Annotated in this window: 206 protein-coding genes and 2 pseudogenes (2 of these 208 only partly in view); 90 read left to right on the forward strand and 118 right to left on the reverse strand. The window is 54.3% G+C overall.

Annotated features, from left to right (window positions below):
- The 5 genes in view from ACFX4U_RS02205 to ACFX4U_RS02225 are tightly spaced (at most 58 nt apart) and all read right to left on the reverse strand, a layout consistent with a single transcriptional unit that may run on beyond the window.
- A protein-coding gene (locus tag ACFX4U_RS02205; RefSeq protein ID WP_313506941.1) for an AAA family ATPase crosses the window boundary here: on the reverse strand, positions 1-4,626 show its 5' portion. It extends 918 nt beyond the left edge of the window; only the first 4,626 of its 5,544 coding nucleotides appear in the window; it begins with the start codon at positions 4,624-4,626; its stop codon lies beyond the left edge, outside the window.
- A complete protein-coding gene (locus ACFX4U_RS02210) occupies positions 4,623-5,009 on the reverse strand; it encodes a response regulator transcription factor (protein ID WP_305736084.1) in 387 nt (128 codons plus the stop codon). The genes ACFX4U_RS02205 and ACFX4U_RS02210 overlap by 4 nt, the downstream gene beginning before the upstream one ends.
- Before the next feature lie 17 nt (positions 5,010-5,026).
- The gene (locus ACFX4U_RS02215) at positions 5,027-5,290 is read right to left on the reverse strand and encodes a XapX domain-containing protein (protein WP_045508421.1); all 264 of its coding nucleotides are present in this window, start codon (positions 5,288-5,290) and stop codon (positions 5,027-5,029) included.
- Between the two features lie 4 nt (positions 5,291-5,294).
- A complete protein-coding gene (locus ACFX4U_RS02220; RefSeq protein WP_313506938.1) occupies positions 5,295-5,465 on the reverse strand; it encodes a DUF1427 family protein in 171 nt (56 codons plus the stop codon).
- A 58-nt stretch (positions 5,466-5,523) separates the two neighbouring features.
- Positions 5,524-6,210 carry a hydrolase gene (locus ACFX4U_RS02225; RefSeq protein WP_016496081.1) on the reverse strand — a complete coding sequence of 229 codons (687 nt, stop codon included), beginning with the start codon at positions 6,208-6,210 and terminating at the stop codon, positions 5,524-5,526.
- A gap of 238 nt (positions 6,211-6,448) precedes the next feature.
- Here ACFX4U_RS02225 and ACFX4U_RS02230 point away from each other — a divergent pair, with 238 nt between their 5' ends.
- Genes ACFX4U_RS02230 through ACFX4U_RS02245 form a run of 4 tightly spaced genes read left to right on the forward strand, consistent with a single transcriptional unit; the run spans position 6,449 to position 11,241 of the window.
- Positions 6,449-8,323 (forward strand): amidohydrolase, encoded by a 1,875-nt coding sequence (locus ACFX4U_RS02230; protein ID WP_200551013.1) that lies wholly within the window; start codon positions 6,449-6,451, stop codon positions 8,321-8,323.
- Between the two features lie 4 nt (positions 8,324-8,327).
- The gene (locus ACFX4U_RS02235) at positions 8,328-8,744 is read left to right on the forward strand and encodes a DoxX family protein (protein ID WP_313506933.1); all 417 of its coding nucleotides are present in this window, start codon (positions 8,328-8,330) and stop codon (positions 8,742-8,744) included.
- A complete protein-coding gene (locus ACFX4U_RS02240; protein WP_313506932.1) occupies positions 8,741-10,375 on the forward strand; it encodes an MFS transporter in 1,635 nt (544 codons plus the stop codon). Before ACFX4U_RS02235 ends, ACFX4U_RS02240 begins: the two co-directional genes overlap by 4 nt.
- A 44-nt stretch (positions 10,376-10,419) precedes the next feature.
- Entirely contained in the window at positions 10,420-11,241 is an 822-nt protein-coding gene (locus ACFX4U_RS02245; protein ID WP_017456797.1) for an alpha/beta fold hydrolase, read from the forward strand.
- A 52-nt stretch (positions 11,242-11,293) separates the two neighbouring features.
- On the opposite strand, the gene ACFX4U_RS02250 is transcribed toward ACFX4U_RS02245, so the two are convergent.
- Positions 11,294-13,072, reverse strand: a complete 1,779-nt coding sequence (locus ACFX4U_RS02250; protein ID WP_305736079.1) for a thiamine pyrophosphate-requiring protein — start codon at positions 13,070-13,072, stop codon at positions 11,294-11,296.
- A gap of 104 nt (positions 13,073-13,176) precedes the next feature.
- Between ACFX4U_RS02250 and ACFX4U_RS02255 the strand changes: the two genes are divergently transcribed.
- Positions 13,177-13,596 carry a GNAT family N-acetyltransferase gene (locus tag ACFX4U_RS02255; RefSeq protein ID WP_305736078.1) on the forward strand — a complete coding sequence of 140 codons (420 nt, stop codon included), beginning with the start codon at positions 13,177-13,179 and terminating at the stop codon, positions 13,594-13,596.
- A 3-nt stretch (positions 13,597-13,599) separates the two neighbouring features.
- Here ACFX4U_RS02255 and ACFX4U_RS02260 read toward each other — a convergent pair whose 3' ends face one another.
- The 3 genes from ACFX4U_RS02260 to ACFX4U_RS02270 all read right to left on the reverse strand — a co-directional run bounded on the left by ACFX4U_RS02260 (position 13,600) and on the right by ACFX4U_RS02270 (position 17,319).
- Positions 13,600-15,174 carry a sensor domain-containing diguanylate cyclase gene (locus ACFX4U_RS02260; RefSeq protein ID WP_313506928.1) on the reverse strand — a complete coding sequence of 525 codons (1,575 nt, stop codon included), beginning with the start codon at positions 15,172-15,174 and terminating at the stop codon, positions 13,600-13,602.
- Between the two features lie 171 nt (positions 15,175-15,345).
- Positions 15,346-16,566, reverse strand: coding sequence for a diguanylate phosphodiesterase (locus ACFX4U_RS02265; RefSeq protein ID WP_313506927.1), 1,221 nt, complete (start codon positions 16,564-16,566; stop codon positions 15,346-15,348).
- A 105-nt stretch (positions 16,567-16,671) separates the two neighbouring features.
- Entirely contained in the window at positions 16,672-17,319 is a 648-nt protein-coding gene (locus ACFX4U_RS02270) for a GntR family transcriptional regulator (protein ID WP_305736075.1), read from the reverse strand.
- A 271-nt stretch (positions 17,320-17,590) separates the two neighbouring features.
- On the opposite strand from ACFX4U_RS02270, the gene ACFX4U_RS02275 reads away from it, so the two are divergent.
- The 9 genes from ACFX4U_RS02275 (at position 17,591) to ACFX4U_RS02315 (ending at position 28,520) form a co-directional block, all read left to right on the forward strand.
- Positions 17,591-18,955 (forward strand): MmgE/PrpD family protein, encoded by a 1,365-nt coding sequence (locus ACFX4U_RS02275; RefSeq protein WP_313506926.1) that lies wholly within the window; start codon positions 17,591-17,593, stop codon positions 18,953-18,955.
- 26 nt (positions 18,956-18,981) lie between these two features.
- The gene (locus ACFX4U_RS02280) at positions 18,982-20,304 is read left to right on the forward strand and encodes an MmgE/PrpD family protein (RefSeq protein WP_313506925.1); all 1,323 of its coding nucleotides are present in this window, start codon (positions 18,982-18,984) and stop codon (positions 20,302-20,304) included.
- 12 nt (positions 20,305-20,316) lie between these two features.
- Entirely contained in the window at positions 20,317-21,078 is a 762-nt protein-coding gene (locus ACFX4U_RS02285; protein ID WP_017456805.1) for a sulfite exporter TauE/SafE family protein, read from the forward strand.
- Between the two features lie 153 nt (positions 21,079-21,231).
- On the forward strand, positions 21,232-22,278 hold the full coding sequence (locus ACFX4U_RS02290) for an amino acid ABC transporter substrate-binding protein (RefSeq protein ID WP_313506922.1): 1,047 nt from the start codon (positions 21,232-21,234) through the stop codon (positions 22,276-22,278).
- A gap of 63 nt (positions 22,279-22,341) precedes the next feature.
- Positions 22,342-23,556 carry an ABC transporter permease subunit gene (locus ACFX4U_RS02295; RefSeq protein ID WP_313506921.1) on the forward strand — a complete coding sequence of 405 codons (1,215 nt, stop codon included), beginning with the start codon at positions 22,342-22,344 and terminating at the stop codon, positions 23,554-23,556.
- A 9-nt stretch (positions 23,557-23,565) separates the two neighbouring features.
- A complete protein-coding gene (locus ACFX4U_RS02300) occupies positions 23,566-24,633 on the forward strand; it encodes an amino acid ABC transporter permease (RefSeq protein WP_313506920.1) in 1,068 nt (355 codons plus the stop codon).
- Positions 24,633-25,391, forward strand: coding sequence for an amino acid ABC transporter ATP-binding protein (locus tag ACFX4U_RS02305; RefSeq protein WP_305736068.1), 759 nt, complete (start codon positions 24,633-24,635; stop codon positions 25,389-25,391). The genes ACFX4U_RS02300 and ACFX4U_RS02305 overlap by 1 nt, the downstream gene beginning before the upstream one ends.
- A 450-nt stretch (positions 25,392-25,841) precedes the next feature.
- Positions 25,842-27,380, forward strand: coding sequence for a PAS domain-containing methyl-accepting chemotaxis protein (locus ACFX4U_RS02310; RefSeq protein WP_313506919.1), 1,539 nt, complete (start codon positions 25,842-25,844; stop codon positions 27,378-27,380).
- Positions 27,381-27,437: 57 nt separating this feature from the next.
- A complete protein-coding gene (locus tag ACFX4U_RS02315) occupies positions 27,438-28,520 on the forward strand; it encodes a mannuronate-specific alginate lyase (RefSeq protein WP_313506918.1) in 1,083 nt (360 codons plus the stop codon).
- A 6-nt stretch (positions 28,521-28,526) separates the two neighbouring features.
- Here ACFX4U_RS02315 and ACFX4U_RS02320 read toward each other — a convergent pair whose 3' ends face one another.
- From ACFX4U_RS02320 to ACFX4U_RS02345, 6 genes are read right to left on the reverse strand one after another with little or no spacing between them, the layout of a single operon-like run.
- The gene (locus ACFX4U_RS02320; RefSeq protein WP_313506917.1) at positions 28,527-29,315 is read right to left on the reverse strand and encodes a hypothetical protein; all 789 of its coding nucleotides are present in this window, start codon (positions 29,313-29,315) and stop codon (positions 28,527-28,529) included.
- Positions 29,316-29,364: 49 nt separating this feature from the next.
- Complete coding sequence (locus tag ACFX4U_RS02325) at positions 29,365-30,516, reverse strand: MFS transporter (protein ID WP_349350572.1); 1,152 nt, start codon at positions 30,514-30,516, stop codon at positions 29,365-29,367.
- A gap of 3 nt (positions 30,517-30,519) precedes the next feature.
- Positions 30,520-31,344, reverse strand: coding sequence for a hypothetical protein (locus ACFX4U_RS02330; protein ID WP_313506916.1), 825 nt, complete (start codon positions 31,342-31,344; stop codon positions 30,520-30,522).
- Positions 31,331-32,770: a radical SAM protein gene (locus tag ACFX4U_RS02335; RefSeq protein ID WP_313506915.1), complete on the reverse strand. Its 1,440-nt coding sequence runs from the start codon at positions 32,768-32,770 to the stop codon at positions 31,331-31,333. The genes ACFX4U_RS02330 and ACFX4U_RS02335 overlap by 14 nt, the downstream gene beginning before the upstream one ends.
- Positions 32,770-34,044: a glycosyltransferase family 2 protein gene (locus tag ACFX4U_RS02340; protein ID WP_305736061.1), complete on the reverse strand. Its 1,275-nt coding sequence runs from the start codon at positions 34,042-34,044 to the stop codon at positions 32,770-32,772. The genes ACFX4U_RS02335 and ACFX4U_RS02340 overlap by 1 nt, the downstream gene beginning before the upstream one ends.
- Before the next feature lie 22 nt (positions 34,045-34,066).
- Positions 34,067-35,425, reverse strand: coding sequence for a glycosyl transferase family 2 (locus ACFX4U_RS02345; protein WP_313506913.1), 1,359 nt, complete (start codon positions 35,423-35,425; stop codon positions 34,067-34,069).
- 483 nt (positions 35,426-35,908) lie between these two features.
- Here ACFX4U_RS02345 and sra point away from each other — a divergent pair, with 483 nt between their 5' ends.
- The 3 genes from sra (at position 35,909) to ACFX4U_RS02360 (ending at position 39,946) form a co-directional block, all read left to right on the forward strand.
- On the forward strand, positions 35,909-36,046 hold the full coding sequence (sra, locus tag ACFX4U_RS02350; RefSeq protein ID WP_017456816.1) for a stationary-phase-induced ribosome-associated protein: 138 nt from the start codon (positions 35,909-35,911) through the stop codon (positions 36,044-36,046).
- 187 nt (positions 36,047-36,233) lie between these two features.
- Entirely contained in the window at positions 36,234-37,937 is a 1,704-nt protein-coding gene (locus ACFX4U_RS02355; RefSeq protein WP_313506910.1) for an NAD-dependent malic enzyme, read from the forward strand.
- A 302-nt stretch (positions 37,938-38,239) separates the two neighbouring features.
- On the forward strand, positions 38,240-39,946 hold the full coding sequence (locus ACFX4U_RS02360) for an ABC-F family ATP-binding cassette domain-containing protein (protein ID WP_313508940.1): 1,707 nt from the start codon (positions 38,240-38,242) through the stop codon (positions 39,944-39,946).
- A 214-nt stretch (positions 39,947-40,160) separates the two neighbouring features.
- On the opposite strand, the gene ACFX4U_RS02365 is transcribed toward ACFX4U_RS02360, so the two are convergent.
- From ACFX4U_RS02365 to ACFX4U_RS02375, 3 genes are all read right to left on the reverse strand, one after another.
- The gene (locus tag ACFX4U_RS02365; protein ID WP_313508938.1) at positions 40,161-40,817 is read right to left on the reverse strand and encodes a hypothetical protein; all 657 of its coding nucleotides are present in this window, start codon (positions 40,815-40,817) and stop codon (positions 40,161-40,163) included.
- Positions 40,818-41,113: 296 nt separating this feature from the next.
- The gene (locus ACFX4U_RS02370; protein ID WP_380217579.1) at positions 41,114-41,770 is read right to left on the reverse strand and encodes a hypothetical protein; all 657 of its coding nucleotides are present in this window, start codon (positions 41,768-41,770) and stop codon (positions 41,114-41,116) included.
- Positions 41,770-43,593, reverse strand: a complete 1,824-nt coding sequence (locus tag ACFX4U_RS02375; protein ID WP_313508932.1) for a M23 family peptidase — start codon at positions 43,591-43,593, stop codon at positions 41,770-41,772. The genes ACFX4U_RS02370 and ACFX4U_RS02375 overlap by 1 nt, the downstream gene beginning before the upstream one ends.
- Before the next feature lie 921 nt (positions 43,594-44,514).
- Here ACFX4U_RS02375 and adhP point away from each other — a divergent pair.
- Both adhP and ACFX4U_RS02385 read left to right on the forward strand, forming a co-directional pair.
- Complete coding sequence (gene adhP / locus ACFX4U_RS02380; protein ID WP_313508929.1) at positions 44,515-45,525, forward strand: alcohol dehydrogenase AdhP; 1,011 nt, start codon at positions 44,515-44,517, stop codon at positions 45,523-45,525.
- Between the two features lie 63 nt (positions 45,526-45,588).
- Entirely contained in the window at positions 45,589-46,023 is a 435-nt protein-coding gene (locus ACFX4U_RS02385; protein WP_313508927.1) for a glyoxalase, read from the forward strand.
- Positions 46,024-46,159: 136 nt separating this feature from the next.
- Here ACFX4U_RS02385 and araJ read toward each other — a convergent pair whose 3' ends face one another.
- From araJ to fdnG, 4 genes are all read right to left on the reverse strand, one after another.
- Entirely contained in the window at positions 46,160-47,332 is a 1,173-nt protein-coding gene (gene araJ / locus ACFX4U_RS02390; RefSeq protein ID WP_313508925.1) for an MFS transporter AraJ, read from the reverse strand.
- A gap of 204 nt (positions 47,333-47,536) precedes the next feature.
- The gene (gene fdnI, locus ACFX4U_RS02395; RefSeq protein ID WP_313508923.1) at positions 47,537-48,193 is read right to left on the reverse strand and encodes a formate dehydrogenase-N subunit gamma; all 657 of its coding nucleotides are present in this window, start codon (positions 48,191-48,193) and stop codon (positions 47,537-47,539) included.
- Complete coding sequence (gene fdxH, locus ACFX4U_RS02400) at positions 48,186-49,070, reverse strand: formate dehydrogenase subunit beta (RefSeq protein ID WP_016496044.1); 885 nt, start codon at positions 49,068-49,070, stop codon at positions 48,186-48,188. The genes fdnI and fdxH overlap by 8 nt, the downstream gene beginning before the upstream one ends.
- A 12-nt stretch (positions 49,071-49,082) precedes the next feature.
- A complete protein-coding gene (gene fdnG / locus ACFX4U_RS02405; RefSeq protein ID WP_313508920.1) occupies positions 49,083-52,130 on the reverse strand; it encodes a formate dehydrogenase-N subunit alpha in 3,048 nt (1,015 codons plus the stop codon).
- 220 nt (positions 52,131-52,350) lie between these two features.
- Between fdnG and yddG the strand changes: the two genes are divergently transcribed.
- Entirely contained in the window at positions 52,351-53,235 is an 885-nt protein-coding gene (gene yddG / locus ACFX4U_RS02410; RefSeq protein ID WP_313508947.1) for an aromatic amino acid DMT transporter YddG, read from the forward strand.
- A gap of 12 nt (positions 53,236-53,247) precedes the next feature.
- Here yddG and ACFX4U_RS02415 read toward each other — a convergent pair whose 3' ends face one another.
- Positions 53,248-54,735: a SmvA family efflux MFS transporter gene (locus ACFX4U_RS02415; protein ID WP_313508945.1), complete on the reverse strand. Its 1,488-nt coding sequence runs from the start codon at positions 54,733-54,735 to the stop codon at positions 53,248-53,250.
- A gap of 119 nt (positions 54,736-54,854) precedes the next feature.
- Here ACFX4U_RS02415 and ACFX4U_RS02420 point away from each other — a divergent pair, with 119 nt between their 5' ends.
- Positions 54,855-55,430 carry a TetR family transcriptional regulator gene (locus ACFX4U_RS02420; protein WP_313508917.1) on the forward strand — a complete coding sequence of 192 codons (576 nt, stop codon included), beginning with the start codon at positions 54,855-54,857 and terminating at the stop codon, positions 55,428-55,430.
- On the opposite strand, the gene nhoA is transcribed toward ACFX4U_RS02420, so the two are convergent.
- The 4 genes from nhoA to ACFX4U_RS02440 all read right to left on the reverse strand — a co-directional run bounded on the left by nhoA (position 55,427) and on the right by ACFX4U_RS02440 (position 59,713).
- The gene (gene nhoA, locus ACFX4U_RS02425; protein WP_313508916.1) at positions 55,427-56,269 is read right to left on the reverse strand and encodes an N-hydroxyarylamine O-acetyltransferase; all 843 of its coding nucleotides are present in this window, start codon (positions 56,267-56,269) and stop codon (positions 55,427-55,429) included. The genes ACFX4U_RS02420 and nhoA overlap by 4 nt on opposite strands.
- Before the next feature lie 75 nt (positions 56,270-56,344).
- Positions 56,345-58,000 carry an iron ABC transporter permease gene (locus tag ACFX4U_RS02430; protein ID WP_313508914.1) on the reverse strand — a complete coding sequence of 552 codons (1,656 nt, stop codon included), beginning with the start codon at positions 57,998-58,000 and terminating at the stop codon, positions 56,345-56,347.
- Positions 58,001-58,046: 46 nt separating this feature from the next.
- On the reverse strand, positions 58,047-59,015 hold the full coding sequence (locus ACFX4U_RS02435) for an ABC transporter substrate-binding protein (RefSeq protein WP_313508911.1): 969 nt from the start codon (positions 59,013-59,015) through the stop codon (positions 58,047-58,049).
- A complete protein-coding gene (locus ACFX4U_RS02440) occupies positions 59,012-59,713 on the reverse strand; it encodes an ABC transporter ATP-binding protein (protein WP_313508909.1) in 702 nt (233 codons plus the stop codon). The genes ACFX4U_RS02435 and ACFX4U_RS02440 overlap by 4 nt, the downstream gene beginning before the upstream one ends.
- Before the next feature lie 237 nt (positions 59,714-59,950).
- Between ACFX4U_RS02440 and ACFX4U_RS02445 the strand changes: the two genes are divergently transcribed.
- Together ACFX4U_RS02445 and ACFX4U_RS02450 are read left to right on the forward strand one after the other, a co-directional pair.
- Entirely contained in the window at positions 59,951-61,729 is a 1,779-nt protein-coding gene (locus ACFX4U_RS02445) for a diguanylate cyclase (protein ID WP_313508907.1), read from the forward strand.
- Between the two features lie 70 nt (positions 61,730-61,799).
- Positions 61,800-62,372 carry a flavin reductase family protein gene (locus tag ACFX4U_RS02450; protein WP_313508904.1) on the forward strand — a complete coding sequence of 191 codons (573 nt, stop codon included), beginning with the start codon at positions 61,800-61,802 and terminating at the stop codon, positions 62,370-62,372.
- Positions 62,373-62,380: 8 nt separating this feature from the next.
- On the opposite strand, the gene ACFX4U_RS02455 is transcribed toward ACFX4U_RS02450, so the two are convergent.
- From ACFX4U_RS02455 to ACFX4U_RS02490, 8 genes are all read right to left on the reverse strand, one after another.
- Complete coding sequence (locus tag ACFX4U_RS02455) at positions 62,381-63,319, reverse strand: alpha/beta hydrolase (protein WP_313508902.1); 939 nt, start codon at positions 63,317-63,319, stop codon at positions 62,381-62,383.
- A gap of 123 nt (positions 63,320-63,442) precedes the next feature.
- Positions 63,443-64,399, reverse strand: a complete 957-nt coding sequence (locus tag ACFX4U_RS02460; RefSeq protein ID WP_313508900.1) for a cyclase family protein — start codon at positions 64,397-64,399, stop codon at positions 63,443-63,445.
- Positions 64,400-64,696: 297 nt separating this feature from the next.
- Entirely contained in the window at positions 64,697-64,927 is a 231-nt protein-coding gene (pptA, locus tag ACFX4U_RS02465; protein ID WP_313508899.1) for a tautomerase PptA, read from the reverse strand.
- 71 nt (positions 64,928-64,998) lie between these two features.
- Complete coding sequence (locus tag ACFX4U_RS02470) at positions 64,999-66,042, reverse strand: acyltransferase family protein (protein WP_313508896.1); 1,044 nt, start codon at positions 66,040-66,042, stop codon at positions 64,999-65,001.
- Positions 66,043-66,053: 11 nt separating this feature from the next.
- Positions 66,054-66,710 carry an SGNH/GDSL hydrolase family protein gene (locus tag ACFX4U_RS02475; protein WP_305736037.1) on the reverse strand — a complete coding sequence of 219 codons (657 nt, stop codon included), beginning with the start codon at positions 66,708-66,710 and terminating at the stop codon, positions 66,054-66,056.
- Positions 66,711-66,901: 191 nt separating this feature from the next.
- Positions 66,902-67,522 (reverse strand): glutathione S-transferase family protein, encoded by a 621-nt coding sequence (locus tag ACFX4U_RS02480; RefSeq protein ID WP_305736036.1) that lies wholly within the window; start codon positions 67,520-67,522, stop codon positions 66,902-66,904.
- Positions 67,523-67,555: 33 nt separating this feature from the next.
- Positions 67,556-68,083: an AAA family ATPase gene (locus tag ACFX4U_RS02485; protein ID WP_313508887.1), complete on the reverse strand. Its 528-nt coding sequence runs from the start codon at positions 68,081-68,083 to the stop codon at positions 67,556-67,558.
- Between the two features lie 4 nt (positions 68,084-68,087).
- Positions 68,088-69,101 carry a LacI family DNA-binding transcriptional regulator gene (locus tag ACFX4U_RS02490; protein WP_200550965.1) on the reverse strand — a complete coding sequence of 338 codons (1,014 nt, stop codon included), beginning with the start codon at positions 69,099-69,101 and terminating at the stop codon, positions 68,088-68,090.
- Between the two features lie 322 nt (positions 69,102-69,423).
- Between ACFX4U_RS02490 and ACFX4U_RS02495 the strand changes: the two genes are divergently transcribed.
- Positions 69,424-70,620 carry an L-talarate/galactarate dehydratase gene (locus ACFX4U_RS02495; protein ID WP_017456892.1) on the forward strand — a complete coding sequence of 399 codons (1,197 nt, stop codon included), beginning with the start codon at positions 69,424-69,426 and terminating at the stop codon, positions 70,618-70,620.
- A 78-nt stretch (positions 70,621-70,698) separates the two neighbouring features.
- On the forward strand, positions 70,699-72,009 hold the full coding sequence (locus ACFX4U_RS02500; RefSeq protein ID WP_313508882.1) for an MFS transporter: 1,311 nt from the start codon (positions 70,699-70,701) through the stop codon (positions 72,007-72,009).
- Between the two features lie 68 nt (positions 72,010-72,077).
- Here the strand turns inward: ACFX4U_RS02500 and ACFX4U_RS02505 are convergent, their stop codons facing one another.
- From ACFX4U_RS02505 to ACFX4U_RS02535, 7 genes and pseudogenes are all read right to left on the reverse strand, one after another.
- On the reverse strand, positions 72,078-72,971 hold the full coding sequence (locus ACFX4U_RS02505) for a transporter substrate-binding domain-containing protein (RefSeq protein ID WP_313508879.1): 894 nt from the start codon (positions 72,969-72,971) through the stop codon (positions 72,078-72,080).
- 9 nt (positions 72,972-72,980) lie between these two features.
- Positions 72,981-73,754, reverse strand: a complete 774-nt coding sequence (locus tag ACFX4U_RS02510) for an amino acid ABC transporter ATP-binding protein (RefSeq protein WP_313508878.1) — start codon at positions 73,752-73,754, stop codon at positions 72,981-72,983.
- Positions 73,738-74,661, reverse strand: a complete 924-nt coding sequence (locus ACFX4U_RS02515; protein ID WP_313508875.1) for an amino acid ABC transporter permease — start codon at positions 74,659-74,661, stop codon at positions 73,738-73,740. Before ACFX4U_RS02515 ends, ACFX4U_RS02510 begins: the two co-directional genes overlap by 17 nt.
- Before the next feature lie 9 nt (positions 74,662-74,670).
- Positions 74,671-75,180, reverse strand: a complete 510-nt coding sequence (locus tag ACFX4U_RS02520) for a GNAT family N-acetyltransferase (RefSeq protein ID WP_313508873.1) — start codon at positions 75,178-75,180, stop codon at positions 74,671-74,673.
- A 10-nt stretch (positions 75,181-75,190) separates the two neighbouring features.
- Positions 75,191-77,454 (reverse strand): annotated as a pseudogene (locus tag ACFX4U_RS02525) (NtaA/DmoA family FMN-dependent monooxygenase).
- Between the two features lie 65 nt (positions 77,455-77,519).
- On the reverse strand, positions 77,520-78,641 hold the full coding sequence (locus tag ACFX4U_RS02530) for an amidohydrolase (protein WP_313508870.1): 1,122 nt from the start codon (positions 78,639-78,641) through the stop codon (positions 77,520-77,522).
- A complete protein-coding gene (locus tag ACFX4U_RS02535; RefSeq protein ID WP_313508868.1) occupies positions 78,638-79,654 on the reverse strand; it encodes an MsnO8 family LLM class oxidoreductase in 1,017 nt (338 codons plus the stop codon). The genes ACFX4U_RS02530 and ACFX4U_RS02535 overlap by 4 nt, the downstream gene beginning before the upstream one ends.
- Before the next feature lie 463 nt (positions 79,655-80,117).
- Between ACFX4U_RS02535 and ansP the strand changes: the two genes are divergently transcribed.
- Complete coding sequence (gene ansP, locus ACFX4U_RS02540) at positions 80,118-81,590, forward strand: L-asparagine permease (RefSeq protein ID WP_313508866.1); 1,473 nt, start codon at positions 80,118-80,120, stop codon at positions 81,588-81,590.
- A 263-nt stretch (positions 81,591-81,853) separates the two neighbouring features.
- On the opposite strand, the gene ACFX4U_RS02545 is transcribed toward ansP, so the two are convergent.
- On the reverse strand, positions 81,854-82,915 hold the full coding sequence (locus tag ACFX4U_RS02545; protein WP_313508864.1) for a YncE family protein: 1,062 nt from the start codon (positions 82,913-82,915) through the stop codon (positions 81,854-81,856).
- A gap of 265 nt (positions 82,916-83,180) precedes the next feature.
- On the opposite strand from ACFX4U_RS02545, the gene pqqU reads away from it, so the two are divergent.
- Complete coding sequence (gene pqqU, locus ACFX4U_RS02550; RefSeq protein WP_380217566.1) at positions 83,181-85,292, forward strand: TonB-dependent receptor PqqU; 2,112 nt, start codon at positions 83,181-83,183, stop codon at positions 85,290-85,292.
- A gap of 75 nt (positions 85,293-85,367) precedes the next feature.
- On the opposite strand, the gene ACFX4U_RS02555 is transcribed toward pqqU, so the two are convergent.
- The 5 genes from ACFX4U_RS02555 to ACFX4U_RS02575 all read right to left on the reverse strand — a co-directional run bounded on the left by ACFX4U_RS02555 (position 85,368) and on the right by ACFX4U_RS02575 (position 91,026).
- On the reverse strand, positions 85,368-86,234 hold the full coding sequence (locus ACFX4U_RS02555) for a GNAT family N-acetyltransferase (RefSeq protein ID WP_313508862.1): 867 nt from the start codon (positions 86,232-86,234) through the stop codon (positions 85,368-85,370).
- A 70-nt stretch (positions 86,235-86,304) separates the two neighbouring features.
- Positions 86,305-88,242, reverse strand: coding sequence for a methyl-accepting chemotaxis protein (locus tag ACFX4U_RS02560; protein WP_313508860.1), 1,938 nt, complete (start codon positions 88,240-88,242; stop codon positions 86,305-86,307).
- Between the two features lie 194 nt (positions 88,243-88,436).
- The gene (locus ACFX4U_RS02565) at positions 88,437-89,093 is read right to left on the reverse strand and encodes a GntR family transcriptional regulator (protein ID WP_200550949.1); all 657 of its coding nucleotides are present in this window, start codon (positions 89,091-89,093) and stop codon (positions 88,437-88,439) included.
- Between the two features lie 252 nt (positions 89,094-89,345).
- Positions 89,346-90,383 carry an NADP-dependent oxidoreductase gene (locus tag ACFX4U_RS02570; protein ID WP_313508857.1) on the reverse strand — a complete coding sequence of 346 codons (1,038 nt, stop codon included), beginning with the start codon at positions 90,381-90,383 and terminating at the stop codon, positions 89,346-89,348.
- Positions 90,384-90,450: 67 nt separating this feature from the next.
- Entirely contained in the window at positions 90,451-91,026 is a 576-nt protein-coding gene (locus tag ACFX4U_RS02575; protein ID WP_313508943.1) for a helix-turn-helix transcriptional regulator, read from the reverse strand.
- A 37-nt stretch (positions 91,027-91,063) separates the two neighbouring features.
- Between ACFX4U_RS02575 and ACFX4U_RS02580 the strand changes: the two genes are divergently transcribed.
- Both ACFX4U_RS02580 and ACFX4U_RS02585 read left to right on the forward strand, forming a co-directional pair.
- Entirely contained in the window at positions 91,064-91,582 is a 519-nt protein-coding gene (locus ACFX4U_RS02580; protein ID WP_200550946.1) for a GNAT family N-acetyltransferase, read from the forward strand.
- Entirely contained in the window at positions 91,579-92,028 is a 450-nt protein-coding gene (locus ACFX4U_RS02585; RefSeq protein ID WP_313507787.1) for a DMT family transporter, read from the forward strand. Before ACFX4U_RS02580 ends, ACFX4U_RS02585 begins: the two co-directional genes overlap by 4 nt.
- Here the strand turns inward: ACFX4U_RS02585 and ACFX4U_RS02590 are convergent, their stop codons facing one another.
- Both ACFX4U_RS02590 and ACFX4U_RS02595 read right to left on the reverse strand, forming a co-directional pair.
- Positions 92,029-92,262, reverse strand: a complete 234-nt coding sequence (locus ACFX4U_RS02590; RefSeq protein WP_313507786.1) for a DUF2526 family protein — start codon at positions 92,260-92,262, stop codon at positions 92,029-92,031.
- Between the two features lie 10 nt (positions 92,263-92,272).
- Positions 92,273-93,871 carry an ABC transporter substrate-binding protein gene (locus ACFX4U_RS02595; protein ID WP_305736020.1) on the reverse strand — a complete coding sequence of 533 codons (1,599 nt, stop codon included), beginning with the start codon at positions 93,869-93,871 and terminating at the stop codon, positions 92,273-92,275.
- A 280-nt stretch (positions 93,872-94,151) separates the two neighbouring features.
- Here ACFX4U_RS02595 and ACFX4U_RS02600 point away from each other — a divergent pair, with 280 nt between their 5' ends.
- The 3 genes from ACFX4U_RS02600 to ACFX4U_RS02610 are packed head-to-tail and all read left to right on the forward strand — an operon-like array spanning position 94,152 to position 100,670.
- Positions 94,152-95,513, forward strand: a complete 1,362-nt coding sequence (locus ACFX4U_RS02600) for an SrfA family protein (RefSeq protein WP_313507784.1) — start codon at positions 94,152-94,154, stop codon at positions 95,511-95,513.
- Positions 95,514-95,517: 4 nt separating this feature from the next.
- Positions 95,518-98,499: a virulence factor SrfB gene (locus ACFX4U_RS02605; RefSeq protein ID WP_305736018.1), complete on the forward strand. Its 2,982-nt coding sequence runs from the start codon at positions 95,518-95,520 to the stop codon at positions 98,497-98,499.
- Entirely contained in the window at positions 98,496-100,670 is a 2,175-nt protein-coding gene (locus ACFX4U_RS02610; protein WP_305736017.1) for a virulence factor SrfC family protein, read from the forward strand. The genes ACFX4U_RS02605 and ACFX4U_RS02610 overlap by 4 nt, the downstream gene beginning before the upstream one ends.
- A 36-nt stretch (positions 100,671-100,706) precedes the next feature.
- Here ACFX4U_RS02610 and ACFX4U_RS02615 read toward each other — a convergent pair whose 3' ends face one another.
- The 4 genes from ACFX4U_RS02615 to ACFX4U_RS02630 form a co-directional block, all read right to left on the reverse strand.
- Complete coding sequence (locus tag ACFX4U_RS02615) at positions 100,707-101,468, reverse strand: alpha/beta fold hydrolase (RefSeq protein WP_305736016.1); 762 nt, start codon at positions 101,466-101,468, stop codon at positions 100,707-100,709.
- Positions 101,469-101,533: 65 nt separating this feature from the next.
- Positions 101,534-101,707 carry a GhoT/OrtT family toxin gene (locus ACFX4U_RS02620; protein WP_017456865.1) on the reverse strand — a complete coding sequence of 58 codons (174 nt, stop codon included), beginning with the start codon at positions 101,705-101,707 and terminating at the stop codon, positions 101,534-101,536.
- 96 nt (positions 101,708-101,803) lie between these two features.
- Positions 101,804-101,977 carry a GhoT/OrtT family toxin gene (locus ACFX4U_RS02625; RefSeq protein ID WP_071925283.1) on the reverse strand — a complete coding sequence of 58 codons (174 nt, stop codon included), beginning with the start codon at positions 101,975-101,977 and terminating at the stop codon, positions 101,804-101,806.
- A gap of 170 nt (positions 101,978-102,147) precedes the next feature.
- A complete protein-coding gene (locus ACFX4U_RS02630; RefSeq protein ID WP_305736015.1) occupies positions 102,148-102,441 on the reverse strand; it encodes a hypothetical protein in 294 nt (97 codons plus the stop codon).
- Between the two features lie 210 nt (positions 102,442-102,651).
- Here ACFX4U_RS02630 and ACFX4U_RS02635 point away from each other — a divergent pair, with 210 nt between their 5' ends.
- A complete protein-coding gene (locus ACFX4U_RS02635; protein ID WP_017456860.1) occupies positions 102,652-103,107 on the forward strand; it encodes a hypothetical protein in 456 nt (151 codons plus the stop codon).
- A gap of 57 nt (positions 103,108-103,164) precedes the next feature.
- On the opposite strand, the gene ACFX4U_RS02640 is transcribed toward ACFX4U_RS02635, so the two are convergent.
- The 7 genes from ACFX4U_RS02640 to ACFX4U_RS02670 form a co-directional block, all read right to left on the reverse strand.
- Entirely contained in the window at positions 103,165-103,386 is a 222-nt protein-coding gene (locus ACFX4U_RS02640) for a hypothetical protein (protein ID WP_313507783.1), read from the reverse strand.
- A 279-nt stretch (positions 103,387-103,665) separates the two neighbouring features.
- On the reverse strand, positions 103,666-105,090 hold the full coding sequence (patD, locus tag ACFX4U_RS02645; protein ID WP_313507782.1) for an aminobutyraldehyde dehydrogenase: 1,425 nt from the start codon (positions 105,088-105,090) through the stop codon (positions 103,666-103,668).
- Between the two features lie 25 nt (positions 105,091-105,115).
- Entirely contained in the window at positions 105,116-105,922 is an 807-nt protein-coding gene (locus tag ACFX4U_RS02650) for an ABC transporter permease (RefSeq protein ID WP_305736012.1), read from the reverse strand.
- Positions 105,912-106,841: an ABC transporter permease gene (locus tag ACFX4U_RS02655; protein WP_313507781.1), complete on the reverse strand. Its 930-nt coding sequence runs from the start codon at positions 106,839-106,841 to the stop codon at positions 105,912-105,914. The genes ACFX4U_RS02650 and ACFX4U_RS02655 overlap by 11 nt, the downstream gene beginning before the upstream one ends.
- Positions 106,842-106,848: 7 nt before the next feature.
- A complete protein-coding gene (locus ACFX4U_RS02660; protein WP_313507780.1) occupies positions 106,849-107,862 on the reverse strand; it encodes an ABC transporter ATP-binding protein in 1,014 nt (337 codons plus the stop codon).
- Positions 107,863-107,879: 17 nt separating this feature from the next.
- Positions 107,880-109,022, reverse strand: coding sequence for a putative ABC transporter substrate-binding protein YdcS (gene ydcS / locus ACFX4U_RS02665; RefSeq protein WP_249881813.1), 1,143 nt, complete (start codon positions 109,020-109,022; stop codon positions 107,880-107,882).
- A 345-nt stretch (positions 109,023-109,367) separates the two neighbouring features.
- Complete coding sequence (locus ACFX4U_RS02670) at positions 109,368-110,774, reverse strand: PLP-dependent aminotransferase family protein (RefSeq protein ID WP_313507779.1); 1,407 nt, start codon at positions 110,772-110,774, stop codon at positions 109,368-109,370.
- Positions 110,775-111,023: 249 nt separating this feature from the next.
- Between ACFX4U_RS02670 and ACFX4U_RS02675 the strand changes: the two genes are divergently transcribed.
- The 4 genes from ACFX4U_RS02675 (at position 111,024) to ACFX4U_RS02690 (ending at position 114,136) form a co-directional block, all read left to right on the forward strand.
- On the forward strand, positions 111,024-112,424 hold the full coding sequence (locus ACFX4U_RS02675) for a cytochrome ubiquinol oxidase subunit I (RefSeq protein WP_313507778.1): 1,401 nt from the start codon (positions 111,024-111,026) through the stop codon (positions 112,422-112,424).
- Complete coding sequence (cydB, locus tag ACFX4U_RS02680; RefSeq protein ID WP_305736006.1) at positions 112,424-113,434, forward strand: cytochrome d ubiquinol oxidase subunit II; 1,011 nt, start codon at positions 112,424-112,426, stop codon at positions 113,432-113,434. Before ACFX4U_RS02675 ends, cydB begins: the two co-directional genes overlap by 1 nt.
- A complete protein-coding gene (locus ACFX4U_RS02685) occupies positions 113,434-113,562 on the forward strand; it encodes a DUF2474 domain-containing protein (RefSeq protein ID WP_086868873.1) in 129 nt (42 codons plus the stop codon). The genes cydB and ACFX4U_RS02685 overlap by 1 nt, the downstream gene beginning before the upstream one ends.
- Before the next feature lie 289 nt (positions 113,563-113,851).
- Positions 113,852-114,136, forward strand: coding sequence for a hypothetical protein (locus tag ACFX4U_RS02690; RefSeq protein ID WP_313507775.1), 285 nt, complete (start codon positions 113,852-113,854; stop codon positions 114,134-114,136).
- Positions 114,137-114,182: 46 nt separating this feature from the next.
- Here ACFX4U_RS02690 and ACFX4U_RS02695 read toward each other — a convergent pair whose 3' ends face one another.
- Complete coding sequence (locus ACFX4U_RS02695; RefSeq protein ID WP_313507774.1) at positions 114,183-114,863, reverse strand: nitroreductase; 681 nt, start codon at positions 114,861-114,863, stop codon at positions 114,183-114,185.
- A gap of 96 nt (positions 114,864-114,959) precedes the next feature.
- Between ACFX4U_RS02695 and ACFX4U_RS02700 the strand changes: the two genes are divergently transcribed.
- Positions 114,960-115,910 (forward strand): LysR family transcriptional regulator, encoded by a 951-nt coding sequence (locus tag ACFX4U_RS02700; protein ID WP_313507773.1) that lies wholly within the window; start codon positions 114,960-114,962, stop codon positions 115,908-115,910.
- 85 nt (positions 115,911-115,995) lie between these two features.
- The gene (locus ACFX4U_RS02705; RefSeq protein WP_305736003.1) at positions 115,996-116,256 is read left to right on the forward strand and encodes a hypothetical protein; all 261 of its coding nucleotides are present in this window, start codon (positions 115,996-115,998) and stop codon (positions 116,254-116,256) included.
- Positions 116,257-116,348: 92 nt separating this feature from the next.
- Here ACFX4U_RS02705 and ACFX4U_RS02710 read toward each other — a convergent pair whose 3' ends face one another.
- From ACFX4U_RS02710 to ACFX4U_RS02720, 3 genes are all read right to left on the reverse strand, one after another.
- Complete coding sequence (locus ACFX4U_RS02710) at positions 116,349-116,885, reverse strand: hypothetical protein (protein ID WP_016495976.1); 537 nt, start codon at positions 116,883-116,885, stop codon at positions 116,349-116,351.
- 176 nt (positions 116,886-117,061) lie between these two features.
- Positions 117,062-119,020: a U32 family peptidase gene (locus ACFX4U_RS02715; RefSeq protein WP_313507772.1), complete on the reverse strand. Its 1,959-nt coding sequence runs from the start codon at positions 119,018-119,020 to the stop codon at positions 117,062-117,064.
- A gap of 252 nt (positions 119,021-119,272) precedes the next feature.
- Positions 119,273-119,848 (reverse strand): XRE family transcriptional regulator, encoded by a 576-nt coding sequence (locus ACFX4U_RS02720; RefSeq protein WP_313507771.1) that lies wholly within the window; start codon positions 119,846-119,848, stop codon positions 119,273-119,275.
- Between the two features lie 160 nt (positions 119,849-120,008).
- On the opposite strand from ACFX4U_RS02720, the gene ACFX4U_RS02725 reads away from it, so the two are divergent.
- Positions 120,009-121,193 (forward strand): benzoate/H(+) symporter BenE family transporter, encoded by a 1,185-nt coding sequence (locus ACFX4U_RS02725; protein WP_313507770.1) that lies wholly within the window; start codon positions 120,009-120,011, stop codon positions 121,191-121,193.
- Here the strand turns inward: ACFX4U_RS02725 and ACFX4U_RS02730 are convergent.
- On the reverse strand, positions 121,176-122,045 hold the full coding sequence (locus tag ACFX4U_RS02730) for an AraC family transcriptional regulator (protein WP_349350565.1): 870 nt from the start codon (positions 122,043-122,045) through the stop codon (positions 121,176-121,178). The two genes, ACFX4U_RS02725 and ACFX4U_RS02730, sit on opposite strands and share 18 nt — an antisense overlap.
- A 173-nt stretch (positions 122,046-122,218) precedes the next feature.
- Between ACFX4U_RS02730 and ACFX4U_RS02735 the strand changes: the two genes are divergently transcribed.
- Entirely contained in the window at positions 122,219-123,133 is a 915-nt protein-coding gene (locus tag ACFX4U_RS02735) for a DMT family transporter (protein WP_313507768.1), read from the forward strand.
- On the opposite strand, the gene ACFX4U_RS02740 is transcribed toward ACFX4U_RS02735, so the two are convergent.
- Both ACFX4U_RS02740 and ACFX4U_RS02745 read right to left on the reverse strand, forming a co-directional pair.
- Positions 123,120-123,788, reverse strand: a complete 669-nt coding sequence (locus ACFX4U_RS02740) for a DUF3313 domain-containing protein (protein ID WP_313507767.1) — start codon at positions 123,786-123,788, stop codon at positions 123,120-123,122. The two genes, ACFX4U_RS02735 and ACFX4U_RS02740, sit on opposite strands and share 14 nt — an antisense overlap.
- A 169-nt stretch (positions 123,789-123,957) precedes the next feature.
- Positions 123,958-125,553 (reverse strand): ABC transporter substrate-binding protein, encoded by a 1,596-nt coding sequence (locus ACFX4U_RS02745; RefSeq protein WP_313507766.1) that lies wholly within the window; start codon positions 125,551-125,553, stop codon positions 123,958-123,960.
- Positions 125,554-125,659: 106 nt separating this feature from the next.
- On the opposite strand from ACFX4U_RS02745, the gene pepT reads away from it, so the two are divergent.
- On the forward strand, positions 125,660-126,889 hold the full coding sequence (gene pepT, locus ACFX4U_RS02750) for a peptidase T (protein ID WP_313507765.1): 1,230 nt from the start codon (positions 125,660-125,662) through the stop codon (positions 126,887-126,889).
- A gap of 288 nt (positions 126,890-127,177) precedes the next feature.
- On the opposite strand, the gene tehB is transcribed toward pepT, so the two are convergent.
- Positions 127,178-127,774, reverse strand: a complete 597-nt coding sequence (gene tehB / locus ACFX4U_RS02755; protein ID WP_313507764.1) for a tellurite resistance methyltransferase TehB — start codon at positions 127,772-127,774, stop codon at positions 127,178-127,180.
- Between the two features lie 125 nt (positions 127,775-127,899).
- On the opposite strand from tehB, the gene ydcK reads away from it, so the two are divergent.
- The 5 genes from ydcK to ACFX4U_RS02780 all read left to right on the forward strand — a co-directional run bounded on the left by ydcK (position 127,900) and on the right by ACFX4U_RS02780 (position 132,094).
- Positions 127,900-128,880 carry a YdcK family protein gene (ydcK, locus tag ACFX4U_RS02760; RefSeq protein WP_313507763.1) on the forward strand — a complete coding sequence of 327 codons (981 nt, stop codon included), beginning with the start codon at positions 127,900-127,902 and terminating at the stop codon, positions 128,878-128,880.
- Positions 128,881-129,246: 366 nt separating this feature from the next.
- Complete coding sequence (locus tag ACFX4U_RS02765; protein ID WP_313507762.1) at positions 129,247-130,302, forward strand: catalase family peroxidase; 1,056 nt, start codon at positions 129,247-129,249, stop codon at positions 130,300-130,302.
- The gene (locus ACFX4U_RS02770; RefSeq protein ID WP_305735991.1) at positions 130,299-130,835 is read left to right on the forward strand and encodes a cytochrome b; all 537 of its coding nucleotides are present in this window, start codon (positions 130,299-130,301) and stop codon (positions 130,833-130,835) included. The genes ACFX4U_RS02765 and ACFX4U_RS02770 overlap by 4 nt, the downstream gene beginning before the upstream one ends.
- Positions 130,836-130,844: 9 nt before the next feature.
- Positions 130,845-131,351, forward strand: a complete 507-nt coding sequence (locus ACFX4U_RS02775) for an RNA polymerase sigma factor (RefSeq protein ID WP_313507761.1) — start codon at positions 130,845-130,847, stop codon at positions 131,349-131,351.
- Complete coding sequence (locus tag ACFX4U_RS02780; protein WP_313507760.1) at positions 131,348-132,094, forward strand: anti-sigma factor; 747 nt, start codon at positions 131,348-131,350, stop codon at positions 132,092-132,094. The genes ACFX4U_RS02775 and ACFX4U_RS02780 overlap by 4 nt, the downstream gene beginning before the upstream one ends.
- A gap of 5 nt (positions 132,095-132,099) precedes the next feature.
- Here the strand turns inward: ACFX4U_RS02780 and rimL are convergent, their stop codons facing one another.
- From rimL to ACFX4U_RS02800, 4 genes are all read right to left on the reverse strand, one after another.
- Positions 132,100-132,642, reverse strand: a complete 543-nt coding sequence (rimL, locus tag ACFX4U_RS02785) for a 50S ribosomal protein L7/L12-serine acetyltransferase (protein WP_313507758.1) — start codon at positions 132,640-132,642, stop codon at positions 132,100-132,102.
- 45 nt (positions 132,643-132,687) lie between these two features.
- Positions 132,688-134,343 carry a glucan biosynthesis protein D gene (locus tag ACFX4U_RS02790; RefSeq protein ID WP_175274370.1) on the reverse strand — a complete coding sequence of 552 codons (1,656 nt, stop codon included), beginning with the start codon at positions 134,341-134,343 and terminating at the stop codon, positions 132,688-132,690.
- A gap of 271 nt (positions 134,344-134,614) precedes the next feature.
- Positions 134,615-135,394: an ABC transporter substrate-binding protein gene (locus ACFX4U_RS02795; RefSeq protein WP_313507791.1), complete on the reverse strand. Its 780-nt coding sequence runs from the start codon at positions 135,392-135,394 to the stop codon at positions 134,615-134,617.
- 12 nt (positions 135,395-135,406) lie between these two features.
- Positions 135,407-136,576: a pyridoxal phosphate-dependent aminotransferase gene (locus ACFX4U_RS02800; protein WP_313507757.1), complete on the reverse strand. Its 1,170-nt coding sequence runs from the start codon at positions 136,574-136,576 to the stop codon at positions 135,407-135,409.
- Positions 136,577-136,687: 111 nt separating this feature from the next.
- Here ACFX4U_RS02800 and ACFX4U_RS02805 point away from each other — a divergent pair, with 111 nt between their 5' ends.
- Positions 136,688-137,554, forward strand: a complete 867-nt coding sequence (locus ACFX4U_RS02805; protein WP_313507756.1) for a LysR family transcriptional regulator — start codon at positions 136,688-136,690, stop codon at positions 137,552-137,554.
- Here ACFX4U_RS02805 and ACFX4U_RS02810 read toward each other — a convergent pair.
- Complete coding sequence (locus tag ACFX4U_RS02810) at positions 137,526-139,034, reverse strand: carboxylesterase/lipase family protein (protein ID WP_313507755.1); 1,509 nt, start codon at positions 139,032-139,034, stop codon at positions 137,526-137,528. The genes ACFX4U_RS02805 and ACFX4U_RS02810 overlap by 29 nt on opposite strands.
- A gap of 42 nt (positions 139,035-139,076) precedes the next feature.
- Positions 139,077-140,420 (reverse strand): VOC family protein, encoded by a 1,344-nt coding sequence (locus ACFX4U_RS02815; RefSeq protein ID WP_305735985.1) that lies wholly within the window; start codon positions 140,418-140,420, stop codon positions 139,077-139,079.
- Between the two features lie 302 nt (positions 140,421-140,722).
- On the opposite strand from ACFX4U_RS02815, the gene ACFX4U_RS02820 reads away from it, so the two are divergent.
- Positions 140,723-141,646, forward strand: coding sequence for a LysR substrate-binding domain-containing protein (locus ACFX4U_RS02820; protein ID WP_200550906.1), 924 nt, complete (start codon positions 140,723-140,725; stop codon positions 141,644-141,646).
- Between the two features lie 140 nt (positions 141,647-141,786).
- Complete coding sequence (locus ACFX4U_RS02825; protein ID WP_313507754.1) at positions 141,787-144,084, forward strand: FdhF/YdeP family oxidoreductase; 2,298 nt, start codon at positions 141,787-141,789, stop codon at positions 144,082-144,084.
- A 69-nt stretch (positions 144,085-144,153) separates the two neighbouring features.
- On the opposite strand, the gene arsC is transcribed toward ACFX4U_RS02825, so the two are convergent.
- The 3 genes from arsC to ACFX4U_RS02840 are packed head-to-tail and all read right to left on the reverse strand — an operon-like array spanning position 144,154 to position 146,246.
- Entirely contained in the window at positions 144,154-144,582 is a 429-nt protein-coding gene (gene arsC, locus ACFX4U_RS02830) for a glutaredoxin-dependent arsenate reductase (RefSeq protein WP_313507753.1), read from the reverse strand.
- An 8-nt stretch (positions 144,583-144,590) separates the two neighbouring features.
- Positions 144,591-145,883, reverse strand: a complete 1,293-nt coding sequence (locus tag ACFX4U_RS02835; RefSeq protein WP_313507752.1) for an arsenic transporter — start codon at positions 145,881-145,883, stop codon at positions 144,591-144,593.
- Between the two features lie 42 nt (positions 145,884-145,925).
- Entirely contained in the window at positions 145,926-146,246 is a 321-nt protein-coding gene (locus tag ACFX4U_RS02840; protein ID WP_313507751.1) for a metalloregulator ArsR/SmtB family transcription factor, read from the reverse strand.
- A gap of 213 nt (positions 146,247-146,459) precedes the next feature.
- On the opposite strand from ACFX4U_RS02840, the gene ACFX4U_RS02845 reads away from it, so the two are divergent.
- On the forward strand, positions 146,460-147,134 hold the full coding sequence (locus tag ACFX4U_RS02845; protein WP_305735979.1) for a DUF2076 domain-containing protein: 675 nt from the start codon (positions 146,460-146,462) through the stop codon (positions 147,132-147,134).
- Between the two features lie 174 nt (positions 147,135-147,308).
- Positions 147,309-148,271, forward strand: coding sequence for a DUF3829 domain-containing protein (locus tag ACFX4U_RS02850; RefSeq protein ID WP_313507750.1), 963 nt, complete (start codon positions 147,309-147,311; stop codon positions 148,269-148,271).
- Between the two features lie 54 nt (positions 148,272-148,325).
- On the opposite strand, the gene ACFX4U_RS02855 is transcribed toward ACFX4U_RS02850, so the two are convergent.
- The 3 genes from ACFX4U_RS02855 to ACFX4U_RS02865 all read right to left on the reverse strand — a co-directional run bounded on the left by ACFX4U_RS02855 (position 148,326) and on the right by ACFX4U_RS02865 (position 151,601).
- A complete protein-coding gene (locus tag ACFX4U_RS02855) occupies positions 148,326-150,020 on the reverse strand; it encodes a methyl-accepting chemotaxis protein (RefSeq protein WP_305735977.1) in 1,695 nt (564 codons plus the stop codon).
- A gap of 154 nt (positions 150,021-150,174) precedes the next feature.
- Positions 150,175-151,293 (reverse strand): S-(hydroxymethyl)glutathione dehydrogenase/class III alcohol dehydrogenase, encoded by a 1,119-nt coding sequence (locus ACFX4U_RS02860; RefSeq protein WP_313507749.1) that lies wholly within the window; start codon positions 151,291-151,293, stop codon positions 150,175-150,177.
- 32 nt (positions 151,294-151,325) lie between these two features.
- Positions 151,326-151,601: a metal/formaldehyde-sensitive transcriptional repressor gene (locus ACFX4U_RS02865; RefSeq protein ID WP_016495945.1), complete on the reverse strand. Its 276-nt coding sequence runs from the start codon at positions 151,599-151,601 to the stop codon at positions 151,326-151,328.
- Between the two features lie 324 nt (positions 151,602-151,925).
- Here ACFX4U_RS02865 and ACFX4U_RS02870 point away from each other — a divergent pair, with 324 nt between their 5' ends.
- A complete protein-coding gene (locus ACFX4U_RS02870) occupies positions 151,926-152,507 on the forward strand; it encodes a serine acetyltransferase (RefSeq protein WP_313507748.1) in 582 nt (193 codons plus the stop codon).
- Positions 152,508-152,619: 112 nt separating this feature from the next.
- Here the strand turns inward: ACFX4U_RS02870 and ACFX4U_RS02875 are convergent, their stop codons facing one another.
- Positions 152,620-153,249, reverse strand: a complete 630-nt coding sequence (locus ACFX4U_RS02875) for a LysE family translocator (protein ID WP_313507747.1) — start codon at positions 153,247-153,249, stop codon at positions 152,620-152,622.
- A 273-nt stretch (positions 153,250-153,522) separates the two neighbouring features.
- On the opposite strand from ACFX4U_RS02875, the gene ACFX4U_RS02880 reads away from it, so the two are divergent.
- Entirely contained in the window at positions 153,523-153,864 is a 342-nt protein-coding gene (locus ACFX4U_RS02880) for an anti-adapter protein iraM (protein WP_200550897.1), read from the forward strand.
- Between the two features lie 179 nt (positions 153,865-154,043).
- On the opposite strand, the gene ACFX4U_RS02885 is transcribed toward ACFX4U_RS02880, so the two are convergent.
- Together ACFX4U_RS02885 and cybB are read right to left on the reverse strand one after the other, a co-directional pair.
- Positions 154,044-155,369: an MFS transporter gene (locus ACFX4U_RS02885; RefSeq protein WP_380217545.1), complete on the reverse strand. Its 1,326-nt coding sequence runs from the start codon at positions 155,367-155,369 to the stop codon at positions 154,044-154,046.
- Between the two features lie 193 nt (positions 155,370-155,562).
- Entirely contained in the window at positions 155,563-156,093 is a 531-nt protein-coding gene (cybB, locus tag ACFX4U_RS02890) for a cytochrome b561 (RefSeq protein WP_200550896.1), read from the reverse strand.
- 190 nt (positions 156,094-156,283) lie between these two features.
- Between cybB and gap the strand changes: the two genes are divergently transcribed.
- Together gap and ACFX4U_RS02900 are read left to right on the forward strand one after the other, a co-directional pair.
- A complete protein-coding gene (gene gap / locus ACFX4U_RS02895; RefSeq protein WP_305735975.1) occupies positions 156,284-157,285 on the forward strand; it encodes a type I glyceraldehyde-3-phosphate dehydrogenase in 1,002 nt (333 codons plus the stop codon).
- A 51-nt stretch (positions 157,286-157,336) separates the two neighbouring features.
- Positions 157,337-158,263, forward strand: coding sequence for an alpha/beta hydrolase (locus ACFX4U_RS02900; protein ID WP_305735974.1), 927 nt, complete (start codon positions 157,337-157,339; stop codon positions 158,261-158,263).
- A gap of 33 nt (positions 158,264-158,296) precedes the next feature.
- Here the strand turns inward: ACFX4U_RS02900 and aldA are convergent, their stop codons facing one another.
- The 3 genes from aldA to ACFX4U_RS02915 form a co-directional block, all read right to left on the reverse strand.
- Positions 158,297-159,736, reverse strand: a complete 1,440-nt coding sequence (gene aldA / locus ACFX4U_RS02905; RefSeq protein WP_305735973.1) for an aldehyde dehydrogenase — start codon at positions 159,734-159,736, stop codon at positions 158,297-158,299.
- 200 nt (positions 159,737-159,936) lie between these two features.
- A complete protein-coding gene (locus tag ACFX4U_RS02910; RefSeq protein WP_200550892.1) occupies positions 159,937-160,737 on the reverse strand; it encodes a YdcF family protein in 801 nt (266 codons plus the stop codon).
- A 263-nt stretch (positions 160,738-161,000) separates the two neighbouring features.
- Entirely contained in the window at positions 161,001-161,450 is a 450-nt protein-coding gene (locus ACFX4U_RS02915; RefSeq protein ID WP_313507744.1) for a GNAT family N-acetyltransferase, read from the reverse strand.
- A 242-nt stretch (positions 161,451-161,692) separates the two neighbouring features.
- Between ACFX4U_RS02915 and ACFX4U_RS02920 the strand changes: the two genes are divergently transcribed.
- From ACFX4U_RS02920 to ACFX4U_RS02935, 4 genes are read left to right on the forward strand one after another with little or no spacing between them, the layout of a single operon-like run.
- Positions 161,693-163,345, forward strand: a complete 1,653-nt coding sequence (locus ACFX4U_RS02920; RefSeq protein ID WP_313507743.1) for an MFS transporter — start codon at positions 161,693-161,695, stop codon at positions 163,343-163,345.
- Between the two features lie 19 nt (positions 163,346-163,364).
- A complete protein-coding gene (locus ACFX4U_RS02925; RefSeq protein WP_313507742.1) occupies positions 163,365-164,447 on the forward strand; it encodes an HlyD family secretion protein in 1,083 nt (360 codons plus the stop codon).
- Positions 164,444-165,820 carry an efflux transporter outer membrane subunit gene (locus tag ACFX4U_RS02930; protein WP_313507741.1) on the forward strand — a complete coding sequence of 459 codons (1,377 nt, stop codon included), beginning with the start codon at positions 164,444-164,446 and terminating at the stop codon, positions 165,818-165,820. Before ACFX4U_RS02925 ends, ACFX4U_RS02930 begins: the two co-directional genes overlap by 4 nt.
- Before the next feature lie 26 nt (positions 165,821-165,846).
- Complete coding sequence (locus ACFX4U_RS02935) at positions 165,847-166,506, forward strand: O-methyltransferase (protein ID WP_249881771.1); 660 nt, start codon at positions 165,847-165,849, stop codon at positions 166,504-166,506.
- A gap of 96 nt (positions 166,507-166,602) precedes the next feature.
- Here the strand turns inward: ACFX4U_RS02935 and hrpA are convergent, their stop codons facing one another.
- Positions 166,603-170,505 (reverse strand): ATP-dependent RNA helicase HrpA, encoded by a 3,903-nt coding sequence (hrpA, locus tag ACFX4U_RS02940; RefSeq protein WP_313507740.1) that lies wholly within the window; start codon positions 170,503-170,505, stop codon positions 166,603-166,605.
- 201 nt (positions 170,506-170,706) lie between these two features.
- Between hrpA and azoR the strand changes: the two genes are divergently transcribed.
- Positions 170,707-171,312 (forward strand): FMN-dependent NADH-azoreductase, encoded by a 606-nt coding sequence (gene azoR / locus ACFX4U_RS02945; protein WP_200550885.1) that lies wholly within the window; start codon positions 170,707-170,709, stop codon positions 171,310-171,312.
- Between the two features lie 54 nt (positions 171,313-171,366).
- Here the strand turns inward: azoR and ACFX4U_RS02950 are convergent, their stop codons facing one another.
- Positions 171,367-171,807, reverse strand: coding sequence for a MarR family transcriptional regulator (locus tag ACFX4U_RS02950; RefSeq protein WP_313507739.1), 441 nt, complete (start codon positions 171,805-171,807; stop codon positions 171,367-171,369).
- A 228-nt stretch (positions 171,808-172,035) separates the two neighbouring features.
- Between ACFX4U_RS02950 and ACFX4U_RS02955 the strand changes: the two genes are divergently transcribed.
- Positions 172,036-172,950, forward strand: coding sequence for a LysR family transcriptional regulator (locus tag ACFX4U_RS02955; RefSeq protein ID WP_313507738.1), 915 nt, complete (start codon positions 172,036-172,038; stop codon positions 172,948-172,950).
- Here ACFX4U_RS02955 and ACFX4U_RS02960 read toward each other — a convergent pair.
- From ACFX4U_RS02960 to ACFX4U_RS02970, 3 genes are read right to left on the reverse strand one after another with little or no spacing between them, the layout of a single operon-like run.
- Entirely contained in the window at positions 172,922-173,248 is a 327-nt protein-coding gene (locus ACFX4U_RS02960; protein ID WP_065370606.1) for a YdbL family protein, read from the reverse strand. The genes ACFX4U_RS02955 and ACFX4U_RS02960 overlap by 29 nt on opposite strands.
- Positions 173,249-173,255: 7 nt before the next feature.
- Positions 173,256-173,447 carry a YnbE family lipoprotein gene (locus ACFX4U_RS02965; protein WP_065368421.1) on the reverse strand — a complete coding sequence of 64 codons (192 nt, stop codon included), beginning with the start codon at positions 173,445-173,447 and terminating at the stop codon, positions 173,256-173,258.
- Positions 173,444-176,083, reverse strand: a complete 2,640-nt coding sequence (locus tag ACFX4U_RS02970; protein WP_313507737.1) for a YdbH family protein — start codon at positions 176,081-176,083, stop codon at positions 173,444-173,446. Before ACFX4U_RS02970 ends, ACFX4U_RS02965 begins: the two co-directional genes overlap by 4 nt.
- 171 nt (positions 176,084-176,254) lie before the next feature.
- Between ACFX4U_RS02970 and ACFX4U_RS02975 the strand changes: the two genes are divergently transcribed.
- From ACFX4U_RS02975 to hslJ, 3 genes are all read left to right on the forward strand, one after another.
- Positions 176,255-176,440, forward strand: coding sequence for a hypothetical protein (locus ACFX4U_RS02975; RefSeq protein ID WP_313507736.1), 186 nt, complete (start codon positions 176,255-176,257; stop codon positions 176,438-176,440).
- Positions 176,441-176,570: 130 nt separating this feature from the next.
- Positions 176,571-177,560: a 2-hydroxyacid dehydrogenase gene (locus ACFX4U_RS02980; protein ID WP_313507735.1), complete on the forward strand. Its 990-nt coding sequence runs from the start codon at positions 176,571-176,573 to the stop codon at positions 177,558-177,560.
- A gap of 111 nt (positions 177,561-177,671) precedes the next feature.
- Positions 177,672-178,094, forward strand: coding sequence for a heat shock protein HslJ (gene hslJ, locus ACFX4U_RS02985; RefSeq protein WP_313507734.1), 423 nt, complete (start codon positions 177,672-177,674; stop codon positions 178,092-178,094).
- On the opposite strand, the gene ACFX4U_RS02990 is transcribed toward hslJ, so the two are convergent.
- From ACFX4U_RS02990 to ACFX4U_RS03005, 4 genes are all read right to left on the reverse strand, one after another.
- Positions 178,088-178,354, reverse strand: a complete 267-nt coding sequence (locus ACFX4U_RS02990) for a DUF333 domain-containing protein (RefSeq protein WP_017457236.1) — start codon at positions 178,352-178,354, stop codon at positions 178,088-178,090. The two genes, hslJ and ACFX4U_RS02990, sit on opposite strands and share 7 nt — an antisense overlap.
- 255 nt (positions 178,355-178,609) lie before the next feature.
- Entirely contained in the window at positions 178,610-180,127 is a 1,518-nt protein-coding gene (locus ACFX4U_RS02995; protein ID WP_313507733.1) for a diguanylate cyclase, read from the reverse strand.
- Between the two features lie 153 nt (positions 180,128-180,280).
- Positions 180,281-180,460, reverse strand: coding sequence for a hypothetical protein (locus ACFX4U_RS03000; RefSeq protein WP_313507792.1), 180 nt, complete (start codon positions 180,458-180,460; stop codon positions 180,281-180,283).
- Positions 180,405-180,668, reverse strand: coding sequence for a CPCC family cysteine-rich protein (locus tag ACFX4U_RS03005; RefSeq protein WP_380220843.1), 264 nt, complete (start codon positions 180,666-180,668; stop codon positions 180,405-180,407). The genes ACFX4U_RS03000 and ACFX4U_RS03005 overlap by 56 nt, the downstream gene beginning before the upstream one ends.
- Positions 180,669-180,837: 169 nt before the next feature.
- On the opposite strand from ACFX4U_RS03005, the gene nifJ reads away from it, so the two are divergent.
- The 5 genes from nifJ to ACFX4U_RS03030 all read left to right on the forward strand — a co-directional run bounded on the left by nifJ (position 180,838) and on the right by ACFX4U_RS03030 (position 186,984).
- The gene (gene nifJ / locus ACFX4U_RS03010; RefSeq protein ID WP_380217538.1) at positions 180,838-184,362 is read left to right on the forward strand and encodes a pyruvate:ferredoxin (flavodoxin) oxidoreductase; all 3,525 of its coding nucleotides are present in this window, start codon (positions 180,838-180,840) and stop codon (positions 184,360-184,362) included.
- A gap of 123 nt (positions 184,363-184,485) precedes the next feature.
- On the forward strand, positions 184,486-184,698 hold the full coding sequence (locus tag ACFX4U_RS03015; RefSeq protein WP_305735962.1) for a KTSC domain-containing protein: 213 nt from the start codon (positions 184,486-184,488) through the stop codon (positions 184,696-184,698).
- Between the two features lie 68 nt (positions 184,699-184,766).
- The gene (locus ACFX4U_RS03020) at positions 184,767-185,093 is read left to right on the forward strand and encodes an antibiotic biosynthesis monooxygenase (protein ID WP_313507730.1); all 327 of its coding nucleotides are present in this window, start codon (positions 184,767-184,769) and stop codon (positions 185,091-185,093) included.
- A 122-nt stretch (positions 185,094-185,215) separates the two neighbouring features.
- Positions 185,216-186,079 carry an MBL fold metallo-hydrolase gene (locus ACFX4U_RS03025; RefSeq protein ID WP_313507729.1) on the forward strand — a complete coding sequence of 288 codons (864 nt, stop codon included), beginning with the start codon at positions 185,216-185,218 and terminating at the stop codon, positions 186,077-186,079.
- Between the two features lie 62 nt (positions 186,080-186,141).
- A complete protein-coding gene (locus tag ACFX4U_RS03030; RefSeq protein ID WP_313507728.1) occupies positions 186,142-186,984 on the forward strand; it encodes a helix-turn-helix transcriptional regulator in 843 nt (280 codons plus the stop codon).
- A 110-nt stretch (positions 186,985-187,094) separates the two neighbouring features.
- On the opposite strand, the gene ACFX4U_RS03035 is transcribed toward ACFX4U_RS03030, so the two are convergent.
- Complete coding sequence (locus ACFX4U_RS03035) at positions 187,095-188,381, reverse strand: AppA family phytase/histidine-type acid phosphatase (protein ID WP_313507727.1); 1,287 nt, start codon at positions 188,379-188,381, stop codon at positions 187,095-187,097.
- A 162-nt stretch (positions 188,382-188,543) separates the two neighbouring features.
- Here ACFX4U_RS03035 and ACFX4U_RS03040 point away from each other — a divergent pair.
- Together ACFX4U_RS03040 and ttcA are read left to right on the forward strand one after the other, a co-directional pair.
- Positions 188,544-188,808 (forward strand): annotated as a pseudogene (locus ACFX4U_RS03040) (hypothetical protein); the annotation flags it as partial.
- The gene (gene ttcA, locus ACFX4U_RS03045; protein WP_016495912.1) at positions 188,808-189,743 is read left to right on the forward strand and encodes a tRNA 2-thiocytidine(32) synthetase TtcA; all 936 of its coding nucleotides are present in this window, start codon (positions 188,808-188,810) and stop codon (positions 189,741-189,743) included. The pseudogene ACFX4U_RS03040 and the gene ttcA, both read left to right, overlap by 1 nt.
- A 38-nt stretch (positions 189,744-189,781) precedes the next feature.
- On the opposite strand, the gene dbpA is transcribed toward ttcA, so the two are convergent.
- The 4 genes from dbpA to ACFX4U_RS03065 form a co-directional block, all read right to left on the reverse strand.
- Positions 189,782-191,155 (reverse strand): ATP-dependent RNA helicase DbpA, encoded by a 1,374-nt coding sequence (gene dbpA, locus ACFX4U_RS03050; protein WP_313507726.1) that lies wholly within the window; start codon positions 191,153-191,155, stop codon positions 189,782-189,784.
- 30 nt (positions 191,156-191,185) lie between these two features.
- Positions 191,186-191,359, reverse strand: a complete 174-nt coding sequence (locus ACFX4U_RS03055; RefSeq protein WP_305737592.1) for a hypothetical protein — start codon at positions 191,357-191,359, stop codon at positions 191,186-191,188.
- Between the two features lie 271 nt (positions 191,360-191,630).
- Positions 191,631-192,614, reverse strand: a complete 984-nt coding sequence (zntB, locus tag ACFX4U_RS03060; RefSeq protein WP_305735956.1) for a zinc transporter ZntB — start codon at positions 192,612-192,614, stop codon at positions 191,631-191,633.
- Positions 192,615-192,759: 145 nt separating this feature from the next.
- Positions 192,760-193,935, reverse strand: coding sequence for a methyl-accepting chemotaxis protein (locus ACFX4U_RS03065; protein WP_380217533.1), 1,176 nt, complete (start codon positions 193,933-193,935; stop codon positions 192,760-192,762).
- A 454-nt stretch (positions 193,936-194,389) separates the two neighbouring features.
- Here ACFX4U_RS03065 and ACFX4U_RS03070 point away from each other — a divergent pair, with 454 nt between their 5' ends.
- Together ACFX4U_RS03070 and ACFX4U_RS03075 are read left to right on the forward strand one after the other, a co-directional pair.
- Complete coding sequence (locus tag ACFX4U_RS03070; protein ID WP_313507789.1) at positions 194,390-196,525, forward strand: EAL domain-containing protein; 2,136 nt, start codon at positions 194,390-194,392, stop codon at positions 196,523-196,525.
- Positions 196,526-196,624: 99 nt separating this feature from the next.
- Positions 196,625-197,845 (forward strand): sensor domain-containing diguanylate cyclase, encoded by a 1,221-nt coding sequence (locus ACFX4U_RS03075; protein ID WP_313507724.1) that lies wholly within the window; start codon positions 196,625-196,627, stop codon positions 197,843-197,845.
- A gap of 55 nt (positions 197,846-197,900) precedes the next feature.
- Here ACFX4U_RS03075 and ACFX4U_RS03080 read toward each other — a convergent pair whose 3' ends face one another.
- Both ACFX4U_RS03080 and ACFX4U_RS03085 read right to left on the reverse strand, forming a co-directional pair.
- Positions 197,901-198,089 carry a YdiH family protein gene (locus tag ACFX4U_RS03080; RefSeq protein WP_025263605.1) on the reverse strand — a complete coding sequence of 63 codons (189 nt, stop codon included), beginning with the start codon at positions 198,087-198,089 and terminating at the stop codon, positions 197,901-197,903.
- A 405-nt stretch (positions 198,090-198,494) separates the two neighbouring features.
- Positions 198,495-200,111, reverse strand: a complete 1,617-nt coding sequence (locus ACFX4U_RS03085) for a peptide ABC transporter substrate-binding protein (RefSeq protein ID WP_313507723.1) — start codon at positions 200,109-200,111, stop codon at positions 198,495-198,497.
- A gap of 189 nt (positions 200,112-200,300) precedes the next feature.
- Between ACFX4U_RS03085 and mpaA the strand changes: the two genes are divergently transcribed.
- Entirely contained in the window at positions 200,301-201,014 is a 714-nt protein-coding gene (mpaA, locus tag ACFX4U_RS03090; RefSeq protein WP_305735952.1) for a murein tripeptide amidase MpaA, read from the forward strand.
- On the opposite strand, the gene ycjG is transcribed toward mpaA, so the two are convergent.
- The gene (gene ycjG / locus ACFX4U_RS03095; RefSeq protein WP_305735951.1) at positions 201,005-201,970 is read right to left on the reverse strand and encodes an L-Ala-D/L-Glu epimerase; all 966 of its coding nucleotides are present in this window, start codon (positions 201,968-201,970) and stop codon (positions 201,005-201,007) included. The two genes, mpaA and ycjG, sit on opposite strands and share 10 nt — an antisense overlap.
- A gap of 117 nt (positions 201,971-202,087) precedes the next feature.
- Here ycjG and tpx point away from each other — a divergent pair, with 117 nt between their 5' ends.
- Positions 202,088-202,594: a thiol peroxidase gene (tpx, locus tag ACFX4U_RS03100; RefSeq protein WP_313507722.1), complete on the forward strand. Its 507-nt coding sequence runs from the start codon at positions 202,088-202,090 to the stop codon at positions 202,592-202,594.
- A gap of 49 nt (positions 202,595-202,643) precedes the next feature.
- On the opposite strand, the gene tyrR is transcribed toward tpx, so the two are convergent.
- The 7 genes from tyrR to pspA form a co-directional block, all read right to left on the reverse strand.
- Entirely contained in the window at positions 202,644-204,185 is a 1,542-nt protein-coding gene (tyrR, locus tag ACFX4U_RS03105; RefSeq protein WP_200550861.1) for a transcriptional regulator TyrR, read from the reverse strand.
- A 143-nt stretch (positions 204,186-204,328) separates the two neighbouring features.
- Positions 204,329-205,378: a YcjF family protein gene (locus ACFX4U_RS03110; protein WP_313507721.1), complete on the reverse strand. Its 1,050-nt coding sequence runs from the start codon at positions 205,376-205,378 to the stop codon at positions 204,329-204,331.
- On the reverse strand, positions 205,375-206,772 hold the full coding sequence (locus ACFX4U_RS03115) for a YcjX family protein (protein WP_313507788.1): 1,398 nt from the start codon (positions 206,770-206,772) through the stop codon (positions 205,375-205,377). The genes ACFX4U_RS03110 and ACFX4U_RS03115 overlap by 4 nt, the downstream gene beginning before the upstream one ends.
- A gap of 39 nt (positions 206,773-206,811) precedes the next feature.
- Positions 206,812-207,048 carry a phage shock protein PspD gene (pspD, locus tag ACFX4U_RS03120; RefSeq protein ID WP_313507720.1) on the reverse strand — a complete coding sequence of 79 codons (237 nt, stop codon included), beginning with the start codon at positions 207,046-207,048 and terminating at the stop codon, positions 206,812-206,814.
- Between the two features lie 9 nt (positions 207,049-207,057).
- Positions 207,058-207,417: an envelope stress response membrane protein PspC gene (pspC, locus tag ACFX4U_RS03125; protein WP_016495896.1), complete on the reverse strand. Its 360-nt coding sequence runs from the start codon at positions 207,415-207,417 to the stop codon at positions 207,058-207,060.
- On the reverse strand, positions 207,417-207,641 hold the full coding sequence (gene pspB, locus ACFX4U_RS03130; RefSeq protein ID WP_016495895.1) for an envelope stress response membrane protein PspB: 225 nt from the start codon (positions 207,639-207,641) through the stop codon (positions 207,417-207,419). The genes pspC and pspB overlap by 1 nt, the downstream gene beginning before the upstream one ends.
- A 53-nt stretch (positions 207,642-207,694) precedes the next feature.
- Positions 207,695-208,363 carry a phage shock protein PspA gene (pspA, locus tag ACFX4U_RS03135; protein WP_313507718.1) on the reverse strand — a complete coding sequence of 223 codons (669 nt, stop codon included), beginning with the start codon at positions 208,361-208,363 and terminating at the stop codon, positions 207,695-207,697.
- 152 nt (positions 208,364-208,515) lie between these two features.
- On the opposite strand from pspA, the gene pspF reads away from it, so the two are divergent.
- The 10 genes from pspF (at position 208,516) to pdeR (ending at position 221,504) form a co-directional block, all read left to right on the forward strand.
- Positions 208,516-209,511, forward strand: coding sequence for a phage shock protein operon transcriptional activator (gene pspF / locus ACFX4U_RS03140; protein WP_313507717.1), 996 nt, complete (start codon positions 208,516-208,518; stop codon positions 209,509-209,511).
- A 98-nt stretch (positions 209,512-209,609) separates the two neighbouring features.
- Positions 209,610-211,250 carry an ABC transporter substrate-binding protein SapA gene (gene sapA, locus ACFX4U_RS03145; protein ID WP_313507716.1) on the forward strand — a complete coding sequence of 547 codons (1,641 nt, stop codon included), beginning with the start codon at positions 209,610-209,612 and terminating at the stop codon, positions 211,248-211,250.
- On the forward strand, positions 211,247-212,212 hold the full coding sequence (gene sapB, locus ACFX4U_RS03150; protein WP_016495891.1) for a putrescine export ABC transporter permease SapB: 966 nt from the start codon (positions 211,247-211,249) through the stop codon (positions 212,210-212,212). The genes sapA and sapB overlap by 4 nt, the downstream gene beginning before the upstream one ends.
- Positions 212,199-213,089, forward strand: a complete 891-nt coding sequence (gene sapC, locus ACFX4U_RS03155) for a putrescine export ABC transporter permease SapC (RefSeq protein WP_025263598.1) — start codon at positions 212,199-212,201, stop codon at positions 213,087-213,089. Before sapB ends, sapC begins: the two co-directional genes overlap by 14 nt.
- The gene (gene sapD, locus ACFX4U_RS03160; protein WP_017457203.1) at positions 213,089-214,081 is read left to right on the forward strand and encodes a putrescine export ABC transporter ATP-binding protein SapD; all 993 of its coding nucleotides are present in this window, start codon (positions 213,089-213,091) and stop codon (positions 214,079-214,081) included. Before sapC ends, sapD begins: the two co-directional genes overlap by 1 nt.
- 1 nt (position 214,082) lies before the next feature.
- A complete protein-coding gene (sapF, locus tag ACFX4U_RS03165) occupies positions 214,083-214,889 on the forward strand; it encodes a putrescine export ABC transporter ATP-binding protein SapF (RefSeq protein WP_016495888.1) in 807 nt (268 codons plus the stop codon).
- Positions 214,890-215,010: 121 nt separating this feature from the next.
- Positions 215,011-215,799, forward strand: a complete 789-nt coding sequence (gene fabI / locus ACFX4U_RS03170; protein ID WP_305735945.1) for an enoyl-ACP reductase FabI — start codon at positions 215,011-215,013, stop codon at positions 215,797-215,799.
- A 177-nt stretch (positions 215,800-215,976) separates the two neighbouring features.
- Entirely contained in the window at positions 215,977-217,137 is a 1,161-nt protein-coding gene (locus tag ACFX4U_RS03175; protein WP_313507715.1) for a CMD domain-containing protein, read from the forward strand.
- A gap of 134 nt (positions 217,138-217,271) precedes the next feature.
- Positions 217,272-219,206 carry an exoribonuclease II gene (locus ACFX4U_RS03180; RefSeq protein ID WP_313507714.1) on the forward strand — a complete coding sequence of 645 codons (1,935 nt, stop codon included), beginning with the start codon at positions 217,272-217,274 and terminating at the stop codon, positions 219,204-219,206.
- A gap of 306 nt (positions 219,207-219,512) precedes the next feature.
- Complete coding sequence (gene pdeR, locus ACFX4U_RS03185; protein ID WP_305735942.1) at positions 219,513-221,504, forward strand: cyclic di-GMP phosphodiesterase; 1,992 nt, start codon at positions 219,513-219,515, stop codon at positions 221,502-221,504.
- Here pdeR and ACFX4U_RS03190 read toward each other — a convergent pair.
- Positions 221,501-222,367: a crotonase/enoyl-CoA hydratase family protein gene (locus ACFX4U_RS03190; protein ID WP_313507713.1), complete on the reverse strand. Its 867-nt coding sequence runs from the start codon at positions 222,365-222,367 to the stop codon at positions 221,501-221,503. The two genes, pdeR and ACFX4U_RS03190, sit on opposite strands and share 4 nt — an antisense overlap.
- Before the next feature lie 193 nt (positions 222,368-222,560).
- Between ACFX4U_RS03190 and ACFX4U_RS03195 the strand changes: the two genes are divergently transcribed.
- The 3 genes from ACFX4U_RS03195 (at position 222,561) to osmB (ending at position 224,071) form a co-directional block, all read left to right on the forward strand.
- A complete protein-coding gene (locus ACFX4U_RS03195; protein WP_016495882.1) occupies positions 222,561-222,743 on the forward strand; it encodes a hypothetical protein in 183 nt (60 codons plus the stop codon).
- A 93-nt stretch (positions 222,744-222,836) separates the two neighbouring features.
- On the forward strand, positions 222,837-223,595 hold the full coding sequence (locus tag ACFX4U_RS03200) for a DNA-binding transcriptional regulator YciT (RefSeq protein ID WP_044489347.1): 759 nt from the start codon (positions 222,837-222,839) through the stop codon (positions 223,593-223,595).
- Positions 223,596-223,852: 257 nt separating this feature from the next.
- The gene (osmB, locus tag ACFX4U_RS03205) at positions 223,853-224,071 is read left to right on the forward strand and encodes an osmotically-inducible lipoprotein OsmB (RefSeq protein WP_025263597.1); all 219 of its coding nucleotides are present in this window, start codon (positions 223,853-223,855) and stop codon (positions 224,069-224,071) included.
- A gap of 114 nt (positions 224,072-224,185) precedes the next feature.
- On the opposite strand, the gene yciH is transcribed toward osmB, so the two are convergent.
- The 5 genes from yciH to pgpB all read right to left on the reverse strand — a co-directional run bounded on the left by yciH (position 224,186) and on the right by pgpB (position 227,824).
- Positions 224,186-224,512: a stress response translation initiation inhibitor YciH gene (yciH, locus tag ACFX4U_RS03210; protein WP_313507712.1), complete on the reverse strand. Its 327-nt coding sequence runs from the start codon at positions 224,510-224,512 to the stop codon at positions 224,186-224,188.
- Complete coding sequence (gene pyrF, locus ACFX4U_RS03215) at positions 224,512-225,249, reverse strand: orotidine-5'-phosphate decarboxylase (RefSeq protein WP_313507711.1); 738 nt, start codon at positions 225,247-225,249, stop codon at positions 224,512-224,514. The genes yciH and pyrF overlap by 1 nt, the downstream gene beginning before the upstream one ends.
- Positions 225,250-225,434: 185 nt before the next feature.
- A complete protein-coding gene (gene lapB, locus ACFX4U_RS03220) occupies positions 225,435-226,604 on the reverse strand; it encodes a lipopolysaccharide assembly protein LapB (RefSeq protein ID WP_313507710.1) in 1,170 nt (389 codons plus the stop codon).
- 6 nt (positions 226,605-226,610) lie between these two features.
- Positions 226,611-226,919, reverse strand: coding sequence for a LapA family protein (locus ACFX4U_RS03225; protein WP_017457195.1), 309 nt, complete (start codon positions 226,917-226,919; stop codon positions 226,611-226,613).
- Between the two features lie 140 nt (positions 226,920-227,059).
- Positions 227,060-227,824, reverse strand: a complete 765-nt coding sequence (gene pgpB, locus ACFX4U_RS03230) for a phosphatidylglycerophosphatase B (RefSeq protein ID WP_016495875.1) — start codon at positions 227,822-227,824, stop codon at positions 227,060-227,062.
- 196 nt (positions 227,825-228,020) lie between these two features.
- Here pgpB and ribA point away from each other — a divergent pair, with 196 nt between their 5' ends.
- Complete coding sequence (gene ribA, locus ACFX4U_RS03235; RefSeq protein WP_016495874.1) at positions 228,021-228,608, forward strand: GTP cyclohydrolase II; 588 nt, start codon at positions 228,021-228,023, stop codon at positions 228,606-228,608.
- A gap of 47 nt (positions 228,609-228,655) precedes the next feature.
- On the opposite strand, the gene acnA is transcribed toward ribA, so the two are convergent.
- On the reverse strand, positions 228,656-230,686 hold the 3' portion of the coding sequence (acnA, locus tag ACFX4U_RS03240) for an aconitate hydratase AcnA (RefSeq protein WP_313510580.1). Its footprint extends 645 nt past the window's final position; the window shows 2,031 of its 2,676 coding nt (coding positions 646-2,676); its start codon lies off the right edge, out of view; its stop codon occupies positions 228,656-228,658.

Raw genomic sequence — 230,686 nt, forward strand, 5'->3', positions numbered from 1 at the left:
GTGATCGTCCGGGTGAACAAAGGTTAAAAACTCAGCCATGGAGATCAGTTTGCGCTTCTCTTCCAGCCCGAGGATGCGCGCATACTCATCCGACATATGCATCAAATCCTGTTCCAGCTCCCAGCGCCAGGTTCCGGTGTGGCTGATTTGTTCGCCCAGCATCAGCGAGGTCTGGCTGGCGCGCAGCTCTTTTTCGACGCGCCGACGCTGGATGTTCTCTTCCACCAGCTTGGCATACAGCCGCGCGGTTTCCAGCGACACTGCGGCATGCGCGCCAAGCAGGTTCACGACGCGTGACTGGCCGGCGGTAAACATCTCCGGCATCAGGCGGTTTTCCAGATATAACACCCCCACCAGCCGCGCCTGTTTGAACATCGGCACACACATCACCGCCGCCCCGGAAGAGACCAGATAAGGATCCTGACTAAACGGGCTGTACTCTTCCGGCCGTCCGGTGCGGATCTCCTGCCCGGTGCGGATCACTGCCGCCAGCACCGATAACGGCATATCTGTTGCCAGCGGCATCTCTTTCATCACCCGCACCAGCACGCCCTCTTTACTGGTGTGCGCGCTGGCTTCGATTTCCGCAATGTTGTCGTCAAGCACGCGAATAAGTAAGCCGCGCTGCGCACCGGCGCGCTCCAGCAGCATGGTCATCAGGATCTGAATCAACCGTTCGAGATTGATCTCCTCAGATAAGGCGCGGGAGGCTTTGATAATGCTTTGCAGATCGCGGATTTCATCGTTTTGCGCAAAGGAGATGGTGTCATAGGGTGTGCTTTCCACTGGCGTGAAAAGATGAGGATGCTCCTGCTGCAAATGACGGACTTTGGCCTGCGCCCCGGCGCGTCCCCAGGCGGCCATCGCGCCGCGAAAATACGCGTCGGCCGCGGTCTGGTACCCACAGGAGAGCGCAAAACGCCCGGCCAGTTCATGCGCCAGCGCATTACTGGGGTTAAAACCGGCTTCGCGGGAAAGCGTAATCGCCTTCTCATACTGTTCGAGCGCGATGCTGTTCATTCCGTCGAGGCGCACGATTTCTGCGTATACCAGCGCTTCTTTATCGCTGAAGGTTCCCGGATTGACACGCGCCCAGCGGGCGATTTTGTTGTAGTGCTGGTTCAGCCGCAGACGGTGTCCGGCGGAAAACGTCTCTGGCGTAAGTTGCATCGACAGTGCGAGCGCGCTGTAAAGGTGATAATCCAGCAGACTGATATGCCCCGGTGCGGACCAGGCATATTTCCCTGCCTCTTTCAGACACGATTCTGCGCGAGAACAGGCCCCGGTGAAAAAGTGCGCCATCCCGCGATAGAGCCAGAACCAGAACAGCATCGTGGCGGGCGGCGTCGGTGGCAGCAGCGATCGGGGCAGGATTTCTTTGCCGCTTAACATGCTATCCGGCTGTCGCAGATATTCGACAAAGTGACGTTGTAACAGAAGCAGATGATCCATGTCCGAATACTGGGTTTCACGAATAAAAGCCAGACCGCGATCAATATGGCTTAATACCGTGTCGAGGTGATCGCCGCGACTCATGGCGTTGATCACCTGGCGAAAAGCAGCAAAACAGGCAATCGTCAGATCGCCATGCGCAACGGCCGCGGTAAAACAGGCGTTAGCGCACTCCACGCTTCGCGACAGCGGTTGTGTCCAGACACAGCTACGCCCCAGCGGAACCAGGGCTTTTGCGGCAAATTCATGTAAACCGTGGCGCGTCACCAGCTCCTGCGCCAGTACGCTGTAACGGTAGCCCAGTTCGTACTCTTCGTAGCGTTCGCCGAGTAGCACACCAAACCACGCCAGTGCCGAGGTGGATGCGCCGGTTAGCCCGCGTTCCAGCGTCAGTTGCAGCATCTGGCACAGCAACAGGAAATGCAGGCGCGGGCAATTAAAACTGGCATACAGACTGGCGCTTGCCAGCAGGTTCATCAGCGCGTCGGTTTCCTGGTGGTTCATGCGCGGCAGCGCGGTGAACAGATGCGCAGGATTGTCGCCAACACGCGCGTGCATCTCCTGCCACGCATGATCACAGGCCGCATCGTCAGGATAACGGCTGAGGTGAATGCCAAACACGGTCAACCAGCTGAGTGTGGTCTCCAGCGCAAGCTGATAACCGGACTGGCGAATATGTACTTCTGCCAGCAATGTCGCGGCCTGCGCCTTTTCCGTCAGCCCGCCGGGCGAAGCCAGTAACCGTTCGCACAGACCGCGCGCGGTTGAGAGGTTGCCGAGCAAAAACTCACAGGCGGTCTCCTCCAGCGACAGCGCAAAATCATGCCCCGTCTCAGTACGAAGCCGTTGCGCGAGATGTAAATAGTTCAAGGCAGAGGTGTAGTCACCGGTATGTTTTGCCCGCCTGGCGGCAAGCATGCTCAATTCGCTGAAGCGCTGGCGTTGCGGCGGCAAAATGTCGTCGCCAGCGGCATTGATGTGGTGAATGGCGCGAAACAGCAGCTCATTGCCTGGGGCTTCGGCTGCCGTTTGCGCCAGCAGCGTGGCTGTGGCCAGATGCAACTGGCGGCAATGCGCAGGCTCCAGCAGTGCGCAGGCTGCCTCGTGGATCCGTTCATGGGTAAACGTGTATTCGGCGGCGTTAAGCGTGACCAGTTGTACCGTGAGCGCAGGATGCAGGCGGTAATGCACCTCGCCAGCAGAAAGATTCAGCACACGGCTTATTAACGTAATATTCCCCGCGCTGCCAAGACAGGCCATGCTCCCGAGCAAGATACGGGTTTCAGGCGGCATTTGCGCCAGCTGCTGGAGCAGCAAGTCGGGGACGTTTTCGCGGTGGTAGCGGGTGCTTATCGCCGCCAGGTCATACTGCCATTTTCCCTGGTAGCTGTTATGGCTCACCAGACCGTCTTCGGTAATACGCTTAAAGAACTCATGCACGAACAGCGGGTTGCCGCCGGTTTTTTCATGGATCAGTTTCGCCAGCTCAAGGGTCGATGCCGGGCGCGTCTGAAAAACGGTCGCCAGCCAGCGCGAGATTGCTTTCGCCGAGCGCGGCTGCGGCACGCACTCCATCACGCGGCTGGCGGCGCTACGCAAGCGGGCCAGCGCGGTGGCAAACGCCGGATCGTCTAACGAGGCTAAGTCGCGGTGTGAAACCACCATCAACAGCGGCAATGCATGGCTGTGCTGTAACAGGTATTCCAGTAAATGCAGGCTGGCGTCATCGATCCAGTGCAGGTTATCGATAAGGATAATCAGCGGACAACCCGGTGTGGCGAAAACATTCACCAGGCGCAGCACCATGTGATTGAACCGCGCGCGTGAATCGAGTGACAAGGTGTCGACAAACAGCACGGGTTTACTGTTAATCAGCAGCCCCAGTTCCGGCGCGAGGCTCACCGCCAGCGCTTCATAACCTGCGAGCGCGCTGCTGAGCCGCGCCTTCCAGCGCGCCACTTCTTCTGCGGGCAAACCCAGTAAATGCAGCGCCAGCGAGCGGAAAGCGGCCGTCAGCACACCCAGCGGCAGAATCGCAGAGTTTTGTTCCACCTTCCCGAGTGCAATAAGCGACGGGCGACTCTGAAAAGCTTTCAACGATGAGGCCATCAGCGACGATTTCCCCATTCCGATGGGGCCGCTGATGGTGACCAGCGTTTGCGTACCGCTTTGCACAACCGCATCCAGCGCGTCTGCCAGCGATTTGGCCTGCGGATGGGCGCGATACAACGTGTTAGCAAAATGCAGTGCTGGTGAGCGATCCTGTAGACCCGGCGTAAAGTGGGCTATCTCGCCATCGGTCGTTAACGTCGCCTGGCAGCGGCGCAAATCCGCCATCAGGCCATCGACCGTCTGGTAACGTTTTTCCGGCGATTTTGCCAGCAGCTTCAGCACAATGGTGGAGAGCATCTCCGGCACCCCGTCGCGCAGGCTATGCGGCGGTGAAGGTTCAGACGCAATGTGGTGCAACACCCATTCCGCCTGTCCGCCTTCGCTGAGATCGAACGGCAACGTGCCGGTCAACAGCTCATAAAAGACAATGCCCAGACTGTAGAGATCGCTGCGGTTGTCCACGGCGTGATGGGTGCGCGTGGTGTGTTCCGGTGACATGTAGGCCAGCGTACCGCCGGAAAGCGGCAGCCAGCTCTGCGCCGGTTCCCCGACGGTACGGGTCGTCAGACCAAACCCGCCCAGCCGGCAGCCTTCATCGGTGAGAAAAATATTGCCGGGTTTAATATCGCCATGGATCAGGTTGCTCTGATGCATCTGGCGCAGCGGCGTGCAGACACGCAGGGTCAGTTCAAGCCAGCTGGCGATACACGCCATCGGCTGATTGGTCAGACGGGTGAGCGGTTGAAAGGCGAATGTGGGATAAACCAGCGCGACGCGGCCGTGATACTGCGTGCTGGCAACGGGTTTTACCGCCCAGCGGCTATCAAGCTGCGGGCAGAGCGCCAATTCGTTGTTCAGCAACTGGCTGGCGCGCGGCTCGGTATCGTCGCTTACTGCCGTGGCGAGAATAAACGCATCGCTCGCCCACGGGTAGTGTGCATTCATCCAGACAATGCAGCCCTCCTGCGCCAGCGGCGTGTAGATAGCATCATCCTGCAGCGTAAACGGTTGGTTTTCGGCCACCCTCAGCGGCCACGGCGGTGATTTTGCGTTTCCGGTCATGGCGTCTCTTCACCTCCCGCCAGCGTGCGCGAAATATGATCGAGCAACATGTCGATATCAATCGGTTTATGCAAAAAAGCAACGGCACCGGGATGTCCCGCGAACCGTTGCCAGGTTTCATCGTCGTGACCGGAAATAAATATCAGCGGCGGCGGGCACGGGCTGTGTTGAAGTTTTTCGAACAGCGCCGCCCCGCTCATGCCTTTAAGTTTAATGTCAGCAATGACCAGTGCGGTTTGCCGCTGCGCGCTACCATCGTTAAGGAAGGCCTCGGCGGACGCGAAGGTCAGCGTGGCGTATCCCGCCGATTGCAGCAAATTGCTTAACCCGCTACGCACGGACGGTTCGTCATCAACAATGGCAATACGCAGGGTGTGCGTCATGGTTATCCTCGGGGGCATTAATCCCGGCGCGGCGGTGCGTCCGGCGGTTCAGGTTGCGGCGTACCGCTAATCTTTGGCACACACTCATGGCGAAACCATGCCATGGTTAACGGTTGCCGGGCAAGTAACCGACGGGTAATCGGAACAAGTTGCTCTCCCACCAGCATGCCGAATAACCCCAGCAAAGCAATCACCGGCGGCGCGGGGGAACGCGTCCCCAGTAAAGCATAAATCCCTCCTGCCAGAAGACCGACCAGGAGGGAGAGGATCCAGGATTTCATAGGCTCACCCCGCAGCAGCATGTGTGATAAGTGCGCTGACGAGCTGTTCGCCCATCAACATACCAAGCAACCCGACCAGCGCAATCGCCGGTGGCGCGGGCGATCGCACCTTCAGCAAGGCGTACATCACGCCAATCAACACGCCTGCGGCGAAAGAGATAAGTCCAATACTCATGGCATTCTCCTGCCGTGAAAGAGACAAGCTGACCGGAGCTAACCGGCCAGCAAGAGGCTTATTTCGCCGGAACCGGTGCCAGCGTGCGATGGCCCGCTTTCGCGCGTGAAGGCGCTTTGTGCACCATGGTGTAGGCATAATCGACGCCCATGCCGTATGCGCCGGAATGCTCTTTCACGATATTCATTACCGCGTCGTACGTTTCGCGGTGTGCCCAGTCACGCTGCCACTCCAGCATCACCTGTTGCCAGGTCACCGGGATCACGCCCGCCTGGATCATGCGCTGCATGGCGTAATCATGCGCCTCTTTCGAGGTGCCGCCGGAGGCATCTGCCACCATATAAATTTCGTAGTCGCCTTCCAGCATGGCGCACAGTGCAAAAGTGTTGTTGCACACTTCGGTCCACAAGCCGGACACCACGACTTTACGTTTGCCGTTGGCTGCCAGCGCATCACGCACTTTCTGGTCATCCCAGGAGTTCATTGAGGTACGTTCCAGAATATCTTTCTCCGGGAACACATCCAGCAGTTCAGGATAGGTGTTGCCGGAGAAACTTTCGGTCTCGACGGTGGTGAAGATGGTCGGAATATTGAACACTTTGGCGGCTTTTGCCAGCGCGACGGTGTTGTTTTTCAGCACCTGGCGGTCAATAGACTGCACACCAAACGCCATCTGCGGCTGGTGATCGATAAAGATTAACTGACAGTTCGCCGGGGTCAGAACTTCAAGCTTCGCGGTAGTCATACAAGCATCCTTAGAGGTTAAAGTGAGGAGTGTTACGTTACGTTCAGACAGCAACTCACGCGCCATCGCTATCGTTGGCTGTATGTTAGGTATCCCTCCCCGGCATAACTATTATCTGAAGGTATAACTATCCTTTCGTATACCTATACGTTCGTATAACTGTTCATTCTTTCCCAACGCTTAGCATAATCCGCCCAGACGCTTATCCGGCCCATGAGGCCGCCAGACTGGAGGAAGTATGGATTCGCTCGTACATGCAGAACTGATATTGCTGAATGGTCAGTTTCATACAGTTGATCGGGAAAACCCGTTCGCCGATGCGGTGGCTATCCGCGACGGAAAATTTGTCCAGGTGGGGACCGAAGCCGAGGTGATGGCTTACCGGGGTGAACGCACAAAAGTGGTGGATCTGAAAGGCCATACGGCGATCCCGGGGCTGAACGACTCGCACCTGCACCTGATCCGCGGCGGGCTTAATTACAACCTTGAACTGCGCTGGGAAGGTGTGCCGTCGCTGGCGGATGCCCTGCGAATGCTGAAAGAACAGGCGCTGCGCACACCTTCTCCGCAGTGGGTGCGCGTGGTGGGCGGCTGGACAGAGTTCCAGTTCGCCGAACGCCGTATGCCAACGCTGGACGAAATTAACGAGGCTGCGCCGGACACGCCGGTGTTTATCCTGCATCTGTACGATCGCGCCCTGCTCAACCGTGCGGCGTTGAAAGTGGTGGGCTACACCAAAGACACGCCTAACCCGCCGGGCGGCGAAATTCAGCGCGACAGCAACGGCAACCCGACCGGGATGCTGATTGCGCGACCAAACGCGATGATCCTCTACGCGACGCTGGCGAAAGGGCCAAAACTGCCGCTGGAGCAGCAGGTCAACTCCACGCGCCAGTTTATGCGTGAACTGAATCGTCTGGGCCTGACCAGCGCCATTGATGCAGGCGGTGGTTTCCAGAACTACCCGGAAGATTACGAAGTGATCGCCGAACTGCACAGCAAACAGCAGATGACCATTCGCATCGCCTATAACCTGTTCACCCAGCGTCCGGGGCATGAGCTGGAAGATTTCGAAAAATGGACCGATATGTTAACGCCAGGCCAGGGCAGCGACTTTTTCCGCCACAACGGCGCGGGTGAAATGCTGGTCTTTTCCGCCGCCGACTTTGAAGATTTCCTTGAGCCGCGCCCGGATCTGGCGCCCGGTATGGAAGATGAACTGGAGCGCGTGGTGCGCCATCTGGTTGAGCACCGCTGGCCGTTCCGCCTGCATGCCACCTATAACGAATCGATCAGCCGCATGCTGGATGTGTTCGAAAAAGTGAACCGCGACATTCCGTTTAACGGTCTGCACTGGTTCTTTGACCATGCGGAAACCATCACCGAAGCCAATATCGAGCGCGTAAAAGCGCTGGGCGGCGGGATTGCGGTCCAGCACCGGATGGCCTTCCAGGGCGAATATTTCGCCGAACGCTACGGCCAGCAGGCCACCAAACAGACGCCGCCGGTAGCGAAAATGCTGGAGGCCGGTTTGCCGGTTGGTCTGGGCACCGACGCCACGCGCGTTGCCAGCTACAACCCGTGGACAGCGCTCTACTGGCTGGTGTCCGGGCGAACGGTTGGCGGTATGCAAATGTACGATCACAGCGCGCGTCTCGATCGTGATACCGCCCTGCTGCTCTGGACGCAAGGCAGCGCGTGGTTCTCCAGCGAACAGGGGAAAAAAGGCCAGATCAAAGTGGGTCAACTGGCCGATCTCGCCATCCTCAGCAAGGACTACTTCCGTGTGCCGGAGGAAGAGATCAAAGGGATTGAATCAGTGCTGACGGTGGTCGGCGGTGAGATTGTTTATGCTGCTGGCGCCTTTGGTCCGCTGGCACCGCCAGCGATCCCGGTATTGCCAGACTGGTCGCCGGTCGTGAAGATCCCAGGTCATTACCGCAGCGCGCCGCCGCAGGCCGCTCGCGTAGGCCAGGCGTCGGGTGTACACCACTGCTCTGGTCCGTGCGGTGTACATATCCATCAACACGATGTTGCACGCGGTTCCGCTATGCCGGTTTCCGATGAGAACGCCTTCTGGGGCGCGCTCGGCTGCAGCTGCTTTGCGTTCTGACATCATGAAAACATCCACTTTCTCAGCTGTTTCGCCCCGCGTTGATGCGGGGCTGTTCTTCCTGCGCCTGACCGGCAGCCTGCTGTTGCTGTATGTGCATGGCCTGCCGAAGGTGCTGCATTTCAGTAACGAACTGGCGCATATCGAAGATCCGTTTGGCCTCGGGCCGTGGATGAGCCTGCTACCGGCGATTTTCGCCGAAGTGGTTTGCCCGCTGCTGATCATCGCCGGTATCGCCACACGGCTGGCCTGTATCCCAATCATCGTGGTGCTACTGGTCGCGATGTTGGTGGTGCATGCGGACTGGTCGCTGGCCGAGGGGCAATTTGGTTGGCTGTTGCTGATTATCTTCACCACTTTGCTGTTAACCGGGCCGGGAAGCTGGCGGCTGCGCGTGGCGGCGAGAGGAGCACTGGCATGACGCAACAAAACGAACTGCACGCAGCGGTGACAGTGTCACCTGATATTGATGCTGCTCCAGCCGCTTCTGCCTGGCAGCCGCTGCGCCAGCGCGTTTTCCGCATGCTATGGATAGCGACGGTGGTATCGAATGTCGGCTCATGGATGAGCGACATCGGCGTGAACTGGACGATGCTCTCACTGAGCGCCGATCCGCTGGCGGTCGCGCTGGTGCAGGCGGCCAGCAGCCTGCCAATGTTCCTGTTCGTGCTGCCGGCTGGCGTGCTGGCGGACATCGTTGAACGGCGCAAGATCCTGCTCTTTTCGCAAGCCTGGACGTTCTGCGCGGCAGCCGGTCTGGCGCTGTTGTCGTTTACCGGGAATGTCACGCCGGAAGTGCTGCTGGCGGCGACGTTTTTACTCAGTACCGGGGCGGCGCTTAGCTCACCGGCTTTCCAGGCGGTGGTGCCGGATCTGGTTGAAAAACGCGAACTGAGCCCGGCGATTGCCCTCAATTCACTGGGCATCAATATCAGCCGCGCGATTGGTCCGGCGCTGGGCGGGCTGCTGCTCTCTTTCGCCGGACCGTGGATGGTGTTCTTTCTGAACGCCCTGTCGGTGCTGGGTGTGGCGTTTGTGCTCTATCGCTGGCAGCCGCAGGTGACTATTCAGCGTCTGCCACCGGAGCATTTCTTTACCGCCATTCGCGGTGGGCTGCGCTATGTTCACGCCGCACCGGTGCTGCGCAATGTGCTGGCGCGTACGGTGGCGTTTTTCCTGTTCGGCAGCGCCGGATGGGCCATGCTGCCGCTGGTGGCGCGCCGCGAGCTGGGCCTCGGACCTGGCGGTTACGGCATCATGCTGGCCTGTATCGGATTCGGTGCGATTTGTGGCGCGGTGCTGCTGCCAAAATTGCGCAAGCGGCTGAATGCCGACCAGATGATGGTGGCCGCCAGTTTGCTGTTTGCCGTCACCATGGTGGCGCTGGCATTTATTCGCCATGTCTGGCTGCTCAACGCCTTTGAGTTTTTTACCGGCTTCGCGTGGATTGCCGTGCTCTCGACGCTGAACGTCGGCGCGCAGCGCAGCGCGGCTCGCTGGGTGAAAGCGCGCGCGCTGGCGGTCTATCTGACGGTGTTCTTCGGCTCAATGACGGTCGGCAGTGCCATCTGGGGCAAGCTGGCGTCGGAATTCGGCGTGACATGGGCACTTTGTGCCGCCACGCTGGGGATGGTGCTGGGAACTGCTACAGTTTTACGTTGGCGGCTGGAAAAAGACGCCGCGCTGGATCTCGACATGGTTGATCCGGCGGGCTTCGCTACCGAAACCGACATTCCGCATGAGCGCGGGCCGGTAATGGTTAGCTGCGAATATCGGGTCTCCCCGCAAGATGCGCATGATTTTGTCTGTGCGATGCAGGAGATGCGCCGCGTGCGCAGGCGTACCGGCGCGATGGGCTGGGCGGTATATGAAGATGCCCACCATGCTGGCCTGTTTGTTGAAACCTGGGTGATGGGATCGTGGATCGAGCATTTGCGCCAGCATGAACGTCACACGGTCAATGACAAACTGATTAGAGAGCGCGTGCTGGCCTTTCATCAGGGTGATGAACCGCCGGTGGTCCGGCATCTGGTCGCGCCCGCGCAACGATAAGCGTTATGCAGTTAAAAACCACAACACAACAATGAGGTAAACACATGAGCACAATCAAGACGCAGGATGGTACTCAGATCTATTACAAAGACTGGGGTGCGGGTAAGCCGGTTCTTTTCAGCCACGGCTGGCCATTAGATGGCGATATGTGGGACAGCCAGCTGAATTTTCTTGCTGAGCGCGGCTACCGGGTGATTGCGTTCGACCGTCGCGGTTTTGGTCGCTCCGATCAGCCGTGGAATGGCTACAACTACGATACCTTTGCTTCCGATATTAACGATCTCATCACTGCGCTGGATCTGCACGATGTGACGCTGGTTGGCTTCTCGATGGGCGGTGGCGACGTTACCCGTTATATCGGCCGCTACGGCAGCGCGCGCGTTGCCGGTCTGGTGCTGCTCGGCGCGGTGACGCCAATTTTTGGCAAAACCGACGATCACCCGCAGGGCGTTGATAAAAGCGTATTCGACGGGATTAAAGCAGGTCTGCTGAAAGATCGCGCCCAGTTTATCAGCGATTTCGCCACGCCGTTTTATGGCCTGAACGCCGGGCAGAAAGTCTCTGACGGTGTGCTGACGCAAACGCTGAATATCGCCCTGCTGGCGTCGCTGAAAGGCACGCTGGATTGCGTTACCGCGTTTGCGGAAACAGACTTCCGCCCGGATGTGGCGAAAGTGGATGTGCCGACGCTGGTTATTCACGGCAGTAACGACCAGGTCGTGCCGTTTGAAGCAACCGGTAAATTATCGGCTGAACTGATTAAAGGCGCGGAACTGAAAGTCTATGAGAATGGCCCGCACGGCTTTGCGGTCACGCATCAGGACCAGTTGAACGCCGATCTGCTGGCGTTTCTGAATAAACTCTAATTGCCCCGGATGTTACCTCAGCCCGGTACGCCATGCGCACCGGGCTTTTTTATCACTTCTTATGGAACAACTGGCTGGCGGTATCGCTCAGCACCTGAACTGCACCGCGATCCCCTTTTACCATCGACGCCATAAACGCTTTCGCCTGTTTCAACGTAATATGCGGCGGCAGCGGCGCGACTTCCGGGTCGGTTTTCACCTCCAGCACCACCGGGCGATCGGCCTGCAAAGCTTGCTGCCATGCGCCAGACAGCGCCTCTGGCGTATCCACAAAAATTCCCTGTAATCCCAGCGATTTGGCAAACTCGGCATACCTCACATCCGGCAGTTGCTGCGTCGCTTCAAAACGCGGATCGCCCTCCATCACTCGCTGCTCCCAGGTGACCTGGTTTAGATCCTGGTTGTTGAACACGCAGATGATTAAGCGGGGATCCTGCCACTGTTGCCAGTATTTCTGAATGGTGATGAGTTCGGCCATATTGTTCATTTGCATGGCGCCATCGCCCACCAGCGCCACCACCGGTTTTTCCGGCGCGGCAAATTTCGCGGCAATGGCATACGGCACCGCTGCACCCATACAGGCCAGCCCGCCGGAAAGCGAGGCGCGCTGCCCCTGCTTAACGCGATAGTCGCGGGCGAACCAGTTCGCGCAGGAACCGGAATCCGAGGTGACAATCGCATTGTCCGGCAACAACGGCGACATTTCCCACACCACGCGTTGCGGGTTGACCGGCTTCGCAGGCGCCATGGCGCGCTGCTCCATCAGTTGCCACCAGTCACGCACCTGGCGGGCAATCTCCTCCTGCCAGCTACGATCGCTTTTGTGCGTCAGTAACGGGAGCAACGCGCGCAGGGTTTCGGCTGCATCACCGTGCAAATTGACTTCGCAGGGGTAGCGCAGACCAAGCATTGCCGGGTCAATATCGATTTGCACGGCGCGCGCCTTGCCCTCCGGCGGCAGAAACTCCGTCCACGGAAAACCGCTCCCGATCATCAGTAACGTGTCGCACTCCTGCATCAGCTTCCACGACGGTTCCGTGCCCAGCAGACCAATGGAGCCGGTGACGAACGGCGCATCATCGGGCAGCACATCTTTGCCGAGCAGAGCTTTCGCCACGCCTGCGCCCAGTAAATTTGCTGTTTGCACCACTTCCACCGCCGCGTTGCGGGCACCCGCGCCAATCAATATCGCTACTTTTTTCCCGGCGTTCAGCACCTCCGCCGCCCTTTGCAGGTCGGTTTCATGTGGGATCACGCGCGGTCGCTGGTAACCCGAACCTGAATGGGTAAATCCGTGCGCGTGCTGGGGCGGTTGCCAGGCTTCATCCTGCACATCTTTGGGGATGATCACCACGCCAACGCCGTTTTGCGCCATGGCCACACGAACACCGCGATCGACCAGATGGCGGACTTGCGCGGGCGATGCTGCTTCCTGCACGAAGTTGGCGACATCGGCGAAAACGCGATCCAGGTTCATCTCCTGCTGATAACTGGCACCGCGCGCGGTAGTTTCCGCCTGCCCGGTGATGGCCAGCACCGGCGCGTGATCCATTTTGGCGTCATACAAGCCGGTGAGCAGATGCGTGGCGCCCGGACCACCTGTTGATAAGCAGACCCCCAGTTCACCGGTGAACTTCGCGTGACCGACCGCCATAAACGCGGCCATCTCTTCATGGCGAACCTGGATAAATTCAATCCCGTCGCCTGCTTTATTAGCGCGCTGGATAGCGCCCAGCACACCGTTGATGCCATCGCCTGGATAACCGTAAATGCGAGTCACGCCCCATTCTTTAAGACGCTGAACAAAGAAATCACTGGTTTTCATGCTCACTGTACTTTCTCCTTGCGAATTGGTAACAGTCTTTAAGGGTAGACGACGCTCGCCGCTGACCGACCTGTTATCATTCTGATAAATACAAAAAGGAGAAGAGAGAAATGGCGCTGATAGTTAAACACGAAGTGACCGAGCAGGATCAGCAGGAACTCTTTACCGGCTTGCGCCGCTACAATCAGCAGTTTGTTAATCTGAGCGAATGGGCGCATCTGGGCGTCTATTTTCGCGATGAAAATGGCGTCATGCAGGGCGGTTTGATCGCCCGCCAGGAAGGTGGATGGCTGAATATCCACTATTTATGGGTTCATGAGGATCGGCGTGGCAGCGGGCTTGGCAAAGAACTGATGCAGCGCGCCGCGCAGGAAGCGTTAACGCTGGGTTGCCACCATGCGCTGGTGGATACCTTCAGTTTTCAGGCTCTGCCTTTCTATCAAAAGCTCGGTTATGCATTGCAAATGTCACTGCCGGATTATCCGCACACCGGCATGCAGCGCCACTATCTAACGAAATCCCTTTGCTGATATTCAACCTGGTTGCCGTAACAACGCCTCTGTTGCGGCAACTGCGCGGTCGCGCCCTTCTATTTTCGCCTGGTAAAGCGCTTTGTCTGCGCCCTCTTTCAGCCGAATGGCATCATCGTAATTCGCATCGGCAATCAGGCTGTAACACCCTGCGCTGATGGTGACAACATTGTCTTGTCCGCTGGTTTTGGTGTGCGGAATTTTGGCGCTGCGCACCAACGCAACAGCCTGACGCGCGACAAACAGCGCACCTTCCGGGCCGGTATCGGGCAGGATAATGGCAAACTCTTCGCCGCCATAACGGGCAATCAAATCGTGACTGCGCACTTTCAGTTTGGCAATAATTTCGCCGACCATTCGCAGGCAGTTATCCCCGGCAACGTGGCCGTAAAAATCGTTATAACGCTTGAAATAGTCGATATCGAGCATGATAAGCGAGACGGGTTTTTGCGTTACTGCCGAGGCTTTCAGGCTTTTTGCCAGAAACAGATCGAACTGGCGGCGGTTGGCAAGCCCGGTCAACCCGTCGGCCAGCGCCATCAGTTGCAAGGTGTGGTTGATGCTGGTCAGTTCATCCCGCAGGACGGCAAGTTCAGTCTGGTTGCGCACATTAAGCCTGACCTGGCGGAAGATGATCGCCCCCATCAGCAACGTGCCCAGCAACAGCAAAGCGTTAAGCACCAGATCCGGCAGGCTGTCTTTTAGCCAGCTATGCCACAGTGCGGGTTTGTCATAACCCGCCGCTACCACCAGCGGATAGCGCTCCAGCCGGGCGAACCCATAAATGCGCTCAATGTGATCCAGTGCGGAAATCCAGGTGCCATTGCCCCGGTCTTTTTTCGCCAGCTCGCGGGTAAATAACGGGCTGGCAGAGAGATTGCGGTTGATGATTTCATCGCCATAGGGGCGCACATACACGGCGGTGCCATCGGTATTGACCAGCGCCAGTTGGTCGCGGCTTTGCAACTCAAAATAGCCATAAAAATGGCGGAAATAGTCGATTTTTACCGTTGCCAGCAGAACTCCAGCAAAACCGCCGGAACTGTCGCTGATGCGCAGCGATACCGGGATCACCAGATCGCCGGTTGAGCGGCTGCGAATAACATGGCCGATGTGAATACTGCCGTGGCCGTTACGGCGGTGGTAGACAAAATATTCGCGGTCGCTGTTGTTCGACATCACCGGCATTTTGCCAAACGAGGTGGCTTTCATATTGCCCTGGGTGTCGTAAACCATCAGCCCATGCAACTGCGGTAACCGCTCTGCCAGCTCTGCGAGATAAACGCCGAACTGGTTGACATCAATGCCTTCAATGCTGTCTGTTGGCAGGTTGCGGCGAATGTCCCGCAGCACCAGTTCCGTTTGCAAAAAGGTATCTTCCGCCTGGCGCGCCTGGGAAACTGAAAGGTTAATCGCATCGCGTTCACTGTCTTCGACGACGCGTTCCCATGCCCGCGATAGCGTCCATGCGCTGGTCGCGCTGCCAGCGAGTAACAGACCAACCATAAAAAAAGTGATACTGCGCCCGAGGGAGGAATGGAGCGCCAGCGCCCGCGCAACACGTCTTTTGAATTTCATCACTCCCCCGCAACCACATCCACTGTTATTCAGTTAAGCATAGAAGAACGATGATTTATAAGCCAAATAACGCAGGGGTTTGCGCTATTTCCGGCGGAATACGCGCGGCGCAGGCAAAAAAAGGAGAATACCGCGAGGATCCTCCTTATGTGTGAGATTGGCCGGAAAAGATTAGATTTTGTGAAGAATGCGCTGTGGCCAGTTAATTGCCGAAACACCATTAAGCATCGGGCGGGCGAACAAGAACCCCTGGAAGCGCTGAATGCCAACGGCCTCCAGCCAGCACCACTCTTCCACTTTTTCCACCCCTTCGGCGACGACGGTAATTTGCAGTTCGGCGCAGCAATCGAGAATGGCTTTCACAATAGCCTGTTTCGGGCCATGCAGATGAATGTCGGTGACAATGGTGCGGTCGATTTTTAGCTTGTCTGGCTGGAATTTCGCCAGCAATGACAGCCCGGCAAAACCGGAACCAAAATCGTCAATCGCCAGACCAATGCCGGCGGCGCGCAGCTGGCGGATGGCCCAGGTAAACTCTTCGTAACCGGAAATCACTTCATCTTCTGTCACTTCGACGATGATCTGTCCGGGGTTAAGCTGGTTGCGTGTGATGTGATTAAGCAGAATGTCCACCGCGCCGGGAATTTTGACCAGTGACATTGGTAGTAAGTTAATGGCGACTTTGTGGTTGCCAATGCCGAGGCGACGCGCCATGGCCAGCGCCCAGCCTTTCGATGCCAGGTCGGCTTCGTGCAGCTTGTTTGGCGCAATCGTTGCGAAATACTCCTGCGGGCTGCCGCCATCCGGCCCACGGATCAGGGCTTCCAGTGACGAAATATTGCCGCGCAACGGTTCGATAATGGGCTGGAAGGCAAACTGGCACGGCTGCTCATGAAATATCGGGGTATCACTGGCGAAAGGTGATGTTTTGATGGCGAAACGCCACTGTTCGGGCGATGTGTTACGCACCCCGCCATTGGTGTTGGGCGAGGCGATAAAGGTGCGAATAAATTTGTAGACCCGATCATTGCTGGCCAGCTTATATTTCAGCGTGCCAAAGCGGAGGATCGCGCGTAGCGCGACGGCTGGTTTCATCACCCGCAAGTCGAACAACACCATTCCCCGGTCAACAAAGCGGCGGCGCGGCGCGAAATCACGCAGCAGCTCGACCACGTTACCGTGACGGGGATCGTCGCCAATCCGCTCATACACCGCGTTAACCGATGCCTGCGGCCCCTCAAGAACCTGTAAAAAATGATCGCCGTCGAACAGTAAAATTCCCGTTACATGCAATTGCGCGTTGCGCAGGCTTGCTCTCTCGACAAGGCCTGCCAGTTGTGAGGGATCTAATGTTCGATTCAGTCGGCTACGGTAAATCAAAGTCGCTAACACGAAATGCTACCCTCAGAATGCCCACAGAAAGCCCGATTAAAAATACGCCATTTCGGAGTCTATCAGCGGTTGAGGATTCCCGTCCGTCAAATAAGGGGCAATCTGTTAGCGTTCTCGTTGGCTTAAAATTGTCAAACGTGCGCGATAGCCATGGCGAATATGCTCGCAGGCGATTTCCTGCGCTGCGGCACTATCACGTCGCGACAGCGCGTCAACAATGGCCTGGTGTTCGCGTTTGGACTCTTCGGTACGCTCTTTCAGTTCGTAGGTGGTGCTGCGCAATAACGACAAATGGATGCGTAAGTTGTCCAGCATTTCATTGAGATAGGGATTGTGTGTCGCGCGGTAGATTTGGCGGTGGAACATGCGGTTGTGGTCGTGCAGTGCTTTGCTGTCGGTGAGTGAGGCTTCGGCGTGAACCATCTCCTGTAGCAGTGCGATTTCCGCGTCAGAGGCGGCATTGACTGCCAGCGCCATCGCCAGCCGCTCAAGCCCTTCGCGTACATCGAACAACTGACGCAAACGCTCGTAACTGATATGGGCGATGATGAGCCCGCGTTGCGGTCCCGGTTCGGCAAGCCCGAGTGTTTCCAGGCGGTGGAGCGCTTCACGTATCGGCGTTCGGCTCAGGCCAAACTGCTCTGCCAGTCGCGTCTCCTGCAAACGCTCTCCCGGCAGCAACTCTCCCGCTTCAATGGCGGAAATAAGAATTTCAAACGGCGTTAAGCCCGCATCGCGACCCGTCGATTTCACGTTTTAGCTCCTTTCGTATGTACTGATGATGGCTTTGCAAAGTCTGCACCCTGCCGTCGTTCATCTTGCCACACTAACGGGGAGGCTTTTGCATTTTTTATTCTTTGCTTTTTTAAAAAACATCTTTTGACGTTTACGAAATCGCTGCTATGTTTATTTTAAATTCATTGTATACAAATGAATTCAACAATACACAAAACGAATATTTGCTTTTTATTTTGTAAGCCAACACCGTATTTGCAAGTCAACACCAGGGAAACTGTGTTTTACCATGACAATGAAAGCAGAAACTGCATTAACCCGTGGAGAACAGCTAAGCCATTTTATCAGCCATGCTAATCAACTCGTTGTGCCGCCTGCCGTGCGGCACGAAGCAAAACGCGCATTAATTGATTTTCTCGGCGTGGCGATCGGTGCCGTTAATGACGATGCCGTTCACGCTGTTCGCCAGGTGGCGAAAAAATGGAACGCCGCCGGTGATGCGCGAATTTTCCTTTCTGCTACTACCACCCCTGCACTTGCCGCATTAGTCAACGCCACCATGGCACACGCCGCTGATTACGACGATACCCATCCAGCGGGCGCAGGCCACCCCGGCGGGCCGTGCTGGTCAACGGCGCTGGCGATGGCGCAGGCGCATCCGGTTGACGAGGAACAGATCCTGCTGGCCTTCATCACCGGTTTTGAAGTGATGGCGAAACTGGGCGGCGGCTGGGTGCCGGGCGTTGGACGTAACCTGCAACGTCGTGGTTTTCACCCTACTTCTGTTGTCGGTCGCGCCGGCGCGGCAGCTGTTGCAGCGGCGATTTTGCGTCTTTCCGAAGAACAGGTTCGCAACGCGTTAGGCGCGGCGGCAACCATGATGGGCGGTTTGCAGAAATCTTCCGGCACCCACGGAAAACCGTTTCACGCCGGGAAAGCGGCAATGGACGGTATTCTGGCGGCTGAACTGGCAGCGGAAAATTTTGTCGGTGCCCACCATTTTTATGAAGCTGACGGCTGGGTAAAAATCTTTATCCAGGATGGCAGCGCGGAAATTCCCCCGCTTGATTTCGGCGAGAGCTGGGAACTGCTCACCAACGGCTACAAGCTCTATGCCAGTTGCCGTGGTACGCACGCTTCCATTGAAACCGCACGTAAACTCTACCCACAATTGCAGGGGCGCACTATCACCCGAATTTCGGCAAAAGTGCACCCGATGGGCATGGTTAACGCCGGAATTATGGATCCGCGTACGCCGCTGGAGAGTAAATTCAGTATTCCTCACTGTATCACCCTCGCCTTAAGCGGCTACGCGCTGACAGATACCGATTTCACGCAGGCGACGGTTGATGATCCGCGACCGCGCGCGCTGCTGCCGCTGCTCGAAGTCGAAGCGGTTGACGGGCAGTCCGCCAGTTCCGCCTTTATTGACGTCTGGCTGGATGATGGCAGCGTGTTACATGCGCATACGGATGTCTATCGCGGCCACGCGCAAAATCCACTGAGCGATGACGAGTTGCGCGCCAAATTTGACGCCCTCACCGTCCCTGTCCTCGGCGCGGCGCGAAGCGCACAATTATATGACGCCGCCCTGCACTTTGAGCGCCCGGGTTCACTGGCGCGCATCACCGGATTACTTGCCGGCGACCACTAATTCTTTTTTGTACAGGAAATCTGTTCATGACCATTGCCCGACAACTTGCCGGTAATTTACTGGCGTTCTCCCGGCAGGCTTTCCCGCAGGCCGCGTACGCCCAGGCGCGTACCGCGATAATTGATACGTTAGGTGTGACGCTTGCCGGCGGTGTGCAGGATGGCTCGCGCAAACTGCGTGCGGTGATTGTCCCTTCTGCCGCGACCGGCAACAGCCGCGTATTTGGCACCGACCTGAAGCTGAACGCGCTCGATGCCGCCCTGCTAAATGGCGTCTCTTCGCACCTGCTTGATTTTGATGATTCCAACTCCTGGCTGCACGGCCATATTTCTGTCGCCGTTTTACCTGCGCTGCTGGCGCTGGCGGATGAGCTGGACATCAATGGCGAAGCGGTGCTGCGTGCTTATATTACCGGCTATGAAACCGCGGTGCGCATGGGTAAAGCCGTGAGCCCGTTTCAGTACCGTCATGGCTGGCATCCGACCACCACGGTTGGTGTTTTCGCCGGTGTGGCGGCCTGCGCGGTGGCACTCGATCTTAATGAAGAGCAAACCGCAACGGCGCTGGCGATGACCGCTTCGCTCGCCAGCGGCATTAAGTCGAATTTCGGTACGGAAACCAAAGCCCTGGCGGTCGGTCAGGCGGCGCGCAGCGCTGTGATGGCCTGCAAACTGGCAAAAGAGGATTTCAGCGCAGGCGCTAATGCGTTCGAGCATCATCAGGGGTATTTCCACGTTTATAACGGCCAGGCGAATGTCGACCCGCTACCGTTAACTGAAAACTGGGATGCAACGCCGTTTATTCTCGATACCGTGAAGAGTAACAATTACAAATACTTCCCATGCTGTTACGCTATTTTGTCGCCGCTGGATGGCGTGCTGGCGCTGCGTGAGGAAACCGGGTTGCAGCCGCATGAGATTGAACATATCGAGGTGAAAGTTCACCCGATCCGCTTCCCGCATATCAATATTCCGCAGCCGGAAAATCCGCTGGCGGGTAAATTCAGCCTGCATTATTGCGTGGCGCGTGCGTTTGTCACCGGCACCCTGACGCTGGATGATTTTATCGACGACGCGCGTTTTCAGGATCCGGCGACACAGACGTTAATGCAGAAAGTGACGCTGGAGCACCATGACGAAGAGATTACACACAGCGCCTTCGTCACGCTGACCACCGTCGACGGGCGGCAGTTTGCCTTGCGGGTCGCCGGGGCACGGGGTTCCAGCCCGGCAATCCCGCTGCCGGATAACTTGATTGAACAGAAATTCCTTGATTGCGCCAGCCGCATTCTGCCAGCGGCAGAGGCTCAGGCGCTGTATCATCGCCTGCTGCAGGATGATTTTCGTTAAACGGATGTGAGTATGACACTGACGTTGATTCCGCCGGAGATTTCCCCGTTATTTGCCGGGGTGATGGTGTTTTGCAGTTTTCTGACCTCGGCGCTGACGGCCGCCATGGGCCTCGGCGGCGGCACGGCGCTGCTGGCGATCATGGGGCTGGGGATGCCGGTGAGCAGCCTGATGCCGGTACACGGCATGGTGCAGCTTGGTTCCAATTTTAGCCGGACGCTGATTCAGCGCGTCCATGTGGTGTGGCCGCTGGTGCTGTGGTTTTTGCTGGGTAGCGCAGTCGGTATTGCCGTTGGCGCACCGGTTGCGGCGGTGATCCCGGACAGTATCGCCCGCATTGCGCTGGGGTTGTTTATTCTCTGGTCGGTACTGCGTAAACGCGGCGAACAGAAACCGCTGAGCCGTCCGTTGTTTATTATTGGCGGCGCGGTGAGTAGTCTTGGAACGATGATTGTTGGCGCAACCGGGCCGATGGTCGCCGGGCTTATCAGTTCTCAAGGGCTAAAACGCCAGCCGCTGATTGCCACACATGCGACCTGCATGGTGTTGCAACACGGGTTAAAGATCCTCGCTTTCGGGCTGATGGGCTTTGCCTGGGCCAGTTGGTTACCGGTACTGGCGGCAATGATTATCAGCGGCGCGCTGGGTACCTGGCTGGGAACGCGGGTGCTGGATAACGTACCGGAGCGGCTGTTCCGCATACTGTTTCGCATTACCATGATCCTGCTCAGCGCACAGTTGCTGTGGCAAGGTGTGCGGGGATGGCTGCAATAATTCGATCGTCGGTTTCTGGATATGCTTTACTGAATTCGTTCTTTGCTAAAGAGGTCATGGATGAGGAACATACGTATACAAACGGATATGTTAGTGAAATCAGTAATAAATACAGTTAATTAATCGGATAGCAACTTTTAAAAAGGATCGGTCATGCTCAAAAAATCTCACCTTGCCGCCTCTGCTTTGCTGCTGGCGCTCGGCAGTTTCCTTGCGCCTGCCCAGGCGGAAAACGCGCCTGCTGTTAATGGCGATACCGTGAAAAAAATCAAAGCGCGTGGCGAACTGGTGTGTGGCGTTCACCCTGCCCGTCACGGTTTTGCCGCGATTAACAGCAAAGGCCAGTGGGAAGGTCTTGATGTTGATTTCTGCCGTGCGCTGGCAACCGCCGTGCTGGGCGACGCCTCGAAAGTGCGATTCACACCGCTCTCAACCGCACAACGCTTTATGGCGCTGCAGTCTGGCGAAGTGGACGTGCTGTCACGCAACACCACCGCGACGCTCACCAATGACGTGGCGCTCGGCATCAGTTTTGCTCCACCTAACTTTTACACCGGCACCGGCTTTATGGTGCGCGCCAACAGCGGCGTGAAAAAACTCGAAGATCTCGATGGCGCAACCGTTTGTGTCACGCCAAGCAGTACCGAACGTAACGTCGCGCAGATTTTTGGCTCGCGCAACATTCACTACACGCCAGTGGTTATTGAAAACAACAAAGAGTATGTCGCCGCCTACCTCGCGGGGCGCTGTGATGTGATCGCCCGCGATAAAGTGGCGCTGCCCGGCATCCTGGCGTTTGATACTGACAAACCGCAGGATCATGTGATCCTGCCGGGTATGTACTCCAAAGAGCCGCTGGCGATGGCGGTGCGCAAAGGCGACAACCAGTGGTATGACATCGTGAAATGGGTGGTTTATGCCACCTTTGACGCCGAAGAGATGGATGTTAACCAGAGCAATGTCGATGAAAAACTGAAATCCACCGATCCGGATGTTCAGGGCCTGCTGGGTGTGACCGGCGGCTTCGGTCAGAAACTGGGGCTGGATGACAAATGGGTGTACAACATCGTGAAACAGGTAGGCAACTATGGCGATATTTACAACCGCCACTTTGGCCCGAAAAGCGCTGAACCGCTGGATCGCGATTTGAATAATCAGTGGAACAAAGGTGGCCTGCTTTACGGTCTGCCGATCCGTTAATCGCCGGGCCGCCTCCGTCTTGCGGGGCGGCCCTTCTCCACTCCTGCCACAGTCGTAATTTTAATGATGAAACAGTCTGACAACTCCGGTGTTCTGGCGTCGGATGCGACGCGCGAGGCCACCGCGTTTCGCCTTTTCACCTTTTTTGGCAGTCAGTCCGTGCGCAGCGCCTGTTACCAGTTGCTGCTGGCGGCGCTGCTTGCAGGGTTTAGCTACTGGCTCTACAGCAACGTGGTGGAAAACCTGCATGCGCAACGCATTTCGACCGGATTCGGTTTTCTGCACCAGCCTGCGCAGTTCGCCATCGGGGAAACATTAATTCCCTATTCCGCGAACGACACCTACACCCGCGCGCTGGTGGTGGGGTTTCTTAATACCCTCTATGTGACGCTGTGCGGCATTGTGCTGGCGACACTGCTCGGATTTTTGGTTGGTATTGGCCGGGTTTCCAAAAACTGGTTATTGATGAAAGTGTGCGTCACTTACGTGGAGCTGCTGCGTAATGTCCCGGTGATCCTGCATGTGATCTTCTGGTCAATGGTGATCCGCAACCTGCCCGCGCCGCGCCAGGCGATAGCACTGCCGGGCGGTTTTCTTACCAACCGGGGCTTAACATTCAGCGTTCCGGCGGCGCACAGCGGCTGGCAGTGGACATTGCTCGCGCTGCTGGCTGGCTGTGTGTTAAGCCTGCTGTTTTCACTGCTTGCGCGTTACTGGCGCGAGCGGCGCAGTAAAGTGCTGCCGACAGGACGCATTCGCTTCGCGCTGATTATTGCCCTGCCGCTACTGGTGTGGTGGTTGTCCGGCGCGCCGCATGCGCTGAACACGCCGGAGTTGCGCGGGTTTAACTTTCGCGGCGGGTTTACCATCAGCCCGGAATTCACCGCGTTGCTGCTGGGGATCTCGCTCTACTCTTCTGCTTATATTGCCGAAATTGTTCGCGCGGGGATTCAGTCCGTGCCAAAGGGGCAGCTTGAAGCGGCGCGCGCGCTGTCGTTTTCACCGTGGCATGTCATGCGCCATGTCGTTATTCCGCAGGCGATGCGGGTGATGGTGCCGCCGCTGGCGAGCAAGTATGTGAGCCTGGCGAAAAACAGTTCGATAGCCGTGGTGATTGGCTACCCGGAACTGGCGAATATCAGTAACACCATGATGAGCCAGACCGGCCAGGCGCTGGAGGCTATTGCCATTATGATGGTGGTGTATCTGGTTATTAGCGGCACCACCTCGCTGTTGATGAACCTGTTTAACCGCTACGTCGCCATTAAAGAGCGCTAAGGAACCGTTATGCAAAACTCTGTGGTTTTCTGGCTGCGACAGCATTTATTCAGCAGCGTTGCGCAAAGCGTGTTGACGCTGTTGCTGTTAGCGCTGCTGGCGCTCGTGGGGTCAACACTGCTGCGCTGGGGCGTGATAGACGCAGTCGGCTTCAGCGGTACGGCTGAGCAATGCCGGGCGGCGACAGGTGCTTGCTGGGCGGTGATCGGCGAGAAGTATCGTCCGATCCTGTTCGGGCTCTATCCGTATGATGAGCAGTGGCGTGCCGCCCTGGCGGTGCTGGTGTGGTTTGTCACCGTCGGGCTTTCGTTGTCGCCGATGTGCTGGCACTCGCGTCTGTTGTGGCCGCTGTGGATAGTCTCGCTGGTTGTCATGTCGGTGCTGATGAGCGGCGGCCTGTTCGGGCTGCCGGCGGTCTCGTCTGCGGACTGGGGCGGTCTGCCGCTGACGCTGCTGCTCTTTTCCGGGACGGTGATTATTGGCATGCCGGTGTCGGTGGTGCTGGCGCTGGGCCGCCGTTCCCCGCTGCCGTTTTTGCGTGGTTTGTCGGTAGTGTTTATTGAAGGGTTACGCGGCGTACCGTTGATCACGATTTTGTTTGTCGCCGTGAACGTCTTTCCGCTGTTTTTACCGGCCGGGATGGAGGTGAACAAGCTACTGCGGGTGATTATTGGCATCGCCCTGTTCTTTGCCTGCTATCAGGCTGAAGTGATCCGCGGCGGTTTGCAGGCTGTGCCACGCGGCCAGTATGAAGCGGCGGCGGTGCTGAATCTGGGATACTGGCACACCACCACCAAAATTGTGTTGCCGCAGGCGCTGCGCATCTGCCTGCCGGCGGTGACCAACCATATTATTGCGGCGATGAAGAACTCGTCATTCGTGATCATTATCGGCCTGTTCGATGTCCTGACCGCCTCCACCGCAGTGATGCAGGACCCCGTCTGGCGACGTTACTACATCGAAACCTATGTGTTTATCGCCGGCCTGTATTTACTGTTTGGCTTTTCGCTTTCCCGTTACGCGGTGTGGGTCGAAGGACGCATCGATGAACGCCGCAACCCTGAAGGAGTTTCCTGATGCACACCACACCCCCCGCGAACGACGCAATCATTCAAATGACCTCCGTCAGCAAATGGTACGGGAAATTTCAGGTGCTGGATGATGTCTCGCTCAGCGTAAAAAAAGGTGAACGCGTGGTGATTTGCGGCCCATCTGGTTCCGGCAAATCGACACTTATCCGCTGCATTAACCGGCTGGAAGAGCATCAGAAAGGCCAGATTCTGGTGAACGGTATAGAAATGAATGATAACGTGCGCAACATTAGCCGCATTCGTTTGAGCATCGGGATGCTGTTTCAGCAGTTTAATCTGTTCCCGCATTTAAGCGTGCTGGATAACCTGATTATTGGCCCAACGCTGGTGCGCAAGATGAGCCGCCCGCAGGCAACGGAGCTGGCGATGCACTATCTGGAAAAAGTGCAGATCGCCAACCAGGCGCATAAGTTCCCGTTGCAGCTCTCCGGCGGTCAGCAGCAGCGTGTAGCGATTGCCCGCGCGCTCTGTATGCAACCGGAGATTATGCTGTTTGACGAGCCAACCTCGGCGCTGGACCCGGAAATGATCAAAGAAGTGCTGGATGTGATGCTGGATCTGGCGGACAGCGGCATGACAATGATTGTGGTCACGCACGAAATGGGCTTTGCCCGTACCGTGGCGGATAACGTGATTTTGATGGCCGACGGTCGCATTGTTGAGTCTGCGCCGCCGGAAACGTTTTTCACCCAGCCTGCGCATCCGCGTACCCGCCAGTTCCTCGATCAAATCCTCAGCCATTAATCATAATGCGGCGGGTTTCCGCCGCACTTCCGCCCGCAATAGATATTCTCCAGCATCGCTAATAGCCATAAATAAAATAATGGTATTGTCCTTTTCTTATACTCTGGACTTTATCCAAAAGTAAAAATGTTAGCCTGCGATGTTAATGTTTCTATTTTTGATCGTCTATTTATTCGCCTTTGCTGCATCACCGGCTATTAATTTGACTTAAGAATGTACTTATGGCTGGTTTGTTTTTTTGTCGTCATTTTTCTTTCGCAAAATCATAACAATATTTATAAATTGAGTCGTAAGTATGACTAAAAAAATATTTAACGCAGCTACTTTCCGTTGCCGATAACTTTGTGGAGAATGCACGGGTAATAACAAAAACTCACTGGCCGGTAAATTATAAAAAAGCCTATTACCGCGTCAGCAATTTATTGAACGCGGTACATTACGGGGTTTTTCATGAAGCGTAACACTCCTGTTACACAGAAAGAGTATTTGCTTAACGATGGGGCGACGCTGTTGTCGACCACAAATACGCACAGCCATATTACTTATGCCAATACGGCATTTATTGACGCCAGCGGATTTACCGAAGACCAGTTGATGGGCGAAGCGCACAATATTATTCGCCACCCGGATATGCCACCCGCCGCGTTTGGTGATATGTGGTTTACCATCCAGCAAGGTGACAGCTGGACCGGGATGGTGAAAAACCGCCGTCAGAACGGCGATCACTACTGGGTGCGCGCTAACGTAACGCCCGTTTATCAGCAAGGCGAATTGACCGGTTATATCTCAGTGCGGAATATTCCACAACGCGAAGAAATTGACGCCAGCGCCGCGCTTTATGATCGCGTGAATGAAAACAAATTTCGCGGCTTCCGTTTTTATAAAGGTTTAGTGGTTCGTCGTGGTTTATTTTCTTTCCTTTCAATTTTCCAGCGGATTAGTGTTTCAAAACGTATTAACCTGGGCGCTATTATTACCGCTGCTCTGTTAGTGGTATTGCAATTCTTGCCATTTAATGCTGCTGAAAAAGCCGGTGTAACAGTTATTGCACTGGGATTGCTTTCTGCTTTTTTACAGAGCCAAATATCAAGACCATTAAAAATAGTTCTGTCCCAAATGCAAAAAGTGGTCTCCGGGCGAAAAGCCGACTATCGCCATTTTAACCGCGTGGATGAAATCGGTTTGCTGATGCGTCTGGTAAATCAGTCCGGGTTAAATCTTAACTCGCTGGTTGGCGATGTTTCCGCGCAAATAAAAGGGATTCGCGTCATTAGCGGGCGCATCTCCAGCGAGGGCGACTCTCTGCGCCAACGTACGGAAGAGACCTCCGGCGATCTGCATCAGACCGCGGCGGCAGTTGAAGAGATTGCCAGCGCAGTCAGGCAAACAGCGGAAACCGCAACAGACGCGATGACACGTGCGGATGAGACCAGCGCTAGCGCGATGGAAAGCGGCGATGTGATGAAAAAGACCATTGCCATGATGCAGTCTGTTTCGGCGGACAATAATAAAATCGTCGACATTATTGGCGTCATCGACAGTATCGCTTTTCAGACCAATATTCTGGCGCTGAACGCGGCGGTAGAAGCGGCGCGTGCCGGTGAATCCGGGCGCGGGTTTGCGGTGGTTGCAGCGGAAGTGCGTAACCTTGCGCAACACTCCGCCTCAGCCGCGCGTGAAATTCAGACACTTATCGAACACAACGTGGCGAACGTGAAAAGCGGTGTTGAGATGGTCGAGAACACCGAAACGCACCTGACGGCGATGATCGACAGCGTGATCAATATGTCGGCGATGATCAAAGAGATCGGTATCGCCACCCACGAACAAACGCAGGCGCTGGAGTTGATTAACCAGTCCGTTTCGCGTATCGGCACCATGACGCACAACAACACCGGCATGGTGGAGCATGTCACCAGCGCGGCGGAAGATCTCTCTGAACGCGCTGCCCGCCTGCATCGCGCGGTGCATGTTTTCGGCGGTAGCTGATAGCCCCGAACACCATGCTATAGTGCTGCTCCCCGGTCGCGGAAAACAGGACATAGCATGGTGTTTCTCAGAGCAGTGCTGATCTTCATCCTTTCGACAGCAGCCCATGGCGCCGATCGCCTTTCTCCTCCCGCCGGGTTTATGCAACCGCCGGAACACAAAACAGCAAAAGCGGTTAACTGCCCCACTGCACCCGCTCCTTTTACTGGCGTGCTGGATTTTCAAAGCAAGTATGAAGGCTCCGACAGCGCGCGCGCCACGCTCAACCCTGAAGCCGACGCCGCTTTTCGCCAGCAAACAAAACCAATTACCGATATGGAACGCTTTGTCAGCCGCCAGGTTACCGTCTGGGCGCAAAACGGGAACCCGTCGAATGTCGCCTGCTTGGTCAACGCCCTGGCGGGCTGGGCCAGCGCGGGTGCGTTAACGGGTGATGCGAAGAACCATACCGGCAGATCCATGCGTAAATGGGCGCTGGCTACCTTTTCTTCTGCCTGGCTGCAGTTGCAATATTCGCCTTTGCATCCGCTGCGCGCTTATCCGGATCAGCAGGCAAATATTGAGCGCTGGCTCAGTACACTTGGCGATTTAACCGTTAACGAATGGCATGATTTACCGTTGAATAAAGTCAATAACCACAGCTACTGGGCAGCCTGGGCCATTATGGCAACCGCGGTCGTCACGCAGCGGCGCGATCTCTTTACCGACGCGCTGGATATTTACCACACGGCGATGCAGCAAATTGATCAAGCAGGTTTTTTACCCAACGAACTGCGTCGTCGTCAGCGTGCGTTCTCTTACCACAATTACGCTATCCAGCCGCTGGTGATGATTGCGCTGTTTGCCCGTGCGAACGGCGTGGATCCAAAGGCAGAAAATCACGACGCGCTGCGGCGTCTGGGGGAACAAGTAATTGGCGGATTAACCGATGCGCAGCCGTTTGCGCAAAAAACGGGCGTTACGCAGGATGTGTCGTTTTTACAGCACCCGACCAATCTGGCCTGGCTTGAAGGCTGGTGCCAGCTTTATAGATGTGATGATGCGCTGCGCCAGCGTATAGCGCCCCTGCGCCCGCTGCAAAACACCCGTCTGGGCGGTGATCTCAGCCATCTGATGACCGCCACCGCCCGACAGGAATAAATGAAGTTAACCGGCGTTTCCGGCTATCGCCAGATAGTCCGTATAGAGCTGTGGCGCACCGGAAAACGACGCGAGCGTGCGCCACTCGTCATACATGCGTTCCGTATCCTGATGTGCGGCGACAAAGGCCAGTGATTTTTCCGTGGAGACGTCCAGCCCCGGATGAAAGGCGTTCAGCGACGCCAGACTTTCGATTTCCAGCATCACCGCGTACTGATCGAGACGATTACCGCCCCGACCTTTCAGCATGTGGAATTTCCAGCCGGGGTAATCTTCGACGCGGTGGATATTATCGGTAATGAATTTTTCGAAGGTTTGCGGCAGTACGCCCGCGCGCAGTGCGAGATTGTGGAAACCGACAACGCGCGCCACCGTTTCTTTTGCCTGGTAGTTTGGCCCTTCCGGCAGGGAGCTGTTTGTATTTTCCGCCACCAGGGAATAGGTGGTGAAAATGGTCGGCAGTTCGGCGAACGTCGCGAAGGTTTTCCATTCAGCAATCAGTGCCAGCGCCTGCGGGTGTTGCTGCCAGAAACGTTGCGCTTCAGCGGTTTGTTCGCCACTGGCTGTCACAAAGCGGGCGTACTGCTGCGCATCCGGCGCTTCGTACAGCATCAGATACTCGTTTTCACGCTCGCCGCGTAAACCTTTCAGCAACGTCCAGCGCCAGCCCGGATACGCCGGGATCTGCGCACCGCGCTCGCGGGCGAATTGTTCAAAATCTCCCGCCGTTACCCCTTTTTTCAGGTTGAGACCAATGTAGTGCACGCTAAAAACTGCATGAGATGGGTTATTCATAAAGACTCCTTTCTTCGTACCGTTGAGATAACACGGACACGTCCGTGAATTAATGGATGATTTTGCGCGCCAGCAAGCTAACCAGCAGCAGGAGCACAATGCCGGCGCTGAACACCGTGCTCAGGCTGAAGTGTTGGGCTATGGAGCCAATCAGCGCCGGGCCGCTCAACAACCCCGCATAGCCGAATAACGTGACGGCGGGAAGCGCGAAGTGCGACGGCACGCCGGGCTGATTCCCCGCGCCAGAGAAAAGCACTGGCACAATGTTCGCCAGCCCCGCGCCAACCAGCGCAAATCCGGCAAGGGAAAGCATGGCGCTATGCAGTGATACCATCACCAGCAGCCCCGCCGCGGCACACACTCCACCAAAGAGCAGCACGCGCACGTCGCCATACGTGTTGATAACGCGATCGCCGTATATCCGCCCCAGCGCGACGGTAATGGAGAAGAGCGTAAAACCCAGGCCCGCCTGCTGCGCGGGCATCTGCCGTTCGCTATGCAGGAAAACGGCGGACCAGTCCAGCATCGCGCCTTCGATCAGAAAGATAAAAAAACAGACGATGGCGATGAAAAGCACCTGCGGATGCGCCAGCGTTCGCAGCAGGCTCCCCTTCGCGCCGGTTTGTGGCGGGCGTCTGGCTAATAAATGGCTGGATGAAGCCAGCGCGATAGCCAGAATCAGCAGCGCAATCAGTAAAATGGCGTGTCGCGGTGCCACACCTGTCCACAACAACAGGCTGACGCTTCCGGCACCCGCGATGCAGCCCAGACTATAAAAGCTATGAAACCCGGCCATTCTTGCCTGCCCGGATTCACGCTCAACCACCACCGCCTGGCTGTTCATCGACACATCGAGCAGGCCATTTGCCGCGCCGAAAACGAGCAGAACCCCGCCCATCACGACGGGGGAATCGATAAACAACATGAAGGACAGATCGAGACACAACACCAGGGCGCAGCAGAGGATCACGGCCCGACAGCCAAAGCGGCTGATTAAACTGCCGCTGAACGGCATCGCCAGCATTGAGCCCGCGGCAATGCAAAACAGCAGCAAACCCAGCGCGCCATCATCAATGTGCAGCGTGGCTTTCACCAGCGGGATCAGCGGTGCCCACGCCGAGACCGCCAGACCAGCGATAAAAAATATCGCCCGCGTCGCATGCTGTGCGCCGCTATTTGTTGCCGGGTAAAGATTGGTCATTGGCTACACTCCCTGCTCATCCCCACAATTCTGGCTTTCGGCCACGGCCAGATAATCGGTGTAGATCTGCGGCGAGCCCGAAAAAGACGCGAGCTGTTTCCACTCCTCATACATCTGCTTGGTGTCCCGATGCGCTTTAGCGAAAACAGCCGCCTGATCGGTGGCGATATCCGGTTCTGGATAGAAAACATCGAGCGCCGCAAGGCTCGCTATCTCCATCATCACCACATATTGATCCAGCCGGTTGCCGCGCTCGCCTTTCAGTAAACGGAATTTCCAGTCCGGGTAATCTTCAATGCGTTGATAATTTTCAGCGATAAAGGTCTCGAAGGTCGCGGCCTCAACATCAGCGCGTAGCGCCAGGTTATGGATGCCAATCACCCTGGCCTCCGGCTCCTCGCCCGGCCGCTCGCGATAGCGAGGCCCATCCAGCACGGTGCTTTTTTTGTTCTCCGCCAGCAGCCGATAATCGGTGTAGATCGTCGGTAACGCGCTGAATGTTCCCAGTTGTTGCCATTCGCGCAGCAGTTGCTGTGCGTGCGGGCGGTCGCGCCAGAACTGGCGCGCCAGCTCGGTGAGATTGCCGTCTGCGCACAGGTAACGATCGCGCATGTCGGCGTTTTTGATTTCATACAGCATCAGAAATTGCCCGGCGCGTTCTCCCCGCAGGCCGCGCAGTAACGTCCAGCGCCAGCCGGGATAACAGGGGATCTGGCACCCTTTCTCGCGAACAAACTGCTCAAATTGCGCATTGGTGACACCGGCTTCGGTGTCAATGGCGATGTAATACAGGCTAAAAACCGGTGCGGATGCGTCAGTGTGTTTCATGTGCAAGCTCCATGGTGAATTGGGTATTAATGATTGCTTCCACTAACGTGACACCGTTTGGCGTGAGCGTGACGTCATCGCCAGTCACGGTGATGAGCGCTTTTTGCCTTAACGTCTCTAACGCACGGTGGATAACCGGGTTGTTGAAAAAACTGCGGCCGCCGAAGCGCTGGCGGAATTCGCTATCGTTGACCGGACGCAGCGTGGAAAGCGCCATTTTGAAAGCATTAACTTCGCGCTGGCGCGGTGAAAAACCCTGCTGCGATTCAATCGGTAAGCGCCCTTCTTCCAGCGCCTGGGAGTAGCGTTTGTAATCCGTAATGTTGATAGCCTCCGACTGCGTACATTTCGAACTGCCGCCAAGGCCAATCGCCACTTCCGGATACTGTTTATCAAGGTCAGTAATCAGTCCTTTCCATTTCTCCGCAGGTTGTGTGTGCCGATGGAAATACATGGTGGGATGCTCAATGTAATCATCGGTGAAGTAGCGCTCGATCAGTTCACGCATCTGGTACTGCTTACCCAGCCCCGGAAAGACGCTGTTGGCCCCTTTTTTCTGCCATAAGCTCTGGCGCTGCCCCGATACCCCGGTGCGCTGCTTCATAAATTCCGCCATATGCAGCTTCGTGCAGACGACATGAGAAAGCGCCAGTTTGCGGCACTTCTCCATATCAAATTTCACATCATCGACGCTTTGCCCAGGCAGACCGTAGATCAGATCCACGCTTATCCAGTCGAAACCAACTTCGCGGGCGTTGGCTATCGTCTCTTCACAGGTTTCCGCGCTATGTTTACGTCCGCAGGCCTCGATAAGCTGGTTATTGAACGACTGGACGCCAAAACTGATTTTGCTGAAACCCATCGTTTTGAGCAGTTGCAGATAGGATTTTGTCAGCGTTGCCGGTTCCCCTTCAAAACGCAGCGTGGCGGCAGAAAAATTGAAGTTTTGCTGGTAAAACGCAATCAGACGGCGGAGTTCCGCTTCCGGCAGCAACGACGGTGTGCCGCCGAAAACGTTAAATTCGCCCACTTCTGCTTGAGCCAGCGCGGGCACGTTTTGCAACCACAATTTCGCTTCCTGAATGTTCTGATCCACGACCCGGTGAAAAACGGCCCGCGAGGGGGCGCTCTGCGGGTTAATGATAATGGTTGGGAACTGGCAGAAATGGCAGCGGTAGCGGCACGTGGGAATCGACGCCCAGAGATGGATCTGTGCTGCCTGTTTGATGTCGTGTTCCATCTCGCGGAAAAAGGCGTCCTGCGGGTAGTCTTTGATGTCGCCCGGAAATACGTGGCAGCCAAAAGGATCCCGGTAGACATACTCCAGCAAGGTGTGATTTTCCGGCGCCGCCAGAAAATCGTACACGCGCGGCATCGGGTAGTGCGGGTCGAGATCGTTCAACGAATCCAGAAGCGTGCTGTTCATCAGAAGACTCCCCCGTTGGCAAAGTAGTTATGCGCCATGCCGGACTCGCGATCCTCACAGAAATACCAGACGAAACGCTGGAAATCGTGTTGCTGAACCTCGTCAAAACAGGCTGGCAGCGGCGGTGGAAAACCAATTTCTTCGCCCATTGCGCGACGCATGGCGCTGAAAATCTCGTCGCGAAACTCGAAATAGAGCCGGTAAGCGGGCGTTTTATAAGCATGGATAGGAGTGAAATCGATAATGCGCGTTTCGTGTTTAATGGCCTCAATGCGCCGGAACAGACGGTCGGCCACCACCGGACCGAAGAAGTCACGCACGGCATCGCTATCCAACAGCAGATGCGGGTTGAGGAGCACCGGCAGCACAATATTTTTCGGCACGTAATCTTTGATGGAGTAGTGCCAGGCCTGTAATGACTGTTCTGGTGTCGTGTCGCTCAGCGAGGTTTGCTGCCCCCCTTCAGGGCGGACATCTTTCATGATGATGATGCCATCTTGCCCGTAGGCGACACCGGTTATCACTTCCTGCAGAATGGTGTCTACGCGGCGGCTGTTGATTTCAACGTGGGAATCACGCGCGTAGACGGGTTTTCCGCCTGCGGCGATGACGCGAATACCGAAATCCCAGTCATCCGAAAGATGCTCGACAAACCGGCCGTTATTGAGCTGGTAAAAGATCTCTATGCCGCCGACGTTGTCGTACATTGTACGTTCAACCGCAAAGCCTTTGCCATCCGGGAAGCCGCCAAACAGCGAGAATGAGACATCGCGGCAGCGCAGCGTTTTCTGGATCTCGGCAAACAGATTCGGGCGCAGCCGGAAGTCGTTTTCGTTGTAGTAGTAATTACAGGTGCCTAAGTCCCCTTCTTCCTCGATCATTTTTTCAATCAGCGTATGCAGCCACCAGCTGTCCACGGTGCAGTCCGCATCGGCCGAAACGATATAGTGCTTTCGGTCTGTGCCAAGGCGTTTATCGCGCGCTTTTGAACGCAGCGACGCGTAGTCCATTCCGCATTTTCGCGCGGAGGAGACACCCTGCGTGGTTTCCTTGATGATATGAATATCCATTGCCGGATTGAGTCGATGGAAATCATGTATTTGCGCCACTGAATCATCGGTGGAGTTATTATCCACCACGATTAACTCCCAATTATCCTGTGTCAGCATGTTATTACGCGTTCTTTGATTAAGTAACGACACAAGCACAGAATTAATTCTGTCGCTTTCGTTATAAACGGGCAAAACAATCGAAACATAAACATTGTTACGCATATATACTCTCCCTGAGTAATAATTAAGACTCAACGCTCTTACTATTAAGCACTTTCTTACCAATAAGAAAGTTTTGATAAGCCATTTCTGACATTAACGGTTTGTTGGTGATGAGTTTATAAACGTTAAGAATAAATTCACCGTCCGGTAAATCATCTTTCTCGGCTGAGATATCCATAATTGGCGCAAAGAATCCATATTGCCCATAGACCTCGTCATAATATTCGTAACGTGTCGAAATGTAACAGCGCCGATGACTAATCGCTTCACCAATAGGATTTCCATAACTGTCATAATCCCACGACGTCAGAAAAGAGACGATGTCACACGAGTAATACAAATCTTCAATTGTATAGGTGTTCATGCCCGGTGGCATATAACCGTGCTGCAACCAGCCAATAAAATGTATAAACGGTTCAGTCTGTAATTTTCTGGATAAATCAATCAGGGATTGATAACACTCTGGTGCCTCATGGGGATCGCCTGCGACGACCAGAAATACGCGCTGCTCAAGTCCGTGTTGTTGAAAGAGTTGGTTAAGCCTTGAAACCAGGTAAATATCACGGTCAAGCCGTTTTTGCGGGATAAGACGTGTGGTTCGGGCAATCAATATATCATTACAGTCAATACCAAGACTGCGCCTCATGTCACTATGACTTCGCGCGTCTGTAAAGTTATAAGCATTCTTTTTAACTTTAATTTCAACGGCATAATTGCACCACTCTTCAAGTTTTTCTTTCAAATCCTCATTAAGCGTAAAGTACGTGATATAGCGAGAATTGATGGGTTTGATGGCATAAGGGTATGGATAAGCACCATACTTCATCACCGTTTTTTCGCTATTCCACATTAAATCATGGTCACGCCAGGTAACGAACTGCTCTAAATAATAGCGTTTACCATATGCGTCAATCGCAATATATAGAGCTTTTGTATAGATAATATTTTCCGGAAGCGTTCCGTTTTCGACGAAAACAGTACCGATATTGAGTTGCTCCCATTGCCGTACGATTTTTTTTGCCAGTTGGTACGCTGTTTTATCAATAACAGAAAGGATTCTTTCACGCTCCGTTGATGAAACGGATATTTTCTGGCTAATCAATACATTATGCGAGTACTCGATAAAATGGGTGTTGTAATCAGGCAAACTGGTAATGTCATTTATTCGTACAAGTGTAAAGCCACCTTTATATATAGCATTCTCCCATTCATATGGTTTATTGAATCTACCCTTATCTATCTTGATGTCGTAACCCAGATCAAGATAAGGCTTAATTCCCTTGTGTACTAACTCTTGTGCCGTTTTAAATGCTTCAACAGTGATACCTGAAAAAGCAACAGCATCAAAAGATATAAAAATAGCTCCATTTCGAACGTCCATGGAATTACCTCTTTCTCATTGCGAAGATATTTTTTAATTATTCCATTGGCGTTAAGAAAAGCATATTACAGCCTGGGATTAAAGGGGTGGGTATCGCAATATTGAAGATAATGTTGTTTTTTTTACTTTTCGTCACACAAAAAAGCGAAATGATGTTTCATCCTTAATATATCACTTTAATTGTTGTAACCATTAAGTAACTACGCGAAGGCGCTTAAGCTCAAGAATATTCTACTTTAATTGAGGTTGTTCGGAGTATTTACTCGTAAACCCTATGGTGTGCAGGAATTAAATCTGTTAGCGATGCTTTCGTTATTTATTGCTATAAAGCCTAAAGGTAACTTTTCTTATTGCACTTTGTGCTGGGATGTCCGAGGATAACAGTTCGGTATGTTTTTTGTACCGCGCAATGATGAGATTGAATTTCGCCCGGTCAGTCGCCGGGCTTGTCCTTGAAACATTGAACTGGATTAAGGAGTAAGCATGAAATCGAACCGTCAGGCACGTCATCTTATGGGGCTGGATTACAAAGTGTCGAACACCCGCAAAGTTGTCACGAAAGACAATCAGGAAGAGACAGTGATCGCTCACCGCTCCGGGCGTCATCGCCGCGCTGGCTGATTTTGCCCCCTCACCACCCCATCCGGGGTGGTGTTTTGCCCCCCCTCTCCTTGCTATTGCTAAAAATTCAATCAACGAATACCGCGATCGGGAAGTATTTGCTGAAGCGATGCTTTATACTTGCGCCCGCCGCAGTACCCGCCCGTGACGCACCCCCACGGGAGAAAGTTGAACAAGGAGCTGTAAGATGAATGCAAAGCATAATAAAAACCGATCGTTATATATCCCTTACGCTGGACCTGTGTTGCTGGAATTTCCGTTGCTGAACAAAGGCAGTGCCTTCAGCATGGAAGAACGCAGCAACTTCAACCTGCTTGGCCTGCTGCCAGAAGTGGTTGAAACCATTGAAGAACAAGCCGAACGCGCCTGGTTGCAGTATCAGGGCTTTAAAACCGACATCGATAAGCACATCTATCTGCGCAATATTCAGGATACCAATGAAACCCTCTTCTATCGGCTGGTAGAAAACCATCTCGAAGAGATGATGCCGGTGATCTACACCCCCACCGTTGGCTGGGCGTGTGAGCGTTTCTCTGATATTTACCGCCGCGCCCGCGGAGTGTTTATCTCCTGGCAGAACCGCGCCAGCATGGACGACATCCTGCAAAACGTGCCTAACCACAACATCAAAGTGATCGTGGTGACCGACGGGGAACGTATCCTCGGGCTTGGCGACCAGGGCATCGGCGGCATGGGCATTCCCATTGGTAAGCTGTCGCTTTACACCTCTTGCGGCGGCATCAGCCCGGCTTACACCCTGCCCGTGGTACTGGATGTTGGCACCAACAACCAGCAGTTGATTAACGATCCGCTCTATATGGGCTCGCGTCACCCGCGTATCACCGGCGACGAGTATTACGCTTTTGTGGATGAATTTATCCAGGCGGTGAAACAACGCTGGCCGGACGCGCTGTTGCAATTCGAAGACTTCGCGCAGAAAAATGCCATGCCGTTGCTGAACCGTTATCGCGATGAAATCTGCTGCTTTAACGATGACATCCAGGGCACGGCGGCAGTGACCGTCGGTACGCTGATCGCCGCCAGCCGCGCGGCGGGCAGCCAGCTCAGCCAGCAGAAAATCGTCTTCCTTGGCGCGGGTTCTGCCGGGTGCGGTATTGCCGAACAGATCATTGCCCAGACTCAGCGCGAAGGATTGAGCGAAGCGGACGCCCGTCAGAAAGTCTACATGGTTGACCGTTTCGGTCTGCTGACCGACGAAATGCCGAATTTGCTCCCGTTCCAGAGCAAGCTGGTGCAAAAACGCGAAAACCTGCAAAACTGGGACACCGGCACGCAGAACGAAGCCCTTTCCCTGCTGGATGTGGTGCGTAATGTGAAGCCGGATATTCTGATCGGCGTCTCCGGCCAGACCGGGCTGTTCACGGAAGAGATCATCCGCGAAATGCACAAACACTGCCCGCGCCCGATAATCATGCCGCTGTCGAACCCGACCTCGCGCGTGGAAGCAACGCCGCAGGATATTATCAGCTGGACGGATGGGATGGCGCTGGTTGCCACCGGCAGCCCGTTCTCACCAGTGCAGTGGAAAGACAAAACCTACCCGATTGCCCAGTGCAACAACGCGTACATTTTCCCGGGCATTGGCCTCGGCGTTATCTCCAGTGGCGCATCGCGCATTACGGATGAAATGCTGATGGCGGCAAGCGAAACGCTGGCGGAATACTCCCCGCTGCTGCTGAACGGCGAAGGATTGGTACTGCCGGAGCTGAAAGACATTCAGCAAGTTTCGCGCGCCATCGCGTTTGCCGTTGGCAAAATGGCGCAACAACAAGGCCTGGCGGCAAAAACCTCGGCCGAAGCGCTGAAGCAATCCATTGATGAGAACTTCTGGGAGCCGAAGTACCGCAGCTACCGCCGTACTTCTATTTAATCTCCGCACCCGGCGCCGCTGTGCGCCGGGTTTTTCCTTGCTGGTAAAACATTCATTTCCCCGCTAAACTCCTTTTCACCCATTAACTTACTGAATATAAAAAAGGAGGCTACTTATGCTGTATTGTGAATTGTTTGACTATTCACATGCCTTTGGCGATCGCGCCAGCTCAAGCGTTATCGGTATCGTGCTGCGATAACTTCTGCTTGAGCGAAGACAACAATCCCTTCCCTTGGGCTTACCAGGTTATCGTCAGCGATGTTTGACGAGGCACGCTCGTGCCTGTAACTCTTGAGTAAGCAATGAGCACATTATTATCTGCACAATCAATCCGTGTTGAAACGGCGTTTGGTCCGTTATTCTCCGATCTCTCCTTCACCCTGAAAAAAGGCGATCGCCTTGGGCTTATTGGCGACAATGGCTGCGGCAAAAGTACGCTGCTAAAAGTGCTGGACGGTTCGCTGTCCCCGCTTTCCGGCAATGTGACGGTGGCGAACCAGTGCCTGCTGGCGCGCGTCGAGCAGCATCTGCCCGATGCTCTGTTATCGATGACGCTGCTTGATGCGGTACTGGCGCAGATCCCGTCGACGGAGCGCGACATCCAGCGCTGGCGCGGCGAAGCATTATTGGCCAGCATGGGGCTGAGTCCGCAGGAAATCACCCTAACGGCCGCCACGCTGAGCGGCGGGCAACATACCCGCTTGTTGCTGGCGCGGGCGCTGATCCGCGAACCGGATCTGCTGCTCCTGGATGAGCCCGGTAACCACCTCGATCTGCCCACGTTACTGTGGCTGGAACAGTTTCTGCGAAGCTGGTCCGGCAGTTTCGTGATGGTGTCACACGACGCGGCGTTACTGGATGCGGTGACCAATGGCAGCTGGATCCTGCGTGATCATACGCTGCACTACTTCGCACTCCCCTGTAGCGCGGCGCGTCAGGCACTGGAAGCGCGCGATGAGAGCGATGCCCTGCGTCACAAAGCGGAGCAAAAGGAGATAGACCGCGTTACCGCCAGCGCCAAACGGCTGGCCACCTGGGGGCGCGTCTATGACAACGAAGATCTGGCGCGCAAAGCGAAACAGATGGAGCGCCAGGTCGAGCGCCTGAAAGAGAGCCAGACTGAGCTAACCGAGGGCAGTCAGTGGCGGCTGGCGTTGCATGGCGAGGAGCTCAGGGCTGACCGTCTGCTGGAGATGGAACAGCTCGCTGTTCCGCCTGCGCCAGGATTACCCGACTTGTTTCAGGTGCCCATCGCGCGGCTGAAAAGCGGCGATCGGGTCGCCATTGTTGGGCGTAACGGCTGCGGGAAATCCTCGCTGCTGCGTCTTATCTGGCGGGCTTACCTGCAGGAAAGCACATCGGGGTTGCGTTTGCATCCCCGGCTGAACGCGGGTTACTACGACCAGACGCTGCATCAGTTACCAGATGACGCTACGCTGTTTGACGCGTTAGAGCCGTTTGCTCCCACGCCGCAGGATCGCAAAATGGCGCTCATCAGCGCCGGTTTTGCCTGGGCGCGCCACGGGCAACGCGTAGCGACACTGAGCGGTGGTGAGCGTTCCAGGTTGCTGTTTGTCGGTCTGTCGCTGGCGCGCTTTAACCTGCTGATGCTGGATGAGCCAACCAACCATCTGGATATGGCAGGCAAAGAGGCGCTGGCGCAAACACTTGAACAGTTCAGCGGCGGCGTATTGCTGGTCAGCCACGACAGAGCGCTTATCAGCAGTAGCTGTAACCGTTTCTGGCTGGTGGAAAGCGGTGAACTGAGCGAATGGCATGATGCTGAAGCAGTGTTTGAACGTCTGCGCGAAAGTGTCCGTCACGAACAGGCTGCGCCGGAGGCGCTTAGCGTCGCCGCTGAGCCAGAGGATATTGATGCCCTTCTGGAGCGGTTAATTAAGCTTGAAACCCAACTGGCAGAAGACCTGGCGCGTAAAGTGAAGCACCAGAAACCGCAGCTTCAGGCGCAGTGGCGCGAGGAGATTGCCCGCCTTCAACAGAGGTTGTAGTACCCCAGCACACAGGCGCCGCAAGGCGCCTGTTTTTTACTACTGTGAGTTTTTCGCTTTCCAGGTATCCAATGCCTGTTTGATCCCCGGGTCTGAGGTTCAGAGGAAAGACAATTTATCTTAAGCCAATATAAGCAAAAAGCTCCTTTTGCTTATGAGAACTTCAGCTGTTTATATGGCTCTGCACTGGGCTTATGACGAATTTCAGTTACCGTCAGTTATTTGATTTTTCCGGCAGACCCATTTCGACCGTTTCAAGAGATTTAAGCATGTAGGGGGTGAAATCGACTTCTTTCCCGTCGACGACGTTGATCATTGAGCCTGAACCACAAAAAGACGCATATCCTTGATTTTGTATCAAACAGAATGACAATTTTTCCCTCATCCCTTTCTGTTTTTCCCGCAGGGGAATATTGCGGTTTATTACCGCATAACCTCGGGCATTGACGGACTGGATATTATACAGCTCAAGAGGTTGCAACTCGCTCAGGCTTTTGATGCCATAAACTTCCAGAGAACGCTTTGTGCTTTCCCTGCTCAAGGTATACTTTTTCTTTTTCCACTGTCCTGTTTTTTTATCAAAGTAGACCCTTTCAGGCAGGACTTGTCCCGGCCCGTATCCATTGCTAATGACATCAACAGAGAACAGACAAAGCCATGACTCTGATGGTGGATATCTTTTATGCTCAGGCGGGTAGAACAATTTTAATGAAATAATTTTGCAGTCAACTGCATCTGCCAGGTAGTTACCTCGGTGTAATGTTAGCTGGTCGAAAGACAGCTCGCTGAATCTGTCTGGAGTGGTAATCATCGGCATTATTTTTCCGGAGGTAAAAAACGGGATAGCCACTAACAGTAATAATTTCTTCATCAGCCTCTCCTTAGCTGGTCTGATTCGGGTTTTTCGTTGACCGGATTGTTATTACTGTCCGGGAATTTCTGCTCGGTAAGGACGGCTATTGCGCTAGCGTAGACGCTGCAGCGGATATCAAAACCATTCAGCTCCTGATAGTGTTCGTTATCGATCACAGCAAACAGGTGCCGCAAGGCGCCTGTTTTTTACTACTTGTATGTTAAGCCAATATACGCAAAAAGCTCCTTTTGCTTATGAGAACTTCAGCTGTTTATATGGCTCTGCACTGGGCTTATGACGAATTTCAGTTACCGTCAGTTATTTGATTTTTCCGGCAGACCCATTTCGACCGTTTCAAGAGATTTAAGCATGTAGGGGGTGAAATCGATTTCCTTTCCATTTTCTTCATCAATGATTGATCCTGAGCCACAGAATGCTGAATAGCTCTGGTTTTGTATCAGGCAGAACGAGAGATTTTTTTTCACCCCTTTCTGTTTTTCCCACAGGGGAATATTGCTGTCGATAACAGCATAGCCACGACCATTAACTGACTTAATATTATACAGTTCCAGAGGCTGCAACTCGCTCAGGCTTTTGATGCCATAAACGTCCAGAGAACGCCGGGTTTCCTCTCTGTTCCGGTTATATTTTTTCTTTTTCCACAGATCCGTTTTTTTATCAAAATAGACCTTTTCAGCAAGCGATCTTCCTGGGCCATATCCGTCTTTGATGACATCAACAGGGAACAGGCAAAGCCAGGATGCTGGTGGCGGGTATTTATTATGCTCTGCTGGGTGGAATAATTTTAATGAAACAATTCCGCAGTCAGCCGTATTCGCCAGATAGTTGCCTCTGTGTAATGTTAGCTGGTCGTAAGACAACTCACTGAAGCTGACTGGAGTGGTTATCTCCGGCATTATTTTTCCGGAGGAAAAAAACGGGATTGCCATCAGCAGTAATAATTTATTCATCAGCCTCTCCTTAGCTGGTCTGATTCGGGGTTTTCGTTGACCGGGTTGTTATGGCTGTCCGGAAATTTCTGCTCGGTGAGGACAGCTATCGCGCTGCCGTAGACGCAGCAGCGGGTATCAAAACCATTCAGCTCCTGATATTCAGTGTTGCTGACCTGGTTTGGCAGGTTAACGGCGGCGCTGGCCCGCCAGAAGGCTGGGCTGCGATAGTAAATCTTTATTCCGCTCCGCTGGGGAGTAACGCTGCACCGCTCCAGTACATGTTCGGCATCTGCGTACGGGGCCATATCCCTTGCCACCCAGTAAAACCCGGCGCTGCTGGCCGCCTCATGGAGGTCGCTACTGACGTTATCCCGCCACCGGATAATGTTCTCAGGTACGTGGTTTTCGGTGTCAGACAGGTGATTGTCGATATAACGAATGTTTCTGTGTGAATACAGGCGATTATATTCATCGTTTAGCGTGTTTTTAATATTTGCAGGGCAGACCCTTCCTCTGAAGCTGAAATACTCAAAGTAATTCACTGGGCTGGTAAGCTGTAACAGACCGCGCCCGTACCACGGGTAATACCAGATGTTGTAGCGGCGAATGACCTGATGTGTGCGCGGGTCTGTTTCCATATAGCGGTACCCTTCCTCCATCGTCCCGAGCCAGCCAGTTTCCTGAATGCCGTTCCCCAGGAAGCAGGCGATACGCAACGGGGTGGTGATCAGATGTTTCTGCATTGTCCTGTTCATGTGCGTACGGATGTTGTCCGCGACGCTGCCGGCGCCGTCCCGGTAGGTGTTGATGGCCTCCCAGCGGTAATCATTCCGCCCGGCCGTTCTTAATGCGTTCCGGGGAACAAGCTGCTTCAGCTCTGATTTGCTGAGCCAGCAGCACTTACGGAAATGGGTGATGAAGGCCACCGGATGGAAATGCCACAGTCTGCCAGTGCCGGGTTCACCCGAGTCAAAACACAGCGCGGATGCATGACTTTTCAGCCGTTCATAGTCTTCCTCAGATATGGCCGGGACATCGTCGGTACCGGTTCTGAGCCAGGCATAGCGCTGGTCAAAGGTGGCGGCATTCCATTCGAGCGGAAAATGACAGATCAGATAGCTGTTCAGATCGCTGAGGCGCCCGCTTTCCTGCAATCCGGCGATAAGGGGGGAATGACACTGGCTGTTATTGTCCGTGTCATCGTCCACCATCCGCCAGCCCGTCCAGTGCGGGAAGTCGGCATCGCTGAATTTTTTGATATCAGAAGACGCCAGATTGACCATACCCGTTCCGCCGGGGAAGCTGACGGTACGCCACAGCGGGGCATCAGCAGGTGTCAGAGTTTCATATTCTGCGCTGATGACCCGGCCGAAGCGGAGCAGTTCGAACCCGGCAGACGGGTTCTGCGGGTACAGACGGCAGGCTGTCCGGTACAGATTGTATTCATATTTCAGCGATGTCCCGGCAATGGAATTGTCTGCCGGACTGGCATCAGTATTGGTCAGCGGCTCCCCCACCGTGTCGAAAAGTGCCTCTCTGGTGGCGTTCTGCCTGCGGGTGAGCATCGTACAGTCGCCTTTGTCGAAGGTCATACTGACAAACAGCGGTTCGGTACTGGTATGAACGGCATTCAGGCGGTTCGTGTCCGGTGAGGCAGCGTCAGGTACTGATTCGTAAAAGTGTGTACCGGGAGGAAGATAAAAATGGATATCGCCGTAAACCGTGTCCGTCCGGCCGTCCCGGGTGATATCGAGTTCGGGTGTTGTGCGTCCGGTCAGCTTCAGCATGTTTTCGTTGTCACAGAACACCTGAAAATGAAAGGCACTGGTTTCGCTAACCATACCACTCTGCCCGATGCGGTCCTTGCTCCGTCCCTGATTGCCGGGTCCAGCCGGTCCATAAGGTGCATGTACAGGGAGTAATACTCGACACGACAGTTTTCACCGATATCGTTCTGATGTTTCAGCAGCACATACCCGTCATCGGTTCTGCCATCATAATTCAGCGGGAAAGTATCGCGTTTAGCTGTAGAAGACGGAGAACGAAAAGAAACCACTTCCCCGTCCGCAATGGCGCGGACGAACTCAATGCGGTCGTAGCCTTCCTCACGGCGGTCAGTGTGGAGAACATGCACCCCACCGTGCCATGACGCGTGTCTGTTGAGGGGGAAATCCCGGTTTATATCCACGGGCATCATTCTGCTGACCCATGACAGGTCACTTTCTGCGGCGTTCCGGGGGCGGACAAATGGCGGGCTGATTATCATGCTGACTCCCTGTCAGATTTGTAGAATTAATCAAAGTGCAGAATAGCGAAATTTTATTTAAATAAGCCTTGTCCACTGACAAAGAAAATACGGGTTACTCCTTACCCGATATTTTATATACCGCGGAGGGGACAAAACTCAGCAGACAGACTATTTCTGATGCATCCGGCCGAAGCGGATAAGAGAATACTGGCGGTCAGCAGTTTTTTCACCAGATGCATTGTTAATTACTTTTTTGTTATAGAAAGCAACAAATTGGCGGCAATAGATGACAGTGGCGTGACATTCATGCTGCGAACTTTATAACCTTATTAACAGCATGGTTACTGATTGTTTACCCTACCTAAACCAGGGGTAAGGCGCAGAAAGTATTACAGCATGTTGCCCTGCTCTTGTATTTCACTCCTAAGCCATTAATTCTAAAGACGTATATTACGGATGAAGCCAGACGCCACACCCGGATCTCAGTTCCATGCCTCATCACAGGAGAAACACCATGAAGGCTGCTGTTGTTACAAAAGATCATCAGGTAGAAGTGACACAAAAAACCTTACGTCCGCTGAAACATGGCGAAGCGTTGCTGAAAATGGAGTGCTGTGGCGTTTGCCATACGGATTTGCACGTGAAAAACGGGGATTTCGGCGACAAAACCGGGGTGATCCTCGGACACGAAGGCATTGGCATTGTCACCCAGGTGGCCGAAGGCGTGAGCTCGCTGAAAGTGGGCGATCGTGCTTCTGTGGCGTGGTTTTTTCAGGGCTGCGGCCACTGCGAGTACTGTAACAGCGGCAATGAAACCTTGTGTCGTGAGGTGGTGAACGCCGGTTATACGGCTGACGGCGGCATGGCGGAAGAGTGCATCGTGGTCGCGGATTACGCGGTGAAAGTGCCGGACGGGCTGGATCCCGCCGCAGCCAGCAGCATTACGTGCGCAGGCGTGACCACCTATAAAGCGGTGAAAGTCTCGCAGATCAAACCGGGCCAGTGGATTGCTATTTACGGCCTCGGCGGGCTGGGCAATCTTGCGCTGCAATACGCAAAGAATGTGTTTAACGCCAAAGTGATCGCCATCGACGTAAATGATGAACAGCTTAAGCTCGCTGCCAGCATGGGCGCAGATCTGACCATCAACTCGCGCAGCGAAGATGCGGCAAAAGTGGTACATGAAAAAACCGGCGGCGCGCATGCCGCTGTGGTCACGGCGGTGGCGAAAGCTGCATTTAATTCAGCCGTTGATGCCGTGCGCGCCGGTGGGCGCGTGGTGGCCGTGGGGCTGCCGCCAGAAGCGATGAGCCTTGATATTCCGCGCCTGGTGCTGGATGGCATTCAGGTCGTTGGCTCGCTGGTCGGTACGCGTCAGGATCTGAACGAAGCCTTCCAGTTCGCCGCTGAAGGCAAGGTGGTGCCGAAAGTGGCGCTGCGTCCGCTGGAAGATATCAACGCCATCTTTAAAGAGATGGAACAAGGCCAGATCCGCGGTCGTATGGTGATCGATCTCCGCCATTAATCGCCGGGCATTGCCTATAATCGGGGGCGTTACTGCCCCCTTTTTTCTGACACAGAGGTGCTTATGACCCCCACTATTCCCGGGCTTGAAGTGCTGTTTATCGCCGGTTTCGGCCCAATTCCCCAGAACGTGGCCGACAGCCAGGCGTTTTACCAGCACACCCTTGGGCTGCCGTTGAAACCGATGGAGGGCGCGAGCGATTACCTTGTCGCCGATCACGATGCGCTCGACGGCGCAAAACACTTTGCCCTGTGGCCGCTGCATCACGCCGCCGCGTCGTGCTTTGGCGCAGAGAAATGGCCGGACTCCCACCCCATTCCGCAAAGCTGGGTTGAATTCGAAGTGCAGGATTTGGCTATCGCCACCGATGTGTTGGTCAATAAAGGGTATCAACTGCTGGTTGCTAACCGTCTGGAGCCCTGGGGGCAGAGCGTCACGCGCCTGCTTGCGCCTGAAGGGGTACTGGTTGGGTTGACCATTACGCCCTGGCTGCGTTAACGCGCGGTCTAACCGGGGCATGCCCCGGTTTTGCGCTTTCCTGAATGTTTCGCGCGAACCGGATGATAAATCCGGGGTTAAGACACCGATAACACTTTTTAGCATGTCACCCGGCGTGCATTCACCGGGTTGCAGGTTAGTGCTGAACAACCTGTTCCGGTTGATGCTTCGTTTTTCGGTGACCATAGATCAGAAGCGACGTCATGGCGGCAAACGTCAGCACCGCCGCCGGTAACGTCAGGTAGCTGTAAGTGAAACCAAACGCGATAATCAACCCGCCGAACCAGGCACCGACCGCGTTACCGAGGTTAAACGCCATCTGCCCGCCCGCCGCGCCGAGCATTTCACCGCCCTTCGCATTTTGCAGCAGCATGATTTGCAGCGGCGCAGAGAGCGCAAACAGCCCGGCGCAGCAGATAAAACCAAGTGACAACGCCCCCACTTTGCTTTCACCGGCGACAAACAGCGCCAGCATCGCCAGCATAATCAGTAATTCCGTCACCGCCGCAATGCGCACCGGGCTGAATTTCACTGATAAGCGACCGCTGAACATATTGCCCAGCACCATGCCGAGCCCCATCAGCATCATGATCAGCGTCATCGCGCTCTCGGTGAAGCCAGAGACATTGACCATAAACGGCTTCACATAGCTAAACCAGGCGAATACGCCCGCGTTGCCAAACATGGTGGCGGCGAAAATCAGCCACGGTTCCGGTTTTTTCAGGAAGTGAAATTGCTCGCGCAGCCGGCTTTCGCTGGTATCAAACAGTGACGGCACCCAGACAATCACCGAGACGATCACCAGTGCGAAAAAGACGGAGATCAGCAAGAAGGTATAGCGCCAGCTGAACGCGTGACCGATCCACGTGCCGAGCGGAATGCCAATCAGATTGGCAACGGTCATCCCGGCTATCATCCCGGCCACTGCCATCGTCACTTTTCCTGGCGGCGCGATTTTAGAGAGGATGATCGCCCCCACGCCAAAAATCGCTCCATGCGGGAAACCGGAGATAAGACGGGCGATAATCAGCATGGTGTAGGAGCTGGAGAAGGTGAAAATGGCGTTACCCACCAGGCACAGCGCCACCAGAAACAGCAGCGTGTTTTTCAGCGAAAAGCGGTTCGAAAAAAGCGCCATGATCGGCGCGCCAATCACCACGCCAAACGCGTAAGCAGAGATCAGATGCCCCGCCGAAGGAATTGAAATGCCGACATTATTCGCCAGTTCGGTTAATACACCCATAATGCCGAACTCCGCCATGCCCAGACCAAAGGTCGCAAGTGCCAACGAAAAAACGGTTTTTTTCATACCACTAACCACTTGTTAAAAGTTTGCGACAAGCATTATTGACTATTCATGCCACAGCGACCAGTTGAAATGGCCCGGCTGACCTATAAATCCATGGATTCGGGCAGGTTTATGAATAAACGGGAGAGTGCGATCAATAAATGGGACGTGCGGGTGCGAAGAAATAAAAAACCGCTCCGAATGGTTATCCGGAGCGGTTTGGGATTATTTAATGCCTTCGGTGCTCTCTTTCTTCGCTTCCAGACGCTCCACGTCACGATACCAGCGCGGGTGGTGTTTCTGCGCCCAGCGGCGGCTCACTTTCCCTTCGATCATGCCGTTGATGGAGCCTTTTACCCAGAACGCCATATACATATGGATCAGGATAGCGTGCAGCAAAATGATCGCCGAGGTGGCGTGCAGCAGCAGGCTGTAGCGGATCACCTGAATCGGGAAGTAGTGCGCAAAGTACGGACGCCAGATAATTACCCCGGTCACCAACAGCACAAAAATCATGCTCATGATGGTCCAGAACATCATTTTTTGTCCGGCATTATATTTCCCGACTTTCGCCACCTTATGTTCGTTGCCTTTCAGCACTTCGACAATGTTTTTCAGCCACGGCAGATCCTGCTTGTCCGGGATGTTGTGATGCACAAAACGCACAAACATAAACATCAGCGCCAGGAAGACAATCACGCCAAAGAACGGGTGCAAAATGCGCCCCATCTGCGGCGTGCCGAAGGTTTCCGTCAGCCATTGCAGCGTCGGGAAGAAAAACGAAATGCCGGACAGCGCGACAAGGAAAAAGCAGATCACCACCGTCCAGTGACAGGCGCGGTCAATAAACCTGGTGCGCACAATCATTTTTGACTTACTCATGATGCTCCTCTTCATCGTCGTCCACTTCTTTGTTCGGCCCGATGCCGATGTAGTGGTAAATCAGCCCGGCGAAGGTGGCGAGGAAACCCGCCGCCGACAATGGCTTCAGTACCCCTTTCCACAGATTGACCGAGGTATCGATCTGGGGATCTTTCGGCAAGTTGTGGTACAGGCCCGGCTGATCGGCATGATGCAACACATACATCACATGGGTGCCGCCCACGCCCTGCGGGTTGTAGATGCCCGCACTGGCGTAACCGCGTGCTTTGAGTTTCGCTACGCGCTGCTCGCCAAGCTCCAGCATCTCGGCTTTGGTGCCGAAATGGATAGCGCCGGTCGGGCAGGTTTTCACGCAGGCAGGCTCCTGGCCGACGCTGACGCGATCGACACAGAGCGTGCATTTGTAAACGCGGTTATCCTCTTTGTTGAGGCGCGGCACGTTGAACGGACAGCCAGCGATGCAGTAACCGCAGCCAATGCAGTTCTCTTGCTGGAAATCAACAATGCCGTTGGCGTACTGAATAATCGCCCCCGCCGACGGGCAGGCTTTCAGACAGCCCGGTTCCGCGCAGTGCATACAGCCATCTTTGCGGATCAGCCACTCCAGTTTGCCGTTCTGCTCGGTTTCGCTAAAACGCATCACCGTCCAGGATTTGGCGCTCAAATCGGCCGGATTATCGTAAACCCCGACGCAATGTCCGACCTCATCACGAATATCGTTCCACTCCGAACAGGCCACCTGGCAGGCTTTGCAGCCCACGCAGGTGGAAACGTCGATAAGCTTGGCGACTTCCGCTTTGTAATCACGCGCCCGTGGAGGCGGCGTGACCGGGTTGGTGGCGGAGCGTTTTAGAATGTCTTGCGTTTCCATAGCCATTATTTCGCTCCCTTACGCCTTCTCGATATTGACCAAAAACGCTTTGTATTCCGGCGTTTGCGAGTTTGCATCGCCGACGTTTGGCGTCAACGTATTGGCGATATAGCCTTTCTGCGCCACCCCTTCAAAGCCCCAGTGCAGCGGAATACCGATGGTTTCCACCTGCTGACCGTGTACCTGCAAAGTACGCAGACGACGCGTCACCACTGCAACCGCGCGAATAAAGCCGCGCTTGCTGCTCACCGTCACGCGATCGCCATTGGCAATGCCTTTTGCCGCCGCCAGCGTTTCGCTGATTTCGACAAACTGCTGCGGCTGGGCGATGGCATTCAGGCGCGCATGCTTGGTCCAGGTGTGGAAATGCTCCGTCAGGCGGTAGGTTGTGCCGACATACGGGAACTGATCTTTTTTCCCCATCCGTTTGGCATCGTCCTCGAACAGACGCACCACCGGGCTGGAGACCACGTTCGGGTGCAGCGGGTTGGTGCCAAGCGGAGTTTCCATCGGCTCGTAGTGTTCCGGGAACGGCCCTTCCGCCAGCTTGTCGAGGGCGAATAACCGCCCCAGCCCTTCCTGCTGCATGATGAACGGCCCGGTATTACTGCCCGGCGGCGCGGTGTTGAAATCCGGAATATCATTTCCGACCCACTTCGCCCCGTTCCACTGAATAAGCATCCGTTTCGCATCCCACGGTTTGCCCTGCACATCCGCAGACGCACGGTTGTAGAGCACACGGCGGTTCAGCGGCCACGCCCACGCCCAACCGAGCGTATTGCCAAGTCCTGACGGATCGGCGTTATCGCGGTTCGCCATCTGGTTACCCTGCTCTGTCCAGCTGCCGCTGTAGATCCAACACGATGAAGCGGTGGTACCGTCATCGCGCAGCAGCGCAAAGCTATTGAGCAGTTGGCCTTTTTTCGCCAGCAGTTGCCCGTTGGCGTCATAGAGATCCGCCAGCGCGTAGCCGTTGTTCTCTTTCGCCACCTCTTCCGAGTGCGGGTTGTGCGGCTGACGGTAGTTCCAGGACATCTTCAGCAGCGGTTCCGCGCCTTTACCGCCTTCGGTGCGGTACATCTCGCGCAGGCGGTGGTAAATCCCGGCGAGGATCTCGCCATCGTTCAGCGCTTCGCCCGGCGCGTCCTGGCCTTTCCAGTGCCACTGCAGCCAGCGACCGGAGTTGGCGATCGAGCCATCTTCTTCCGCAAAACAGGTCGATGGCAGACGGAACACTTCGGTGGCGATAGCCGATGGATCAACATCGTTCATCTCGCCGTGGTTCTGCCAGAAGGTGGAGGTTTCTGTCACCAGCGGATCGATAACCACCATGTACTTCAGCTTGCTCAGCGTGCTGACAACTTTGTTTTTGTCCGGGAACGACGCCACCGGGTTAAAGCCCTGGCAGATATAGCCGTTGACTTCGCCTTTCGACATCTTGTTGAAGTACTTGATCACATCCCAGGCCTGATCCCATTTCGGCAACCAGTCAAAGCCCCAGTTATTCTCTTTCTGCGCCGCGTCGCCGTAGAACGACTTCATCAGGCTGACAAAGAACTTGGGATAGTTGCTCCAGTAGTTCACCTGGTCCGGCAACAGCGCTTTTGGCGTATTCGCCGCCAGGTACTGTTGCAAATCGGTCTGTTTTTCCGACGGCAGCGTCAGGTAACCCGGCAGACTGGTCGATAACAGACCCAGATCCGTCAGCCCCTGAATGTTGGAGTGCCCGCGCAAGGCGTTTACCCCGCCGCCGGCCATCCCCATGTTGCCGAGCAGCAACTGGATCATCGCCATGGTACGGATGTTCTGCGCGCCGACGGTGTGTTGCGTCCAGCCCAGGGCGTACAGGAAGGTGGTGGTTCTGTCCACCGCGCTGGTTGAGGCCAGCACGTCGCACACTTTCAGGAAATCCGCTTTTGGCGTGCCGCAGATATTTTCCACCGTTTCCGGTGTATAGCGGGCAACGTGCTGTTTCAGCAAATTCCAGACGCAGTGCGGATCGCTAAGTGTGTCATCGCGTTTGGCGTAGCCGTTTTCATCAAGCTGGTAGTTCCACGACGTTTTGTCGTACTGGCGTTTTTGCGCGTCGTAGCCGCTGAACAAGCCGTCTTCGAAGGCAAAATCCTCCCGCACCAGCAACGCGGCGTTGGTGTAGTGTTTGACGTATTCAGCATTGATTTTGTTGTTTTCGATCAGGTAGCGCAGCACGCCGGAGAGGAAAGTGATATCCGTCCCGGAACGTATTGGCGCATAAATATCGGCAACTGAAGCCGTGCGCGTAAAGCGCGGATCGACCACAATCAGTGTGGCGTCGTTATTGTTTTTGGCTTCCATCGCCCAGCGGAAACCGACCGGGTGGGCTTCAGCGGCGTTACCGCCCATCACCATCACCACGTTGGCGTTTTTGATATCAACCCAGTGGTTGGTCATCGCACCGCGACCAAATGTTGGAGCAAGACTTGCTACCGTTGGTCCGTGTCAGACGCGCGCCTGGTTATCTACCGCCAGCATGCCGAGTGAACGCACGAATTTTTGCGTCAGCATACCGGTTTCATTACTCGCCGCCGAGGCGCACAACATGCCGGTAGAGAGCCAGCGGTTCACTTTTACGCCTGCGGCGTTGTTTTCGACGAAGTTGGCATCACGGTCGTTTTTCATCAGACGGGCGATGCGGCTAAAGGCTTCATCCCAACTGATGCGCTGCCATTTGTCAGAGCCTGGCGCACGGTATTCCGGGTAGCGCAGGCGGTTTTCACTGTGTACGTAATCCAGCAGACCTGCCCCTTTCGGGCACAGCGCGCCGCGGCTGACCGGATGATCCGGATCGCCTTCGATATGATAGATGGCCTCTTTCGCGTTTTTCGCACCATCACCCAGGCTATACATTAATAACCCGCAACCCACGGAGCAGTATGTACAGGAATTTCGCGTCTCTTTGGCGCGCAGCAATTTATAATTTCGCGCTTGCGCCAGCGCCATTTTGGGAGCAAATCCCAACGCGGCCGCTGTGGTTCCTGCCATTCCGCCCGCGCAGATTTTAAAAAATTGTCTGCGGCTGACGTCCATTGCTTTCCTCAATTATTGTCTTCGACTGCGGCCGGAAAACTAAACATTTCACAGGGTGAATTAATTGCGGTAAATCAATAACGCCTGGCGCTTGATACCTAATAGTTTCGCGTGTCGAATTTTTCTCCCTCAAAAGGAGTAGGTGTGGCACGGTGAATTTCGCTTAATCATTCAGCCGTGTTATAAAATGTGCGTTTATTCCCGGCGGTTAATGGCAGTAATGAATAAAAAACGCGCAACGTTAATTGGTTTACTGGCGGTATTACTCTGGAGCACGATGGTCGGTTTTATCCGCGCCGTCAGTGAAGGTCTTGGCCCGGTTGGCGGCGCAGCGATGATCTATACCCTGAGCGGGTTGCTGCTGATTGTCACCGTTGGCCTCCCGGATTTACGCCGTTTTTCAGTGCGTTATCTTATTGCCGGCAGCGTGCTGTTTGTCAGTTATGAACTGTGTCTGGCGCTCTCGCTGGGCTTTGCCGCGACGCGACAACAAGCGATTGAAGTGGGCATGGTTAACTATTTATGGCCGAGCCTGACGATCCTTTGCGCAATATTATTCAACGGTCAAAAAGCGAGTTTGTGGGTTATCCCCGGTTTATTGCTGGCGATATTGGGCGTGTGCTGGGTGCTTGGCGGCGAGCGCGGTCTTGATATTACTGAAATCCAGCAAAATATTATCTCCAGCCCGTTGAGCTATGCACTGGCATTTGCCGGGGCATTTATTTGGGCAATTTACTGTACGGTGACCACTAAATACGCCAACGGCGCGAACGGCATTACGCTATTTGTATTGCTGACGGCCGCGACATTATGGGTCAAATTCGCCCTCACACCGCAACCGGAAATGGTTTTTACGCTGCCGGTGGTGGTGAAATTACTGATGACCGGCATTGCGCTAGGTTTTGGTTATGCCTCGTGGAATATCGGGATTTTGCACGGCAACGTCACGGTGCTGGCGGCAGCATCGTATTTCACCCCGGTGCTCTCTTCCGCACTGGCGGCGGTGGTGCTAAGCGCCCCGCTCTCGTTCTCCTTCTGGCAGGGCGCGCTGATGGTGTGTGCCGGATCGCTGCTCTGCTGGTACTCAACCCGCCAGCGCGCGTGATCAGGCCAAACGCTACGCGTTTTCCACTCGCGCCAGGCTAAACCAGATCCCCACCGCCAGCAGCATTAACAGCGCGCCGGCGGTGCTCAATGCCACGCTGTGCGAACCGGTAAACGCCGTTTTCGCCGCCGCGATGATCCCCTCGGCAACTGCGGGCGGGGCCTCCTGCGCCAGGCGAAATGCTTCGCCAATGGACGATGACGCCTGCGCGGCGGCCTCGCGGCTTAACCCCTGCGGAAGCTGGATCGAGGCAGAGAAACTGCGGCTCAAAATCAGCCCAAACACGGCAATGCCAAGACCGGCGCCCAGTTCGTAAGACATCGCTTCAATCGCCCCGGCGGCTGCCGCTTTCTCTTTGGGCGCAGCGGCCATGATCGCCGCCGTTGAAGCCAGTAACGCGCTCGCCGCACTGAAGCCCAGCAGTGCCATCAATGCTCCGGCCTGCCACGGCTGGGTGGCAAAATTGGTCGCGGAAAGACCAAGAAAACTCACCGCGCTGAGCGCCATTCCCCCTGCGGCAACGCGGCGCAAACCCAGTTTTGACACCAGAACCCCGGCAATCGGCCCGCTAAATCCGCTCGCCAGCATTACCGGCAACATAAACACCCCGGCGGTGAACGGCGTGAAACCGTGGACAAATTGCAGCTCTTGCGCCATCAGCAGCTCAAAACCGACCAGCGTGACCATCGCGGTGATCGCCATCAGCACACCGCTTAAAATCACGCGATGCGTAAACAGCCGCATATCGATCATCGGCGTGCTGGCGGCCAGCTGAATACGGACAAACCCGGTCAGCAAGGTGGCACCCGCGAGCAATGTGCTCGCCACGATCCACAGCGGCAGCGTGCCTTTCATTGCCGTTTTTGCACTCCACACTAGCAGCAAAATGGCGATAATTAAGCTCAACGCCTGGTGCAGGTGTAACGGCTGCTCGGCGCGGCCTTGCTGGCGCGGCACGAAGCGCGCGGTCAGCGCCATTACGGTAATGACAATAGGCACGTTAATCAGGAAGACGGAACCCCAGTAGAAATGCTCCAGCAGCATACCGCCAATTAGCGGACCGAACGCCGCGCCGCCGGAACCAATTGCCGCCCAGACGCCGAGCGCTGTATTGCGCTGCTGTGCCTGTGAGAAGGTGTTACGAATTCCGGCAAGCGTTGCCGGCACGATCATCGCCGCGCCCACAGCTAAAAGCGCGCGCGTGGCGATAAGCCAACTGGCGCTCGCGGCAAAAGCCGCCAGCAACGAGGCCGCGCCAAACAGGCCACTGCCGATAAGCAACAGGCGCTTAAAACCGATTTTGTCGCCCAGCGCACCCATTGGTAGCACCATTCCGGCCATCACCAGCGAGTAGATATCCATTATCCATAACAGCTCATTTCCGCTGGCATTTAACACCGCGCTCAGTGTGGGCGCGGCGACATGCAGCACCGTCGCATCGATAGCGACCGGAATATAAACCAGCACAATGATGACCAGCGTTAACCACTGACGAAACATACTTCTCTCCATCGTTTTTCATTCCTGGACAGATGTCCAGAATGGCGATCCTACGGGAAGTTGAACGCATGTCCAGCTTTTTGTTACACTCCGTTTATCCCCTATTTAGCCGAGGTTGTATGCGCTACCTGAACAAGGACGATCGCCGTGAAGTGATCCTCAAAGCCGCGATGCGCGTGGCGCTGGAAGACGGTTTTGCCGCCATGACTGTCCGGCGGATCGCAACCGTTGCCGGGGTGGCTACCGGCCAGGTTCACCACCATTTCACCTCGGGAAATGCATTAAAAGCTGAGGCGTTTATCCGCCTGATTGCCGAACTGCTGGAGGTGGAAGTGGTACCCGCGACCGCGCCATGGCGCGAACAGTTGCATGCGATGTTAGGCAGCGATGAAGGTGGCCTCGAACCATATGTGCATTTGTGGCGCGAAGCGTTATTGCTGGCGAGTAAAGAGCCGGAAATCAAAGGCGCATATCTGCTGACCATGGAGATGTGGCACGTCAAAGTGGTACAACTGATTGAGCAAGGCCGTGCGGCAGGTGAATTTACGAATAACGATACGGCAGCGAACATTGCCTGGCGCCTGATTGCGCTGGTCTGCGGGCTGGACGGCATTTGCATGCTGGGCATGCCAGATGTCGATGAAGCCGCCTTCAATCGCCATCTGGTCGTCATGATCGACAAAGAGCTTGGTTAAATTTTTTCGCCGTGCAAATCGAAACCAGCCATTACCGTTTCCAGCTGTTGCAGGCTAAAGCCGTACTGTGCGTCGCTCACGCCCAGCCCAAAGCGCTGTTGCAGCGCGTCATACAGCGCCGGAACATCCGCAAAGGTCACCTCTTCCAGCACTTGGCCGTTTTTCCAGTGGGTAAAATGGAAGTTGGTTAACGTCAGTTTGACACCGTCCGGCAGATGGCGGCACATCAACAGGTGATGGCGAAAATGGGATGCCGGCCAGTGCGCGGAGTGAAAATTCCCCATGACAAAATCGGCCTGATACTGCTGTCCCATCTCAAACTGATACATCGATTGCCAGCGCTCGTGGTGACGGAACTGGAGCACCCAGTCTTCCTCCTTACGCTGCAAGCGGTAGACGCCATGCGGGGTTGTCTGCTCGATATCCTCCTGCAAGCGAATTGGCGCAGTCAGCGTTTGTCCGCCGAAACCGACATCGGCGATCCACGGCTCGCCCGCAATCTGCACCAGCAGAATACGGTGCGTGCGCGGCGGCATCTGATGTGGATTCGCAATCACTACCCGCCCTAACAGGCTGCGCACCGTAAAACCAACCTCTTTCAGCACGCGCTCAAACAGCCCGTTCTGCTCAAAGCAGTAACCGCCGCGACGGGCGACCACCAGTTTATGGAAAATCGCCTCATCGTTCAGTTCAATTTCGCGCGGCAACACGACATCGAGGTTTTCAAAAGGGATGGCGCCGTTGTGATGCAAATGCAGCGCCCGCAGCGTTTCCAGAGAGACATCGGGCGTTTGTTCCCAGCCAATACGGGCCAGATAAGCGGTCAAAAAAGGGGTCATACAGGCTCCTTGCGAATGGTGTTCCGTTGTTATAGCGCATTTTTTTCGCTTTACCGTCGATTTCGTGCCCTCGATTTATCCCTTTGTGCTGCGTTGCATAATGCCGAGCGCGGTGAGCATCAACGCCAGCCCGGTGAGCAGCGTCAGTGTGGCCATCGCCATCCCCTGACCTACCGAGCCTTGCTCGAATTGCCGCCAGATAAATACCGCCACGGTTTGTGTACCCGCCGGAGCCAGCAACAGCGAGGTGACCAGCTCGCGCGAGGCAATGGCGAACACCATTAACATGGAAGCGAGCATTGCCGGGAAAATCAGCGGCAGTACAATCAGCCGCAGCGCCTGAAACGCGCTGGCACCGTGAACCCGCGCGGCAGGCTCCAGATTGCCGCCCAACTGGCGCATAGCGCTGCCGATATAACGCACCGGCCACGGCAACAGCAGGCAGCAGTAAGAGAGGAGCAAAATTGCCCAGCTGTTGTAGGGTGAAACCGGCCAGAAACTGCGGTTCCACAGCAAAATCAAGCCAACGCCAACCACCACGCCGGGCAACGCGGCGGGCATCAGCGATAGCGCATCCATTACCGAGCGCCCTTTTATCTTCTGCATCACCACCAACCAGGCCGCGCACAAGCCCAGCGCGCCGGTAATAAGCGCCGCGCCGAATGCCAGCGACAAACTGGTGCCCAGCGCGGGCAGCGCGTCACCGCGCTGGGCGAACAGCGCCGCAAAATGTTTCACCGTGAGATTATCCAGCGACACGCCGCCGGAAAGCGTGGCGCTGAAGCCGGTTAGTGCCATCGACAATCCCGGTAGCACCACGGCGAGAAAGCCGACCGCCGCCATCACCAGCAGTACCGGCAAGGCGGCAACACCGAGTTTCGCTCCGACATGTTCGGTCGGTTTTCCGGACACGCTGGTGACATCTTTATCGCCGGTCAGTTTGCGCTGCAGCCACCATCCGCATAGCGCAATGGCGATCAGCACCACCGACAGCAGCGACGCGCCGGGCAAATCGATCGGCCAGTCGGCGAGTTTCTCTTCGATACCGACCGTCAGCATCACCACGCCGGAACGGGTGCCCAGTGCGGCGGGCACGCCATACTCTTCCACCGCCAGCGTGAACGCCAGCAACATACCTGCCGCCAGCGCCGGAGAAAGTAACGGCAGCGTGATATGGCAAAAAGCGCGCCACGGCGTGGCGCCATGAACGCGGGCGACTTGTGCCAGGCGCTGCCCGCTGGCGAGCAAACTGCGCGATACGGCAAAGTAAACCACCGGAAAAATATTCAGCGTCATCACCAGAATGATACCGCTCTTGCTAAACAGCAGATTATTGAGATCCAGCCCGGTGAGCTGCATCAGGTAGCCCTGGGTTTGCAACACCAGCATCCACGACAGCGCGGCAATATAGGGCGGGGTTAAGAAGGGAATCAAAAACAGCAGATCCCACAGTTTCGGGCACGGTAAATCAAATAAGCCGCGCGCGACGCCGAGCGGTAAGCCAATCAGCGCGCTGCAAAGCGCCACACCGCAGGCAATTTGCAGTGTGCCAACGAACATGGCGGGCAGTTGCGGCTCGGCCAGCAATGTGGGGATGGCGGAAAAAGCGCCGCCAAACTCGCCCGCGCTAAAGTGCGGAAATACCGCCTGCAAGAGAATAAACAGCAGCGGCAGCGCGACCAGTATCAGCAGCAGCGCCAGCGTTGCTTGCGCAATTAATCTTTGGTTCACAACGGGTATCCTGAAAGCGGGGTTGCCCCCGCGAAAATCGAAAGGATTACTGTGCAAAGAGCGCGTTAAAGCGCTTCAGCACTTCGCCGCGTTCGCTGGTGCCGCTGCTTTGTGTCGGCAATATTTTTAGCTCAGTAAATAGCGGACGTTTCGCTTCCACGTCCGTGCGGGCCGGCATCAGCCAGGCATCGGCGACCATTTTCTGCCCTTCCGGTGACAGCACGTAATCGATAAACGCTTTGGCATCGTCGGCATGATGAGTGGTTTTAAGGATCATCATGGGGCGCGGAGCGATGACGGTGCCGCTGGCCGGGAAGATCACTTTCAGCGATTCGCCCTGCGCGATATTGCCATACGTCACATAGTCGACCGCGCCAAACACCGCCGCTTTCGCCCCTTGCATCACCGGCGTTACCGCCTGGGCGTTCGGACCGCTCACCACCATGCCGTTCTTTTTCAGCGCATCGAACAACTGCCAGGCGCGGTCGCCCATGCCATTTTGCAGACCGATCAGCAGATCAAGCGATGCGCCGGAAAGTGACGGATCCGGCGTAGTCACTTTGTCTTTAAAGTCTGGAGAAGTCAGATCATTCCACTCTTTTGGCTCCGGGGTGCCGCTCTTGGTGTTCCAGACAATCCCCAGTGCGGAGATGCCCTGCGCCACATAGTCGGCGCTTTTTAACGTCTGCGGCACATTTCCGGCATTGGCACTGGTAAACGGCAGCAGCCAGCCACGATTATGCAGATCTTCGGCGGTGTCCCATGAGGCAGAAATCAGAATATCGGCCTGCGGATTGGCCTGTTCAGCTTCCAGACGCGCCATCACTTTACCGGTGGTGGCCTGGAAGATATTGACTTTAACGCCGGTTTTTTGCTCAAAGCCGCTGGCCAGGCTTTTTGCCAGCGAGCCAGGACCGGCTGTGTATACAGTCAGCGCGTGCGCGCTGGACACCATCATCGACGACAGCACCATGGCTAAAGCGACTCCTTTTTTCACGGACAGTAAGGCTTTCATGCAATTTCCCCTGAGGATGAAGTAACGGTTCGTACAGATTCAACGGTCCCGGATGCTAAATGCACAATGCGATCGGCAAGTAGCTGTGCTTCGCGGTGGTCATGAGTGACATACACGGCGGTGGTGCCGAGCTGGCGCAGCAGACGCGCCATCTCAAGACATAAGGATTCGCGCAGCGCGGTGTCGAGGTTGGAGAGCGGCTCGTCGAACAACAGAACGCTGGGTTCGGCAACAATGGCGCGCGCCAGCGCAACGCGCTGTTGCTGCCCGCCGGAAAGACCTGCGGGTTTACGCCCGGCCAATTCCGCCAGCCCAACCCTTTCCAGCGCCTGCGATACGCGCAGTTCGCGCTCTGCGCGCGGTACGTTGCGCATTTTCAGCGGGAAAGCGACGTTTTGCACGACGCTCATATGCGGCCACAGCGCGTAATCCTGAAATACCATGCCGATGTCGCGTGCTTCCGGCGGTAGCGTCCAGCCCGCTTTCGCCACCAGGCGATCGCCAAACCAGATCTCACCTTCCGCCGGTTCACTCAGCCCCGCCAGCAAGCGCAGCAACGTGCTTTTGCCGCAGCCGGACGGGCCGAGCAGCGCGACAATGCTGCCAGGTTGAATATGTAAATCGATGTGATTAAGAACGGTATATGCGCCAAAGGCGTAGGAAACGCCTTGTAAGCGGATGTCTGTGAATGCGCTCATCCACGCCCTCCCGTAGCAGAAAGCCGTGACGTTCCCGTGGTCTTCATCCGACGGGGCGCATCCACCTGCACAAAAGTCAGGGGAGCAAACATATTGTTATCCTCTTTGGGATTTGATTGCGGCTGACTATAGGCAGCGAATATGACGAAGAAATGACGTCAATATTGCGCATTGATTTTTAACTGAATGTCTAAACTGATAGGCATATTCCCGCACTCAAGTCGAAAAGGATCCCCCGTGCGCATCGCGACGATCACCAATTTTGCTTATACCGCGACCGTGGTATTAACGCTGACCTCCGGCGTGGCGCTGTTTATGGCGTCGAATGCGGAACGTGCCGAGCGTGACGCCGTGGCGCAAAACCGCATTTTCGACGAGTTGATAGACGATCTGGAAAAAGAGGCTTACGCGCTGAGTGAACTGGCGCGTGAAGCGGTGATCAAAAAGCAGCCGGAAGTGATTCAAAGCTGGAAAACCCGCCAGCAGCAGGATGTCGACCTGGAAAATCATCTGGTTGCCCTGCGTGACCGCGGCGCTTCCGATGAAGAGCTACTGATCCTGCGCGATGGGCTGTCGACGCTGGATCAGCTTGAAGATGAGCAGCGCATCGCCATTGCCGATATTGACGCCGGAAAAACGGACGAGGCGATGAATCTTTTGTATAGCGCAAGCTATGAAGAGCGGCTTTCCGAAACGGAGTACCGTTTCGCCCACTTCCGCAGCCTGTCGGATCAGCGTGTCCAGACGGCGATAACCGAAGCAACTGACCGCTCTTTACGCTTGCGTACGTTGTCAGAAATTATGGTCGGGCTGACCGCGCTACTGTTCCTGTTTGTGCTCGGTTTTATTATCAAACACCGCATTTTGCGCCCGGTGGTGACGTTAAGCGATGTGGTTAACCGCCTGGCGACTCAGGATTACAATGTGGAAGCGCCGGTGCTGGCGCAGGTCGATGAGATTGGCGATATGGCACAGGCGATCCGCATATTTCGCGAAAATGGCCTGACCCGCCAGCGGCTGGAACAGGAGCGTGATGCGGAGTGGGCCACACGTACCTTGCTGGCGCGAATGACGCAGCGGCTGCAGGGGTGTGATTCCCATAGCGCGATTTTTCGTGTGGTCAGCCGCTTTGCACCGCAAATCATCCCCGATATGGGCGGCCGGTTGTTTGTACTCAATTCCCGCACTAAGCGCATGAAATGTGTGGCGCGCTGGGGTTTGCCGCCGGGCGAAGATGCCCCCTTCCCGGCTGAACACTGCTGGGCGTTAAAACGTGGGCAGTTGCATAGCCCGGCGAAAGGCGGCGTTGATATGCCCTGTGAACATATCAAACCTGAGCTCGCTTCCCGCGCGATTTGCGTGCCGCTTAATGCGCAGAATAAAAGCATTGGTTTGCTCACCTTCGATAACTACACGCCGGACAAAGAGCCGCCCTATATCTACCTGGAACTGCTGGCGGAAACGCTGGCGCTGGCGCTGGCAAACCAGATCCTGCGCGATACCTTGACGGAACGCGCCATGCACGACTCGTTGACCGGCTTGTTCAACCGCCACAGCCTGGATGAGACGCTGCGCAACATGCTCGACCAGGCGATGGTGGAAGGCACAACGCTGAGCTGTTTGATGGTCGACGTGGATTATTTCAAAAAGCTCAACGATCAATATGGTCACGACGCGGGTGACAAAGTGCTGCGCGAGTTGTCACGGTTGATTACCGAAACGCTGGATGACAACAGTGTTGCGTTCCGCTATGGCGGTGAAGAGTTCCTGCTTGTTCTGCCCGGCGCGGATGAAGTACAGGCGAAAAAAGTGGCTGAGACGCTGCTGCATAATGTCCTCAATCATCACATGTTGTATGAATCACAGGATATTGGCCCGGTGTCTGTTTCTATTGGGCTGGCGACCTGGCCGCGCCACGCGCGCGCGGATAATCTGGTGCGGGCGGCCGACCTGGCGCTCTATCTGGCGAAAGAACAAGGTCGCGGCCAGATTGTGGTGGCCAGGAGTGCCGGATAATGCGCCTTGCCTTGATTTTGCTGCTTGTTCGGTCATTTAATGGCAGAAACGTTTACACAGAGGAACCGCTATGAGCTATTTCCGCCCGGTGGCGTTAGAACATGCCAGCCGCCTGCTAAACCACGGTCCGACCATTCTGATTACCAGCCGCGATGAGCAGATTGACCGGCGCAATGTGATGGCAGCCGCGTGGTCGATGCCGGTTGAATTCTCTCCGCCGCGCATAGCAATAGTGGTGGATAAAAGCGCCTGGTCGCGCGAATTAATTGAACGCAGCGGTATGTTTGGCATTGTGGTGCCGGGCGTAGCGGCAACCAACTGGAGTTACGCGGTCGGCAGCGTCACCGGGCGCGATGAAGATAAGTTTAATTGCTATGGCATTCCCGCGTTCGCCGGGCCGGTGCTGGGCTTACCGGTTATCGAAGAGAAGTGCCTGGCGTGGATGGAGTGCCGTTTGCTTCCGCCGACCGCCGCGCAGGAGAAATATGACACGCTGTTTGGCGAAGTGGTTTCCGCCGCCGCCGATGAACGGGCGTTTATCAACGGGCGCTGGCACTTTGATGACGATAAGCTGAACACCATTCATCACCTTGGCGGCGGCACATTCGTCGCCAGCGGCAAGCGCATTACCGCTGGCGAGTAACGAAGCATTTACTCCGGCAGTGCCTCGATCCAGTTCATCGTCAGTTCTGGCCAGACCGCTGCCGGTAGGTGTTTCACACCGCGTACGCCAAACCCATGCTGCCCTTTACTGAACAGATGCAATTCGGTGAGCACGTTATTCGCATGCAGCACGTTGAACATCACCAGCGAGTTGGCAACCGGCACGGAGGGATCGTCCACGGCATGCAGCAAAAATGTCGGTGGGGTTTGCGCGGTGACATTCTGTTCCGGCGAGTAGTGTTTGATCTGCTCCGCCGTTGGCGTTTCGCCAATAAGCGCTTTTCGCGAGCCGGCGTGGGCAATCGCCTGATCCATTGAAATCACCGGATAACCCAACACCACAAAATCTGGCCGCGCGTGCTGGTTATCAATGTTGTCCACCGGCGTGTAAACCTTCTCGTCGTAACGCGTTTCCAGACTTGCCGCAACGTGCCCGCCCGCAGAAAAACCCATTACACCGATTTTTTTCGCATTGAGATGGCGTGATTCCGCCTGCGCGCGCAAGGTACGCAACGCACGTTGTGCATCCGCCAGCGGTGCGTTTGAACCTTCGGCGTGGCCATCTTCCGGCATGCGGTAGGTCATCACAAATAAGGTGTAACCGCGCGCATTGAATGGCGCGGCTAAATCACTGCCCTCTTTATCCAGCACCACGCGTTTATAGGAGCCACCCGGAATCACCAGAATGGCAATACCGTTGGGTTTTTGCGGTTGATAAACGGTGATTTGTGGCGCGCGGATGCCGGTCACAGCGCGGTCAGGAAGCGCAGGATCTTTACTGCGTTCGGTTAACACGAAACTGACCGGGCTATTTTTGGCGCCTGGCGCATCGCCCTGCGGCCAGATAGAAAAACTCTCTTGAGCGGCAAATGAAGGGTGCGAAAAAAGGAGCAGCGCGAATGTCAGTGAACTGAGTTTCCGGAACATAATCATCTCCATGTCAAAGATGCTTATGTACCATTAACCCGGTAAATGAAATTCGAGCCGCTCCACAGAACAATGTTTTACTAAAAATGAAAAACACTTCAGGGTAGCGCTAACAACAAACAACTAATAAATCGCCACAGGGTTGATGTTGACCTGTGTTGAACCGGTGTACAGCGGTTGGCCAAGGACGAACAAGAATTCCCAAACTTGTTTGCCTACCAGTGGACGTGTGTCGATCAACTCCAGGTTATAGATCCCCCGTTTTGCTAACAGATATTGATTGATCGGGAATTCCTCCTTAGTTGCAGGGTTTGGATACACTTCAGACGCCCAGGTATCGCCGCCAAACGCGACGATCTGCTGGTCCGCCAGCCATTTTGCTGCTTCCATGCCGATACCAGGCTCCTTTTCCAGAAACTGTTTATTGTCTTTACCAACAAGTTCCAGCCATCCTGTGTTAAATAAAACGATATCGCCTTTCTTTAAGGTTAATCCCTGGTTTTTTAATACTGACTGAATATCCTCGACGCTAAACTCTGTGCCGCCGGGAACAATCTTTTGTTTATAATAAGTGGTCATATCTAACACCACGCCTCGCGTTACCATCGGCGGGACTTTTTCAATGCCTAATTTTTTAACACCATCAATAGTGACGAAATCCACCGCTTTATTGCCGTTGTAATAGATATTATTAATGCCGATATGGCCGATTCCGTTTAATTGCGTACCCACGCCTGTCCATGCGTTGACCAGTTCATCGTTAAAGGTGAATTTATTCGGCCCAAGCGTTTTCCCATCCTGCTGGCCGGGCTGAATATTGTAGAGATGAAAACTGCGGTGGCGAAACGCCGGGAAATTCTTATCAATTGGCACCGCCAGCGGCACCACAACGCCTTGTTTTACAAGGTGAACGGCTTGTAAAACCACTTCGGGCGTGAGCAAGTTCGCGGCACCTATTTCGTCATTTGCACCATAAATTGAGGGATACCAGTTTTGTGATTCCGCTACAGGTTCTGTAGCTTGCAACGGCAATGCTGCAAACAGGGGCAATAATAATATGAAAGAACGGGATGGCTTCATGAAAGACGTTCCTTGTTTACTATGTTGCTGACAAAATTAATCGAATCAGCGCTTTCCGTGATAATTATAGTGCTCTGGTTTTTAGCCTGAGCGAGATAATAAAAACTCTAGAATTGTATTTAAGATCGCGCAAATATGAATTTTCTGAAAGAAAAAATAATGAAAAAACTGATGCGCTTACATGCATAATCAGATTGCCGCGTATTATATATTCCTGGCGGTAGTTCAAACTAACAACAGTATTTTTTACCTATTGATAAAAAAAAGCCCGCGCAACAGGCGCAGGCGGCAGGAAATCTACAGTGAATAGCCAGGCTTCTTGATAAGCGTGTCAATATGCGGCGCAATCTCGGTGTCCCACACCAGCGCTTTCCAGTCGTCCGGCGTGACTTCGTTAAGGGCGACGCTGACAGCGCTATCTTTGCTGTTTAAATGGCGAATAATCACCTCAGCGATATCGCTCGCCAGCGCGGTTTTTTGCTCCTCGGTCAGATCGCGGGGAAAACATTTGATATCAACGTGCGGCATAGCAAACTCCTTGTTTTATAAAGAGAGTGACAGTAGCACAAGTGACTGCTCATTGCGCCGCCTACAGGTTATCAAAGTGTGACAATTCTGGCTGTTATCTTTGATCTTTTTAGCAGCGCACAGAGGCCGTAAGCCAGGGTAAAAGCCAGCAAGGAATAAGCAATGATATAAAGATAACGGTTCGCTCCAGGGATGATTCTCAACAGCTTTTCATGAATAAACGCGCTGTGTACTTCCACGACAAAGATGTTGTGTACAAGGTAGATCCCTAACACACTGTCACTCACATTACTGACCCAGCGCGGCAAGGCGTTAATATTCAGATTAACCACAAATAAAAACAAACCGACCGATGTGATAAGTAATAATAGGTTATAAAACTTACCATAAAAGATGGCAATTCCCGCGCTGGACGAAATGAACGCCAATATTAGCAATGCGGTAATTGCCACGATTAATGTCATAATATGCGCAACGGAGAATGGCCTGAGGATTGGTTTAACCAGCCCGAGATAACCGCCAATTAAAAAACAGATCAGTCCTTCGGGTTGGAAAGGAATGAGTAAGTTAAATGCAAATAGCGAGAAATGGAAACTGGCTTCAGTCCATGCATTGATTAATGTCAGGTTGGCAATGATCACCATTAATACAACAACTTTGAGAATTTCATTTGCGCGTTCTTTCTTAAAAGCATGTCGCATTAAAGGCGTAAAAACATACAGCGGGATAATGGCAAATATAAACCAGAGCGGTGTTGCTTCCGTGGTGACTTTGCTGATATTCAGGTAATTAAAAAGATCTATTTCCGGCATATCGGTAAATCGACTTATCCACCAGGTGTCATAGGCGTAATAAAAGAGTAACCAGAAAATCAATACACCAACGATGCTTTTAATTTTGGCAATGACATAGTTCGCTTGATTTTCGTGTTTGTTATTTAATAAAAAATAGCCGCTACAGATAAAAAACAGGGCAACACCAGATAGCCCTGCCTGTCTGAAAAAGCACAACACGACATCGCTTTCGTCGCGATTGAGAAAAAACAACGTCACGTGCGCCAGGATGACAAGAAAGATGGCGAGTATCTTCAGGAGGTCGATGGAAGCAATTCTCATAGCCACCTCTCCTACAGCGATAAGATGAAGTGCGTAATCTTAGTTGCCAGCCTTTCCATGCCTAATTTTGAAGGGTGCAAACCATCGGAAATCACGCCAGTTGTATTACTGGTCATAATATCCATATTGAGTTCGTTAAAGCCGGAGTTCTTTTGCAGATCGAGATAAGGTATGGAATATTCCTCACACTTTTCTCTGCTAGCGTTACAATAATCGGCCAGATAATATCCTTTGGCATTTTTTTGCCTATGACCACGCGCAATTGAAACGGGTGTCGTAACAACAAACCCTACTCTGGCCAACGGATATTTTTTTATGACCCCGGTAAGCAGTAGATCCATTGCGCCATAAAAGGTTAATGACGTTTTATCGTTTCTGTCGCCTATTTCGGTGCCGCCTTCCGAGCCGAAGTTAAAACCGAAATCATTGCCTCCACCCCAGATAGTAATAAGGTCAGGATCTTCCCCCATGGTTTTATAGCGTAAGCAGATAGCGGAATTATCATGCTCATTTTTTTGCGCGATACAGGTTCCACCAATACCATAGTTTGTCCAGTGTGCCAGCCCTAAATTCTCTGCAACGATTGGTTGATACCATCCTCGTTCTGTTATGCTGTCGCCAAGTGTAAACCATGAACCACCTTTCAAATACGAATGAATATATTCCATCACTTTCACCCTGTTAAATTACTATTCCGATTTTGCTGTAAAGATGCAATATTGCGTCGACTACGAAAATTCGCCAAATGTTGTCTCATATAAGCGGGGCGATTTCAAATTATTTTTTCTCGCCCTCTGTTTATATACCGCTTCAACTTATACGAGATGCTAAGAATATTAAAATAATCCGAAATTACGGGTTAACGGATAATTTCATTATTTCGCAGCACGGTTTGCAATTGCGGTAACTGGCATACCGCATCGGCGATGGCGGTAATATTTGGCGCGTGCTCGGCAAACCATGCATGACGCGGCCCCCATGTGCGCATAACGCAAAGATAAATATCCAGCAACGTCAGTTGTTGGCCAAAAGCATAAGGTGCCGCCTGCAATTGCGTGTCGAGCCACAAATAGAGCGATTTACGGTACTTCTGGCAATTTTCTACCAGTTGATCCGGCGCATCCGCAGCCCAGCGTTCCGGGTAATCGGCGTAGGTAAAAGTGGGATAGACATTCGCGACGAGCCACACCAGCAGCCGCCAGAATTGCTGGCGTTGCGCGGTGCCGGCGGCGGGAGCGAAATCCGGGCGCTGGTCAAGGATCATCAGCGCTACGGCGGCGGATTCCGTCATCACGCTGCCATCATCCAGTTGCAGGGTTGGTACCTGGCACAACGGGTTTAATTTTCGCAGGGTATCTTGCTGTGGGCCGGGCTTGTCGAAGCCATCGACATTGACGAAGTGATAAGGGATCTCTGCCAGCGTCAGCATCACTTCGCTGATGGCCGATCCCCAGCCGGGAACACCATAAACCGTAATCATAAGGGCTCCTTAAGTTCAGGATGAGCCTTAAGCTTAGGTCAAACTGGCGAGAAATTCGTCAACTTGTTGAGGCGTGGTAAGGCGGACAAAGCGCAAATGCTGATAGCGCGGATCGGCCATATACCGCGCATAACGTTCACGGTTTTGGCGCCAGGTCTTTAGCGACCAGAGAATGATCGACTCGCGGCTCAAAAAAGCGCGACGCAGGCTTTCGCGATTGCCGGTTCCCGGCCATAACTCCTGTTCACTTCTGGCGCGTGCAATGGCGCGCAGCGTCACCTGGCGCAACGTGCGCCAGAAGCCGTAATCGACCCACACCACCAGATCAACGTTCCGCCATTTAATGTCGCGGCTGCGGTTATAGTTGCCATCGAGCACCCAGCCGGGTTGTTCCAGCAATTTTTCCAGGCGCGAATACAACTCCTCATCCGGCGTCCCCTGCCAGTTGGAACGCCAGTAAAGCAGATCCATTTCGATGTAAGGCACATTGAGCTGGCTGGCCAGACGTTTCGCTAGCGTCGATTTTCCGCTGCCGCTGGTGCCGATAACATTAATTCTCATGAGATCACGCTGATTCCCGTTCAATAAAGTGAAAACCGATATCCACGATCTCCTCCCCGGAACTTGTCCCTTCGATACGCTCCATCAGCAGGGTTGCCGCGCGCTGGCCAATGATTTGCCTGTCGACGCTCACCGTGGTGATGGCGGGATTATTCCCGGCGGCGAAATCGAGATCGCCAAAACCAATAACCGCCACATCCTGCGGTACGCGCAGGCCACGGGCTTGCGCTTCAACAATGGCCCCCTGCGCCAGCGTGTCGGAGCTGCAAACAATCACGTCGGACTCACCCAGCGCCAGTAACTGCGACAACCCTTCGCGCCCTGAGGTAAAGCGTGCCGGCAGCGCCACATCCACACTGAGCGGATCGGTAATGCCATGACGCGCCAGCGTTTCACACAGCCCTGCTTTACGCTGCGAGGCGCGCTTATCAACCGTCCATAGCAACCCTGGACGGCGATACCCTTTGCGCAGCAGATATTCTGCGGTAGCCTGCCCCACTTTCTCATGCGAAAAACCGACCAGCATATCCAGCGGTGTGGGCGTTAAATCCCAGATTTCCACTACCGGCACACTGGCGTTGAGGATCACTTTTTTCAAATCGGTTGAGTGGTGAATACCGGTCAGCACAATGCCATCCGGGCGGCGCGACAACAGCGCTGCGACCAGCTCCGCTTCGGTTTGCTGGGTATAACCGGCGACGCACAGCAGCATATGATAACCGCGCTTAGCCAGTTCATCGCTGATGGCCTGGATCGTATCGACAAACATATTGTTGTTAATCTGCGGGACAACCACGGCAATCAATTTGCTGCGACGCGACGCCAGGCCACCTGCCAGCGCATTCGGGATATAGCCCGTTGCTTTAACGGCGGCGAGCACTTTTTCCACCGTTTTTGGGCGCACCAGTTGCGGCGTGTTAAGCGCCCTACTTACGGTCATTGAGGAAAGCCCCGCAGCACGGGCAACATCTTCCAGCGTGGGCGCGCGCGGCGGCACAGGACGGGCGGTTTTCGACATGTTCACTCACAGAGAACCAGACGGTTATTGGCTATTAATAATTTGAGTTTTTGTATTATACCCTTTTCTCCTTTCATTACCTGTCGACCCTCATAAATCAGTGAGTTAACACGCATATTACTCACAAAATGTTATCGCTATCATTTTGAAGTGTGACGAGACATCATCGCCTAAAAAATGTGATTAACGTAGCAATAATCCCCATTTTTAGCGCTAAGTTTGTGATCGCTTGTACAAAATTTTCTCGTTTCACTGGTGATTATTTTTTTGTCGATCTACAAATGTTAGCGCAAACATTATTGTTGTTCACAGGAGCAAAACCATGACCGTAAGTGCTAATTCCGATGCTGTAACCTACGCCCGCGCGTCCGGTGTCAAAACCGCGGCTGAAACCGGCGACCGCATCGAGTGGGTAAAACTTTCCCTCGCCTTTTTACCGCTGGCGACGCCGGTAAGTGATGCGAAAGTGCTGACCGGGCGGCAAAAACCGCTGACCGAAGTGGCGATTATTATTGCCGAAATCCGCAGCCGCGACGGTTTTGAAGGCGTCGGTTTTAGCTATTCCAAACGCGCCGGCGGCCAGGGGATTTACGCCCATGCCAAAGAGATTGCCGATAACCTGCTCGGCGAAGATCCGAACGATATCGACAAGATTTACACCAAGCTATTGTGGGCAGGTGCCTCCGTTGGGCGCAGCGGCATGGCGGTGCAGGCCATCTCCCCTATCGATATTGCGCTGTGGGATATGAAAGCCAAACGCGCCGGTTTACCGCTGGCGAAGCTGCTCGGCGCGCATCGCGACTCCGTGCAGTGCTACAACACCTCGGGCGGTTTCCTGCATACGCCGCTGGATCAGGTGTTGAAAAACGTCATTATCTCGCGTGAAAACGGCATCGGCGGTATCAAAATCAAAGTTGGCCAGCCGGACACCAAAGAGGACATTCGCCGCCTTACCGCTGTACGTGAAGCGCTGGGTGATGACTTCCCGCTGATGGTGGATGCCAACCAGCAATGGGATCGCGAAACGGCGATTCGTATGGGACGCCAGATGGAGAAATTTAACCTTATCTGGATTGAAGAGCCGCTCGATGCTTACGATGTTGAAGGCCACGCCCAGCTTGCTGCGGCGCTGGATACGCCGATCGCCACCGGCGAGATGCTCACCAGTTTTCGCGAACATGAGCAACTGATCCTCGGTAACGCCAGTGATTTTGTGCAACCAGACGCACCGCGTGTTGGCGGCATCTCGCCGTTCCTGAAAATCATGGATCTGGCGGCTAAGCACAACCGCAAACTGGCACCGCATTTTGCCATGGAAGTGCACTTGCACCTTTCCGCCGCCTACCCGCTGGAACCGTGGCTGGAGCATTTCGAATGGCTGAATCCGTTGTTTAACGAACAGCTGGAACTGCGCGATGGCCGAATGTATGTCTCCGACCGCCACGGTCTGGGCTTCACGCTGAGCGAACAGGCACGCGCCTGGACTCAGCAAAGCTGCGAATTCGGCAAACGCCCATAACAATAGATTGCGGACGGGAGGCTCCTTCCGTCTTTTTTGTTCCCTACACCGACATTCAACCCTGTAAAAGGAGTTGTGATGAATACAATAATTAAACGCACCAATGTGCGTTACAGCATTCTGTTATTTTTATTTCTTGCCACGGTATTTAATTACGCCGACCGCGCGACGCTTTCCGTTGTCGCGCCAATTATGAGTAAAGAGTTAGGTTTTGATCCCGAAGCATTGGGCCTTGCTTTTTCCGTATTTGGCATCTCCTATGTGGTAATGCAAATTCCCGGCGGCTGGCTGCTGGATAAATATGGTTCACGGTTAGTTTATGGTGCGGCGTTAATTGGCTGGTCAATCGTCACGATGTTTCAGGGTACGATTTATCTCTATGCCAGCCCGCTCATTGTGCTGGTCGTGCTGCGCCTGATGATGGGTGCCATTGAAGCGCCAGCCTTCCCCGCCAACAGCCGTCTTAGCGTGCAGTGGTTTCCTAATAAAGAGCGTGGTTTTGTGACGGCAGTTTACCAGGCTGCGCAATATATTTCATTAGGCATTATTACCCCGCTGATGACAATTATTTTACACACCTTGAGCTGGCATTATGTTTTCTATTATATTGGCGCGATTGGCGTGGTGCTGGGGATATTCTGGTTAATTAAAGTTCGCGATCCATTATCCCATAAAGAGATTAATCAACAGGAAGTTGAATATATTCGGGATGGCGGTGGCGAACCGGAATTAGGCAGTAAAAAAGGACCAGCGAAAATCAGTTTCGCGCAAATTAAAAGTGTCTGCGTGAATCGCATGATGATCGGCGTTTATATTGGTCAGTTCTGCGTGACGTCGATTACCTGGTTTTTTCTCACCTGGTTTCCCACCTATCTTTATCAGGCCAAAGGGATGTCGATTTTAAAAGTGGGCTTTGTCGCCAGTATTCCGGCTATCGCCGGGTTTGTCGGTGGCCTGCTGGGCGGCGTGGTATCCGACTGGCTGCTGACGCGCGGCTACAGCCTGACCACCGCGCGTAAATTCCCGGTTATCTGTGGCATGCTGCTCTCCTGCGTGATTGTGCTCGCTAATTACACCGATTCAGAAGTGGTGGTGATTGCCGCCATGAGCGTGGCGTTCTTCGCCAAAGGGTTTGGCAACCTTGGCTGGTGCGTGCTTAGCGATACGTCGCCAAAAGAGGTGCTGGGGATAGCCGGTGGCGTGTTCAATATGTGCGGCAATCTGGCGAGTATTGTTACACCGCTGGTGATTGGCGTGATCCTCGCCAATACCCACTCATTTGATTACGCGATCCTCTATGTTGGCTCAATGGGGCTGATTGGTCTCTTCTCTTATCTGTTTATTGTTGGTTCGCTGGAGCGAATTACGCTTACGCCGACCACAGCCTGAAACTGGCGACTCGGGTGCGCCACGCTGTTCCGCAAGCTGTACTCCCGGCGGAACAGCGTTTTTTTGGTTTAATCGTAAGTGATCCCCGGCGGGTTGACCTGCGAATGTTCAACCGCTTCCCCCTGCTCTCCCCAGCGAGCCAGGACCTGTTGATACTCTCCGCGCGCGATTGCGCCATCCAGCGCCGCCTGCAAGGCATACACCAGACCGTTCCCTTTTTTCGTGGTGGTCGCCACCCACGCTTTTTTCGGCCCGAGTCCAACGACTTTCGTGCTGCCGTTAAGCGCCGCTTTATAGGCCGCGACAGATTGCGGGCCAAACACCACATCCGCTCGCCCGGACTGAATATACAAATTTCCCGAGGCGTCATCTGTCAGATAAATCGGCTGTGCTAACGGGCGACCGGCAACCTGATTCTCTTCATTCCAGCGCAGCAAAATACGCTCCTGATTGGTGCCGGAACCAACAATTACTTTGCGCCCGGCAAGATCTTCGACGGAGCGGATCGCCTGGATTGCACTGGAGGATTTCACCGAGAACGCCAGTGAATCCGCGCGGTATGTGGCAAAGTCAAACTTCTGTTTGCGCGCTTCGGTAACCGCGATATTCACCAGCGCGACATCATAACGCCCGGAAGCAATGCCCAGCGGCCAGTCTTCCCATGCGGTTGGCACTAATTTGAGCTTTAAACCGAGGCTTTGCGCCAGTAAGCGGGCGATATCCGGATCGCTGCCGATGCGTGTACGGTTATCACTGGCGACCAGCGCCAGCGGCGGTGAGTTAAGCGCCGAGATCGCCACGGTTAATGTTCCCGGATCGACAAAGCGATAATCCGCCGGGATTTTCGCAATCGCCGCCGCGTTGCGCTGCACGGTAATGGGCTGTTCATTAGCCTTTAAATCAAGCTGCCCGGCGGCGAAACTGCCCGCGCTGACCAGCAACAGCACCAGTAATCGTTTCATGGTGGCTCCTTATAAGACCTTCGATAAAAACTGGCGTGTGCGCAGATGCTGCGGGTGATTCAGCACCTCGTCACTGCTTCCCTGTTCAACAATTTTGCCATCGACCATAAACACCACCTGGTCGGCGACTTCGCGCGCAAAACCGATTTCATGGGTCACCACCACCAGCGTGGAACCGGCGCGCGCCAGCTTTTTGATCACATCCAGCACTTCGCCCACCAGTTCCGGATCCAGCGCCGATGTCGGCTCATCGAATAACATCACCCGCGGGCGCAGCGAAAGCGCGCGGGCAATGGCGATGCGTTGCTGCTGTCCGCCGGAAAGATGGCGTGACCAGGCATCGGCTTTATTACGCAGCCCCACCACATCCAGCAGATCGTATGCCTGATCGATGGCCTCTTTGCGGCTCAGTTTTTTGTGGGCAATCGGCGCTTCAATCAGGTTTTCCAGTACCGTCAGATGCGGGAATAAATTGAAATTCTGAAACACATATCCGACGTTGACGCGCTGGCGCAAAATCTCCTTCTCTTTCAGCTCATACAGCTTGTCGCCGTGCAGGCGATAACCGATGTATTCGCCATCAATGCGTATAAACCCTTCATCCACGCGCTCAAGGTGATTAATGGTGCGCAGCAGTGTTGATTTCCCGGAACCGGATGGCCCCAGGATCACCGTGACCGAACCGGGCGGGATCTCCAGCGACACCTCATCCAGCGCTTTATGGCCACCAAAATATTTGCTGACGCCGGTAATCGAAATATGACCATTAAGAGAGGTTGGCATGAACAGCCTCCTGCGATTGCGCCACGCGGGCGGTGGAATATGAACGCACGCGCGAGGGTGAAATTGCTGAACGCCGCTCGCTGCGCGCCAGCCAGCGTTCAACCAGATACTGAATAGCCGACAGCACGCTGGTGATCACCAGATACCAGACTGCGCCTACCATCAGCAGCGGGATAACTTCCTGCGTGCGGTTGTAAATCATCTGAATGGTGTAAAACAGCTCCGGCATCGCCAGCACATAAACCATCGCCGTGCCTTTGGCGAGGCTGATTATCTCGTTAAAACCGGACGGCAAAATCGTGCGCAGCGCCTGCGGCAGAATAATGCGCAGCGTGCGCCGCCAGGCGGGTAACCCCAGCGCGGCGGCCGCTTCGTACTGCCCGTGATCAACCCCAAGAAAGCCGCCGCGAATAATCTCGGCGGTATAGGCACTTTGCACCAGCGTCAACCCGACAACCGCCGTGGAAAACTGCCCAAGTACATTGATGGTTTGATAGCTCGCCCACTGAATTCCGGTAAACGGAATGCCGAGCGATAAGGTGTCGTACAGATAGGAGAAGTTATAAAGAATGATCAGCACCACAATCAGCGGCAGCGAGCGAAACAGCCAGATATAACTCCAGGCAAGACTGCTCAGCAGCCAAGAAGACGAAAGCCTGGCCAACGCCAGTAAACCGCCGAAAATCACGCTCAGCGCCGTGCCGAGCAAGGTCAGTAACAGCGTCTGCCCTAACCCTTCGAGGATCACCGGGTCGAAAAACCAACGGGCGAACACTTTCCACTCCCAGCGCGGATTAAAAGCCACCGACCGAACAATCGCCGCCAGTACAAACAGGGCGACAAGTGCGCCGACCATGCGCAGTGGGTAGCGCGCGGGCACCACTTTGATGGTTTCTGTATTTTTCATGGTCGCTCCTCAGGCGGTTTTGCTTAAACGCTCAACCGACAACGCTTTGCTAAAGCGCAACCGACCGTCGAACGGCGGCTGGCTGTACTCTTCCGGATGGCGATGGACATCAAACTGCGGCTGATAACCCTGGCTCAGATACAGCCGCACCGCTTCCGGCTGGCGAAAGCCGGTGGTCAGGTAGATATGGCTGTAACCGGCCAGTACCGCGCGCCGCTCCAGCTCCTGCACGATTTTGGCTGCCAGCCCTTGCTTGCGCAGTTCATGCTTCGTCCAGATGCGTTTGATCTCCGCCGTATGGGCATCAAACGGTTTGTAGGCACCGGTTGCGATAATTTCTCCGTCACGCTCCAGCACGATAAACAGCCCCTGCGGCGCTAAATACCACTCGGTGAGTTCCACTTCGGCGCTGCGGGAAAAATAGTCGCCATAGCGGGCAGCGTATTCGCCAAACAGCCCGTCTAAAATCGGCTGCAATTCCGGTGCGTCTGGCGAGACATCGCGAAAATGTTCACTCATGACAACCTCCTTAATCGCCAAGACCCGCCGGATTCACCTCCGACGCCGGAATGCGCTCTACGCCCTCGCCCCAGCGATTGAGCACCTTGTCGTAGTCGCCGGTTTTGATAGCGCCATTAAGCGCCGTTTGCACCGGTTCAACCAGCCCGCTGCCTTTACGCAGGGTGACCGCGATATGCGCGGCTTTTGGCCAGCCGCCGTCCACGCTGCCAACCAGTTTGGTTTTGCCGGTCAGCGCCGCTTTCCACGCGCCAATCACGTTCGGGCCGAAGTAAGCGTCGGCGCGGCCGGATTGCAACGCCAGCGTCTGGGCGGCGTCATCTTTGGTGTAGACCGGCGTAAAAGGTTTCAGCCCCTTTTTCACGTTTTCCGCGTTCCACGCCAGCAGGATCGCCTCCTGGTTCGTGCCGGAGCCGACAATAATGCGCAGCCCGGCAATGTCTTCGGCTTTCTCAATCGATTTCAGCGGACTGGTGGACTTGATGTAAAAGCCGAGTGAATCCTTGCGGTAAGTGGCGAAATCGAACTTCGCTTTGCGCTCTTTGGTGACGGTAATATTGCTGATCGCCGCATCATATTTGCCAGAAGTGACGCCGAGCGGCCAGTCCTCCCACGATGTCGGCACCACGTTCAGCTCCAGGCCTAAGCTGCTGGCCACCAGGCGGGCGATGTCCACTTCGCTGCCGAGCAGGGTTTTATTGTCATCCGCAAAAACCGTCAGCGGTGGAGAGTTGAGCGCCGCCACGGCGACGGTCAGTTTTCCCGGCACCACAAAATGATAATCCTTCGGCAACTGCGCAATGGCCTGCGCGTTTTTCGCCGTGGTGATCGGCGTTTTGTTGGCTTCCAGGCTCACGCCCGTCCCGTTGATATTGACGTCTTTGGCCCAGGCCAGCGGTGTCAGGGCCAGCGTTGCCGCCAGCAATAGCGATGTTTTCTGCATAGCGTTTTCTTCTTTTATTGTTGTGAGGAAGGATGAGCAGGCAGCGGTAAACCCAAGCTTTCGCGCAGCGTCGTGCCGGGGTATTCCGTGCGGAACAGGCCGCGAGCCTGCAGCAGCGGCACCACTTTTTCGACAAAGCGCGGGAATGTATCCGGCGTACCGCCCTGGATGATAAAACCGTCGGCGGCGTAGCTTTCGAACCACTGTTGCAGGCCATCGGCCACTTGCTGCGCCGTGCCGGAAAAACGTGGGCGCGGCGAGGCGCTCTCCAGCGCCACCTGGCGCAGCGTTAATTGACGCTCGCGTGCATTACGCTTGATCTCATCGGTGGTGCTGCGAAAACTGTTTTGCCCCAAATCGCCGATATCCGGGAACGGCTCGTCGAGCGGGTACTGGCTGAAGTCATGGTGTTCGAAATAGCGCCCGAGGTAGTTCAGCGCATCCGTAATGGAGACCAGCGCGGCGGTGGTCTGATACTGCTGTTCAGCATCCTCTTCGCTGTCGCCAACAATCACGCTGACACCCTGGAAAATATGCAGGTCATCATGGCGGCGACCATATTTTTCTAGCTGATTTTTCACATCGCGATAAAACGCTTTGGCTTCATCAAGCGTCTCCTGGTGCGTAAAAATGGCGTCGGCGTGACGGGCGGCCAATTGTTTTCCATCGTCTGAGGCACCAGCCTGGAAAATAATCGGTCGCCCCTGCGGTGTACGGCCAATATTAAGCGGCCCGGCAACCTGGAAAAAATCACCGTGGTGATTCAGCGGGTGTAATTTACTGGCGTCAAAGAATTGTCCGGTCGCTTTATTGCGCACAAACGCATCCTCTTCCCAGGAGTTCCATAACCCTTTCACCACATCGAGATATTCATCGGCGATGCGGTAACGTAAGGCGTGATCCGGGTGCTGCGCGCGGGAAAAGTTTTTCGCCGAGCCTTCCAGCGGCGAAGTCACCACGTTCCAGCCCGCGCGCCCGTTGCTCAGATGGTCAAGGCTTGCGAACTGGCGCGCGACGGTAAATGGCTCGCTGTAGGAGGTGGAAAGTGTGCCGACCAGACCGAGGTGCGAGGTCACGCTGGCGAGCGCGGATAATACTGTAATGGGTTCAAAACGGTTTAAAAAATGCGGGATCGATTTTTCGTTGATATATAAGCCGTCGGCGACAAAAAGAAAGTCCAGTTTTCCCTGCTCGGCAAGGCGCGCGGTGTCCTGTACGAAGCCAAAATTAATGCTGGCATCGGCGAGCGCCGCCGGATGTCGCCACGCGGACATATTTCCCGACGCGCCATGTAATATGGTGCCAAGCCGCAGTTGTCGTGCTGTAGACATAATCGATCCTCATATTCAGGCAACAGGTGGCCCGGAGCGTGAGCCCCAGGCAGACAAATTTCACATCAGGATTGCAGCAGTGCTTTTTCTGCCAGCAGCGCGAAATAACGCGCCGCCTCTTCGATTAATGCTTCATCGGGGTTAAACGCCGGGTGGTGCAAACCGTAATCGCTGTCGCTGCCGATGCTGACAAACGCGCCGGGAATATGCTGCAAATAGACGGCGAAATCCTCGCCCCCCATGTGCAGATCCGCCTCCTGCGTCTGGTAACCGTGCCAGTCGGCAACATCGCGGGCGAAGGTTGCCCAGCGATCGTGATTGACCAGCGCGGCAGGCCCGGCAAACCAGCGCACCGCAATATTGGCGTCAAACGCCTGCGCCAGACCGGCGGCAATATCGTCAACGCGGCGTTTCACTGTTTCGCGCACCGCCGCCTGGTGAGTGCGCAGCGTGCCTTCCAGCTCGACATGTTCCGGCAGTACATTCCACGTATTGCCCCCCTGAATGCGGGTGACGCTCAGCACCACCGACTCCAGCGTATTGACGTTACGGCTGGCAATGCTTTGCAGCGCGACCACCAGTTGGCTGGCGAGCAAAATAGCGTCATTACCTTCGTGCGGGCGTGCGGCGTGCGCGCCTTTGCCGGTGACGGTCAGCGAAAAACGATCCACATTGGCGTAAAACGCACCGCCGCGCGTGGCAAACGATCCGACCGGTAATCCGGGTTCGTTATGCATACCAAAGATGGCGCTAACGTCGTCCAGTGCGCCGGCGTCGATTAACCGTTTCGCGCCGCCAAAATTCTCTTCCGCGGGCTGAAACAGAATGCGCACTCTGCCGGTCAGTTGCGGCTCTTTCTGTTTAAGCAGCAGCGCCGCGCCAAGCATAACGCTGGAGTGAACGTCGTGCCCGCAGGCGTGCATCACGCCAGGGTTGCGCGAGGCAAACGGCACGTCGACCGCTTCTTCAATCGGCAAAGCATCGATATCGGCGCGCAGGGCGATCACTTTTTCGCCGCTGCCCACTTCCGCGACCACGCCTGTCGGCAGGCTTAACGGCAGTAATCTCAGCCCGGCGCTCTCCAGCCAGTGGCGAATGCGCCGGGTGGTTTCAAATTCCTGTAACGACAACTCCGGGTGCTGGTGTAACTCGCGTCGCCAGTCGATCAGTTGTTCGGCAAAGCTCATCCCGCCACCTCCTGCGTTGCTTTGGTGTTTGCGTGGGCCTGCGCCAGCCGCAATACAGAGGTCAGCCGCGCGCTGCCTTCGCTGATCGGCGTATCGATAATAAATTCATCAATGGCGAACTGCTGATGCAGTTGATCCAGCCCCGCCAGAACCTGCTGTGGCGTGCCGGCGATCAATGACGGTTCGCGTTTTGTGATACGCACTGCCGGGCTGCCTGCCTGACGGGCAAACGCTTGACCTTGTGCCTCGCTGGCGACGCTCACGCGCTGGCCGTTTGCCAGCTCAACGCCCCAGACTTCAACCTGTTGCGCCAGCGCATGCGCCTGGGCTTCGGTTTCCGCGACGATCACCTGCACGGCAACCAATGTGTCGCGCTGGCTCTGTTGTTGCCACTGCGTGACAACGTCACGAAAAAGAACTTTGTCACCGTTGAGATGGGCAGCAAAAACGAAATTCCAGCCTAGTTTTGCCGCAAGCGCCGCGCTTTCGAGGCTTGCGCCAAGCAGGAAACCTTCCGCACGCTGCGGGGGTAGCGGCGTTGCCAGAACGGTTTCTTCCGCGTGGTCATCTTTTGACAGGGACAACCAGTTATCCAGTTGCGCCAGTTGATCGGCAAAACTGCCCTTCTCGGCGCTGTTTATTCCCTGCTGGAGCGCGCGGGTGGAGAGCGGCAAACCGCCGGGGGCTTTGCCGACACCAAGATCAACGCGCCCCGGCGCAAGGGTCGCCAGCAAGTTGAAGTTTTCTGCTACTTTGAACGGGCTGTAATGTTGCAGCATCACTCCGCCGGAACCGACGCGAATTCGCCGCGTTTGCCCCAGTATCCAGGCGATAACCAGCTCCGGCGACGGGCTGGCCAACTGGGTAGTGTTGTGATGTTCGGCAATCCAGAAACGGTGATAGCCCCAGTTTTCCGCCTGCTGCGCCAGTTGCAGCGTGCGGGCCAGGGCGTCCTGTGCGGTTTCGTGCTCAGCGATGGGGCTTTTATCGAGCAAACTCAGGCGATAAGACATGCAATTGACTCGCGTTAGAGGAGATAACCCCATTAATAGGGCGACGCGCGCATGCTGTGAAACAATTAATTTACATTAAATAAGCAAAAAATTTGCAAAGACATGGATGCCGGAGCTGCGGACGCCACCATGACTGATAACAACCACGCAATAATTCTTTAAATTTGTTACACATTCGTTTTACTTATACAGGTTATTTCTGTTGCATTTTTCATCGGGTTAAATCATTTGCTCTGCTCGTTACCCTTAACCTCACAATTTCCGCTAATAGTCGAGTGCTATGGCACTGGTATGTTTTGCGTCGTATATCGATTGCGGTTACGATGCTGCGCCATGTTTGGTCTTATCCATACGAAGAAACACTGGAAAGACAGAACATTTTCCCGCGCCAGGCAATCGATTGGTTTTCTGCCTGCCGGGTTGAGGAATTCCGCAAGGTTCAGACAGGTAAACAGGTAACGCAATGAAAACAGACAACAACGTCACGGATCATCACGCCGCGAAACGACGCTGGCTCAATTCTCACGAAGAGGGCTATAACCGCGCGATGGGTAACCGCCAGGTGCAAATGATTGCTATCGGCGGCGCAATCGGTACAGGTTTATTTCTGGGCGCAGGCGCCCGACTGCAGATGGCGGGGCCGTCGCTGGCTATCGTTTATCTGGTGTGTGGTATTTTCTCCTTCTTTATTCTGCGCGCGCTGGGCGAACTGGTATTACACCGCCCTTCCAGCGGCAGCTTCGTCTCTTATGCGCGTGAATTTCTTGGCGAAAAAGCCGCGTATGCCGCCGGTTGGATGTATTTCATCAACTGGGCAATGACCGGGATCGTGGATATCACCGCCGTTGCGCTGTATATGCATTACTGGGGCGCGTTTGGTGATGTGCCGCAATGGGTGTTTGCCCTTGGCGCGCTGGCGATTGTCGGCACCATGAATATGATCGGCGTGAAGTGGTTCGCGGAGATGGAGTTCTGGTTTGCGCTGGTCAAAGTGCTGGCGATTGTGGTGTTCCTGGTCGTCGGGACCATTTTTCTCGGCAGCGGTAAACCGCTCGATGGCGGCGCGACCGGTTTCCATTTGATAACCGATAACGGCGGTTTCTTCCCGCACGGCCTGTTACCGGCGCTGGTGCTGGTTCAGGGCGTGGTGTTCGCGTTCGCCTCAATCGAACTGGTCGGTACGGCGGCCGGTGAGTGTAAAGATCCGCAGACCATGGTGCCGAAAGCCATTAACAGCGTTATCTGGCGTATCGGTTTGTTCTATGTCGGCTCCGTGGTGCTGCTGGTTCTGCTGCTGCCGTGGAATGCGTATCAGGCGGGACAAAGCCCGTTTGTCACCTTCTTCTCCAAGCTGGGCGTGCCGTATATTGGCGACATTATGAATATGGTGGTGCTGACCGCGGCGCTCTCCAGTCTGAACTCCGGGCTTTACAGCACGGGCCGTATTCTGCGCTCAATGTCGATGGGCGGTTCCGCACCGAAATTCATGTCGAAAATGAGCCGTCACCACGTACCGTACGCGGGCATTCTGGCGACCATTTGCGTCTACATTGTTGGTGTGTTCCTGAACTACCTGGTGCCGTCGCAAGTGTTTGAAATTGTGCTTAACGTTGCGTCGCTGGGGATTATTGCGTCCTGGGGCTTTATCGTGGTGTGCCAGATGCGTCTGCGCAAAGCTATCCACGAAGGCAAAGTGGCGGATGTCAGCTTCAAAATGCCTGGCGCACCGGTGACTTCATGGCTGACGTTGCTGTTCCTGCTCAGCGTGCTGGTGCTGATGGCGTTCGATTACCCGAACGGCACATACACCATCGGTTCGATTCCGCTGATTGCGGTGTTGTTGGTTGCGGGCTGGTTTGGCGTGCGTAAACGCGTTAATGAAATTCACAGCACCGCGCCGGTTCACCCGGATGCCGTACCGAAGACGCGTTCGTAACGCGTCATAAAAGCAAAAAGCCGCAGCGGAAACGTTGCGGCTTTTTTGTTGGCGCAAAAGCTACGCCTGCGCTTGTTTAAAACGTTGCCAGGCTGCGCTGATGACCGGCGCAATCAGTGCGTAGTTTTCCCGGCTATTATCCACGTGGTAGATCGTAGGCAGCCCTGTTGCCAGCACGCGCTCGTACTCGTCAAAATGCCCTGCCGCTTCAGTGTTGTAGTGAAAGAAAAAGCTCCCCGCAGGGAGCTTTAGATATCAAACAATTACAGCGCAATACGTAGCACATCATCCGGCTGCGTTGCTTCTTTTTCACGCGTTGAAGCCTGTTTCACGCTGACGTACAGCGTAGTGCCGTCCGCTGACAGCGCCAGGCTGTTCGGATGAGTTGGTGTGGCGAAGGTTTTCACTACGTTATAGCTTTTTGCGTCGATAACGCTCACTTTCCCCGCCTCGCGGTGCGTCACGTAAACTTCATTGCGCGTCGGGTTAAACAACACCGCCAGCGATTCTGGTACCGCGATTTTCTCCAGCACTTTGCCGTTACGAGTATCGACAACCAGCACTTCCGGCGCTTTTGCGTCGGTAATAAACGCACGATGACCGGCCGTATCGAGGCTCAGGTTGAGATAGAAGTGCTCTTTGCCATCATCCTGCAATTTTTTGCGTTCGAGGATGCGGTTATTGCGGGTATCAATAGTAATTAGCTCACCGTCGGCGTTGGTGGTGTAGAGGCGTTTCGCCGCGCTATCAATAGCAAGGCCGGTGCTATATGTTCCCGTACTGGTAATGGTCGTTTTCAGTTTCAGCGCCGCGCCGTCCACTACCCATACCACACTCTCTTTCCCGACGCCGGTGATGTAAACCGTGTTGGTCTCTTCATCCACCGCCAGCTCGCGCGGGCTGAGCGGGCGCACCGTTTCCGAGCGTTTACGCGCATCCAGCACCACGCGGCCTTTAATAACGCCGGTTTTAGCGTCTACCGCCGTTACGGAACCGTCTGTGGTGTTGCCGAACCACAGTGTCTGCGTGCGGCTATTGAGCGTTGCGCCAAACGGTTTTAAATCGCTGTGAATGGCTTGCGTAATGTCAAGCGTGGCCGGATCCAGACGGTAAATCACCCCACCTTTATCCGTTTTGCGGCTCTGCGCGGTCGCCAGCCACAGCGCATTTTCCTGCTGGCTGATGGCCATTTCATAGGCGCCTTTGCCGACCGCTTTGCGCAGCATCTCCTCTGCGGCGTGGGTGTTAAATGCCCCCGCCAGCAGTAACGATCCCAGAACCAACGTACGGCGCAAGCGCGGTGCGCATAATTGACGTAAAGACATGACGACTCCCTTTGTTCAACTTAGTGGTTACGTTTTCACATGCGTCCAGTGCGCGAAACGGCGGTTTCGCTTATTGTTATAGTTGAGAATAGTAATCATTAATGACAAGAAAGTGGAGCGTTAATCTTCGCGACGCAGGATCCCGTTTCCTCCGTTACACTCATCGTTAACGTAATGTGCGTTTAACGTTTTCAAATAATTTACATACGCTTTAACATATTGGCGTATTTCCTCTTTTTGGTTCGTCTTTTAACTTGGTTCCGTCATGAATATCATTTCTGCCACAAAGGTCACCCTGCCGGTGTTATTGCTACCGGCTGCGCTCTCCACGTCCGCTTATGCGGCCGACAACGAACAAACGATGATTGTCAGCGCCACACCGCAGACCGTTTCCGAACTGGACAGCCCCGCCGCCGTGAGCGTCGTTCAGGGCGACGACATCCGCCAGGCTGCGCCGCGCGTGAATCTCTCAGAATCGCTGAACAGCGTTCCCGGTTTACAAGTGCAAAACCGTCAAAATTACGCGCAGGATCTGCAACTGTCGATTCGCGGGTTTGGTTCGCGTTCTACCTACGGCGTACGCGGCATTCGCCTGTATGTTGATGGTATTCCCGCGACCATGCCGGATGGCCAGGGACAGACATCGAATATCGATTTAAATAGTGTGGAGAGCATAGATGTGCTGCGCGGCCCGTTCTCGGCGCTGTATGGTAACGCGTCTGGCGGGGTGATGAATGTCACTACCCAGACCGGGCGTGAACCGGCCACCATTGAAGCCAGCAGCTATTACGGCAGCTTTGGTAGCTGGCGCTACGGGCTGAAAGCCACCGGCGCGATGGGTGACGGAACGCACGCGGGCGATGTCGATTACACCGTATCCAGCACCCGTTTTGTCACCCAGGGCTATCGCGATCGCAGCGGCGCACGGAAAAATCTCGCCAACGCGAAACTCGGCGTTCGTATTGATGACGTCAGCAAACTGAGCCTGATTTTTAACAGCGTGGATATTAAAGCCAACGACGCCGGCGGATTAACCGAATCTGAATGGAAAGATAATCCGCGCCAGTCGCCGCGTGCGCAGCAATATGATACGCGCAAAACCATTAAGCAAACCCAGGCGGGCTTGCGCTATGAGCGCCAGATGAGCAGCCAGGATGATTTCAGCGTGATGATGTACGCCGGTGAGCGTGAAACCACGCAATATCAATCGATCCCGCGTGCGCCGCAGCTCAACCCAACCCACGCGGGCGGCGTGATCGATTTAACGCGCCACTATCAGGGTATTGATACGCGCTGGACGCACCGTGGCGAACTGGGCATCCCGGTAACCTTTACCGGCGGTCTGAATTACGAAAACATGAGCGAGGAGCGCAAAGGTTACGAAAACTTTGTCATGGATGGCACCACGCCGGTGTATGGCGAAAAAGGCAACCTGCGCCGTAACGAACGCAACCTGATGTGGAACGTCGATCCGTATCTGCAAACCGCCTGGCAATTGACCGATAAGCTGTCGCTGGATGCGGGTGTCCGTTACAGCTCCGTCTGGTTTGACTCTAACGATCGCTATATTACAGCGCGTAATGGTGATGACAGCGGCGAAGCCAGTTATCACAAATGGCTGCCCGCCGCGTCGCTGAAATATGCCATGACCGAGGGCTGGAATGTGTATGCCGCCGCTGGTCGCGGTTTTGAAACGCCCACCATTAATGAGCTCTCCTACCGCGCGGATGGCAAAAATGGTCTCAACTTCGCACTGAAACCGTCGACGAACGACACCCTGGAGGTCGGCAGCAAAACGCGTATCGGCAATGGTTTGCTGACCGCCGCGTTGTTCCGCACGGATACCGATAATGAGATCGTCACCGATACCAGCATCGGTGGGCGCACCACCTATAAAAATGCCGGAAAAACCCGTCGTCAGGGCGCGGAATTATCCCTCGATCAGCAATTCGCCGGGAACTGGCGGGCAAAACTGGCGTGGACCTATCTTGATGCAACGTATCGCAGTGAGGTGTGCGACGGCGGATGTAATGGCAACCGTATCCCGGGTATCGCGCGCAATATGGGCTTTGCCTCGCTGGGCTGGATCCCGGATCAGGGCTGGTACGCTGGCGCGGATGTGCGTTATATGAGCGATATTATGGCCAATGACGAAAACAGCGCCAAAGCGCCTTCTTATAACGTCACTGGGCTGAATACCGGTTATAAATTCAGCTATGGCAACTGGATGATGGACGTGTTTGGCCGGGTCGATAACCTGTTTGATCGCAAATACGTCGGTTCCGTTATCGTTAACGAAGGCAATAACCGTTACTACGAACCGGCGCCGGGGCGTAATTACGGCGTTGGCTTATCGGTCGCGTATCAGTTTGAATAATATGAAAGCCCCTGTTAGCAGGGGCTTTTTTTATAGCGATAACGACCAGGCGTGTGACAACCAGGAGTGGAACAACTAGGCATGTGACAACAGCGGGAACATTACCTGATGGTGGCGAAACACATTCTCTTTGCCGCTGAACAGAAACAGCGTGTCCTCATCGTCAATTAACGTGCATTCGCATTCGCGGGTTTCTTTGGGCGTAAAACCTAACACCACACGCTGGGTTTGCTGGTTAGCTAAGGCATTAACGATTTGCGTTAATGTCGTGCCCGGTTCGGCAAAAATATCGAAACACAACAGCGTGCCTCTGTTTTGCGTGGCAATGGCAATAGCCTGATGTTTTTCTGAAAAATAGACGCACGCTTTTAAATACGACGCACAGTAAAACATCAACAAACCCACGTTGTTATTCATCGGCAGCGCCGAAAAGGGGTTGGATTTCGCATAATAGTGCAGCAACTGCTGCCTGTCGGCGTCGTCGTCCATATCCAGCCGGCGGAAGTCACTCGCCACCGGCGTGGCGCGTAGGGTGTATTGATATTCCCGCGCTTTTTCAAAACCAAACTTCGGATAAAAATCCCGCACGGTGGCGTTTGCGTACAAATAGATTGCATCGGCCTGGTGTTGCCAGTCATCGATAATTTCCGTCAACAGATAACGGGCAAGTCCATTATTGCGATAGCGCTTATCGGTCATTACCGTGCCTATCTGGATATAGCGTTTTTCTGCGCCCATCCAGCGTGTGTCGATAACATTAACCGAGGCATTGGCAATAACCTGGTTTTCATCCACCAGCGCGTAGGGAATGTAGTTTTCTGTCCAGAACCCCGCCTGATACCAGGCCTCGAAGGATAAATCGAAGGTATCTACGGCTAAATCAATAAAGCTTTGGCGCAATATGTCGTGCTGTTTTAGTTGTTTTACCAGAGGGTATTTCATGCCGCCGTTTCCCATAAAAAAGCCCGGATGCATCGCGCTTCCGGGCTGTTACTGATGCGCGTATCAAAGGTTAAAACGTGGTCCAGCCCTCATCGCTCGTGGCGGTTTCACGCGGTTCGACGCTCTGCTTCACGCCGGGTTTGGCTGTTGGTTTGCTGGTTTTGGCTGCCGGTTTTGCGCCATTCTGATCGAGACGGAACGTGGCGACCAGTTCTTCCAGCAAACGCGCCTGCTCTTCCAGCGAACCCGCCGCCGAAGAGGATTCGCTTACCAGTGAGGCGTTCTGTTGCGTGGTGCTATCCAGTTCACCCACCGCGCGGGCAATTTGCTCAATGCCGCGGCTCTGCTCCTCGGAAGCAGACGAGATTTCGCCCATGATATCGTTAACACGGGTAACAGACTGCACCACCTGATCCATGGTTTCACCAGCTTTTGCCACCAGTTCGCTACCGACATTAATGCGCGAAACTGACTCGCTAATCAGCTGTTCGATATCTTTTGCCGCTTGTGAGCTGCGTTGCGACAGGCTGCGCACTTCGCTTGCCACTACCGCAAAACCACGCCCCTGTTCACCGGCGCGTGCCGCTTCTACTGCGGCGTTGAGTGCCAGAATGTTGGTCTGGAAGGCGATGCTGTTAATCACAGCAGTAATATCGGCAATTTTGTTCGAACTGTTATGAATATCGCCCATGGTATTTACCACTTCGCGCATCACCGTACCGCCTTCGCTGGCGGTTTTCGACGCCTGGGCTGCCAGGCTGCTGGCATTGCGCGCGTTATCGGCGTTGTTTTTCACCGTGGCGGTCAACTCTTCCATGCTGGCCGCGGTTTCAACGACTGCCGCTGCCTGTTGCTCGGTGCGGGAAGAGAGATCGGTATTGCCTTCGGCAATCTCCGTCGCCGCACGCGAAACCTGGCTTACGCTGTTGCGCACTTCGAAAATCATGTCGCGCAGCGTATCGTTCATCCGGCCCATTGCACCGGTTAATTGCCCCAGTTCATCGGTGCTCTGCGCACGAATTTTCGAGCTGAGATCGCCACTGGCGATACGTTCCGCCAGCGCCAGGTTGCGATCGATAGGACGCGTAATCTGACGGATAACCCACCATGAGACGATCACGCCAAGCAGGATAGCAATCACACCGATAATCGCCGCAATGGTGCTGGAGGTGTATGCCAGTTCATCGTTATGCGCTTTCACCAGCGTAATGATCTGTTTGAGCGAGGCGCTGCTCTCATCTCCACCCACTTTGACTTTATCTTCCGACGCCTTTAATGCCTGGAAAGCGGTGAGATAGTTAAGGCTCAAATCGCGGTATTTCACTGTGTCATCCCACAGGGATTGCAACGGTGATTGCAGCTCACCCGGTAACTGGCTTACCAGTGCCTGAACGCTCTTTTGCGTTGCGCCAAAACGGGCATCCAGCGCCTCTTTAGACTCTTTACCCGGGCTGTAACGAACCACCAGCGCGGCGTCGCGTACCGTGCTGATCGCAAACAACTGTTCGTAAATTTGCGCCATCAGCGCAGGGTCGGCCACCGGCGTGCGCACCAATGTGGTGTAGCGCGCAGAGAGATCTTGTGCGGCCAGTTTGTCGAGTGATTCGCGCACGGTCTTGATATCACCGGTGGCTTTTTGCATCTCGCCAATCGCGCCCTGGAATTGCTCCAGGTGGCTGGCGACATCGTTAATAATTTGTTTTTCGTTTGCAGACCAGGACATATCGTCGGCGCTGGCGGTCAGCTCGGAAGCGTGGCGCACGTAGTTGGACATCACCTGCCCTGATTTATCATCGCCATAGAAGTATTTCAGACGGTTAATTTTGGCCTGAAATACTTCAATGTTGATGTTGTACATAAGATTGGTTTTTTCGTAGACGTCGCGTATTTCTTTGAAGCGCAATACGCTGAGGACGGTGGCAATAGCAACCAGAAAGAGAACTAACCCAAAACCGACTGACAGCTTCCTACTAATTTTTATATTGCTTAACCGCTGGCTAAATGACATTCCGGACTCCTTGCTAAACCCCAATGTTAGCGCCCAACAACTGCACGCACACATTGTTATCGGCAAAGAAAGCAGGGATTTCAGGTGCTGGCTGGTCTTATCAGTCAAAAACGTGATATTGATGCGCCCCATTCGCAAATTTTCCCGGGGAGCATCAATATATAAATAGAATGATTATGTCGTTGAATTGGAACTCAGCGATAGAATTGTTTGTGAACGATGTTTGCGCCCTCATCAATCGCACGCCATAACGCGCGTTCGCTAGCGAAAGCGTCTCCCTCTTCTAACGCCGCCAATAAATCACCGTAATTTTCGACGCGCGTTAAATCCTCAGAATTTGGATAAAGATAATTGTAACAAGGGCCAATACGAACCCATAACTGCTCAATCAAGGCGGTTAGCGTCGGCATCCCGGCGTGGCTGTAAACACTAAAGCGAAACACGCGGTTAGCTTGTAAGCCCTGCTCGGTGTTACCGCTTTTCATTGCTTCATGGAAATTCGCCGCCAGGATACGCAACTCACGAATTTTCTCCTTCGTCATATGCTGGCTGGCTGCGCGTGCGGCCATGCCCTCAAGATTTTTACGAATCTGGTTAATTTCGTTATAGCGATCAAGGCTGACTTCCGGCACCAGAAAAGCCTGCGCCGGGGTGGCATGCAGCGCGCCTGCGGAGACCAACCGCAGTAACGCTTCCCGCACCGGTGTAATACTGGTGCCTAATTGATCGGCTATTTCCTTTGTGATGAGTCGCGCGCCCGGTTTAAGCGCACCAATAATAAGCGCACTCTTAAGACTCGCCTCAACTTGCATGGTGAGACTGGTCCGCTGCGCTTTTTCCAAATCAAGCATGTTTGTATCCCGTATAATTTCTTATTTATTCTCAGCCTGGTAGCGTGTCCGTGATTTGTGTCAATGAATATATTATATACACATGCCTGGTCTTGGATGGTCGCGTAAAAGTTAAAACAATTTGTATTTATTATGCACAACTACCAGGAACCGCCTTCACAAGGTCATCAGTTCCTTATGCTTATCTAATTAAAGACGTTTCTCAAAAATTTGCACGATTTCTGATGGCGGTTTTTCACCGCCATCATTCTTTTAGCTGATAGGCCCGATTTGCACTACGACTTTACCGAAATTTTTCCCTTCGAGCAGGCCAATAAAAGCGTCTGGCGCATTTTCCAGCCCGTCGATCAATTGCTCACGGTACTGAATTATTTCTTGTCGAATCCATTGTTCCATTTCTTGTTGAAATTCATGAATACGGTGGCCGTAATCCTGACCAATAATAAAACCTTGCAAGCGGATTCGTTTTTTCAGCAGGGTTGCCATTAATAACGGAATACGATCCGGACCGGCGGGAAGATCGGTGGCGTTATAGCCGCTGACTAATCCGCAAAGCGGAATTCGCGCGGAGGTATTTAATAACGGCAGTACCGCATCAAATACTTTTCCGCCGACATTTTCAAAATAGATATCGATACCCTGCGGGCAGGCCGCAGCCAGTTGTTCGGCAAAATCTTCCGCATGGTGATCAATACAGTGATCGAACCCCAGCACGTCAACCGCATGACGGCATTTCTCGCTGCCGCCGGCCACGCCGACTACGCGACAACCCTTAATTTTACCGATTTGCCCTACTGTCGCGCCTACCGGACCGGTTGCCGCGGCAACAACCAACGTTTCACCGGATTTCGGCTGGCCAATATCCAGCAAGCCCATATAGGCGGTAAACCCTGGCATACCAAGAATGCCAAGCGACCACGACGGGTGCGGCGGATTGTCTCCCAATTTGACCAGGCCTTCGCCGCCCGAAATGTCGTAATCCTGCCAGCCGCTGTAACCCAGCACCCAGTCACCTTCGGCGAAATCCGGGTGCTGCGATTTGACGACGCGGCTAACGGTGGCACCGCACATCACTTCACCAATTTTTACCGGCGGTGAATACGATGGCGCATCGCTCATACGCCCGCGCATATAAGGATCTAACGAAAGGAAAACCGTGCGCAGCAACACCTGCCCTTCGCCCGGCGTGGCAATGTCATCTTCTTCAAGGCGGAAATTATCCGCGACGGGCGCGCCATGCGGGCGGGAAGCCAGCACCCAGCGGCGGTTGCGGTGAGGATCTTGTTTCATTGTTCGCTCCTGTACGTGTCAGACTAACTATTGATACTAGTCTCTGACGGCCAGGAGCGCGTTTACATTACGAGCTGGAAGGATTCAGCCGCACCACCAGATAACGGCAAGGTGTGTCACTTTCATTGATAAAGCGGCAATCATTTGGCGGGCCGAGCTCCAGACAATCTCCGGCGCACATCTCATGGCGCGTGTCGCCTTCAACGAACACCAGTTCCCCCTCCTGCAACCAGATAAGCTGGCGCGCCAGCGCATAGGCGGACGCCGGCATTGGAATATCGCTCCCGGCGGGCAGTTCGATTTGCACCAGGTCGATAGGCAAATCGCTGCGCGGCGAAACATGACGGCGCAGATAGTGGCTCTGCGGATCGCACCAGACAGGCTGATCGGCGTGGCGCAGCAGTTTGCCCTCCTGCATTTCTGCCCGCGCAATTAGCGTTGACATACTGATGCCAAACGCGCCGGAAAGCCGCGCCAGCAGCGCCGCCGTCGGGTTACTGTCGCCGCGTTCAATTTTGTGGATCATCGCCCGCGATACACCGGCGCGCTCCGCCAGTTCGCTCAGCGACCAGCCGCGAGATTCACGTTCAACGCGAATTCGCGCACTGATCCGTTGATTTATATTGTCTGAGATAGTATTCATAACGTAATACTATAGTGTACAAATTTGAGGTTCAACCATGAATATTCGTTACGCCGGGAAAGACGATTGCGCGGCAATTGCCGTCATTTACAACCATGCGGTGGTCAATACCGCCGCCATCTGGAATGACCAGACGGTCGATGTCGACAACCGTATCGCCTGGTTTGAAGCGCGCGCCTCGCTGGGCTATCCGGTGCTGGTCAGCGAAGAAAATGGTGCAGTTACCGGTTATGCTTCGTTTGGCGACTGGCGCGCTTTTGACGGTTTTCGCCACACGGTTGAGCACTCTGTTTATGTTCATCCGGAACACCAGGGCAAAGGCATCGGCCTGGCACTGATGGAGCGCTTAATCGACGAAGCCAAACGCATCGGCAAACATGTCATGGTCGCGGGTATCGAAGCGCAGAATCACGGCTCAATTCATCTGCACAGCAAACTTGGGTTTGTGATTACCGGGCAAATGCCGCAGGTCGGCACGAAGTTTGGCCGCTGGCTGGATCTGACGTTTATGCAGCTGCAACTCGATGACCGCACCGAACCGGACGCCATTTCATGAATCAGTCGCTCACCCTCACCTTTTTGATTGCTGCTGGTATTGGCCTGGTGGTGCAAAACACCTTAATGGTGCGCATTACCCAGTCGGCGTCGACCATTCTTATCGCCATGCTGCTGAATTCGCTGGTCGGCATTGTGCTGTTCGTCTCTATTTTGCTGATCAAACACGGTGTCGCCGGTTTTCAGGAGTTGTACACCAGCGTGAAATGGTGGACGCTCATTCCCGGTCTGCTGGGGTCGTTTTTTGTCTTTGCCAGTATTAGCGGCTATCAATATGTCGGCGCGGCAACAACTATTGCGGTGCTGGTCGCAAGCCAGCTTATCGGCGGTCTGGTAATGGATGTGGTGAGAAGCCAGGGCGTTGCGCTCAAAGCGCTGATTAGCCCGATATGTGGCGCGGTGCTGCTGGTGATTGGCGCCTGGCTGGTAGCCAGACGCCAGTTTTAATTACAGGATCTCGCCACCTTTGGTGAGCTGTTCGCGTCGCGCTTCCATATCTTCTTTATGCTGCCGACCGTGGTGCGCAATTGCCTGACGCAGGCGCTGTTGCTGGGTGTAGCGTTCGTCCCGGCTCAGTGCCGCATCATCGCTGAGTTCAACCAGCAACCCATTCATGCCGATAATAACGCCCTGTTCGATAGTCGCGTCAACACGTGCGATAACCTCATCCAGATGTGACATAGCCTCTCCTTTAATTCAGCTTCGCTTTCGAAAAATCGCTGCCCATCAGGCTGACGGTATAACCGCTAACGTTACTGCGGGTGGCGTAAAACGTTTTGCCGTTAGCCAACGCGATCCACGGTGCCTGCTGGTAGAAAATCTCCTGTGCCTGACCGTAAAGTTTGGCGCGGGCGGCAGGATCCGCCGTCAGCTTCGCTTTCTGCACCAGGCCATCATAGCCTTTATCGCACCAGCGGGCGGCGTTAGATCCGGTTTTGATGCTGTTGCAACCGAGCAGCACATCGGCAAAGTTGTCCGGGTCGCCGTTATCCGACATCCAGCCGAACAATGCGGTATCGTGTTCACCTTTACGCATACCGGCCAGATATTCGCCCCATTCATACGAAACAATTTTCGCCTTCACGCCGACTTTTGCCCAGTCTGCCTGGATCATTTCGGCGATGCGCCGCGAGTTCGGGTTATACGGTCGCTGCACCGGCATTGACCACAGCGTGGCTTCAAAGCCCTTTTCCAGCCCGGCCTGCTTGAGCAGCGCTTTGGCTTTCTCCGGATCGTAGCCGTAATCTTTCAGATCTTTGTTAAACCCGAGCATGTTCGGCGGCAGCGGTGATTTTGCCACCGTACCGGAACCGAGGAACACCGCATTGACAATGGCTTGTTTGTCGGTCGCATAGTTCAACGCCTGACGCACCAGCACATTATCAAACGGCTTTTTCTCGGTGTTAAACGCGAGGTAGCCGACATTCAACGCATCAATGGTATGCAGCGTTAAGTCTTTGTTGTTTTTGATCTGATCAAACTGCACCGGTGCCGGGGCGGGAATTATCTGGCATTCATTGGTTTGCAGTTTCGCCAGACGGGTTTGCACATCCGGTGTAATAGAGAAGATCAGATGTTTGGTAGGCACTTCGCCATCCCAATAATTTGGGTTGGCAATATAACGGATTTGCGCGTCCGTTTTGTACTGCTGCAAGGCGTACGGGCCGGTGCCGATTGGCCAGTTATCGACGTTTTCCGGCGTGCCTTTTTTCAGCATCGCATCCGCGTATTCCGCAGAGAGAATGGAAGCGAAATCCATTCCCCAGTCGGCAAGAAATGCGGCATTCGGCTCATTCAGTACAAACTGAACATGGTTATCATCGATTTTTTTCACTTCTTTGATCAGCTTATCAAGGCCAACATCGGTGAAGTATTCGTAATTACCTTGCGAAACATTATGATAAGGATGTTTCGGATCCATCTGGCGCATCACAGAGAAGACAACGTCATCGGCGTTAAAGTCGCGCGTCGGTTTGAAATATTTATTGCTGTTGAATTTAACGCCCTGGCGCAGCGTGAAGGTCCAGGTCTTTCCGTCTTCAGAGACTTTCCAGTCGGTCGCCAGCGACGGTACCGGTGTGTTTTTCACCGGGTCAAAGGTGACCAGGCGGTTATAAAGCACCTGCGAGCTGGCAACAAATGTCGGCCCGGAGCTGGCAATTTGCGGGTTGAAGGATTCCGGTGACGCTTCGGAGCAGTAAATGATTGTATCGTTGGACGCCGCCCATGCGGCACTTGCCGGTAACAGTGTGCTCAGCGCAAGGGCGAGCAGCGTTTTTCCCGTGGACATTATCAGGAGCCTTCTTTTTTTATATGGAGCATTAATCTCAGCACAGCAGATGGGAACTGGCAAATAACGATTCCGCATCAGGTTATTCTAAAGCATTTGTTTTTGCTGAAATATCCACCATTATTAATGAATAAATTTGTGTTAAATAAATTTCGTGCCGTCAAGCGGGTTCGGCGCGCTCAATGCGTCGAGAATTCAATGGTTTTGCGCTTTCCTCTGCCTTTTACTGGTAGGAAGTTTGCGTATAGTAGACGCGTGAAGAAGTCTATGGGATGAAAACGTGGCAAAAACTCTCTTGCGTAGCGGCGATTTGGATGATTTCCAGGCCGTTGGCGGCGGCGGTCAGGCCGTATTCGATTCGGCATTGCAAATTCGTGAAGCACTGCGTCTGCGTAAGCAGCAGGCGCTGGTAGATTGCCTGGCAATACCCCAGGTCAATGATGAAGGCGATCGGGTCGACTGGTACTCACCCATTGATGGTCGCGCCCAGGCATGGAAAGCGGCGGAACCGGAGGCGCGCGCCCGCGCGCTGCGTTACCTTGAGAGCACGCTGGACAGCGCCGCCGCGCTGAGCCGCAAATGCATGCAATCACCGAAAACCGCGCAGCAACTGTTTGGCTCGCTGCTGGAAAAAGCGCTGCAATTCCCCGGCGAAAACCATGTTTTCCTCGTTGATGGCAAACCGGTCATCACCTTCTGGGGCTTTGTGAATCTCAATGAAAGCGCCCGTGAAAATGTGCTTGAGTGTCTGCAAGAACCAGAGCCAGAAATCCCAGAAATTATTATCGAACCGGAGCCAGAGCCGGAAGAAGAGCCTGCCGTCGAGGTAACTTTCAGCCAGGCGGATGCGCCGCTATTAATGCCGCAAGCGGAAATCAAACCGCAGCCCGTTGCCGCACCGCCCGTGCAGGAAGCAGCACCCGTGGTTGCACCTGAACCCGCTTCGCAGCCCGAACCCGTACCAGAGGTGAAAAAACGCCGCCGCTATGGTCTGTGGGCATTGCCCGTTGCTGCGGCTGTCGCGGCGGCAATTGCCGTGCCGCTGGTGCTCAATCAGCAACAACAAGAACCTGCGCCTGCACCTGCCGTAACCAAAGCAGAGCCGGTCGCAATTGCGCCGCCGCCGATGCAAGCCGAGCCGCTGCCTGAACTGGCGGTGAAACTGCCGCTGCATCAGGCTGAAATTGTTGCGCCTGCTGTCAAAGCACCGGAAGTCAAACCGGTTGATAAAGGGCCGGTTGTTATCGCCTCTATCCCGAAAGATGTACTGGTGATGGATGCGTTAGAGGTGAAAATCGGTTCCACCAAATTCCTTAACGGTAACTGGCGTGTGGCGATGGATGTGAAAGATCCGGTCACTGGCAAAGCCCCTGCCGTGCGTTACCAGATCCAGAACAACAAAGGGACGGCGCGTATTGTGATGGGTAAAAATGTAACCTGTCGCGCCGATCTGTTCTCCGGCCTGCATGAAACCGGCGAACTGCTGATTAAGAGCCGCAGCAACGCACGTTGCAGCGACGGGACGCGTTACCCGATGCCGGAAATTTCCTGTAAAGCAAGCAGCAACGACGTCGCGGAATGCAGCGCGCGTTTTGACGCCAACACCACCGTTCCGGTGACGTTCAGAAAAACAGGTGACTGAGTTTATGCTGGTTAATCTTTGCGACTACAAACAGAGCGTGACGCTGATTGCCAATAGCGGCGTGCAGTTTCTTGATTTTGGCCTGACACCGCAGGATTCCGCCAACAGCGGCAAATTTGTGCGTAAAACCGCCAACGGCCCGCTGCTGCGTCTTGATTTCGATCTGGTCAATGAACGTTATACGTTGCCAAACCGCGACGGCGGTCAGCCGGAAGTGGTAAAACCCGAAAGCACGCACTCGCTGCAATACTCGTTGTCGATCCTCGATGGCGTCTGGCTGCCGATCCCTTTCCTGCGCTTTAACCCGCCCCGCACTTTCGTTGAAGGCCCGGATAACTGGGCACGCGTGCAGATCCGCAAGCTCAGCGAACCGGACAGCGCCGGAAACACTCACCGCGTGGCGCTGGCGCTCGACAGCCAAATTAACGGTAACTCGCCTGCCGCGCTGGCGCCGCTGGAAAACGATATTCTCAATGGCACGCGATTCTCGCTGGCCTGGCGTGACGATGAAGTGGCAGATTTCCTCGATCAGACCTGGGTCGATGGCTGGCTGCGCGAAGCATTTTTGCAATTCATTACGCAACATGAAACCCGCAGCGAACGCGAAATTAATCAGGCATTGCGCGGTTTTGAATATCAGGCGCACTGGCTTAATCTGATGAGCCTGCTCGGCATGCAATTGCAGGTGCCGGAAGTCAAAATCGTTACGCACACGCTGAGTACACCGGCGATCCCGGTCGATCTGATTCTGGATGTCGGCAACACCCACACCTGCGGCGTGATCATTGAAGATCACGGCGATGCCAATGATGGGTTGCGCCAGACGGCAGAATTGCAGGTACGCTCGCTCAGTGAACCTCAGTTCCTTAATGAGCCGCTGTTTACCAGCCGTCTTGAGTTTTCTGAAGCGCGCTTCGGCAAACAACACTTCTCAGTGGAAAGTGGTCGTGAAGATGCCTTTATTTGGCCATCGATCGTGCGCGTGGGCGATGAGGCCCGCAAGCTGGCAACGCAGCGCCTTGGCACCGAAGGCAACAGCGGCATCTCCAGCCCGCGCCGTTACCTGTGGGACGAAACACCGGTATTACAGGACTGGCGCTTTAGCCAGATGAACAGCAAAACCCAGCGCGAACCGCTGGCGACCGCCTTCCCGCTCATGAACCTGATGAATGATGAAGGTCAGCCGCTATATAGCCTGCCGCTGGATGAGCGTTTACCGGTCTTTTCCCCGCAGTACAGCCGCAGCACGTTGATGACCCACATGCTGTGCGAATTGCTGTCGCAGGCACTTGGGCAGATCAACAGTGTCGCCACGCGTCTGCGTTTGGGCTTTCCGGCCTCTCCGCGCCAGCTGCGCACCATTATTCTTACCCTGCCCTCGGCGATGCCGAAGCAGGAGCGTGAAATTTTCCGTCGCCGCATGTTCGAAGCCATCGCGCTGGTGTGGAAAGCCATGGGCTGGCATCCGCAGGATGAAGACTTTGCTAACCGCAAGCAGCAGGAAAAAAGCGTCGTACCTGTGCCGCACATTCAGATGGAGTGGGACGAAGCCAGCTGTGGTCAACTGGTGTGGCTGTATAACGAAGCGATTTCCCGTTTTTCCGGGCAAACTGAAACGTTTTTCGCCTCGCTTGCCCGCCCGGATCGCGAAGAAGCACCGGGCGCGGTAAAAGGCCGTTCGCTGCGCGTGGCCTCCGTCGATATCGGCGGCGGTACGACAGATATGGCGATCACCCATTATCAACTGGATGATGGCACCGGCAGTAACGTCAAAATCACCCCGCAACTGCTGTTTCGCGAAGGGTTTAAAGTCGCCGGCGATGACATTCTGCTGGATGTGATTCAGCGCTGTGTGCTGCCGGCGTTGCAAACGCAGATGCAGAAAGCGGGCATTACCGATGCCGCAGCGATCATGGCGACGCTGTTTGGCGATTCCGGGCGTATTGATACCCAGGCCGTGCTGCGCCAGCAAACGACGCTGCAACTGTTTATGCCGATTGGTCATGCCATTCTTGCCGCGTGGGAAGAGAGTGACATTAACGATCCGCTTGCCGGGTTGCATGCCACCTTCGGCGAACTGCTCACGCAACTGCCAACGCGCAATGTCATGAACTACCTGAAACAGGCAATCGATCATGCGCTGCCGTCTGGTTCGGCAGAATTCGATGTGCTGGCTGTCCCGTTGCAGGTGAATTTCCGTGAGTTGCAGGATGCGATGCTGGCCGGGCAATTTACCCTGACCGCCCCGCTGCATGCGGTTTGCGAAGCCATCAGCCACTACTGCTGCGATGTACTGTTAATTACCGGTCGTCCTGGCTGCTTGCCTGGCGTGCAGGCGTTGATTCGTCACCTGCAACCTGTGCCGGTTAACCGCATGATCTGGCTTGATAAATACCGCGTACATGAGTGGTATCCATTCAGCCAGCAGGGTAAGATCGGTAACCCGAAATCAACCGCTGCCGTGGGTGCGATGTTGTGCAGCCTGGCGCTCGATTTGCGTCTGCCGCGTTTTAACTTTAAAGCGGCGGATATCGGTGCCTATTCCACCGTGCGTTACCTCGGTGTGCTGGATAACGTCGTCAATACCTTGCGCGATGAGAATATCTGGTATCACGATATCGACCTTGATAAGCCCGGTGCGAAACTGGACGCGCGTTTACATTTCCCGCTGCGCGGCAATGTTACGCTCGGTTTCCGCCAGCTCGCAAACGCCCGCTGGCCGGCTACGCCGCTCTACACGTTGAGTATCAACTCGCAGGAACTGGCGAAAACCATCGCGGGTGACGGCGTGTTGAATGTCCGTTTGCAGTTCAGCGGCGGCAATAAACAGCACGGGCCGGAATCGTTCACCTTAAGTGAGGCCTGGCTCCAGGATGGTACGCCGGTCGCCGCAGACGCGTTAACTTTTAAACTGAATACGCTGGCCGATCGCCGCCATAGCGGCAGCCATTACTGGATCGACAGCGGGAGTGTGTATCTGAAATGAGTGCGAGCGTAAAAACCACCCAGGCACTGGCGACATGGATCAACGACAACCGCCAGCACGCACCTTTACTGGATGATGATGCCGACGCGCTGCTGTCGCGTCTGACGACTGCCGCCGCCGAGGAAAGCGCGCTGCGTGAAGCGGTCGACGCGCCCTGCACCGTTGGGTTGTATGGTCATTCACAAGCGGCCAAAGCGCATCTGCTGACAGCGTTGTGCGGCAGCGGTAACGGACGGCTTAATGTGCGTCCCGGCGAAAAAACACTGGATTACTTCACCCATATCAATCCCGGCCATGCCCTGACCAGCATGGCGCTGCGCTTTAGCCAGCATCTTGCACCGATGGATGAGGGTTTCCCGCTGTGTCTGCGCATTATCAGTGAAGCCGAACTAGTGCAGATTTTTATTGCGCATGCCATTCAGCAGCCGGAATTGCGTGCCGTTGACAAATCGGTAATTGAAGATCGCGTCGCGAAATGGCGCTCACTGCGTCAACCGAATGCGGTGCCGGGGATCACGGCGGAAGATATCGGCGCGATTGCCCGCTTCTGGCGCGCGGCGGTGCCGTCGTCGCAGCAACAGATGGACGATGCGTTGTGGTATCAGTTTGCTTGCCTGTTGCCTTCCCTGGATCTCAGCGCCCGCGCCAGCGCCTGGTCGCTGTTATGGGGCGAGCAGCAGGAACTCACGCAGCAGTGGTTGTCGCTGGCACATACCCTTCACCAGACCGGTAACGCGCAGGAGCTGGCGGCACCGCTGAGTATTCTGGTGGATACTTTTGCCCTGCCAACCGACGGTTTCTTAACACCATCGGAACCCGGTAGCGGTGAGATCCATGACGAAGTGGTGGTGCATCCGTGGTCAAATGAGCAGTTGCACAACGCGGTCAGTATTCCGCTGGCAACCCTTGCGCTGATTACGCGCGAGCTGGTTTTGCCGGTGGAAAACGCGGTGTTAACGGCCGTGGATATTCTCGATATTCCGACTCCGGGCCCACAAGATGGTCAGCCTTTGTGGCGTAGCAAATGCCGCTGGTTGCTGGAAAGCTACCGCCAGCGCCTGCAACCGGATGTGCTGATGATTTGTAATGCGACGCTGGAACGTTCAGCCACCGCTGCCACTGCGCGCGCATTATTAAACTGGGTCAAAGAGACACAATCTGGTCAGGAAACGGCGCTGCCGGGGCTGGTCTGGGCAATTACACCACAGGATGCGCGCTTTACACTGGCGCAGAATCTGGACGAAGCCGTTCAGCAGCTTATTGGTAAACCGGGTCAGCACTGGGGAACGTTGCAGGCGCTGGATGCCAGCAGTTTGCAGCGTCTGCTGGAGTGGCTGGTGCAGGCGACAGCGCCTGGCCTACGTCAGCAGCGTTTGAAAGCGCTGACTGAGCGTCATCAGCGTGCCCTTCGCGATCTGCTACAACCCTGGCTTGCCACCGCAGTAAAAGACGCAGCGGCGCAACGCGCGAGCGCGGAGTCCGTGGTGCGCGAGTTGCAAGGCCAGGCTTCACGCCACGGTGAATTGCTGGAAGGTTTACAGCCGGATATGCAGCAGTTCGATACGCTGTGGAAAGTTCAGCAGCCGCGCGAAGAGAAAGTCAGCGGCTTGTTTAACGAATCAATCGATCTGTTTGCTGAATCCGCAGAAAGCAGCGAACCGCAGGCAGTGTCGAAAGATATCGGTCAGCAGGCGCATGCTTTGTGGGTCAACCACGTACGCCAGTGGAGCCGCAACGATGATAACGCTGCGCGCCTGGGGCTCAGCCCTGCCGCGCTGCGCCAGATGGCGGAGATTGTTATCGTCAGCAGCTACCGGCTGAATTTACCCGATCAGTTGCAAAAAATTATGCAGCGCGATACTGCCTGCGCCGCGCAACTGTATGCTGCAATTGGTAACTTTGTCGCCTGGCTGGGATACGCGGAGATCGCGCAGGCGGATCGCCCGGAAAGCCGGGTAAACAAAGGCAGCACCATTTTTTCCAGCGGTACGGATGGCGCTACCCAGGCGCGGTTAACCCGTCTGAGCGAGCAGCCAGTACACGCCGCCACCCGCTATGTGTATGACTGGCTGGTGGCGTTGTACCACCGGGCTATCGAAAACATTGGTTACAGCCACCCGCTGGATATCAGCCCAGCGGCGCGTAAAAAACTCAAATCCCTGCTTCCCTGAAAATCACCCGGCCATGCAAATGTGCCGGGTTTCTTTTTACTCATGTTCTGCAATAAATGCCGCTAACGTCTGCGCCAGTAAGGCTGGCTGTTCGTCAGACATTGAATGACCGGCACGCGGAATAATGCGCAGTTCAATTCCTTGTTGCAGCACACTGTCGGCATCGTTATCCGGTAACGATAGCTCGCCAAAAATAAGCGTTTTGGGGCGCGGGAAATGGGCAAATAGCGACATCCACGACGGCTCAACGCCATCAACCAGGCTCTTCGCGCCGCGCCACACCGCCCAGGGCGCGCTGCTTTGCAGACTTCCAGCCCAGGCGGTTTTTTCCTGCGCCAGCATTGCCGCGTAGCCGCAGGTGACAAAATCGGCCTCATCCTGGGCCGCGATAATGCGGCTAAACGCCCCGCCACCGGCGTGAAAATTAGGTTCAGAAACGGCCAGCGCGTTGACACGCTGCGGGATACGCGAAGCGACTTCAATCGCGATACTGCCGCCCATGCTGTGGCCGTATAACCAGAATGCATCGAGCCCAAGATGATCCAGCAGTTCAATCACTACTTGCGCCTGATCGCTGGTGCGATAAGAGAAGCTCGCCGGACGTTCACTGTAACCGTAGCCCGGCAAATCGATAAGAATGGCGCGCCTGCCGGCAAAGGCCGGATCGGCAACAATGCGCGGGTATTCGTACGAAGACGCGCAACCCAGGCCATGAATAAAAACCACCGGATCGCCTTTGCCCGGTAACGCGTGCCAGCGCACCTGCGCCTGCGCGTGGAGTGAATAGAGACTGTCCATAACTGCCCTCTCTGCCGCAATACTGTTTTTATATACAGTATCATAGCATTATGGCAAGGACACGATTAAAAGAGAGAAAAAAGTAACGCGACAGGAAAACTAATGGGCCAGGTCGCGCCGACTAACAACGCGCTAAGCAGGCGGATTTTGCGGCTATCTTTGGCGAGAAACCAGGTTGCCACGGCGCATAACACCGCCATGACAACGTAGAAAATAAGCAGTTTGGTGTAGAGTTCCAACGTCTGTCTCCTGTCCTTAGGTAAAACATCCGCCTAACATGTTGCACTAATTTTCAAGGCGTTATCGCTTTCGCCGTCACGCTTTGTTGGCAAAATTTAGAATATGGAAAATAACAGCGCAACCGGGAAGCTCATGGGCCATGTCGACCCCACTAAAAACGCGCTCAGCAGGCGAATACGTTTACGATCGTGAGAAAGAAACCAGGTAATCAGCGCGCAAATCAGCGCCATGACAAAGTAGAAAACCAACATTTTTTGGTATAACGACATAACAAACATTAACCCAGAAATAACAAACGAACGCAATATGCTCTATTTATTGATATATATCAAGTCGATTAAGGATTACCACGAAAGGTGTAGCCGCCAGCTTTGATTTAACTGGCTGTGAGGGCGAAAGAAGCCGCAACTACTTTCTTTTTCTGCAGTCGGATTTTTTCCTACTGATGTGTGTCACGCCACTGTGCAATATCCTCTTTTGTGACTTCTTCGGCGTAGCAAATGGGCGAATAACCGCCTGCACGGCTCCACGCGCTGCGTTTCCCACATGAGCTGCCGTTCCGGGCATGATTGTAGGGGCAGGCACATGGGCCGGGGTAGTTAGCAATAGATTCAGCAATGATCGCTTGTTTCACCTGCGCATCCGACAGGCGCTGCGATTTGGCATAACTTTCAGATGTCGTGCATAAACCTGTGGCGGCGAGCGCAGCCCACAACAGCAATATATTTTTCATGTTTATTTTCCGGCGAATCCAGGCCAGGTTGATCATTATTTTGTGGCGGGTGAAAAATGATTAAACACAAACTCCGCGCGTAATGAAATGATATATCCATTAATTTAACTTAAGGATTAACTGATATGTTATTGCGACCGATAATAACGTCGGGAAGTTTGGCGAGCTGGGATCATCTCTGATATTGTCTACCGGCAAGGCAGACATCAGATGAAACAAGGTAAGGTTATGCAGAAATATGACGACCTGTGGCAAGCCATAGAAGTTCGGGTGCGTGAAAACAATGATATAACGCACGTTGATATGACCACTGATACCGCCCGGGGCAATGCGGCCCGGCAGCGCATCGCGCAGATATTCGTCCTCGAAGTGTTGCTCTCTCGTCATCGGGAAAAATATGCCAGCAGTTTCGTTCCGCTTGCCGGTGAAGAGGCGCTTTATCATTTAATATTCAAACGCACCGGCTGGAAACCCTTTGAAGTAAAACAACTCTCGTTTATTGATGCCATGTTCGTGCTGGCGGAGTTATTCCGCGAGGAAACGCTGCCAGCGGAAGTGCGCGCCGTTCTGCGTTCGCAGGGTGTAAAAGATGAGCCCTTCTCGACATATGATTTTTCAGAGAAAGATTGGGCACCGCGTGAAAATGAGGTATTCCTGAAAAGGTAAGCCTGCAAATTAATTGCATTGTTAAATAAATAAGGGCTCAGATGAGCCCTTATTTATTTAATTCAGCATGGAGGGTGCTGTTTCATTACCCGCGAGACTTTCAACGCGGGCAAAATAAAACTCTTCACCTTCGCAATAGTAGGTTTCAATTGGCATACGCGCACTTGCCGCCCCGCCATCAAGCCCCGCTATCGCCCATTGTACCGAGGTTTCGCCATCTTCAACGGTCAAAAATTCAGACGCGCCCCCTGGTACGAGCACGACTACGATTTTACTCATTACTCTATTTTCCTTGCCTGATTTTTTTAAAAGCCAGACATTCTCACCCATGGCAATGACCGCCATTTTTCGCGTTGATGACATTCATATGACAAGCAATCGGGCAATGTCTGTATGCGGTTTTATTTAAATGTTTTTATTTCGCCACTCCGCTGATGGCTGGCTATTATTAAACCAGTTTTTCATTAATAACAACACACTTAATTTACTATGCGATTTACCTCATGTTTCATAAGGGAATAAATGCGATAAACGCCGTCCGTGGCGTTTATTCGTGGATTAATGTTTGATCATCACATGGCGTACGACGGTGTAATCTTCCAGGCCGTAGAGCGACATATCTTTGCCATAGCCTGAGAGTTTTTGTCCGCCGTGCGGCATTTCGCTCACCAACATAAAATGCGTATTTACCCAGGTGCAGCCATATTGCAGACGCGCACTCAGGCGATGCGCGCGACCCACATCGTTGGTCCACACCGATGATGCCAGCCCATATTGCGAATCATTGGCCCAGCCCAGCACCTGCTCCTCATCATCAAACACCGTGACGCTTACCACCGGGCCAAACACTTCCCGCTGAACAATGGCATCCTCCTGTTTTGCCCCTGCCAGCAGCGTTGGCGGGTAATAATAGCCAGCGCCTTCATGCCTTTTACCGCCGGTCACCACGCGAATATGGCTGAGCGCTTTGGCCTCATCGACTGCCTTGCTAACGCGCGCCAGATGCGCTGCGGAACTGAGCGGCCCAAGTTCGGTGGATTCATCGTCCGGCGCGCCCATTTTCAGGCTGGCGACCGCCGCACCCAGCTTTTCCACCAGCGCGTCATAGATGCCTTTTTGCGCGTAAATACGACATGCGGCGGTGCAATCCTGCCCGGCATTGTAAAAACCGAAAGTGCGAACCCCTTCCACCACCGCATCGAGATCCGCATCATCAAACACAATCACCGGCGCTTTGCCGCCAAGTTCCATATGGGTGCGCTTAATCGACGAGGCGGTATGGCCAATAATGTGCTCGCCTGTGGCAATCGAGCCAGTCAGGGAAACCATGCGCACTTTATCATGGCCAGTCAGCGGATCGCCGACGGTGCTGCCGCGCCCGAACAACACATTCAGCACACCTGCAGGGAATATATCTTTCGCCAGTTCCGCCAGTTTTAACGCGGTGAGAGGCGTAATTTCCGACGGCTTGATCACCACGCAGTTGCCCGCCGCCAGCGCCGGGCCGAGCTTCCAGGCCGCCATCATCAGCGGGTAGTTCCACGGCGCAATCGAGGCGACGACACCCAGCGGATCGCGGCGAATCATTGAAGTATGCCCTTCCAGATATTCGCCCGCCGCCAGCCCATTCAGGCAACGCGCGGCCCCGGCGAAGAAGCGAAACACATCCACTACCGCCGGAATTTCGTCATTCAGTACGCAATGAAAGGGTTTGCCGCAGTTCAGGGACTCAAGCCGGGCGAAGATTTCCGCATTATCTTCAATCATCTGTGCCAGTTGCAGCAGACATTCTGCGCGCGCCTTCGGTGTAGTTTGCCCCCAACTGGCAAACGCGCGATCGGCTGCCTGTACGGCGGCGTCGACCTGTGCGGCAGACGCTTCGGCGATCTCCAGCAACACGTCACCGGTAGCCGGGTTATAAACGGGCTGCTTCTCGCCTTCGCCGTTAACCAGTACCCCATTGATAAATAGTTGATGTTGCATAGTTCTGTCCTTTCAGCGTGGTCAGTTATTTGCCGGTTCCGGCAATCGTGTCGGTATCACGGGTCAGCCACCAGGCCCCCAGAATAGGAATCATCGTCACCAGCATCACCAGCAACGCCACAACGTTGGTAACGGGCACATCGCGCGGGCGGCCCAACTGGTTGAGCAACCACAATGGCAGCGTACGCTCATGGCCGGCGGTAAAGGTGGTGACAATGATTTCGTCAAATGACAACGCAAACGCCAGCATGCCACCCGCCAGGAGTGCCGAACCCAGGTTGGGTAACACCACATAACGGAAGGTTTGCCAGCCGTTCGCGCCCAAATCCATTGATGCTTCGACCAGGCTCCAGGAGGTTCGCCGAAACCTGGCAATCACGTTGTTAAACACTACCACGACGCAGAACGTGGCATGTCCCACGACGATGGTGAAAAAGCCGGGTTCCAGATTGATCGTTTTAAACGCGGTCAACAGCGCAAGCCCGGTGATAATTCCCGGTAAGGCAATCGGCAACAGCAGCAGTAAGGAAATGGCGTTTTTACCGAAAAACTCGCTGCGCCATAAGGCCATTGCAGCAAGTGTGCCAAGAACCAATGCAATGGCCGTCGCCAGCGCCGCGATTTGTAGTGACAGTGTCACCGCATCGAGAATATCTCCCCTCGCCGCCGCCACGCTAAACCAGCGCAGCGTAAAGCCCTGCGGCGGGAAGCTGAATGCGGCGTCCTCGGTATTGAAAGCATAGATGGCGATGATCAAAAGCGGAAAGTGCAGAAAGATGACGCCGCCCCAGGTGGCGACTTTGAGCAAAAACGGTGCGCGTTCAGAGTGCATCAAACGCTCCCAGGCGTTTCACAAACGCCAGATAAAGGGCGATCAACACCATCGGCACAAGCGTAAACGCGGCGGCCATCGGCATGTTACCAATTGCTCCTTGCTGCGAATAAACCATATTGCCAATGAAATATCCCGGCGGCCCGACGAGCTGCGGCACGATAAAGTCCCCGAGCGTCAGCGAAAAGGTAAATATTGAACCCGCCGCCACGCCCGGTATCGCCAGCGGTAGCACGACATAACGAAAGGTCTGACGCGGATGCGCGCCTAAATCGGCTGAGGCTTGCAGCAGCGACGGCGGTAAGCGCTCGAGCGCCGCCTGAATCGGCAGGATCATAAATGGCAGCCAGATATAGACGAACACCAGAAAGCGCCCCAGCCCGGAAGTGGAAAGCGTATTACCGCCCACGGCGGGCAGCGTCAAAAACGCAGCAAGTAGCGGCTCCAGCCCCAGATGGCTTAAAAACCACTGCGCAACGCCGTCTCTCGCCAGCAGCAACGTCCAGGCGTAGGCTTTAACGATGTAGCTCGCCCACATCGGCAACATCACCGCGATATAAAAGAACGCTTTCCATTTACCCTGCGCATAACGGGCCATATACCACGCCATCGGAAAGGCGAGAATGGCGCTCGCCACCGTCACACACATCGCCATCATCAGCGTACGAAGAATGATGTCGTAATTAGCCGGGTTAAACAGCGCCAGCAGATTGGCGAACGTCAAATCCGGGGTAACCGACATGGTGAAATCATCGAAGGTGTAAAACCCCTGCCACAACAACGTGAGCAGTGAACCTAAATAGACAATGCCAAACCACATTAGCGGGCCGAGCAGCAGCAAAAGCAGCCCGTAGACCGGTTTGCGCCAGAAGACGGCGCTCAGATTGACGCGGCGCGGCGAACGTTGCGCAATGCTCATTACCCTCTCACCCCGCTCCCTGTAATGTCACCATTGCCTCGCGCGACCAGGAAACCCGCACCTGTTGTCCCGGTGCCAGCGTTTGTGGCAGTAACGCATCGGAGAGGTTCGCCTGGCTGACCAGTAACTTTTCCCCCTGCGCCAGTGCCAGTTCAAAACGGGTCGATGCGCCCTGATATTGCACTGCCTGCACCACCGCGCTGGCTTCGATTTCTCCAGGTGTATTCAGGCGAATGTGTTCCGGGCGTAGCGAGTAGACGCCGTTCATGCCGCAGAGTTTTTCCGCAAGCGCCGCATCAAACACATTCGAGGTGCCGACAAACCCGGCGACAAACGGCGTGCGCGGGCGCAGGTAAAGTTCGCGCGGCGCATCGATTTGCTCAATACGTCCATTGTTGAACACCGCCACGCGGTCGGACATCGACAAGGCTTCGCCCTGATCGTGAGTGACAAAAATAAAGGTGATGCCGAGATCCTGTTGCAGCTTTTTCAGCTCCAGCTGCATCTGTTCGCGCAGCTTAAGATCCAGTGCGCCCAGGGGTTCATCGAGCAATAACACTCTGGGTTCATTTACCAGCGCGCGGGCGATGGCAACGCGTTGCCGCTGGCCGCCGGAAAGCTGCGAGGGCTTACGCGCGTGCACAAAACCGAGCGCCACTTTTTCCAGCGCCTCACGGGCGCGGGCATGGCGCTGTTTTTTGTCCATGCCTTTTACCATCAGCCCGTAGGCGACGTTATCGAGAACGGACATGTGCGGAAACAGCGCGTAATCCTGAAAGACGGTGTTTACGTCCCGCTCCCAGGGCGGCAGCTCGCTGGCTTCGCGGCCAAAAATACGAATGGCACCGCCGCTGAGCTGTTCAAACCCGGCAATCAGCCGCAGGCAGGTGGTTTTGCCGGAGCCGGACGGCCCCAGCATGGAGAAAAACTCCCCGTCGTTGACGGCGAACGTTACGCCGTCAACCGCCCGGACATCGCCATAGACTCTGGCGACATCCAGGAATTCTACCGCATAGGTCATAACACGCTCCTGGCAGGTTAACGTCCGCCCATAATGGCGATGTAATCCTGCGTCCAGCGGCTGTAAGGCACATATTTGCCGCCTTGCGCCACCGGCGTTTTCCAGAAGGCGATTTTGTCAAAGAAGCTGTAACCGTTGGTTTCGCAGCCCTTTTCACCCAGCAAGGTGCTGGCCTTGCACCCTTCCGGCACCACCGGCAGCGAACCAAACCACGCCGCCACATCACCCTGTACTTTCGGCGTCAGCGACCAGTTCATCCATTTATAAGCGCAGTTCGGGTGTTTCGCATCGGCATGCAGCATGGTGGTATCCGCCCAGCCGGTCACTCCCTCTTTAGGAAAAACGGTGGCAATCGGCTGATTTTCACCTTTCAGGGCATTCGCCTGATAAGGCCACGCGCTGGAAGCCACCACGCCTTCGTTTTTGAAGTCGCTCATCTGTACCGTGGTGTCATGCCAGTAACGGTGAATAAGCAAATGCTGATCGCGCAGGGTTTTCAGCACCGCCTGATACTGTGCTTCGGTAAGCTGGTACGGATCGTCAATACCCAGTTGCGGTTGCGTGGCTTTCAGGAACAGCGCGGCATCGGCGATATAAATCGGCCCATCGTAGGCCTGCACGCGCCCTTTATTACTTTTGCCGTCCGGCAGGTTTTGCTGCACAAATACCACCGCCCAGCTATCCGGCGGCGTCGGGAAGGTTTTGGTGTTATACATCAGCAGGTTTGGCCCCCACTGATAAGGCGTGCCGTAGGTTTTCCCCGCAACGTTAAACCATTCGCCTTTCACCAGCTTCGGATCAAGCGTTTTCCAGTTGGGGATAAGCGCGGTGTTTATCGGCTGGACGCGTTTCCCCATGATCAGGCGTAAAGAGGCATCGCCGGAGGCGGTTACCAGGTCATAGCCGCCTTTCGCCATCAGGCTCACCATCTCATCGGACGTGGCGGCAGTTTTCACATTCACCGCGCAGCCGGTCTCTTTTTCAAAGGCTGTCACCCAGTCATATTGCTTATCGGTCTGGCCGCGCTCGATATAGCCAGGCCAGGCGATAATATCCAGCCGACCTTCTCCCTTTCCCACTTCGGTTGGTTCGGCGGCGTGTGCAGTCATCACGGTAAGACCCAGCGCACACAGGCTGCTGCGGGCAAATTTCTTGCTCATTATTTTCTACTCCTGTCGCAATGAAAAAGTGCGGCAGCCTTGCCGTAAATATATCTCCCTTAATAAAAATAGACGGCGCGCTGACGGCATGAATGTGGCCCGTCGGAAATTTCGCAAGGATGTGACTGATGACGCATTGCGTTAACAATGAAAATGCTATTGCGCGCTCTTTTGGAGTACAGACAAGGGGTTAGCGAACGTCCGTTAATCTGTGTTGCTATTCACATTTCCTATGAATACCAGGTTCGGGAGCGCAGAAAATAATGACGGCGCACGTCATATTTACGCCGCCGTTATTTTTAACAGGAGAATAAGTTATTCAGAAAATAAGAAAGCCGGGTGCGGTTAATTCATCATCTGGCGAATTAATTGACCCAATTGCATTGCCGCCCGCTCCTCTTTATCGCCCCAGACCCAGGCGCAATTAAAGCGGAAAAACGAACGCCAGTTATCGGATGTCGAAAACATTTTCCCCGGCGCAATGCTGATATGGTGCGCCAGCGCCTGCTGGCTCAGTTCACCGGCATCCAGCCCGGTGGGTAACTCCAGCCACAAGAAATAGCCGCTCTCATTACGGTAGATTTTCACTTCCGGCGGCAGATGGCGCAGCAGCGCCTGCCAGGCCAGATGTTTGCGCTCGGCAAGCTGTCTGCGCAGGCGGCGCAAATGGGCGTCGTAGTGATGTGTCGATAAGTAATCGACCAGCGCCAGTTGCAGCGGCGAACTGGTGGATAAGGTGCTCATCAATTGCAATTGCTGAATGCGCCGGGCATGGCGTCCGGCAGCGACCCAGCCGACGCGAAACCCGGCGACCAGACATTTCGAAAATGAGGAGCAGTGCAACGTCATATCTTGCGTGTCCCAGGCTTTCGCCGGTAACGGCTGTTCGCGCCCGTAGTAAAGCTCGCTGTAAACATCGTCTTCAATCAGCGTGACGTTGTGTTGTGCCAGCAGCGCGACCAGTTGCGCCTTTTTCGCAGCGCTTAATGTAAACCCGAGCGGGTTCTGCGCATTGGTCATCAGCCAGCAGGCTTTTACCGGATAGTCAGTTAATGCCTGCGCCAGGGCATCAAGATCGATGCCCTCTTTTACATCGGTCGGCACCGATAGCGCTTTTAACTTGAGCCGCTCCAGCGCCTGCAACGCGCCGTAGAAACAGGGGCTTTCAATAATCACCCAGTCACCCGGTTCTGTCACCGCCTGTAAGCTGAGATTCAGCGCTTCCAGCGCACCGGCAGTGATAACAATTTCATCCGGCGAAATGTTCATCCCCTGGCGGGCATAGCGTTTAGCAATGGCGTGGCGCAACTGGCTGTTTCCCGGCGGCAGGTTTTCTATCACGCTCATGGCAGTGGCGCTTTTGCTCACCTTTGCCAGCGACCGGTTGAGCTGCGGCATCGGGAACAGTTTGGGGTCGGGAAAGGCGGAACCAAACGGCAGCACCGAGGCATCGCAACTGGCCTGTAACACGTCAAAAATATAGGTATTGATGTCCACCGCTTCATCACGCGTAACCTTAGCCGCCGGCGCGCGCGGTAAGCCGGGCGCTGGCGCGACAAAATAGCCAGACTGTGGCCGGGCAATCACCCGTCCCTGGCTTTCCAGCAACTGATACGCATGACCGACGGTCATAAAACTCAGCCCGCTGCTGGTCACCTGCTCACGCAGCGACGGCAGTTTCTCTCCAGGTCGCCAGACCCCAAGCTCAATTTGTTCTGCGATTTGCTGCGCCAGGCGCTGGTATTTTTTCATGATTTTTCACGTGTTAACAAAACGTCTACATCATGGCACGCGGTGCGCTATCTTGCTATATCAGTTTATACAAAACAGCTCATTATGCGCACTGTTATGGTTACCGGTTACCGCTTCGTCTGGACTAATCAGCAACCTGCCATACCCTTTACAGGGAACTGTTATACGAAAATTCCCTGTATCTGTTTCTGCAAGTTCACGCTTGTGCTCATTAACATTGACACCACAACATTGACATTGGGGTTGTGCATGTTCGGTTTAGACGCGTTTTACCTGGCGAGAATACAGTTCGCCTTCACCGTTTCTTTTCATATCATTTTTCCGGCAATCACCATCGGCCTGGCCAGTTACCTGGCGGTGCTTGAAGGTTTGTGGCTTAAAACCCGCAACCCGGACTGGCGCACGCTGTACCATTTCTGGTCGAAGATCTTCGCCGTTAACTTCGGTATGGGGGTGGTGTCCGGGCTGGTGATGGCGTATCAGTTCGGCACCAACTGGAGCGGGTTTTCCCAGTTTGCCGGCAGCATTACCGGGCCATTACTGACCTATGAAGTGCTGACCGCCTTCTTCCTTGAAGCGGGTTTTCTCGGCGTGATGCTGTTTGGCTGGAACAAAGTCGGGCCTGGCCTGCACTTTTTCGCCACCTGTATGGTCGCGCTGGGCACCATTATGTCCACTTTCTGGATCCTCGCGTCCAATAGCTGGATGCATACGCCTCAGGGCTTTATCGTCGAAAATGGCCAGGTGGTGCCGGTCGACTGGTTCAAGGTTATCTTTAATCCCTCCTTCCCGTACCGGCTGATGCACATGACCATTGCGGCATTCTTAAGCAGTGCGTTGTTTGTCGGCGCGTCTGCCGCCTGGCATCTGTTACGCGGGAATAACACACCCGCTATCCGCAAGATGTTTTCTATGGCGATGTGGATGGCGCTGGTTGTTGCGCCGATTCAGGCGATGGTCGGCGATATGCACGGGCTGAATACGCTTGAACATCAACCGGCAAAAATTGCCGCCATTGAAGGCCACTGGGAGAATCCGCCCGGAGAAGCGACGCCGCTGCTGCTATTTGGCCTGCCTGATATGGAGCAGGAGCGCACGCGTTACGCCGTGGCAATCCCGGCGCTCGGTAGCCTGATCCTGACGCACAGCCTCGATAAGCAAGTGCCGGCGCTGAAAGATTTCCCTAAAGATCAGCGCCCCTATTCACCGATTGTCTTCTGGTCGTTTCGCATTATGGTCGGGCTTGGCGTGCTGATGATTGCGCTGGGGGTCGCCGCACTGTGGCTGCGTTTTCGTGACAGGCTCTATCAGTCGCGGCCATTTTTACACTTCGCGCTATGGATGGGGCCAGCGGGTTTGATTGCCATTCTTGCCGGTTGGGTCACGACGGAAGTGGGTCGCCAGCCGTGGGTGGTGTATGGCTTGCTGCGCACAGCCGATGCGGTTTCCGCGCATGGTGACCTGCAAATGAGCCTCAGTTTGCTGGCGTTCTTTGTTGTCTATTGTTCCGTTTTTGGCGTCGGTTACAGCTACATGGTGCGGCTTATCACCAAAGGGCCGCAGGAGCGTGATGAGCACGCCACGCAAGGTACGCCGGCACGACCGCTGTCTGCGGTGGGCGAACATCTCCAGGCAGATGAGGATAAATAATGGGCATCGATCTTTCGTTAATCTGGTTTGTCATTATCGTCTTCGCCACCCTGATGTATATCGTGATGGACGGTTTTGACCTTGGTATCGGCATCTTGTTTCCCGTCACGCGTGACGCTCACGATCGCGACGTGATGGTCAACACCGTCGCGCCGGTCTGGGATGGCAACGAGACCTGGCTGGTGCTCGGCGGCGCGGGGTTGTTCGGCGCATTTCCGCTGGCGTATGCGGTGATTGTCGATGCGCTGACTATTCCGCTGACCTTAATGCTGATCGGGCTTATTTTTCGCGGCGTCGCCTTTGAATTTCGCTTTAAAGCCACCCCCGCGCACCGGCCGTTCTGGGATAAAGCGTTTCTCTCCGGCTCGCTGCTTGCCACCTTTACCCAGGGGGTGGTGGTGGGCGCGGTGCTTAACGGTTTTCCGGTGACGGGCCGCACATTTAGCGGCGGTGCGCTCGACTGGCTGACGCCGTTTAACCTGTTTTGCGGTGTCGGGCTGGTCATCACTTATGCCCTGCTCGGCGCGAGCTGGCTGGTGATGAAAAGCGAGGAGCCGCTGCAGGGAAAAATGCGCAAAGCCGCGAGAAAGCTGTTGCTGGCGATGTTAGTGGTGATTGCCGTGATTAGCCTGTGGACGCCGCTGACGCATTCCGCGATTGCCGATCGCTGGTTCAGCTTGCCGAATCTCTACTTCTTCTCGCCGGTGCCGCTGTTAGTGGTGGTATTGAGTGCCTGGCTGTGGCGCAGTCTCGGCAACCCGGACGCCCACACACTGCCGTTTGTGCAGACACTGGGGCTGATTTTCCTCGGGTTTAGCGGCCTTGGCATCAGTATCTGGCCGCATATTATTCCGCCGGATATCACGTTGTGGCAGGCCGCAGCACCTCCGCAAAGCCAGGGCTTTATGCTGGTCGGCGCCCTGCTGATTATCCCGATTATTCTGGTTTATACCTTGTGGAGCTACTACGTGTTTCGCGGCAAGGTGCAACATGGCGCGGGGTATCATTGATGAAACACTCCTTCTTCAACCGCCTGATGTGGATGCTATTAATCTGGGGCGGCAGCGTACTGGCACTGTTTGCGGTCAGTATGGTGTTCCGGCTTCTGATGTCGGCGGCGGGGTTTAAATCGCACTAATTGGCCATTCGCAACGGACGATCCTGGCTAGAAATTTCCGGGATCGTTCACTACGCTTTTTGTTGACCAATTTACGTTAGAGCTGCGATTTTTCATGCGTTTAGGGAGAAATAATGATTAACCTCGTTCAGACGCCTTACAACCTCCGATCGGGTTATCCGATTGTCCGCCGTACGCTGGAAGACAAAAAAAGCTGGTTAAACATGATGGTTTTGGCCCGGAATCGTGCTGCGCCACTGTCGAATACACGCTGCGCGGTAATTCCCGCTACGCCTTTGGCAATAGCCAGATGCGTATTGAGATGCCACCGGATATTTACACCAATAACTGGGTAAAATTGCATGGCGAAATGGCGGCGCTGATTGCGGCGATACGACGCATTGAGAAATCCGGCAATGGTGATGAACAGTTGCCGATCACCAGCGTTTATATCGAATTACGCCCCTGCGAAGCCAACTGCATGCAGGCGCTGCAAAATATCCTGCCTGATAACACCACCGTTTATTTCTCCTTTCTGCACCCCGATCAGGTTGATGAGTGGAAACAGAGCGCCCGCGCGCTTTGTGCTGCGTAACACCGACCAGAGACGCTCGCGATTAGCGTCTCTGGTCATCTGCGAGTTACCCGTGCATCACCACACTTTGCTCAACAGGAATACGCGGCATGCGTGTTTTCGCAGACGGCGCAGACATATCGGCATAGCCAAACGAGATGCCGAACAGCAGCCGATAATCAGTGGAAACACCGAGTTCTTCGCGGATCATATCGGCGTGAAAACCCAGTAAAGTCTGCGGAATTCCGGCAAAACCACGCGCCGTCAATGACAGCAAAAAGCTCTGCGCGTACATGCCGATATCTGAAGCAACGCGGATGTTGTCGCCAAAAGACGGCATAAACAGAAAAGCGGCGTGTGGCGCGTTAAAAAACTGATAATTTCGCAGATAAGCCTCCTGGCGCCGCGCTTTATCTTCACGCGCGACACCTATCGCATCGTAATAAATCCGCGCTTGCTCATGAGCGCGCTCGAAATAGTCGCCGTGAAAATCATCATAGGAAAAGGTGAAATCCGGTGTCTGGTGCCCTTCCAGATCGTTTTCCGTCATCCTTTTTCCAAGACGATTTTTCGTTTCACCGGAAACCACATGCACATGCCACGGCTGCGTGTTGCAGTTAGACGGCGAAAATTGCGCATCCTGCAACACGTCCCGAATTTGCTCGTCCGTTAACGGCGTGGGTAAAAATGCGCGGGCGGAAAAACGCTGGCGGACGGTTTCATCGAAGGCTTTCACTACAGTGCTCATGATTCTTCTCCGTATTAATTGTTCCCGTAGCTTAACGATGAAACCTGTTCGCAAAAACACTACAATGCGCCATGGACCTTTGCGGATTACGCACAGATGAATAAGCTCAGTCAAATTAGCGCCCGCTCAATGCAGCTGTTTCTCGCCATTGTTCGCGAGGGAAACTTATCCGAAGTCGCTCGTAACGAAGGACTGGCGGCCTCATCGTTATCGCGCGTGGTTCAGCAACTGGAGCAGGCGCTGGAAACCCAGTTGTTGTACCGCAACACGCGCGCGGTGATCGCCACTGAGGCGGGTCATATCTATGCCGACACGTTTCGCGCCATGTTGCAGCAGCTTGCGGACGCGCAAACTCAGGTGGGCGAGCGTCGCGACGAGCCTGGCGGGCGCATTCGCATTAATGCGCCGATCTCGTTTGGCCTGCGCCATATTGGCCCCAAAATCAGCGAACTGAGCGAGCGCTATCCGCGTCTGCATATCGAACTGAACCTGAACGATGACTATATCGACCCGTTTGCAGACGGTACCGATCTGTTGCTGCGTATCGCGGCGCTGCAGGATTCCGAGCTGCACGGTCGGCTGATTGCGCAGCAGCAGTGCCATTTGGTGGCGACACCCGCCTACGTGCGTCGTTATGGTCAACCGAACACGCCGGAGGAGTTGCAGTCGCACCGGTTACTGGCGTATCGCGGGAAAAGTGGTTTGCAGCGCTGGCGTTTTCAGAGAGCGGAGAAATCCTGCCAGTTTTCGCCGCAGGCCAAAATCGTTTCTGATAACGCGGAATTGTTATTACAGGCCGCACTGAGCGATGCGGGAATATTGCTCTTCCCGGACTGGCAGGTGGGTGAAATGCTAAACCGCAACGAGCTTGTGGCGCTCATGCCCGATTTCACCGTCACTTATTCGGCAACGCCGCAGTCGCTGTGGTTGCTCTACCCAGGCGGAAAATACCCGTCGCTTAACACCCGCACGGTAATCGACTTTTTACTGGCGAGTTTCGGTTCACCGCCCTACTGGCGCTATCTTCCACCGCGCCTCCAGGAATAATCCCGAAGGCGTAACGCTCCATAATCCCTTCACTTTTTTATCGTCAAATCGTCGCCACGCAATAGCACGAGTAAGGATGTAAAAGATGAAAAAGATTGCACTGGTGTCTGCCATTCTGGCGGTGAGCTTCTCTTCGATGGTGTTTGCTGACGAACGTCCGCCGCTACCGCCGGAACAGTACCAAAACGGCCAGCACCATAAAGGAGATAAAAAACCGTCGCACGAGGCACCGCCGCCGAAACACAAGCAGGATAAGCCGCCGCGTCCGGATAATAAACACAACGACAAACACAACGGTAAGAAACCGCCACTGCCGGACAATCATCGTCCGGGTGACGACCGCTAATCCAGCCTGAAATGCAAACAGGCCTTTCGCTATCACGAAAGGCCTGTTTTTTATCTGGCAGACATGGTTTTTAAGAAAGCTTGCTTAAGAGATTACGAGCCCATCGCTTTGGATAACCAGGACTTACAGATGCCACGGCGCAAATTCCACGGTTTCGCCGGTTTATCCTGATAGCGGTCATACACTTTATCCAGATCGTCCTGGCTGGTGATATTCAAATCCGCCGGAATTTCAACCGCACCACGGGAGCTTATCGCCACATAGTGTTTGCCTTTTTCAAGGAAAAAGGCGGTCTCATGGATCCACATCCTGCCGCTGGAATTATCCTGAACGATTAATGTCCAGTATTGATCGCCTTTCAGTCGGCTGGTAAAAAGCCTGTCAACCACGCCCTCCAGCATATTATTGCTGATGTAAATCATCTCGGCGGAATTAAAGCAGTCACCCTCTTTGTTATAACGCTGGAAATAAAAAAGCCCCTGATGAGCTTTATTAGCCTGCGTGTAAACCACTGTCGCGTCGCTACCGGTATAGGCCTGATAACGCTGCGTGCCAAGCGGGCCCGGCGTACAGGCAGACAACAAAAATGCACCCGCGACAAGCAAGGCACTTAACGTAAATTTACGCATTTCCTCTCCATGAATATCATCAATAAGCCATTTCTTATTATTTCCGCCCGGCTAGATTAACGTATTACGGTTATTAACGCATGATTGTTCTTACTGCGGCGGGATAATTTATGGCTATTTGGAAGAATTGTTTTGGGAGCAGTAAAAAAACAGGGTGGCATAGCGCCACCCTTTGTTTATTTGCGTTTTGGCAACGTTTTTACTAAGTCGTCGGCGCTTATTGACGCCACGACGCTGCCCGGCAGAGGCATTTTCAGAATATGGTTCTTAATTTTGCCAATCACATGCATTTCACACGGACGGCAGTCAAACTTCAGCGTCAGCACTTCGTCGCCATGCACCAGTTGCATTGGCGTCGCGCGCCAGCTTTTGATATTGCCTTTCGCCTGTTTCGGACACAGGTTGAAGGCGAAGCGCAAACAGTGTTTGGTGATCATCACCGGCACATCGCCCTTCTCTTCATGCGCTTCGAAGGCAGCATCAATCAGTTGCACACCGTAGCGATGATAAAATTCACGCGCTTTGTGGTTATAAACGTTAGCCAGGAATGACAAATGCGTTTCCGGGTAAATCGGCGCGGGTGTCGCCACCGGTTTGCGGCTGCCGCGCTGGTAATTCGCCAGCCGTGCTTCTTCAAGCATCTCAACCGTTTCGCGACGCAGCTGATTGAGCAGGCTATTGGGCACAAATAGCGCCCCCGGCAGGTTCACGGTGATCGCCTGCGCGTAATAGCGGGTTTGCCCCAGTTTCGCCAGCCCATCTTTCAGGCTTTCCAGCGCTTTTTGCGCATTATTGGCTTCGTCAAACTGCCCATCCAGCGTGTGCGTCACGCTGACACCCTCTTCGCTGGTCAGCGTCAGCACCAGTTGCTCCTGCCAGCCGCCTAGCTCAATATCCACGCCGATGCGACGCTCGCTGGAGGTTTTCAGTAATGCCTGCTGCCAGTTATGGTCAAGGTTGCGGTTCAGCGCATGGTGCGGGCGCAGCGTTCGCAGCGCGTCCGGCATTTCGTTCGGGAATACGCGGTAACGGTTCTCGCCCGTTTTTTCGGCGACGTTAACGCGAAAACCCACCACTTCACGCTTCACCAGCACGTTCAGGCCATCACCGTTGGCCAGCGGTTCCGTCACTTCTACATCGAGGTGATCTTTCGCCACTTTCAGCACTTCACCGACCGGCAGGCCGATAAATTTCGGTGAATCAAACGCGCCGATATCAATTTTGCGCGCATTGACAAAATAATCGGTGCTGCCGCGATGGAAGGTTTTGTCCGTCGAGGGAATAAAGAAATGCTCGGTACGCCCGGTAGACGCGCGCGCCAGATCGCCGCGATCTTCAATAATGGCATCCAGCATCTGGCGGTAATGCGCGGTGATATTCTTCACGTAGCTCATATCTTTGTAGCGCCCTTCAATTTTGAAGGAGCGCACGCCGGCATCGATCAGCGCCGCCAGGTTGGCGCTCTGATCGTTATCTTTCATCGACAGCAGATGTTTTTCATAAGCTACGACGCGGCCCTGATCGTCTTTCAGCGTATAGGGCAAGCGGCACGCTTGGGAGCAGTCACCGCGGTTGGCGCTACGTCCGGTCTGCGCATGGGAGATATTGCACTGCCCGGAATAGGCCACGCACAGTGCACCGTGGATAAAGAACTCAATGGTGGCGTCGGTCGCGCTATGAATGGCGCGGATCTGCTCCAGGTTCAGCTCACGCGCCAGCACAATCTGGCTAAAACCGACATCGGAGAGGAATTTGGCTTTTTCCACGCTGCGAATGTCGCACTGCGTACTGGCGTGCAGCTCAATCGGCGGAATATCCAGCTCAAGTACGCCCATATCCTGCACGATCAGCGCATCGACACCGGCCTGGTACAGGTCATGGATCAGGCTCTGCGCCGGTTCCAGCTCCTCATCATGAAGGATCGTGTTCAGGGTAATAAACACTTTCGCGCCGTAGCGATGCGCGAACGGCACCAGTTCGGCGATATCGCGCAAACTGTTACCGGCGTTATGGCGCGCGCCGAAGCCAGGGCCGCCAATGTAGACCGCATCAGCGCCATGAAGGATCGCTTCACGGGCAATGGCGGTGTCGCGAGCCGGGCTTAACAGTTCAAGATGATGGGGGTGCAGGCGCATACAATTGTCGTTATCCATTATGTGCAAAATGGCGGCTATTGTAGTCACAACCGGGGCGTTTCACCACCTGCCGCAGGGGGAATTTGCGTCTGTCGGCAATGCAATGTCGAAATTGCTATTTCCGCGGCGTTTCATGCGGCGATAGAGTGGTGGCTCGGACATTCCTCGTCACGTTTTATCCACCGTACTGCCGGTTGCAGGTGGGGCTGAACTTTCCTGCAGCCCGGAGTATCGCGGGTCAACGTTGTCATGTTATTTATCGTCGTCGTTTTTGGCCGCAGGCGTGCTTGCGGCTTTTCCTTTTGGGTAATGAATCAACGAGTGGAAATGCACGGTGTGCGCGGAACTGTTGCGATACGCATGGGCTTCATCGCCCGCGAAACGCACGCCCATTCCGCTGGTAAATGTTTTCCACTGCCCACCGAGACATAAATCCAGCTCGCCATTAATGACAATCACATGCTCAATCACCCCGCTTTCGTGCGGCGTCGATTCACTTATCGCCCCCGGTGCCAGCGTGATGGAAAAGAGATCAAAGTGCAGCTTTTCATCCCACGGAAAAATGGGCGTGATCACCATCGCCTGCTGGTCGGGATCGTAGGCGTACGGGGTATCGCTCTGGGGCGGCGCAATAAAGGTAGAAAACGGCACATTCAGGCCGGTGGCAATTTTCCAGAGTGTCGCCACCGTCGGGCTGGATTCATTACGCTCAATTTGCCCGAGCATCGCTTTGGAAACGCCCGTCTCTTCTGCCAGCCTGGAAAGGCTCCAGCCACGGCCCTGACGGAGAAGTTTTAAGGTGCTTGCCAGGTAGTCTGCGATGTTCATTACGCCTCCGGGAAGAAAAATCCGGGGCAGTATAGCGCAGCGTTTCTTTTTTAGAGAGCGAAACTATAACCACGCTAAATACCTTAATGATCTGCCAGCTTGTGCGCTATAACGGCCAGTGATACTTTATGCGGATGCTATAACGCACAAGGATTATTTCATGTCGCACGCCACCTTTTCTCGCGCTTCTACCCTCCCTTTTTCCAGCGTGATGGCTGGCTTTGTCGCGGTGCTGGTCGGTTATGCCAGCTCCGCCGCCATTATCTGGCAAGCGGCCTCGGCGGCGGGCGCAAGTGCGGTGCAAATTGCCGGCTGGATGACTGCGCTCGGTCTGGGTATGGGCATCAGCACGCTGGCGCTGACCTTGTGGTATCGCATGCCGGTGCTTACAGCCTGGTCGACACCGGGCGCCGCGCTGCTGGCGACCAGCTTACAAGGCGTTTCGCTGAATGAAGCGGTTGGCGTGTTTATCTTTGCCAATGCCTTAATTGTCCTGTGTGGCATTACCGGGCTGTTCGCTAGTCTGATGAAAATCATTCCCCACACGCTGGCGGCGGCCATGCTGGCGGGCATTTTGCTGCGCTTCGGTTTGCAGGCTTTTAGCAATATTCAGGGGCATTTCGTCTTGTGTGGCAGCATGCTGCTGGCCTGGCTTATCTGCAAAGCGCTGGCACCGCGCTATGCCATTGTCGCCACACTTCTGGTCGGGGGGCTGGTTGCGTGGCTAAGCGGTGAGGTTGTCACGCAAAAAATCACTATCGCGCTGGTTGTACCGACTTATACCACGCCAGAATTCCACTGGTCGTCGCTGGTGAGCATCGGAATTCCCTTCTTTCTGGTAACGATGGCCTCGCAGAATGCGCCCGGTTTCGCCACGATGCAGGCGGCGGGATACCCCGTTCCGGTTTCACCGTTAATTATTTTTACCGGCGCGCTGGCGCTGCTGTTCTCGCCGTTTGGCGTCTATTCGATTTGTATTGCCGCCATCACGGCGGCGATTTGCCAAAGCCCGGACGCTCACCCGCAGGCAGAAAAACGCTGGCTGGCCGCGGCGGCGGCCGGGGTGTTTTACCTGTTAGCCGGCCTGTTTGGCGGCTCGATAACTTCGCTACTCGCCGCTTTGCCATTAAGCTGGATCCAGACGCTGGCAGGGCTGGCATTGCTGGGCACAATGAGTGGTAGCCTGCACCAGGCGCTGATCGCTGAGCGCGATCGCGATGCCGCGATGGTCACTTTTCTGGTTACCGCCAGCGGCGTCACGCTGCTGGGGATTGGTTCTGCATTCTGGGGCTTAGCGATCGGCGGGATCTGCTACGGCGCATTGCACTTAGCGCGACGCGCGTAGCTGCGAGGGCGTGATGCCTTTCGCCGCTTTGAAGCGGTTACTGAAGTGGCTGGCCGAGTTAAAACCGCAGGCCAGCGCAATGGTGGTCAGCGGCTGATCGCTATGAAGCAACAGATCTTTCGCCCGTGCCATGCGCCGTTGCATCACGAACTGGTGCGGCGCAACGCCCATTGACTGGCGGAACATGCGGGCAAAATGGTATTCGCTCAGCGCGGCCTGCGCGGCCAGATCCGACAGCAGCAGCGGTTCTGCCAGATGCGCATCGATAAACTCCAGCACAGTACGAAGCACCACCGGCGCCAAACCGCCCGTTACCGTCGGCAGTTGCCACTGCACATTACTGTAGTGCTGGACTAAGTGGGTCAGTAAAAGCGTCGATGCGGTACTCAACGTTAACTGGTTGGCGTTTTGTTGCCAGTCGCAACCGAGCAAAAACTGGCGATAGAGCGCGGTAATACGCGCATCCTGGGAGAATGTTTTCTCATCCAGCGTGAACGATGCCGGGCTGCGATCCCACACCTGCTCACCCACTTCACGCAGATGCTCATCGGTACAGTAAAGATGCACAAAAGACAACGTATCGCGGATATCCCACACTGATTCGCTCTCTTTCGGCATCAGGCAAAAGCGATCCGGCCCGCCGCCGTTTTTCCAGCCGTAGGCGGTTTTGTGATAGCTCTCGTAGCCGTCGGCCACGTACAAACTCAGGGTATGGTGATTGCAATACTGGGTGATGTTGTCGCGTTTGTTCGACCAGGCCGCCAGTTGAATGCCAGAGTGCAGCGCCACCGAGTTGTGCAACACGGCGTTGTGTTTACTGAGGTTTTCAAAGGCTTCGTAGTGCTCAGGCATTCACGGAAATTATCATAAATTCACCAGAACCCCAGTCTATGAATAGCTGGCGGCGGATACCAGCGTTGTGTAAAGAAAAGCGCAAGAATATGCAAGTCCGGCGCAAACCGGTGCAATCGCCTGCGTTGCTGTTTTGCCACACTCAGCATTCGTTTTACGCACTGGAACTCAACATGAACGCATTGCTATACGGTTTGGTGGTGGTTATCTGGGGAACAACCTGGATTGCGATTTATCTACAACAAGGACCGGTCGCCGCACCGGTGTCGATCTTCTGGCGCTTTGCACTGGCCACAGCGGTAATGATGCTGGTGCTGCTGGCGCAGCGTAAGTTGCGCGCCCTGCCGCTGCGCGATCATCTGTTTTGCCTGCTCCAGGGCGGCTGTGTGTTTGGTTTTAACTTCTGGTGCTTCTATACCGCTGCGGCGTGGATCAGCACCGGGCTGGAGTCGGTGATCTTCTCCATGGCGGTGTTATTTAACGCGGTAAACAGTTATCTCTTTTTCGGCCAAAAGCCACCGGCGCGCTTTTTTGTCGCCGCGATCCTCGGCCTGACAGGAATTGTGACGCTGTTCTGGCAGGATCTGGTCACCAGCGGCTGGAGCATAACGCTACTGATGGGGATTGGTTTGTCGGCGCTGGGCACGCTGGGCTTCTCGTTTGGCAATATTATAAGCCTCCGCCATCAGCGTAAAGGGCTGGAAACCATCACCACCAACAGCTGGGCGATGCTTTACGGAACGTTGATTATGGGGGCGATAGGCCTGTTGCGCGGTGACGATTTCACCCCGCAATGGACGGCCAGTTACCTTGGCGCGCTGGTCTACCTGGCGTTGTTCGGATCGGTGATTGGCTTTGGCGCCTATTTTACGCTGGTTGGTCGGATTGGCCCCAGCAAAGCGGCGTACAGCACCCTGCTGTTTCCGCTGGTCGCGCTGACGGTTTCGACGTTCTTCGAAGGCTATATCTGGCATTTCAATGGCGTTGCCGGGTTACTGCTGATCCTTACCGGCAATCTGGTGATGTTTGCCCGCCCGGAAACGTGGCTGGGCGGGCGCGGAGCACGGCGAAAAGCTAACGCTTGCTGATATCAAACATCGTCGCGTCGGTCGCCATATCGTCAATGACTTGTTTCAGAGAGTCGACGGTGACCGGCGCATTTTCATTATTCACATCTTTCCCTTGCCCCTGGCGCACCACTTTCAACACCGGTGCATTGGTCTGCGCGTCGATGAGCTCGCCTTCAAAATAGAGGTGCGTGTTCATCGTGCGATGACCGGTTGCCATCTGCGTTCCCGCCACAACCATTGCCACCGGCACCACTTCATAGAACTGCAATCCCTGTTTGCTGGCGTCCACGCAGGTTATCGCCCCACGGAAAATCAGGCTGTGCTGGCCTGGCGATGTCACCAGCGGTTTACGCGAAGCGGCGGCAGCTTTCAGCTTGCTGTTGGTGTAGTTAAGAACGCCATCCAGCACCTGTTGATTCACCTGGTTGGTAGGCTTCGCCAGCGGATAATAGGTCACCGGGTGGTAAACGATACTGTCGTATTTTGCCGGGTCAAAACCCGGCGCCACCCAGCGAAGTACCGGTTTACCGGTGGCGGATGTGGTTTCCTTCAGCCCTGAATAATCTTTTATAAACCCGGAATATTTTTCCGGTTGCGTCACTTTTGACGCGCAGCCAGATAACGCCAGCAGGCTAGAAAAGACGGCAACGCTAACCAATGCATGAGTACGCATGAGGATGTCCCTGTGAGTGCGGAATTGCTCTTAAGGTATAGCAAACGCAGCGGCGTTTTGTGGAGGGGTAAAAATGTCTCGGCGGGCAGCGGCTTTGATAAAACGTATAAAGCGCAGTGAAATGGGCGAGCAAACCGCGAGTGCGCTGGGTTTGCTCGCCTGTTACTGGTTATTTTTTCAAATCAACTTGCCAGAAAATATGTTTACCAAACGGATCGATTTCGTAGCCCTGTACCTCTTTGCGTACCGGTTCGAAAATCGTTGAGTGGGCAATCATCACCGCTGGCATTTGATCATGCATCATCTGCTGCGCCTCTTTATACAGCGCGACGCGTTTTTCATGATCGGTGGTGGCTTTCGCTTCGGCGATAATTTTGTCAAAGGGCGCGTAACACCATTTCGCCGAGTTAGAGCCACCGTTGGCAGAGGTACAGGTAAACAGCGGGCCGAAGAAGTTATCCGGATCGCCTGTCGCCGTGGTCCAGCCCATCAGCGCCGCCTGGTGTTCGCCGCCTTTCACCCGTTTCAGGTATTCGCCCCACTCATAGGTGACAATTTTGGTCTGCACGCCCACTTTCGCCCAGTCGGCCTGGATCATCTCGGCCATCCGTTTGGCGTTCGGGTTATAGGGGCGTTGCACCGGCATTGCCCACAAATCGATGGTCGTTCCCGGCGCAAACCCGGCCTCTTTCAGCAGCGCTTTGGCTTTTTCCGGATCGTAGTCGTAATCCTTCAGTTCGCTATCCGCGCTCCAGACGCCCGGCGGCAACAGGTTTTTCGCGGCGGTGCCGGTCCCCTGGAACACGGCCTGAATGATCGCCGGTTTGTTGATCGCCATCGCCAGCGCCTGGCGAACTTTGACATTATCCAGCGGCGCTTTTTGCGTATTGAACGACAGGAACCCGGTGTTCAACCCGGCTTTGCTCATCAGCGTGATGTCTTTGTTCTCTTTCAGGCGCGGCAAATCAGCCGGATTGGGGAACGGCATGACCTGGCACTCGTTCTTCTCCAGTTTTGCCACCCGAACGGAGGCATCCGGCGTGATGCTGAAGACCAGGCGATCAATTTTGGCTTTGCCCTGCCAGTAGCCGTCGAACGCGGTAAACAGAATGCGCGAATCTTTCTGGTACTGCGCCAGGCGGAACGGCCCGGTGCCAATCGGATCCATATCGACACGTTCCGGGGTTCCTGCTTTTAACATCGCATCGGCGTATTGCGCTGAGAGGATCGACGCAAAATACCAGCCAAGATCGGCGACAAACGGCGCTTCCGGGTGCGCCAGCGTAAAGCGCACGGTATGGTCGTCGAGTTTATCAATCGCGGTGATCAGCGACCCGAACTCCAGGCTTTCAAAGTTCGAGTACGTACCGTTAGAGACATTGTGATAGGGGTTATTGGCGTCTTTTTGCCGCATAAATGAGAAGATCACATCATCGGCGTTGAAGTCGCGCGTTGGCGTGAAGTATTTATTGCTCTGGAACTTCACCCCTTTGCGCAGATGGAAGGTGTAAACCTTACCGTCTTCGCTGACATCCCAGCTTTCCGCGAGGCTGGGTTGCAGTTGCGTGGTGCCCACTTTGAAATCCACCAGCCGGTTATAGACCGGCACCGCGCTGGCATCCACGCTGGTGCCCGAGGTATAGAGTTGTGGGTTGAAGTTTTCCGGCGAGCCTTCCGAGCAATAGACCAGCGTTTTCGCCGCCACAGAAGAACTCACTATCATCGCGGCCAACGCCAGAGCAAGTGTTGTCGGTTTGCTAATCATAGTTTTTCCTGTTGTTTTATTGTAAAGGCTTGTTGTTTGCCCTCTCATAAATAACATTAAAGTGAATTTGCAAACACCTGATAATTCGAATAAAGAAGGAATCACTATGTCGTCGTCGCTCACCAGTCAATTAACGCATCGCTTCTTTCGCTATCTCAACATCACCAGCCAAAGCGATCCCACTGCCACCACCTTACCCACTACCGTTGGGCAATTTGATATGGCGCGCGAACTGGCTAATGAGTTGAAAAGACTCGGTCTTGAAGAGATCGTTATTGACGATCACGCGACCGTCACCGCCGTCAAAAAAGGCAATGTTCCCGGTGCGCCGCGCATTGGTTTTATCACCCATATCGACACCGTGGATGTCGGTTTATCCCCGCATATTCATCCGCAGATCCTGCGCTTTGAGGGACAAGATCTCTGCCTGAACAGCGCGCAGGATATCTGGCTGCGCGTTGATGAGTATCCGGAGATCCTCGCGTATCCGAATGAGGAGATAATTTTCAGTGACGGCACCAGCGTACTCGGCGCCGATAACAAAGCCGCGGTTACCGTGGTGATGACGCTGCTGGAAAATCTGACGCCAGAACAGCGTCACGGCGATATCGTGGTGGCCTTTGTGCCCGATGAAGAAGTGGGCCTGCGCGGTGCGAAAGCGCTGGATTTAGCGCGTTTTGATGTTGATTTTGCCTGGACAATCGACTGCTGCGAACTGGGCGAAATCGTTTACGAGAATTTTAACGCCGCCAGCGCGCAAATTCAGTTTACCGGGGTGACCGCGCACCCGATGTCGGCGAAAGGGGTGCTGGTGAACCCGCTGTTGATGGCGATGGATTACATCAGCCATTTCGATCGCCAGCAAACGCCGGAACACACAGAAGGACGCGAAGGTTATATCTGGTTTAACGGTATCAATGCTGTGCAGAGTTACGCGACGCTGAACGCCAACATTCGTGATTTCGACAACGAAAGTTTTGCCAAACGCAAACAGCAAATTGCCGATGTTGCGGCAAAAATTGCTGCCCAGTATCCCACCGCGAAAGTTGAGTACAGCATCAGCGATACCTACAGCAATATCAGCAACGCGATTGGCGAAGATCGCCGGGCAATTGATTTACTGTTTGCAGCCATGGAATCACTGGGGATCACGCCAAAACCGACACCAATGCGCGGCGGCACCGACGGTGCAGCGCTTTCTGCCAAAGGCTTGCTGACGCCAAATTTCTTCACCGGCGCGCATAACTTCCACTCGCGTTTTGAGTTCCTGCCGCTGCGTGCTTTCGAAGCCTCTTATAACGTTGCGCTGCAACTTTGCCTGCTGGCGGCGCGTTAAAGCAGACCGGTGATGGTGTCGGATCGGAGTACACTCCGTAATGATGACCCGTTTTAACCTGCCGGATGCGGATCCCACGAATGTGCCGGATGGCCCTGCCATCCGGCATTCGCTGCGCCAGCGATGACACTTCATCGACGCAATACCATAAACAGTTTGCCGGTGGCGTTTACCTGCGAATAGCGGAACAAGCGTGGTGCAGCGAGTGTTCATAGAAAAAACGGCGGGCTGGCAATAAAAGAACCGATGGCCTCCCTTCCGGCTCTTTTACTGTCGCAACGGAAAAACTTACGCAGACTTGCGTGCCAGTATCGTGGCAAAGCGCAATTTGATACGGTTGCCATTGGCATCGGTGCGATGAAGCTCACCCACTTCTTCGTTGTATTTCAGCAGCTCCCAACCGGTGTAGTAATCGCGCAACTCACCCTCTTTAAAGGCAAACGGGAAACCGACAGTGCACGGGAAATCTGCCGTGTCCATTGCCGCGACAATCAGGTTATAGCCGCCCGGTTTGGTGCAGCGCTGCATATTGGCAATCAGCCCTGGAATGGTTTTCGCTTCGAGAAACATCAGCACTACGGTCGAGAGAATAAAATCGTATTCGCCGTCAAAACTCAGGTTGTTGAGATCAACCGCCTCGATATGTAAGTTTTCCAGCCCTTCTGTTTCACGAATATTTTGTAAGTTGCTCAGGCTGTTCGGGTTTTTATCCCACGCAGTGACATCAAAACCCCGGTTGGCGAGAAACAGGCTGTTGCGGCCATTACCGCAGCCGAGATCCAGCGTTTTACCCGGCTGGACATAATTAACGGCGTTAAGCACTTCCGAATGGGTCGGGGTCATGCTGTATTTTTCAGTAAAGTAGTTATCAGTGCGGGTGGTCATGCTGTTCCTCAATACGTCGCGAATTTATAAGTTGCATTTTTCGTGCATTTTATTGGTTTCGCTGGCGGAAAGCCAGCGGCGTAAAATTTGCTACGTTTAACTCAGGCAGATGGGGGAAATGTAGCATGAATAAATATCGGCTCAGTGATGAGCAAAGGACAATGCATTACCAGATTAGCGGCGAAAAGCGATCCGTCGCGCTACGCCAGATTATCGCCTTGCGCGATTTTAACGATGTTGAAGCGGGTAGCGCCGGTGGCTGGGTTGATAATGACAACGTGCTCGATCAGCAGGGAAACTGCTGGATTTACGATGAAAACAGCATGGTTTTTCATGGCTGCGCGGTGCGGGACAATGCACGGATCACCCAGCCATGTGTGATTTGCCACGATGTCGTCATTGCGGATAACGCCTGGGTGGACGGCAGTGAGATAAGCCACGGCGCGCAATTAAGTGACAATGTCACCGTTCAGGCTTCTACCGTGCGCGGTTTATGCCATTTACGCGGCGATGCGCGTATTCTCAGCGGTTGCGACATCATTGCCGCTCAAGGTTTAACGCTGGATAACGAACAGATTTTGCAGATTTACGATCGCGCCACCGTCAGCCATTCGCGCGTGGTACATCAGGCGCAAATTTATGGCGATGCCATCGTTAATTACGCGTTTATTGAACACCGCGCCGAAGTTTTTGATTTCGCCCTGCTCGAAGGCAACGAGCTCAATGATGTCTGGGTGTGTGACTGCGCCAAAGTGTATGGCTCCGCGCGCGTGGTCGCCGGGACGCTTGACGATGAGATCCCGACCATTCGCTACAGTTCGCAGGTGGCAGAAAACGCCGTCGTTGAAGGCAACTGTATTTTAAAACACCACGTGCTGGTGGGCGGTCACGCCTGGTTACGCGGCGGGCCACTGCAGCTTGATGAAAAAGTGGTGATTCAGGGCAATGCGCGCCTTCACGGCAATGTGCTGATCGAGCATCAAATAGAAATTGGCGGCGATGCGGTCGTCGACGCGCAGGAAGGCGAAAGCATTCTGTTACGCGGGCCGAAAGTGATTAACGACGCGCAGCACATTACCCGCACACCGCTGGTTGGCTCTTTATAATTCGCTTGCCTGTTATCAAAGCCGGAATCGTTTATCCGAGACTTTTCATATTGTTACAGGCGATTAATGAGAAGTCTGGCGGAGAAAACAAAATCCCTGAGCTATTCACTTTCCTCCGGCCCGGCGACAGGATTTTCGCTTCAACAATGCTTGCGCGTTTTTTGTAAACAGTAGCGGCGTTCACCCCGGCAGGCTGAAAAAGACGGCACCTTCGCCACACTCTTTGCAGTGATGAACCCTTGATAACAGCGAGCCTGCAACGAAAATTCTGTTGCAGCCTTTTTTCACAAAAATTTTTTTTCTTCCGTGTGGAATAAACCCGCCGTTGCTTCGTCTTATCCGCTCATGATTAGCAGGTGAGCGACTATGACAAACACTCCTTTTACGACCGGCCAGATCCTTGCACGTCTTATAGCGATCGCACTTGTTCCGCTGGTGTTGATTGTGCTGTTCCTGTGGGGCGGCGGCTGGTTAACGCCGCAGCGCCTGAGCGCGGATAAACTGGTTAATGTCTTACAACAAGCGGGCGGCGAACATCCGGGTTATCGGCGAAATCACGCCAAAGGGCTCTGCGTTACGGGCAATTTTATCTCCAGTGGCAATGCCAGCACGCTGTCTCGCGCTTCGGTATTTGCCGCAGGTGAAACGCCGGTAACCGGACGTTTTGCCATTGCCGGAGGAAACCCCGCCGCGCCGGATTATGCTGTGCCTGTGCGCAGTCTGGCGCTGGCATTTCAGTCAGCAAACGGTGAACAGTGGCGCACCGGTATGAACGCAATGCCCTTCTTCCCGGTCTCCACCGTTGAGCAATTCTATGAATTACAGGTTGCCTCGCTGCCCGATGCAGCAACCGGCAAACCGGATGCCGGGAAATTCAAAGCCTTCGTGCAAAAGAACCCGGAGATTCTGCCGTTTCTGGCGTGGGCAAAACAGAATGTCCCTTCGTCGAGCTGGGCCAGCGATCGCTTTAATAGCCTGAACGCGTTCCGGTTTATTGATAAATCCGGGATGGCGCATCTGGTGCGCTGGAGCATGGTGCCGCACACCGGTTATCAGCCCATCAGTGCCGAAGAAAAGAGCGATAAAAATTTCCTGCAAACGGATCTCAAACAGCGTCTGGCGCAGGGGCCACTGAAATGGGATCTGCTGATAACCGTCGCCCGGCCGGGTGATGATGGCAGCAATGCGACGAAAGTCTGGCCTGCCGACCGGCAAACAATCAACGCCGGAACGCTGGTTCTCACCCAGGCAACAGAACAGCAAAACGGGCCGTGTAATGACATCAATTACGATCCGCTGATCCTGCCGGACGGCATTGCCGCCTCTGACGATCCGTTACTCAATGCGCGTTCTGCGGCTTATGCTAAATCTTACAATGCGCGCACCCGTGAACAATCCGCCCAGGCAGGAGCTCATTTATGAAAAACGTTGCCTATTTCCACCCGGCGCTGCGCGTGCTGCACTGGTTAATGGCGGCGGCGATCATCGCGATGCTGTTTATTGGCGTCGTAATGGTTTCTACCGTCTCGTCCCTGCACAGCTTGCTGGTATCGATTCATAAACCGCTGGGTTTAATGATTTTCGTGCTGGTGTTGGTCCGCCTGTGGCTACGGTTTTATACTGCCACGCCCGCGTTACCGGCAACCCTTGCGGGCTGGCAACGCGCCATGGCGCACCTGTCACACTGGGCGCTCTATGCCATGATGATTGCGCAACCGCTGATTGGCTGGGGAATGCTTTCGGCGGCGGGCTACCCGGTGACTGTCGCCGGTTGGGTGTTGCCACCTATCCTGCCGGTGAATAATGATACTTACGCGTTACTGCGGCCACTGCATTCCCTGGTGGCGCTGGCGCTGTTCGCAACGGTGATGCTGCATCTGGCCGCCGCACTGTTTCATGCCCTCGTGCTCCGCGATGGCGTTTTTGAAAGTATGTCGGGAACCCGCAAGCGATGAAGGCAAGCTATGCAACTGACTGATGATGAGATTCGTCAGGTGATGCCACATTTGCAACGCTTTGCGCTGTGGCTAACCCGCAACCCGCACAGCGCGGAAGATTTGGTACAAAGTTGCCTGATGAAAGCGCTGACGCGTAGCCCAAATAGTGATGGTGAACGGAGCCTGCGCGCCTGGCTTTTCGCCATTCTTTACCGTCAATTTATTGACGGTGAGCGGCGCAAGCGACGGTATATGAAAATCCTCGCCTTTTTCACCGGCGAGGAGGCCACCGGCGCGTCAACCGAGTCACTGGCCATGGCGGATGATACGCTGGCGGTGTTTGCCACGCTGCCGACCGATTATCGTGCCATTCTGTTGCTGGTGAGCATTGAAGGGCTGAGTTATAAAGAAGTCGCACAGACACTCGACATCCCGATCGGCACCGTGATGTCGCGCCTGTCGCGCGCGCGTAAATTGCTACATGAGAAATTAGACGGTACGGCAGCGCCGCTGCCGCTGAGGAGACTGAAATGACGTTGCCACCGGATGAACACGATCTGCATGCCTGGATGGATGGCGAAACCGATGAGGCGACCTCAGCGCGTATCGAGCGCTATCTGGCAGAAAACCCCGCTGCCGCCGCACAGGTTGCAGGCTGGCGGCGTGACGCACAGCAACTCCGCCAGGCCATGAGCCAGCAAACTATCGCCCCGGAAAAACCGGAGCCACACTATTTACGCCGCCAGGTACGTCAGCAGCGTCAATGGAAACTGGCCACCGCGTTCGCGCTGGTACTGGCGTTAAGCGTGGGCGGTTATACGGGCTGGCAGTTGAAAGAGTCGCAGATGTTAATGACCCATCAGCCGATGGAGGACGCGGTTCAGGCCTATAAACTGTTTGATAATGCCGCCGTCACGCCAATGGATGTAGTGGCAAGCCAGCAAACCGAACTCACCCGCTGGGTCGCCCGGTATTTCATCAACGGTAACCAGCCGCCGAATCTTGAACAGTATGGTTTCACGTTATCCGGTGCGCGGCTTATCGCCACCGCGCAAGGCCCGGCGGCGCTGATTATGTACCAGGACAGGAACGGAACGCGGGTCGGCTGGTATATCCGCCCGTTAAGCCCGGTCAAACTTCCCCACGGGGAACGCGAGGCAGAAGATGTGATGGCGCAGTACTGGAGTGACGATCATTACAACTACGCACTGGTAACACCGATGAACTCACCGGCGGTAAACGGCCTGCGCAAAGCGGTGTCGCAGGCCACCAGTTAGATTGATCAGGTCCTATCGACGATCTTCGCCCAGATATTCTGATCGTCGTAGCTGCCGTTGAGAAACTCCGCCTGTTTAAGGCAGCCTTCGAGCGTAAAACCGTTGCGCCCGGCAACCTGATTGCTGGCATGATTCGCCACCCGGCATTTGATGACAAAGCGGCGGATATCGCCGCGGCGGGCATAAAAATCGATCATCGCCTGCATGGCCTGAGATAAAATCCCCTGCCGCTGGCACTCTTCATCCAGCCAGTAGCCGATATAGGCCGTTTTGTTTAACGGCTCAATCGAATTAAACGCCAGCACGCCCACCAGCACATCGTCGCGCACAATCATGAACATTTTGGCGTAGCCGCGCTGGTGCAGCAGCATGTTGCTCTGCGCGGTTTTGCGGGTGTCATCAACCGACGTGACCGATTGCGGCCAGTTGAGAAACTGCTGTAGCCAGTCGCGGTTTTTGACAATTAACTGGTGAAGATCGTGCACAAACCGCTCGTCGACGGCATGCAGCGCGAGATGGTCATTCACCGGAATAACGGTATCGTCCATTGCGGCTCCATAAAGCATTCGCCCCCTGACGGGGGCGAAGTGAGATTAGCGCATGATGCGGTCATCAACGTAGTTACGTTTGTCCGGCGCGGGCGGGAAGTACTGATAAAGCCAGGTTTCGCTGATCGCGTCGCCCTGGCAGCGCAGGAACAGACGCATGTCTACCGGATCGGTGGAATCATTGGTCGGATACCAGTCGAACAGAATGCGATAACCGTCAAACGGCTCAACATAGAGGATCTCAACCTGTTTCGCTTCCCCGTTTGAAAGCGTGATAACCGGCTCAATGCCTTTCGGCGCGGCAGCTTTCAGGTCACCGCCAACAAAATCAATGGCGAAACGACGCGCCCATTTGTCCGGGTAGTGTTCGCCCGGTGCCCAGCCTTCCGGGAAACCGCCCATGCCGGTGCGGGTGGCGTAAACGCGCGCCAGCGGAGAACGCACTGGTGGCATCGCGCTCCAGTACAAGCGGTACTGGAAGGCAAAATCATCGCCCGCTTTGACCGGTTTTTCCGGCTGCCAGAAGCAAACAATGTTATCCAGCGTTTCGCCGGTGGTCGGGATCTCCATCAGGCTGACCGCCCCTTTGCCCCATTTGTTACGCGGCTCGACCCACAGACTTGGGCGTTTGTTGTACCAGCCCATCACATCCTGATAGTGGGAGAAATCACGATCGAGCTGCAGCAGGCCGAACCCTTTCGGGTTTTCATCCTGGTAGGCGTTGAACTGCAATTTTTGCGGGTTGTTCAGCGGGCGGCAGATCCACTCGCCGTTACCGCGCCACATCGCCAGACGATCGGAGTCGTGGATTTGTGGATGAATGGTATCGCAGACGCGGCGCTCGTTATTACCGCAGCTGAACATACTGGTCATCGGCGCGATACCCAGTTGCTTAATGTCTTTGCGCGCATACAGGCGGTTATCGACATCCATGATCACTTGGCTCTCTTCGCAGTGGATCACGAACTTGTACGCACCGGTAATGCTCGGGCTGTCGAGCAGCGCATACACGGTAAAGGTGGTATCGGACGCTTTTGCCGTCTCAAACCAGAAGGCGGTGAAATCGGGGAACTCTTCCGGCGTATCGGTAAAGGTATCAATCGCCACGCCGCGTGCGGAAAGACCGTACTGGAAAGTGCTGTCTACCGCGCGGAAATAGCTTGCGCCAAGGAACGAGACGATATCGCGGCGCGCCAGCTCAGGCGCTTTAAAGGCGCGGAAACCGGCGAAACCAAGATCGCTTTGCCCTTCCAGTTGTTTGGTATCGACGCCCGCGTCGTGGTAGTTAAACAGCTCCGGACGGAAGTGAATTTCACGCGCCTGGTGTGTCTCCTGATCGAGGGAGAACATACGCACGCGGCGGCGAAACCCCATGCCAACGTGGAAAAACTGCACGTCCAGCAGGCGACCATCAACGTTGTTCCACAGCGAGTGCTGCGCATCATACTGAATGCTGTTGTAAGCCTGCGGCGTCAGGTTCGCCAGCGTATTGGGGAGCGCTTTAGGCGCGCCGCCCCACTGCTGTTGCGCCAGATCGTGCGCCATGGACTGCAGCACGGAGAAATCAAAACGGCGGCTCTGGCCATCGGCGATGTCCGTTTCCGCCGCGAACGCCGCGCGGGAAAAGAGCGATGCAACACCGGTGGTGCCGTAAGTTGCGGCAAGGGCCATGGATGCTTGAATAAATCGTCTGCGGTTCATGCCTGGTAACACGTCCTTCTGGTCGTCAAATGGCATTTCGCGATGGCGCGAAACAGCGGCAAAAGCGTTCATTAATGAACGCATCACTCTAGACAAAATTCATTGAGAATCCAATTGTTGGCTGCCGAATATATGAACGAAACATGAAATATTTTCTGTCGATAAGAGCAGCCCGAAAGCGGCGTAAAGATCTGTATAACGGCGAAGAATTGCGGCGGAAATAAAAAAGCGCCTGCCGGACATCAACGGCAGGCGCCAGAGTGGTCATGCGTTATTGTGCGCTGACACTAACATCAATGCCGGGGAAGTACTTTTCCGCCAGCGTTTTGATGGTGCCGTCAGCGCGGATTTTATCGATGGCGGCATCAAGTTGCTTTTTGGTGGCCTCGTCACCTTTGCGCAGCCCGAAACCGATACCACTGCCGAGGATCGTATCGTCCGATACCGGTTTGCCAATAAAGCCAAACCCTTTCCCCTGCGGCTTGCTGAGGAAACCTGCCTGCCCCGCCGCCGACATCACCAGTGAGGCGTCAATGCGACCGTTCAGCAAATCTCCCCACGCCATATTCTGATCTTTATACGACACCACCGTGACACCGTGCTTTTCCCAGTGCTCTTTGGCGTAGGTTTCCTGAATCGATCCCTGCAACACGCCAATGGTTTTGCCTTTCAGCCCCTCAGCGGTCGCTTCCATGCCGTCGCCACTTTTGCCGACCAGTTGCGAAGGAATGCGATAAATCGGCTGGGTGAAATCGATGCTTTTACGCCGCTGTTCGGTAATGTTCATCGCCGAGTTGATGGCATCGAATTTCTTGGCGGTCAGCCCTGGGATCAACGCGTCAAACGAGGTTTCCACCCAGCTACATTTCAGTTGCGCCGCTTTGCAGACGGCGTTACCCAGTTCGATATCAAAACCTTCGAGTTCGCCTGACGCGTTGCGGCTTTCAAACGGCGGATATTCCGCTTCCACGCCATAACGCAGCGCGTTTTCGGCAAACGAGGAGAATGAGCAGAGCAAACCCATGCTCAGACAGAGTGCTTTAAATTTCATCATTAACGCTCCTTAGCGTGGCTTAACACGACACAGGGCCTGCGCGCCTGCTCTTAATGTTGCCTCGTCTTTCGCAAAAGAGAGGCGGATCAAATTGTTATCTGTACCATCGGTGTAAAAGGCCGACAACGGAATAGTGGCGACACCGCAATCAATAATCAGCCTTTTGACCATCTCGCTGTCAGTTTCATCGCTGAAGTGGCTGTAATCTGCCAGCAGGAAAAACGATCCGGCGCTGGGTAACAGGCGAAACGGCGACTCAGAGAGCAATGTTTGCAAAAGGTCGCGTTTACGCTGGTAAAACGCCGCCAGCGACAGCCAGCCTTGCGGGTCACGCATATGATCGGCAAAGGCGTACTGCATGGGTGTATCGGCGGAAAACATCAAAAACTGGTGTACTTTGCAGATCTCATCCATCAGTTCCGCAGGCGCAACGCAGTAACCCACGCGCCAGCCCGTCACATGATAGGTCTTACCAAACGACGAGATAATCACGCTGCGCTCCGCCAGTTGCGGATGCGTTGCCATACCGTGATGCGGTTCGCCGTCGAACACCACATGTTCGTAGACCTCATCGGAGAGGATCACAATATCGGTATGCCGGGTAATCGCTGCCAGTTGCTCAAGATCGGCGCGAGAAAACACCTGCCCGCTGGGGTTGTGCGGCGTATTCACGATAATCATGCGCGTGCGCGGTGTGATTGCCGCGCGCACTTCGTCCCAGTTCACCGCGAAATCCGGCACCGTCAGTTTAATAGCCACGGGCGTTGCGCCCTGTAAACGGACAATTGGCGCGTAGCTGTCGAACGAGGGTTCAAAGTAAATCACTTCATCACCTGGATGCACCAGCCCGCTGATCGCGGAATACAACCCTTCGCTGGCGCTGGCGGTGATAAGAATTTCACTGTCCACGTCGTAATCTGTGCGGTACAGTTCGCTGATTTTCTGCGCAATTCGCTCTTTTAACGGGCGCAGCCCGGTCATCGACGCGTACTGGTTATGATTGGCCTGCATGGCGCGCGTCACCCCGGCAATCAGTTGCGGATCGCAAGGAAAGTTGGGCGCACCCTGAGAAAGGTTAATCGCATTATGTTCGGCGGAAAGCTGGCCGATAACGGTAAAAATGGTGGTGCCGACATCGGGTAATTTGGAGCGAGTTTTCACCGGGGTACGCAGAGTCATGCCTGTTCCTTTCACATAAAAAGTGCATAACCATTCAAACTAAACCCTGTTGAGCCGACAACCGAATTGTTGTCATAATAGCCATGAATAAATTGCATAGCTGGGGTTGTCATGTTGCACCGATCTTTACCGCTCAATGCCATCGACGCTTTCCTGGTCACCGCCCGCCATCTCAATTTGACGCACGCGGCAAAAGAGTTGTGCCTGACGCAGGGCGCGGTGAGCCGCAAAATCGCCGCGCTGGAAAACTGGTTCGGCTTCCCGCTGTTTGAGCGCCATGCGCGTGGTTTACATCTGTCGCCGCAGGGCAGCGCCCTGTTGCCGGAGCTGCGCGGTGCGTATGAGCAACTGGTTACGGTCGCCTTTCAGGCACGCTCGCAACAAACGGTGGTGCGCCTGAAAGCGCCAACCTGTGCGATTCGTTGGCTGGTGCCGAGGCTGGTGAATCTGGAACAACGCTATCCGGAATTACAGGTGGCATTGACGACTACTACCGATCACACCATTAACTTCAAAACAGAACCTTATGACGCGGCGATTGTGTTTGGCACCCAATTAAGCGCCGGGGATCTGCTGTTTGAGGAAGCGTTAACGCCGGTGGTTAGCCACGCGCTGGCGCAACGTAATGTGCTGGAAACCGCCACGTTATTGCACCCGACGCGGGATAAAACTGACTGGTCGCTGTGGCTGGCAAGACAAAGCGCTTTTCAGCCCGCTATGAGTAAAAATCAACACTTCGATACCATGGATTTAGCCATTACCGCCGCCATTCAGGGGCTGGGGATGGCCATCGCCGATGAGACGTTGGTTGCGGAAGATATCGAGGCTGGACGCTTGCTGCGCCCGTTTTCACAGAGTGTCAGAACCGGTGCGAGTTACCGCCTGGTGCTGCGGGTAACGGAGAATAAAGCCGCCGGGCTGGCGGCATTCAGAGAAGGATTGCTGGGGGCTAATCGAGCTTCACATGGTGGCGCATAACCCGGCGAAAGAAGCTCAGACGGGCGCGCATGAAGCGGTTAACCAAGCGAAATCCTGCATGTTTATTCAATCCGATACGTAACAACCGGTCGCGCCCGCGTACGCAGGCCAGCCAGTTGACCGGGCCGGATAACGCTTCTGTACGGCGGTCGGCCTGAGCGGCAAAACGAACCCAGTAATCGGCAATATGTGCAGCAAAGGCGAGATCGCGTGGGTTGGCATAACTGCAAGACGGCTCCGAAAGCATAAGATTGTCGAATACATACGGCACTTCATTACCGTGCCACGCGCCGTTGATATAGGTGTCATGCGCCGCTTCAGCAACATAATCAAACCAGTAACGCCAGCAGGGTTGCCCGACACGCTGCTGGGCCTGCATCACCACCAGGCCAAGCGTGGTAAAGGCCATATCGCGGCACACCTGGCGACCCAGTTCCGCATCCCCTTTCACCCCCGGATAAAGCAGGCGGATCAGCCCCAGACCGAGCCGCTGTTCACGGCGCATCTTTTCGATTTGCCCGGCGAGATCAACGCCAAACTCAGCCATCACACTGGCTTCATCACTGTTCGAACCGATAATGACCGGCATCGGATGTTGCCGACCGGCGAAAAAGGTATCGAGCATCGGCTCCGGTAAGACGCAATCACCCGCGATGGGTGCGGGCGCAATTTTCAATGGCGCTTCCAGCGGCCAGAACGCTTCTGCCGGCAGTGCGCGCAACTGTTCGGCACTGGCATTTTCCAGCCCAAAATGCGCGGCAATCGCCTCACCTTTTGCCAGCGCGGCCTCGCGCGGCGTATCCGGCAAGGTATAACTGCTCTGAATAATGGCTTTGTGAAACAACCCTTCTGCCAGCGGCGAGGCCATCAGCGCCATCACGCTACGCGCACCGGCCGATTCGCCAAACAGCGTCACATTCGCCGCATCACCACCGAAAGCAGCGATATTTTCCTGCACCCAACGCAGCGCGGCTATCTGATCGAGCAAGCCGAAGTTGTAGACGCGCTCATCGCTCTCCTGCTCAAGCGCCGGATGGGCGAAAAAACCAAGATGGCCAAGGCGATAATTGATCGTCACCAGCACCACACCGCGCGCCGCAAGCGCTTTTCCGTCATACGGCGGCAACCCGCCGGAGCCGATAGTGAACCCGCCGCCGTGCAGCCAGACCATCACCGGCAGCGGTTTTGTCCGCGAAGCCGGTGACCAGATATTGAGATAGAGACAATCTTCGGAGAAACGCCCCGGATCGCCGCCGCCGAGCTGCTGACAATACTCACTGTTTTGCCAGCTGGCGGCGGAAAACGTGTCGGCGATGCGCACGCCCTGCCAGGGTTGCGGCGGCTGTGGCGCGCGCCAGCGCAGCGCACCAGTGGGCGGCGCAGCAAACGGAATACCGCGCCAGACATGTAAGGCGTCTTCACTGCATCCCAGCACACTGCCCTGGCGGGTGTGTGCCAGCGGCGTTAATGGATTTTCCATAACAATATCCAGAAATAACTGATTTCTGGCAGATTACCTGTTTTACAGCAGACCGCAACGCCGTTTGCTGCGCGCTTCGGCTTCCGCATAGAGTGTGAATTCATCGAACACCGGGCAACCCAGCGCGGCCTCAAACTGCGCCTGGCTGGCGTTGCCATGGCTACGCGCCTGGGTTTCGTTGCCGAGGTTAGACTGGAAGATCCCCGCCGCGCTGACCGGCAGAAAATCCTCATAAGTGATGGGTTGCGCCACCACCCAGCCGCGCTCGATCAGCGGCTGGGGATCGTCGCCGGGATGAATCGCCTGGCGGTGCGCTTCGCCCGTTGGCGTCAAACGGTAACGGAACCACGCCAGCCCTTGCTTGCGCAGCAGCATTTCACTATCCGGGAAGGCTTTAAACACCTCCTGCAAATGCAACTGGTGCGTCAGGTTATCTTTGCCGGTTCCGGCGCTGGTCAGCAGTTGATCATAGAGTGCGCGCCCTTTCTGCGTTAACGCGACGCCGCGCTGTTCGATTTCGCCAAAACGCGCGGTATGTGTGCCCTGATGCTCACCGTTAAACAGCACCGGTTCATCCAGCGCTTTGAAACTGGTCTGGCGTAACAAAATTGGCACATCGCGACGCGGCGGCCCTTCAATCAGGATTTTCGGTTCAATGCCATACTCCGGCATCAACGACTGAACACGGTCAATATCCAGCGTGCGTGGCGTTAAGTGATTGATATGACAGCCAGGGAAACAGACCACATCGGCAATCAGGCGGTGCTCATCATGCAGCGCCTGATAGGTTTGCGCATCCACCGTGGCATGGCGGTGCCAGCGGAACGTTTCCAGCGCTTCCTCAACAAAGGCTTTGGCTTGCTGCGGGGTAAAACCGCCATTCAGTTCATGCAGCTCAATTAACTGGCGGCACGCTGGCGTGAATATGTCGCGCTTCGCCAGGATGGCGGCGGCTTTATTGCGCAGGGTTTCGTTCTCGATAAGCTCCAGGCGCAGCAGCGAGGTAAAAATACGAAACGGGTTACGCGCCAGCGCCGCGTCTTCAATCGGGCGAAAGGCGGTAGAATGCACCGGAACGCCGGCCTGCGACAGATCGTAATAACTGACCGGGAACATCCCCATAATGGCAAACATGCGCCGCAAGGTGGAAAGCTCCTCGGCCGTCCCGACCCTGATGGCGCCATGGCGCTCGACATTAAGCCGCGCTAATTCATCGGCATTGGCCAGTTGTTCATGCAGACGCGGGTTGTTCTCCAGCACCGCCAGATTCACATCCGCGACCAGCTCCAGCAGCGTGCCATATTGCGGAACTTCCTGCTGGTACATGGCTGACATCGCCTGTGAAAAGTGTTCCCGAATCTCATCAGCCGTGATGCTGTACGCCATAGTGTAATCCCTCCAGTGTGTTCTCTCTGGAGTGTAGAGAAGCCTTTTTGCGTGCGTGATGGGAAATTTACAAAGTGTGATCGTGGCAGAAAACGCGCGTGCGCCGCGCGGTAACGAACATAACAAAAGATTATGGAACAGCGCCGCCGAAAACCCTTATCAACATGCTGGTTACGTCACATTGCGGGCAGAATCCGTTTGTAACTCAAAGAGATTAAATGTTAATAATATTTTGCTATCTGGTTATCAAAATTAAACAACTTAACTTGCCAGCGGTTCTGCACGGTTTTTAACATCATCTTATGGAAAAAAACGGTCTGTTTTCACAGCGCATTCGTCTGCGCCATTTGCATACATTCGTAGCCGTCGCTCAACAAGGAACTTTGGGGCGCGCGGCTGAAACCCTTAACTTAAGCCAGCCTGCGCTGTCGAAAACCCTCAACGAACTAGAACAGCTCACCGGTAAGCGCCTGTTTGAACGCGGTCGCATGGGCGCGCAACTCACCCTGGTCGGCGAACAATTTCTTACCCACGCCGTTCGCGTACTGGACGCGGTGAACATTGCAGGGCAGTCACTAAGCCACAAAACCGAACTCAAAAACGACCTGATCCGCATCGGCGCGCTACCCACCGCTGCGCTGGGGATTTTACCCGCGGTCATCGGTCAACTGCATAAACAGCAGCCGGATATCACCATTCAGGTTGCCACTGCCAATAATCCGATGATCCTCGCCGGGTTGAAATCTGGTGAACTGGATCTCGGTATTGGTCGCATGTCAGACCCGGATTTGATGAGTGGCTTGAGTTACGAGCTGCTGTTTCTCGAGTCGCTAAAACTGGTGGTACGCCCGCGACATCCATTGCTGCAAACCACCGTCACGCTAAGCAAAGTGCTGGAATGGCCGGTGGTGGTATTGCCGGAAGGCACCGTGCCACGGCAAAACACCGAAGATCTGCTCGCCAGCCAGAACTGCACGCTGCCGTCTGGTTGCCTGGAGACGCTTTCCGCGTCGCTATCGCGCCAGCTCACGGTGGAATATGACTACGTGTGGTTTGTCCCTTCCGGTGCGGTAAAAGATGATTTACGGCTGGGTTCGCTGGTGGCGCTGCCAATACCGCCGCCCGGTATTGGCGATCCGATTGGCATCATCACCCGCGTGGATAGCCCCCTGCCACCCGCCGCTCACGCGCTGATTGCGGCGATTCGCAAAACGATGCCGGGTTGATCCCGGCTGGCTTATCTTCTCTTCCGGTTGCGCAACAGGTAAACAACCCGTTAATTGTGTGATAAACATAAGTTGTTGAATAAGGGTTGTTGTTACGCAACTTACACTAACGCTGTAACAATCCGCAGCCGGAAGAAGAGATGAAATTCAAAACCGCTATCAAACCCTACCACGCTGCTGCCGGTGGTCTGGGTTCGCTGGAAGCCACAACGCGCTTCGTCATTGACAGTAAAAACGCGCTGAAAAATATGCGCAACCTGTTGCGCATGAACAAAGCGCGCGGCTTCGACTGCCCCGGTTGCGCCTGGGGTGATGACAATAAAAGCACTTTCAGTTTCTGTGAAAACGGCGCAAAAGCCGTGACCTGGGAGGCCACGCGCCGCCAGATTGACGCCACTTTTTTTGCGCAACACAGCGTGACAGCGCTTAACCGCCAGAGCGACTATTTTCTCGAATACCAGGGTCGGCTGACCGAACCGCTGCGTTACAACCCGCAAACCGATCACTACGAACCGATTTCCTGGAATGACGCGCTGGCGATGATTGGCGAGCATATTAAGGCGATGGATAACCCCAATCAGCTCGAACTGTATACTTCCGGTCGTGCCAGCAATGAATCGTCCTGGCTTTATCAGCTGTTTGGTCGCATGGTCGGCACCAACAACTTCCCGGACTGCTCCAACATGTGCCACGAAGCGAGCGGCGCGGGGCTGAAACGCAGTATCGGCGTGGGAAAAGGCACCATTCACCTCGCTGATTTTGAGAAAGCGGACGCTATTTTTGTCTTCGGGCAAAACCCCGGCACTAACCACCCGCGTATGCTGCATAGCCTGCGTCACGCCGCCGATCGTGGCGCGCGCATTGTTACCTTCAACACCCTGCGTGAACGTGGTCTTGAGCGATTTGCCGATCCGCAAAAACCGCTGGAAGTGGTTACGCCGATGGCGGGTGTGATCAGCTCCTCTTACTATCAGCCCAATCTCGGCGGTGATATGGCGGCGGTACGCGGAATGGCGAAAGCATTGCTGGAAACGCAGCGCCAGCGGCTGGCTAACGGCGAAGCGAGCATTTTTGACGATGCCTTTATTGCGCAGCACACCCACGGCATTGACGCGTGGTTTGCTCAAATCGATGCCACCGACTGGCAGACCATTGAGCAGCAGTCCGGTCTCACTCAGCAACAGTTACGCGATGCAGCCGCCATCTGGCAGAGCGCAAAACAGGTGATTTGTACCTGGGCGATGGGCATTACCCAGCATAAACACTCGCTGGACACGGTGCGGGAAATCACCAACCTGCAACTGCTTGGCGGTCATTTGGGCAAACCAGGCGCGGGGTTGTGTCCGGTACGCGGGCACAGCAACGTGCAGGGGAACCGTACGATGGGGATTGACGAAAAACCGCCAGTCGCCCTGCTCGACAGCCTTGCCCGCCATTTCAATTTCGAGCCGCCGCGCGAGCACGGGCATCATACGGTGGAAGCTATTTCGGCGATGCTGCGTGATGAAGTGAAAGTGCTGCTTGCGCTCGGTGGCAACCTGGCCGCCGCTGCGCCGGATACGCCACTCACCTGCGAAGCCCTGCGCCGCTGCGGGCTGACGGTCTACATCAGCACCAAACTGAACCGCAGCCATTTGATGCCGGGTAAACAGTCGCTGATCCTGCCGACTCTTGGTCGTACCGAAGAAGATATGCAGGCAAGCGGGCGTCAGTTCGTAACCGTGGAAGATTCTTTCAGCATGGTGCATGCCTCTGAAGGTATCGGCAAACCGCTGGCGGCGACACAGCGTTCGGAAACCGCGATTGTCGCTGGCATCGCCCATGCCACGCTGGGCAGTGAAAAGGTCGACTGGCTGGCGCTGGCCGGTGATTACAACCTGATCCGCGATCATATCGCCGCCACGATTCCTGGCTTTAACAACTTTAATGTCCGCTGCGAAGAGCCGGGTGGTTTCTGGCTGGGAAATGCCGCCGCAGATTTACATTTTAATACGCCTTCCGGCAAAGCGGAATTCAGCGCAACCGCCCTGCCGCTGTCGGTCTGCCCGGAAACGCAAGCGCCATTTGTCCTGCAGACATTACGCTCACATGATCAGTACAACACCACCATTTACGGGCTTGATGACCGTTACCGTGGAGTTTATGGGCAGCGCGACGTGCTGTTTATGCACCCGGAAGATATTCGCGCGCTCGGGCTGAATGACGGCGATCGCGTGGATATTGAAACCCAGTCTACTGATGGCGTGCAGCGCCGCGTCGAGGATTTTCGCCTTGTCGCTTATGACATCCCGCGTGGCAACCTGGCGGCCTATTATCCGGAAACGAACCCACTGGTTCCGCTGACGCGTTTTGGCGACGGCACCGGTACGCCAACCTCGAAATCCATTCCTGTCATTATCATGCCGGCAAAAGTACGCGAAACGCTGCGGATTGCCTGATCGCAACGCCCGCGTTCTGCGGGCGTTCTCAAAAAAAGCGCTTAGCTATTTACCCGGTTTACGGATGCATTACGGCGCGATCCGCTTGCCGTTGTAATCAACCACCTGCTCCCCGTCCTCTTTCGAGAACGCGCCTTTCTGCGCCTCAGACAGGATCTCCAGCACTACTTCCGACGGGCGACAAAGGCGTGTACCGCGCGGTGTAACAACGATAGGCCGGTTAATCAAAATGGGATGCTCAAGCATAAAATCGATCAGCTGCGCGTCCGTAAAGCGATCTTCTGCCAGCCCCAGGTGTTCGTACGGCTCAACGTTTTTGCGCAACAACTCACGCACCGATTTGCCCATCGCGCTTATCAGTGTTGTGAGTTCATCGCGCGACGGTGGGGTCTCAAGGTAATGAATAATCGTCGGCTCCACGCCACTGTTGCGAATCAGCGCCAGCGTGTTGCGCGAGGTGCCGCAGTCAGGGTTGTGATAAATCGTAACGTTGCTCATAAATACTCTCACGACAAAGGAAAAGAGAGGCGCAAGGCCAGCGCCATCAGCGTGACAAAAAGAACCGGCAGTGTCATCACGATACCGGTTCGGAAATAATATCCCCAGCTTATGGCAATCTTCTTCTGCGCCAGCACATGCAACCAAAGCAGTGTCGCCAGGCTGCCAATGGGCGTGATTTTTGGACCAAGATCGCAGCCAATCACATTGGCAAAAATCATCGCCTCTTTAATAACGCCCGTTGAGCTGCTGCCATCAATCGATAGCGCGCCAATCAGCACCGTTGGCATATTGTTCATTACCGACGAGAGGAAGGCGGTAATAAAACCTGTGCCAATGGTGGTCGCCCACAAGCCCTTATTGGCCAGCAGATTCAGAACCCCGGAAAGGTATTCGGTGAGCCCCGCGTTTCGCAGCCCATAGACCACCAAATACATGCCCAGCGAAAAGACAACGATTTGCCACGGTGCGCCGCGCAGCACTTTGCTTGTATCTATCGCTGCACCTTTTTTGGCGACGGCAAACAGAATAAGCGCACCAACAGCCGCAATCGCACTCACCGGAATACCAAGCGGTTCCAGCACAAAAAAGCCAGTCAGTAGCAGGATCAGCACTACCCAGCCGGTGCGAAATGTCGCCGGATCTTTAATTGCGCTTGCCGGTGCCGCCAGTTTATCGACGGCATAAGTTTGCGGAATTTCACGGCGAAAAAAGAGGTGGAGCATGGTAAGCGTCGCCGCGATGGCCGCGATGTCCACCGGCACCATGATGGAAGCGTAGGCGGTGAACCCCAGCTGGAAAAAGTCTGCCGATACAATATTAACCAGATTCGAGACAATCAGCGGCAGACTCGCAGTATCGGCAATAAAGCCTGCTGCCATCACGAACGCCAGTGTGGCTTGTGGGCTGAAACCGAGCGCCAGCAGCATAGCAATGACAATCGGTGTCAGGATCAGCGCGGCACCATCGTTGGCAAACAGGGCTGCGACCGCCGCTCCTAACAACACAATATAAGTGAACAGCAACCGCCCGCGCCCGTTGCCCCAACGTGCAACATGCAGCGCTGCCCATTCGAAAAAACCGGACTCATCTAACAGCAAACTGATGATAATAACGGCAATAAACGTCGCCGTTGCGTTCCAGACAATATTCCACACCACCGGAATATCGTTGATATGAATCACACCGCAGGCCAGCGCCAGCACCGCGCCAAGCGTTGCGCTCCAGCCAATACTCAACCCTTTGGGCTGCCAGATAACCAGCACGAGGGTGAAAATAAAGATGCTTCCAGCCAGTAACATTTCAGACTCCATGATATACGGATTTATGCATATGTTTTGTTATCAACACGAGCCCAAAGACACCGATTGCAGTTTGGCTCGCGTCTCTTCCCGCAAGCAATCCCATGCTGTATCGATGGTTGCTGCCGTCCAGGCGGGTATATGAGGTGACAGCCGATAATGGATCCATTTCCCTGCCCGTCGATCAATGACCAGACCATATTCACGTAACATCGCAATGTGTCTGGAAATTTTAGGTTGCGACTCCCCCGCCGCTGCACAAATATCACATACGCAAAGTTCGCCGGACTCTCTGAGCAACAGCAGGATGGTTAACCGCGTTTCATCAGCGAGAATTTTAAAAAGCTGAACAGGTTGCAGCATGCTTTTACCTTAATAACGCCAAAGAACAGATATGGTAATTCATATGTATTGCTTTTTGAAGGGACAACGAAAATCACCTGAACACCTGGCCTTTCACATCAATTTTTTGCCCAGCTGCAACCAATGTTAAACAAACATTTCACTCATCGGACACGTATTCATGGCACTGATAAACTCAAGAGTATCTATCACAGCGATCGGAAGGTTATTGCCATGCAATATGAAGAACAGCAGCTTATCAACGGCCTTTTCCAGCGCCTGAAACAGACCGAGCAACAAAACGGTCAGCGCGACGTCGAGGCTGAACGTCAGATAGCGGAATTTGTGCGTCAGCAACCTGCCGCGCCATACTATATGGCGCAATCGATCCTGATTCAGGAAGCGGCGCTAAAACAACTCCAGAGCAAAGTCCAGCAGTTGGAAAGCGAACTGGCGGCGCAAAAAAGCAAACCGCAAACTGGCGGTGGTAGTTTCCTCGGCGGCCTGTTTGGTGGCGGGAGAAGCCAGAGTCCGCAGCCGGACAATAGCTGGAGTGCTCCCCAGCAGCCACAGCAGGACTATTCGCGTGCGGCGGCACCTGCGCCACGCGGGAGCGGTTTTATGGCTGGTGCTTTACAAACCGCGGCGGGCGTTGCCGGTGGCGTGGTGTTGGCCGAAATGCTGACCAGCATGTTCCATCAGTCCCGCCCGGAAGAGATCGTGAATATTATTGAAGAACCGTCGACGGCAGCGGGTAATTCGTCATTTGAAAACTCGCAGAACGACACCTTTAATAATGCTTCCGACACCCGTTTTCTCGATCAGAACGATTCGTTCGGCAATGACTCTTACCAGAACGATGATTTTGATGACACCGATTACAGCAACGATGACGACAGCTTTATTTAACGCAGCACATTCCTGAACCCGGCCCGGTGGCGCAGTCTGCCGGGCAGTTTCTCCGTTTTTCAAAACCTACCAATTCAGGTGGCATGCCCCTTGCCAGCCGGGCATTGATGCTAACCTGTGCCGCGCTCAGCAATAATGAGTCGTTTTTTTCTTTTTTCGGACAAGGAGAATGGGATGTTCATCGCCAAACCTGTCGCACGCACGCTGGCGGTTGCCGCCTGCCTGCTGGCACTGTCAGCCTGTGACGACAAAACCACCAAAACGCAAGAAGCGCAGCCGTCAGCCGAGCAGGCCGAAGTGCTGAAGTACAACGAATACATTGCCGCGGCCAATATGACCTCGGCCTCCTTCGGTAAGCAACTCGCTGAATACCAGAAGTACACGCAGCCCGCTTTCGATGGCAAAAAGAAAATGGATGATCTGTTTTTTACTGAACCGCTCTCTATGGGGCGTATTAAAGAACATCTGGATAAAGCGCACAGCATGAAGCCGGATATGCCGGAACTGGATGAACCGGCGCGTCTTTACAGCGAAGCGCTGGCAAAAGCCGAACCGGTAAGCCGTGATATGTATAACTACATCAGCGCAAAAACATACAAAAGCGATAATGGCGCTCATGGTCGCGAGATCCAGCCCGCGTTGTTGAGCAGCATGCAGATGCTGGTCGTTGCGCAGGCGAATTTCTTTGAGGGTATCGAGGCAAAAGATCGTGCACGCATCAAAGCGGAATTCGAACGAGCGCAAAAAGGCACGCTTGAGCACGCGCAAATGGGGATGGTCTACTATTTGAAAGAGAGCCTGGATGCCGCCGGTGGCGTGCTGGATGGTAAAGGGTTGGGCGATAAGAAGGCGGCATTTAAGGATGCGCTCGATCAGTTCAACAGCATGGCTACCGCTTACGATGCCAAAATACGCGAAAGCAACAAAACGGGCTGTTCGAGTCTTCTGTCTAAAGCCAATGACTATCTCTCCACCGGCCGCGACATTATTGAGCGCACCGAAAATGGCGAGTACGAGAAAGATGCTAAACAGCCCAAACAGTTTCAGCTGATGCAATCCCAGCAGACGCAGGACGCGCAATCACTGCTGCAAAACTATAACAACATGGTCAGCGCCTTAAACACCAACCAGTGTTGAGAACTTGCCCATAAAAAAAGAGGCCTTTCGGCCTCTTTTTTGTTTTCTGACGACTCAGAACGTTTCCCAGTTATCACCCTGCGCCAGCGCCGGGCGCTGTGGCTTGAAGGTTTTGCTGGTTGGCGATGCCGCATTACTCTGACGCTCCGGTGCTGCACCAGTTAAACGGAACGCACCCACAGCTTCGGTCAGGCGCGCCGCCTGCTCTTCCAGCGAGGCTGCCGCCGCAGAGGCTTCTTCTACCAGCGAGGCGTTCTGCTGTGTGACGTTATCCATTTCCGTGATCGCCTGACTCACCTGGGTGATGCCTTTGCTCTGCTCATCAGAAGCGGCGGCGATCTCCAGCATGATATCGGTCACGCGTTTAACGGCTGTGACGATCTCACCCATGGTTTCACCGGCGGAAACGACTTCTCCGGAGCCTTGCTCAATTAAGCTCACGGATTCGCTGATCAGCGCCTCAATCTCTTTCGCCGCCTGCGCACTGCGGCTTGCCAGCGTACGCACTTCGCTTGCCACCACCGCGAAACCACGCCCCTGTTCGCCAGCGCGCGCCGCTTCTACCGCAGCGTTAAGCGCCAGAATATTGGTCTGGAACGCGATACTGTTGATAACCGCCGTGATTTCGGAAATTTTCCGCGAACTGGTAGTGATATTACCCATCGTTTGCACAACGCCAGAAACAATCTGCCCACCTTTGGTCGCTTTGCCGGAGGCATCGCGCGCCAGCCCGCTCGCATGGTGCGCGTTGTCGGCGTTCTGCTTCACGGTAGCGGTTAACTGCTCCATGCTGGCTGCCGTTTCTTCAATGGCCGCCGCCTGTTGCTCAGTACGGGAAGAGAGATCGGTGTTACCGGCGGAGATCTCGCTGGTGCCGCGATAGATCTCTTCCGCGCCCTGACGCACTGTCGCGACCGTTGTGACCAGCGAATGCTGCATCGCTTGCAGATCGCTACTCAGACGACCAATTTCGCTGCGACCAGTAGGTTCATCGGCTACTGTTAAATCCCCGGTCGCGATGCGAGAAATGCGCTGGGCCGCACGTTGCAGTGGGTTAATCACTACGCTGCGCAATACGGTAAAGGTGATGACCGTCAGCACCAGCGCCAACGCAAAGGCGGCAGCCATAAACATCAGCCCAAGCTGGGTGCGGCTGTGCGCCTCTTCGGTCAGATGCTGTGCACGCGCGGTACGGATATCAATGGCTTTTAACAACACTTCGTTATAAGACGCATCCAGTTGACGCGCCTGCTCGCTTTCGTGGTTAATGATCGCTTCAAACATGCCGTTTTTGGCATATTTCAGCATCGGTTGCATGCCCGCGATGTAGGCATTAAAACGGGTGGTGAGATCGCCATCCAGGGCGAGATCCGCCGGGGTTTTGACCGGGCGTTCCATGTATTGATTAAAACCGTCCTGCGACTGCTTAATGCGTTTTTCTGCTTCAGCCACGTTGTTTTTCATGTCTTCCATTTCGGCGATGCGACTGGCCGCGCCGGCATGGATCAGACTGATACGCGCAACGCGTAAGTTGTTTGAACTGTTGGATAATCCCATGCGCACCTGGATTTCCTGTGTGACATCCTGCTGATCGCGATCCGCTTGCATCAGGAAGTAACCCGCCAGACCGGAACTTAATGCAAATAGCACTAAGATGCCGCCGAGAATGGAAGAAAACAGGGGAACCAATCGAATATTGTGCATAAATCCAATGCCTTGTGTTCTTTGCATCGCTGCTTTTTTATCCATGGCTATCGACTCTCATATATGTCTGATACGTACAACAGGAATGATATATAGGCATCGGCAATAATTGGATTATTCTTATGGCGAAAAGCGCGTCAGCGGTCACAGATTTGGAGTTTGGTTGCGCCAGCGGTGACACCGCTGGCGTGAGGGAGGGCTACTTTTCGCCGAAATGGATGACAGTGCGGATAGATTTCCCCTGATGCATCAGCTCAAACGCATCGTTGATCTGCTCCAGTGGCATACGATGGGTAATGAAAGGATCGAGGCGAATTTTGCCCGCCATCGCGTCTTCTACCATGCCTGGCAGCTGTGTACGACCTTTCACACCGCCGAAGGCAGAACCACGCCATACACGCCCCGTTACCAGCTGGAATGGACGGGTGCTGATCTCCTGCCCCGCGCCCGCTACGCCGATGATGACGCTCTCGCCCCAGCCTTTGTGGCAACATTCAAGTGCGGCACGCATGACGTTCACATTGCCGATGCACTCAAAACTGAAGTCCACGCCGCCGTCCGTCATTGCGACAATCACGTCCTGGATTGGGCGGTCGTGATCTTTCGGGTTGATAAAGTCGGTTGCGCCCATTTCTTTCGCGAGAGGGAATTTGTCCGGATTGGTATCGATCGCCAGAATGCGTCCCGCTTTCGCCTGAACTGCGCCCTGGATAGCCGCCAGGCCGATACCGCCCAGACCAAAGATTGCGACCGTATCGCCCTCTTTGACTTTCGCCGTGTTATGCACCGCGCCAATGCCGGTGGTCACGCCGCAACCCAACAGGCAGACTTTATCCAGCGGCGCTTGTTCGTTAACTTTCGCCAGTGAGATTTCCGCGCAAACGGTGTATTCGCTGAACGTGCTGGTGCCCATGTAGTGATAAATCGGTTCGCCGTTGTAGGAGAAACGGGTTGTGCCGTCCGGCATCAGGCCTTTACCCTGCGTGGCGCGAACGGCCTGACAGAGGTTGGTTTTCCCCGATTTACAGAACTTACACTCGCCGCACTCTGCCGTGTAGAGCGGAATAACATGGTCACCTGGTTTCAGGCTGGTCACCCCTTCACCGACTTCCACAACGATGCCGCCACCTTCATGACCGAGCACCGCCGGGAACACGCCTTCCGGATCGTCGCCCGAAAGCGTAAATGCATCGGTATGACAAACGCCGGTGTGCGTGATGCGCACCAGGACTTCACCCTTCTTTGGCGGCGCTACGTCAATGTCGACGATTTTGAGCGGTTGGCCCGGCCCAAAGGCCACAGCTGCACGTGATTTCATAAGTCGCTTCCTTTTTGTGTATGGCTTATTGCTTATTTTAGATAAGAGCGCAGAAGATGACCGACTTCTGCCATGCGCACCGCACGTTGATCGGCAGTGGTTTCGCCAGTGACCAGCTCATCTTTAAGGTGAATTTCAACCATTTCGCCCATCAGGCCATTGGCTGCGCCGCGCACAGCGGCGATTTGCTGCAAAATCGCGATGCAGGGCTCGCCGCTTTCCAGCGCGCGCTCAAGCGCATCAACCTGCCCGCGGATACGACGCACGCGCGTAAGCACGCGTTTTTTATCTTCTGGTGAATGGGGCATGTGACCTCCTTGATACTATAGGGGGGTATGGTAACTTTTTCCACTTATTCATGTAAACATGCAATATCAAAAGACAGGTTTTAATAAGAAGGTGCTGTCGATAAAAACTATACATCTATCATCGATGTGGTTATAAAACTTAAACTAAAATACCAAACAAAATTCCCTAAATAAATTAACACTACTATTTTGCTACCACTGATTCGTCTGCAAACATTGCCAAAGGTGCGCAATTGATCGCAGAATAAAAATTTTTAAGAGAAACCTGAACATCAATCATGTAAACTAAGCGAAGTTTTTATGAACTTCATCAAGGTATCATGCATGTACGATGAGTTAACTCAATGCCTCAAAGCAGAGGTACAAAAAGGAAAAAAATCATTCAGTTGGAGACGAACTTTGCATTGCGCGCTTAAGTGTGCAGATCGCCGTTTTTACTTTTGGTTTAGAGTGTGGTGTTACCTTTTTAAAACAAATAAATACGGCCTAGGTAAGTTTGCAAAGCACAGAATGACAAAACTTAACCGTAAATATTCAACTGATATTAATCCTCGTGCATTCATTGGCGCAGGGTTTAAAATCGTTCATTTTCCTGGCGTTGTTATACGCGGAAATACAGTTATTGGTAAAAATGCGGTCATTCGCCAGGGCGTAACTATAGGTGCCAGAAATAGCACCGACGAAGGTCTGACCAGAATTGGTGATAATGTCGAAATCGGCGCTAACTCCTGCATTATTGGTGATATCAGTATTGGAAATAACGTAACAATTGGTGCCTTGTCGCTCATTAATAAAAACGTACCCGACAATACTATTGTTTTTTCACAAAACAGCATCGTTTATCGCAACAAGGATGATGAAGAAAGCATTCCGCTCACTTCTATAAGATATTCGCAAGCTAGCTAACGTTGATTTAGATCCTTATCCTTGATTAATCGTGCCAGTATGTAATAGCAAGTTTTGTCACAACGCTCTTATCCCGAGCCTTGTGACAAAATCAGTACCCGTTTCCCAACGCTTATTTCGCCAGCGATGAATAAATCAGCTTGATCCCCAAAATACTCAGTACCGTGGCCGATGTTCTGTCCACCGCCGTTTTGATGCGCAAATATACGCGGCGCGGTTTCTCGGCTGAGAGCAGCAACGCCACCAGCGAATACCAGCCCGCATCTATCACAAAGCTCATCAGCGGGATCACATAATAGAAGATCGTTGGAATAGTGGCTGGCAGCAGTGCGGTGAAAATGGACGCGAAAACGATCGCCGTTTTTGGGTTGCTTAACTGAATAAACAAACCATCGCGAAACGTCTTCCATAACCCTTTGGGTGCGTCGTTATGGCTTAAAGAGAGCGTCAAGGGCTGCGATGCGCCACGAAAAATCTTCACTGCCATCCAGATAAGATACGCGCCCCCTGCTATCTTAAGCGCCATATAGAGTTCCGGCACCGCATTCAGTACCCTTTGTAATCCGAGCATCGCCATCAGCGCAAAAGTCGCCGCGCCAACCCCCATTCCCAGCGAAGTCACTAAACCATGCACACGTGAGTGCGCCAGTGAATTACGCGCAACGTAAATAAAACTCGGGCCAGGGCTCATTACCCCCATCATCAACACAGCGGCAATCGCAATCAGACTGGACAAAAGCACGGGAAACCTCCTGGCAAGGCGAGAATGAAGTGACGTGATGACTGTAGCAGAGTGAAAACATAATGTATTCATCTGGAAAGGATAAGAATCATTAAAATATATTGTACAAAATCTCGCCATTTTTGTCTGATATCAAAATCCTAAGTAAAATTAATTAAATATATCGCAGGTTAATCAATGGAATATTAAATATAAAATTTAACTTAGGATTGGCATAAATTATTTGATAAGATTTTTCTTAGTTAGGCATTATGCTATTAGCAAGGAGAATTTATGCGCTGGGATATTATGGATATGCTACTTTCCCCAACGACCGGCACGGCGTTTGCCGTCGCCAGGAATAGTGAGCATCTATCAGTTATCGTTTGGTATCGCGGCAACTATTTTTTGCGACCAAACAATTACTTACATACTGATGGCGCACGTGTATCCATTGACGGAAAACCACAGGACTTTCGCGTTATTCATACCATGCCCTTTTTCCCTGCTATCTGGCGGACTTTAAAAAATAGTTGTCATTGCCCCGGTAATGATAACGTTTCATTACGAAATTGTGAAAAGCAGCAGACGTGTTTATTCGAACTTTGTCCCTATGGAATAAAAATGATTTCCTAGGTTAATATTACGTTGATATTTATTCCCTGACCGGACGAATAAATAATCCTCTGTTGATGAAAGTAAAAGAAAATTATCGATTGTTGCGCGCAGCAGGTGAACCCTGCTCCGTAACGGCTACGCGCAATGCCCTGTTTCAGATTTACCTAATAACCCGGAGGAAGCCTCCGGGCAAAACGTCAGCGTTTTAGCGGTTGCCCTGCGGTTTCACGGGCGCGTAGCACTGTCAGGAAGGTGATTAGCGCCGCGCCCATCACATAGAAGGCCGGCGAGAATTTATCACCAGTGCTGGTAATGAGCCAGGCGGAAAACCACGGAGTGATGCCACCAAAGAAGGCGACGGCAAAATTATAGGCGATAGACAAACCGCCATAACGCACATTGGTGGGGAAAAGCTCTGCCATTGCGGCGGTACATGCGCCATCAAACGCGGCGATAAACGCCCCCAGCATCACCATCGCCAGTACAGCAGAGAACACATCGCCGTTCGCCATCACCATCATCGCCGGGTAACTCAGCAGAATAAACCCGGCGCACCCGGCCAGCATTAACGGTTTACGGCCATATTTATCTGACAGATAGCCCATAAACGGTACCAGCACCGCCACGGAAAAGAGACCAATCGTGGTGATGGCATAAGCGTTAAGTTTTGAAAAGTGCAACTCGGTGGAGAGATAGCTCGGCATAAAGGTTTGCAGCGTCCAGTGCCCGACCGCTTTGATCACCACAAAACCGACACAGAACAGCAACGCACCCCACGCCGTGGTAACCGCTTTACGCAGCGGCGCAGCTTCGGTTTGCCCGTTCTTCATGGCGTCGAGAAATTCTGGTGAGTCTTCCAGATGTTTTCGCAAGTACAGCCCGACCCAGCCCAGCGGCCCGGCGATCAAAAAGGGAATGCGCCAGCCCCAGTCGCTCATTGTGCTTTCACCGAGCGTTGCCGTCAGCAGAAACACCAGCCCGGAGCCTACAACAAAAGCCATAAAACCAAAGTTATCGATCCAGCAGGTGAAATAGCCACGGCGCTCCGTGGGGGCATATTCAGCAAGGTAGGTTGTCGCACCCGAGCTTTCGCCCCCGGCTGCAAAACCCTGAACCAGGCGCGTTATCACCAGCAGCACCGTCGCGGTAATACCAATCTGATGATAAGTCGGTAGTAGCCCCATCACAAAGGTGGCACCGGAGGTAAGCAGGATCACCGTTGCCAGCACTTTTTGTCGCCCTTTTCTGTCGCCCAGCGAACCGAAAAACAGCCCGCCAAGGGGGCGCATGATAAAGCCCGCGCCAAAGACCGCGAACGACGAAAGCAGTGCCACGCTGGGATCGCCCGCCTGGAAAAACTGCAGGCCGATAATGGCGGCAAGCGTGCCATAAAGACCAAAGTCAAACCACTCGACAAAATGACCAATGCCGGTGGCAAGCAGCACTTTGCGTAATTTGCGCGATCCGGCAGCGTGTTCTTGTGTTGCCATCCGATCAAGAGACTCCTGTACTGGCTGTGTCATATCCCCTCCGCCCGATAGTGTTTCTATAATAGATATACTATCTACACTGCTTGTACGAATTACGCACAGTACGGATGGCGTAAAATGTGATTTCCACCCTGCTTTGCAGTGTGGAAAACCCGACAGGATCACATTTTAGACGCGCAGAAATGAAAAAGCCCCGCAGGATGCGGGGCCAGATAACGAGGCACAGTTAGCCGCGTTTTTTTGGCATCATGCGCAGCAGCGTGTTGTCTTTAAAATAGTAATGATGCGCCAATGCTGCACCGGCATGTAACGCAATGACAAAATAACCGACGTTGGCCAACAGTTCGTGGAACTCTTTGAGTGTATCCACCAAATCATAATTCGCTTCTGCGGCGTACGGCATCGTGATACCGAAAGCGATCCACGGACCACCGCGGTTATACATCATCAGCAGGCCAAGAATTGGCAAGGCAATAAACAGCAGATAAATGACCAGATGCCCAAGGTGCGCCAGCCCGGTCATCATCGCTGACGGTTTCGGCACAATCGGCGGTGTCGGGCTTTTCAGTCGCACCAGCAGACGCGCCACCATCAGTACCAGAATCGAAATGCCGCATGAAACGTGTACGAGATTGAAATAAGGACGATAGCTGCGCGGGAAGAATCCGCGTAGTTCCATGGCGCAATAAGCACCAATAACCAGCAGGAACACCAGCCAGTGAATGGCGATTTGTAATCCGGAATATTTGCTACGCATAAGGAACCCCAAAACGAACGAACCGGCGTTCAACATACCGGGCTTTCCTTAAAAATTCATTAACTTTACTTTTTAACTATTCAGGCACTTACCGCAGTCTGAATGTGATTCATTTGCCCAATAACGCCCGCCAGGTTATCACTAAATAAGTGCAAAACAGTGATTCATTACATTCTGATGGAGAAGATCTATGAGCAAAATTGGCATTAATGGATTTGGGCGCATTGGGCGCCTGGTGTTACGTCGCCTGCTGGAAACCAACAGCGATGCGGAGGTGGTAGCGATCAACGATCTGACCTCACCCAAAGTGCTGGCCTATTTGTTAAAGCATGATTCCAACTACGGTCCATTCGGCTGGAGCGTGGATTTTACCGAAGATGCGCTGATTGTTAACGGCAAAACCATCACGGTATATGCGGAGAAAGAGGCGAAAAATATTCCGTGGCGCAGCGCCGGTGCGGAGATCATCGTTGAGTGTACCGGTTTTTATACATCGAGCGAAAAATCGCAGGCGCACATCGACGCGGGTGCCAAAAAAGTGCTTATTTCCGCCCCGGCAGGCGAGATGAAAACTATCGTCTACAACGTTAACGACGACACAATTAATGCGCAGGACACCATTATTTCTGTGGCTTCCTGCACCACTAACTGTCTCGCGCCGATGGCCAAAGCATTGCAGGATAATTTCGGTATTAAAGTTGGCACCATGACCACCATTCACGCCTACACCGGTACGCAGGCGCTGGTCGACGGCCCGCGCGGTAAAGATCTGCGCGCCTCCCGCGCCGCCGCGGAAAACATCATTCCGCACACTACTGGTGCGGCGAAAGCCATCGGTCTGGTGATCCCGGCATTGAGCGGCAAGCTGAAAGGCCACGCGCAGCGCGTACCGGTGAAAACCGGCTCCGTTACTGAGCTGGTTTCAATATTAGAGAAAAAAGTGACGGTCGATGAAATTCATCAGGCACTGAAAAAAGCCACCGAAAACAATGAATCTTTCGGCTATACCGACGATGAGATCGTCTCTTCGGATGTTATTGGTAGCCATTTCGGTTCCGTCTTTGACGCCACCCAAACCGAGATCACCGAAGCTGGCGATCTACAACTGGTCAAAACCGTATCCTGGTACGACAACGAATACGGTTTTGTCACTCAGTTGGTTCGCGTGCTCGAAAAATATCGCGCACTGTAATCTCTCCATCCACGCCGGGTAATAACCCGGCGTATTCAAACCAGGCAACATATGAGAAATATCAGCCCGGAAGATTTACTCACCCTGATGAACGTGGCAGTACAACACGCCACGACGTTCCCCGTCTGGCCGACCGGAGAAGCCCCTGGTGCTGCGGGAAGCCCGGTGCAGTTTCAACTTGAAGAGCATCATACCGGCCCCTCGCTCTTTGATCGCTCCGTCACCGGTGTGCGCGCACCGCACATTACCGTTTACGCGCCACAAAACCCGAACGGCGTCGGCATTCTGGTCACGCCTGGCGGCTCTTATCGTCGTGTGGTACTGGATAAAGAAGGCAGCGCGCTGGCGCCCTGCTTTAACGCCAAAGGTTACACCCTGTTTGTGATGACCTACCGCCTGCCAGGCGATGGGCATGATGAAGGTGCGAACGCGCCGCTGGCAGATGTGCAACGTGCGATACGCGTCATTCGCGCCCGTGCGCAGGAGTGGCGCCTCGACCCCGAACGTATTGGCATTATGGGGTTTTCCGCTGGCGGCCACGCCGCGGCCAGCCTTGGCACGCGCTACCACGAAAACGTCTACCACCCCGTTGATGAGATGGATAAACAAAGCGCCCGCCCGGCGTTTATGGCGCTGGTTTATCCGGTTATTACCATGCACCAGGAGATTGACCACCCGATGTCGCGCCAGCAGTTGATTGGCGATACGCCGAGCGACGAACAGATCCGCCGCTACTCTGCAGAGCAAATGGCCGATGAAAACACGCCGCCGACCTTTCTGTTGCATGCGGTCGATGACCCGGCAGTGAAAGTGGAAAACAGCGTGGTCATGTTCACTGCCCTGCGCCGCCTTGGCGTGCCGGTTGAGATGCATCTGTTCGAACAGGGGAAACACGGTTTTGGCATTCGCGATGCGCTGGGTTTACCCGCAGCAATATGGCCGGAACTGATGATGGCGTGGATAGCAACCAAAGTTTGAAACGCGCCCCCGCCATCAGCGGGGGCGCGTATATCAGGACTGCAGATAAACCATTTGCGTTTGCAGGTACTCATTCAGGCCGTGGCGTCCATCCGCCCCTCCAATGCCCGATTTGCGCCAGCCCGCATGGAAGCCCTGCATCGCTTCGAAGTTCTCGCGATTGATATAGGTTTCACCAAACTTCAGACCCCGCACGGCTTTCATTGCGGTCGTCAGATCGCGGGTATAAACCGACGACGTCAGGCCATAATCGCTGTCGTTGGCCATCGCCAGCGCCTCTTCCAGCGTGTCGAAGGCAACCACCGGCAGCACCGGACCAAACGTCTCTTCATGCATAATGGCCATCTCCTGGCGCACATCAAGCAGCAGCGTCGGCGGGTAAAAATAGCCTTTGCCAGTGACCGCTTTGCCGCCCAGCACCACACGTGCGCCTTCAGACACGGCGCGCTCAACCTTCTCTTCAACGCGTTGCAGTGCTGCCGCATTGATAAGCGGCCCCATCGCAATATCGTTGCGCTGCGCCGGATCGCCAAACTGCACGTCCTTCATGGCTTCGCCAAGTCGATTGACAAAACGGTCATAAATCCCTTTTTGCACATACACGCGTTCGGCGCAGTTACACACCTGCCCGGTGTTGATGACGCGGGAATCGACAATCGCTTTCACGGCCAGCTCAAGATCCGCATCGTCAAAGACAATCGCTGGCGCTTTGCCGCCCAGTTCCAGGCACACTTTGGTGATATTTTTCGCCGCCGCCGCCATGATTTTCTCACCCGCGCCAACACTGCCGGTCATGCTGACCATCGCCACTTTTGGATTCCCCGCCAGCTCCTGCCCAACGGTTTCCCCGCGCCCGAGCACCAGGTTAAAAACGCCTTTTGGTAAGCCGACATCATGGACGATTTTCGCGAAGGCGATCGCGTTGTTCGGCGTGAACTCGCTCGGTTTAATCACGATTGTGTTGCCGGTAATCAGCGCGGGTGCCATTTTGCGGGCAATCAGGAAGAACGGGAAATTCCACGGCAAAATGCCGGTGGTCACACCCAACGGGCGTTTAAACACGAAGATATTTTCGCCCGGACGGTCGCTTTGCAGAATTTCGCCCTCATAGCGCCGCGCCCACTCGGCCATATAGTCGATGTAATCGGCGGTAAAGGAGACTTCCACCTCCGCCAGTTGCTGGATTTTTCCCCCTTCGGCGACAATCAGCGCGCTAATCTCACGCGCGTTTTCACGAATACCCGCCGCGATTTTACGCAACCAGCCCGCGCGTTCGATAGCGGGCAGCGCTTCCCAGCCTGGCTGCGCACGTTCGGCGGCGTCAATGGCCTTGCGCGCGTCTTCGGCGGTGCCATCGGGAATACGCGCCAGGATAGCTTCGGTTGCCGGGTTGATGACATCCAACCACGTATCGCCTTGCCAGCTGACGAATTGACCATCGATAAACATAGGGTGCTGTACCGGTGCTGTCATGCCTCGCTCCTGTAATAACATTGTTTTTAACAAGTGAATTTGTTGTTAAAAATCTATCTGCGCGCGGCATTATTCCCATAGCCAGGGGCAGCTTTTGTGAGAGAACGCATAAAAGAGGCGTGAAAAAGCAACAAAACAGTGACAAGGACAGCGGAGGAAATGCCCGTTTGCGGCAACGTCTGCGCAAACGGGCATTAAGGTTACAACGCGCGGCTGCCGAGCGCAGCAGTAAGGGTTTTATCTGCCATTAAAACCTGCCAGGCAGCGTCGACTTCCTCTGGAAAATCAACGTGAACGATAAAATCACGGCCATTTGGCCCGTAGCCATTAGCATCATCGCGCAGGCGCGGCACTTCCCCCAGCAGCAACGACAAATAACGCTCAACCGACCATAAGCCTCGCTGCTGCGGCTGGAATGCGAGACCTTCAGCCGTGTTGGTTAACTGGGGAATAAAACCGGGCCAGCTCAGCCAGTGCGGCGCATCGTGACACTGCTTGCTGATGCGGGCAAACGTCGCCATTGTGCGGCGCTGCATGGTGGGATCCTGCACCACCATCACGGTTTTCGGTTTTACCCCCTGCGACATCAGCATATCGATGCTGAACCTGGCGTTTTCACCGCAGTTAGTGGATTTATCCTCAATTAGGATCTGTTTCGCATCAATCTGCCAGAACCGGCGCGCAATATCGGCCAGGATCGCCGCTTCGCCGCGCCCGGTGGTACGCACGACGTTATAACGGGGATGCCGGGCGATAACGGAATAAAGAAACGTGGTGGAGTGCCCGACGCCACCGCTTATCAGTAACGGCGTTTGTTGCGCCGCCGCCAGCGCGCAGGCGGCATCAATGGTTGGAATGACAGCATTACCCGCGAGAATGACCACATCAGCCCGCACGGGCGTGGGTTTACCGACAAAATCATTTTGCGCCAGCCACGCGCCCAGTGTATTTGCCGCCGCCAGCGTGCGCTCTGCTACGGTGGGAAAAGTCGTCATCAGCATAGAACCTCCTTCGCTTTAACTTACAGCCTACCGCGTCAACACCCGCAGAACAGGGGATCACTCCGAATCCTGTTCTTAGCGGTTCAGGTAAGTTTCTGTAACCTTGTTTGAAACGTGCGCAATAACCTGATGTACGGGTTGCCGCTGTATCTGCTCCCATTGAAGGCAGCGCCAGTGATCCGGTGTTAAGTTGGCAAAAACGGCATACGTTTTATCTGTTGCCGCTCGTGCTAACGACACTGCGCATCTTCACCATGAACCGGTCACAGCGTTTTCTCAAAACATACCGCTTCCGGCCTGCCGCTATAGTTGCCGTAGTTTTCACGGATCCGAAAGCCGTTGCGCTGATAGAAATCAACGGCACGCTGGTTGATTTTGCGCGTCTCCAGCCACAGCGCCTGAAATCCGCGTTCCCGTGCATGTTGCTCCAGCGCGCCGAGCAACTGCGCGCCTACGCCGCGCGTGCCGGGGCGTGCATACATGCGCTTAATTTCGCCGATCCCGGCGGACAATTCACGAACCGCAACGCAGCCCACCGCCACCGCGTTTTCTTGTGCCAGCAAAAAGAAGCCCCGCTCACCTAAGGCTGAAACGTCAAACGAGGCTCTGCCGCTGCTGCCAGTGAGTTGTTGAAGATAATCAGAAAGCGCGTCCTGAAGTTGCAGGCACGCGGGATCGGTTGCCTGGGTAAGCGTAATGGTTATCGCACACATTGTGACGTTGTCACCTTTAATCGTTTATTTTTATCAATAAAGCAGATCACTTAACTTCAGTAACCTATATTTTTCTTATGCGCTTGCATTGCCTTTGACGGCGCAAGTAGAATCGTTAGCCCGCTAACCATTTACATTAACAACCTTTGTTTTTATATGGATAACTGCTCTCCCCGACATGTTCATGCGCGCACAACTTACCGTCGCGAAGGATCACCATTAGCCCCGCTCAGGAAAATGTAATGCGTTTGCCGAAAAGCGACCCGTATAGCCCACGCGAATGGCAGCCACATGAAAAACCGATGCTGCTGGGTTCGCCTTCCACGCCCTATCACAGCACTCCGCGCCGCATCGCCTATGGTGTCGTTGGCCTGCTGGTTTGTATGACTGGCGCGCTCGGCAACGCGATGGTGACAGCTAATCTGCAAAACCTGCAAGGCACGTTTGCCGCCTGGTCGATGGAAATCGCCTGGCTGCCCGCCGTGTATGTGATGACCAATGTGTCGATTAACCTGCTGCTGGTAAAGTTTCGCCAGCAATATGGTCTGCGCGCATTTACCGAAGGGTTTCTGGTGCTGTATGTACTGGTGACCTTCTTCCACCTGTTTATCAACGATCTCAGTTCTGCCCTGTTTGTCCGCGCCGCCCACGGCATGGTGGCGGCGGCGCTCAGTTCGCTGGGTATTTACTACCAAATCCAGGCCTGGCCGGCGAAACATCGCTTAAAAGCGCTGACCATTGGTATTACCGGTTCGACGCTGGCGATTCCGATTGCCCGCCTTTTTTCTACCGAGCTGCTGCAACTGGATGAATGGCGCGGTCTGTATCTGTTTGAACTTGGGCTGGCGCTGCTCTCGCTTGGCTGCGTGATCGCGTTAAAATTGCCGCCGGGCGATCGTAAAAAAGTATTTGAAAAGAAAGATTTCATTACCTTCTTCCTGCTCGCGCCCGGTATGGCGCTGCTGTGCGCGGTGCTGTCGCTGGGTCGGCTGGACTGGTGGTTTGAGGCGCCCTGGATCGGCTGGTCACTGGCAGGCGCCGTGGTGCTGATCGTCTCGGCTATTGCCTTTGAACACAATCGCAGTAACCCGCTGCTCAACACCCGCTGGCTCTCCAGCGGCAGCATTGTGCGTCTTGGGTTAATTATGCTGCTCATCCGCATTGTGCTCGCCGAGCAGAACACCGGCGTGTTTGGCTGGCTGCAATATGTCGGTCTGCAAAACGAGCAAATGACCAGCCTGGCGTGGTCGATCCTCGCGGGCATTGTCTGCGGTATTACCGCCAGTTGCCTGACGATTAAACCCCAGCGGCTGGCATGGCCGATTGTCACTTCGCTGGCGTTAATGATTATCGCCTCGCTGCTCGACAGCCAGTCCACCAGTTTGACGCGGCCCAGTCAGTTGATGTTAAGCCAGTTTTTACTCGGTTTTGCCAGTGCGTTTTTTATCGCACCGGCGATGCTGGCAGGAATTGGCGGCGTAGTGGCGGAGCCGCGCAACCTGGTCAGTTTCTCGGTGCTGTTTGGCATGAGCCAGAATATCGGCGGGCTGCTGGGTTCGGCGATCCTCGGCACGTTTCAGACCTGGCGGGAAAAGTATCACTCCAGCCTGTTAGCGGACCAGCTCACCACCCTGAACCCGCTGGTCAATGAGCGTTTGCAATATTACAGCCAGATGTTTCAAAGCCAGCTTGGCGACAGCTCATTGCTTAGCACACAAGCGGTGACGCAACTGCAAACGGTGTCGACGCTGGAAGCGAATATTCTGGCTTACAACGATACGTATCTGCTGACGGCCAGCATTGCCGCCGCCACGCTGATTTGGATTTTATGGCGCTTGTTGCGCCTGCGCATTACTGCCCGCCTTGTGTTGAAGCGGGCCACTGGGAGCAAATAATAATGTTACTGGAGTGTCTATGAGCCAGCAGGATGCCGCCAAAGAGCGGGCCAATACCCGCAGCAATTTACGTGTGGTTTCTCTTTTTTCCGCCGCCGCGATTGGCCTGGTGGGCGTACTCGTCATTCTTTACGCCTGGCAGTTGCCGCCGTTTACGCGCCATACCCAGTTTACCGATAACGCCTATGTGCGCGGTCAGACGACATTTATCAGCCCGCAGGTGAACGGCTATATCACTGAAGTGCCAGTACAGGATTTCGCGGTCGTGAAAAAAGGCGATCTGATTATGCAGATCGATGATCGAATCTACCGCCAGCGCGTCGATCAGGCGAAAGCCACGCTGGCGATGAAGCTGGCAGCGCTGGATAACAACCTCCAGCAGCGAAAAAGCGCGCAGGCCGTCATTGCCCGCAACGAAGCCGCGCTTGCCAGTGCGAAAGCACAGGATCTGAAATCGCAGGCGGATTTAAAACGCGTTAAAGCGCTGACCGCAGACGGCTCGCTCTCTATTCGTGAACGCGACGCCGCACTCGCCACCGCCGCGCAAAACACCGCCAGTATTGCCCAGGCACAAGCGACACTTGAGATGTCGCGGCAGGATCTGCAAACCGCTATCGTTAATCGCGGATCGTTACAGGCGGATGTGGAAAACGCCAAAGCCGCGCTTGAACTGGCGCAAATCGATCTGCAAAACACCCGTATCGTCGCCCCTCGCGATGGGCAACTGGGGCAAATCAGCGTGCGACTTGGCGCGTATGTCACCGCCGGAACGCACCTGACCTCGCTGGTGCCGTCGCAACGCTGGGTCATCGCTAACCTGAAAGAGACGCAACTGGCAAATGTGGTTGTCGGGCAAGCGGTGCGTTTTACCGTTGATGCGCTGGACGGGCGCAGCTACCACGGGCGCGTAGAGAGTATCTCGCCGGCCACCGGCGTGGAATTCAGCGCCATCAGCCCGGATAACGCCACCGGTAACTTTGTCAAAATCGCCCAGCGCATTCCGGTGCGCATCCAGGTGGAGGCGAAACCCGACGAGCTGGCAAGGCTGCGCCCTGGGATGTCGGTGCAGGTGCATATTGATACGCGGGAGGCAGAGCAATGAAGCGGCGCCTCACCGTTGTCGCGTTGAGTCTCACCCTTGCCGCTTGCCAGTCCGCCGATGTTCAGCAAGCCCAACCGTCGCTGCAGATCCCGGCAGCCTGGCGCAGCGAGGCGGGTCCGGTCAGCAAAACGGATAGCGTCTGGTGGCGCAACTTTCACGACAGCCAGCTAAACCGCTATGTCGACCAGGCACTGCGCCATAACAGCGACGTGCTGATTGCCCGCGAGCGGGTCAATGAATATCAGGCGCGGGTTTATGCCGCCGACAGCGCCCTTTTTCCCGAGCTGGACGCGGGCATTTCCGGCACTCGTGCACGGTCGCAATCTGCCTCAACGGGTTTACCCATTCACAGCACCTTGTACAAGGGCAATCTGACGGCCAGTTATAACGTCGATATCTGGGGAGCCAGCCGCAGCGCGTCTCGTGCGGCAGACGCCTCGCTGGAAGCCCAGAAAGCAGCGGCAGCGGCGGCTGATTTGACGGTGGCGACAAATGTCGCTTCCGGTTATCTCACGCTACTGTCGCTGGATGCACAATTACAGGTCACGCAATCCACGCTGGCAGCGCGGGAAGATGCGCTCAAACTTGCCCAGCGACAGTATGAGACCGGCTATACTTCCCGGCTGGAGCTGATGCAATCGGATTCCGAGTTGCGCAGCACGCGCGCGCAGATCCCGGTGCTGCAACATCAGATAAGCCAGCAGGAAAATGCCTTGAGTGTGTTGCTGGGTCATAATCCGGGCGCGGTGAATCGTGGTGAATTTGCAACCTTAACGCCGCTGAAATTGCCCTCACAGTTACCATCGAGTTTACTTAACCGACGGCCGGACATTGTGCAGGCGCAGCGCCAGTTGATTGCCGCCGACGCAACGCTGGCCGCGTCGCAGGCGAAATTACTGCCGTCGATTAACCTGACGGCAACCGGCAGCATGCAGGACGATACGCTGCCCGGTTTGCTGGATAATCCGCTGCGGCTGTGGAGCATTGGCGGCAGCATTCTCGCCCCGTTGCTCAACCGCCAGGCGCTGAATGCGCAGGTCGATGTCTCCATGTCGCAGCGTAATCAGGCGCTTTATACCTATGAAAAAACCGTGCGCAACGCATTCAAAGAGGTGAACGATAGCCTCGATGCCATCACCCGTCTGGGCGAGCAACTCACCGAGCTTGCCGGGCAAGTCGATGTCGCGCAGGAGACGTTACGCATTGCGCAAAACCGTTATCACAACGGTTATTCCTCTTATCTGGACGTGCTGGACGCCCAGCGCACGCTGTTTTCCACTCAACTAAGCGCGGTGCAGGTTAAAAACAATCTGTTACTGGCGCAGGTGGATCTCTATCGCGCACTGGGAGGCGGCTGGTCCGGGCTGAATTAAGTTTCTAATAAACCAGGAGTAATGCTATGCAGCAGAAGTGGTCCGCGGTTGACGAATACTTAGTAAAACAGCTGATTCCGGAAGATGAAATCCTGACGCAGGTGCTGGCAAATAACCAGCGCGCAGGGCTTCCGGCCATTGATGTTTCGCCCGCTCAGGGGCAATTACTGGCGCTGTTTGTGCGCATGGTGCGGGCGAAGCGCATTCTTGAAATCGGTACGCTCGGCGGTTACAGCACGGTGTGGATGGCGCGCGAGCTGCCAACCGGCGGCGAACTGCTGACGCTGGAAGCCGATCCGCTACACGCGGCGATAGCGCGCGAAAACCTGCAGCTTGCCGGGGTGGCGCATCAGGTCACCGTCGCCGAAGGCCCGGCGCTGCAGACGCTGGAAAACCTCGGCGAACGCCCGCCGTTCGATCTGATTTTTATCGACGCCGATAAACCCAATAACCCGAACTATCTGAAATGGGCAATGCACTATGCCCGTCCGGGTACGCTGATTATTGGCGATAACGTAGTGCGCGATGGTGAAGTGACTAACCCCACCACCACCGATGCCAGCGTGCAGGGTGTGCGCAAATTTATTGAGATGATTGGTGCCGATCCGCGCCTGACGGCCACCGCCATGCAAACGGTCGGCGTCAAAGGCTGGGATGGCTTTACGCTTGCCTGGGTAAATGCGTAAGGTTGCCGGTGCCAGTCATTGCCGGATGGTGAACTCGCTTATCCGGCGATAGCTGAAGTGATCGAGTTAGCCCGGCTACCGGGCTAACACCTGTCATCATGCGCTAATCTGCTCCATTGCCTGCAGGATACGTTTATCGGAGATGGGATACGGTGTCCCCAGTTGCTGCGCAAAGTAGCTGACGCGCAGCTCTTCGATCATCCAGCGGATCGCTTTGACATCCTCATCTTCCCGGCGTGCCGGTAGCAGTTTATTCAGCCACTGCTGCCAGGCTTGCTGCGTCTGCTCGACTTTCAGCATCTGCGCGCGGTCGCGGTGCGGATCGACAGCCAGTTTTTCAAGCCGCTTCTCGATGGCTTGCAGGTAACGCAGCGTGTCGCCCAGACGGCGGAAACCGTTGCCGGTCACAAATCCGCGATACACCAGACCGCTCATTTGCGTTTTGATATCCGACAGCCCGAGCGCCATGGTCATATCAACGCGCCCTTTCAGCCGCTTGTTGATAGTGAACACCGCCGTCAGGATCTGTTCGACCTGTTTGGCGATCTCCACCACCGTTTCGTTCAGTTCGGCGCGCACTTTTTCATGCAGCGCGGCGAAATTCTCCTCCGTCCACACCGGGCCGCCCGCTTCATCAATCAGTTTGTCCACGCCGCAGGAAATGCAGTCATCAATCAGATCCAGCACTTTGCCGTACGGGTTGAAATAGAGCCCCAGTTTGGCTTTGTTCGGCAATTTTTCGTGCAGATATTTAATCGGCGACGGAATATTCAGCAACAGCAGGCGGCGGATACCGCGCCACATCGCCTGTTGCTGCTCCAGCGGGTTATCGAACAGCTTGATCGCGACACTGTCACGTTCATCGACCAGCGCAGGCCAGGCTTTTACCTTGTAGTTACCGCGTTTTTGCTCGTAGCTTTCCGGCAGCTGGCCAAAACTCCAGATATGCAAACCGCTCTGCTCGATACCATCATCAGCAACCGCAGAAAGAGTTTCCTGCACTTTGCCTTTCAGGCGCTCTTTCAGTTCGCTCAACGAGCGACCTTCGAGCAGCTTTTTATTTTTGTCATCCACCACGCGGAAGCTGATTTTCAGATGTTCGGGCACCTGATCCCAGTGCCAGTCGTCACGGTCGACGGTAACGCCGGTCATCCGGCGCAGTTCGCGCTCCAGCGCATCCAGCAACGGCTGTTCCAGCGGCGTGACGCGCCCCAGAAACGCTTCGGCGTAGTTCGGCGCGGGAACGAAGTTGCGCCGCGTCGGTTTTGGCAGCGATTTAATCAGCGCAATCACCAGTTCGCGACGCAGGCCGGGAATTTGCCACTCAAATCCGCTCTCTTCAACCTGGTTTAATAACGGCAGCGGAATATGCACCGTGACGCCATCAGCATCCGCGCCCGGTTCAAACTGGTAACTCAGGCGCAGCTTCAGATTGCCCTGATGCCAGAAGTTGGGGTAATCGAGCTTACTGACACCCTCTGCGCCCTCTTTAATCAGCATGCTCTTTTCGAAGTTGAGCAGATCGGGGGCTTCACGGCTGGCCTTTTTCCACCAGCTATCGAAATGGCGGGCGGAAATCACCTCGTGGCTGATGCGCTGGTCATAAAACTCAAACAGTGTTTCGTCGTCCACCAGAATGTCGCGGCGGCGGGATTTGTGCTCCAGTTCCTCCACTTCCGCGCGCAGTTTCAGGTTATCGCGAAAGAAAGCATGCCGGGTTTGCCAGTCACCCTCGACCAGCGCGTGGCGAATAAAGAGTTCACGACAAAGCATCGGGTCTATCTGGCTGTAGTTTACTTTGCGCGCCGCAACGATCGGCAGACCATAAACGGTCACTTTTTCCGTTGCCATCACCGCACCCTGCGCCCGCTCCCAGTGCGGTTCACTGTATGAACGCTTAATCAGGTGCTGCGCTACCGGTTCAACCCACTCCGGATCGATACGCGCGGCGATGCGCCCCCATAAACGGCTGGTTTCCACCAGTTCTGCCACCATTGTCCATTTCGGCGGTTTTTTGAATAAACCAGAACCGGGGAAGATGGAAAAACGGGCATTCCGCGCGCCGGTAAATTCCTGTTTGTCGGCATCTTTCATACCAATGTGCGACAGCAAACCGGTTAACAACGCAATATGAATTTCGCGATATTCCGCAGGCTCACTGTTGACCGGGATCCCTAACTCTTTCACCACCTGGCGCAGTTGGGTGTAGATATCCTGCCATTCGCGTACGCGCAGATAGTTCAGGTAATCCACCCGGCACTGACGGCGGAACTGGTTTGACGAGAGCGCTTTTTGTTGCTCGCCCAGGTAGTTCCACAGGTTCACAAACGCGAGGAAGTCTGACTCTTTATCATGGAAGCGCTGATGCTTCTCGTCTGAAGCCTGCTTTTTATCCAGCGGCCGTTCGCGCGGATCCTGAATCGACAGCGCCGAGGTAATGATCATCGCTTCGCGCACACAACCATGTTTTTGCGCTTCCAGCACCATACGCGCTAAGCGCGGATCGACCGGCAGTTGCGATAATTGTCGGCCCAGCGGCGTCAGTTTATACGCCGTCTGCTGTTCGTCGGTGGTGATCGCGCCCAACTCTTCCAGCAGGCGTACACCGTCCTGAATATTGCGTTTATCCGGCGCTTCAACAAACGGGAAGGCGGCGATATCACCGAGCCCTAAAGCCGTCATTTGCAGAATGACTGACGCCAAATTGGTGCGCAGAATTTCCGGATCGGTAAATTCCGGGCGTGACAGGAAATCATCTTCTGAATAGAGACGAATACAGATCCCTTCCGACACGCGACCGCAGCGCCCTTTACGCTGGTTCGCGGAAGCCTGCGAAACCGGCTCAATCGGCAGGCGCTGCACTTTGGTGCGATAGCTGTAGCGACTGATGCGCGCCGTACCCGGATCAATGACATATTTGATGCCCGGTACCGTCAGAGACGTTTCCGCTACGTTGGTCGCCAGCACGATGCGTCGCCCGTTGTGCGGCTGGAATACGCGGTTCTGTTCACTGTTTGATAAACGCGCATACAGCGGCAGGATCTCTGTGTGGCGCAGATCGCGCTTGCTCAGGGCATCGGCGGTGTCGCGGATTTCCCGTTCACCGCTCATGAAGATCAGAATATCGCCTGCACTTTCGCGCCCAAGCTCGTCCACCGCATCAAAAATCGCCTGTAACTGGTCGCGTTCCGTGTCATCCGCTTCTTCGACAATCGGCCGGTAGCGCACTTCCACCGGATAGGTACGCCCGGACACTTCGATAATGGGCGCGTTATTGAAATGGCGCGAGAAACGTTGCGGATCGATGGTGGCGGAGGTGATGATGATTTTCAGATCCGGGCGACGCGGCAGTAATTCACGCAGATAACCCAGCAGAAAATCGATGTTCAGGCTGCGTTCGTGCGCCTCATCGATGATGATGGTGTCGTATTGCATCAGCAGGCGATCCTGCTGGATTTCCGCCAATAGAATACCGTCGGTCATCAGCTTGACCATGGTGTTGTCGCTGACATGATCGCTGAAACGCACTTTATAGCCGATGCAGCCGCCTGGTTCAGTTTTCAGCTCTTCGGCAATACGGTTGGCAACGGTGCGCGCCGCCAGACGACGCGGCTGAGTATGACCAATCAGCCCTTTAATGCCGCGCCCCAGCTCCATGCAAATTTTCGGTAACTGCGTGGTTTTACCGGAGCCGGTTTCTCCGGCCACAATCACCACCTGGTTATCGCGGATAGCTTCGAGGATTGCCTGTTTTTTCTGGCTGACCGGCAGGTTGTCCGGGTAATCAATGGTCGGGCGCGCAGCTTCACGCTGCGCCACTTTTCCGGCGGCTTCGCTTATCTCTTGCGCCAGCGTCTGCAGCAGTGCTTGCTGAGATTCAGGATTTTTAACTTTCTTGCTGCCATGCAGGCGGCGGGCGAAGCGCTGCTGGTCGCGTAGCATCAGGGTGTTGAGCTGCGCGCTGAGATCGGTAATCGTCAATTTCTGTTGTTCTGTCATAGCGTTATTGGGCAGAGCACTGCCGGGAAACATCTTAAGTTCGCAATCGCAGTAGGATAGCACATCGCAGTAATCCTTTTCTTGTTCAAGAAATTCGAACATAGGATTCGATATATTGCGCTATTCATGTAGAGATTTTGTGAATAGAGTGTCATGACGTCACGGGGCAACCCATTGCAAATACAATAAAGGAAACACCCAATGAGCAAAGTTTTAGTTCTTAAATCCAGTATTCTGGCAGGGTACTCACAGTCTGGTCAGTTGGCCGATTATTTCGTTGAACAGTGGCGTGAAAAACACGCAGCGGATCACATTACCGTGCGTGACCTGGCCGCTAACCCGATCCCTGTGCTGGATGGCGAACTGGTTGGCGCGCTGCGCCCGAGCGATGCCCCGCTGACACCGCGTCAGCAGGAAGCACTGTCGCTCTCCGACGAGCTGATTGCTGAGCTGCAAGCGCATGACGTGATTGTCATTAACGCCCCGATGTATAACTTCAACATCCCGACGCAGCTGAAAAACTACTTCGACCTGGTGGCACGTGCTGGCGTAACGTTCCGTTATACCGAAGCAGGTCCGGAAGGTCTGGTGAAAGGTAAACGCGTCGTCGTGGTTTCCAGCCGTGGCGGTATCCATAAAGATACCCCGTCCGATCTGGTTGCGCCGTACCTGAAATTGTTCCTCGGCTTTATCGGCATTACGGATGTGAACTTTGTCTTCGCAGAAGGCATTGCTTACGGTCCGGAAGTGGCGACCAAAGCGCAGACCGACGCCAAAGCCGCCATCGACAGCCTGGTGGCTGCCTAACATTTTCCCCTCTCACCTATTTTGGTGGGAGGGTGCTTTTCCCCGCTTGTCAGGCTATTCGCCTTCCGCAATGTACTCTTTGGTGGTCAACAGAATGGTGGTAAGCGCCTTCTGCAGATGTGATAAATCCAGATCATTAAACACATCCCCCAGCACCGGTATTAACGCCTGCTGAACGGCATCATAGGCTGCCATTCCTGGCGCAGTGATTTTGATGGCATATTTACGACGATCGTGCACATCCACAGCTCTGGCCAGGTATTTACGTTTCATTAATTGCTTAATAAGCTCGCCGACGCTCGGCTCTTTCAGCCCCAGCCGCGCGGCGATTTCCCGCTGGGTTAATAGGGCTGGCTCGTTGCGGATCAAAACAAGGACCATCCAGCTATTAAAACCGAGATCGTACTCTTTTATTTTCTCATCGATCAGCAGACGTAAGTTATGCGAAGCCAGATACAGCAAATGTACATTCGATAAGAGTCCCGGGTTGTCCATAATCGATCCTGGAAATACAGCATAAGAGGCGTGGCGCCGGGTGCCTCCAGGTAGGCTACGTTTGATCCCATAGCCTGCGCAGCAATGTAAAACCGACCAAAGCGCCCCGCCGCATAGGGGGATTCACCACGTTAATCAGCGTCGTTGGTTAAGACGCGTCGACAAGCCTATACCGGGCTAATTATAATGAAAATAGCCAATCACTTATCATTTCTATAAATATTCATTATGTTTAATCCGCATCTGTTACGTTCTTTTTCGGCGCTGATCCAGGCGGGATCTTTCACCCGCGCCGCCGACAGGCTTGGCATTACACAGGCGGCGGTGAGCCAGCATATACGCCAACTGGAGCAGCAAACCGGTACGCTGATGTTACGCGGCAAACGCACGCTGGAATTAACCCCGCAGGGTATTGCGTTACGTGAATATTGCCTGGAACTGGAGCAGGCCAACAAACGCCTGATGCACCGGCTGGATGATAAAGCGCATCACGGTGGAGAGATAAGCGTGATAAGCCCAGGCAGTATCGGCCTGCGTATCTACCCGTTATTGCTCAATTTGCAGCAAGCCCGCCCCGAGCTGAGCATCCGCTATCGCTTTGCTCCCGATCACACGGTGATCACGGCGATTGCAGAGAACCGTTTTGAATTAGGTCTGGTGACTCAGCAGCCGGATGACACCCGTCTGGTGGCAGATAAATTTACCGAAGAACCGCTGGAGTTGTTATTGCCAGCCGGATTCGCGCTGAATAACTGGCAGGATTTGCACACGCTCGGGTTTATTAACCACCCGGATGGCAATGCGATGGCGACGCGTCTGTTAAGCCGCCGCTTTCCCGGCAATCCGGGCATTCATACGTTGCCGGTGAGCGGGTTTATTAATCATATCGGGTTGATTGCCGAACCGGTGGCTCGCGGGCTGGGGTTTACCGTGCTGCCCCGCTACGCGCGGCTGGCTTATCCTCGCCAGGCGTTGTTGCAGGTCGACAGCGATCCGGTTCATGTGGTGGATACTCTGTGGCTGATTCACCGTGCCGAGTGGCCATTAACCCGCCGGGCCGAGGAGTCGCTGGCGTGGTTGCGCCAGCATCTTGCCCAGGAAGGTAACGCGCCGCTTACTGTTTCTTCAGCCATTTACCGTTAATGCCCTGCACATAGTCGCCGGGCTTCGCGCGCTCCACCAGTTTCTGCCCGGCCATTCTGGCAACGTCATCGACGGCGATGTTGTTGCGATCGGCCAGTTGCTGGTAGCTCTCAGTGCGCGCTTTGTTAATGCGTTCAACCAGCGCCAGCGTCTCTTTATCCTGGCTTATCGGCGCGACATATCCATTGAGCGTTTCACCGACGCGCCCCTGGGTGCGGGCCTCATCAAGCGTCAGCGCCTGAGCGGTTGCGCTGAAAAGGCCAACGGCCAGCAGCGCGCTTATGACACGTTTTTTCATCATCGCCTCAGAATAAGTCGCTACGGGTTTTCAGCAGGGTTTCTACGTCTTTATCCACTTTGATGTGAATTTCATGCTCGATCTTCACATTCATATTGATGGTGATCGGCTCTTTCGGCGCCGCTACCTCAATGCGCGGCGTGCAGGCGGCCAGCAGCATTATCGCCATCAATACGGGCACGGCTTTCAGGGTTCTCATTTTTTATCCTCACACTCTTCGCCCTTCGCGCAGCGGGCTTGCGGTAGCGCCGCGTGTTGCTCAAGCCATGACTGCAAATTGTCGCCAAAACGTAAACTGCGCCATAAGGTGAATACATTCTCCTCATGGGTATAGTTCAAATTCACGGTACTGCTTTTACCATCGACAAAACTGGTGCCGCGCAGGGTGGCCTGCAGCGTCAACAGCCCCAAATTATCCAGATTGATCTTCGTCCATGAGCGGGAAATTTCCATATAGCGTAGCCAGTTAATCGCCGCCCCCGCCGCCATGTTGTCTTTCACCACCGCATCGGCGGTATCTTTATCGATCCGCAGCGTCATCGGCCCGGGGTTGTGCAGCCAGCCATCTTTAATGATCCATTGCGGGTTATCCAGCCACAGCGGCAGCGCGCCGTCAAACGGCCCGGAAAGCGCAAACTGCTTCGGATTCACCGCGCTGATTAACTCACTGGCAGAAATGTGCTTCAGACGCAGCAGCGCCGGATCGTGCTGCGGCATACGTAACTGCTGCATAGTCACTTTCCCGCCGAGCACATCGACGCTGACATCGCTTAATACCAGCGGATTTTCCTCACTCCATGGCCACGCGCCCTGCAAATCGGCGGTGACGTTTTTCGCCGTCACCTGGTTTGTTATCTCACCGATGCGCAGCGAAACCGGTCTGCGGGTTCCCAGTTGCCAGCGCCCTTCGTGGTAGCGGAATGGCAGCACAAAATCGACGCCACGAATTTGGTTGTCTGGCGTCCAGACACTGCCGCTTTTTAGCACGCCGTGACCGCCTGCTTCAAAGCCTTGATCCGCTGCGGCGGAAAAGGCGACCTGCGCATACAGTGCGCCATCCAGCAGCTTCATTTTCCAGTCCGGCGGAATAAGCGGCTGGAATACCGACAGCGCCTGACGCGGCCACCACGCCTGCCCACGCAAACGCTCGCCATCCCAGCGGCCATTAACCTGCACCGGGCCAATCGTGTCGGCCTGCAACGCGCCCTTAAACTGAAACATGGTCGGATCGTCGCCTTCAACGCTGAATGTCAATGTCGATGGCGGTAAGACGCTTCCCGCGCTGAAACTGGTTTGCCCGGCATCCAGCGTCAGTGCGCCGGTGAACTGCGGATTTGTTGCATCACGCACCCATTTTACTGGCGCATCCAGCATTAACCGGGGCGTAGCCATGTGCATCACGCCATATTGCAACTGGTCAAAGCCGGTCGAAAGATCGTTAAGCGTAATCGTGTTGTCATTCCATTCGCCGCGACCCGCGACATCCCAGCGCGCGTTCATCGGCGTGAAATTGCCGTCGCCCCAGTAGCGCCAGCGCCACAGGCCGTTATCCGGCAGAAAATCCTGCGCCTGGCCATCAAGATGCAGACGGAAGTCCCCCATCGCATTTTCATGCGCGCGAAGGATCGCCTGCAAACGCCCGTCAATACCGTGCTGAGTCAGCTTGACGCCCGCCAGCGGCCAGCGCACTTCATCAATATTTAACGAATCAATCACCCGTCCGCGCGAGCGCAGCAGCGCGCCAGGCGTAAAAGTCAGTTGCGGATCGTCAGCGCTGCCGCTCAGATGGGCGGGAAGTACCGCATAAAACACCAGATCGCCCTGCTTTGCTTCGCCGGTCAGCTGCAGCGGCATATCGTTATTGTCGATACCAAGACGGCCAGGGCCAATGGTCAGCACCGCATTGCCTTTCCCGGCGTCGCCCTGCGTCAGCACGTTTAACCGGCCACTGAACTGCGCCTTTTCCAGCCCCTGTTGCCAGTCATCCACTTTTAAACCAACGCGACCGCTCAGCGGAAAGCCCTGATAAGGCCAGCTCCAGCGCCCATCGCTGATGGTCAATTGGTCGGGCGTAAGCTCCCACGGCAGATCGAGCAGCGGATCGCCCTGATCGCGCGCCATGACCACCAGTTGCCCTTCGTTATCGCGCCAGTCGAGATCGACATCCACCACGCCCGGCTGCTGCGACAGGGTTAAGGTGCTTTCCATATGTCCGTTAACGGGAACACTATTTGGAACGTCCGGCAGGGTAAATTCACCACCGAGCGTAAACGGCGGCTGATCATCGACAAGACGCAGCGCCATGCGGCTAACCGTTAACGCCTGCCCCTTTAAGCGGGCACTGAGTTCAACGCGCTCGCCAGAATAAGTGAGTTGCTGCACATCCGGTGTCAACGACGCGGATAATTTGCCTGTCCATGTTTTCCACGGCGAGACGGTAAAACGCTCCACCGTCAGCCAGCTATAAGGAAGCAAGGCTTGCCATTCCGCCAGCGTGCGCGGCGCGTCAGAAACAGTTTCACTTTGTGGCAGTTTATTCAGGCAGGCGGTGTTAATATCCAGCGCGCCAATATGAAGCTGCCAGCGGCTGGGGTGTGTCAGTTCGGCGTCCTGTAATGACGCCAGTTGACAATCAGCGACCAGATAGCGCAGATCGGGGATTTTTAACGCATGTCGGGTGAATCGCGGGCTCTCTTCCATGGCGATGCGCGTGCCGGCTGGCAACCAGATACCGACCAGCGTCGGCACCCATTGCGCAAGCGTCAGTAGCAGCGTAAGCGGCAACAGAATGAACAGTAACACCAGGGCGATGGCGGCTTTGTATTTACCCTTCATGGGTAGCTAATATCCTGATTTTGCATGTGATTAAGCCGATTCTGGCGGTTATTGTGGCATGTTTGACCGCCCCTTTGAAGGCGCGAGCCCTTTTAATCATAGTCTGGCGATTGCATTTTCAGTAGTTACAGAGAATAGTGTTTTAATATCATTAATTTATGGATTCAACGTATGTTCACCAAAGGCTCTTTAATTCGCGGCTGGTTTACTGGCACCACCGTTTTCACCTGCTTTACCTTCAGCGATTATCTCAGCGCTAATTACTTTCACGACTCCAAAATTCCATGGCTTATCGGGGTTATTGCAGCGACGGTTATTAGCTGGAGCACGCGCAGCGCATTAAAACAATTGCGCTAACAGGTGTCATACAGCGGATATACTGAACTGGATACATTCACCGCACCCATGGTTGTCAATAAAATTTGAACATTTACATAATAATTTTAAAACGTGATAATGTGGGTAGAAAACCATTGGAGAAAGTCTTATGAAACTCGCGATATACAGCACAAAGCAATACGATAAAAAGTATTTGCAGCAGGTAAACGAGAAATATGGCTACAATCTTGAATTTTTCGACTTTCTGTTAACCGAAAAGACTGCAAAAACCGCGAATGGCTGTGATGGGGTCTGCATTTTTGTTAACGACGATGGCAGCCGCCCGGTGCTGGAAGAGCTGAAAAAGCTCGGCGTGAAATTTATCGCCCTGCGCTGTGCCGGGTTCAACAATGTTGATCTCGATGCGGCAAAAGAGCTGGGTTTGCAGGTCGTGCGTGTTCCGGCCTACTCCCCGGAAGCGGTGGCGGAACATGCGATTGGCATGATGATGACCCTGAACCGCCGCATTCACCGCGCGTATCAACGTACCCGCGATGCTAACTTTTCCCTGGAAGGGCTGACCGGCTTCACCATGTACGGTAAAACGGCGGGCGTTATCGGCACCGGTAAAATTGGCGTTGCGGCGCTGCGTATTCTGAAAGGGTTTGGCATGCGCCTGCTGGCATTCGACCCGTATCCGAGCGCTGCAGCGCTGGAGCTTGGCGTGGAGTATGTTGATCTGCCAACGCTGTTTTCGCAGGCGGATGTTATCTCCCTGCACTGCCCGCTTACACCAGAAAACTTTCACCTGCTTAACCGCGACGCCTTTGATCAGATGAAAGATGGCGTAATGATCATCAATACCAGCCGTGGCGGATTAGTGGATTCGCAAGCTGCGATAGAAGCGCTGAAAACGCAAAAGATCGGCGCGCTGGGAATGGATGTGTATGAAAACGAACGCGATCTCTTCTTTGAAGATAAATCCAACGATGTTATTCAGGACGACGTGTTCCGTCGTTTATCAGCCTGCCACAACGTGCTGTTTACCGGTCATCAGGCATTCCTGACGGCCGAAGCGTTGATTAGCATTTCCGAAACAACGCTGGAAAACCTGCGCCAGTTACGCGACGGCGAAACCTGCCCGAATGCGCTGGCCTGATTGTCCGGGGTTCCCCTGCCTGCACGGGAACCCTTTCGGACAAACCCCGATGACGCCCAGGCTTAGCCTGTTAGAATCCCCCACGTAATGGATAACCCCTTAGAGGACGAGATGAAGAAAATTATGACTTTGGTTGCGTTGAGCGTAGCGCTTTCTGGCTGCGTGAGTTCCCGCACCGACACATTGAAACCACAGCAACTGGCAGACCAACGATTTGTGCTGACCACCGTAAACGGCCAGTCCGTGCAGGGTAATGGCCCGGCACCGGAAATCCGTTTTGATAAAGACCTGCGCGTATCCGGCAAAATGTGCAACGGCTTTATGGGCCAGGGAAAACTCTCTGAAGGCAAATTGACCGTCAAACAGATGGGCATGACCATGATGCTCTGCCCTGACAAGCAACGTAACGAACTGGATCACACCATTAATGCGATGCTCAGCGAAGGCGCACAGGTTGATCTGACTGACAACCAGCTGACGCTGGCGACGGCGACGCAAACCCTGATTTACACGCGCGCGGCGAACGCTCAGTAACTGCCGCAGCTCCCGGTGGCAAGCGACTGCTCACTGCAGCGTTTGCCATTTGGCAAAGCACACATTCCCACCATTGAACCATCGAGTTGCCGGGCAACTGACAACGAACCACCAATCATCGCGCAATTCGCCTGACCACCACTTGACATCGCGGCTTTAAGCCCTGGCGCAACGTGTGCTGCGGTCGCTTGCTGAACGGGTTCACTGCTGCATGCCGATAATAATAAAGCGGCACATCCTACTAAAAACGCTGCGCGCATTTCTCTCCCCCTGCCCCTGTGTCCTCAGGATAATTAAAAAAAGCGAAACCCAAGCATCATAGGCAGCAAGACGCAATACGTCGAGAGCTGAAAAGCATCTTTATGCGACCTGGAAACATTTTTTTGCGCTTTTTGGGACGGGTGAACACAATTCATCGCAAACAGGGATTCACATGGTACGTCAACTTAGCGCCAGTGGCGGATATCCAGGTTGCGCAGCAAGCTGCTTCGGCACGTGTGACAACTGTGCTCACATCACACTATTTCACGGCGTGATGTGACCACGCGGTCACGTCCTGAAGATTTCGCTGCGTAAAGCGCCTCATCCGCGAATTCGATGAGCGTCGCTTCGTTACCCTTTAGTGCGGCGGCAAACCCGGCGGCAACACCAATGCTCACACTCACGACGCCAAGAGGGCTTTGCGCGTGGGGAATATTCCCGGCCTTAATATTACGGCCTATTTTTCTGGCCATATTCTCTGCGGAGCGCGCATCCGTTTCAGGCAGAATAACCACAAACTCTTCTCCGCCATATCTGGCGGCCAGAAAAGGCGGCTCGCTAATGGTCTTTTTCAACGTTTCGGCAACTACCTGTAAACAGCTATCACCGGCAATATGCCCGTAATTGTCGTTATATTTTTTAAAGTAATCGACATCAATTAATAGCAGTGCAATCTGCTGTTTGTGACTGGCACATTTCGCCACTTCGACCACTAAAGCCTCATCGAATTTGCGCCGATTCGCAAGCCCGGTTAAACCATCTTCCGTCGCCATCACTTGCAACTCGGCATTCTCAGACGCCAGAGATTCTTTTGCTGCCGACAGCTCTTTACCGATGCGGATACGGTTGCGAACATCCTGAATGAGGTAATAGCTGGAGAAACTGACGCAGCCGATAAGAAACAGGATGATAGCAGCAAGAATTTCAGACTGACGACGCCACGAGGCCATAGCTTCATCGACGCTAACGGCAACGGTGGTAACCAAACCATAGCGTTTATTTTTTTGAAATGAATAAATACGCTCTATTTTATCGAAACGCGAAACAGACGTTGCGATCCCGGAATTCCCTCTTTTTAAATAATCCGTAAATAATGGCGAGTCCGAAATTTCCCTGCCCATATAGTTAGCATCAAAAGGATAACGTAAAAGCACGATGCCAGAGTCACTCGTTAACGCAATCGCGCCCTGTTTTCCAATGTCCAGCTTTCCATAGGTTTGCAAAAAAGTGGCAATATTCAGCGTCAATACAGCAACACCTTTAAAATTCCCTTCGTTATCTTCCAGCCGTCGGCTAACGGTGATCACCCACTGACCATTCGTTCGGCTCACTACAGGCGGGCCGATAAAGATCTCCTTTGAATTATTATCCCGATGATGGATGAAGAAAAACCGGTCAGCGCTGTTACTCCTGCCCAAAAAATTCTCCTGCAAAGCGATAACTTTATTTCCCTTATCATCATAAATAATGATGTTATTCAACTGGGTGAGAAGCTGATTCTGGTCGGCGAGTATTTTCTTAATATTCAATAACTGCCCGGGATCCATGCCATATATTTCCGTTACGTCAGAAATGTTTTTTATCAACATCTCGCTTTGCCGAATAATCCCCTCCGAATAGGTATCGAGGGTATGACTCAGGTTGGATATATTCGTATTAAGTTCGTTCCGCGTATGGGTTTTTGTACTCAAGATCTGAACAATCAAGGTAATGGATATCGCGAAAAAGACAACAGTAATGAAAGTTGCCGCAAAAAAGGTCTCTTTTTTCATCTTATTTTTACCCGTTACGACTCCTTCACAAGAACCACTGTAACTGTAAATCTCAATTATCAAGAAACACACATCTGAAGATTTAATTCAATAAGTTATTTACCGCACTCAAACGCAACGGCTGATAATAGCAGTATTGCAAAACCCTGTTTGTTAAGAACAGATGACCATCCCTTTCTTAAACAGCGCGCTATTGCCCACCACCATCATTTCCAGTACATGGTCATTAAGATGATTCCACATTCTATTATCGTGCAGCGCAGCCATCGCTGCGCCGTTATGTTGGGAATTGCCGACGATACGCTGTTTTCGCATCATTAAGACTCTGCGCATTCGCCCCGCCCGCCAAATCAGGATTTTCTGCCTGCAGCGGATCATCCTCCCAGTGGCAAACAGGACAGATCTCCCACGCACCGCTTTCTGCAAGCGTTTCGCCGCCGCAGCAAGGGCAGCACAACAGTTGTTTTGTCATTGCTTTTTTCTCCGTCTGCAAGCGCATACCAGCGTGAGGGTAACAGGAAAATGCCGGCACAAGCGGCATAAGGCTTCGCGATACCCTACCGTTAAATCGTAATTCATTGATTCCCGTTATACCTCAGGACACAAAAGCGAAAATTGCCCAGACGTTGGTTTGCTAAAATAAGTGGATAACTACAGGGTTTGTCGAGGTTACACAAGCCCCCTCCTATTGAGCAATGTAAGGGTGCCATATGATTACTATTGACGGTAATGGCGCGGTCGCCTCAGTCGCCTTCCGCACCAGTGAAGTTATCGCCATATATCCCATTACTCCCAGCTCGACGATGGCTGAACAGGCAGATGCCTGGGCCGGAAACGGCCTGAAAAATATCTGGGGCGACACGCCACGCGTCGTAGAAATGCAGTCGGAAGCGGGCGCAATTGCCGCTGTACACGGGGCGTTGCAGACCGGCGCGCTCTCAACCTCGTTTACCTCATCGCAGGGTTTGCTGCTGATGATCCCCACCCTTTACAAGCTGGCGGGTCAATTAACACCGTTTGTTCTGCACGTTGCCGCGCGCACCGTTGCCACCCACGCGCTCTCTATTTTTGGCGATCATTCCGACGTGATGGCGGTTCGCCAGACCGGTTGTGCAATGCTCGCTGCCGGGAGCGTACAGGAGGCACAAGATTTCGCGCTAATTTCGCATATGGCGACACTGAAAAGCCGGGTGCCATTCATTCATTTCTTTGATGGTTTTCGCACCTCGCACGAAATCAATAAAATCGTGCCGCTGGCGGATGACACGATCCGCAACCTGCTTCCTCAAGCGGAAATTGATGCGCATCGTGCCCGCGCGCTCAACCCGGAGCATCCGGTGATCCGTGGTACTTCTGCCAATCCGGACACCTATTTCCAGTCTCGCGAAGCGACCAACCCGTGGTACAACGCGGTGTACGCGCACGTTGAGCAGGCGATGGTCGATTTCGCCATCGCCACCGGGCGGCAGTACAAACCTTTTGAATACTATGGTCACCCGCAAGCCGATCGCGTGATCGTACTGATGGGCTCGGCGATCGGTACCTGCGAAGAGGTGGTCGATGAGCTGCTGACGCGCGGGGAAAAAGTCGGCGTGTTGAAAGTGCGCCTCTATCGCCCGTTCAGCGCCGCGCATCTGTTGTCCGTGTTACCGGAAAGCGCGAAAACCGTTGCCGTGCTGGATCGCACTAAAGAACCGGGCGCACAGGCGGAACCGCTTTATCTGGATGTGATGACCGCGCTGGCAGAAGCGTTTAATAACGGCGAGCGGGAAACGCTGCCGCGCGTGATTGGCGGGCGTTACGGCCTTTCGTCAAAAGAGTTTGGCCCCGAGTGCGTGCTGGCCATTTTTAACGAGCTGCATGCTGCAAAGCCCAAACCGCGTTTTACCGTCGGTATTTACGACGATGTGACCAACCTTTCTCTGCCGCTACCGGAAAACACCCTGCCATCGCATGCCAAATTAGAAGCGCTGTTCTATGGGCTTGGCAGTGATGGCAGCGTCTCGGCGACTAAGAACAATATCAAGATAATCGGTAACTCTACGCCGTGGTATGCGCAGGGCTATTTTGTTTATGATTCGAAAAAGGCGGGTGGCCTGACCGTTTCGCACTTACGCGTCAGTGAAAAACCGATCAACTCGGCTTATCTGGTGTCACAGGCGGATTTCGTTGGTTGCCACCAGTTGCAGTTTATCGATAAATACCCGATGGCCGAGCGCCTGAAACCGGGCGGTATTTTCCTGCTCAACACCCCCTACAGCGCCGACGAAGTCTGGTCACGTTTGCCGCAGGAAGTACAGGCGGTGCTAAACCAGAAAAAAGCCCGATTCTATGTGATTAACGCCGCGAAAATCGCCCGCGAATGCGGGCTTGCCGCCCGCATTAACACCGTCATGCAAATGGCGTTCTTCCATCTCACAAATATTCTGCAGGGCGACAGCGCGCTGGCTGAATTGCAGGGCGCGATTGCCAAAAGCTACAGCAGTAAAGGTCAGGAACTGGTGGAACGAAACTGGCAGGCGCTGGCGATGGCCCGCGAATCGTTATTTGAAGTGCCGCTGGAAGCGGTTAATGCGCAAAGCGCCCATCGCCCACCGGTGGTCTCTGATTCTGCACCTGATTTCGTGAAAACCGTGACGGCGGCAATGCTGGCCGGTCTTGGCGATGCATTGCCGGTCTCCGCGCTGCCGCCGGACGGTACCTGGCCGGTGGGCACCACGCGCTGGGAGAAACGCAATATCGCCGAAGCGATCCCTATCTGGAAAGAAGAGCTTTGCACCCAGTGTAACCACTGCGTTGCCGCCTGCCCGCACTCGGCGATCCGCGCCAAAGTGGTTTCGCCGCAGGCAATGGAAAACGCGCCGTCAAGTCTGCATTCGCTGGATGTGAAATCCCGCGATATGCGCGGGCAGAAATATGTGCTGCAAGTCGCGCCGGAAGATTGCACCGGCTGTAACCTGTGCGTGGAAGTTTGCCCGGCCAAAGATCGCCAGAACCCGGATATCAAAGCCATCAATATGATGTCGCGCCTTGAACACGTTGAAGAAGAGAAAGTGAATTACGACTTCTTCCTCGATCTGCCGGAGATCGACCGCACCAAACTCGAGCGCATCGACATTCGTACCTCACAGCTTATTACGCCGCTGTTTGAGTATTCCGGGGCTTGCTCAGGCTGCGGCGAAACGCCGTATATCAAACTGCTGACGCAACTGTATGGCGACCGGATGATGATCGCCAATGCTACCGGGTGTTCATCGATTTATGGCGGTAACTTGCCCTCGACGCCCTACACCACCGATGAAAACGGGCGCGGGCCGGCGTGGGCGAACTCGCTGTTTGAAGATAACGCCGAGTTCGGTCTTGGGTTCCGTTTAAGTGTGGATCAGCACCGTCTGCGGGTGATGCGATTAGTTGATCAATTCGCAGAGCATCTTCCGGCGGAACTGAACGCGGCCTTGCACGCGGAAGCGACCCCGGAAGAACGTCGCGTACAAGTGGCAGAGCTGCGTACCGCGCTGGCGTCAGTGGAAGGCGCGCAACAACTGTTGACCGATGCCGATGCGCTGGTCGAAAAATCGATTTGGCTGATTGGCGGCGACGGCTGGGCGTACGATATCGGCTTTGGCGGCCTCGATCATGTGCTGAGCCTGACCGAGAACGTCAATATTCTGGTGCTCGATACTCAGTGTTACTCCAACACCGGCGGCCAGGCCTCAAAAGCCACGCCACTGGGCGCCGTGACCAAGTTTGGCGAGCATGGCAAACGCAAGGCGCGCAAAGATCTGGGCGTCAGCATGATGATGTACGGCCACGTTTACGTCGCGCAGATTTCGCTGGGCGCGCAACTTAACCAGACGGTGAAAGCCATTCAGGAAGCAGAAGCCTACCCCGGCCCGTCGTTGATTATTGCTTACAGCCCCTGCGAAGAGCACGGCTATGATTTGGCGCTGAGCCACGATCAGATGCGCCAGCTCACCGCTACCGGCTTCTGGCCACTGTACCGCTACGATCCGCGTCGCGAAGAGGAAGGGAAAATTCCACTGGCGCTGGATTCTCGGCCGCCGTCAGATGCGCTGGCAGAAACCTTACTTAATGAGCAGCGCTTCCGTCGCCTGAACGCGCAGCAGCCGGAGGTGGCGGAACAGCTATGGAAAGATGCCACAGCCGACCTGCAAAAACGCTACGACTTCCTGGCTCAGCTGGCAGGTAAAGCGGAGAAAAACGCGGCAGAATAAGCCAGCCGCCGGAAAAGCCACCGGTTGACGCCGGTGGCTTTTTTAACGCACCGATTTTGCATGACACCCGCAGGAAGCTCGCTGATAATCACCGTTTCAGCCCGCACGGCAAGGAGCGAATTTATGCAGCATCACGCAGTTACCTCATCACGCATCGCTTCTGTCGGTTATGACCAACGCACCCGCACGCTGGAAATCTGCTTTCACGATAAAAGCGTCTACCAGTATCAGGGCGTGCCGGAACGTATCTTTTCCCTGTTTCTTACCGTGGTTTCCAAAGGCCGTTTTTATGATGGCGTGGTAAAAGGCAAATATCCGGAAAGAAAAGTCGCCTGAACAGGTAGCTACCGCTGCGTAAAATTCCTGTCAGGATGGAGATCAGACAACCTGTATCAGGAACCACAATGTCAGCATTCAATCACCCCACCCCCTATTACGCAGTGATTTTCACCTCCGTGCGCACCGCTGTTGATGATGGCTACGGCGCAATGTCCGATCGCATGATGGAACTGGCGGTGAACCAACCCGGTTTTCTCGGCGTGGATTCCGCCCGAGAAGAGGTTGGCATTACCGTCTCTTACTGGGCATCGCTTGAGGCCATCAAAAACTGGAAGATGAACGCCGGGCATCTCATCGCGCAGAAAACCGGGCGTGAAAAGTGGTATCACTCGTTCACTACCCGCATCTGCCGGGTGGAAAAAGAGTATTCTTTTCAGGCGCTGGACGAGTAACTATGTGCCGCGCACCACGTACAATGAGCGCAATACGCACCGCATTGAACAAATAAGCGCACGCTTTTTCGTTACGCTGTATTCGACATTCACCGGAATGTGATGAAAACAAAGCGAGGATTATGATGACGTCCCGGACGCTTGAGCAAACGCCCGCAATCAAACGCCTGCAGTTGCAGGACATCACCGTCACGATACTCAGTGACGGCTACCTTGAAGGCGATTTTACCCTGTTGAAGGGTATTGAAACCGACCATGCCGAAGCGTTACTGACCGCGAGTAGCGTTTCGCCCCTGCCGCGCATGAATATTAATGCCTGCGTGGTCGAAACCGCCGGACACACCATTCTTATCGATAGCGGAACCGGTACGCCTGACGGCGCAAGCGGCGAGTTACCGGCTGCCCTTGCCGCTGCGGGCATTGACCCACTGTGTATCGACACCATCCTGTTGACCCACGGCCACCGCGATCATATTGGCGGTCTTGCCGGCCCGCAGCAGACCCCGGTTTTCAGTAACGTGCAGCGTCTGTTCGTGCATGAGAAAGAGCTCGCCTTCTGGCGTGATGAAACGCTGTATGCCAGCGCACCGGAGGGTCTCAAGCGCTCATATGACATCGCAAGGAATGCGTTCAGCGCTTACGACGACCGGCTGGTGACCTTTAAACAAGAGGATCTTCTGCCCGGTATTCAGGCGGTGCCGCTTTTTGGCCATACCCCTGGTCACAGCGGTTTTCTGCTTGGCAATGAAAAAGACGCTTTGCTTATCTGGGGAGATATTGTTCATTTCCCGCATATCCAGATAGCCCGGCCTGACGTCTCGATTGCCTACGATCGCGACCCGGTGCTGGCAGCAAAAACGCGCTGCGCCCTGCTGGATCGCGTCGCGACAGATAATATTGCCGTTTGCGGTATGCACTTTAACCTGCCGACCACGGCAAAACTCAGCCGTAGCGGTAAAAGCTATGCGTTGCATTACGCGATGTGAGTTTCTCCGGCCGGAAAACAACCGTGTATTCCTGCCGGAACCGGCCTTGCAGAGAAGATCGAATGATAAGCCCCGCTTTACACGCCGATGCGCGCGAAACAGAAATATTGCTCAATGCGCTGCTGGATCTGGTGCGTTCCGAACACGCCTTTCCCTGCTGTTGCCTGCGCGCCATGCAAAGCTGGCAGGTTAATAAGTTTCAGGTCGACGGTGCGACGTTCTCTTTTCCCCTGCGCGGCACGTTTCGTTACCGCGAGCAGAATCAGTGGCTCTGCGTATCGCCCGGCGAGATGCTGGTATTCCCCAACGCCCGTAGCATTGATATTGAGTGTACGCCCGATCCCGACAGCGGCGAGTTTCTCGCGCTAACAGTGTTAATGGCAGAAGAGCAACTGGAGGCCGCCCGGCTCTTGCTGCGCGTCTTACCTCCGGCAGAGCCCGGGAACATTGCTGCTGAACCGCTGGCACAATTTATCGCCCCAATGACCCGCTGGGTCGCCGCACTGCGGGCAGGAAACCGCACACTATCAATTCATGCGATGCTTGAGATTGTGCTCAGGTTGTTTGAGATGGGGCATCACGGTTTGTTGCGTCTTCAGCCACCGGGTATAGCCATGACGATACGCAACATGGTAAGCAGTGATCCGGCGCATCACTGGTCTACCGGTGAGATTGAAGAGCGGCTCAATATTAGCGGCGCCACGCTTCGTCGCCGTCTTGCGGCAGAAAATACCACGCTCAGCGCGGTGATCACCGATGCGAGGATTGCCGATGCACTTCAGTTACTAATGACAACCCGCATACCGATAAAAACGGTCGCCGCGCGTGTTGGCTATGCGTCGGTCGCCAGTTTCAGCCGTCAGTTCAGTAAACGCTACGGCGCCGAACCTTCAGTTTTTCGCTAACGACAAACAGACTCAATGGCATATTAAGCACGCATCGCCTGTGCCCCGTTTCTCTATCAATATTCAGGGCACAGGATTTCGCAGCACACTTCCTGGCGAAAAGCCGTGTTTCATAAGCCGCAATCAGCGACGCGCACTGATTCAATCAGCTTTGCAAAACTGTCTAAGGAACACATGCCCTGCGCATTCTTCTCACTGCACGCCTTGAGCGCAAGATCCACCCGACCCGGCGGGTTATCCCGCGAGAAAGCGCGCATCTCTCTCATCTCCTGCAGGGTCTGATAAACGAATGAGACCTGAACCCAGTCCGTGTTGTCGCTTACCCGCTTCCAGCGTTCGAAAACCAACTCTCCGCCCGGCGGGGTATTATCGGGTTGTGATGGCAGCGACCAGTTAAGATCCAATGCGCCACTGAGATTGGCTAGGTTGGTATCATGTCCGGCAATAAACAGCACAGAAACCGGAAACGTGATGCCGTAGTGATTTTGATCAGAGCCGGTGGTAGTTAATGCCGTGCGTATTAAATCAAGTAAGGGCGTCGCCCTGCTCCGCGCCACTTCAGGTGTTCTTTGTAACAGATCAAACTGGGCATTATGCAGGCTTAATAACAATTGCCACGCTTTGTCACCTGCGATCCTTCCCCATGCCACGTCCTTCATCCCTTGTGCTTGCTGGAGGAGAAAGATTTCCGTGAGCGTTGAAGAAAGCCCCCACGCGCCTGGCAAGGAGACGTTATCAGGCTTGATGTTAAGTTTAGTGGGAATATCGTGGGTGAATGAACACACATGGCTTTCCCCGACGGTTTTGCATTTCTCTGAGTCAGGGAAATTTAAAACGTGTTCCAGAGTCTGAAAAGCTGGCTGATATCTTTGCGTGTATTGCTCAATACTTCCTCCCGCTTTCGTTAAAATTGCCGCTTTCACCGCCGCTGTGTTAAATGCACATTTACCCGTTTTTATCGGGTTAAAAAGCGGATCTGTCTTCGATTTTTCTTGCTGATAATGCACAGGAATATGACATTCAGGCGCCAGCCCCGCGAGGAATGCTTCGCCTGTTTTGCGGGTTCGCTGATCGGTATCGGCAATCACCGCCACACGCCCCACACCCGGGCAGGTTTTATCTGTCAGTAACCCGGCATCTGCCAGCCGAAGACGCTGATAATGCCCCAGTGCAGAAATAAGTTGTCCTCCTCGCGGTGTGAGCCATCCCAGCGGCACATCCCACTGGGGCCACTGAAAAGGTGTCACTTCGCGCATTTGTGGCGTGAACTTGGTTGGCGCGCGCACACCGTGACGGCTAACGATCACCACGCGCTCCAGCGTCATTCCGGCATCTTCTTTTGCCTGTAATTGAAATGAAAAAAAGAAAAGAATTAACACTCCTGCGCGAACAATCATTGCTCTTATCACTTTGACCTCCCTTCGATAATTAGATAACCGCTTGTTTCTTCACAAACTGATTTCACATCCTGGCGAAAATGATTCTACTCCTGTATTGATGACCAGGTTTTATACCGCACCTAAAAAAAGGTGAGCGATGACCCTTTCATTTATTGCCTGCGCCTGGCAGCAGCCGTAAAACGTGCTGGTATTCGCCGCCGGAATCCGTACCATACGCGACATACTTTTGCCTGCTGGTTTTTGACTGCCGGCACAAGCCCGTTTTCATCGCCAGTTGACAGGCATGAAAGGGCAAAGGGTTTACGAAATTTACGGTGCATGGCGAGAGGAAATGAACCAGGATCAGAGAGGCATGCTAATTAACAGTTGCCGTTTTATGATGTGGTTTGCCCCTGCGGTGCCCCTGCTTCCAGAGACAAAATAATGATTGAAAAGCAAGAGATTACAAAGAAAGAACAGTACAACCTCAACAAGCTGCAAAAGCGTCTGCGTCGTAACGTGGGTGAGGCCATTGCCGATTTCAACATGATTGAAGAAGGCGATCGCATTATGGTTTGCCTTTCCGGCGGCAAAGACAGTTACACCATGCTGGAAATTTTGCGCAACCTGCAACAGAGCGCGCCGGTAAACTTTTCACTGGTGGCCGTTAACCTCGATCAGAAACAGCCAGGTTTCCCGGAACATATTCTGCCGCAGTATCTGGATACGCTGGGCGTGGAATACAAAATTGTTGAAGAAAACACCTACGGTATCGTTAAAGAGAAGATCCCGGAAGGCAAAACCACCTGTTCGCTCTGCTCGCGCTTGCGTCGCGGCATTCTTTACCGCACAGCGACGGAACTGGGTGCGACAAAAATCGCCCTTGGTCACCACCGCGACGACATCCTGCAAACGCTGTTTTTGAACATGTTCTACGGCGGAAAAATGAAAGGGATGCCGCCAAAACTGATGAGCGATGACGGTAAACACATCGTGATTCGCCCGCTGGCTTACTGCCGCGAAAAAGATATTGAGCGTTTCTCAGAAGCCAAAGGGTTCCCCATTATTCCGTGCAACCTGTGTGGCTCCCAGCCGAACCTGCAACGCCAGGTGATTGCCGATATGCTGCGTGACTGGGACAAACGCTATCCTGGACGCATTGAAACCATGTTCAGCGCGATGCAAAACGTGGTGCCTTCACACCTTAGCGACATTAATTTGTTCGACTTTAAAGGCATCACCCACGGTTCTGAAGTAGTGAACGGCGGCGATCTGGCTTTTGATCGGGAAGAGATCCCGTTGCAACCGGCGGGATGGCAGCCGGAAGAGGATGATTCGCAACTCGATGAGCTGCGCCTCAACGTTATTGAAGTGAAATAACATTATGCCTCTCTGGCGCGCCAGAGAGGCTATTTGCTTTATTTCAGCAACCGCACACGGCAGGTCTTGCCCTTAATTTTTCCGTTCTGCAATTGCTTCCACGCTTGACGCGCCACGCTTTGACGCACAGCTACATAAACGTGTGCCGGGTGGAGGGTGATTTTGCCGATATCCGCGCCATCCAGCCCCATTTCTCCCGTTAACGCCCCGAGCACATCACCGGCACGCATTTTGGCTTTCTTGCCGCCATCAATGCACAACGTTGCCATTTCGGCTTCCAGCGGAACGACTTTGACGTTAGCCGGTGGATTCAGCCAGTTCAGCTTCAGTTGCAGCATCTCGGCCAGAATATTCGCGCGCTGCGCCTCTTCCGGCGCACAGAAACTGATGGCCAGACCGCTGTTACCCGCACGCGCGGTACGCCCGATACGGTGTACGTGAACTTCCGGGTCCCACGCCAGCTCGTAGTTCACCACCAGTTCCAGTGATTTGATATCCAGCCCACGCGCGGCAACATCAGTGGCAACCAGTACGCGGGCGCTACCGTTGGCGAAACGCACCAGCGTTTGATCACGATCGCGCTGCTCCAGATCGCCATGCAGCGCCAGTGCATCCTGCCCGGCAGCGTTCAGTGCATCGCACACTTCCTGGCAATCTTTTTTGGTGTTGCAGAACACCACACATGATGCCGGGCGGTGTTCGCTGAGCAGCTTTTGCAGCAAACTGGCTTTGCCGCTGCGGGAAACTTCGAAAAATTGCTGTTCTACTGCCGGCAGCGCGTCAACGGTGTCGATTTCAATCGTTTGCGGATTGCGCTGCACACGACCGCTAATGGCGGCAATGGCTTCCGGCCAGGTCGCAGAAAAGAGCAGCGTCTGGCGCGAAGCCGGGGCAAAAGCGATAACCTCATTAATGGCGTCGCTAAATCCCATATCCAGCATACGATCCGCTTCATCCATCACCAGCGTTTGCAGATTATCGAGAGCAACAGTGCTTTTTTGCAGGTGATCCAGCAGGCGGCCCGGCGTGGCAACAATAATGTGCGGCGCGTGCTGTAACGAGTCGCGCTGCGCGCCGAAAGGCTGCCCACCGCACAAGGTCAATATTTTGATGTTCGGCATATAACGCGCCAGGCGACGCAGCTCGTTTGCCACCTGATCCGCCAGTTCGCGCGTGGGGCATAAAATGAGGGACTGCGTTTGAAAACGGCTGGCATCGATGTGCGGCAACACCCCTAAGCCAAACGCCGCTGTTTTACCGCTGCCGGTTTTCGCCTGTACCCGGACATCCTTACCTGCAAGAATAGCGGGCAGCGCCGCCGCCTGGACGGGCGTCATGGTGAGATAGCCCAGTTCGTTAAGGTTTTCGATCTGGGCTGCGGGCAAAGTATTCAGGGTTGAAAAAGCGGTCACAATGTTTTCTCGCGATAAAAAGGCTTACGTTTAGCAGGCGCGTATCCTCTCAGATCTGCCTTTATAACGCGACATTTTAATCGGCTCTTCATCCGGCGGCGGGTCCGGCATCGGTTGCGGGCGTGGGATCGGATCGGGAACAGGAACCGGATCCGTTGGTACCGGATCGCTTAACTGTGAGGAAGAAAAATAGAGTGCGTTCATCATTGCCTCCTTTTTGTGGGCTTCTCGTTAAGGGTAGACGGCGAGAACGTAGAGGCAAAAAAAAGCCGACTATTAAGTCGGCGTCGTACGAATCAATTGTGCTATGCAGTAATTCAAAAAAGGAAGTAAGACAATATGGAGCGCAACGCCCATCGCTTGACGTTGCATTCACCTGCGAGATGAATATTGCCCTGAACAGGTGTTTCGTTTATTGACCTCGCTCAATTAATTCGGCGTTTTTATGTTCAATTTTTGTTAAAAAAGTGAATTTTTACAGCCAGTTACTACGATGCAACCACCAGGTAACACCACCGATCAGCACCACCAACATTATGCAAAACAGCGCAAAGCCAAAATGCCAACCGCCGCCGGGAATACCGCCAAGGTTGACGCCAAACAGCCCGGTTAAAAACGTGCTCGGCAGAAACACCATTGCCATCAAGGACATCGTATACGTTCGCCGCGCCAGCGACTCCTGCATTACCTGGGTGATTTCATCAGTCATCACGCCAGTACGGGCGATGCAGGCATCAATCTCATCAAGTCCACGACCAAGGCGATCGGCGATATCCTGCATGCGTCGGCGCTGATCATCACTCATCCACGGCAAGCGTTCGCTGGCCAGCCGGGCAAACACATCCCGCTGCGGTGCCATATAGCGGCGCATCACAATCAATTGTTTACGCAACAGCGCCAGGATGCCGCGCGGCGGGATTTGCTGATCGAGCAGATTGTCTTCAAGGTCGATAATCCGGTCGTGCAGCGATTCGATAAACTCGCTGGCGTGATCGGTCAGCGCATCGCACACATCCACCAGCCAGCCACCACAATCCGCCGGGCCTGTTCCCTCCTCCAGATCGCTGACCACATCGTCGAGCGCCAGCACTTTGCGCTGGCGTGTCGACACTATCATGCGCTCGTCCATATAAACGCGTACCGCCACCAGTTGATCCGGCCGCTCGTCCGTGCTGCCATTAATGCAGCGCAACGTAATTAACGTCCCCTCGCCCATACGACTTACCCGGGGGCGCATACTCTCCCCGGAAAGCGCCGTGCGCACACTGTTCGGCAACACCGGCGTGGTTTCCAGCCACTGAGCGCTCTCCGCGTTGGTATAATTCAGATGCACCCAACACGGGGTGCTTGCGGTAATAACATCATTATCTTCCAGCGGTTTCACGCCGCCTTTTCCGTCCAACAGCCAGGCAAATACCGCATCCGGAACGTTCACATCAGTTCCTTTAATTGCTTCCACAGGACCTCCACAATCCGCATGGTGTTTTGGCAAGTCTAGCCATATGGCAACGTTAAGCAATCATCACGCTGAATTTATTAACAAATTAACAAACAATGCAAAAAATAAGGCCCGGTTTCCCGGGCCTTTGCATCAATGAGCAGAATTAGAACGAGTGCCAGTAATTTTCCTGCTTACCCAGCAGGGGAGCATTGACGCGTGGCGGGGAAACATTTGCCGGCAGCGCCTCACCCTGCGCTTTTACCGCTGCCAGGCGGAATTTGCCAATGCGTTGCAGCAAACCTTCCACCTGGTGTTGTAATACATCCGACGAGCCCGCCAGTTCATCCACCATGGTGACGTTACTTTGCGTCACTTTTTCCAGCTCTGCCAGCGCAAGCGTGATCTGCGAGATCCCCTTCTCCTGCTGTAGCGTCGTGACGGCGATTTCATCCATTAATTTACTCACCACACTCGCACCCGAAACAATCTCGTGCATGTTCTGCTCGGCTTCGCCGACGACAGTCGCGCCCTGATTAACGTTATCGGTGGTGACCGCAATCAGCGATTGAATGTTTTTCGCTGCCTCCGCACTGCGATGCGCGAGACTGCGCACTTCGCCCGCCACGACGGAAAAACCTTTGCCATGAACCCCGGCGCGCGCCGCTTCTACTGCCGCATTCAGCGCCAGAATATTCGTCTGGAAAGCGATACCATCAATGATGGAGATAATTTCGGTCATCTGATCGGCACAATCGGTTATCGATTGCATATTTTTCGCCACCTGCCCCATTAAATCCCCCCCTTTTTGCGCGCAGGTTGTGGCATCTTTTGCCCGCGTACTTGCGAGGCGGGTATTGTCCGCATTGTTTTTGGTGCTGGATGCCATCTGCTCCATACTCGATGCCGTTTGCACCAGCGCGGCTGATTGCTCTTCCGTTTTAACGGACAGATCGGCACTGCGTGAGGCGAGCTGCGCCGAAAGCTCCAGTGCGGTATCCGAAGACGCGCGAATTTCTTTCACCAGGCTCGCGATACTGGCAGAAAGGCTGTTAATACCTGGAATTAACCGACCCGCGCAATTATTACCAAACTCAGGAATAACGATAGACAGGTTTCCCGATGTGACTTCTTCTATGCTTTTTTTTACCGTGTTTATCGGCGTCACCAAATATTGCGTCATATAAAACCAGAGAAGAGTCAATGATGTGAGGGAAACAACACTTGTCATGATAAATAAAACGATATTTTTTGAGACAGCGATCACTAATACATCCAGGATAATAAAAGAGACCAGAACATATAAAATAATAAATGTTCTTACACTAATATTTCTTAACATAGGGAACCCACCTGAACATCGGGGACGGTAAGATCCTTATAGCATTCGGAATGTACTTTTACACGGCGAAATTGATGCCGAATAATGTTTACCTTTTAATAATTTCAATTTCACTTAAGTCGACGCAAATGAGAAGTTTAGGCACCATTAAGCAGATACTGATATAACAATATACAGAGAAAACGAAATGGCTTGTTAACATATATCATATAATAAAAGATGCATTTTAGAGTAATGAAATTATATTTTCGGCTTAAGATAAATTCATCATATGTTAAATCATTCACTTTATTTAAGTTATTGTCGCTCCTGCCGATGAATAAATGAAGATCTATTATTAGTTTATTCGCCCTTGCAATAATAAAATTAGCGTAGCCATTAAATTCATTAGGTTAGCTGCTAAAATTAGTGCCAGGATTACATATCACCTTTTTTTGCCTGTGTGGATTGCATGATGCTCTACGTTTCGTGGGACCCCATTTTGATCGGCATCTCTTTTCTGGTCGCATTCATTGCTTCATTTGTCGCACTGGATAGCGCAGGCAAAGTTGCGACGTCTGAACCGCGTAGCGCAATATTCTGGCGTTTTTCGGGTGGTGCCACCCTGGGCATCGGTATCTGGTCGATGCATTATGTGGGCATGCTGGCGATGAAAATGCCGGTGATAATGCATTACGATTTAGAACTGACCCTCCTCTCATTTATTATCGCCATGCTGACATCCATACTTGCTATCAATATTGCCGTGGCGGGCAAAACACTCCCGACAAGACGTCTACTGTTCGCTTCAGTGCTGCTCGGTACCGGCGTGGTATCCATGCACTATCTGGGTATGGCGTCGATGATGGGTTTCATCACGATTTACTGGAACGTTGCGCTGATTGCACTTTCGGTAGCCATTGCATTTCTCAGTGCCTGGGTTGCTCTTTGGCTGTCCTTTAGCCTGCGGCAAAATACCCATGGCGTCTTTATTAACCGCGTCTTCGCTGCTCTGGTGATGGGAGGCTCTATCAGTGCCATGCATTACACTGCAATGAGTGCCGCCACGTTCAGTAGCGATGGCACAGGCATTGTGATCCGCAGCCATGCAACGACACTGATGAGCCATGACGTCGGCGAATTGGGGCTGTCATTGTGGGTTGCCACGACGACACTGGTGATTTTCGGCATCATGCTGTTTATTTCGATGATTGATTCCCAACTGCGGACATCTCGTTTGACGGACAGCCTGCGCCAGCTTAATCAACAACTTGAAAAACAAGCCTATTATGACCCGCTAACCGGACTGGCAAACCGGTCCCAGCTCGACAACCTTCTTGATACTTGCCTTAGCAAGGCCACGGAGACACGCAGCACTTTCGCACTGATTTATATGGATTTAGATCGCTTTAAACTGGTCAATGATGCCTGGGGGCATCACATAGGTGACCAACTGCTGGTGGCGGTTGCCGGGCGATTATCTGCCTGTATCAGCGATAAAATGTCGCTGGCGCGCCTCGGCGGCGATGAATTTACCCTGCTGGTACCGGATACCCACGAAGACGAGGTTGAGGCGCTGGTAAAACATCTTGTGACCACCATTCAACAGCCTTTCTGCGAGCTGAACCATGTCATTAATGTTTCACTCAGCGCCGGGATCAGTTACTACCCGCAGCATGGCGATACCGCCCACGAGCTGAAACTGAAAGCCGACACGGCAATGTACAGCGTAAAACAGGAAGGCCGTAACAGTTGGGCTGTGTTTCATGCTGGCATGGCACAGAAAACCGTAGACGATCCGCTGTTTTTGCAGGATTTATCGCAGGCGCTGTCGCGCGACCAGTTTGAACTCTGGTACCAACCGCAGTACCACGCACCGGAGCATGCATTGGCAGGTTTCGAAGCCTTGCTGCGCTGGCGTCACCCGACACGAGGGGTTTTGCTGCCTGCAACCTTTTTACCTATGCTGGAAAAAACGGGGTTAATCATCTCTGTCGGGCGCTGGGTTATTGATGCGGCATGCAGGCAACTGCACCACTGGAATAACCAGGGGTTTCGACATCTTACGCTTGCTATCAACCTCTCACCCAGCCAGTTTGAGCAGCATGATATTTACGACCAAATCACCGATTCACTGCAACGCTACCATATCGATCCCATGCAGTTGACGCTTGAAATCACGGAAAACACCGCGCTGAAAAACATTGAGCGTAGTGTGCTGTTGCTTAATCAGTTCGCACAAATGGGTATCACGGTTGCGATTGATGATTTTGGTACGGGCTACTCCAACATGCTGATGCTAAAACGGTTACCGGCAACAGAGCTTAAAATCGACAGAAGTTTTGTGAAGGATATTCGCGATAACAGCCGCAACGTGAAGATTGTCTCAACGATTATTGATATTGCACATTCCATGAACATGCATGTCGTGGCGGAAGGTATCGAAACGGCCGAGCAGCAGGCGTTGCTGACCAATCTGGGCTGTGCTTACCTACAAGGGTTTCTTTTCGCTCGTCCTTTACCCGTCGAGAAAGTTGCTGTGCTGCTACAGCAAAAAAGATTTAGTTTATCGCTGGAATGTTCAGATTCGTCACAAAAAAAGCCCGCATAAACCCCTAATTTTCAGGTATGTTGCAAGAAAGTCATTAAATTGCCGCTGATGTGTCACTTGTGACCGCGTTGCAACATACATGATTAAGGGGGAGTCGCAATGCTTAAACATCACCTGGATGCGTTGAATGTGCTCTCCACCCCGGTTTGGGTGGTTGCTCCTGACACAGAAGCGTTACTTTTCGCGAATGCGCAAGCGCTGAAAATCGCGGCGGGACGCTCACTCAATGAGATGCGAAACGGAAAATATTCTGCTTATGCGCAACTCAGCCTGGCCATGTACCTGCCCAGCTTGCAAAATCATGAAGATGTGGTCGAAATCTTGAGTGTTTGCCCGGATGGTGAAGAAACCACCATCAGTTGCCGTATCGTATTGCGCACACTCGAAAATGCCGGTGAAGTGCTGCTGTTTGAAGGCGTTTCAGGTGCCGCTGCGGCGGCGCTAAAAGCGCACCACTCGCCAACTTATCGCCCGCATAAGCAAGGTTTTTACGCCCGCTTCTTTTACACAACCTCCGCGCCAATGCTGCTTATCGATCCCATTCGTGATGGGTTGATTGTCGATGCTAACCTCGCTGCGCTGCGTTTTTATGGTTATGACCATGAAGAGATGTGCCAGAAACACACCTGGGAGATCAATACGCTTGGGCGCAGCGTATTACCGGTAATGCAGGAGGTTTCGCATCTACCTGGCGGGCATAAGCCGTTGAATTTTATCCATCAACTCGCTGATGGTTCCACCCGCCATGTGCAAACTTACGCCGGACCGATTGAGATTTATGGCAAGCGTTTAATGTTGTGCATTATTCACGACATCACCGAACAAAAACGGCTTGAGCAGGAACTGGAATACGCCGCGCACCGGGACACACTCACCGGCCTGCTGAACCGCCGCCAGTTTTATCACCTGACGGAACACATTCTACCGACGGGGCTGGATTTCACTTTGCTGCTGGTCGACGCCGATCATTTCAAAAATATCAATGATCAGTTTGGTCATCAAAAAGGTGACCAGGTACTGGTTGAACTGGCGCGAATGCTTGAGGCGAACTGCCGCTCAGGCGATTATGTTTTCCGCTGGGGTGGCGAAGAGTTCTTGTTATTGTTGCCGCATACCACCACGGATATGGCCCTGAACGTAGCGGAACGGATACGTCAGGCCGTTGCCAGTATCAACATCGCGGATCTACCTGGTTTTACGGTGAGTATTGGTGTGGCACACCACCTGCCTGATGAAGACATGGATGCGCTCTTTAAACGTGTGGATGAGGCTTTATACCTGGCGAAAAATAACGGGCGAAACCGGGTGTTAGCCGCATGAGTGCAAGCAAAAAAAAGCGCCCGTCTGACGGGCGCATTGCAGTGATATTGCTGAGTTAGTGGATACCCAGACGCCAGGCAAAATCAATCTCTTCTTTCAACTCGCTGTGCGACAGCGTTAGCAAATCCGCAAACTCCAGGCGCAATTGTTTGAGTTTTTTTAAGTATTCTGCCGGGGTGAGCGTGCTTTTGTCGCGACGCAGATATTCAATTGCCAGTTGGGTTGGGTCTAATTCAGTCTCCATAGCATCCTCTTTCGTGGTGAAAACCTGACCACTATAGCACACTGCGCTGTCTGTTTTTTGACCAAAATCGTATAAAGGCGGCATTTCGCGAGGGGAAGAGAATTTTAAGCAACCCTCGTTTTAAAAGGGGTGCACTTGAACGATAAGATTATCTTCCTCAATAACGAAGGGTGGAGTAAACGTCCCAAATATTTTGCTCACATTGCTTCGCGCATTTTCGTCCACTCAACAAAACGGGCTTTTTATTGAAAAGTCAGGGAAAAGAGTAAAAATACGTCTCCTTATTTCCTCCATTGTCCCTTCACATTCCCTAAGTAAAATTTTCACCACTCCTGCTTAGACAGGAACCATTCCGTAATCAATGAGTTTCCCCTTACTTCCCGTGACGTAAGGGGATTTTTTTTATCAGTGCTTCAAAATATAAAGCGTGCGGCTATACGCCACATCTTCGGGGTTATTGATCGGATAACCTTTCAGCCACGGTTTAATCAAACGCCCGTTGGTGTATTGGTAAATCGGCGCGATTGGCGCTTTTTCCGCCAGAATATGCTCGGCCTCGTTATAGTCAGCGTTTCGCACTTTGGCGTTGGTTTCCAGCGCCGCCTGCGCCAGCACTTTGTCGTACGCCGCATCGTTGAAACGCGCAATGTTGCCGCTGTTCGTCGAGTTCAGTACCGACAGGAAAGTGGAAGGTTCATTATAATCTCCGACCCACGACGCGCGGATCACATCGAAGTTTCCGCTGTTACGGCTGTCGATATAGGTTTTCCACTCCTGATTCTGCAATTTGACGTCCGCGCCAAGGCTCTTTTTCCACATTGACGCCACCGCAATCGCGATTTTCTGGTGGTTTTCTGACGAGTTATAGAGCAACGTCAGTTTCAGCGGACGTTGCGGGCCGTAGCCAGCCGCCTGCAATAATGTTTTTGCCTGCGCATTCAACTCGGCCTGGCTCATCTGTTCAATTTGCGAGGGCTGCGGCGTAAATCCGGCGGTAACATCCGGCGTGAAGCGCCAGGCCGGTTTTTCACCGGTGCCCAACACTTTCTGCGCGATCACCCGCCGATCAATCGTCATGCTCAACGCAAGCCGCACGCGCGCATCGGCAGTCGGCCCTTTCTGGGTGTTAAACGCGTAATAATAGGTGCCAAGCTGCGGCGGCGTATAAACCTGTCCGGGGATATCTTTGAGCAACTTCTGATAGAGGTTTTTCGGGAAAGATTCAGTAATGTCGATACCGTTCGCCAGGTAACGTTTGGTGGCCGCCGACTCCTGATTGATCGGTACAAACGTGACCTGCTGGATAACCGTTTTCGCATCATCCCAATAGTGCTTATTGCGTTCGAGCACCAGCTTTTCATTCACCACGCGATCGGCAAGTACATAAGCGCCATTGCCCACCAGGTTGCCTGGGCGCGTCCACTCCGCACCGCTTTGCACATTGGCTTTTTGCACCGGGTAAAAGGCAAAGCTGGCAGCTAAACTTGGGAACCACGGCAATGGCCGCTCCAGTTGTACCCGCAACGTGCGTGCATCAACGGCACTAACGCCAAGTTTATCCACCGCCTCTTTACCTTCAGTAATGCTCTTCGCATTTGCAATGCCCGCCAGCGCAGCAAAACTGGCGAAAGGGGAAGTGGTTTTCGGATCAACCAGCCGCTGCCAGCTGTAGACAAAATCCTCTGCCGTCACCGGTGAACCATCGGACCAGCGCGCGTCATCCCGCAACGTAAATACCCAGGTGCGGTTATCGCTGCTTTGCCATTTACTGGCAACGCCCGGAACGATTTCGCCCTTCTCGTTCTGATTCACCAGCCCTTCAAAGAGATCGCGGATGACCTGAATTTCCGGCAAACCAACGGCTTTCGCCGGATCTAACGTGGCGGGTTCATCTTTAACATGACGAATGACTTCCTGTTTCTCGGCCAGTTGGGTACCCGGCGGCACATCGGCTGCCAGTGCACTTGCAGAAAAACCGCACAGCCAGAGCGCGCAGCTCAGCGTTGAAATTTGATGCTTCATGGGATCCCCTCATTGGTATGCCTTCCCGACAAAAGATGAGGTAATTATTTGTTTTAACTTGGGAGAATGCAAACAGAGGACAGCGGAAAATTGAGGCTGGACGCCAAATTAACCCTCATGGCATGATTTGCGTCGCATCGCTTTATGCTCAACACTTGCTGTAAGTAAACGACAATAAAAGGGAAGCCTATGCCAGCCACACGCCCGCGTGCTCAACGAGGCGCATTTGCCCCCGGCAGTGAAGAGTTTGGTCGCTCGCTGTTAGGCGCGCCGCTGATCTGGTTTCCCGCGCCAATTGCCACGCGTGAAAGCGGGCTCATCATCGCCGGAACGCACGGCGACGAAAATTCCTCTGTGGTAACGCTCTCCTGCGCGTTGCGCACACTTAATACCGATTTACGTCACCATCACGTAGTGCTGGCGGTCAACCCGGATGGCTGCCAGCTTGGTCTGCGCGCAAATGCAAACGGGGTTGATCTCAATCGTAATTTCCCCGCCGCCAACTGGAAAGCCGGTGAAACGGTGTATCGCTGGAACAGTGCGGCTGAAGATCGTGATGTCGTGCTGCTGACCGGTGACGCGCCCGGTTCAGAACCGGAAACGCAGGCGCTCTGCCAGCTTATCCATCGTATTCATCCGGCATGGGTCGTGACATTCCACGATCCGCTGGCCTGTGTGGAAGATCCCCGCAAAAGCGCGCTGGGTAAATGGCTGGCAGATGGGTTTTCCCTGCCGCTGGTCACCAGCGTCGGTTACGAAACGCCGGGCTCATTTGGCAGCTGGTGTGCAGATATCAATTTGCACTGTATTACCGTTGAATTCCCGCCGATCTCTTCTGACGAGGCCAGCGAGAAATACCTTGCGGCAATGACGGCGCTACTGCACTGGGATCCTCAAAGGTGAAGCTTACCGGTGCTGAAATGCAGCGCCGGTTCAACGTCCACCGCCAGCCAGGTTGGGCCATCAAGATCGGCAAAACGCACCTGGCTGGCAAGCGGTAGCGCCGCCGCGATGGCGCGCGACGTACAGATCATACAGCCAAGCATTAGCGTGAATCCTTGTTGAGACGCCTCATGCGCCAGCGCCAGCGCTTCGGTTAATCCGCCGGTTTTATCCAGCTTGATATTCACCATTTCATAGCGCCCATGCAGGTGAGCGAGGCTTTCGCGGGTGTGGCAGCTTTCATCCGCACAAATCGGCAACGGATGGATGAAATTCGCCAGTGCATCGTCCTCATCGGCGGGCAGCGGCTGTTCCAGCATGGCAACGCCGAGATCTGCCAGCAACTGGCATCGTGCGGCAAGCCCTTCCGTGTGCCAGGCCTCATTGGCATCCACAATTAATGTCGCATCGGGCGCGGCGGCGCGAATTGCCACCAGCCTTTCGCTGATCAAATGGTCATCCAGCTTAATTTTCAGCAGTTGTGCGCCCTTTTCACTGAGCGCGGCGGCGCTGGCCGCCATTTGTTCCGGTGTACCAATCACCACCGTTTGTGCGGTGATAATGGTTTGCGGCAAACTGACGCCTGCGGACTGAGCCAGCGTGATAGCCGCTTTGCGCGCTTGCAGATCCCACAAGGCGCAGTCAACAGCGTTTCGCGCAGCGCCCGGCGGCAGGAGTGTTTGCAACTCTTCGCGCGTCAGGCGGTTTTCCAGTTGCGGCACAATCGTCATAATTTGAGCCACGACAGAGGCCTCACTTTCACCATAACGCGGGTACGGCGTACATTCACCGGCGGCTTTTACGCCATCCTCTTCCAGCTCGACCACCACCACGCGCGCTTCGTTGCGCGCACCGCGCGAAATCACAAATGGCGTATGCAGCGGCCAGGTTTCCTCATACACTTTGACGGTTCTCATTCCTCACTCCTCTGCCGCAGATCTAAACCAGTATAGATATGAAAATTGGTTTGCCGTGCTCTTCGCGGATGGCATAAACTAGCGCCGACGTTAACTATATGTAAACAGGAAGATATTATGTCACAACTCGTTCATTTTCAGGGCAACCCGGTTCCCGTTGCAGGCGCTATCCCGCAGGCTGGCGCAAAAGCCAGGCCGTTTACGCTCGTGGCTAAGGATCTGTCTGACGTCGCACTGAGCCAGTTCGCTGGCAAACGTAAAGTGCTGAACATTTTCCCAAGCATCGATACCGGCGTTTGCGCGGCTTCTGTGCGTAAATTTAACCAGTTAGCAACCGAGATGAACAACACCGTGGTGCTGTGCATTTCTGCTGACCTGCCGTTTGCCCAATCCCGTTTTTGCGGTGCTGAAGGTCTGAGCAATGTCATTACCCTTTCGACGCTGCGCAGTGCTGACTTCCTCGAAAATTACGGTGTTGGCATCTCTGATGGCGCGCTGAAAGGCCTTGCAGCGCGTGCTGTGGTGGTGATTGATGAAAACGACACTGTTATTTTCAGCCAACTGGTGAATGAGATCACCAACGAGCCGGATTACACCGCCGCGCTGGACGTGCTGAAAGGTTAATTAACCTGACGCCAACAAAAAAGCCTCCGCAATGGAGGCTTTTTCTTTTCTACTCGTCGCCCTTCTTCTGGCTCAAGCCATATTCCCGCAATTTATTGGCAATCGCGGTGTGCGAAACACCGAGCCGCTTCGCCAGTTTACGCGTGCTGGGATAGTTGCGATAAAGCTGGATCAACACCGAGCGCTCAAAACGGCTGGTGATCTCATCCAGCGATCCCTCCATGGCATCTTCGCCCACCGGCACCGTGGCGGCGTCATAATCCGGCAGTTGAATATCCTGGGCGCGCAGCTCGTAGCCTTCCAGCTGCGTTAACGCCCGGTAAATGGCGTTTTTCAACTGGCGCACATTACCCGGCCAGCCATAGCGGTTGAGCAACTGATGCACATCCTGCGACAGTTTTGGTCGAGGAACGCCCTGTTCGTCGGCAAAACGGGCCACAAAAAGCTCAGTCAGCGGCATGATATCCTGCGGACGATCGCGCAGCGGCGGTAAGTTCAGCGTCAGCACATTCAGGCGATAGTAGAGATCTTCCCGGAACAACCCTTTTTGCACCAGCTCTACCAGATTGCGCTGTGTTGCACAGATCACCCGCACATCCACATGCACCTCGTGGTCCTCGCCGACACGCCGGAAGGTACCATCGTTTAGAAAACGCAGCAGCTTCACCTGCATACGCGGTGACATTTCGCCAATCTCATCAAGCAGCACCGAGCCGCCGTTCGCCTGTTCGAAAAAGCCTTTTTTGCCTTCCGGTGCGTGACCAAACAGCTCGCTTTCAACGGACTCTTCCGGAATGGATGCGCAATTGAGCGCCAGATAAGGTTTCGCTGCGCGTGGGCTGGCAAGATGGCAGGCATGCGCCAGCAAATCTTTACCGGTGCCGGTATCGCCGGTTATCAGCAGCGGTGCGGTGAGCATCGCCAGTTTCCGCGCCTGTTCCACCACCTGCCGCATTTTCTGGCTCACGGCAACAATCTGACTGAACGCGCTGAGATCCTGTTGGCTCAGGTTTTGTAACTGGCGCCCCATACGAATGGTCGAACGCAGCATCACCACCGCACCGGTCAACACCGGTTCGCCGGTCTCGCCTTCCAGGTGCACTGGCGTTATCTCCATCAGGAAATTTTGCCCGGCGATAACGACGTGTTCGTTATGCGAATTTTGCGGATTACCTTCGAGCCAGCGCTGGAAATTAAACCCCGCAATCAGCTGTACCGCGTTGTGATTGCGGAGTTTATCGGCATCGAGAGCAAAAAGCTGGCAACTGGCCGGGTTCGCCAGTTCCACTTTGCTTTTCATATCCAGCGACAATACCGGCTCTGGCAGCGCTTCGAGCAGCGCGCTCATCGCGCGGTGTTCGCGTTCGGAGGGCATCCACAGCACGGTACGAACATCTGTCACGCCGGGGATGCGGCGAATTTCAGCCATCAGACTACTGAAGGTGTTAAATTCGAGCGCGGCGAAATTCAGGTAGATTCGCCCGACAGGGTCAATTTCTATCCCGCGTAAGTCGATACCGCGCAGCACCAGTAAATCCAGTAATTCGCGAGTCAGACCAAGCCGGTCTTCACAAAAAACTTCAAGACGCATGGGAGTTCGCCCTTATTCATTCACGTAATGAAGGGATGATAAGCCAGTTCGCGGTTTGCAGGAAGATATCTGTCAACAAATATTGACAGTTTGCGGAGAAAAGCGGCACTGCGGCGTAAAGGTAAGCGCGCAGCGCCGATTTTTTAATCGGCGGGTCGTTTCTGGAGCGTCTCTTTTAACTGGCTAATCAACTGGCGGCGAAAATCGCCAAGGCGCGGTTTATCGTCGTCAAGCCACGGCAGCGGACGACACAGTTCCATCGCTTTAATCCCGAGCCGCGCTGTCAACAACCCGGCGCCAATCCCCTGCGCTGCGCGCGCAGAAAGCCGGGCCGCCAGATCCTGCGATACCCAGTCCATGCCAATTTCACGCACCAGTTCGCTGGCACCCGCGAAGGCGATATTCAGCAGCACCAGGCGGAACAAACGCAGGCGGCTGTAGTAACCGAGTTCAATGCCGTACAGCGTAGCGATACGGTTGATGAGCCGCAGATTGCGCCAGGCGATAAAAGCCATATCGACCATCGCCAGCGGGCTGACGGCTACCATCAGCGCGGATTCCGCCGCCGAGCGACTGATTTCACGTCGTGCCTGCGCATCCAGCACGGGCTGAACCAGATGCGCATACAGGCTGACAATTTCACGATCGTTGTGCGTTTCGTGGATTGCGGCATACCAGCGCTGTAGCGCCGGATGCGCCTGATCGATCCCAGCCTGCCGCGCCAGCTTTTCGCAAAAAGCCCGCCCTTTTCCGGTCGCGTGGCTATGCAATAAATCACGCGCTTCATCGCGTTCTTGCGCGCGCTGGCGCAAACGCCACAGCCGTCGCCACTCACTGGCAATCGAGCCGACTCCTGCGCCAACGATCAACGCACCGGCGACACAGCCGCCCAGTGCAACCCAGTCCTGTGTTTGCCAGGCGTTCATTGCCCACTGCACACCTTGCCCGACCACACTTACGCCAAACAGCGTCAACCCGGCGGTAACCATTTTGCGCCACAGGCTGCGTTTTGGCCGCAGCGCAGCCTCAACCACCGCCTCGGCTTGCCCCTCTTCCGGTAGTTCATCAACCAGGGCGGGAGCAAAGTTTTCCGCTTGCTTATCATTAAAAGTCTGCGCACGTTTAAACTGCGCACTGCTTTCCGCTTCCAGCGGGCCTGCGAAATCGATTCTCGGTTTTAGCGGCTCGGTCATCGCAATTTATCTCCAATCAAAAACTCCAGCGCCGCATCCAGGCGGATATGCGGCAGCGGCGTATCGACATCCATCACCGGCGGGCGAAACGCCTCAAAATTAAACCCTTGCTTATCCCAGAACGCCTGCCCCGGCAACCGCGCAGGCACTTCACCAGGGTAGACGGTTAGCGGTGCGCCATCACTCAGACGATGCCCGCGCAGCGCAGGGATCTTTTCGCCATTCACATCAATGATGCCGCTTTGCGTCGCCAGCACAGAAGCCAGTCCCAGACAATCCATACTGATGCCTTCAAACGCCGCGTTTTGCCAGGCGTCCTGAATAAGCTGTTGCAACAGCGACACCATATTGGCGTGCTGATCGACGGTAATATGATCGGCTTTGGTGGCGGCAAATAAGAGTTTGTCGATAACCGGCGCAAACAGGCGGCGAAACAGCGTGCGCTGACCATAGTGGAAACTTTGCATCAGTTGCGTGAGCGCAAGCCGCATATCGTTAAACGCTTGTGGCCCGTTGTTAAGCGGTTGCAGGCAATCGACCAGCACAATCTGGCGATCAAACTTCAGGAAATGGTGTTTATAGAAACCTTTTACGACATGCTCGCAATAGTAGTTGTAACGTTCGCGCAGCATCCCGGCGTTGGTGTGTTTACCGGCCTGCGCCAGTTTCGCTTCTCCGGTGCCGTCAACCTCCGGCCACGGAAAGAATTGCAACGCAGGCGCGCCTGCCATATCACCAGGCAGAACAAAACGGCCAGGTTGAATAAAGTGCAGACCTTCGCGTTTGCACTGATGCAAATAGTCCGTCCACGCCGCTGCAATTTCTGCCAGCCGGTTTTCATCCGCCGGCGCCAGCGGATCAAGCCCCGCGCACAGGGCGCGCCATTGTGCCGACCACGCCTGACGCTGCCCTTGCAACAAGCCGGTCATTTGCCGCGACCAGCTCAGGTAATCCTGCGCCAGCATCGGTAAATCCAGCAGCCATTCGCCAGGATAGTCGACAATTTCCAGATAGAGCGTGGAGGTCTCTTTGAAATGGCGCAGCAGCGAATCGTTAGAGCGAAAACGCAGCGCAAGGCGGATTTCACTGACGCCGCGCGTCGGCGTCGGCCAGACCGGCGGCGATCCATACAACTGCGCCAGCCCTTCGTCGTAGGTAAAACGGGGAATACCAAAATCACGCTGCGGCACGCGTTTCACGCCAAGAAGCCGCTCTTCGCGCACGGCGCTTAGCAGCGGCAGACGTGAACCTGCGTGAATATTCAGTAATTGATTAACCAGTGCGGTAATAAATGCGGTTTTGCCACTGCGGCTCAGGCCGGTCACCGCCAGACGCAAATGCCTGTCCATTCCGCGGTTAACCAGCGCATTCAATTCGTTACGAAATCGATCCATCGCCATTGCGTTTTGCCTTAGAGCTTTAGCCGTAATTCCTTATTTTATCTCGTTTTGCGACAGGAAGCGGCGAGAAAACTTATTCGCAACGCGTTTAAGCAGCGGCTCCAGCGCGAACGCCAGGAGCAGCTTCACCGGGCGTCGGGCGACGGATTTGACCGCCCATCCCGCAACACCTGCCGGGCCGAAGCGCAGCGCGCTCAGCAACGCCAGCTTACCGACAATCTGTAAACCGGGTTTGACGTTGCGGTGAATTTGTTGCCAGCGTTGATTCATATTTTTCTCCTACAACTGACGGAAACGGCTGCGCAGCGAGAACGTATCTGAAGTGACATAACGTTCCATCTGGCGCAAACGGGTCTCTCCGGCGGCGAGCTGGGCGTCTACCGCGTCCAGCAATTCGCTGCTGCTCGGTACATTTTCGCTCTCGGCATAATTGTCCGGCAGCGGATCCAGCACAAAAAACAGCACGATGTACGCCGCCACGACAAAGAAAAACAGCCCGAAAAACATCGCCAGAATGGCAAGAATACGTACGACTTTAACGCGAATATCCAGATACTGCGCGATGCCCGCGCAAACACCACCGATTTTTCCGCGCTGCGGGATGCGCCATAATTTTTTATTCAGATCGAGGGTTGCCATTAGCGGTCTCTCCAGTTCGGGTGCTCAGCATCAAGAATATCTTCCAGCGCCTGAATACGTTCGCGCATCCTCGTGGCCTCTTCGGAAAGCTGGAGTAAGCGCTGCTGCTCGTTCTGATTAAGTTCGCCGCGTGAAGTGCGATTGTTGTAATGCAGCCATAACCAGACCGGCAACACAAACAGGATGAAAAGTGTCAGGGGTATAGCCAGAAACAGCGTGCTCATGTGTACTCCTTACAGCGGATGAGGAGCGGCATCTTCTGATGCCGCCGTTATTATTATTCGTTGTCTTGTTTCATTTTGGCTTTCAACTGCGCCAGTTGCTCGCCGATTTCGTCGTCGGCACGCAGTTCTGCAAATTGCTGATCCAGGGATTTCTGCTTTCCAAAACCGTGGCTTTCCGCTTCGGCTTCCATCTGGTCGATACGACGTTCGAACGATTCAAAGCGCGCCATCGCTTCATCCAGTTTGCCGCTGTCGAGCTGGCGGCGAACATCGCGCGATGAGCTGGCAGCCTGATGGCGTAACGTTAATGCCTGCTGGCGGGCACGGGTTTCGCTGAGTTTATTTTCCAGCTCGCCGATCTCTTTTTTCATCCGCGTCAGGCTTTCATCCACCAGCGTCACTTCCTGCCCAAGCGTTTCAATCAGCGCGGTGAGTTTTTGCTTTTCAATCAGCGCCGCACGTGCCAGATCGTCTTTATCTTTACGCAGCGCCAGTTCGGCTTTTTCCTGCCACTCGGCCTGCTGCGCGCTCGCTTGTTCAATGCGACGCGTCAGCTGTTTTTTCTCCGCCAGCGCACGCGCTGAAGTTGAACGAACCTCCACCAGCGTATCTTCCATCTCCTGGATCATCAGACGCACCAGTTTTTGTGGATCTTCGGCTTTTTCCAGCAGTGAATTGATGTTGGCGTTCACGATGTCGGCAAAACGAGAAAAAATACCCATAATCTGTTCCTCTTGATTTCTGTAATCGGGCTCAGCCCTGCTGCTGGACTATTACAAACTCCGTGCCAACTTTTTATCCCTTTGAATATAAAGCAGATGAATAGTTTTACCGCAACGATAACTTAGGCTAGAGTAGTTAATATCACTAACTAGTGGCGAATTTCATCATGTCGGAACAAAAGGATAACTTGCTCGGCGAGGCCAACAGCTTTATTGAGGTGCTGGAACAGGTTTCGCGCCTCGCGCCGATCGATAAGCCGGTGCTGATCATCGGCGAACGCGGTACCGGTAAAGAGCTGATCGCAAACCGTTTGCACTTTCTCTCTTCGCGCTGGCAAGGACCATTCATTTCGCTCAATTGCGCAGCGCTGAATGAAAACCTGCTGGATAGCGAACTTTTCGGCCATGAAGCGGGCGCATTTACTGGCGCGCAAAAACGCCATCCGGGCCGGTTTGAACGTGCCGATGGCGGAACGCTGTTTCTTGATGAACTGGCCACCGCGCCAATGCTGGTGCAGGAAAAGCTGCTGCGGGTGATTGAATATGGCGAGCTGGAGCGCGTCGGCGGAAGCCAGCCATTACAGGTCAATGTACGGCTGGTTTGCGCCACTAATGCCGATCTGCCGCAAATGGTACAGGACGGCACATTTCGCGCGGATTTGCTCGACCGACTGGCCTTTGATGTCGTGCTCCTGCCACCGCTGCGCCAGCGTCAGAGCGATATCATGCTGATGGCCGATCATTTCGCTATCCAGATGTGTCGTGAACTGAAATTACCTCTCTTCCCTGGTTTTACCGATCACGCGCGCGACGTGTTGATGGGTTATTCATGGCCGGGTAATATCCGCGAACTCAAAAACGTGGTGGAGCGCTCGGTTTACCGCCACGGCAGCATCGATACGCCGCTTGATGACATCATCCTTGATCCTTTCAACCGTGACATTACCACTCCACCACAAACCGGGCGGGAAGCAGCAGAGCTGCCAGCGTTGCCGCTGGATTTACGCAAATTCCAGTTCGATCAAGAAAAAACGCTGCTGCAAACCAGTCTGCAACAGGCGAAATTTAACCAAAAACGCGCGGCGGAGTTACTCGGGCTCACTTACCACCAACTGCGCGCGCTGCTGAAAAAACACCAAATCAGCTGAAATCGCCGACAATAACAGCAGTCGTAAGCAGACATTTGTACGAAGCCATGGCAAGTGCGATACACTTTGCACATGAATTTAAAATCGTTGAAAAAATCATGCGTCTGGTTTTCTCTTCCCTGCTATTGACCGCAAGCCTGGCGACAGGTCTTGCGCAAGCGGCGACACCGCTTTTTGAGCAAGCGGATATTCGCGACAGCGGCTTTGTCTATTGTGTCAATGGTCAGGTCGATACCTTTAACCCGCAAAAAGTCAGCAGCGGCCTGATTGTCGATACGCTGGCGGCACAGCTTTATGATCGCTTGCTGGATGTCGATCCTTATACTTACCGGCTGGTTCCGGAGCTGGCGGAAAGCTGGGAAGTGCTCGATAACGGCGCGACTTACCGCTTTCGCCTGCGCGACGGCGTGGCTTTTCAGAAAACAGCCTGGTTTACGCCGCACCGCACACTGAACGCCGATGATGTGGTCTTCACCTTCCAGCGCATTTTCTCGCGCAATCATCCCTGGCATAACGTCAACGGCGGTAACTTTCCCTATTTCGACAGCTTGCAGTTTGCCGATTCTGTCGACAGCGTGCGTAAACTCGATAACCGCACGGTTGAATTCCGCCTGAAAAAACCGGATGCCTCTTTTTTATGGCATCTGGCGACACACTATGCTTCGGTGATGTCGGCGGAATACGCCGCCCAGTTAGAGAAAAGCGATCACCAGGAGTTGCTAGACCGACAACCGGTCGGCACCGGGCCTTATCAACTGGATGAATACCGTGCCGGGCAATATATTCGGTTACAACGTCACGAAAAGTTCTGGCGTGGTAACCCATTGATGCAACAAGTGGTTGTCGATCTTGGTTCCGGCGGCACCGGGCGCTTGTCTAAGCTGTTAACCGGTGAGTGCGATGTGCTGGCCTGGCCTGCCGCCAGCCAGTTGACGATTTTGCGCGATGACCCGCGTTTACGACTTACGTTACGCCCGGGCATGAACATTGCCTATCTGGCGTTTAACACCAACAAACCGCCGCTGAATAACCCGGAAGTGCGCCATGCGCTGGCGCTGGCCATTAATAATCAGCGTTTGATGCAGTCGATTTACTACGGAACCGCTGAAACCGCCGCCTCGATACTGCCGCGTGCCTCCTGGGCTTATGACAACGAAGCGAAGATCACCGAGTACGATCCGGCGCAGGCCCGCGAACGCCTGAAAGCGCTGGGGCTGGAAAATTTGACGCTGCAATTGTGGGTGCCGACCAGTTCACAGGCATGGAACCCAAGCCCGTTGAAAACCGCTGAGCTGATTCAGGCAGATATGGCGCAGGTTGGCGTTAAAGTGGTGATCGTCCCGGTCGAAGGCCGTTTCCAGGAAGCGAGACTGATGGATATGAATCACGATTTAACCCTTGCCGGCTGGGCAACGGACAGTAACGATCCGGACAGTTTCTTCCGCCCGATGCTCAGTTGCGCGGCAATTAACTCGCAGACTAATTTCGCACACTGGTGCAACCGTGAGTTCGACGAGGTGTTACAAAAAGCGCTGGCTTCGCAGCAGCTTGCCGCCCGTATTGATGATTATGATGAGGCGCAGCAAATACTGGCGCGTGAATTACCGGTGCTGCCGCTGGCGTCTTCCCTGCGTTTGCAGGCGTATCGCTATGACATTAAAGGCCTGGTGCTGAGCCCGTTTGGTAGCGCCTCTTTTGCTGGTGTTTCGCGGGAAAAACAAGAGGTTTCGCCACCATGATTATCTTTACCCTGCGCCGCCTGTTATTGCTGCTGGTCACGCTTTTTTTACTGACGTTCGTCGGCTTTAGCCTGAGCTATTTTACGCCCCACGCCCCGCTTCAGGGCGCTTCGCTGTGGAATGCCTGGGTATTCTGGTTTAACGGTTTGCTGCACTGGGATTTTGGTGTTTCCAGTATTAACGGCCAGTTGATTTCAGAACAGCTTAAAGAGGTGTTTCCGGCCACTATGGAGCTGTGCCTGCTGGCGTTTGGCTCCGCATTATTGGTAGGCATTCCGGTCGGGATGCTAGCCGGTGTGATGCGCGGCAAGTGGCAGGATAAAATGATCAGTGCCTTTGCGCTGCTGGGCTTTTCAATCCCGGTGTTCTGGCTGGCGCTGCTCTTAACCCTGTTTTTCTCGCTGAATTTAGGCTGGCTGCCGGTGTCGGGTCGTTTTGACCTGCTATACGAAGTCAAAACGGTGACCGGTTTTTCGCTGATTGATGCGTGGCTCTCCGATTCGCCGTGGCGCGAAGAGATGATTATCAGCGCGTTACGTCATGTGGTGTTGCCGGTATTAACGCTGGCGGTGGCACCGACCACCGAAGTTATTCGCCTGATGCGCATCAGCACCATCGACGTGTTTGATAAAAACTACATCAAAGCGGCGGCGACGCGCGGCCTTTCGCGGCTAACGATTCTGCGCCGCCATGTTTTGCACAACGCCCTGCCACCGGTGATCCCGCGCCTCGGCCTGCAATTTTCCACCATGCTGACGCTGGCGATGATCACCGAAATGGTGTTCAGTTGGCCGGGCCTGGGACGCTGGTTGATTAATGCGATTCGCCAGCAGGACTACGCGGCGATTTCCGCAGGCGTAATGGTGGTAGGCTCACTGGTTATTATTGTGAACGTGCTGTCCGATATCCTCGGCGCACTGGCTAATCCGTTGAAACATAAGGAATGGTATGCCTTACGATAGCGTCTACAGCGAAAAACGCCCGCCTGGCGCGCTGCGAACCGCATGGCGCAAATTTTATGGTGATACCACCGCGATGATCGGCCTGTATGGCTGCGGCGCGTTGCTGCTGCTGTGTATTTTCGGTCACTGGTTTGCGCCCTACGGCATTGACCAGCAATTCCTCGGTTATCAATTGCTGCCACCCTCCTGGTCGCGCTATGGCGATGTTTCGTTTTTCCTCGGCACAGATGATTTGGGGCGCGATGTATTAAGCCGTTTGCTGAGTGGCGCAGCGCCAACGGTGGGCGGCGCCTTTGTCGTTACGCTGGCGGCAACCCTTTGCGGGCTGGCGCTTGGCGTTTTCGCCGGTTGCACCCACGGCCTGCGCTCGGCGGTGCTGAACCATATTCTCGACACGCTGCTGTCGCTCCCTACACTGCTGCTGGCAATTATTGTGGTGGCGTTCGCGGGCCCGCATCTTTCGCACGCGATGTTTGCCGTCTGGCTGGCGCTGCTGCCGCGCATGGTGCGTTCGGTTTACAGCATGGTGCATGATGAACTGGAAAAAGAGTATGTGGTCGCCGCGCGACTTGATGGCGCTTCGACCATGAATATTCTGTGGTTTGCCGTGCTGCCGAACATTACCGCAGGTATGGTGACAGAAATTACCCGCGCGCTGTCGATGGCGATCCTCGATATCGCCGCACTCGGTTTTCTCGACCTGGGCGCGCAACTCCCCTCTCCGGAATGGGGTGCCATGCTCGGTGACGCGCTGGAACTGATTTATGTTGCGCCGTGGACGGTAATGCTGCCAGGCGCGGCAATTATGGTGAGCGTGTTGCTGGTTAATATTCTTGGCGACGGTATTCGCCGCGCGATCACGGCGGGGGTGGAATAATGCCGCTTCTTGATATTCGTAATCTCACCATTGAGGTGAAAACCGGTGAAGACTGGGTAAAAGCAGTCGATCGCGTCAGCCTGACGCTGGCAGAAGGTGAAATTCGCGGGCTGGTTGGCGAGTCTGGCTCCGGCAAAAGTCTGATTGCTAAAGCGATTTGCGGCGTTACCAAAGACAACTGGCGCGTCACCGCAGACCGTATGCGCTTTGATGATATCGATCTACTGCGGCTCTCCGCACGCGAGCGGCGCAAGCTAATGGGCCACAACGTATCAATGATTTTTCAGGAACCGCAATCCTGTCTCGATCCGTCTGAGCGCGTTGGCAAACAACTGATGCAGAACATCCCCGGCTGGACGTGGAAAGGTAGTCTGTGGCAGCGTTTTGGCTGGCGAAAACGCCGCGCCATTGAATTGCTGCACCGAGTTGGCATTAAGGATCACAAAGATGCGATGCGCAGTTTTCCTTATGAGCTGACCGAAGGTGAATGCCAGAAAGTGATGATTGCCATCGCGCTGGCCAACCAGCCGCGGTTGCTGATTGCCGATGAGCCAACAAACGCAATGGAACCGACCACCCAGGCGCAAATTTTTCGCCTGCTCGACAGGCTTAATCAGAACAACAACACCACCATTATGTTGATCAGCCATGATTTGCAGATGCTGAGCAAATGGGCCGATCGTATCAATGTGATGTATTGCGGCCAGACCGTAGAGACCGCGCCGAGCGAAGAGTTGATCGCCACACCTCATCACCCCTATACACAGGCGTTGATTCGCGCGATCCCGGATTTCGGCAGCGCGATGCCGCATAAAAGCCGCCTGAATACGATGCCTGGTGCAATTCCACTGCTGGAGCAGTTGCCGATCGGCTGCCGCCTGGGGCCTCGCTGCCCTTACGCCCAGCGTAAATGTGTGGAAACGCCGCGGTTAGCCGGTGCAAGAAATCATCTCTTCGCCTGCCATTTCCCGCTGAATATGGAGAGTGAGTGAGATGGTCGAAACCTTGCTTGAAGTGCGCAATCTGAGCAAAACCTTCCGTTATCGCACTGGCTGGTTCCGCCGCCAGACCGTTGAAGCGGTTAAACCGCTGAGCTTTACTCTGCGGGAAAAACAGACGCTGGCAATTATTGGTGAGAACGGTTCCGGTAAATCAACGCTGGCGAAAATGCTGGCCGGAATGGTCGAGCCTTCTTCCGGCGAACTGGTGATTGACGATAAGCCGTTGCATTACGGCGATTACACGTTTCGCAGCCAGCACATTCGCATGATTTTTCAGGATCCGACCACCTCGCTGAACCCGCGTCAGCGACTGTCGCAAATCCTCGATTTCCCGTTACGTCTGAATACGGATCTTGAGCCGGAAGTTCGCCAGAAGCGCATCCTTGAGACGCTGCGCATGGTCGGCCTGTTGCCGGATCATGTCAGTTATTACCCCTATATGCTGGCACCGGGGCAAAAACAACGCCTGGGACTGGCGCGCGCATTAATCCTGCGTCCGAAGGTGATTATTGCTGACGAAGCGCTGGCGTCACTGGATATGTCGATGCGTTCGCAGTTAATTAATCTGATGCTGGAATTACAGGAAAAACAGGGTATCTCTTATATTTATGTCACCCAGCACATCGGCATGATGAAACATATCAGCGATCAGGTTTTGGTTATGCATCAGGGTGAAGTCGTCGAGCGCGGCAGCACCGCCGATGTGCTCGCCTCGCCGCTGCATGATTTAACAAAACGTTTAATTGCCGGGCATTTTGGCGAAGCGTTAACAGCCGATGCCTGGCGAAAAGACCGCTGATTCAATAGTTTCAGTGGTCGGATTAACTCATCCGGCGACTCATGATAGAATCGCCGCGTTTTAACGACGATCGCCCCATATGATGGCGCTCGCCACAACAATGAATATAAGGATTAGAGCTATGGGTTTTCTTTCCGGTAAGCGCATTCTGGTAACTGGCGTCGCCAGCAAACTGTCCATCGCATACGGCATCGCACAGGCTATGCACCGCGAAGGCGCTGAACTGGCATTCACCTACCAGAACGACAAGCTGAAAGGCCGCGTTGAAGAGTTTGCCGCCCAGTTGGGTTCCAGCATCGTTCTGGAATGCGATGTCGCTAAAGATGAAAGCATCGATGCCCTGTTCACCGACCTGGCAAAAACCTGGCCGAAGTTTGACGGTTTCGTTCACTCCATTGGTTTCGCACCGGGCGATCAGCTGGATGGCGACTACGTGAACGCGGTAACCCGCGAAGGCTTTAAAATCGCCCACGACATCAGCTCCTACAGCTTTGTGGCGATGGCGAAAGCCTGCCGCGAAATGCTGAATCCGGGTTCAGCGCTGCTGACGCTCTCTTATCTGGGCGCTGAGCGTGCGATCCCGAACTACAACGTAATGGGTCTGGCAAAAGCCTCTCTGGAAGCAAACGTCCGCTACATGGCGAACGCGATGGGTCCGGAAGGCGTGCGTGTTAACGGAATCTCCGCCGGTCCGATCCGTACGCTGGCCGCCTCCGGCATTAAAGATTTCCGTAAAATGCTGGCACACTGCGAAGCGGTTACCCCGATTCGCCGTACTGTGACCATCGAGGACGTGGGTAACTCCGCCGCGTTCCTGTGCTCCGATCTCTCTGCCGGTATCTCCGGTGAAGTGGTTCATGTGGACGGTGGTTTCAATATCGCTGCCATGAACGAGCTGGAAATTAAATAATCCCCACCGCCCCTTCTCCTGAAGGGGCGTTTTTCGATATGCCATTCTGATATTTATTATCACCTAACAATCTTTCATCCCTCCCCTTCATTACGCCAGGATTAAGCAGCAAAAAAGATCCGGCGACAATGATATGCCGTCGTATCCGGATCGCCACTTTCAGACCAAGGAACGACCATGGAACAACGCCGGATTGAAGGCAAAAGCCACTGGTATCATGAGACCCAGTCAAGTGCCAGCCGTGCACATGCGCTACCGTTGGTTCCCGAAGCGGCCACAGTAAACGACCCTTTTCTGCTCGACCTCGCCCTGCCGGAGAAACAAAAAGCCGACCTTGAAGGCATTGTCTCGCCCGCGCGCAAACTCTATGCCCTGTTATTTCCGCAGCGTGTAAACACCAGCCGTTTACGCACCTTCAGCGCCTATGACCGGCTCAGTACAGCCCTTACGGCAGCGCAGGTTTTCGGCGTTCAACGGTTATGCAATCACTATGCAGCGCGGCTGGCGCCGTTATCCGGCCCGGACTCGTCACGGGAGAGCAACTACCGGCTGGCGCAAATTACCCAGCATGCACGGCTGCTTGCCGCCTCTCCCTCGGTTATCGACGCACGTGCGCGGCAACAGTTAGAAGACGTGGGCCTGACTTTCTATGACCTGGTGATCATCAATCAGATCATCGGCTTTGTTGCTTTTCAGGCGCGCGTTGTCGCTATTCTGCAGGCATCGCTCGGCCAACCGGTGCGGTTTATACCCGGCATGGAAACCCAGCAAGAAGCGGACGCCGCACTTTTTAGCCATACCGCCACACAATGGCAGCCCGGTATCGATATTGTCGATTTGCGTAGTGCAAATGCGCCGCAAATGGAGTCACTTGCTCGCTGGCAACCACTGCCGGAATTACGCCTGCTAGCCCCCTTGTTGGCCCATGAACATCTGCTGCTCAATGAACTGGGCGAAATGAGCGAACAGGTGGCAAAAACCAGTCCCAATAAACAGCAGAGTTGGCTGGTGGCGGCCTACACCGCGCGCATCAACGGCAGCACGAGCTGTTTTACCCAACGTGTGCAACGTGGCAATGACGATGAATTACTGGCGCAGGCACTGCGCACGGGCAGCCGCGAGCTCAATCGCGTGCTGGCGGGGAAAAACAAAGAGAGCGCTCTGGTGCAAGCGGTTCAGACGCTTACCTGCGCGCCGGACAGGTTTAGCCCCGCGCAATTTTTACAGCTTGAGGAACAAGGCTACAGCCGCCAGGCGGCAATGAGCTTGCTTGTCGCTTGTGCGCTGAATGGCTGGTTAAACCGGCTGCATATCGCCCTCGGGCAAAGCTTGTCGTGACAGGCGGGTATAGCGCTGTGTAAGTGCTCTTGCCACCAGTTGCACAGCATGATTTTGCAGAAACAGCGCTTGCCGCAACAGGAAGAATCGCGTAAAACTGTCAGCCGCTCTTTTAGCCACGAAAATACATAATTATGCTCCAGGACAACCCGCTGCTAGCGCAGCTTAAACAGCAACTTCATTCCCAAACTCCGCGTGCGGAAGGTGTTGTAAAAGGCACTGAAAAAGGCTTTGGATTTCTGGAAGTCGACGCGCAAAAAAGCTACTTCATTCCGCCGCCGCAGATGAAGAAAGTGATGCACGGCGACAAAATTATTGCCGTCATCCACAGCGATAAAGACCGTGAAAGCGCGGAGCCTGAAGAGCTGGTCGAGGCGTTCTTGACCCGTTTTGTTGGCAAAGTGCAAAAGAAAGACGATCGTCTCTCTATTGTGCCGGATCATCCGTTGCTAAAAGATGCTATTCCTTGCCGCGCCGCCCGTGGCGTTGAGCATGATTTCAAAGAAGGCGACTGGGCCGTCGCTGAAATGCGTCGCCATCCGCTGAAAGGCGATCGTGGTTTCTACGCTGAACTGACGCAGTTTATTACCTTCGCCGAAGACCACTTTGTGCCGTGGTGGGTTACTCTGGCACGCCATAATCTGGAAAAAGAAGCGCCAAATGGCGTGGCGACCGAGATGCTGGATGACGGCCTGCAGCGTGTAGATTTAACCGCGCTGGATTTTGTCACCATCGACAGCGCCAGCACCGAAGATATGGACGATGCGCTGTATGTTGCACAGACCGCTGAAGGCGAACTGCAACTGACCGTGGCAATTGCCGATCCTACCGCCTGGATTGCCGAAGGCAGCAAGCTCGACGACGCTGCGAAGATCCGCGCCTTCACCAACTATCTGCCGGGTTTCAATATTCCGATGCTGCCGCGCGAGCTGTCTGACGATCTTTGCTCTCTGCGCGCGAACGAAGTGCGTCCTGCGCTGGTTTGCCGAATGACACTGGATGCAGACGGCGCGATTAAAGACAATATCGAATTTTTCGCGGCGACCATCGAATCGAAAGCCAAACTGGCTTATGACGATGTCTCCGACTGGCTGGAAAATACCGGCAACTGGCAGCCAACAAATGATGCTATCGCGGCGCAGATCCGCCTGCTGCAGCGCGTTAGCCAGCTGCGCGCCCAATGGCGCCAGAGCCACGCACTGGTATTTAAAGACCGTCCGGATTATCGCTTTGTGCTGGGCGAGAAAGGCGAAGTGCTGGATATCGTTGCCGAGCCACGCCGCATTGCTAACCGCATTGTTGAAGAATCAATGATTGCCGCCAATATTTGCGCTGCTCGCGTGCTTCGCGACAAGCTCGGCTTTGGTATTTATAACGTGCACCTCGGTTTCGACCCGGCGAACAGCGAACAACTGGCCGCGATGCTGAAGACGCACGGTATGCATGTTGATGCCGAAGAAGTTCTGACGCTGGAAGGGTTCTGCAAATTGCGTCGCGAGCTGGACGCGCAGCCTTCAGGATTCCTCGATAGCCGCATTCGCCGCTTCCAGTCCTTCGCGGAAATCAGCGTTGAACCTGGCCCGCATTTTGGCCTTGGCCTGGAAGCGTACGCGACCTGGACCTCGCCTATCCGTAAGTACGGCGACATGATCAACCATCGTCTGCTGAAAGCGATTATCAAAGGCGAAACGCCGAAACGCCCACAGGACGATGTCACAGTGCAAATGGCTGAACGCCGTCGCCTGAACCGTATGGCTGAACGCGATGTCGGTGACTGGCTCTACGCCCGTTTCCTGCAAAACAAAGCCGGTACCGATACCCGTTTCGCGGCGGAAATTATCGATGTCAGCCGCGGCGGTATGCGCGTACGTCTGGTGGATAATGGTGCCGTTGCCTTTATTCCGGCGCCGTTTATTCATGCGGTACGCGATGAGCTGGTGTGCAGCCAGGAAAACGGCACCGTGCAAATTAAAGGTGAAACCGTCTTTAAAGTGACCGACGTTATTGATGTCACGATTGCGGAAGTTCGGATGGAAACCCGCAGCGTTATTGCCCGCCCGGTGCTGTAACGTTTTTAATCATGGCGCTTTCCAGCCCTGGAAGGCGCCAAATCACTGTTGCGATATCACGCGCATTTTTTTCTGAATTCTTCCCACAATCCTGCAAAAGCGACCACAATAAAACCTCAGGCAACTGTTTGTTTACTGCGGGTTTATACTATTTATTACACATCATTTTGTCGATACCAGGCCGGCTTTTAACAAAACATTCCAAGAAGAAACAACACGTTCATGCCTGATTACCCCCTTTAAAAAGGCGGTTATCCGTCAATAAATTGTGTCCCCGTTGCGCTTTTATGTGGGTTGGGAGATTGCATGAAAGACTTTCAGGAACAGAACCTGCTGTTTCGCTACCTGGGTTCGACAAGCCCCTTTTGGCGTTTAACCGCCGACAGTAACGCCCTGCACTTTGCGCCAGACGAAAACGCCGAGGTCAGCCAGGTTGTTGCGCTGAGCGACGAACAAGCAGCGCGTATCCGCGAGATGACGGTCATTACGTCCAGCCTATCGATGCATCTCTCTTTATTCGGCGAAGACGTTGCCGTACACCTCGTCGGCAGAAAGATATCCCGCAAAGCCTGGGCCGGTAGCGCGTCGGCCTGGCACGATACAACGTCAGTGGCGCGCGATCTGGTGCAAAGCCTCTCCTTCGCAGAGCAAGTTGTTTCCGAAGCGAATTCAGTGATCGTGATCCTCGATAAGCACGGCAATATTCAGCGATTTAATCGCCTGAGCGAAGAATACACCGGCATGAAAGAGCAAGAGGTTATTGGGCAAAACGTTTTTAAACTGTTTATGAGCCGCAGCGAAGCAGTGGCCTCAAAACGCAACATCAGCGGTTTTTTTCGTGACGGTACGCCGTATGAGGTTGAACGCTGGGTTAAAACCCGTAAAGGCCAGCGCTTATTTCTGTTTCGCAATAAGTTTGTCCACAGCGGCAGCGGTAAAAATGAAATTTACCTCATTTGCTCCGGTACAGATATTACCGAAGAGCGGCGCGCGCAGGAGCGATTGCGGGTTCTCGCCAACACCGATACGGTTACCGGTTTACCCAATCGCAATGCCATTCATGAGTTAATTAGCGATGCGATAAGCGCGCGCGGAGAAACGCAGGTCGGTGTTGTCTACCTCGACCTTGATAACTTTAAAAAAGTGAATGATGCCTATGGCCATATGTTCGGCGATCAACTCTTGCAGGCGGTCGCGCTGGCCATATTAAGTTGCCTGGATGAAGGCCAAGTGCTTGCCAGGCTCGGCGGCGATGAGTTTATCGTGCTGGCAACAGACACCTCACAGAGCCTGCTGGAAGCAATGGCATCGCGCATTCTGACCCGTTTACGCCAACCATTCCGTATCGGTCTTATCGAAGTTTACACCGGCTGTTCGCTGGGCATTTCACTGGCCCCTCAGCACGGTAATGACCGGGAAAGCGTGATCCGTAACGCCGATACAGCGATGTATACCGCTAAAGAGAGTGGGCGCGGCAAATTTTGCGTCTTCTCGCCGGAAATGAATCAACGTGTATTTGAATATTTATGGCTCGATACCAATCTGCGTAAAGCGCTGGATAAAGAGCAACTGGTGATCCACTACCAGCCGAAGATCACCTGGCGCGGCGAAGTGCGCAGCCTTGAAGCGCTGGTACGCTGGCAATCGCCGGAGCGCGGCCTGATCCCGCCGCTGGACTTTATCTCGTATGCCGAAGAGTCTGGCCTGATTGTGCCGCTGGGACGCTGGGTCATGCTGGATGTGGTGCGTCAAGTGGCGAAATGGCGCGACAAAGGCATATTTGTTCGCGTCGCGGTGAATGTCTCTGCGCGTCAACTGGCGGATCAGACGATTTTCAGCGATCTGAAACAAGCGCTGCTGGATCTTAAATTTGAATATTGCCCAATCGATGTGGAGCTAACCGAGAGTTGTTTGATTGAAAACGAGGAGCTGGCGTTGTCGGTTATTCAGCAGTTCAGTGCCCTGGGCGCGCAGGTGCATCTTGATGACTTCGGCACAGGTTACTCGTCCCTTTCACAACTGGCGCGCTTTCCGCTGGATGCTATCAAACTCGATCAATCTTTTGTCCGCGAAGTGCATAAGCAGCCGATATCACAATCGCTGGTGCGGGCGATTGTCGCCGTTGCACAAGCGCTTAATTTGCAGGTGATTGCCGAAGGTGTGGAGAATGCAAAAGAAGACGCCTTTCTTACAAAGAATGGCGTCAATGAACGGCAGGGTTTTTTATTTGCCAAACCAATGCCCGCTGCCGTATTCGAGCGGTGGTTCAGGCGTTATCAGGCACGTAAATCGCGTTAGCCCGCTTTAAGCGCCACCGCAGCGTGACGATCCTGTAACAGGACTAAACGTTCCATATAAGCAATGTCTTTCGGTTGCAAACAGAAAGCCGAGTCCACCCAGTCTTCGGTAATATCCATCAGTTCACTGCGTGGTAACTGCAAAACGCGCTGCCGGGCGCGCAGCATTGCCCGCACACCGTTCAACCGGGGTTGCAGGGTATCGATAAAGGTACGTGTCGCAAGAAATCCCTGCCCGGATTCGAAAGAGACATCCACCAGCCCTTGCGATTCATACCATTCTGCGGCGTGCGACTCGCCTTTGTAGATCAACTCCTCCGCCAGTTTCATTCCCGAACGGCGCGCCACCAATGAGTACGCACCCATACCAGGAAAAAGGTTAAAGGCAATTTCCGGGAAACCGAGCCGTGCGTCGCGCTGCGCCAGCACGAAATGGTGCGCCAGCGCGGCTTCGAAACCGCCGCCCAGCGCACTGCCTTCGACCATCGCCAGCGAGATGGCACCCGTGTCAAACCCTCTTGACGCGGCGTGAACGCAATCCACGCAGGCGCGGGCATAGGCACGCAGGGCTTCGCGTCGGCCATTCTTGATACAATCAACAAAAAATTGTAGATCGCCGCCGGTGTTGAACATGCCGGGGACTAACGATCCGGTTACCCAAAAATCAACGGCAAATCCCGCTTGTCTGACAAGCCAGGAAATATTCATGATCTCCTCAATTAACGCATGGTTGAAGCATGGTCTTGGCCTTGCGCGCAGCATCATCCATACGGTGCGGCGTTCCTCCTCGTAATAGCCAGAAAGCTGCGTAAAGCGTTCATCATCAGTAAACAGTTTGCAGGTGGTCTGGTTGATAATCGTCATTGCTTTATCCTCCGGTAATAAAAGCGCATTGCGCGCACTGCAAGACTAATCCACCGCCAGAGCCAGCTCTTTGTTGCGTAATGAATATATAATTGGCGCTTATAAGTTTTTGAGATTTCCTTTTTTTTCTTCTCTTTTTAAACTGTTTTCTGCATCATTGAATTCATTCGTTTTTCGACATAAAGGTGAAGAAATGGCAGACATCGACGTGAAACACCTTGCCGGCCGGATAGATACCGTTCTGGATATTCTGGTTGCGGGGGATTACCAATCCGCCATTCGTAACCTGGAAATTTTGAAAGCGGAATTATTGGATCTCGATAACAACGATAAGGCGGCCTCTTCAGGTGCGCCGAAAACGCCCTGGGAAATTTAAATACCCTTATTTTCGCCATTACGCGGCAGCCGGGAATGCGACCCGCGTGCTGGCGATTTCCGTTCTCTAAACCATTATTAGAAATTTGTGGCTATGAATTCCCGACAACAACTTATTTTGCAGACGGTCATCGACAAAGGCCAAATGAGCGTTACAGACCTCGCGCGTATGACCGGGGTATCTGAAGTGACGATTCGCCAGGATCTCAATACGCTCGAAAAACAAAGCTATTTGCGCCGTACACATGGTTTTGCTGTGCCGCTGGACAGTGACGATGTTGAAACTCGCATGATGAACAACTACACCGTGAAGCGAGATTTGGCTGATTTTGCGGCATCGCTGGTGAGTTCTGGTGAAACCGTATTTATTGAAAATGGCAGTAGCAATGCCCTCCTCGCCCGCAAACTGGGTGAACAGCGTGATATCACCATTATCACCGTGAGCAGTTATATAGCTCATCTGCTCAAAGAGGCGTTGTGTGAAGTGATCTTGCTTGGCGGTATTTATCAGAAAAAGAGTGAAAGCATGGTCGGCCCGCTGACTCGCCAGTACATTCAGCAGGTGCATTTCAGCAAAGCCTTTATCGGGATTGACGGCTGGCAACCGGAAACGGGTTTTACCGGGCGCGACATGATGCGTACTGACGTGGTCAATGCGGTGCTGGAAAAAGGCAGCGAGGCGATTGTGCTTACCGATAGCTCCAAGTTTGGTGTAGTCCATCCTTATACACTTGGCCCGGATGAACGCTTTCAGCGGGTGATCACCGATTCAGCCCTTAAACCGGAAGCACATCTTCAACTGCAACAAAAAGGCCTGATTGTCGATATCGTTAACACGGGCGGGTTTCGCTGATCCTGTTAGCCTGCCAGCGCGGGCTATCTCCCTCATATCTGAGACTATTCTGACGTTTAGATTAAGACTATTTACCTGTCTTGTTACCGGTCTGCGCGTAAAATTATTATTAGCGATATAACAGGAAGTGACTATCACTGACGTGATTGAATTACTCCTGCGCAGCAAGGTTTCACGGGGAATCTTTAGGTGTGCTCACAGGCACTATACTTAAAGAGAACATTCTTCCGTGAATCGATTATTCAGGAGAAAGTATGATGATGTTAACAAGCAAAAAAATGGCCGCAGCAGTACTGGCAGTTACCCTGGCAATGTCTCTGAGCGCTTGTGGTCACTGGTCTAAACGCGATCGTAATACCGCAATCGGTGCGGGTGCGGGTGCGCTTGGCGGTGCTGTGCTGACGGACGGTAGCACGCTCGGTACGCTGGGCGGTGCAGCTGTCGGCGGTATCATCGGTCACCAGGTTGGTAAGTAATTGGTCATTTAAACGGCGACAATAAAAAATAAATATACTTTCTTTTTCAGGTCTACGTTTCACAGTGTAAATAATAAGGCCGCGGTAATTACCGCGGCCTTTCTGTTTTCAGGCTTAACCACCTGCTAATTTCACTTTCATTCCTTTAGCTTCCAGCAATGATTTCAGTAAATCACGTTTATCACCCTGGATCTCAATGACGCCATCTTTCACCGAACCACCGCAGCCGCATTTTTTCTTTAATTCTGCGGCCAGCTTAGTCAGTGCTTCATCATCCTCATCAATGCCCGTTATCAGGCATACGCCCTTGCCTTTGCGGCCGCTGGTCTGGCGCTGGATGCGTACCACTCCATCACCTTTCGGGCGCGTATGTTGCTCTTTAGGGTCGTCAATGCGCCCGGTTTCGGTTGAGTAGACCAGACGGCTGTTGTCGTCGTTCATTATTCCCCCATTCCCAACGATGCATTAATCGTTTTAAGGGTTTTTGCCGGATCGGCAGACTGCGTAACCGGACGGCCAATCACCATATAGTCCACACCTGCAGCAAGTGCCTGTTCCGGTGTCATAATACGGCGCTGATCGCCAGATTCGCTGCCGACCGGGCGTATTCCTGGCGTGACCAGTTTGAACTCCTTGCCTAATGCGTTCTTAAAACGCACAGCTTCCTGCGCGGAGCAAACAACGCCATCAAGGCCACATTGCTGCGTAAGACGAGCCAACCGCTCCGCATGCTCTGCAGGCGATGCGTTGATGCCAAGATCCTGTAAATCACTGGCTTCCATGCTGGTCAATACGGTGACCGCAATCAGTAACGGTGCATCTTTGCCAAATGCGAGCAGCGCCTCTTTTGCCGCTGTCATCATCCGCGCGCCACCGGAAGCATGGACATTCACCATCCAGACGCCCAAATCAGCGGCTGCTTTAATGGCGTGCGCTGTGGTGTTCGGAATGTCGTGGAATTTTAAATCGAGGAAGATATCGAAGCCGCGCTGTTGCAGATCGCGCACCAGTTGCGGCCCGAATAAAGTAAACATCTCTTTGCCAACTTTCAGGCGGCAATCACGCGGATCGATACGGTCAACAAACGCCATGGCCGTGTCGCGGTTATCGTAATCAAGTGCTACTACAATCGGGGAAGCAGTAACGGTGCGGGAAGTCGATAAAACAGTGGACGTCATGATCAGACCTTCTGAAATGAGGGTACCCGCTCAGGCGCGAGAAGAATAAACGGCGAGCATTCTACCCGCGAGCGCGTGGAAATAACAGGTTCGATTTTTTGCTGCTAAGCGAATACCAGCGCAGATGCTGCATAGTCAAAAAATCATTAACAGTATGTTGTAACTAATGATGGCGTTTTTAAAAATTACTGGCCATCAAGGCCACGAATCGGTTTTACGGTCGACCACGCACGGCAAGACGGGCAATGCCAGTACATGGTAAACGCGGTGAAACCACATTTATGGCAGCGATAACGGGGCTTACTGCGCACCTGCTCGCCCACCATTTCGCGCAGCACCATCAGACTTTCTTTGGCGCGCCCTTCTTCGGCTTCGTTCAGGTGGTAATCCATCAGTTTATGGAAAACGCGCATGGTGGGATGCCGCTGCAGTTGCCGCGTAACATAGCTCTGCGCCGCGTCAGGCCCATCGCGGCGCTCCATAATGTCTGCCAGCATCAATTCGGCAGTCGCACCAGTGTTTTCTTCCACGCAACGCTGTAAAAATGCCGCCCACTCATCATTTTTACCCAATTGCTGATAGCAGGTTTGCAGCATTTCCAGCGTTTCGCTGACGAGTTCTTTATCCTGGTCGATAACACGTAACAGGCTTTCCACCGCTTTTGCATAATCGCCATCGGCCATGAACACACGGCCCATCATGATAGAAACGCGCGGACTGTCACGATCGGCGGCGGCGCCTTTTTTCAGCAATGCCATGGCCCGATCCATCTCTTCATTACCCATCTGCTGCAGCGCAAGCTCACAGTAGAAATGCGCGATTTCGCCCCGTTGTTTGTCTTTGCCGAGTTTCACCAACCGCTCAGCGACATCAATAGCTTTTTGCCACTCGCTGGTCGCCTGATAAATTTGCAGCAATTGCTGGAGCGCACCGACTCGAAAATCGGTTTCATCCACCAATTGGTTAAACATATCTTCCGCGCGATCGTACATTCCGGCGGCCATGTAATCGCGTCCAAGTTGCTGGACTGCCAGCAGGCGCTGATCATAGGAAAGTGAGGCGCTTTCCATTAACGTTTGATGGATACGAATCGCGCGGTCAACCTCGCCGCGAGAACGAAAAAGGTTGCCGAGAGTGAGGTGCGCTTCAACGGTACCGGTATCCTCTTTCAACATATCGAGGAACAGATCAACCGCTTTATCTTGCTGATTACTCAGTAAAAGGTTAACCCCGGCGACGTATTCACGTGACAGCCGGTTTGCCTCATCCTGTTTTGTCTGTTGAGCATTTCTGCGCCCCATATACCAGCCGTAGGCAGCCGCGACAGGTAACAACAGAAACAACAACTCCAGCATAAAATATTATTCCTTCACTGCCGTTGAGCCGGTTGCAACCGTAACATTTGTGGCAGGGGTAAGCTGGTGCTCAAGACGTTTGATTTTACGTTCGGCGCGCGCCAGAGAAACGCGAACGCGTAGCCAGAAAAGGCCGCAAATCAGCCAGCCGATAATAAAACCAGCAGCAAACAGCACGGCCAGCAGCGTGGAGATCCTGTATTCACCCTGTGCGAGCAAATAGTTGAACGTGACTTGCTGATCGTTTTGCGCGCCAAGAGTAATCGACACAACAAAAATCGCTAACACCAGTAAGAAAATGAGTAAATATTTCACATTACGTCCCGTTATGTGCTGCCGAGCGATGAATTTATATGCAACGACTGCATTCAGCCCTATAAACTACCATTTTAGCGCCCGGCGCGAAATGGAAATGCATGATGTTAAAATCTGATTTGCGGGCGAAACAGCGGAAATCAACCCTCTTGATCGCGGGCAATGATTTCCGGTACTTCTTCCGCAGGCGGCGTGAGCGGGCCACAAATGCGCTGGGCAAGCCAGGTCGCCAGCGTCACAAGCAACCAGGATATCAACGTTGCGACTACCAAATCGCGCGGCCAGTGCATGCCTAACAGCAGTCGGCTACCCATCACACCTGTCGCCCACACAAGCAGCACAGCAATCGTCCATGTCCGTCTGCGTGGCCACAGCAGCCCAACGGCTAGTAATGCCCAACTTGCGGCAAACATGGTATGTCCGGAGGGAAAAGCGAAACCTGTCTCTTTTTGCCAGTGTTTACGTAAAAACCCAGGAATATCATGCTGGCTGGAGAGTTGTTTTTTCACTAATTCTCCCCGATCCTTACGTTTCAAAGTGTAGAACTGTTCGGCCTGAACATCGTGCGTTTTTTCCAGCCAAAGGACGAAAGGTCGCGGTTCCTGAACACGCTCTTTGACAAAGGATTTAACCCCCTGTCCTGCCAGAATCGCGCAACCAAGAATAACGAACAGCATCACCGCAGCTTTGAGGCGAAAACGCAGGCACCAGAGAAACCACGCGCACAATACAACATGCGTGATAATTCCCCACGGTTGGGTGACGGTTTCTGTTAACCAGTATAAAAAATGCAGCCACCAGCGGGTTTGCCCCGGCTCCCAGTTCCAGCCGGAAATCCACATTATCAGCGGCATAATCAATAGAATCGCCGCGCCTGCTGTTGTTCGCATTGCAATGGAAAGCATCTTTTCTCCTTCTGATTTCGCGAACCAATATAACTGAAAAATAACATTTCCGCAGAAACCTACGCATTTGTGCGTTTAAACGGCAATGCGTGGGTCACCAGTAGGCGATGCTTAATGCATTGTGGCAAAATGAGGTTATACAGAAGGCCAACAGGCTAAAGGTGCGCAGTGCACCACTAAAAATCCGGAGATTCACATGCAACTTAAACGTGTGGCAGAAGCCAAACTGCCAACCCCATGGGGCGACTTCCTGATGGTGGGTTTTGAAGAACTGGCAACCGGGCAGGATCATGTTGCCCTTGTTTTCGGTGATATTTCCGGGCAACTGCCCGTACTTGCACGCGTTCACTCCGAATGCCTGACCGGCGATGCCTTGTTCAGCCTGCGCTGTGATTGTGGTTTTCAGCTTGAAGCGGCGCTCAATCACATTGCAGAAGAAGGCCGCGGCGTACTGCTTTATCATCGCCAGGAAGGTCGTAACATCGGTTTGCTGAATAAAATCCGCGCGTATGCACTGCAGGATCAGGGCTATGACACCGTTGAAGCGAACCATCAGTTGGGTTTTGCTGCCGATGAACGCGACTTCACGCTTTGCGCAGATATGTTTAAATTGCTGGCAGTAGACGAAGTTCGTCTGCTGACCAACAATCCGAAAAAAGTTGAAATTCTTACCGAAGCGGGAATCAACATTGTGGAGCGCGTACCGCTGATTGTCGGGCGTAACCCGAAAAACGCGCACTATCTGGATACCAAAGCTGAAAAAATGGGGCACCTGCTGAAATAAGCGCCCCATCGGTGATGAAACAGGCCTGCAAATGCAGGCCTTTGTTTTTAGTTCAACATATTACGGATCACGTAATGCAGAATGCCGTCGTTGCGGTAATAGGTAAGCTCCGTCGACGTATCAATGCGACAGCGGCAAGCCAGCGTCTCCTGTCTGCCATCGGCGCGGGTTAACGTCACGGCTAACGTTCCACCCGGCGTGATGTTTTGCAGATCGGTAACGTCGAGCTTTTCCTCTCCCGTCAGTGCCAGCGTTTTTCGTGTCACACCTTGTGGGAACTCAAGCGGCAGGATCCCCATACCAATCAGGTTGGAACGGTGAATACGCTCGAAGGATTCAGCAATGACCACACGAACGCCCAACAAGCGCGGCCCTTTCGCCGCCCAGTCACGGCTGGAGCCAGAACCATACTCTTTGCCGGCAATCACCGCCAGCGGCGTGCCCTCTTGCTGATAGCGTACAGCGGCATCATAAATAGAGACCACTTCACAGCCTGGCAAATGACGCGTCATGCCACCTTCTACACCCGGTACCATTTCGTTGCGAATGCGGATATTAGCGAATGTTCCGCGCATCATCACTTCATGGTTGCCACGTCGCGAGCCATAGGAGTTAAAGTCCCGGCGCTCAACGCCATGGCTCTGCAAATAGCGACCTGCCGGGCTGTCCGCTTTGATGCTACCGGCTGGCGAAATATGGTCGGTGGTGACCGAATCGCCCAACATGGCCAGGATCCTCGCGCCATGAATATCTTCCACCGGTTTCGGCTGCGCCTGCATATCTTCAAAGAATGGTGATAACCGGATGTAAGTCGAGTCATTCTGCCAGCCATAAGTATCGGAGCGTTCAACCTCAATCGCCTTCCACTCCGGCGTGCCTTCAAACACCTCGGCATACTCTTTGCGGAACATCTCAGTAGAGACTTGCTCAACCGCGCGGGCAATCTCACTGCTCGTTGGCCAGATGTCTTTCAAATAGACCGGATCACCTTTCCGGTCATGACCGAGCGGGTCGGTGGCGAGGTTAATATTCATATTGCCCGCCAGCGCATAAGCCACCACCAGCGGCGGTGACGCGAGCCAGTTCGTTTTTACAAGGGGGTGAATACGCCCTTCGAAATTGCGGTTGCCCGAAAGCACCGCACCAACGGTCAGATCGCCTTCACGGATCGCCTGTTCAATAGGCTCTGGTAACGGCCCGGAGTTACCAATACAGGTGGTACAGCCATAACCGACAAGGTTAAAGCCCAGTTCATCCAGATAAGGCGTTAATCGCGCCTGTGCAAGATAGTCAGAAACCACTTTCGAGCCAGGGGCCAGCGACGCTTTCACCCACGGCTGACGTTTGAGCCCGGCGGTGACTGCTTTTTTAGCCAGCAGGCCGGCGGCCATCAACACACTGGGGTTGGAAGTATTGGTGCAAGAGGTGATCGCAGAAATTACCACTGCGCCATCCGGCAACTGATATTTATGTCCGTTCAATACATAATCGACCGGTTTACGATCTTTTTGCGCCGTGTTCAGTTCAAGTTCCGAGCTGGCGGCGAAGGCTTTAGGCACATCGCTCAACGCGACACGATCTTGTGGGCGTTTTGGCCCGGCGAGGCTTGCTTCAACATCTTGCATATTCAGTTCAAGGGTGCTGGTAAAGACGGGTTCATCGCCCGGATTACGCCACATACCTTGTGCTTTTGCATAAGCCTCAACCAGCGCGACTTGCTCTTCGCTGCGTCCACTCAGGCGCATATAATCGAGCGTCACACCATCGATAGGGAAAAAGCCGCAGGTTGCACCATATTCCGGGGCCATATTGGCAATGGTGGCACGGTCGGCAAGCGGCAGCGAATCAAGGCCATCGCCGTAAAACTCAACAAATTTACCGACAACGCCGTGTTTACGCAGCATTTGCGTGACCGTCAGCACCAGATCGGTTGCCGTGATCCCTTCTCTCAATTTACCGCTCAGTTTAAAGCCAACGACATCAGGGATCAGCATAGAGACCGGTTGCCCAAGCATCGCCGCTTCAGCTTCGATTCCTCCCACGCCCCAGCCCAACACACCGAGGCCATTAATCATGGT

The organism is Kosakonia sp. YIM B13588, assembly GCF_042788165.1.
GTDB classification, from domain to species: Bacteria; Pseudomonadota; Gammaproteobacteria; order Enterobacterales; family Enterobacteriaceae; genus Kosakonia; species Kosakonia sacchari.

Coding starts and splice junctions, on each gene's coding strand:
- ACFX4U_RS02210 (WP_305736084.1), bottom strand. CDS start 5,009: ATGACGCACACCCTGCGTATTGCCATTGTTGATGACGAACCGTCCGTG.
- ACFX4U_RS02215 (WP_045508421.1), bottom strand. CDS start 5,290: ATGAAATCCTGGATCCTCTCCCTCCTGGTCGGTCTTCTGGCAGGAGGG.
- ACFX4U_RS02220 (WP_313506938.1), bottom strand. CDS start 5,465: ATGAGTATTGGACTTATCTCTTTCGCCGCAGGCGTGTTGATTGGCGTG.
- ACFX4U_RS02225 (WP_016496081.1), bottom strand. CDS start 6,210: ATGACTACCGCGAAGCTTGAAGTTCTGACCCCGGCGAACTGTCAGTTA.
- ACFX4U_RS02230 (WP_200551013.1), top strand. CDS start 6,449: ATGGATTCGCTCGTACATGCAGAACTGATATTGCTGAATGGTCAGTTT.
- ACFX4U_RS02235 (WP_313506933.1), top strand. CDS start 8,328: ATGAAAACATCCACTTTCTCAGCTGTTTCGCCCCGCGTTGATGCGGGG.
- ACFX4U_RS02240 (WP_313506932.1), top strand. CDS start 8,741: ATGACGCAACAAAACGAACTGCACGCAGCGGTGACAGTGTCACCTGAT.
- ACFX4U_RS02245 (WP_017456797.1), top strand. CDS start 10,420: ATGAGCACAATCAAGACGCAGGATGGTACTCAGATCTATTACAAAGAC.
- ACFX4U_RS02255 (WP_305736078.1), top strand. CDS start 13,177: ATGGCGCTGATAGTTAAACACGAAGTGACCGAGCAGGATCAGCAGGAA.
- ACFX4U_RS02260 (WP_313506928.1), bottom strand. CDS start 15,174: ATGAAATTCAAAAGACGTGTTGCGCGGGCGCTGGCGCTCCATTCCTCC.
- ACFX4U_RS02275 (WP_313506926.1), top strand. CDS start 17,591: ATGACAATGAAAGCAGAAACTGCATTAACCCGTGGAGAACAGCTAAGC.
- ACFX4U_RS02280 (WP_313506925.1), top strand. CDS start 18,982: ATGACCATTGCCCGACAACTTGCCGGTAATTTACTGGCGTTCTCCCGG.
- ACFX4U_RS02285 (WP_017456805.1), top strand. CDS start 20,317: ATGACACTGACGTTGATTCCGCCGGAGATTTCCCCGTTATTTGCCGGG.
- ACFX4U_RS02290 (WP_313506922.1), top strand. CDS start 21,232: ATGCTCAAAAAATCTCACCTTGCCGCCTCTGCTTTGCTGCTGGCGCTC.
- ACFX4U_RS02295 (WP_313506921.1), top strand. CDS start 22,342: ATGATGAAACAGTCTGACAACTCCGGTGTTCTGGCGTCGGATGCGACG.
- ACFX4U_RS02300 (WP_313506920.1), top strand. CDS start 23,566: ATGCAAAACTCTGTGGTTTTCTGGCTGCGACAGCATTTATTCAGCAGC.
- ACFX4U_RS02305 (WP_305736068.1), top strand. CDS start 24,633: ATGCACACCACACCCCCCGCGAACGACGCAATCATTCAAATGACCTCC.
- ACFX4U_RS02310 (WP_313506919.1), top strand. CDS start 25,842: ATGAAGCGTAACACTCCTGTTACACAGAAAGAGTATTTGCTTAACGAT.
- ACFX4U_RS02315 (WP_313506918.1), top strand. CDS start 27,438: ATGGTGTTTCTCAGAGCAGTGCTGATCTTCATCCTTTCGACAGCAGCC.
- ACFX4U_RS02320 (WP_313506917.1), bottom strand. CDS start 29,315: ATGAATAACCCATCTCATGCAGTTTTTAGCGTGCACTACATTGGTCTC.
- ACFX4U_RS02325 (WP_349350572.1), bottom strand. CDS start 30,516: ATGACCAATCTTTACCCGGCAACAAATAGCGGCGCACAGCATGCGACG.
- ACFX4U_RS02330 (WP_313506916.1), bottom strand. CDS start 31,344: ATGAAACACACTGACGCATCCGCACCGGTTTTTAGCCTGTATTACATC.
- ACFX4U_RS02335 (WP_313506915.1), bottom strand. CDS start 32,770: ATGAACAGCACGCTTCTGGATTCGTTGAACGATCTCGACCCGCACTAC.
- ACFX4U_RS02340 (WP_305736061.1), bottom strand. CDS start 34,044: ATGCGTAACAATGTTTATGTTTCGATTGTTTTGCCCGTTTATAACGAA.
- ACFX4U_RS02345 (WP_313506913.1), bottom strand. CDS start 35,425: ATGGACGTTCGAAATGGAGCTATTTTTATATCTTTTGATGCTGTTGCT.
- sra (WP_017456816.1), top strand. CDS start 35,909: ATGAAATCGAACCGTCAGGCACGTCATCTTATGGGGCTGGATTACAAA.
- ACFX4U_RS02355 (WP_313506910.1), top strand. CDS start 36,234: ATGAATGCAAAGCATAATAAAAACCGATCGTTATATATCCCTTACGCT.
- ACFX4U_RS02360 (WP_313508940.1), top strand. CDS start 38,240: ATGAGCACATTATTATCTGCACAATCAATCCGTGTTGAAACGGCGTTT.
- ACFX4U_RS02365 (WP_313508938.1), bottom strand. CDS start 40,817: ATGAAGAAATTATTACTGTTAGTGGCTATCCCGTTTTTTACCTCCGGA.
- ACFX4U_RS02370 (WP_380217579.1), bottom strand. CDS start 41,770: ATGAATAAATTATTACTGCTGATGGCAATCCCGTTTTTTTCCTCCGGA.
- ACFX4U_RS02375 (WP_313508932.1), bottom strand. CDS start 43,593: ATGGTTAGCGAAACCAGTGCCTTTCATTTTCAGGTGTTCTGTGACAAC.
- adhP (WP_313508929.1), top strand. CDS start 44,515: ATGAAGGCTGCTGTTGTTACAAAAGATCATCAGGTAGAAGTGACACAA.
- ACFX4U_RS02385 (WP_313508927.1), top strand. CDS start 45,589: ATGACCCCCACTATTCCCGGGCTTGAAGTGCTGTTTATCGCCGGTTTC.
- araJ (WP_313508925.1), bottom strand. CDS start 47,332: ATGAAAAAAACCGTTTTTTCGTTGGCACTTGCGACCTTTGGTCTGGGC.
- fdnI (WP_313508923.1), bottom strand. CDS start 48,193: ATGAGTAAGTCAAAAATGATTGTGCGCACCAGGTTTATTGACCGCGCC.
- fdxH (WP_016496044.1), bottom strand. CDS start 49,070: ATGGCTATGGAAACGCAAGACATTCTAAAACGCTCCGCCACCAACCCG.
- yddG (WP_313508947.1), top strand. CDS start 52,351: ATGAATAAAAAACGCGCAACGTTAATTGGTTTACTGGCGGTATTACTC.
- ACFX4U_RS02415 (WP_313508945.1), bottom strand. CDS start 54,735: ATGTTTCGTCAGTGGTTAACGCTGGTCATCATTGTGCTGGTTTATATT.
- ACFX4U_RS02420 (WP_313508917.1), top strand. CDS start 54,855: ATGCGCTACCTGAACAAGGACGATCGCCGTGAAGTGATCCTCAAAGCC.
- nhoA (WP_313508916.1), bottom strand. CDS start 56,269: ATGACCCCTTTTTTGACCGCTTATCTGGCCCGTATTGGCTGGGAACAA.
- ACFX4U_RS02435 (WP_313508911.1), bottom strand. CDS start 59,015: ATGAAAGCCTTACTGTCCGTGAAAAAAGGAGTCGCTTTAGCCATGGTG.
- ACFX4U_RS02440 (WP_313508909.1), bottom strand. CDS start 59,713: ATGAGCGCATTCACAGACATCCGCTTACAAGGCGTTTCCTACGCCTTT.
- ACFX4U_RS02450 (WP_313508904.1), top strand. CDS start 61,800: ATGAGCTATTTCCGCCCGGTGGCGTTAGAACATGCCAGCCGCCTGCTA.
- ACFX4U_RS02455 (WP_313508902.1), bottom strand. CDS start 63,319: ATGTTCCGGAAACTCAGTTCACTGACATTCGCGCTGCTCCTTTTTTCG.
- ACFX4U_RS02460 (WP_313508900.1), bottom strand. CDS start 64,399: ATGAAGCCATCCCGTTCTTTCATATTATTATTGCCCCTGTTTGCAGCA.
- pptA (WP_313508899.1), bottom strand. CDS start 64,927: ATGCCGCACGTTGATATCAAATGTTTTCCCCGCGATCTGACCGAGGAG.
- ACFX4U_RS02470 (WP_313508896.1), bottom strand. CDS start 66,042: ATGAGAATTGCTTCCATCGACCTCCTGAAGATACTCGCCATCTTTCTT.
- ACFX4U_RS02475 (WP_305736037.1), bottom strand. CDS start 66,710: ATGGAATATATTCATTCGTATTTGAAAGGTGGTTCATGGTTTACACTT.
- ACFX4U_RS02480 (WP_305736036.1), bottom strand. CDS start 67,522: ATGATTACGGTTTATGGTGTTCCCGGCTGGGGATCGGCCATCAGCGAA.
- ACFX4U_RS02485 (WP_313508887.1), bottom strand. CDS start 68,083: ATGAGAATTAATGTTATCGGCACCAGCGGCAGCGGAAAATCGACGCTA.
- ACFX4U_RS02490 (WP_200550965.1), bottom strand. CDS start 69,101: ATGTCGAAAACCGCCCGTCCTGTGCCGCCGCGCGCGCCCACGCTGGAA.
- ACFX4U_RS02495 (WP_017456892.1), top strand. CDS start 69,424: ATGACCGTAAGTGCTAATTCCGATGCTGTAACCTACGCCCGCGCGTCC.
- ACFX4U_RS02500 (WP_313508882.1), top strand. CDS start 70,699: ATGAATACAATAATTAAACGCACCAATGTGCGTTACAGCATTCTGTTA.
- ACFX4U_RS02505 (WP_313508879.1), bottom strand. CDS start 72,971: ATGAAACGATTACTGGTGCTGTTGCTGGTCAGCGCGGGCAGTTTCGCC.
- ACFX4U_RS02510 (WP_313508878.1), bottom strand. CDS start 73,754: ATGCCAACCTCTCTTAATGGTCATATTTCGATTACCGGCGTCAGCAAA.
- ACFX4U_RS02515 (WP_313508875.1), bottom strand. CDS start 74,661: ATGAAAAATACAGAAACCATCAAAGTGGTGCCCGCGCGCTACCCACTG.
- ACFX4U_RS02520 (WP_313508873.1), bottom strand. CDS start 75,180: ATGAGTGAACATTTTCGCGATGTCTCGCCAGACGCACCGGAATTGCAG.
- ACFX4U_RS02530 (WP_313508870.1), bottom strand. CDS start 78,641: ATGAGCTTTGCCGAACAACTGATCGACTGGCGACGCGAGTTACACCAG.
- ACFX4U_RS02535 (WP_313508868.1), bottom strand. CDS start 79,654: ATGTCTTATCGCCTGAGTTTGCTCGATAAAAGCCCCATCGCTGAGCAC.
- ansP (WP_313508866.1), top strand. CDS start 80,118: ATGAAAACAGACAACAACGTCACGGATCATCACGCCGCGAAACGACGC.
- ACFX4U_RS02545 (WP_313508864.1), bottom strand. CDS start 82,915: ATGTCTTTACGTCAATTATGCGCACCGCGCTTGCGCCGTACGTTGGTT.
- pqqU (WP_380217566.1), top strand. CDS start 83,181: ATGAATATCATTTCTGCCACAAAGGTCACCCTGCCGGTGTTATTGCTA.
- ACFX4U_RS02555 (WP_313508862.1), bottom strand. CDS start 86,234: ATGAAATACCCTCTGGTAAAACAACTAAAACAGCACGACATATTGCGC.
- ACFX4U_RS02560 (WP_313508860.1), bottom strand. CDS start 88,242: ATGTCATTTAGCCAGCGGTTAAGCAATATAAAAATTAGTAGGAAGCTG.
- ACFX4U_RS02565 (WP_200550949.1), bottom strand. CDS start 89,093: ATGCTTGATTTGGAAAAAGCGCAGCGGACCAGTCTCACCATGCAAGTT.
- ACFX4U_RS02570 (WP_313508857.1), bottom strand. CDS start 90,383: ATGAAACAAGATCCTCACCGCAACCGCCGCTGGGTGCTGGCTTCCCGC.
- ACFX4U_RS02575 (WP_313508943.1), bottom strand. CDS start 91,026: ATGAATACTATCTCAGACAATATAAATCAACGGATCAGTGCGCGAATT.
- ACFX4U_RS02580 (WP_200550946.1), top strand. CDS start 91,064: ATGAATATTCGTTACGCCGGGAAAGACGATTGCGCGGCAATTGCCGTC.
- ACFX4U_RS02585 (WP_313507787.1), top strand. CDS start 91,579: ATGAATCAGTCGCTCACCCTCACCTTTTTGATTGCTGCTGGTATTGGC.
- ACFX4U_RS02590 (WP_313507786.1), bottom strand. CDS start 92,262: ATGTCACATCTGGATGAGGTTATCGCACGTGTTGACGCGACTATCGAA.
- ACFX4U_RS02595 (WP_305736020.1), bottom strand. CDS start 93,871: ATGTCCACGGGAAAAACGCTGCTCGCCCTTGCGCTGAGCACACTGTTA.
- ACFX4U_RS02605 (WP_305736018.1), top strand. CDS start 95,518: ATGCTGGTTAATCTTTGCGACTACAAACAGAGCGTGACGCTGATTGCC.
- ACFX4U_RS02610 (WP_305736017.1), top strand. CDS start 98,496: ATGAGTGCGAGCGTAAAAACCACCCAGGCACTGGCGACATGGATCAAC.
- ACFX4U_RS02615 (WP_305736016.1), bottom strand. CDS start 101,468: ATGGACAGTCTCTATTCACTCCACGCGCAGGCGCAGGTGCGCTGGCAC.
- ACFX4U_RS02625 (WP_071925283.1), bottom strand. CDS start 101,977: ATGTCGTTATACCAAAAAATGTTGGTTTTCTACTTTGTCATGGCGCTG.
- ACFX4U_RS02630 (WP_305736015.1), bottom strand. CDS start 102,441: ATGAAAAATATATTGCTGTTGTGGGCTGCGCTCGCCGCCACAGGTTTA.
- ACFX4U_RS02635 (WP_017456860.1), top strand. CDS start 102,652: ATGAAACAAGGTAAGGTTATGCAGAAATATGACGACCTGTGGCAAGCC.
- ACFX4U_RS02640 (WP_313507783.1), bottom strand. CDS start 103,386: ATGAGTAAAATCGTAGTCGTGCTCGTACCAGGGGGCGCGTCTGAATTT.
- patD (WP_313507782.1), bottom strand. CDS start 105,090: ATGCAACATCAACTATTTATCAATGGGGTACTGGTTAACGGCGAAGGC.
- ACFX4U_RS02650 (WP_305736012.1), bottom strand. CDS start 105,922: ATGCACTCTGAACGCGCACCGTTTTTGCTCAAAGTCGCCACCTGGGGC.
- ACFX4U_RS02655 (WP_313507781.1), bottom strand. CDS start 106,841: ATGAGCATTGCGCAACGTTCGCCGCGCCGCGTCAATCTGAGCGCCGTC.
- ACFX4U_RS02660 (WP_313507780.1), bottom strand. CDS start 107,862: ATGACCTATGCGGTAGAATTCCTGGATGTCGCCAGAGTCTATGGCGAT.
- ydcS (WP_249881813.1), bottom strand. CDS start 109,022: ATGAGCAAGAAATTTGCCCGCAGCAGCCTGTGTGCGCTGGGTCTTACC.
- ACFX4U_RS02670 (WP_313507779.1), bottom strand. CDS start 110,774: ATGAAAAAATACCAGCGCCTGGCGCAGCAAATCGCAGAACAAATTGAG.
- ACFX4U_RS02675 (WP_313507778.1), top strand. CDS start 111,024: ATGTTCGGTTTAGACGCGTTTTACCTGGCGAGAATACAGTTCGCCTTC.
- cydB (WP_305736006.1), top strand. CDS start 112,424: ATGGGCATCGATCTTTCGTTAATCTGGTTTGTCATTATCGTCTTCGCC.
- ACFX4U_RS02685 (WP_086868873.1), top strand. CDS start 113,434: ATGAAACACTCCTTCTTCAACCGCCTGATGTGGATGCTATTAATCTGG.
- ACFX4U_RS02690 (WP_313507775.1), top strand. CDS start 113,852: ATGCGTATTGAGATGCCACCGGATATTTACACCAATAACTGGGTAAAA.
- ACFX4U_RS02695 (WP_313507774.1), bottom strand. CDS start 114,863: ATGAGCACTGTAGTGAAAGCCTTCGATGAAACCGTCCGCCAGCGTTTT.
- ACFX4U_RS02700 (WP_313507773.1), top strand. CDS start 114,960: ATGAATAAGCTCAGTCAAATTAGCGCCCGCTCAATGCAGCTGTTTCTC.
- ACFX4U_RS02705 (WP_305736003.1), top strand. CDS start 115,996: ATGAAAAAGATTGCACTGGTGTCTGCCATTCTGGCGGTGAGCTTCTCT.
- ACFX4U_RS02710 (WP_016495976.1), bottom strand. CDS start 116,885: ATGCGTAAATTTACGTTAAGTGCCTTGCTTGTCGCGGGTGCATTTTTG.
- ACFX4U_RS02715 (WP_313507772.1), bottom strand. CDS start 119,020: ATGCGCCTGCACCCCCATCATCTTGAACTGTTAAGCCCGGCTCGCGAC.
- ACFX4U_RS02720 (WP_313507771.1), bottom strand. CDS start 119,848: ATGAACATCGCAGACTACCTGGCAAGCACCTTAAAACTTCTCCGTCAG.
- ACFX4U_RS02725 (WP_313507770.1), top strand. CDS start 120,009: ATGTCGCACGCCACCTTTTCTCGCGCTTCTACCCTCCCTTTTTCCAGC.
- ACFX4U_RS02730 (WP_349350565.1), bottom strand. CDS start 122,045: ATGCCTGAGCACTACGAAGCCTTTGAAAACCTCAGTAAACACAACGCC.
- ACFX4U_RS02735 (WP_313507768.1), top strand. CDS start 122,219: ATGAACGCATTGCTATACGGTTTGGTGGTGGTTATCTGGGGAACAACC.
- ACFX4U_RS02740 (WP_313507767.1), bottom strand. CDS start 123,788: ATGCGTACTCATGCATTGGTTAGCGTTGCCGTCTTTTCTAGCCTGCTG.
- ACFX4U_RS02745 (WP_313507766.1), bottom strand. CDS start 125,553: ATGATTAGCAAACCGACAACACTTGCTCTGGCGTTGGCCGCGATGATA.
- pepT (WP_313507765.1), top strand. CDS start 125,660: ATGTCGTCGTCGCTCACCAGTCAATTAACGCATCGCTTCTTTCGCTAT.
- tehB (WP_313507764.1), bottom strand. CDS start 127,774: ATGACCACCCGCACTGATAACTACTTTACTGAAAAATACAGCATGACC.
- ydcK (WP_313507763.1), top strand. CDS start 127,900: ATGAATAAATATCGGCTCAGTGATGAGCAAAGGACAATGCATTACCAG.
- ACFX4U_RS02765 (WP_313507762.1), top strand. CDS start 129,247: ATGACAAACACTCCTTTTACGACCGGCCAGATCCTTGCACGTCTTATA.
- ACFX4U_RS02770 (WP_305735991.1), top strand. CDS start 130,299: ATGAAAAACGTTGCCTATTTCCACCCGGCGCTGCGCGTGCTGCACTGG.
- ACFX4U_RS02775 (WP_313507761.1), top strand. CDS start 130,845: ATGCAACTGACTGATGATGAGATTCGTCAGGTGATGCCACATTTGCAA.
- ACFX4U_RS02780 (WP_313507760.1), top strand. CDS start 131,348: ATGACGTTGCCACCGGATGAACACGATCTGCATGCCTGGATGGATGGC.
- rimL (WP_313507758.1), bottom strand. CDS start 132,642: ATGGACGATACCGTTATTCCGGTGAATGACCATCTCGCGCTGCATGCC.
- ACFX4U_RS02790 (WP_175274370.1), bottom strand. CDS start 134,343: ATGAACCGCAGACGATTTATTCAAGCATCCATGGCCCTTGCCGCAACT.
- ACFX4U_RS02795 (WP_313507791.1), bottom strand. CDS start 135,394: ATGAAATTTAAAGCACTCTGTCTGAGCATGGGTTTGCTCTGCTCATTC.
- ACFX4U_RS02800 (WP_313507757.1), bottom strand. CDS start 136,576: ATGACTCTGCGTACCCCGGTGAAAACTCGCTCCAAATTACCCGATGTC.
- ACFX4U_RS02805 (WP_313507756.1), top strand. CDS start 136,688: ATGTTGCACCGATCTTTACCGCTCAATGCCATCGACGCTTTCCTGGTC.
- ACFX4U_RS02810 (WP_313507755.1), bottom strand. CDS start 139,034: ATGGAAAATCCATTAACGCCGCTGGCACACACCCGCCAGGGCAGTGTG.
- ACFX4U_RS02815 (WP_305735985.1), bottom strand. CDS start 140,420: ATGGCGTACAGCATCACGGCTGATGAGATTCGGGAACACTTTTCACAG.
- ACFX4U_RS02820 (WP_200550906.1), top strand. CDS start 140,723: ATGGAAAAAAACGGTCTGTTTTCACAGCGCATTCGTCTGCGCCATTTG.
- ACFX4U_RS02825 (WP_313507754.1), top strand. CDS start 141,787: ATGAAATTCAAAACCGCTATCAAACCCTACCACGCTGCTGCCGGTGGT.
- arsC (WP_313507753.1), bottom strand. CDS start 144,582: ATGAGCAACGTTACGATTTATCACAACCCTGACTGCGGCACCTCGCGC.
- ACFX4U_RS02835 (WP_313507752.1), bottom strand. CDS start 145,883: ATGTTACTGGCTGGAAGCATCTTTATTTTCACCCTCGTGCTGGTTATC.
- ACFX4U_RS02840 (WP_313507751.1), bottom strand. CDS start 146,246: ATGCTGCAACCTGTTCAGCTTTTTAAAATTCTCGCTGATGAAACGCGG.
- ACFX4U_RS02845 (WP_305735979.1), top strand. CDS start 146,460: ATGCAATATGAAGAACAGCAGCTTATCAACGGCCTTTTCCAGCGCCTG.
- ACFX4U_RS02850 (WP_313507750.1), top strand. CDS start 147,309: ATGTTCATCGCCAAACCTGTCGCACGCACGCTGGCGGTTGCCGCCTGC.
- ACFX4U_RS02855 (WP_305735977.1), bottom strand. CDS start 150,020: ATGGATAAAAAAGCAGCGATGCAAAGAACACAAGGCATTGGATTTATG.
- ACFX4U_RS02860 (WP_313507749.1), bottom strand. CDS start 151,293: ATGAAATCACGTGCAGCTGTGGCCTTTGGGCCGGGCCAACCGCTCAAA.
- ACFX4U_RS02865 (WP_016495945.1), bottom strand. CDS start 151,601: ATGCCCCATTCACCAGAAGATAAAAAACGCGTGCTTACGCGCGTGCGT.
- ACFX4U_RS02870 (WP_313507748.1), top strand. CDS start 151,926: ATGTACGATGAGTTAACTCAATGCCTCAAAGCAGAGGTACAAAAAGGA.
- ACFX4U_RS02880 (WP_200550897.1), top strand. CDS start 153,523: ATGCGCTGGGATATTATGGATATGCTACTTTCCCCAACGACCGGCACG.
- ACFX4U_RS02885 (WP_380217545.1), bottom strand. CDS start 155,369: ATGACACAGCCAGTACAGGAGTCTCTTGATCGGATGGCAACACAAGAA.
- cybB (WP_200550896.1), bottom strand. CDS start 156,093: ATGCGTAGCAAATATTCCGGATTACAAATCGCCATTCACTGGCTGGTG.
- gap (WP_305735975.1), top strand. CDS start 156,284: ATGAGCAAAATTGGCATTAATGGATTTGGGCGCATTGGGCGCCTGGTG.
- ACFX4U_RS02900 (WP_305735974.1), top strand. CDS start 157,337: ATGAGAAATATCAGCCCGGAAGATTTACTCACCCTGATGAACGTGGCA.
- aldA (WP_305735973.1), bottom strand. CDS start 159,736: ATGACAGCACCGGTACAGCACCCTATGTTTATCGATGGTCAATTCGTC.
- ACFX4U_RS02910 (WP_200550892.1), bottom strand. CDS start 160,737: ATGCTGATGACGACTTTTCCCACCGTAGCAGAGCGCACGCTGGCGGCG.
- ACFX4U_RS02915 (WP_313507744.1), bottom strand. CDS start 161,450: ATGTGTGCGATAACCATTACGCTTACCCAGGCAACCGATCCCGCGTGC.
- ACFX4U_RS02920 (WP_313507743.1), top strand. CDS start 161,693: ATGCGTTTGCCGAAAAGCGACCCGTATAGCCCACGCGAATGGCAGCCA.
- ACFX4U_RS02925 (WP_313507742.1), top strand. CDS start 163,365: ATGAGCCAGCAGGATGCCGCCAAAGAGCGGGCCAATACCCGCAGCAAT.
- ACFX4U_RS02930 (WP_313507741.1), top strand. CDS start 164,444: ATGAAGCGGCGCCTCACCGTTGTCGCGTTGAGTCTCACCCTTGCCGCT.
- ACFX4U_RS02935 (WP_249881771.1), top strand. CDS start 165,847: ATGCAGCAGAAGTGGTCCGCGGTTGACGAATACTTAGTAAAACAGCTG.
- hrpA (WP_313507740.1), bottom strand. CDS start 170,505: ATGACAGAACAACAGAAATTGACGATTACCGATCTCAGCGCGCAGCTC.
- azoR (WP_200550885.1), top strand. CDS start 170,707: ATGAGCAAAGTTTTAGTTCTTAAATCCAGTATTCTGGCAGGGTACTCA.
- ACFX4U_RS02950 (WP_313507739.1), bottom strand. CDS start 171,807: ATGGACAACCCGGGACTCTTATCGAATGTACATTTGCTGTATCTGGCT.
- ACFX4U_RS02955 (WP_313507738.1), top strand. CDS start 172,036: ATGTTTAATCCGCATCTGTTACGTTCTTTTTCGGCGCTGATCCAGGCG.
- ACFX4U_RS02960 (WP_065370606.1), bottom strand. CDS start 173,248: ATGAAAAAACGTGTCATAAGCGCGCTGCTGGCCGTTGGCCTTTTCAGC.
- ACFX4U_RS02965 (WP_065368421.1), bottom strand. CDS start 173,447: ATGAGAACCCTGAAAGCCGTGCCCGTATTGATGGCGATAATGCTGCTG.
- ACFX4U_RS02970 (WP_313507737.1), bottom strand. CDS start 176,083: ATGAAGGGTAAATACAAAGCCGCCATCGCCCTGGTGTTACTGTTCATT.
- ACFX4U_RS02975 (WP_313507736.1), top strand. CDS start 176,255: ATGTTCACCAAAGGCTCTTTAATTCGCGGCTGGTTTACTGGCACCACC.
- ACFX4U_RS02980 (WP_313507735.1), top strand. CDS start 176,571: ATGAAACTCGCGATATACAGCACAAAGCAATACGATAAAAAGTATTTG.
- hslJ (WP_313507734.1), top strand. CDS start 177,672: ATGAAGAAAATTATGACTTTGGTTGCGTTGAGCGTAGCGCTTTCTGGC.
- ACFX4U_RS02990 (WP_017457236.1), bottom strand. CDS start 178,354: ATGCGCGCAGCGTTTTTAGTAGGATGTGCCGCTTTATTATTATCGGCA.
- ACFX4U_RS02995 (WP_313507733.1), bottom strand. CDS start 180,127: ATGAAAAAAGAGACCTTTTTTGCGGCAACTTTCATTACTGTTGTCTTT.
- ACFX4U_RS03000 (WP_313507792.1), bottom strand. CDS start 180,460: ATGCGCAGAGTCTTAATGATGCGAAAACAGCGTATCGTCGGCAATTCC.
- ACFX4U_RS03005 (WP_380220843.1), bottom strand. CDS start 180,668: ATGCCGCTTGTGCCGGCATTTTCCTGTTACCCTCACGCTGGTATGCGC.
- nifJ (WP_380217538.1), top strand. CDS start 180,838: ATGATTACTATTGACGGTAATGGCGCGGTCGCCTCAGTCGCCTTCCGC.
- ACFX4U_RS03015 (WP_305735962.1), top strand. CDS start 184,486: ATGCAGCATCACGCAGTTACCTCATCACGCATCGCTTCTGTCGGTTAT.
- ACFX4U_RS03020 (WP_313507730.1), top strand. CDS start 184,767: ATGTCAGCATTCAATCACCCCACCCCCTATTACGCAGTGATTTTCACC.
- ACFX4U_RS03025 (WP_313507729.1), top strand. CDS start 185,216: ATGATGACGTCCCGGACGCTTGAGCAAACGCCCGCAATCAAACGCCTG.
- ACFX4U_RS03030 (WP_313507728.1), top strand. CDS start 186,142: ATGATAAGCCCCGCTTTACACGCCGATGCGCGCGAAACAGAAATATTG.
- ACFX4U_RS03035 (WP_313507727.1), bottom strand. CDS start 188,381: ATGATTGTTCGCGCAGGAGTGTTAATTCTTTTCTTTTTTTCATTTCAA.
- ttcA (WP_016495912.1), top strand. CDS start 188,808: ATGATTGAAAAGCAAGAGATTACAAAGAAAGAACAGTACAACCTCAAC.
- ACFX4U_RS03055 (WP_305737592.1), bottom strand. CDS start 191,359: ATGAACGCACTCTATTTTTCTTCCTCACAGTTAAGCGATCCGGTACCA.
- ACFX4U_RS03065 (WP_380217533.1), bottom strand. CDS start 193,935: ATGTTAAGAAATATTAGTGTAAGAACATTTATTATTTTATATGTTCTG.
- ACFX4U_RS03070 (WP_313507789.1), top strand. CDS start 194,390: ATGCTCTACGTTTCGTGGGACCCCATTTTGATCGGCATCTCTTTTCTG.
- ACFX4U_RS03075 (WP_313507724.1), top strand. CDS start 196,625: ATGCTTAAACATCACCTGGATGCGTTGAATGTGCTCTCCACCCCGGTT.
- ACFX4U_RS03080 (WP_025263605.1), bottom strand. CDS start 198,089: ATGGAGACTGAATTAGACCCAACCCAACTGGCAATTGAATATCTGCGT.
- ACFX4U_RS03085 (WP_313507723.1), bottom strand. CDS start 200,111: ATGAAGCATCAAATTTCAACGCTGAGCTGCGCGCTCTGGCTGTGCGGT.
- mpaA (WP_305735952.1), top strand. CDS start 200,301: ATGCCAGCCACACGCCCGCGTGCTCAACGAGGCGCATTTGCCCCCGGC.
- ycjG (WP_305735951.1), bottom strand. CDS start 201,970: ATGAGAACCGTCAAAGTGTATGAGGAAACCTGGCCGCTGCATACGCCA.
- tpx (WP_313507722.1), top strand. CDS start 202,088: ATGTCACAACTCGTTCATTTTCAGGGCAACCCGGTTCCCGTTGCAGGC.
- tyrR (WP_200550861.1), bottom strand. CDS start 204,185: ATGCGTCTTGAAGTTTTTTGTGAAGACCGGCTTGGTCTGACTCGCGAA.
- ACFX4U_RS03110 (WP_313507721.1), bottom strand. CDS start 205,378: ATGACCGAGCCGCTAAAACCGAGAATCGATTTCGCAGGCCCGCTGGAA.
- ACFX4U_RS03115 (WP_313507788.1), bottom strand. CDS start 206,772: ATGGATCGATTTCGTAACGAATTGAATGCGCTGGTTAACCGCGGAATG.
- pspD (WP_313507720.1), bottom strand. CDS start 207,048: ATGAATCAACGCTGGCAACAAATTCACCGCAACGTCAAACCCGGTTTA.
- pspC (WP_016495896.1), bottom strand. CDS start 207,417: ATGGCAACCCTCGATCTGAATAAAAAATTATGGCGCATCCCGCAGCGC.
- pspB (WP_016495895.1), bottom strand. CDS start 207,641: ATGAGCACGCTGTTTCTGGCTATACCCCTGACACTTTTCATCCTGTTT.
- pspA (WP_313507718.1), bottom strand. CDS start 208,363: ATGGGTATTTTTTCTCGTTTTGCCGACATCGTGAACGCCAACATCAAT.
- sapA (WP_313507716.1), top strand. CDS start 209,610: ATGCGTCTGGTTTTCTCTTCCCTGCTATTGACCGCAAGCCTGGCGACA.
- sapB (WP_016495891.1), top strand. CDS start 211,247: ATGATTATCTTTACCCTGCGCCGCCTGTTATTGCTGCTGGTCACGCTT.
- sapC (WP_025263598.1), top strand. CDS start 212,199: ATGCCTTACGATAGCGTCTACAGCGAAAAACGCCCGCCTGGCGCGCTG.
- sapD (WP_017457203.1), top strand. CDS start 213,089: ATGCCGCTTCTTGATATTCGTAATCTCACCATTGAGGTGAAAACCGGT.
- sapF (WP_016495888.1), top strand. CDS start 214,083: ATGGTCGAAACCTTGCTTGAAGTGCGCAATCTGAGCAAAACCTTCCGT.
- fabI (WP_305735945.1), top strand. CDS start 215,011: ATGGGTTTTCTTTCCGGTAAGCGCATTCTGGTAACTGGCGTCGCCAGC.
- ACFX4U_RS03175 (WP_313507715.1), top strand. CDS start 215,977: ATGGAACAACGCCGGATTGAAGGCAAAAGCCACTGGTATCATGAGACC.
- ACFX4U_RS03180 (WP_313507714.1), top strand. CDS start 217,272: ATGCTCCAGGACAACCCGCTGCTAGCGCAGCTTAAACAGCAACTTCAT.
- pdeR (WP_305735942.1), top strand. CDS start 219,513: ATGAAAGACTTTCAGGAACAGAACCTGCTGTTTCGCTACCTGGGTTCG.
- ACFX4U_RS03190 (WP_313507713.1), bottom strand. CDS start 222,367: ATGACGATTATCAACCAGACCACCTGCAAACTGTTTACTGATGATGAA.
- ACFX4U_RS03195 (WP_016495882.1), top strand. CDS start 222,561: ATGGCAGACATCGACGTGAAACACCTTGCCGGCCGGATAGATACCGTT.
- ACFX4U_RS03200 (WP_044489347.1), top strand. CDS start 222,837: ATGAATTCCCGACAACAACTTATTTTGCAGACGGTCATCGACAAAGGC.
- osmB (WP_025263597.1), top strand. CDS start 223,853: ATGATGTTAACAAGCAAAAAAATGGCCGCAGCAGTACTGGCAGTTACC.
- yciH (WP_313507712.1), bottom strand. CDS start 224,512: ATGAACGACGACAACAGCCGTCTGGTCTACTCAACCGAAACCGGGCGC.
- pyrF (WP_313507711.1), bottom strand. CDS start 225,249: ATGACGTCCACTGTTTTATCGACTTCCCGCACCGTTACTGCTTCCCCG.
- lapB (WP_313507710.1), bottom strand. CDS start 226,604: ATGCTGGAGTTGTTGTTTCTGTTGTTACCTGTCGCGGCTGCCTACGGC.
- pgpB (WP_016495875.1), bottom strand. CDS start 227,824: ATGCTTTCCATTGCAATGCGAACAACAGCAGGCGCGGCGATTCTATTG.
- ribA (WP_016495874.1), top strand. CDS start 228,021: ATGCAACTTAAACGTGTGGCAGAAGCCAAACTGCCAACCCCATGGGGC.